The sequence below is a fragment of the Rhizobium sp. CFBP 8762 genome (assembly GCF_014841565.1).
GTDB lineage: Bacteria > Pseudomonadota > Alphaproteobacteria > Rhizobiales > Rhizobiaceae > CFBP-8762.
The window spans coordinates 400,655-630,862 of the sequence record NZ_JACYUD010000001.1 but is presented as its reverse complement, the minus strand read 5'-3'; the positions used below and the strand labels follow the sequence as shown (position 1 = coordinate 630,862).

216 protein-coding genes and 1 tRNA gene (2 of these 217 only partly in view) are annotated in these 230,208 nt (G+C 57.3%); 138 read left to right on the top strand and 79 right to left on the bottom strand.

The features are described from left to right. The 8 genes from IFT84_RS02995 to IFT84_RS02960 form a co-directional block, all read left to right on the top strand. Nucleotides 1-541: the final stretch of a chemotaxis protein CheA gene (locus IFT84_RS02995; RefSeq protein WP_192117142.1), read on the top strand. The gene continues 1,757 nt to the left of window position 1, outside the view; only the last 541 of its 2,298 coding nucleotides appear in the window; its start codon lies off the left edge, out of view; the stop codon is at nt 539-541. A gap of 4 nt (nt 542-545) precedes the next feature. After that, on the top strand, nt 546-1,454 hold the full coding sequence (locus tag IFT84_RS02990) for a protein-glutamate O-methyltransferase (protein WP_192117141.1): 909 nt from the start codon (nt 546-548) through the stop codon (nt 1,452-1,454). Then, on the top strand, nt 1,451-2,503 hold the full coding sequence (locus IFT84_RS02985; RefSeq protein WP_192117140.1) for a protein-glutamate methylesterase/protein-glutamine glutaminase: 1,053 nt from the start codon (nt 1,451-1,453) through the stop codon (nt 2,501-2,503). Before IFT84_RS02990 ends, IFT84_RS02985 begins: the two co-directional genes overlap by 4 nt. Beyond that, nucleotides 2,503-2,892, top strand: a complete 390-nt coding sequence (locus IFT84_RS02980) for a response regulator (RefSeq protein WP_192117139.1) — start codon at nt 2,503-2,505, stop codon at nt 2,890-2,892. Before IFT84_RS02985 ends, IFT84_RS02980 begins: the two co-directional genes overlap by 1 nt. Then, on the top strand, nt 2,889-3,443 hold the full coding sequence (gene cheD / locus IFT84_RS02975) for a chemoreceptor glutamine deamidase CheD (protein WP_192117138.1): 555 nt from the start codon (nt 2,889-2,891) through the stop codon (nt 3,441-3,443). The genes IFT84_RS02980 and cheD overlap by 4 nt, the downstream gene beginning before the upstream one ends. Nucleotides 3,444-3,454: 11 nt before the next feature. Next, nucleotides 3,455-3,844, top strand: coding sequence for a hypothetical protein (locus IFT84_RS02970; protein WP_192117137.1), 390 nt, complete (start codon nt 3,455-3,457; stop codon nt 3,842-3,844). 168 nt (nt 3,845-4,012) lie between these two features. Then, the gene (gene fliF / locus IFT84_RS02965) at nt 4,013-5,692 is read left to right on the top strand and encodes a flagellar basal-body MS-ring/collar protein FliF (protein WP_192117136.1); all 1,680 of its coding nucleotides are present in this window, start codon (nt 4,013-4,015) and stop codon (nt 5,690-5,692) included. Between the two features lie 215 nt (nt 5,693-5,907). Beyond that, on the top strand, nt 5,908-6,696 hold the full coding sequence (locus tag IFT84_RS02960) for a helix-turn-helix transcriptional regulator (RefSeq protein WP_192117135.1): 789 nt from the start codon (nt 5,908-5,910) through the stop codon (nt 6,694-6,696). Here the strand turns inward: IFT84_RS02960 and IFT84_RS02955 are convergent. Continuing rightward, nucleotides 6,638-7,240 carry an acyl-homoserine-lactone synthase gene (locus IFT84_RS02955; protein ID WP_192117134.1) on the bottom strand — a complete coding sequence of 201 codons (603 nt, stop codon included), beginning with the start codon at nt 7,238-7,240 and terminating at the stop codon, nt 6,638-6,640. The two genes, IFT84_RS02960 and IFT84_RS02955, sit on opposite strands and share 59 nt — an antisense overlap. A gap of 368 nt (nt 7,241-7,608) precedes the next feature. Here IFT84_RS02955 and visN point away from each other — a divergent pair, with 368 nt between their 5' ends. Then, nucleotides 7,609-8,337 (top strand): transcriptional regulator VisN, encoded by a 729-nt coding sequence (gene visN, locus IFT84_RS02950; RefSeq protein ID WP_192117133.1) that lies wholly within the window; start codon nt 7,609-7,611, stop codon nt 8,335-8,337. 13 nt (nt 8,338-8,350) lie between these two features. Beyond that, nucleotides 8,351-9,094: a transcriptional regulator VisR gene (visR, locus tag IFT84_RS02945; RefSeq protein WP_192117132.1), complete on the top strand. Its 744-nt coding sequence runs from the start codon at nt 8,351-8,353 to the stop codon at nt 9,092-9,094. On the opposite strand, the gene IFT84_RS02940 is transcribed toward visR, so the two are convergent. The 6 genes from IFT84_RS02940 to motA all read right to left on the bottom strand — a co-directional run bounded on the left by IFT84_RS02940 (nt 9,087) and on the right by motA (nt 14,242). Continuing rightward, a complete protein-coding gene (locus IFT84_RS02940) occupies nt 9,087-9,536 on the bottom strand; it encodes a hypothetical protein (RefSeq protein ID WP_192117131.1) in 450 nt (149 codons plus the stop codon). The two genes, visR and IFT84_RS02940, sit on opposite strands and share 8 nt — an antisense overlap. After that, nucleotides 9,533-10,618, bottom strand: coding sequence for a flagellar biosynthesis protein FlhB (flhB, locus tag IFT84_RS02935; RefSeq protein WP_192117130.1), 1,086 nt, complete (start codon nt 10,616-10,618; stop codon nt 9,533-9,535). The genes IFT84_RS02940 and flhB overlap by 4 nt, the downstream gene beginning before the upstream one ends. A 47-nt stretch (nt 10,619-10,665) precedes the next feature. Next, on the bottom strand, nt 10,666-11,703 hold the full coding sequence (gene fliG, locus IFT84_RS02930; RefSeq protein ID WP_192117129.1) for a flagellar motor switch protein FliG: 1,038 nt from the start codon (nt 11,701-11,703) through the stop codon (nt 10,666-10,668). Nucleotides 11,704-11,776: 73 nt separating this feature from the next. Continuing rightward, nucleotides 11,777-12,361, bottom strand: coding sequence for a flagellar motor switch protein FliN (gene fliN / locus IFT84_RS02925; protein ID WP_446737559.1), 585 nt, complete (start codon nt 12,359-12,361; stop codon nt 11,777-11,779). Between the two features lie 60 nt (nt 12,362-12,421). After that, complete coding sequence (locus IFT84_RS02920) at nt 12,422-13,366, bottom strand: FliM/FliN family flagellar motor switch protein (RefSeq protein ID WP_244651053.1); 945 nt, start codon at nt 13,364-13,366, stop codon at nt 12,422-12,424. 3 nt (nt 13,367-13,369) lie between these two features. Beyond that, complete coding sequence (gene motA, locus IFT84_RS02915) at nt 13,370-14,242, bottom strand: flagellar motor stator protein MotA (protein ID WP_192117127.1); 873 nt, start codon at nt 14,240-14,242, stop codon at nt 13,370-13,372. A gap of 183 nt (nt 14,243-14,425) precedes the next feature. Here motA and flgF point away from each other — a divergent pair, with 183 nt between their 5' ends. From flgF to fliP, 13 genes are all read left to right on the top strand, one after another. Continuing rightward, nucleotides 14,426-15,151 (top strand): flagellar basal-body rod protein FlgF, encoded by a 726-nt coding sequence (gene flgF, locus IFT84_RS02910; protein WP_192117126.1) that lies wholly within the window; start codon nt 14,426-14,428, stop codon nt 15,149-15,151. Between the two features lie 21 nt (nt 15,152-15,172). Beyond that, nucleotides 15,173-16,549 carry a flagellar protein export ATPase FliI gene (gene fliI / locus IFT84_RS02905; protein WP_192117574.1) on the top strand — a complete coding sequence of 459 codons (1,377 nt, stop codon included), beginning with the start codon at nt 15,173-15,175 and terminating at the stop codon, nt 16,547-16,549. Between the two features lie 5 nt (nt 16,550-16,554). Beyond that, nucleotides 16,555-17,115, top strand: coding sequence for a flagellar protein (locus IFT84_RS02900; RefSeq protein ID WP_192117125.1), 561 nt, complete (start codon nt 16,555-16,557; stop codon nt 17,113-17,115). A 139-nt stretch (nt 17,116-17,254) separates the two neighbouring features. Beyond that, a complete protein-coding gene (gene flgB / locus IFT84_RS02895; RefSeq protein WP_192117124.1) occupies nt 17,255-17,644 on the top strand; it encodes a flagellar basal body rod protein FlgB in 390 nt (129 codons plus the stop codon). A gap of 2 nt (nt 17,645-17,646) precedes the next feature. After that, nucleotides 17,647-18,066, top strand: a complete 420-nt coding sequence (gene flgC, locus IFT84_RS02890; RefSeq protein ID WP_192117123.1) for a flagellar basal body rod protein FlgC — start codon at nt 17,647-17,649, stop codon at nt 18,064-18,066. Continuing rightward, nucleotides 18,063-18,398, top strand: a complete 336-nt coding sequence (locus IFT84_RS02885) for a flagellar hook-basal body complex protein FliE (protein ID WP_192117122.1) — start codon at nt 18,063-18,065, stop codon at nt 18,396-18,398. Before flgC ends, IFT84_RS02885 begins: the two co-directional genes overlap by 4 nt. Before the next feature lie 11 nt (nt 18,399-18,409). Then, the gene (gene flgG, locus IFT84_RS02880; RefSeq protein WP_192117121.1) at nt 18,410-19,198 is read left to right on the top strand and encodes a flagellar basal-body rod protein FlgG; all 789 of its coding nucleotides are present in this window, start codon (nt 18,410-18,412) and stop codon (nt 19,196-19,198) included. 17 nt (nt 19,199-19,215) lie between these two features. Then, nucleotides 19,216-19,686, top strand: coding sequence for a flagellar basal body P-ring formation chaperone FlgA (flgA, locus tag IFT84_RS02875; protein ID WP_192117120.1), 471 nt, complete (start codon nt 19,216-19,218; stop codon nt 19,684-19,686). Further along, complete coding sequence (locus IFT84_RS02870; RefSeq protein WP_446737558.1) at nt 19,686-20,795, top strand: flagellar basal body P-ring protein FlgI; 1,110 nt, start codon at nt 19,686-19,688, stop codon at nt 20,793-20,795. The genes flgA and IFT84_RS02870 overlap by 1 nt, the downstream gene beginning before the upstream one ends. Continuing rightward, on the top strand, nt 20,792-21,289 hold the full coding sequence (locus tag IFT84_RS02865; protein ID WP_192117118.1) for a MotE family protein: 498 nt from the start codon (nt 20,792-20,794) through the stop codon (nt 21,287-21,289). Before IFT84_RS02870 ends, IFT84_RS02865 begins: the two co-directional genes overlap by 4 nt. Further along, nucleotides 21,286-21,996, top strand: a complete 711-nt coding sequence (gene flgH / locus IFT84_RS02860; RefSeq protein ID WP_192117117.1) for a flagellar basal body L-ring protein FlgH — start codon at nt 21,286-21,288, stop codon at nt 21,994-21,996. Before IFT84_RS02865 ends, flgH begins: the two co-directional genes overlap by 4 nt. A gap of 22 nt (nt 21,997-22,018) precedes the next feature. Then, nucleotides 22,019-22,555: a flagellar basal body-associated FliL family protein gene (locus IFT84_RS02855; protein WP_192117116.1), complete on the top strand. Its 537-nt coding sequence runs from the start codon at nt 22,019-22,021 to the stop codon at nt 22,553-22,555. After that, the gene (fliP, locus tag IFT84_RS02850) at nt 22,552-23,295 is read left to right on the top strand and encodes a flagellar type III secretion system pore protein FliP (protein ID WP_192117115.1); all 744 of its coding nucleotides are present in this window, start codon (nt 22,552-22,554) and stop codon (nt 23,293-23,295) included. Before IFT84_RS02855 ends, fliP begins: the two co-directional genes overlap by 4 nt. 29 nt (nt 23,296-23,324) lie before the next feature. On the opposite strand, the gene IFT84_RS02845 is transcribed toward fliP, so the two are convergent. Further along, nucleotides 23,325-25,238 carry an O-linked N-acetylglucosamine transferase family protein gene (locus IFT84_RS02845; RefSeq protein WP_192117114.1) on the bottom strand — a complete coding sequence of 638 codons (1,914 nt, stop codon included), beginning with the start codon at nt 25,236-25,238 and terminating at the stop codon, nt 23,325-23,327. A 267-nt stretch (nt 25,239-25,505) separates the two neighbouring features. On the opposite strand from IFT84_RS02845, the gene IFT84_RS02840 reads away from it, so the two are divergent. From IFT84_RS02840 to IFT84_RS02745, 20 genes are all read left to right on the top strand, one after another. Beyond that, entirely contained in the window at nt 25,506-26,468 is a 963-nt protein-coding gene (locus IFT84_RS02840) for a flagellin N-terminal helical domain-containing protein (protein WP_192117113.1), read from the top strand. Nucleotides 26,469-26,624: 156 nt separating this feature from the next. Beyond that, the gene (locus IFT84_RS02835; protein ID WP_192117112.1) at nt 26,625-27,269 is read left to right on the top strand and encodes a hypothetical protein; all 645 of its coding nucleotides are present in this window, start codon (nt 26,625-26,627) and stop codon (nt 27,267-27,269) included. After that, nucleotides 27,266-28,444, top strand: a complete 1,179-nt coding sequence (locus IFT84_RS02830) for a flagellar motor protein MotB (RefSeq protein ID WP_192117111.1) — start codon at nt 27,266-27,268, stop codon at nt 28,442-28,444. Before IFT84_RS02835 ends, IFT84_RS02830 begins: the two co-directional genes overlap by 4 nt. Before the next feature lies 1 nt (nt 28,445). Then, entirely contained in the window at nt 28,446-29,708 is a 1,263-nt protein-coding gene (locus IFT84_RS02825; protein WP_192117110.1) for a chemotaxis protein, read from the top strand. Beyond that, nucleotides 29,705-31,033: a flagellar hook-length control protein FliK gene (gene fliK / locus IFT84_RS02820; protein WP_192117109.1), complete on the top strand. Its 1,329-nt coding sequence runs from the start codon at nt 29,705-29,707 to the stop codon at nt 31,031-31,033. Before IFT84_RS02825 ends, fliK begins: the two co-directional genes overlap by 4 nt. Continuing rightward, the gene (locus IFT84_RS02815; RefSeq protein ID WP_192117108.1) at nt 30,993-31,535 is read left to right on the top strand and encodes a transglycosylase SLT domain-containing protein; all 543 of its coding nucleotides are present in this window, start codon (nt 30,993-30,995) and stop codon (nt 31,533-31,535) included. Before fliK ends, IFT84_RS02815 begins: the two co-directional genes overlap by 41 nt. A 241-nt stretch (nt 31,536-31,776) precedes the next feature. Further along, nucleotides 31,777-32,448, top strand: a complete 672-nt coding sequence (rem, locus tag IFT84_RS02810; protein ID WP_192117107.1) for a transcriptional activator Rem — start codon at nt 31,777-31,779, stop codon at nt 32,446-32,448. Between the two features lie 153 nt (nt 32,449-32,601). Continuing rightward, entirely contained in the window at nt 32,602-33,834 is a 1,233-nt protein-coding gene (locus tag IFT84_RS02805; protein ID WP_192117106.1) for a flagellar hook protein FlgE, read from the top strand. 24 nt (nt 33,835-33,858) lie between these two features. Further along, a complete protein-coding gene (flgK, locus tag IFT84_RS02800) occupies nt 33,859-35,307 on the top strand; it encodes a flagellar hook-associated protein FlgK (protein WP_192117105.1) in 1,449 nt (482 codons plus the stop codon). Then, the gene (locus IFT84_RS02795; RefSeq protein ID WP_192117104.1) at nt 35,307-36,350 is read left to right on the top strand and encodes a flagellar hook-associated family protein; all 1,044 of its coding nucleotides are present in this window, start codon (nt 35,307-35,309) and stop codon (nt 36,348-36,350) included. Before flgK ends, IFT84_RS02795 begins: the two co-directional genes overlap by 1 nt. A gap of 36 nt (nt 36,351-36,386) precedes the next feature. Further along, the gene (gene flaF, locus IFT84_RS02790; protein ID WP_192117103.1) at nt 36,387-36,734 is read left to right on the top strand and encodes a flagellar biosynthesis regulator FlaF; all 348 of its coding nucleotides are present in this window, start codon (nt 36,387-36,389) and stop codon (nt 36,732-36,734) included. Next, entirely contained in the window at nt 36,731-37,180 is a 450-nt protein-coding gene (flbT, locus tag IFT84_RS02785) for a flagellar biosynthesis repressor FlbT (RefSeq protein WP_192117102.1), read from the top strand. Before flaF ends, flbT begins: the two co-directional genes overlap by 4 nt. Beyond that, nucleotides 37,171-37,644: a flagellar hook assembly protein FlgD gene (locus IFT84_RS02780; protein ID WP_192117101.1), complete on the top strand. Its 474-nt coding sequence runs from the start codon at nt 37,171-37,173 to the stop codon at nt 37,642-37,644. The genes flbT and IFT84_RS02780 overlap by 10 nt, the downstream gene beginning before the upstream one ends. Nucleotides 37,645-37,656: 12 nt before the next feature. Continuing rightward, a complete protein-coding gene (gene fliQ, locus IFT84_RS02775) occupies nt 37,657-37,923 on the top strand; it encodes a flagellar biosynthesis protein FliQ (RefSeq protein WP_192117100.1) in 267 nt (88 codons plus the stop codon). Between the two features lie 106 nt (nt 37,924-38,029). Then, on the top strand, nt 38,030-40,117 hold the full coding sequence (gene flhA, locus IFT84_RS02770) for a flagellar biosynthesis protein FlhA (protein ID WP_192117099.1): 2,088 nt from the start codon (nt 38,030-38,032) through the stop codon (nt 40,115-40,117). After that, nucleotides 40,114-40,866 (top strand): flagellar biosynthetic protein FliR, encoded by a 753-nt coding sequence (fliR, locus tag IFT84_RS02765; RefSeq protein ID WP_192117098.1) that lies wholly within the window; start codon nt 40,114-40,116, stop codon nt 40,864-40,866. Before flhA ends, fliR begins: the two co-directional genes overlap by 4 nt. Beyond that, complete coding sequence (locus tag IFT84_RS02760) at nt 40,866-41,276, top strand: hypothetical protein (RefSeq protein ID WP_192117097.1); 411 nt, start codon at nt 40,866-40,868, stop codon at nt 41,274-41,276. Before fliR ends, IFT84_RS02760 begins: the two co-directional genes overlap by 1 nt. 43 nt (nt 41,277-41,319) lie before the next feature. Beyond that, nucleotides 41,320-41,871, top strand: coding sequence for a rod-binding protein (locus IFT84_RS02755; protein WP_192117096.1), 552 nt, complete (start codon nt 41,320-41,322; stop codon nt 41,869-41,871). A 31-nt stretch (nt 41,872-41,902) separates the two neighbouring features. After that, nucleotides 41,903-42,268, top strand: coding sequence for a hypothetical protein (locus tag IFT84_RS02750; protein WP_192117095.1), 366 nt, complete (start codon nt 41,903-41,905; stop codon nt 42,266-42,268). Continuing rightward, nucleotides 42,268-42,825: a hypothetical protein gene (locus tag IFT84_RS02745; RefSeq protein ID WP_192117094.1), complete on the top strand. Its 558-nt coding sequence runs from the start codon at nt 42,268-42,270 to the stop codon at nt 42,823-42,825. The genes IFT84_RS02750 and IFT84_RS02745 overlap by 1 nt, the downstream gene beginning before the upstream one ends. A 7-nt stretch (nt 42,826-42,832) precedes the next feature. On the opposite strand, the gene ftrA is transcribed toward IFT84_RS02745, so the two are convergent. Continuing rightward, nucleotides 42,833-43,810, bottom strand: a complete 978-nt coding sequence (gene ftrA, locus IFT84_RS02740; RefSeq protein WP_244651052.1) for a transcriptional regulator FtrA — start codon at nt 43,808-43,810, stop codon at nt 42,833-42,835. An 85-nt stretch (nt 43,811-43,895) separates the two neighbouring features. Between ftrA and IFT84_RS02735 the strand changes: the two genes are divergently transcribed. Beyond that, on the top strand, nt 43,896-44,291 hold the full coding sequence (locus IFT84_RS02735; protein WP_192117093.1) for a rhodanese-like domain-containing protein: 396 nt from the start codon (nt 43,896-43,898) through the stop codon (nt 44,289-44,291). A 1-nt stretch (nt 44,292) separates the two neighbouring features. On the opposite strand, the gene IFT84_RS02730 is transcribed toward IFT84_RS02735, so the two are convergent. Beyond that, complete coding sequence (locus IFT84_RS02730) at nt 44,293-45,279, bottom strand: glycosyltransferase family 2 protein (protein WP_192117092.1); 987 nt, start codon at nt 45,277-45,279, stop codon at nt 44,293-44,295. Nucleotides 45,280-45,363: 84 nt separating this feature from the next. Between IFT84_RS02730 and IFT84_RS21405 the strand changes: the two genes are divergently transcribed. After that, nucleotides 45,364-47,292 carry a WecB/TagA/CpsF family glycosyltransferase gene (locus tag IFT84_RS21405; RefSeq protein WP_244651051.1) on the top strand — a complete coding sequence of 643 codons (1,929 nt, stop codon included), beginning with the start codon at nt 45,364-45,366 and terminating at the stop codon, nt 47,290-47,292. Next, the gene (locus IFT84_RS02720) at nt 47,292-48,179 is read left to right on the top strand and encodes a DUF6492 family protein (RefSeq protein WP_192117091.1); all 888 of its coding nucleotides are present in this window, start codon (nt 47,292-47,294) and stop codon (nt 48,177-48,179) included. The genes IFT84_RS21405 and IFT84_RS02720 overlap by 1 nt, the downstream gene beginning before the upstream one ends. Here the strand turns inward: IFT84_RS02720 and IFT84_RS02715 are convergent. After that, complete coding sequence (locus tag IFT84_RS02715) at nt 48,172-49,395, bottom strand: lipopolysaccharide biosynthesis protein (RefSeq protein WP_446737557.1); 1,224 nt, start codon at nt 49,393-49,395, stop codon at nt 48,172-48,174. The two genes, IFT84_RS02720 and IFT84_RS02715, sit on opposite strands and share 8 nt — an antisense overlap. A 319-nt stretch (nt 49,396-49,714) precedes the next feature. Between IFT84_RS02715 and IFT84_RS02710 the strand changes: the two genes are divergently transcribed. Both IFT84_RS02710 and folD read left to right on the top strand, forming a co-directional pair. Continuing rightward, nucleotides 49,715-51,526: a GumC family protein gene (locus IFT84_RS02710; protein ID WP_192117090.1), complete on the top strand. Its 1,812-nt coding sequence runs from the start codon at nt 49,715-49,717 to the stop codon at nt 51,524-51,526. Nucleotides 51,527-51,620: 94 nt separating this feature from the next. Further along, nucleotides 51,621-52,520: a bifunctional methylenetetrahydrofolate dehydrogenase/methenyltetrahydrofolate cyclohydrolase FolD gene (gene folD, locus IFT84_RS02705; protein ID WP_192117089.1), complete on the top strand. Its 900-nt coding sequence runs from the start codon at nt 51,621-51,623 to the stop codon at nt 52,518-52,520. Between the two features lie 5 nt (nt 52,521-52,525). On the opposite strand, the gene IFT84_RS02700 is transcribed toward folD, so the two are convergent. After that, nucleotides 52,526-53,554: a LacI family DNA-binding transcriptional regulator gene (locus IFT84_RS02700; RefSeq protein ID WP_192117088.1), complete on the bottom strand. Its 1,029-nt coding sequence runs from the start codon at nt 53,552-53,554 to the stop codon at nt 52,526-52,528. 292 nt (nt 53,555-53,846) lie between these two features. Between IFT84_RS02700 and IFT84_RS02695 the strand changes: the two genes are divergently transcribed. The 6 genes from IFT84_RS02695 to IFT84_RS02670 all read left to right on the top strand — a co-directional run bounded on the left by IFT84_RS02695 (nt 53,847) and on the right by IFT84_RS02670 (nt 60,782). Continuing rightward, nucleotides 53,847-55,184 carry an ABC transporter substrate-binding protein gene (locus tag IFT84_RS02695; protein WP_197975446.1) on the top strand — a complete coding sequence of 446 codons (1,338 nt, stop codon included), beginning with the start codon at nt 53,847-53,849 and terminating at the stop codon, nt 55,182-55,184. A gap of 88 nt (nt 55,185-55,272) precedes the next feature. Beyond that, entirely contained in the window at nt 55,273-56,280 is a 1,008-nt protein-coding gene (locus IFT84_RS02690) for a carbohydrate ABC transporter permease (RefSeq protein WP_192117086.1), read from the top strand. 1 nt (nt 56,281) lies between these two features. Then, nucleotides 56,282-57,427: a carbohydrate ABC transporter permease gene (locus tag IFT84_RS02685; RefSeq protein WP_192117085.1), complete on the top strand. Its 1,146-nt coding sequence runs from the start codon at nt 56,282-56,284 to the stop codon at nt 57,425-57,427. A 33-nt stretch (nt 57,428-57,460) separates the two neighbouring features. Continuing rightward, a complete protein-coding gene (bglA, locus tag IFT84_RS02680; RefSeq protein ID WP_192117084.1) occupies nt 57,461-59,113 on the top strand; it encodes a beta-galactosidase BglA in 1,653 nt (550 codons plus the stop codon). A 74-nt stretch (nt 59,114-59,187) separates the two neighbouring features. Beyond that, nucleotides 59,188-60,279, top strand: a complete 1,092-nt coding sequence (locus tag IFT84_RS02675) for an ABC transporter ATP-binding protein (protein WP_192117083.1) — start codon at nt 59,188-59,190, stop codon at nt 60,277-60,279. Nucleotides 60,280-60,428: 149 nt separating this feature from the next. After that, nucleotides 60,429-60,782, top strand: a complete 354-nt coding sequence (locus IFT84_RS02670; RefSeq protein ID WP_192117082.1) for a hypothetical protein — start codon at nt 60,429-60,431, stop codon at nt 60,780-60,782. A 48-nt stretch (nt 60,783-60,830) separates the two neighbouring features. Here the strand turns inward: IFT84_RS02670 and edd are convergent, their stop codons facing one another. The 5 genes from edd to IFT84_RS02645 all read right to left on the bottom strand — a co-directional run bounded on the left by edd (nt 60,831) and on the right by IFT84_RS02645 (nt 67,833). After that, the gene (gene edd, locus IFT84_RS02665) at nt 60,831-62,651 is read right to left on the bottom strand and encodes a phosphogluconate dehydratase (protein ID WP_192117081.1); all 1,821 of its coding nucleotides are present in this window, start codon (nt 62,649-62,651) and stop codon (nt 60,831-60,833) included. A 64-nt stretch (nt 62,652-62,715) separates the two neighbouring features. Next, on the bottom strand, nt 62,716-63,414 hold the full coding sequence (pgl, locus tag IFT84_RS02660) for a 6-phosphogluconolactonase (RefSeq protein ID WP_192117080.1): 699 nt from the start codon (nt 63,412-63,414) through the stop codon (nt 62,716-62,718). Nucleotides 63,415-63,524: 110 nt separating this feature from the next. Further along, nucleotides 63,525-64,997 (bottom strand): glucose-6-phosphate dehydrogenase, encoded by a 1,473-nt coding sequence (zwf, locus tag IFT84_RS02655; protein WP_192117079.1) that lies wholly within the window; start codon nt 64,995-64,997, stop codon nt 63,525-63,527. Between the two features lie 91 nt (nt 64,998-65,088). Beyond that, entirely contained in the window at nt 65,089-66,387 is a 1,299-nt protein-coding gene (locus tag IFT84_RS02650; RefSeq protein ID WP_192117078.1) for an NAD(P)/FAD-dependent oxidoreductase, read from the bottom strand. A gap of 9 nt (nt 66,388-66,396) precedes the next feature. Beyond that, complete coding sequence (locus tag IFT84_RS02645; RefSeq protein ID WP_192117077.1) at nt 66,397-67,833, bottom strand: glutamine synthetase family protein; 1,437 nt, start codon at nt 67,831-67,833, stop codon at nt 66,397-66,399. Between the two features lie 154 nt (nt 67,834-67,987). On the opposite strand from IFT84_RS02645, the gene IFT84_RS02640 reads away from it, so the two are divergent. From IFT84_RS02640 to IFT84_RS02615, 6 genes are all read left to right on the top strand, one after another. Continuing rightward, a complete protein-coding gene (locus IFT84_RS02640; RefSeq protein ID WP_192117076.1) occupies nt 67,988-69,169 on the top strand; it encodes an NAD(P)/FAD-dependent oxidoreductase in 1,182 nt (393 codons plus the stop codon). Nucleotides 69,170-69,390: 221 nt separating this feature from the next. Further along, nucleotides 69,391-71,889, top strand: a complete 2,499-nt coding sequence (locus tag IFT84_RS02635; protein WP_192117075.1) for a methyl-accepting chemotaxis protein — start codon at nt 69,391-69,393, stop codon at nt 71,887-71,889. 145 nt (nt 71,890-72,034) lie between these two features. Continuing rightward, nucleotides 72,035-73,132: a polyamine ABC transporter substrate-binding protein gene (locus IFT84_RS02630; RefSeq protein ID WP_192117074.1), complete on the top strand. Its 1,098-nt coding sequence runs from the start codon at nt 72,035-72,037 to the stop codon at nt 73,130-73,132. Between the two features lie 81 nt (nt 73,133-73,213). Then, nucleotides 73,214-74,356, top strand: coding sequence for an ABC transporter ATP-binding protein (locus tag IFT84_RS02625; protein ID WP_192117073.1), 1,143 nt, complete (start codon nt 73,214-73,216; stop codon nt 74,354-74,356). A gap of 2 nt (nt 74,357-74,358) precedes the next feature. Further along, on the top strand, nt 74,359-75,270 hold the full coding sequence (locus IFT84_RS02620) for an ABC transporter permease subunit (RefSeq protein ID WP_192117072.1): 912 nt from the start codon (nt 74,359-74,361) through the stop codon (nt 75,268-75,270). 3 nt (nt 75,271-75,273) lie between these two features. Next, nucleotides 75,274-76,092, top strand: coding sequence for an ABC transporter permease (locus IFT84_RS02615; RefSeq protein WP_192117071.1), 819 nt, complete (start codon nt 75,274-75,276; stop codon nt 76,090-76,092). Nucleotides 76,093-76,147: 55 nt separating this feature from the next. On the opposite strand, the gene IFT84_RS02610 is transcribed toward IFT84_RS02615, so the two are convergent. The 3 genes from IFT84_RS02610 to IFT84_RS02600 form a co-directional block, all read right to left on the bottom strand. Further along, nucleotides 76,148-78,043, bottom strand: coding sequence for an AsmA family protein (locus tag IFT84_RS02610; protein WP_192117070.1), 1,896 nt, complete (start codon nt 78,041-78,043; stop codon nt 76,148-76,150). Between the two features lie 105 nt (nt 78,044-78,148). Then, nucleotides 78,149-79,798: an ABC transporter permease gene (locus IFT84_RS02605; RefSeq protein WP_446737571.1), complete on the bottom strand. Its 1,650-nt coding sequence runs from the start codon at nt 79,796-79,798 to the stop codon at nt 78,149-78,151. Nucleotides 79,799-79,909: 111 nt separating this feature from the next. Then, nucleotides 79,910-82,957 (bottom strand): ATP-binding protein, encoded by a 3,048-nt coding sequence (locus IFT84_RS02600; RefSeq protein WP_192117069.1) that lies wholly within the window; start codon nt 82,955-82,957, stop codon nt 79,910-79,912. Nucleotides 82,958-83,247: 290 nt separating this feature from the next. On the opposite strand from IFT84_RS02600, the gene IFT84_RS02595 reads away from it, so the two are divergent. From IFT84_RS02595 to IFT84_RS02580, 4 genes are all read left to right on the top strand, one after another. Next, nucleotides 83,248-83,324 (top strand) — tRNA-His (locus tag IFT84_RS02595). 246 nt (nt 83,325-83,570) lie between these two features. Beyond that, nucleotides 83,571-85,832: a UDP-forming cellulose synthase catalytic subunit gene (bcsA, locus tag IFT84_RS02590; protein ID WP_192117068.1), complete on the top strand. Its 2,262-nt coding sequence runs from the start codon at nt 83,571-83,573 to the stop codon at nt 85,830-85,832. Beyond that, nucleotides 85,825-88,173, top strand: coding sequence for a cellulose biosynthesis cyclic di-GMP-binding regulatory protein BcsB (locus IFT84_RS02585; RefSeq protein WP_206757387.1), 2,349 nt, complete (start codon nt 85,825-85,827; stop codon nt 88,171-88,173). The genes bcsA and IFT84_RS02585 overlap by 8 nt, the downstream gene beginning before the upstream one ends. Continuing rightward, on the top strand, nt 88,170-89,942 hold the full coding sequence (locus IFT84_RS02580; RefSeq protein ID WP_192117066.1) for a hypothetical protein: 1,773 nt from the start codon (nt 88,170-88,172) through the stop codon (nt 89,940-89,942). Before IFT84_RS02585 ends, IFT84_RS02580 begins: the two co-directional genes overlap by 4 nt. A 7-nt stretch (nt 89,943-89,949) precedes the next feature. On the opposite strand, the gene IFT84_RS02575 is transcribed toward IFT84_RS02580, so the two are convergent. Further along, a complete protein-coding gene (locus tag IFT84_RS02575; RefSeq protein ID WP_192117065.1) occupies nt 89,950-90,831 on the bottom strand; it encodes a LysR family transcriptional regulator in 882 nt (293 codons plus the stop codon). 108 nt (nt 90,832-90,939) lie between these two features. Between IFT84_RS02575 and IFT84_RS02570 the strand changes: the two genes are divergently transcribed. The 3 genes from IFT84_RS02570 (at nt 90,940) to IFT84_RS02560 (ending at nt 94,680) form a co-directional block, all read left to right on the top strand. After that, complete coding sequence (locus IFT84_RS02570) at nt 90,940-92,436, top strand: CoA-acylating methylmalonate-semialdehyde dehydrogenase (protein ID WP_192117064.1); 1,497 nt, start codon at nt 90,940-90,942, stop codon at nt 92,434-92,436. Nucleotides 92,437-92,579: 143 nt separating this feature from the next. After that, nucleotides 92,580-93,650 (top strand): YjgN family protein, encoded by a 1,071-nt coding sequence (locus IFT84_RS02565; RefSeq protein WP_192117063.1) that lies wholly within the window; start codon nt 92,580-92,582, stop codon nt 93,648-93,650. Continuing rightward, on the top strand, nt 93,640-94,680 hold the full coding sequence (locus tag IFT84_RS02560) for a M48 family metallopeptidase (protein ID WP_192117062.1): 1,041 nt from the start codon (nt 93,640-93,642) through the stop codon (nt 94,678-94,680). Before IFT84_RS02565 ends, IFT84_RS02560 begins: the two co-directional genes overlap by 11 nt. A gap of 138 nt (nt 94,681-94,818) precedes the next feature. Here IFT84_RS02560 and IFT84_RS02555 read toward each other — a convergent pair whose 3' ends face one another. Then, nucleotides 94,819-95,826 (bottom strand): Fe(3+) ABC transporter substrate-binding protein, encoded by a 1,008-nt coding sequence (locus IFT84_RS02555; protein WP_244651085.1) that lies wholly within the window; start codon nt 95,824-95,826, stop codon nt 94,819-94,821. Between the two features lie 216 nt (nt 95,827-96,042). Between IFT84_RS02555 and rirA the strand changes: the two genes are divergently transcribed. Further along, complete coding sequence (gene rirA / locus IFT84_RS02550; protein WP_192117060.1) at nt 96,043-96,522, top strand: iron-responsive transcriptional regulator RirA; 480 nt, start codon at nt 96,043-96,045, stop codon at nt 96,520-96,522. Between the two features lie 121 nt (nt 96,523-96,643). Here rirA and IFT84_RS21665 read toward each other — a convergent pair whose 3' ends face one another. Then, entirely contained in the window at nt 96,644-97,336 is a 693-nt protein-coding gene (locus IFT84_RS21665) for a LuxR C-terminal-related transcriptional regulator (protein ID WP_192117059.1), read from the bottom strand. A 225-nt stretch (nt 97,337-97,561) separates the two neighbouring features. On the opposite strand from IFT84_RS21665, the gene IFT84_RS02540 reads away from it, so the two are divergent. Both IFT84_RS02540 and IFT84_RS02535 read left to right on the top strand, forming a co-directional pair. Beyond that, nucleotides 97,562-97,909: a RidA family protein gene (locus IFT84_RS02540; RefSeq protein ID WP_192117058.1), complete on the top strand. Its 348-nt coding sequence runs from the start codon at nt 97,562-97,564 to the stop codon at nt 97,907-97,909. Nucleotides 97,910-98,365: 456 nt separating this feature from the next. Then, nucleotides 98,366-99,490 carry an AI-2E family transporter gene (locus tag IFT84_RS02535; RefSeq protein ID WP_192117057.1) on the top strand — a complete coding sequence of 375 codons (1,125 nt, stop codon included), beginning with the start codon at nt 98,366-98,368 and terminating at the stop codon, nt 99,488-99,490. Between the two features lie 57 nt (nt 99,491-99,547). Here the strand turns inward: IFT84_RS02535 and IFT84_RS02530 are convergent, their stop codons facing one another. Beyond that, nucleotides 99,548-100,339 (bottom strand): response regulator, encoded by a 792-nt coding sequence (locus tag IFT84_RS02530; RefSeq protein WP_192117056.1) that lies wholly within the window; start codon nt 100,337-100,339, stop codon nt 99,548-99,550. Between the two features lie 268 nt (nt 100,340-100,607). Here IFT84_RS02530 and IFT84_RS02525 point away from each other — a divergent pair, with 268 nt between their 5' ends. After that, nucleotides 100,608-100,712, top strand: coding sequence for a NepR family anti-sigma factor (locus IFT84_RS02525; protein ID WP_192117055.1), 105 nt, complete (start codon nt 100,608-100,610; stop codon nt 100,710-100,712). 55 nt (nt 100,713-100,767) lie between these two features. Here the strand turns inward: IFT84_RS02525 and IFT84_RS02520 are convergent, their stop codons facing one another. Both IFT84_RS02520 and IFT84_RS02515 read right to left on the bottom strand, forming a co-directional pair. After that, the gene (locus tag IFT84_RS02520) at nt 100,768-101,016 is read right to left on the bottom strand and encodes a glycine zipper domain-containing protein (RefSeq protein WP_192117054.1); all 249 of its coding nucleotides are present in this window, start codon (nt 101,014-101,016) and stop codon (nt 100,768-100,770) included. 30 nt (nt 101,017-101,046) lie between these two features. Continuing rightward, a complete protein-coding gene (locus tag IFT84_RS02515; RefSeq protein WP_192117053.1) occupies nt 101,047-101,199 on the bottom strand; it encodes a DUF3309 family protein in 153 nt (50 codons plus the stop codon). A gap of 228 nt (nt 101,200-101,427) precedes the next feature. Between IFT84_RS02515 and IFT84_RS02510 the strand changes: the two genes are divergently transcribed. Beyond that, nucleotides 101,428-101,751, top strand: coding sequence for a hypothetical protein (locus IFT84_RS02510; RefSeq protein ID WP_192117052.1), 324 nt, complete (start codon nt 101,428-101,430; stop codon nt 101,749-101,751). 14 nt (nt 101,752-101,765) lie between these two features. Here IFT84_RS02510 and IFT84_RS02505 read toward each other — a convergent pair whose 3' ends face one another. From IFT84_RS02505 to IFT84_RS02495, 3 genes are all read right to left on the bottom strand, one after another. Further along, complete coding sequence (locus IFT84_RS02505) at nt 101,766-102,425, bottom strand: tetratricopeptide repeat protein (RefSeq protein WP_342212823.1); 660 nt, start codon at nt 102,423-102,425, stop codon at nt 101,766-101,768. Further along, nucleotides 102,410-103,096: a Fe2+-dependent dioxygenase gene (locus IFT84_RS02500; RefSeq protein WP_192117051.1), complete on the bottom strand. Its 687-nt coding sequence runs from the start codon at nt 103,094-103,096 to the stop codon at nt 102,410-102,412. The genes IFT84_RS02505 and IFT84_RS02500 overlap by 16 nt, the downstream gene beginning before the upstream one ends. Nucleotides 103,097-103,262: 166 nt before the next feature. Beyond that, nucleotides 103,263-105,536 carry a TonB-dependent receptor gene (locus tag IFT84_RS02495; RefSeq protein ID WP_192117050.1) on the bottom strand — a complete coding sequence of 758 codons (2,274 nt, stop codon included), beginning with the start codon at nt 105,534-105,536 and terminating at the stop codon, nt 103,263-103,265. A gap of 237 nt (nt 105,537-105,773) precedes the next feature. On the opposite strand from IFT84_RS02495, the gene IFT84_RS02490 reads away from it, so the two are divergent. From IFT84_RS02490 to IFT84_RS02465, 6 genes are all read left to right on the top strand, one after another. Next, nucleotides 105,774-106,673, top strand: a complete 900-nt coding sequence (locus tag IFT84_RS02490) for a PRC-barrel domain-containing protein (RefSeq protein WP_192117049.1) — start codon at nt 105,774-105,776, stop codon at nt 106,671-106,673. A gap of 525 nt (nt 106,674-107,198) precedes the next feature. Next, nucleotides 107,199-107,696, top strand: a complete 498-nt coding sequence (locus tag IFT84_RS02485; RefSeq protein WP_192117048.1) for a TIGR00645 family protein — start codon at nt 107,199-107,201, stop codon at nt 107,694-107,696. 78 nt (nt 107,697-107,774) lie between these two features. Continuing rightward, nucleotides 107,775-109,028 (top strand): NAD(P)/FAD-dependent oxidoreductase, encoded by a 1,254-nt coding sequence (locus tag IFT84_RS02480; protein WP_192117047.1) that lies wholly within the window; start codon nt 107,775-107,777, stop codon nt 109,026-109,028. Between the two features lie 8 nt (nt 109,029-109,036). Next, a complete protein-coding gene (locus IFT84_RS02475; protein ID WP_192117046.1) occupies nt 109,037-109,597 on the top strand; it encodes a sugar transferase in 561 nt (186 codons plus the stop codon). Between the two features lie 457 nt (nt 109,598-110,054). Next, nucleotides 110,055-112,019, top strand: a complete 1,965-nt coding sequence (locus IFT84_RS02470; protein WP_192117045.1) for a polysaccharide biosynthesis protein — start codon at nt 110,055-110,057, stop codon at nt 112,017-112,019. Nucleotides 112,020-112,130: 111 nt separating this feature from the next. Continuing rightward, nucleotides 112,131-112,367: a hypothetical protein gene (locus IFT84_RS02465; RefSeq protein ID WP_192117044.1), complete on the top strand. Its 237-nt coding sequence runs from the start codon at nt 112,131-112,133 to the stop codon at nt 112,365-112,367. Here IFT84_RS02465 and IFT84_RS02460 read toward each other — a convergent pair. The 3 genes from IFT84_RS02460 to IFT84_RS02450 form a co-directional block, all read right to left on the bottom strand. Next, nucleotides 112,356-113,426 carry a DNA topoisomerase IB gene (locus IFT84_RS02460; RefSeq protein WP_192117043.1) on the bottom strand — a complete coding sequence of 357 codons (1,071 nt, stop codon included), beginning with the start codon at nt 113,424-113,426 and terminating at the stop codon, nt 112,356-112,358. The genes IFT84_RS02465 and IFT84_RS02460 overlap by 12 nt on opposite strands. Before the next feature lie 138 nt (nt 113,427-113,564). Further along, nucleotides 113,565-113,987 (bottom strand): hypothetical protein, encoded by a 423-nt coding sequence (locus tag IFT84_RS02455; RefSeq protein ID WP_192117042.1) that lies wholly within the window; start codon nt 113,985-113,987, stop codon nt 113,565-113,567. 102 nt (nt 113,988-114,089) lie between these two features. Then, a complete protein-coding gene (locus IFT84_RS02450; protein WP_192117041.1) occupies nt 114,090-116,018 on the bottom strand; it encodes a methyl-accepting chemotaxis protein in 1,929 nt (642 codons plus the stop codon). A 401-nt stretch (nt 116,019-116,419) separates the two neighbouring features. On the opposite strand from IFT84_RS02450, the gene IFT84_RS02445 reads away from it, so the two are divergent. Then, the gene (locus IFT84_RS02445; RefSeq protein ID WP_192117568.1) at nt 116,420-117,991 is read left to right on the top strand and encodes a Ppx/GppA phosphatase family protein; all 1,572 of its coding nucleotides are present in this window, start codon (nt 116,420-116,422) and stop codon (nt 117,989-117,991) included. Further along, a complete protein-coding gene (locus IFT84_RS02440; RefSeq protein WP_192117040.1) occupies nt 117,988-118,773 on the top strand; it encodes an RlmE family RNA methyltransferase in 786 nt (261 codons plus the stop codon). Before IFT84_RS02445 ends, IFT84_RS02440 begins: the two co-directional genes overlap by 4 nt. Before the next feature lie 65 nt (nt 118,774-118,838). Here IFT84_RS02440 and IFT84_RS02435 read toward each other — a convergent pair whose 3' ends face one another. Then, entirely contained in the window at nt 118,839-120,245 is a 1,407-nt protein-coding gene (locus tag IFT84_RS02435) for a DHA2 family efflux MFS transporter permease subunit (protein WP_192117039.1), read from the bottom strand. A 327-nt stretch (nt 120,246-120,572) separates the two neighbouring features. On the opposite strand from IFT84_RS02435, the gene IFT84_RS02430 reads away from it, so the two are divergent. After that, on the top strand, nt 120,573-121,559 hold the full coding sequence (locus IFT84_RS02430) for an MBL fold metallo-hydrolase (RefSeq protein ID WP_192117038.1): 987 nt from the start codon (nt 120,573-120,575) through the stop codon (nt 121,557-121,559). A 2-nt stretch (nt 121,560-121,561) separates the two neighbouring features. Here IFT84_RS02430 and IFT84_RS02425 read toward each other — a convergent pair whose 3' ends face one another. Beyond that, nucleotides 121,562-122,407, bottom strand: coding sequence for an EamA family transporter (locus tag IFT84_RS02425; protein WP_192117037.1), 846 nt, complete (start codon nt 122,405-122,407; stop codon nt 121,562-121,564). Nucleotides 122,408-122,414: 7 nt separating this feature from the next. Beyond that, the gene (locus tag IFT84_RS02420; protein ID WP_192117036.1) at nt 122,415-123,026 is read right to left on the bottom strand and encodes a nitroreductase family protein; all 612 of its coding nucleotides are present in this window, start codon (nt 123,024-123,026) and stop codon (nt 122,415-122,417) included. A gap of 107 nt (nt 123,027-123,133) precedes the next feature. On the opposite strand from IFT84_RS02420, the gene IFT84_RS02415 reads away from it, so the two are divergent. After that, nucleotides 123,134-124,024 carry a LysR family transcriptional regulator gene (locus IFT84_RS02415; protein WP_192117035.1) on the top strand — a complete coding sequence of 297 codons (891 nt, stop codon included), beginning with the start codon at nt 123,134-123,136 and terminating at the stop codon, nt 124,022-124,024. A 126-nt stretch (nt 124,025-124,150) separates the two neighbouring features. Here IFT84_RS02415 and katA read toward each other — a convergent pair whose 3' ends face one another. After that, nucleotides 124,151-125,635: a catalase KatA gene (katA, locus tag IFT84_RS02410; protein ID WP_192117034.1), complete on the bottom strand. Its 1,485-nt coding sequence runs from the start codon at nt 125,633-125,635 to the stop codon at nt 124,151-124,153. Between the two features lie 131 nt (nt 125,636-125,766). On the opposite strand from katA, the gene IFT84_RS02405 reads away from it, so the two are divergent. After that, nucleotides 125,767-126,675: a hydrogen peroxide-inducible genes activator gene (locus tag IFT84_RS02405; protein WP_192117033.1), complete on the top strand. Its 909-nt coding sequence runs from the start codon at nt 125,767-125,769 to the stop codon at nt 126,673-126,675. A 3-nt stretch (nt 126,676-126,678) separates the two neighbouring features. Here the strand turns inward: IFT84_RS02405 and IFT84_RS02400 are convergent, their stop codons facing one another. The 4 genes from IFT84_RS02400 to IFT84_RS02385 form a co-directional block, all read right to left on the bottom strand. Continuing rightward, entirely contained in the window at nt 126,679-127,005 is a 327-nt protein-coding gene (locus IFT84_RS02400) for a YnfA family protein (RefSeq protein ID WP_192117567.1), read from the bottom strand. After that, the gene (locus tag IFT84_RS02395; RefSeq protein ID WP_197975412.1) at nt 127,005-127,418 is read right to left on the bottom strand and encodes an MAPEG family protein; all 414 of its coding nucleotides are present in this window, start codon (nt 127,416-127,418) and stop codon (nt 127,005-127,007) included. Before IFT84_RS02395 ends, IFT84_RS02400 begins: the two co-directional genes overlap by 1 nt. 48 nt (nt 127,419-127,466) lie before the next feature. Further along, complete coding sequence (gene guaB, locus IFT84_RS02390; protein ID WP_192117032.1) at nt 127,467-128,963, bottom strand: IMP dehydrogenase; 1,497 nt, start codon at nt 128,961-128,963, stop codon at nt 127,467-127,469. A gap of 171 nt (nt 128,964-129,134) precedes the next feature. After that, nucleotides 129,135-130,085 carry a LysR substrate-binding domain-containing protein gene (locus IFT84_RS02385; RefSeq protein ID WP_192117031.1) on the bottom strand — a complete coding sequence of 317 codons (951 nt, stop codon included), beginning with the start codon at nt 130,083-130,085 and terminating at the stop codon, nt 129,135-129,137. Nucleotides 130,086-130,211: 126 nt separating this feature from the next. Between IFT84_RS02385 and IFT84_RS02380 the strand changes: the two genes are divergently transcribed. Further along, nucleotides 130,212-130,472 (top strand): hypothetical protein, encoded by a 261-nt coding sequence (locus IFT84_RS02380; RefSeq protein WP_192117030.1) that lies wholly within the window; start codon nt 130,212-130,214, stop codon nt 130,470-130,472. A gap of 122 nt (nt 130,473-130,594) precedes the next feature. Here the strand turns inward: IFT84_RS02380 and IFT84_RS02375 are convergent, their stop codons facing one another. The 5 genes from IFT84_RS02375 to IFT84_RS02355 form a co-directional block, all read right to left on the bottom strand. Next, nucleotides 130,595-131,968, bottom strand: a complete 1,374-nt coding sequence (locus IFT84_RS02375; protein WP_192117029.1) for a glutamate--cysteine ligase — start codon at nt 131,966-131,968, stop codon at nt 130,595-130,597. A 112-nt stretch (nt 131,969-132,080) separates the two neighbouring features. Continuing rightward, complete coding sequence (locus IFT84_RS02370) at nt 132,081-132,818, bottom strand: 16S rRNA (uracil(1498)-N(3))-methyltransferase (protein ID WP_192117028.1); 738 nt, start codon at nt 132,816-132,818, stop codon at nt 132,081-132,083. A 6-nt stretch (nt 132,819-132,824) separates the two neighbouring features. After that, nucleotides 132,825-134,318: an inorganic phosphate transporter gene (locus IFT84_RS02365; RefSeq protein WP_446737570.1), complete on the bottom strand. Its 1,494-nt coding sequence runs from the start codon at nt 134,316-134,318 to the stop codon at nt 132,825-132,827. A 169-nt stretch (nt 134,319-134,487) separates the two neighbouring features. Continuing rightward, complete coding sequence (locus IFT84_RS02360) at nt 134,488-134,988, bottom strand: NUDIX hydrolase (protein WP_192117026.1); 501 nt, start codon at nt 134,986-134,988, stop codon at nt 134,488-134,490. Nucleotides 134,989-135,088: 100 nt separating this feature from the next. After that, entirely contained in the window at nt 135,089-135,823 is a 735-nt protein-coding gene (locus tag IFT84_RS02355; RefSeq protein WP_244651083.1) for a L,D-transpeptidase, read from the bottom strand. 173 nt (nt 135,824-135,996) lie between these two features. On the opposite strand from IFT84_RS02355, the gene IFT84_RS02350 reads away from it, so the two are divergent. The 4 genes from IFT84_RS02350 to IFT84_RS02335 all read left to right on the top strand — a co-directional run bounded on the left by IFT84_RS02350 (nt 135,997) and on the right by IFT84_RS02335 (nt 138,176). Further along, on the top strand, nt 135,997-136,632 hold the full coding sequence (locus IFT84_RS02350) for a DNA-3-methyladenine glycosylase I (RefSeq protein WP_192117024.1): 636 nt from the start codon (nt 135,997-135,999) through the stop codon (nt 136,630-136,632). Nucleotides 136,633-136,634: 2 nt separating this feature from the next. Continuing rightward, nucleotides 136,635-136,910, top strand: a complete 276-nt coding sequence (locus tag IFT84_RS02345) for a DUF4160 domain-containing protein (RefSeq protein ID WP_192117023.1) — start codon at nt 136,635-136,637, stop codon at nt 136,908-136,910. A 179-nt stretch (nt 136,911-137,089) separates the two neighbouring features. Next, entirely contained in the window at nt 137,090-137,644 is a 555-nt protein-coding gene (locus IFT84_RS02340) for a hypothetical protein (protein ID WP_192117022.1), read from the top strand. Between the two features lie 283 nt (nt 137,645-137,927). Next, nucleotides 137,928-138,176 (top strand): DUF2442 domain-containing protein, encoded by a 249-nt coding sequence (locus tag IFT84_RS02335; protein ID WP_192117021.1) that lies wholly within the window; start codon nt 137,928-137,930, stop codon nt 138,174-138,176. Nucleotides 138,177-138,217: 41 nt separating this feature from the next. On the opposite strand, the gene copM is transcribed toward IFT84_RS02335, so the two are convergent. Continuing rightward, nucleotides 138,218-138,589: a CopM family metallochaperone gene (copM, locus tag IFT84_RS02330; RefSeq protein WP_192117020.1), complete on the bottom strand. Its 372-nt coding sequence runs from the start codon at nt 138,587-138,589 to the stop codon at nt 138,218-138,220. 44 nt (nt 138,590-138,633) lie between these two features. Then, entirely contained in the window at nt 138,634-138,957 is a 324-nt protein-coding gene (locus IFT84_RS02325) for a hypothetical protein (protein ID WP_192117019.1), read from the bottom strand. A 173-nt stretch (nt 138,958-139,130) separates the two neighbouring features. On the opposite strand from IFT84_RS02325, the gene hisS reads away from it, so the two are divergent. The 5 genes from hisS (at nt 139,131) to IFT84_RS02300 (ending at nt 144,630) form a co-directional block, all read left to right on the top strand. Beyond that, nucleotides 139,131-140,654 (top strand): histidine--tRNA ligase, encoded by a 1,524-nt coding sequence (gene hisS / locus IFT84_RS02320; protein WP_192117018.1) that lies wholly within the window; start codon nt 139,131-139,133, stop codon nt 140,652-140,654. A 4-nt stretch (nt 140,655-140,658) separates the two neighbouring features. Further along, entirely contained in the window at nt 140,659-141,795 is a 1,137-nt protein-coding gene (locus IFT84_RS02315; protein ID WP_192117017.1) for an ATP phosphoribosyltransferase regulatory subunit, read from the top strand. Next, nucleotides 141,792-142,487 (top strand): ATP phosphoribosyltransferase, encoded by a 696-nt coding sequence (gene hisG / locus IFT84_RS02310; protein ID WP_192117016.1) that lies wholly within the window; start codon nt 141,792-141,794, stop codon nt 142,485-142,487. Before IFT84_RS02315 ends, hisG begins: the two co-directional genes overlap by 4 nt. A gap of 47 nt (nt 142,488-142,534) precedes the next feature. Continuing rightward, nucleotides 142,535-143,242 (top strand): glutathione binding-like protein, encoded by a 708-nt coding sequence (locus IFT84_RS02305; protein WP_192117015.1) that lies wholly within the window; start codon nt 142,535-142,537, stop codon nt 143,240-143,242. Nucleotides 143,243-143,412: 170 nt separating this feature from the next. After that, nucleotides 143,413-144,630, top strand: a complete 1,218-nt coding sequence (locus IFT84_RS02300) for an NAD(P)/FAD-dependent oxidoreductase (RefSeq protein ID WP_192117014.1) — start codon at nt 143,413-143,415, stop codon at nt 144,628-144,630. A 173-nt stretch (nt 144,631-144,803) separates the two neighbouring features. Here the strand turns inward: IFT84_RS02300 and IFT84_RS02295 are convergent, their stop codons facing one another. From IFT84_RS02295 to groES, 3 genes are all read right to left on the bottom strand, one after another. Next, nucleotides 144,804-145,250, bottom strand: coding sequence for a hypothetical protein (locus tag IFT84_RS02295; RefSeq protein ID WP_192117013.1), 447 nt, complete (start codon nt 145,248-145,250; stop codon nt 144,804-144,806). 524 nt (nt 145,251-145,774) lie between these two features. Then, nucleotides 145,775-147,412, bottom strand: a complete 1,638-nt coding sequence (gene groL / locus IFT84_RS02290; protein ID WP_192117012.1) for a chaperonin GroEL — start codon at nt 147,410-147,412, stop codon at nt 145,775-145,777. Nucleotides 147,413-147,473: 61 nt separating this feature from the next. Then, nucleotides 147,474-147,770 (bottom strand): co-chaperone GroES, encoded by a 297-nt coding sequence (gene groES, locus IFT84_RS02285; protein ID WP_192117011.1) that lies wholly within the window; start codon nt 147,768-147,770, stop codon nt 147,474-147,476. A gap of 279 nt (nt 147,771-148,049) precedes the next feature. Here groES and IFT84_RS02280 point away from each other — a divergent pair, with 279 nt between their 5' ends. The 4 genes from IFT84_RS02280 (at nt 148,050) to IFT84_RS02265 (ending at nt 153,886) form a co-directional block, all read left to right on the top strand. Beyond that, nucleotides 148,050-148,898 (top strand): TIGR01459 family HAD-type hydrolase, encoded by an 849-nt coding sequence (locus tag IFT84_RS02280; protein ID WP_192117010.1) that lies wholly within the window; start codon nt 148,050-148,052, stop codon nt 148,896-148,898. Nucleotides 148,899-148,931: 33 nt separating this feature from the next. Then, on the top strand, nt 148,932-149,954 hold the full coding sequence (locus IFT84_RS02275) for a bifunctional riboflavin kinase/FAD synthetase (protein WP_192117009.1): 1,023 nt from the start codon (nt 148,932-148,934) through the stop codon (nt 149,952-149,954). A gap of 180 nt (nt 149,955-150,134) precedes the next feature. Next, a complete protein-coding gene (gene ileS / locus IFT84_RS02270) occupies nt 150,135-153,098 on the top strand; it encodes an isoleucine--tRNA ligase (RefSeq protein ID WP_192117008.1) in 2,964 nt (987 codons plus the stop codon). Between the two features lie 116 nt (nt 153,099-153,214). Then, nucleotides 153,215-153,886 carry a hypothetical protein gene (locus IFT84_RS02265; RefSeq protein ID WP_192117007.1) on the top strand — a complete coding sequence of 224 codons (672 nt, stop codon included), beginning with the start codon at nt 153,215-153,217 and terminating at the stop codon, nt 153,884-153,886. 30 nt (nt 153,887-153,916) lie between these two features. Here IFT84_RS02265 and IFT84_RS02260 read toward each other — a convergent pair whose 3' ends face one another. Next, nucleotides 153,917-154,354 carry a nucleoside deaminase gene (locus IFT84_RS02260; RefSeq protein ID WP_192117565.1) on the bottom strand — a complete coding sequence of 146 codons (438 nt, stop codon included), beginning with the start codon at nt 154,352-154,354 and terminating at the stop codon, nt 153,917-153,919. 88 nt (nt 154,355-154,442) lie between these two features. Between IFT84_RS02260 and IFT84_RS02255 the strand changes: the two genes are divergently transcribed. Together IFT84_RS02255 and rsmD are read left to right on the top strand one after the other, a co-directional pair. Further along, a complete protein-coding gene (locus IFT84_RS02255) occupies nt 154,443-156,371 on the top strand; it encodes a pseudouridine synthase (RefSeq protein WP_192117006.1) in 1,929 nt (642 codons plus the stop codon). Next, the gene (rsmD, locus tag IFT84_RS02250) at nt 156,352-156,912 is read left to right on the top strand and encodes a 16S rRNA (guanine(966)-N(2))-methyltransferase RsmD (protein ID WP_192117005.1); all 561 of its coding nucleotides are present in this window, start codon (nt 156,352-156,354) and stop codon (nt 156,910-156,912) included. The genes IFT84_RS02255 and rsmD overlap by 20 nt, the downstream gene beginning before the upstream one ends. Here rsmD and IFT84_RS02245 read toward each other — a convergent pair. Then, nucleotides 156,897-158,714: a monovalent cation:proton antiporter-2 (CPA2) family protein gene (locus IFT84_RS02245; protein ID WP_192117004.1), complete on the bottom strand. Its 1,818-nt coding sequence runs from the start codon at nt 158,712-158,714 to the stop codon at nt 156,897-156,899. The genes rsmD and IFT84_RS02245 overlap by 16 nt on opposite strands. Before the next feature lie 106 nt (nt 158,715-158,820). Here IFT84_RS02245 and IFT84_RS02240 point away from each other — a divergent pair, with 106 nt between their 5' ends. The 6 genes from IFT84_RS02240 to lpxK all read left to right on the top strand — a co-directional run bounded on the left by IFT84_RS02240 (nt 158,821) and on the right by lpxK (nt 164,598). Then, nucleotides 158,821-160,167, top strand: coding sequence for a TldD/PmbA family protein (locus IFT84_RS02240; protein ID WP_192117003.1), 1,347 nt, complete (start codon nt 158,821-158,823; stop codon nt 160,165-160,167). Between the two features lie 92 nt (nt 160,168-160,259). After that, complete coding sequence (locus IFT84_RS02235; RefSeq protein WP_192117002.1) at nt 160,260-161,078, top strand: 3'(2'),5'-bisphosphate nucleotidase CysQ; 819 nt, start codon at nt 160,260-160,262, stop codon at nt 161,076-161,078. 52 nt (nt 161,079-161,130) lie between these two features. Further along, nucleotides 161,131-161,364 carry a DUF4170 domain-containing protein gene (locus tag IFT84_RS02230; protein WP_192117001.1) on the top strand — a complete coding sequence of 78 codons (234 nt, stop codon included), beginning with the start codon at nt 161,131-161,133 and terminating at the stop codon, nt 161,362-161,364. A gap of 54 nt (nt 161,365-161,418) precedes the next feature. Further along, nucleotides 161,419-162,744 carry a lipid IV(A) 3-deoxy-D-manno-octulosonic acid transferase gene (gene waaA / locus IFT84_RS02225; RefSeq protein ID WP_192117000.1) on the top strand — a complete coding sequence of 442 codons (1,326 nt, stop codon included), beginning with the start codon at nt 161,419-161,421 and terminating at the stop codon, nt 162,742-162,744. A gap of 10 nt (nt 162,745-162,754) precedes the next feature. Then, complete coding sequence (locus IFT84_RS02220) at nt 162,755-163,495, top strand: HAD family hydrolase (protein ID WP_192116999.1); 741 nt, start codon at nt 162,755-162,757, stop codon at nt 163,493-163,495. A 71-nt stretch (nt 163,496-163,566) separates the two neighbouring features. After that, a complete protein-coding gene (lpxK, locus tag IFT84_RS02215) occupies nt 163,567-164,598 on the top strand; it encodes a tetraacyldisaccharide 4'-kinase (protein WP_192117564.1) in 1,032 nt (343 codons plus the stop codon). On the opposite strand, the gene IFT84_RS02210 is transcribed toward lpxK, so the two are convergent. Continuing rightward, the gene (locus IFT84_RS02210) at nt 164,593-165,168 is read right to left on the bottom strand and encodes an NAD(P)H-dependent oxidoreductase (protein ID WP_192116998.1); all 576 of its coding nucleotides are present in this window, start codon (nt 165,166-165,168) and stop codon (nt 164,593-164,595) included. The genes lpxK and IFT84_RS02210 overlap by 6 nt on opposite strands. A 79-nt stretch (nt 165,169-165,247) precedes the next feature. Here IFT84_RS02210 and IFT84_RS02205 point away from each other — a divergent pair, with 79 nt between their 5' ends. Beyond that, nucleotides 165,248-165,856 carry a TetR/AcrR family transcriptional regulator gene (locus IFT84_RS02205; RefSeq protein WP_192116997.1) on the top strand — a complete coding sequence of 203 codons (609 nt, stop codon included), beginning with the start codon at nt 165,248-165,250 and terminating at the stop codon, nt 165,854-165,856. A gap of 4 nt (nt 165,857-165,860) precedes the next feature. Here IFT84_RS02205 and IFT84_RS02200 read toward each other — a convergent pair whose 3' ends face one another. Together IFT84_RS02200 and mutL are read right to left on the bottom strand one after the other, a co-directional pair. After that, nucleotides 165,861-166,091, bottom strand: coding sequence for a DUF2093 domain-containing protein (locus IFT84_RS02200; protein WP_192117563.1), 231 nt, complete (start codon nt 166,089-166,091; stop codon nt 165,861-165,863). 17 nt (nt 166,092-166,108) lie between these two features. Then, nucleotides 166,109-167,938 carry a DNA mismatch repair endonuclease MutL gene (gene mutL / locus IFT84_RS02195; RefSeq protein WP_192116996.1) on the bottom strand — a complete coding sequence of 610 codons (1,830 nt, stop codon included), beginning with the start codon at nt 167,936-167,938 and terminating at the stop codon, nt 166,109-166,111. Nucleotides 167,939-168,300: 362 nt separating this feature from the next. Between mutL and IFT84_RS02190 the strand changes: the two genes are divergently transcribed. From IFT84_RS02190 to IFT84_RS02180, 3 genes are all read left to right on the top strand, one after another. After that, nucleotides 168,301-170,073: a response regulator gene (locus IFT84_RS02190; protein ID WP_192116995.1), complete on the top strand. Its 1,773-nt coding sequence runs from the start codon at nt 168,301-168,303 to the stop codon at nt 170,071-170,073. A gap of 98 nt (nt 170,074-170,171) precedes the next feature. Next, nucleotides 170,172-171,482 carry a putative bifunctional diguanylate cyclase/phosphodiesterase gene (locus IFT84_RS02185; RefSeq protein WP_192117562.1) on the top strand — a complete coding sequence of 437 codons (1,311 nt, stop codon included), beginning with the start codon at nt 170,172-170,174 and terminating at the stop codon, nt 171,480-171,482. A 98-nt stretch (nt 171,483-171,580) separates the two neighbouring features. Then, nucleotides 171,581-173,638, top strand: coding sequence for an NADH:flavin oxidoreductase (locus IFT84_RS02180; protein WP_192116994.1), 2,058 nt, complete (start codon nt 171,581-171,583; stop codon nt 173,636-173,638). A gap of 40 nt (nt 173,639-173,678) precedes the next feature. Here the strand turns inward: IFT84_RS02180 and IFT84_RS02175 are convergent, their stop codons facing one another. Then, nucleotides 173,679-174,227: a PRC-barrel domain-containing protein gene (locus IFT84_RS02175; protein ID WP_192116993.1), complete on the bottom strand. Its 549-nt coding sequence runs from the start codon at nt 174,225-174,227 to the stop codon at nt 173,679-173,681. Nucleotides 174,228-174,319: 92 nt separating this feature from the next. Then, complete coding sequence (locus tag IFT84_RS02170; RefSeq protein WP_192116992.1) at nt 174,320-175,201, bottom strand: SMP-30/gluconolactonase/LRE family protein; 882 nt, start codon at nt 175,199-175,201, stop codon at nt 174,320-174,322. Between the two features lie 298 nt (nt 175,202-175,499). On the opposite strand from IFT84_RS02170, the gene IFT84_RS02165 reads away from it, so the two are divergent. From IFT84_RS02165 to IFT84_RS02115, 11 genes are all read left to right on the top strand, one after another. Further along, nucleotides 175,500-176,243, top strand: coding sequence for a helix-turn-helix transcriptional regulator (locus IFT84_RS02165; RefSeq protein WP_192116991.1), 744 nt, complete (start codon nt 175,500-175,502; stop codon nt 176,241-176,243). 272 nt (nt 176,244-176,515) lie between these two features. After that, nucleotides 176,516-177,277, top strand: coding sequence for a helix-turn-helix transcriptional regulator (locus IFT84_RS02160; protein WP_192116990.1), 762 nt, complete (start codon nt 176,516-176,518; stop codon nt 177,275-177,277). Between the two features lie 339 nt (nt 177,278-177,616). Beyond that, on the top strand, nt 177,617-178,807 hold the full coding sequence (locus tag IFT84_RS02155) for an Mrp/NBP35 family ATP-binding protein (RefSeq protein ID WP_192116989.1): 1,191 nt from the start codon (nt 177,617-177,619) through the stop codon (nt 178,805-178,807). A gap of 243 nt (nt 178,808-179,050) precedes the next feature. Continuing rightward, entirely contained in the window at nt 179,051-180,028 is a 978-nt protein-coding gene (corA, locus tag IFT84_RS02150) for a magnesium/cobalt transporter CorA (protein WP_192116988.1), read from the top strand. Nucleotides 180,029-180,058: 30 nt separating this feature from the next. Beyond that, complete coding sequence (locus IFT84_RS02145; RefSeq protein ID WP_192116987.1) at nt 180,059-181,963, top strand: potassium transporter Kup; 1,905 nt, start codon at nt 180,059-180,061, stop codon at nt 181,961-181,963. Between the two features lie 334 nt (nt 181,964-182,297). Continuing rightward, nucleotides 182,298-183,392, top strand: a complete 1,095-nt coding sequence (locus IFT84_RS02140; protein WP_192117561.1) for a cell wall hydrolase — start codon at nt 182,298-182,300, stop codon at nt 183,390-183,392. Between the two features lie 278 nt (nt 183,393-183,670). Next, nucleotides 183,671-184,036 (top strand): AtpZ/AtpI family protein, encoded by a 366-nt coding sequence (locus IFT84_RS02135; protein ID WP_192116986.1) that lies wholly within the window; start codon nt 183,671-183,673, stop codon nt 184,034-184,036. An 86-nt stretch (nt 184,037-184,122) separates the two neighbouring features. Then, on the top strand, nt 184,123-184,872 hold the full coding sequence (locus IFT84_RS02130) for a F0F1 ATP synthase subunit A (RefSeq protein WP_192116985.1): 750 nt from the start codon (nt 184,123-184,125) through the stop codon (nt 184,870-184,872). A gap of 67 nt (nt 184,873-184,939) precedes the next feature. Continuing rightward, on the top strand, nt 184,940-185,197 hold the full coding sequence (locus tag IFT84_RS02125; RefSeq protein ID WP_192116984.1) for a F0F1 ATP synthase subunit C: 258 nt from the start codon (nt 184,940-184,942) through the stop codon (nt 185,195-185,197). Between the two features lie 128 nt (nt 185,198-185,325). Next, nucleotides 185,326-185,946: a F0F1 ATP synthase subunit B gene (locus IFT84_RS02120; RefSeq protein WP_192116983.1), complete on the top strand. Its 621-nt coding sequence runs from the start codon at nt 185,326-185,328 to the stop codon at nt 185,944-185,946. A gap of 11 nt (nt 185,947-185,957) precedes the next feature. Next, entirely contained in the window at nt 185,958-186,443 is a 486-nt protein-coding gene (locus IFT84_RS02115; protein ID WP_192116982.1) for a F0F1 ATP synthase subunit B, read from the top strand. 298 nt (nt 186,444-186,741) lie between these two features. Here the strand turns inward: IFT84_RS02115 and IFT84_RS02110 are convergent, their stop codons facing one another. Both IFT84_RS02110 and IFT84_RS02105 read right to left on the bottom strand, forming a co-directional pair. Continuing rightward, nucleotides 186,742-187,392 (bottom strand): ribonuclease HII, encoded by a 651-nt coding sequence (locus IFT84_RS02110; RefSeq protein WP_192117560.1) that lies wholly within the window; start codon nt 187,390-187,392, stop codon nt 186,742-186,744. 51 nt (nt 187,393-187,443) lie between these two features. Further along, on the bottom strand, nt 187,444-188,598 hold the full coding sequence (locus IFT84_RS02105; RefSeq protein WP_192116981.1) for a PA0069 family radical SAM protein: 1,155 nt from the start codon (nt 188,596-188,598) through the stop codon (nt 187,444-187,446). A gap of 115 nt (nt 188,599-188,713) precedes the next feature. Here IFT84_RS02105 and IFT84_RS02100 point away from each other — a divergent pair, with 115 nt between their 5' ends. After that, on the top strand, nt 188,714-189,226 hold the full coding sequence (locus tag IFT84_RS02100; protein WP_192117559.1) for a glycosyl transferase: 513 nt from the start codon (nt 188,714-188,716) through the stop codon (nt 189,224-189,226). A gap of 6 nt (nt 189,227-189,232) precedes the next feature. Here the strand turns inward: IFT84_RS02100 and moaB are convergent, their stop codons facing one another. The 4 genes from moaB to IFT84_RS02080 all read right to left on the bottom strand — a co-directional run bounded on the left by moaB (nt 189,233) and on the right by IFT84_RS02080 (nt 194,238). Then, the gene (gene moaB, locus IFT84_RS02095) at nt 189,233-189,784 is read right to left on the bottom strand and encodes a molybdenum cofactor biosynthesis protein B (RefSeq protein ID WP_197975410.1); all 552 of its coding nucleotides are present in this window, start codon (nt 189,782-189,784) and stop codon (nt 189,233-189,235) included. Further along, a complete protein-coding gene (locus IFT84_RS02090; RefSeq protein WP_192116980.1) occupies nt 189,762-190,682 on the bottom strand; it encodes a 4-(cytidine 5'-diphospho)-2-C-methyl-D-erythritol kinase in 921 nt (306 codons plus the stop codon). Before IFT84_RS02090 ends, moaB begins: the two co-directional genes overlap by 23 nt. Nucleotides 190,683-191,251: 569 nt before the next feature. Then, the gene (locus IFT84_RS02085; protein ID WP_192116979.1) at nt 191,252-193,111 is read right to left on the bottom strand and encodes a tetratricopeptide repeat protein; all 1,860 of its coding nucleotides are present in this window, start codon (nt 193,109-193,111) and stop codon (nt 191,252-191,254) included. Between the two features lie 110 nt (nt 193,112-193,221). Beyond that, complete coding sequence (locus IFT84_RS02080; RefSeq protein ID WP_192116978.1) at nt 193,222-194,238, bottom strand: polyprenyl synthetase family protein; 1,017 nt, start codon at nt 194,236-194,238, stop codon at nt 193,222-193,224. Between the two features lie 77 nt (nt 194,239-194,315). Between IFT84_RS02080 and IFT84_RS02075 the strand changes: the two genes are divergently transcribed. From IFT84_RS02075 to glyS, 7 genes are all read left to right on the top strand, one after another. Then, nucleotides 194,316-194,540 (top strand): putative signal transducing protein, encoded by a 225-nt coding sequence (locus tag IFT84_RS02075; protein WP_192116977.1) that lies wholly within the window; start codon nt 194,316-194,318, stop codon nt 194,538-194,540. After that, complete coding sequence (locus IFT84_RS02070; RefSeq protein ID WP_192116976.1) at nt 194,537-195,340, top strand: tRNA1(Val) (adenine(37)-N6)-methyltransferase; 804 nt, start codon at nt 194,537-194,539, stop codon at nt 195,338-195,340. Before IFT84_RS02075 ends, IFT84_RS02070 begins: the two co-directional genes overlap by 4 nt. Before the next feature lie 96 nt (nt 195,341-195,436). Further along, a complete protein-coding gene (gene mqo, locus IFT84_RS02065) occupies nt 195,437-197,140 on the top strand; it encodes a malate dehydrogenase (quinone) (RefSeq protein WP_192116975.1) in 1,704 nt (567 codons plus the stop codon). An 88-nt stretch (nt 197,141-197,228) separates the two neighbouring features. Beyond that, a complete protein-coding gene (locus tag IFT84_RS02060) occupies nt 197,229-198,092 on the top strand; it encodes a S49 family peptidase (RefSeq protein WP_197975409.1) in 864 nt (287 codons plus the stop codon). A 16-nt stretch (nt 198,093-198,108) separates the two neighbouring features. Further along, complete coding sequence (locus tag IFT84_RS02055) at nt 198,109-198,300, top strand: NfeD family protein (protein ID WP_192116974.1); 192 nt, start codon at nt 198,109-198,111, stop codon at nt 198,298-198,300. Nucleotides 198,301-198,372: 72 nt separating this feature from the next. Then, nucleotides 198,373-199,329 (top strand): glycine--tRNA ligase subunit alpha, encoded by a 957-nt coding sequence (locus tag IFT84_RS02050; protein WP_192116973.1) that lies wholly within the window; start codon nt 198,373-198,375, stop codon nt 199,327-199,329. Beyond that, nucleotides 199,329-201,479, top strand: coding sequence for a glycine--tRNA ligase subunit beta (gene glyS / locus IFT84_RS02045; RefSeq protein ID WP_192116972.1), 2,151 nt, complete (start codon nt 199,329-199,331; stop codon nt 201,477-201,479). Before IFT84_RS02050 ends, glyS begins: the two co-directional genes overlap by 1 nt. Before the next feature lie 152 nt (nt 201,480-201,631). Here glyS and IFT84_RS02040 read toward each other — a convergent pair whose 3' ends face one another. Together IFT84_RS02040 and purD are read right to left on the bottom strand one after the other, a co-directional pair. Continuing rightward, entirely contained in the window at nt 201,632-202,096 is a 465-nt protein-coding gene (locus IFT84_RS02040) for a plant virulence effector HPE1-like domain-containing protein (RefSeq protein WP_192116971.1), read from the bottom strand. A gap of 92 nt (nt 202,097-202,188) precedes the next feature. Beyond that, nucleotides 202,189-203,451 (bottom strand): phosphoribosylamine--glycine ligase, encoded by a 1,263-nt coding sequence (gene purD, locus IFT84_RS02035; RefSeq protein WP_192116970.1) that lies wholly within the window; start codon nt 203,449-203,451, stop codon nt 202,189-202,191. Between the two features lie 134 nt (nt 203,452-203,585). Here purD and ubiA point away from each other — a divergent pair, with 134 nt between their 5' ends. Further along, nucleotides 203,586-204,557 (top strand): 4-hydroxybenzoate octaprenyltransferase, encoded by a 972-nt coding sequence (gene ubiA, locus IFT84_RS02030; protein WP_192116969.1) that lies wholly within the window; start codon nt 203,586-203,588, stop codon nt 204,555-204,557. Here the strand turns inward: ubiA and IFT84_RS02025 are convergent. Beyond that, nucleotides 204,554-205,126, bottom strand: coding sequence for a DUF6101 family protein (locus IFT84_RS02025; RefSeq protein WP_192116968.1), 573 nt, complete (start codon nt 205,124-205,126; stop codon nt 204,554-204,556). The genes ubiA and IFT84_RS02025 overlap by 4 nt on opposite strands. A gap of 335 nt (nt 205,127-205,461) precedes the next feature. On the opposite strand from IFT84_RS02025, the gene IFT84_RS02020 reads away from it, so the two are divergent. Beyond that, nucleotides 205,462-207,657 carry a DUF1217 domain-containing protein gene (locus IFT84_RS02020; RefSeq protein WP_192116967.1) on the top strand — a complete coding sequence of 732 codons (2,196 nt, stop codon included), beginning with the start codon at nt 205,462-205,464 and terminating at the stop codon, nt 207,655-207,657. Here IFT84_RS02020 and IFT84_RS02015 read toward each other — a convergent pair. Next, on the bottom strand, nt 207,654-209,066 hold the full coding sequence (locus IFT84_RS02015) for an FAD-binding oxidoreductase (protein ID WP_446737556.1): 1,413 nt from the start codon (nt 209,064-209,066) through the stop codon (nt 207,654-207,656). The two genes, IFT84_RS02020 and IFT84_RS02015, sit on opposite strands and share 4 nt — an antisense overlap. 12 nt (nt 209,067-209,078) lie before the next feature. Next, complete coding sequence (locus IFT84_RS02010; RefSeq protein WP_192116965.1) at nt 209,079-210,071, bottom strand: L-threonylcarbamoyladenylate synthase; 993 nt, start codon at nt 210,069-210,071, stop codon at nt 209,079-209,081. Nucleotides 210,072-210,255: 184 nt separating this feature from the next. On the opposite strand from IFT84_RS02010, the gene IFT84_RS02005 reads away from it, so the two are divergent. The 6 genes from IFT84_RS02005 to IFT84_RS01980 all read left to right on the top strand — a co-directional run bounded on the left by IFT84_RS02005 (nt 210,256) and on the right by IFT84_RS01980 (nt 216,575). After that, nucleotides 210,256-211,500 carry an aromatic ring-hydroxylating oxygenase subunit alpha gene (locus tag IFT84_RS02005; RefSeq protein WP_192116964.1) on the top strand — a complete coding sequence of 415 codons (1,245 nt, stop codon included), beginning with the start codon at nt 210,256-210,258 and terminating at the stop codon, nt 211,498-211,500. A gap of 1 nt (nt 211,501) precedes the next feature. Continuing rightward, a complete protein-coding gene (locus IFT84_RS02000; protein ID WP_192116963.1) occupies nt 211,502-212,581 on the top strand; it encodes a hybrid-cluster NAD(P)-dependent oxidoreductase in 1,080 nt (359 codons plus the stop codon). A 101-nt stretch (nt 212,582-212,682) separates the two neighbouring features. Next, the gene (locus IFT84_RS01995; RefSeq protein WP_192117556.1) at nt 212,683-213,180 is read left to right on the top strand and encodes a BA14K family protein; all 498 of its coding nucleotides are present in this window, start codon (nt 212,683-212,685) and stop codon (nt 213,178-213,180) included. A 111-nt stretch (nt 213,181-213,291) separates the two neighbouring features. After that, nucleotides 213,292-214,947, top strand: coding sequence for an acyl-CoA dehydrogenase (locus tag IFT84_RS01990; protein ID WP_192116962.1), 1,656 nt, complete (start codon nt 213,292-213,294; stop codon nt 214,945-214,947). After that, complete coding sequence (locus IFT84_RS01985) at nt 214,944-215,699, top strand: crotonase/enoyl-CoA hydratase family protein (protein WP_192116961.1); 756 nt, start codon at nt 214,944-214,946, stop codon at nt 215,697-215,699. The genes IFT84_RS01990 and IFT84_RS01985 overlap by 4 nt, the downstream gene beginning before the upstream one ends. Nucleotides 215,700-215,753: 54 nt before the next feature. After that, nucleotides 215,754-216,575 carry an alpha/beta fold hydrolase gene (locus tag IFT84_RS01980; protein ID WP_192116960.1) on the top strand — a complete coding sequence of 274 codons (822 nt, stop codon included), beginning with the start codon at nt 215,754-215,756 and terminating at the stop codon, nt 216,573-216,575. Between the two features lie 17 nt (nt 216,576-216,592). Here IFT84_RS01980 and IFT84_RS01975 read toward each other — a convergent pair whose 3' ends face one another. Beyond that, a complete protein-coding gene (locus IFT84_RS01975) occupies nt 216,593-217,843 on the bottom strand; it encodes an RsmD family RNA methyltransferase (RefSeq protein ID WP_192116959.1) in 1,251 nt (416 codons plus the stop codon). Beyond that, on the bottom strand, nt 217,840-218,595 hold the full coding sequence (locus tag IFT84_RS01970; protein ID WP_192116958.1) for a TlyA family RNA methyltransferase: 756 nt from the start codon (nt 218,593-218,595) through the stop codon (nt 217,840-217,842). The genes IFT84_RS01975 and IFT84_RS01970 overlap by 4 nt, the downstream gene beginning before the upstream one ends. Before the next feature lie 131 nt (nt 218,596-218,726). Here IFT84_RS01970 and IFT84_RS01965 point away from each other — a divergent pair, with 131 nt between their 5' ends. After that, on the top strand, nt 218,727-219,098 hold the full coding sequence (locus IFT84_RS01965) for a COG4315 family predicted lipoprotein (protein ID WP_192116957.1): 372 nt from the start codon (nt 218,727-218,729) through the stop codon (nt 219,096-219,098). A gap of 44 nt (nt 219,099-219,142) precedes the next feature. Here the strand turns inward: IFT84_RS01965 and dxs are convergent, their stop codons facing one another. From dxs to IFT84_RS01935, 6 genes are all read right to left on the bottom strand, one after another. Next, on the bottom strand, nt 219,143-221,101 hold the full coding sequence (gene dxs / locus IFT84_RS01960; protein WP_446737555.1) for a 1-deoxy-D-xylulose-5-phosphate synthase: 1,959 nt from the start codon (nt 221,099-221,101) through the stop codon (nt 219,143-219,145). Nucleotides 221,102-221,222: 121 nt separating this feature from the next. Further along, on the bottom strand, nt 221,223-221,483 hold the full coding sequence (locus tag IFT84_RS01955) for an exodeoxyribonuclease VII small subunit (RefSeq protein WP_192116956.1): 261 nt from the start codon (nt 221,481-221,483) through the stop codon (nt 221,223-221,225). A 6-nt stretch (nt 221,484-221,489) separates the two neighbouring features. Then, nucleotides 221,490-222,416: a histone deacetylase family protein gene (locus IFT84_RS01950; protein ID WP_192116955.1), complete on the bottom strand. Its 927-nt coding sequence runs from the start codon at nt 222,414-222,416 to the stop codon at nt 221,490-221,492. Between the two features lie 60 nt (nt 222,417-222,476). Continuing rightward, entirely contained in the window at nt 222,477-223,040 is a 564-nt protein-coding gene (locus tag IFT84_RS01945; protein ID WP_192116954.1) for a biotin transporter BioY, read from the bottom strand. A 37-nt stretch (nt 223,041-223,077) separates the two neighbouring features. Next, a complete protein-coding gene (locus IFT84_RS01940) occupies nt 223,078-223,683 on the bottom strand; it encodes an energy-coupling factor transporter transmembrane component T family protein (protein WP_192116953.1) in 606 nt (201 codons plus the stop codon). Then, nucleotides 223,677-224,357 (bottom strand): energy-coupling factor ABC transporter ATP-binding protein, encoded by a 681-nt coding sequence (locus tag IFT84_RS01935; protein WP_192116952.1) that lies wholly within the window; start codon nt 224,355-224,357, stop codon nt 223,677-223,679. The genes IFT84_RS01940 and IFT84_RS01935 overlap by 7 nt, the downstream gene beginning before the upstream one ends. A gap of 198 nt (nt 224,358-224,555) precedes the next feature. Here IFT84_RS01935 and IFT84_RS01930 point away from each other — a divergent pair, with 198 nt between their 5' ends. Continuing rightward, nucleotides 224,556-225,743 (top strand): winged helix-turn-helix domain-containing protein, encoded by a 1,188-nt coding sequence (locus IFT84_RS01930; protein ID WP_192116951.1) that lies wholly within the window; start codon nt 224,556-224,558, stop codon nt 225,741-225,743. Between the two features lie 120 nt (nt 225,744-225,863). Here the strand turns inward: IFT84_RS01930 and ribB are convergent, their stop codons facing one another. The 3 genes from ribB to IFT84_RS01915 all read right to left on the bottom strand — a co-directional run. Further along, the gene (gene ribB, locus IFT84_RS01925; protein WP_192116950.1) at nt 225,864-226,964 is read right to left on the bottom strand and encodes a 3,4-dihydroxy-2-butanone-4-phosphate synthase; all 1,101 of its coding nucleotides are present in this window, start codon (nt 226,962-226,964) and stop codon (nt 225,864-225,866) included. A 9-nt stretch (nt 226,965-226,973) separates the two neighbouring features. Continuing rightward, a complete protein-coding gene (gene aroC, locus IFT84_RS01920) occupies nt 226,974-228,071 on the bottom strand; it encodes a chorismate synthase (protein ID WP_192116949.1) in 1,098 nt (365 codons plus the stop codon). A gap of 78 nt (nt 228,072-228,149) precedes the next feature. Next, nucleotides 228,150-230,208, bottom strand: the 3' portion of a protein-coding gene (locus IFT84_RS01915) for a bifunctional diguanylate cyclase/phosphodiesterase (RefSeq protein ID WP_192116948.1). 629 nt of this gene lie beyond the right edge of the window; only the last 2,059 of its 2,688 coding nucleotides appear in the window; its start codon lies beyond the right edge, outside the window — the gene reads right to left on this strand; the stop codon is at nt 228,150-228,152.

The following is a 230,208-nucleotide window of genomic DNA, read 5'->3' as shown; positions in this document are numbered from 1 at the left end:
CATTCAAGCATTGGGTGGGCGCATCAGCATCCAGTCCAGACCGGGGCAGGGGTCGGTATTCACCATGAGCCTGCCGCTGACCCTTGCAGTGCTGGATGGTATGGTCGTGACCGTCGCCAACCAGACGCTGGTCGTGCCGCTGACTGCCATTGTGGAAACGCTCCAGCCGGAAGCCAGTGCCGTGCACTCCTTCGGCGCGCAACAGCGTCTTATTTCGATCCGCAACAGTTTCTGCCCGCTGGTGGATGTCGGGCAGATCCTTGATTTCCGCCAGACGCAGGCCGATCCCATGGCCGGTGTGGCGCTTCTGGTGGAATCGGAAGGCGGCGGGCAGCGCGCTTTGATGGTGGACGCCATTCAGGGGCAGCGTCAGGTCGTCATCAAAAGCCTTGAGGCCAATTACAATCATGTTCCCGGTATCGCGGCGGCAACAATTCTTGGCGATGGCCGCGTGGCACTGATTCTGGATGTGGACGCGGTCGTGGCCGCATCACGGGGGCAGTCGCTGCGCGCCGATATGCCCATGGCTGTGGCGGGTTGATCGTATGACGCTGGACACGACCCAAGGGATAAAGAAGGCTGCCGATGACAGTCTGGTCAGTGGTGAGTTTCCGCTGACCCGACGTGATCTGAACGAGATTGCGGCGATGATCTATGCCGATGCGGGCATCTATCTGAACGAGACGAAAGCATCGCTGGTCTATTCGCGCTTGTCCAAGCATATCCGAACCATGGGGCTGAAGTCCTTCCGGGAGTATTGCGTTCTGGTGTCATCACCGGAAGGGGCGCAGGCACGGCGTGAGATGTTGTCCTACCTCACGACGAACTTCACGCGCTTCTTTCGCGAGAACCACCATTTCGAGCATCTGGCGAAAGACGTTCTGCCGGGACTGATGGCAAAAGCGCGCGCCGGTGGGCGGGTGCGCTTGTGGTCGGCGGCCTGCTCGGATGGGCAGGAACCCTATTCCATGGCGCTGACTCTGCTGTCGGCGGTGCCCAATATTGCAGACTACGATATCCGCATTCTGGCAACCGATATCGATCCGAAAATTCTGGCACAGGCCCGCACCGGTGCCTATGACGCGGCAGCGCTGGAAATGGTGTCACCGGCCTTGCGCAAGCAATGGTTCACCGAGACGAGCATCAACGGTCGGCGCAAATGGCAGATCAGCGATCAGGTCAAGCAACTCATCACCTTCAACGAGCTGAATCTGCTAGGGCAATGGCCTTTCAAGGGGCCGTTCGATGTTATCTTTTGCCGGAATGTCGTCATCTACTTCGATGAAGCAACCCAGCATAAAATCTGGGCGCGCTTTGCCAGCGTCATGGGGGACAATGGTCACTTGTATATCGGGCATTCTGAACGGGTTGCGGGCGAGGCCCGGCACCATTTCGACAATATCGGCATCACCGCATACCGCTTTCAAACCATGGCACAGGGGAGGCGCGCATGATGACGCCGGTTCGCGTTCTCGTCGTTGATGATTCCGCCACCATGCGGGGGCTGATCAGTGCCGTGCTGGATTCCGATCCGGGTATCACCGTTGTCGGGCAGGCTGCGGATGCGCTTGAGGCGCGTCAGGCGATCAAACAACTTGATCCTGATGTGCTGACGCTCGATATCGAAATGCCGAATATGAACGGCCTCGATTTCCTTGAAAAAATTATGCGGCTGCGGCCCATGCCCGTCATCATGGTATCGACGCTGACCCATAAGGGTGCAGAAGCGACCATTGCGGCGCTGGAAATCGGCGCATTCGATTGCGTGGGCAAGCCGCATATGAGTGACCCGCATCCGTTTGCCGATCTGGCCGACAAGGTGAAAGCGGCAGCCCTGTCGCAGCGCAAGTTCATGATTACCAGCAACCGGGTGGCGGCTGCCCACGCGGCACCCGCTTCGCCGGAATATCGGCCCAGCCGCAAGATCATCGCAATTGGCGCCTCCACTGGCGGCGTGGAAGCGCTGATCACGGTGCTGAAGAACTTTCCGGCCAACTGCGCACCCACAGTGATCACGCAGCACATGCCGCAGACCTTCACCAGGAGCTTCGCCGAGCGGCTGAATCGCTCCTGCGCTGCGACCGTAGAGGAGGCGACCGATGGCGCACCGCTGGAACCGGGCCGAATCTATCTGGCGCCGGGCGGTGACTATCATTTGCAGGTTTCAGGCACCACCGCGCCGCGCTGCCGTCTGGTGGATCGTGAGCCGGTAAACGGGCATCGTCCTTCTGTCGATGTTCTGTTTCAATCGGTGGCGGACGTGGCGGGGCGCCGGGCGGTGGGGGCCATTTTAACGGGAATGGGCCGGGATGGGGCGGCGGGCCTTCTGGCCATGCGCCGGGCCGGTGCCAATACCGTGGGTCAAAATGAAAAGACCTGCGTCGTTTACGGAATGCCCCGCGTGGCCTTTGAAATCGGCGCAGTGGAAAAGCAATTGGCGCTGACGTCTATCGGTGAAGAACTGATGAATTTGACGGCTGCCAGAAGAGAAGGAAACGAATAATGTCCATAGCAGAGCGCATCAAGGTTCTGATTGTCGACGATCAGGTAACGAGCCGCCTGTTGCTGGGCGATGCTCTTCAACAGTTGGGATTCAAGCAGATCACCGTTGCCGGTGATGGCGAGCAGGCGCTGAAAATCATGGTGCAGCAGCCTCATCATCTGGTTATTTCCGATTTCAACATGCCGAAAATGGATGGTCTCGGCCTTTTACAGGGTGTGCGCAGCAATCCGGCGACCAAGAAGGCAGCCTTCATCATGTTGACGGCACAGGGCGACCGTGCGCTGGTGACCAAGGCGGCGGCACTGGGAGCCAACAACGTGCTGGCCAAGCCATTCACCATAGAAAAGATGAAAGCTGCCATCGAAGCGGTGTTCGGGGCCTTGAAATGATGAATTCGGCCGGGCTTCGCCGCGTACATGTCATACAGGGGGAGTTTAAGGTCGTCAGTGATCCAAATGTCGTGCTGTCCACCATTCTTGGATCATGTGTTGCTGCATGTCTGCGAGATCCGGTTACCGGAATTGGCGGCATGAACCACTTTCTTCTGCCAGGATCTGCTGATGCCTCGATGAACAGCGGCGACGCAACCCGTTACGGCGTACATCTCATGGAGTTGTTGATCAATGGACTGTTGAAACAGGGCGCACGACGGGACCGGCTGGAGGCCAAGCTGTTCGGCGGCGCGAAAACGATTGCGCGTTTTTCCAATGTGGGCGAACAGAACACGCTGTTTGCCAAACGTTTTTTGCTGGACGAAGGCATCACCCTGCTGGGGGAAAGCACGGGCGGCGAGCATGGGCGCAAAGTGGAATACTGGCCGGCGACGGGTAAGGCCCGTCAACAGGCACTGACGGGCGTGGAAACGCAGAAAACGGTCGCGTTGGAGCAGCGCCCGGTTCCTGTGGTCAAACCTCCAGAGACGACAATCGAATTTTTCTGATCGGGGACCCAATGCCAAACGAAACGACAACCGAACGCCCTCACGACGACGCTCTGCCGGATGTGTTGATGCGTGTGGTTTCCGAACTGTACGATGTTGCGCATCTGATCGAGCGGATCGAGCCGCAACTGACCAGCGCCAACGGACAGGCGCTTCTGGAAGCAACAACCAGCATGAAGGTGTTGCAGGGTATCGATCTGGCCGTTCAGAAGACGCGCGGTCTGGCGGAGTTTATCGACACGTTTACCGCCACCATTCCGGAGGACTGTTCAGTGGATATTTCCACTGCCCTCAGTCTGGTCAAGCTCGCCGATATGCAGAAGGCGCTCGGAGCCATTCATCCGCGCCTTGGTCACTCGCAACCGCTTTCGCGCGCCTCGGGTGATTTCGAGGCATTCTGACGTGATGCGCCATGTTCGCGCAAGTTTCAGCCGTTAGGTTAACGCAAGGTTAATAGCCTTCGTTACGCCGATGGGCACATTTTCATGTGCTGGGCAGAGTGGAATCAATGCGCGCGACTGTGGCTCCGGGTTCGACGGATACCCTCCGCGCCAGTGGGTGCGAACAGAATGAGTCTGTTAGATCAATTTGCGTCAGTCGGAAAAAATCTGGCTGGTCTTGGGCAGGCAAAGCTGGCGGCACTGGCCGGGGTCGGCATTGTGGCTGTCGGACTGGTTCTCGGGGCCGCGTTTTTTGTCAACAAGCCCGCCTATGAAACCCTCTATGTCGGGCTGGAATCTGCCGATCTGAACCAGATCAGTGTGGCGCTCGCCGAAGGCAACATGAATTTCGAAGTGGGGACCGATGGCACGAGCCTTCTGGTCCCCGTTGGTATGACGGGTAAGGCGCGTGTCTATCTTGCGGAGCGCGGTTTGCCCAACAGCGCCAACGCCGGCTATGAGTTGTTTGACAATGTCGGCTCTCTCGGCCTGACATCCTTCATGCAGGAAGTGACCCGTGTTCGCGCTCTGGAAGGCGAAATCGCACGCACCATTCAGCAAATTGCCGGAATTGCAGCGGCCCGCGTTCATATCGTCATGCCCGACCGGGGCAGCTTCCGCGCGACGTCGCAAACGCCGACGGCTTCTGTCATGATCCGCGCAAGCGCGACCGCAGGCCGAAAGGCTGCCGCGTCCATCCGCCATCTGGTGGCATCCTCCGTTCCGGGTCTTAATCTCGATGATGTGACGATACTGGACTCCACCGGGCAGTTGCTTGCCTCTGGTGACGATCCGTCCAACAGCGCCTTGAGCCGTTCGCTCGGCGTCGTGCAGTCCGTTCAAACCGAAATTGAAAGCAATATCGACAAGGCACTGGCGCCATTCCTCGGCATGGACAACTTCCGGGCCAGTGTCACAGCACGCCTGAACACCGACAGCCAGCAGATTCAAGAAACCGTTTTTGACCCGGAATCGCGGGTGGAACGCTCCGTGCGCGTGACCAAAGAGGCACAGCGCTCCAGCCAGCAAAGCCAGGATCAGGCCGCGACCGTCGAGCAGAATGTGCCACAGGGCGGACCGACGGGTGGGGCAGGGCCAAGCTCGAACGACGAAACCGACAAGAAAGAAGAGCAGACCAACTTCGAAATCAACAGCAAGGTTGTGGCGACAGTCCGCAATGGCTACACGATCGACAAGTTGTCTGTTGCGGTGGTGGTCAATCGCGGTCGTCTCGCGGCAATGGTGGGTGAGCCTGCGGACCAGGCCAAGATGGACGCCTATATCCAGCAGATGCAGTCGCTTGTGGCGTCTGCCATCGGACTGGACGCTGCGCGCGGCGATGTTGTCACGGTCACCGCCATGGATTTTGTTGATGCCCAGCTTCTGGATGAAGCCGTCAGCGGTCCCGGTATCATCGAAGTGCTGACGCGCAATCTGTCCGGTATCATCAACGCATTGGCCTTTATCGCAGTCGCTCTTTTGATTGTCTGGTTCGGTTTCCGACCCCTTGCCCGCTCCATTCGTGGCGAGACGGTGTCGCAAGGTGCGATTGGTACCGATGCGCCGGGTCTGGAACTGGCTGATTTCGGCCCGACCGTGGACGGACCCGGAAGCACCCTGATGGAAGGCTTTGGCTCGGACTTCGGTTTCACCACGGATGATCTTCTGTCCGCAGCCGACGAGTCGTCGCCAGCCTTCAACCGCCGTGTCAAGGAGGGTCCAGAGCGCCGTCTCGCGCGGATGGTGGAGATCAGTGAAGAACGTGCTGCAAAAATTCTGCGAAAATGGGCCGTCGACAAGGCCGCTTAAAGCATAATCCGACCGGAGCGAAGCGACGATGGATAAGAGTATGCTTTTAGAATCAGGAAATCCTGCACCAAGCCATCGGTTCTCAAATTTTTCACAACGACGCCGTACAAAATAGTTAACATTTTGTTCTGCTCTTGTCGAAAAGGTGTTATTGCGCCTATGTAAGGTACATTAACCAATGTGAGCACGATGAAAGAGGCGGTTGGAGGCCCAAGATGGATCTTGTCCTAGCCGGAATTGGACCGTATTCCCTGTTTGCCGGGCGGCAAAAGAGTACGGTTTGCTCACTGCTGAAGGCATGCCGCAAGCAGATCGGCTGCCGTCATGTGGCGCATGTCTATCTCGATCAGCGGCAACGCAATCCTGAAACCTATATATCGGTGACGTATCCCGGGCGCTGGTTGTTGAACTACGCGCTGCGCAATTATTTCACGATTGACCCGATGGTGGTCAGAACATCCGATTTTTATAGTATCCGCGTGCTGAACCATGTTGGTGAGACCGACAAGGCAATCAGAGGCATGATTGCGGATGCACAGCTTTTCGGGCTGGGCAGAACGTTCGTTCAGGTCCCGGTCATGACGAACTCCGAATATAGCGGCGCTGTCATGTTCGCCTTCGATATCGAGCCAAGCGACATCCACACCTATCTGGAAGCCCATAACGACCAGTTGGTTCGGGCAGCGCGGGTTTTGCATCTGGAAACGCTGAAAGCACGCGGCCTTTTGGACCGCGAGATCATGGAGTTTTCATTCAGCCCGGTCGAGCAGCATTGCGTGACGCTTCTCGGGCAGGGTTGCAATACCGCAGAAATTGCCCGGGAAACCGGACTGGCTGAAGAAAAAGTGTCTGTGCTGGTGCTCCGTCTCTGCGATCTGCTGGAATGCAGCAACCCCATGCATCTGGTCATTCGCAGTCAGAAACTCGGTCTCCTGAGCGAACCTGTTACGCGGCGGCGAAGTGGCTCTTCGCCCACGCCAGCTTTTCCAAAGAGGCCTCACTAACCTCCCAGGACACACACAGAATATCTTCGCTGCCGGGCATACTGCGACGACCGAGCGTTTCGCATTTGACACCGAAGGTCTTTGTCAGACGCACGATCTTTTCCTCGCAGATGGCCACATGGCGGGTTATGCCACGCTGGAGGCCAAGCTCAAGGGAGGCATTGCTGAGTTCCACAGCTGCCCGGTTCACGCCACTCATAAAGCGCACGTCGCGCTCCAGCGGGCGAATGGCAAACCGCGTTGTTTCCGTGATGCTGGCCGATAAGAGATCGGCCGGATCCGAAATCATGTCGGAGAATTTTTCCCATGTCAGCGTCGGGCCAGACATTGGCATCTGGCGTAACCCGCCAATCACGTCGCCGTTCTGGTCGAGCGAAAGCACATAGGTACAGGGCATGTAATCGTAACGGTCGATCTCCATATCGCCATCCACGGTTACGTCCCACCCCAAGGTGTCGTAAAATACAATTTTGCGAATCCTACAATACTGGTCGATTTTGTCGCGATACAACTGTTTATTTTCAGGGCTGACGATCAGGATCATGTTAACCTCTTGTGAAATCAGCATAAAAATAAGACAAACAAGGATAATGAACCGTTAACTCAAGCCTGGACCAAAACTTTTCTTTGCACCCAGGACGTGCGCCGGGGCGAATGTGGACCTGAACAGTCTTGGCGACGTGTCGAGGTTTGACAGACTGGAATTATTCTTATTAAAGCTGTTGGTGATGTCGACGCAGCGTGCTGGTAACAAGGACCAGTTCTGTTCAGACCGGTGAACCCATTCCAGCAATAAAACTGGACATTAGTGATTTCTTACAGGTACGTTTTCAGTGTATGGCGCTATACATTCCAAACAAGTTTGATTCGTCATAAAACTGAATAGGCTATGCCGGAGAGTTGGACATATTCATGCGGGCAGACATAACGAACGTGTCTACACCATCAACTCAAGCAACTGACTATAGTAAACTCATGCCCAAGGAGCAGTTGCTGGAGAAGTTACATGCATCCTGTGAAGAGGGTATGCATGCAAGCTTCCGGCTGCTGACGCAATATGTCGGTGCATCGCACTATCTGCTTGTGCGTTACGATTTATCACAGGAAAGCCTGCTGGACCTCGTCATCACAGCCGACTGGCCTTTTGATCTGGTGCGTCAACTGTCCAAGGTGACATCGGCTCTCTATGCCAAGAGCAATGAGATGGACAAATGCCTTGTGGCCTTGCAGCCTGCTTTCGTAGCGCTTCCACCGGATGCGCATGTGCCGATTGGCGCATCAAAGGAATTTTGCTCCGTCATGTTTAGTGTCGGGCGAACGCGGTTCAGGCTGATGCTGCTGTTTCCGCAGGATGTGATCCTGTCGCAGGACCGGGTGCGGGACGTGGCGCTGCTGGCCGGTTACGTCGTCAGTCTGGATCGGGAAGTGGCAACCGCCTCCGTTCGGGAATTCGAGTTGACAGACCGGGAACTGGAGTGCCTGTCGTGGATTGCGGAAGGCAAGACCAGCGACGAGATCGCGGTCATCATCGGCATTTCACGCAATACGATCAACAATTACATTACGAGCGTCATGCGCAAGACGGCAACGCGCACCCGTTCCGAAGCCATTGCATTCGCTGTTCGGCATAATCTGGTGTGAGTGGGAGTTAGCGATGGCACAGAGCGATCCGAAATCGATCAAAATGCAGACCCGGACTCTCACGCGTGGGCGTGGAACCGGAAAAGTGTTGAACCTCTCTATTCGCTTGCAGGGCATTCAGCGGCAGGTCAACGGTCAGCAATATTGCGTTTTACGGCAGACCGGCACTGGCTTGCCGTCAAACCGGCGGCTTGTGTGTGTGCTGGACGGGGCGGGCAGTTCCACATCCAGCCATGCGGAGATCGTTACCGCCCTGTTTTCAGAGTTCTTTCAAACCCATTTGGACCAGTCGCTTCTGCCGATTGTTTGGAATGGCAATGGCGATCTTCAAAACGCTGAAGTTCCCCTGTTTGAAAAGTTTGTGCATCGGGTCAAAGGGCGTCAAACGCCGTTTTCAGGCGTAGCCCTTCCTGTCCGGCTGGGCGCGGAAGGCAATGGCTATCTAATCTTTACCGGTCATTATCTGGATATCAGCGCTGAACTTCTGGTGGAAATTCATGGGAAATGCTACCAGATCATGAAGGACATGCTGGCAGCCGATGAGCGCCGAACCAACCATAACGATAATCTGAGCGAACGGGAGATGGTGTGCCTGCAAATGGCCAGCGACGGCCACATCAGCGAGGAAATCGCCGACCGGATGGGCCTGTCAGTTCATACGGTCAACGCTTATCTGGGCACGGCCACGACCAAGCTGAATTCGGTCAATCGCATTCAGGCCATCGCGAAGGCTTTGCGGCTCGGCTATATCAACTAGCAATTTGCATGCAGGCGTCGGTCGCGGCGCAGGTGAAACGGGACGCATTCAGGCGTTGCACCAGATAGGCGGTATTTTCCTCCTGATCGTCCGATGGATGTTGGAAAGCGATGTGATTGATTTCCAGTCCGGCCTCTTCGCCGCGCAGTGCCAGTTGCGCGTACACCGTCACGCCGCCGGGCTTTAATTCCAGGTCCAGAATGACTTCGGGCGCGCTTTCCCAGTCCAGCTTGTAGTCGCCGCCGGAGCCGAGATTTACGGTGCCGGGAAGAAAGTACAACTCTGCCGCCGAGGAAACGAGGTCGGAAAGATTTCCATGGCACTCGAACCGAAGCATGGAAATCAGATCGGCGGCATCGATAAGCCGCAGTTCGGTGGCCACAGGTCGAATGGCGTCCGCCACAATTTTTTCTCTCAGTTCAGAATAAGCGCATTTTTTCATCGAGTCTGACCGTTATTGGATGATGAGGCCGCATAAATTCGATGAATCAATTCGGCAACTGCCTTGTAAAACACCGGTGGAATGACACTATCGACCGAGACTTGCGCAAACATTGAGCGGGCAAGCGGCGGATCTTCAAAAACGGGAATATTGTTTTTCTCTGCAATCTCGCGAATCTTGAGCGCGACCAGATCCTGACCTTTGGCAACCACGACAGGTGCGTCGCCTTCTTCGCGCACATAGCGCAGCGCCACGGCAAAATGCGTGGGGTTGGCAATGACCATGGTGGCCCGGGGCACGTTGCTCATCATGCGTTTGCGGGCGCGGTCGCGGGCAATGGAGCGCAGCCGCGCCTTGATGATCGGGTCGCCTTGGGACTGTTTGTTTTCCTCTTTCACTTCCTGCTTTGTCATCATCAGTTCGGTGTACCAGTGGTGCCGCGTCCAGAAGAAATCGACAATCGCAACCACGGCAGTCGAAAACAGGATCACCAGCACGATCTGCCTGAGAAAATTCGCCATCTTTCCAAGCATGGTGACCGGGTCGGAAAACATCGAATCGAGTGACGCGAAGTAGTCATTCCAAAGCACGACGACGACGACGGTGGAAACGACCAGAACCTTGAAAAGGGATTTGCCGAATTCGACCATGCCCTGTTTTCCGAAAATGCGCTTGAACCCCGCGATGGGAGACAGGCGGTTCAGCTTCGGAGCGATGCGATCCAGAACCGGGGCGGGCATGTTTTGCAGAATAGATGCAGCCAGACCGAAAACCATCATCAGAATGAAGGCGGGCATGACAACGCTGCTGGCGCTCCACAAGACGTTGCGGATCAGGGCCACAACATCGTGCGACGTGTTCAGACGCCACGCATGGGGCTGCTCGAAAATATCCTTCAGGGATTCTGCGAACCGGCCGATACTGCCGGGAAGAAAGAAAACGATATAGATGTAAATCGCAAGGGTAGAGGCAAAAACCGGCACCTCTCGGGAAAAGGGAACATTGCCTTTCTCGGCGGCGTCAGAAATCTTTTTCTCGGACGGTGCCTCGGTTTTACTGTCCTTATCCTGATCGTCGGCCACGGTCGCACTCCGTCAGGCTTATTAGGGTTCAATCAAACCGAAATGCTTCAGGCCGCGTCGGACGCTGGCTGCTTTTCGCGAAGCTCGATCTGTCCGCTCGCGGCCAGACGAATGGCCTCCTGCGTGATGGAGCGGCGGGCAATCGAGATATCGCGGGGATTGATACCCGCATCGCCGGCCACCAGATCGGATTCGATCATGCGACGCTGGCGCGCGCCGATGGAGGACAGAATAGCCTCGCGGACTTCCGGCCCGGTGGTGCGCAGGGCCATGGTGAGGATATCGCCCGACACATCGTTGAACAGCGCGACCCGCGACCGTTGCGGCATGTGAAGAATATCGTCGAACAGGAAAATCTTCGGGCGTACGCGCTTGGCCGATTCGACGCTGATCGTTTCCAGCGAGGCCAGCAGCGATTCGACCTGTGTCTTGTCCAGTTCGTTCATCATCTCGGCGACCTTGACCGAGCCGCCGGAATTGCGTTCCGCATCCAGCTCTTTCAGCATTTCAACGATACGTGTCTCGATAATGTCGGCTGCTTTCGGGCTGACATTCTTCATGTTGACGGTACGGTTGATAATGTCGGCGTGCTGCGTTTCCGGCAGTTGCAGCAGAACCTTGGCGCTGAAACTGGACGGCATCATCGACAGAACATAGGCGATGGTTTGCGGGTGTTCTTTCAACAGGAACTGGCTGACGGCCACCGGATCACTGTCCTGGAGACGATCCCAAATGTTGGCTTCATAGGCCTGGAAGGTGGTACGACGGCCCAGAAGACCATCCACCTCATCAGGCGTCAGACCTTCCTCAAGGATGCTCTCCATGGCCTTGGCATTGTCCATAAGGCCCGCGCCTTCGGTAAACAGGTCCTCGAACTCGGCAACCAGATCTTCCAGCTCGTGCGGCGGAATGGAGCGCAGCGACTGGGCGGAGGCGATGATGGACTGCAACTCTTCCTGCGTGAAGAATTTCAACAATTTGCCCGCGACATTCTTGCCCATGGCAAGAAGCACCGCCGCCGCCTTGTCCGTCTGGCTCAGCGGGCGGGTGAGCGGGGAAGCTTCAAATGTGTCGAAATCCATCATGGATCAAACCTTTGTCGTCGAACCGTTAGAACGCCCTGCGTCCCTCCGTTGGGCATCATGCTCAAACCGGACTTCAAACCTTACGCGTACCGTTGATTTCGATTAGCTTGACGCCGAACCGCGCTTCGTCTTCCTCAAGCACAGTAATTTCGCCCCGGCCAATAACGCGGCCATTGACCACGATTTCAACCGCTTCGCCGATGCGGCGGTCCAGCGGAATGGTCGAGCCTTCTGACAGGTTCATGAGGCCCGATACCGGCATGCGGCTGCTGCCCAGAACGATTTGCACATCCACGGGAATATCCATGATCAGTCCGAGATTGCCGGACATGTGAGAGGTTGGCGGGGCTTGCGGGGCGGTTGAGAACTCTTCCAGGCCATCACCGAATGCGGATGCGGCATCGGCCGAAACGTCTGTCGACGCAAATGCATCAGCAAAATCTGGTTGGCTGGCGAAATCCGTTTGAAAATCGCCGCCGAAGTCAGCCAGATCCGTAACATTGCCCTTTGGCATGTCCAGAGGGGCCATGTCCAAAGGATCTGCATCGGAGGCTTTCGCACTGCGCAGATCATCGATTGCCTGATCGAGTTCATCGTCGCCAAGGCCGGGTGAAATCGGGTCCATCTGATCTTCTTTGGGTGCGTTATTCATTACCATACCAGCTATATTTCATTTGAAGCTTGCCCCAAACGTTCTGTGGTGACTATCAGCTTATCATCAAGACGTAATATGCGAAAGCAAGTCTTCTTCCGAGCCATAAGTATCTTTGACCCGGACCGTATAGCGGGAGCCCGCTCGGCCGAACTCGCAGATGTAAAGCTCCCGGCCATTGGCGCTGACATCCACACGCACATCCTGCGTATCCTGAAACATCAGCACATCCCCGACTTGCAGGCGGCTGATAGCATCAAGTGTCATCCGCTCGAGGCGGATATGGGCGTTGAGCGTAACACTGGAGCGCTGGACCTGCTCGCGCAACTGGTCGGTCCAGTGAGCAGCCTCCGGCTTGGGTGGTTGTCCGGCGGGGGCGTGGAGGAATTTGGTCTTGAGCAAAACCGCCTGCGGCACGATAACCGAAAATGTCGAAAGCACCGGCCCCAGCCCCATGGTCATGGTGATTGCGGCTGCAAACACAGGTGCGGCCGTTGCGTCCGGCTTTGGCCGCTCGGTGTCGTTGCACGGGCGCACGATGACCGGCTCGGTCTTGAGCCCTACTGCCATGCGCACAACTTCGCCGATGTTTTCAAAGAGCATGGCCGCAATGTCGATCTCGATGGCCGACAGCGCGCGTGGCTCCGGCTCCGTGACCGCATCGGGCAGGGCGCCCAGCAGGGATTCCATCATGGCAATGATGATCGGGCTGTCACAGCCCAGAACGAAATGCGGGCACCAGTTGCGCAACGAGGCGTCCGAGATGGCAACGCTCGTGCCAAGGCGGTGCACCAGCTCGTCCATCGTGCCGGTATCGCTGCCAGCAAAGGCTATCGTCACGTCATGGCCGGACTCGGTTTTCAGCAGGGGCGGCAGAGCCTGGGCCAGAATGGCACCGAACTCGCCACAGAGCTTGGCCACTGTCTTCGCATCGCCCAGCGTCCCCACCATTCGGGCCAGCAGTTCTGGCGGCATAGGTTTTGTGGATGCGGGGGAAACAGGTTTTGCCATGCGTCAGGCCGCCTTCTTGTCGCCGCCGGGGTTCATCATTTCCTGCTCTACGGCGTCAATTGATGGACGCTCATAGGCAGAAATGGTCTTGCGGCCGTATTCCAGCGCCACCTGCGGGACGGAACCGTTCATGTAGGCAATCAAGGTCTGTTTGACGATGATGTACAGACGGTTCTGCTTGTCGCGCACGGCTTTGATATTGGCAATCAGCGGGTTGACGATGGAGTAGGACAGGAACACACCCAGAAGCGTACCAACAAGGGCCGCAGCGATCAGCCCGCCCAGTACCTCTGGCGATTCGGAAATGGCCGCCATGGCCTTGATAACCCCCAGAACCGCCGCAACGATGCCGATGGCTGGAAATGCGTCCCCCATGGCCATCAGGGCGTGGTAGGATTTCATTTTGTCATGAGTGATCGTGTTGATTTCCTCATCCATCAGCGCCTCGATCTCATGCGAGCGGGCATTGCCGATGATGATCAGCCGTACGTAATCACAGATGAACGAGGTCAGCTCCTGATTGCTGAGAACCGTCGGCGCTGCCTGAAAGATGGCGGATTCCGATGGGTTGTCGATGTGGCTTTCGATCTCGTTGCGCGATTTCGTGCGCAGGTCGCGCATCAGCGCATACAGCACCCCCAGCGTATCGAGGTAATGGCGCTCCTTCGGCACGGTGTGCTTGAAGGCTTCCATGATGGCTTTACCGGCATCCTTCACGACCTTCATCGTGTTGGCCATGATAAAGCCGCCAATGCCGGCTCCGCCGATGATCAATAGCTCGAACGGCTGGAAAAGCACCTGCAAATGGCCACCCATGGCCATGTATCCGCCAAGAATGCAGCCAAACGTTACGAGAAGTCCGATCAGAATATTCATTGGTGTCCACGGCCCGAGTCTTTATTTTGGATACTCTGATTAGGAGATCAGCCTTGCGCGGGGCTGTTTGAGGCCGGATGTTTTGAGCCACATCCAAAGACAGGTTCGCGCAAGGCATTGGGGTCAGATTGGCAGCAGTGGGGTGCGCTGTGGTGCGCCCATCGTTTTGAGGGACTGCGCGTTATGCAAACCGGGATTTATGTCGGAATTTCAGCCCATATGGCCCTTGAGCGGCGCATGAACACGCTGGCCGACAACATTGCCAATGCCACGACCACCGGTTTTCGCGCCACTGAAGTCAAGTTCAATCAAGTGGTGGCAGACACACAGACCGCAGATGTATCGTTTGTCTCGCAGGGAAAAGAGTATATCTCCACCCGCAATGGCGGCATGAAGCACACCGGCAACATGCTGGATTTTGCCGTTAAGGGCGATGCGTGGTTTTCCATCGAAACACCATCGGGCCAGGCCTTGACGCGCGACGGGCGCTTTACCCTGACGGAAGCCGGTGATCTGGTTACCATCAATGGCTATCCGGTTCTGGACGCCGGCGGCGCGCCGATCCAGCTGAACGGGGCCGCGGGAGCACCAACCGCCAGCAGCGATGGCGTTCTCTACCAGAACGGCCAGCAGGTGGGAGCCATCGGCCTGTTCGAAGCCGATATGTCCAAAGGGTTTACCCGTGTGTCGAACAGCGGTGTTATTCCCGCGTTGCCCGCACAGCCAGTGGTAGACCGTATCGATGCCGGGCTGGTGCAGGGTTATACGGAAGAATCGAACGTCAACCCCATTGCCGAGATGACCCAGCTTATTACTGTTACCCGCGCATTTGAAAGCATGAACTCGCTGATGCGCGATGGAGAAAGTTCCTTCAACGAAGCCATCAAAACCCTTGGCGGGGCGAAGTAAGCCGCTATGATCGATGCCAGAATGGACCGCCTGAAGCCACTTGATCCACCGGCGGCGTCACCATCGCTGGCAGCCCTGGCTGGGCTTGTTGAGCATTATTCAAAAGCAGACAACACGCTTGCCCCCGGTGGCAAGGTACAGATGATTGCTGCTGGCAACTACACGGTCAAGGGCCTGTCGCGCCATGTCCGGCTGGGTGATTTCGTCGCGCACAAAAGCGGCGGAAGCCTGCATCTAGGCGAGGTTGTGCGGGTGGAGCAGGAGACAATCGTCGTTTGCCCCATCGAGCCGGGTGACCCCATTGGCATCGGCGATACGGTCATTCGCGTGGGGGCGTTCCGTGTTGCGCCGACCGACGACTGGTGCGGTCGCACGATCAACGCGCTTGGCCATCCCATCGATAATCTGGGGCCCGTTTTGCAAGGCGCGCACCCGCGCTCCATCGCCAACACTGCGCCGCCATCCATGACGCGTCAGCGGGTGGAAACCGGTTTTAAAACCGGCGTGCGCGCCATCGATCTGTTTTCGCCGCTGTGCCTTGGCCAGCGACTGGGTATCTTCGCCGGTTCCGGCGTTGGGAAATCCACGCTGCTGTCGATGATTGCCCGTGCCAATGCGTTCGACAAGGTGGTGATTGCACTGGTGGGGGAGCGCGGGCGTGAAGTTCGCGAGTTTATCGAGGATACGCTGGGCGACAATCTGGCGAAATCCGTGGCAGTTGTCGCAACCAGCGATGAAAGCCCGATGCTTCGCAAAATGGCCCCGTTGACGGCCATCACCATTGCCGAGCATTACCGCGATCAGGGCGATAACGTGCTGCTGATCGTTGATAGCGTCACGCGCTTTGCCCATGCTATTCGCGAGGTTGCAACCGCATCGGGCGAGCCGCCCATCGCGCGCGGCTATCCGGCTTCCGTGTTTACAGAACTGCCGCGCCTGCTGGAGCGTGCCGGACCGGGCGCGGACGATGCGGGCACGATCACGGCAATCATCTCCATTCTGGTCGATGGCGACAATCATAACGATCCTATTGCCGATTCCACCCGCGGTATTCTGGACGGGCATATTGTCATGGATCGCAGTCTGGCGGAGGAGGGGCGCTATCCGCCTGTCAATCCGCTGGCCTCCATCTCGCGTCTTGCCCGCAAGGCGTGGACGCCGGAGCAGGAAAAGCTGGTCGCGCGGTTGAAAGCACTGATCCATCGCTATGAGGAAACCCGCGATCTGCGGCTGATTGGCGGATATCGCGCGGGGAGCGATCCGGATTTGGATATGGCAATTAAACAGGTACCCGTTATATATGATGTTCTGCGGCAGACGCCTGCCGAAGAACCCGCCTTTGATGCGTTTACGGACTTGGCAACAGCGCTGAAAACTGCGGCGGGCATGGGGAGATAGGCACGATGAGTGTTTCTGATTTCGAGGCGGATGAAATTGTCTCGCCATCCGATGCGGGTCTGAATGCCAACGTTCTGGTCGTTGACCAGCTTCTGGCGCTTATCGGCGTGCTGCTTGCCGTGCTTGCAACGTTTTTCCCGTGGTATGTGTTTTTCAATCAGGACCAGTTTTCCCTGCCCACCCTCTGGCGGGGCGAAACCCGTGATCTGTCGTCCCTGTCCTCCCAGCCGGTGGTCAGCATTTCGCCGCTTGCCATGACCAATAGCGGGCAGCCCGCCAGAGACCCGTTGACACCCGATCCCCTGACCACATCGGCTGTGCCGGGGCTGACCAAGCAAGCGTTGCGCCCCGCCGCTGCGATGCCGGAACCGACACCCGCGCAAAACCGGCCCTTCCGGCTTATGCATGCAGCCAATGGCAGAGCGTTGGTGGAGGATGGCTATGGCATGTATCTGGTGCAGGTTGGCTCCGTCTTGCCCGACAACAGCCGCTTGGCAACGCTGGAACAGCGGGCGGGCAACTGGGTGCTGATCACCTCCAACGGCGACGTTATCGAACGCCGATAAAGCTTAATCTGGCTATCATATCAGCCTACGGAGCCATGCCCGCAGGCTTTTTGCATTTGGCGCTACCCCCGTGAAATCCAGACCAGTCCCACGCAAGATTGGAGGATTACTTAACGATTTATTAAGTGTGGAGTCGTGGATGCAGCCGATACAACTTTTCGAACTGGCCTCAAGACAGGCCGAATGGCTTTCTGTCCGCCAGTCGGTGGTGGCGGGCAACATTGCCAATGCCAACACGGTGGGTTACCGCGCCAAGGATGTAACGCCGTTTTCGGCGGTGCTGGAGCAGACCGGCGTAAAGATGGCCGCAACCCATGCAGCCCATTTTACCGATACCGGATCGTCTGCAGACAATATCGGCACACGTGAAGCCGCCTTGACCAAATCGATCGGCGTGCAGGAATCCGGCAACAGCGTCGGCCTTGCCGAGGAGTTGATGAAATCCGGGCAGATCAAGCGCGAGGCGGAGCTTGCCAACGGGCTGATCAAATCCTTCCACCGCATGATGTTGATGACAGTGAGAAAGTAAAGATGGACCCGCTTTTAGCTGCACTCAAAATTTCTGCCTCCGGACTTGAGGCGCAATCGACTCGGCTTCGGATTGTTTCGGAAAACCTCGCCAACTCCCGCTCCACCGGTGATACCGCCGGTGCAGACCCGTATCGCCGCAAGACCGTGAGCTTCGCGTCCGAGCTGGACCGCGCACTTGGTGTCAACACGGTTCAGGTCAAGAAGCTTGGAACCGATGATTCCGGTTTTGCGACCGAGTACGATCCCGGCAACCCCGCTGCCGATGACAAGGGCATGGTGAAAATGCCCAATGTCAACGTGCTGGTGGAAATGGCCGATATGCGCGAAGCCAACCGCTCCTACGACGCCAACCTCCAAACCATTCGTCAATCCCGCGAACTGATTTCCGGGACCATCGACCTTCTGAGAGCTTCCCAATGATCGACGCAATCAAGGGCCTTGGTGGCCTGAATCTGACCAGCCCGCTCGAAGGCCCGAACGCCATCGGCGGTGGCATGGGCATTGGCGCCTCGGTGCAGTCCAGCGCAACACAGGGCCCAAGCTTTGCGGACGTCATGGCCAATATGGCAACTGACGCGACCGATGCGCTGAAAGCTGCCGAAACAAAGTCATTCGAAGGCATTCGCGGCACCGCCAACACCCGGGAGGTGGTGGATGCCATGATGAGCGCCGAGCAGTCGCTCCACACAGTAACGGCCATCCGCGACAAGGTGGTTTCGGCCTACCTCGAAATCGTGCGCATGCAAATTTAAGGACCGACCCCGTGAAAGCTCTCTCCATTGCTGCGACCGGCATGAATGCCCAGCAGACAAATCTTGAAGTCATTGCCAACAACATCGCCAACATCAACACCACCGGCTATAAGCGGGCGCGTGCGCAGTTTACCGATCTGCTCTATCAGACAGATCGGGCGCAGGGCGTTCCCAACCGGGCCAATCAGGCCATTGTGCCGGAAGGCGTGACCATTGGTCTTGGTGTGCAGACATCCGCCGTACGCAATCTGCACATTCAGGGCCAGCCGGTGCAAACCGGTAACACGCTGGATATGATGCTGCAGGGCCGGGGCTGGTTTCAGATCGAAGCAGCCGATGGCACGACGCTTTATAGCCGCTCGGGTGCGTTTAACAAGAACGATCAGGGCCAGCTTGTGACCATTGATGGTTACAACGTTGTGCCGGCAATCATCATTCCGCAGAACGCGAGCAACATTACGGTTACGCGGTCTGGTCAGGTGTTTGCCAACATTGATGGCGCTGCGGAGCAGACAGAACTTGGTCAGTTGACCATTGCCAACTTTGTCAACGAGGCGGGTCTTGAGCCGCTCGGCGACAACCTGTTCCGCGAAACGGCGGCATCGGGCGCGCCTGTTGTCGGTCCGCCGGACGAAGTCGGTTATGCCTACATCATGCAGCGTTATCTTGAGGCATCCAACGTCGATCCCGTCAAGGAAATCACCGATATGATTTCCGCCCAGCGCGCCTATGAAATGAACTCCAAGGTCATTCAGGCCGCCGATGAAATGGCGTCCACGGTGAGCAAGAACCTAAGATAAGGGGAAGGACGGCAAACATGATGTTTCGCCTGAAATCACATATGGGACGCCTTGCGGTTGCGGTGTGCCTGTCCGTTGCCGCGCCTGTGTTAGCGCAGCAACCGCGCATGGCCGTTGTTCCGACGCAAACGATCTACCCAGGCGAGGAAATCAGCCGCGCCCGGCTGGAAATGGTTGAGGTGACCAATCCCAATCTCGTCAAAGGCTATGTCAGTTCCATTGATGAAATCGATGGGCTGGTGACCAAGCGAACCCTGCTGGCCGGTCGCGTCATCATGGCCTCCGCCCTGCGAGAAAAGTTTGCCGTGACACGCGGCTCCTCGGTTCGGCTGGTGTTTTCCAAGGGCCCCATGACCATCACCGCCGCCGGTTCGCCGTTGCAGGATGCCGCCATCGGCGACCTTATTCGCGTTCGCAATACCGATACCGGCGTTATCGTCTCCGGCACGGTTATGGCGGATGGCACAATTCACGTGGTGGCCAAATGATGCGGCGTCTTGCACTGATCGTGCTTTCTGGCCTGATTGCGTGGACCAGCGCGGTCACGCCCGTATCTGCCGCGCGCATCAAGGATGTCGCATCGCTACAGGCCGGGCGGGATAATCAGTTGATCGGCTACGGTCTCGTGGTTGGCCTGCAAGGCACCGGCGATGGTCTTCGCTCGTCTCCCTTTACCGAGCAATCCCTGCGCGCCATGCTGCAAAACCTCGGCATCTCCACGCAGGGCGGCGAATCCCGGTCCAAGAACATTGCTGCGGTGCTGGTAACGGCAACGCTGCCGCCCTTTGCCAGCCCCGGAAGCCGGGTGGATGTCACCGTTGGTTCGCTTGGTGATTCCACCTCCCTGCGCGGTGGCACACTGGTCATGACCTCGCTGACAGGCGCTGATGGGCAAATTTACGCGGTGGCTCAGGGGTCTGTTGTCGTTACCGGTTTCAATGCCGAAGGCGATGCGGCAGCGCTCCAGCAGGGTATCACCACAGCAGGCCGGGTGCCGAATGGTGCGATCATCGAGCGTGAATTGCCCTCCAGATTCAAGGACGCAATCGACCTCGTGCTGCAATTGCGCAACCCGGATTTTTCCACCGCCATTGGCATGGCCGATGCCATCAACACCTTTGCGCGCCAGAAGTTCGGCGGACCGATTGCCGAGGCCCGTGATTCGCAGACGGTCGAAATCTCCAAGCCCAAAATGGCGGACCTCACCCGCCTGATGGCGGACATTGAAAACCTGACCATCAAAACCGACGTGCCCGCCCGTGTCGTCATCAATGAGCGCACCGGCACCATCGTCATCGGGCAGGATGTTCAGATTTCCGAAGTGGCCGTCAGCTATGGCACGTTGACCGTGCAGGTCAGTGAAACTCCCACCATTGTGCAGCCAGCACCCTTTTCCGATGGTGTGACCGCCGCCGAGCCGAACACGCAGATACAGGCACAAGTGGAAGGCGGACAGGTGGCTATTCTCAATGGCTCCAATCTGCGTTCGCTCGTTGCCGGTCTCAACAGCATTGGCGTGAAGCCGGACGGTATTATCTCCATCCTGCAGGGAATCAAATCTGCGGGCGCGCTTCAGGCAGAACTGGTGCTGCAATGAAAAAAACCAATCATTTATATCCAGCCCTCATCGTCGCGCTGCTGGGTGTTCCCGGCGCGTTTGCGCAAACGCCTGCCACCACGGCAAGCGACGACGAAATCCGCACCTTCTGCACCAATATTGCCGATGCTGCGCGCGACCAGCGCTATCTTCTCCAGAAGAAAGAACTGGATGATCTGCGCGTCAGCATTGATGAGCGCATCGCAACGCTTGAAAAGCGCCGTGCCGAATACGAGGAGTGGCTGAAACGCCGCGATGAGTTTCTCAAGCGCGCCGAAGCGGGACTGGTGGATATCTACAAGAACATGCCGCCCGATGCCGCAGCCGGCCAATTGGCGCTGGTGAAAGAAGAAGTCGCAGCAGCTATCGTCATGCAGCTTTCGCCCCGGCTTTCCAGCGTTATCCTCAGCGAAATGAAGCCGGATCGCGCAGCGGCTCTCGCCAGTATTATTTCCAGCGCGGGTGACCCCAATACATCGAAGGACCCATCATGAAACATTTTCTGTCCATCATGATGGCCGGTGCGCTGCTGTCGGGCTGCGCCAATCAGGCTATCCGCGAACTTGGCCGCGCACCGGCCATGAGCCCCATCGGCAGCGGTCTGCAATACGCGCAAACGCCGCAAATGGCGATGTATCCCAAGCAGCCGCATCAGATTGCCAGCGGTTACTCGCTGTGGAACGACCAGCGCGCAGCCTTGTTCAAGGACGCGCGCGCCTTGAATGTTGGTGATATTCTGACGGTGGATATCCGCATCAACGATCAGGCCTCCTTTGATAACAAGACCGACCGCAAGCGCAAAAATAGCAGCGGGTACAATATCGGTGCCAATGGTACGTCAACAGGCGGAAGTTTTGGCTGGGACGGTGGCCTGAAATACGGCTCTAACACCGAGACCAAGGGCGAAGGCACAACCGAGCGCGCTGAAAAGCTGCGCCTGCTGGTGGCGGGCGTGGTAACAGGCGTGTTGGAAAACGGCAATCTGCTGATCAGCGGGTCACAGGAAGTCCGTGTCAATCATGAAATCCGCATTCTCAACGTCGCTGGCATTGTGCGCCCGCAGGACGTGGATGCCCGCAACATGATCTCCTATGACAAGATTGCCGAAGCCCGCATTTCCTATGGCGGTCGTGGCCGCTTGACCGAGGTGCAGCAGCCACCGATCGGTCAGCAGGCCATGGATCTGTTCTCGCCAATCTGATCACGGACACCAAGGGGATACCATGGAAGAACTTGGCGCAGACACCGCCGCATCTAAAAAACCATCGCTGATCGTAACGCTGGCCATCATCGTGTTGCTGTCAGCGGTGGCTGGTGGCGGCGGCTGGGTTGTCGGCAGCTTGATGCGCCCGCAGGAGGTTCCTGTCGCCAAGAAAGAGACCCCAGCCACGGAGGGCGCGCAAAACGCTGAAGGCACGGCACCCACGGAGACGGCCGAGGTTTCAGAAGACGGATTAACCCGCTTATCCACCGAGCTGAACGGCGTGGTCGCGCTTCCCTCCATCACCACCAATCTGGCCTATCCGGCAGAAAACTGGGTGCGGATGGATGTATCGCTGCTGTTCAACGGCAAGCCTGATCTGGCTGTTACCGAAAGCATCCATCAGGATATCGTCGCCTATATGCGCACGGTATCCCTGCAACAGCTACAGGGCCCACGCGGGTTTCAGTATCTGAAAGAAGACATTAAAGAGCGGGTAGACCTTCGCTCAGAAGGCCGCGTAACGGACATCATGTTCAGGACATTTGTGATCGAATGATTCGATTTTTTCTTTTTGTGGTGGCCACGATGGCCATGACCGGCATAGCCAGCGCGCAAGCATTGCAACTGCCCGGCAATCTGCTCAATACCCCTATTGAAGGCTCCGCCGCCGCGTGGATCATTCGCACCTTCGGTCTGCTCACGGTGCTGTCCATTGCGCCGGGCATTCTCATTATGGTCACGAGCTTCCCGCGCTTTGTGATTGCCTTTGCCATCCTGCGCTCCGGCATGGGTCTGGCGACCACGCCGTCCAATATGATCATGGTCAGCCTGGCGCTGTTCATGACCTTCTACGTCATGGCACCCACATTCGATAAGGCATGGAAAGAGGGCGTCGATCCCCTCCTGCAAAACCAGATCACCGAAGCCGAAGCCGTCACCCGCATCACCGAGCCGTTCCGCACCTTCATGGTTGCCAACACCCGGCCCAAGGACGTGCAGTTGTTCGTGGATATCGCCGAGGAACGCGGCCAGACAGTGGTCACCGATGGCCGCCCCGACCTGCGCGTGGTGGTGCCCGCCTTCATGATTTCCGAAATCCGCCGCGGCTTCGAAATCGGCTTCCTGATTCTGCTGCCCTTTCTGGTCATCGATCTCGTGGTCGCCACCATCACCATGGCCATGGGCATGATGATGCTGCCGCCAACGGCCATCTCGCTGCCGTTCAAAATCCTGTTTTTCGTATTGATTGATGGGTGGAACCTGCTGGTTGGCAGTCTGGTGCGCTCGTTTATGTAGGAGAAAAGCCCGGTTTGACCGGGTTTTTTCTATCGCGTCATAAACGGTTCAGTTCGGGGCGGAAGTGCTGGCACATCAATAAGGGCAGGCTCAAGACCCCTTCGTGCTCTGTCAGCCATCATTTCATAGGCGGTTTCCAGATGTCTGGTAAATCGCTCAGCATCAAAAAGCGGTTTGATGAAACGGTTTTGAACCAACTGTTCCTTGTAGGCTTTAATTTGATCAGGATTTTCGTAGAGTTCGACAGCCCGATCCTCATACGCTTGAAAATCTTCTGCAACTAGCCCTTCTAAACCAATCGCGTTTAACAGGCTCTCGCTAACCCGCGAAGCAAAATGGCTTCCCTTTACACATAAAACAGGCAGGCCTGCCCATAGTTTTTCCGATGTTGTCGTATGTCCATTATATGGATAAGTGTCCAGTGCAAGATCAGCGGCCTGCAGACGCGCCATATGATACGCGTACTTAGCAGCGACAGTAAATTTAATGCGATCAAGTGCTATCCCAGAACGCTTTATTCGTTTGGCAATATTTTTTTGTTGATTTTCTGATGCAACCATTAACCACAACACGCTGTCAGGCGTACGTTTGAGAATGTTGATCCAACTGTCCAGTACAGTCCCGCTAATTTTGCGCCCTGCGTTAAAAGACACAAACACAAATTTGTCATCCGGTAACCCCACTTTTGAACGGGTTTCCGGTGGCGGCAATGGCCTTCGCCGTGGGGAGTTAGGCTGGTAGCTTTCCGGTAGTCGGCAAAAACGCTCCCAGTAGTGGGGTTGGGCACCGTCTGGCAAAACATACTTGTCCCCTATAATGTAATCCAAATCAATATTGACCGTAGTTCCTGGAAATCCGAGCCAAGAGACGTGGATAGGTGCGCAAGGTAAATTAAGAATCGAAGAACGAGAACCGCTGGTGTGCCCTTTTAAGTCGACTAATATATCGATCTGCGCTGCTTGAATTGCATCAGCTACTTCATTGTCTGACATATCTTTCACACGAATAACATTTCCACAATTATTCAATGAAAAACTGGAGACAGCAAGTTCTTTGCTGTCGGTATGGCAAAAGTAAGTAATATCGAAACGAGTGTTGTCGTGCGTTTCAAATATATCACTAACAAGTTTCATTGTTGCATGAGAACTATAAAAATCACTCGACAAATAGCCAATGCGTAACTTGTCCGACCATACATGCTTCTGGTTTCTCCGATTGTAACGGTGCCATTCTTGTGTAAGAAAGGAAAGTTGACCGGAGTATTTCACGAGTTCTTCATCAGGACACCAATTTATGCTATGGAACGGGTTGTCGTAGGCAATTATATCTTGTTTAGCTTTGGACGAATTTTTGTTGAATGCCTGTACAAGCATGATTGATTTATCAAAGTCACAGTCCGCATGTAAGAAATGCAGATACATCATCCGAAAGATCGGATTGTCCGGAAACTTCCTGAACATGTTCGCAACGGATTGTTTTTCAAACGAATTGGTAACGTGCCAACCGAGCGTTACATAGGCGAGGTTGAAGTGCTGAGGCTGGGTGCTGCCGGAAAGAGCGGGCGCAAAGACACGTGCCAGCTCATATTCACCGCGTTTTGTGTAGATAAAACATAGCGTAAATGCAGCATCCAGATGTGTCGGGTTTGCATTGTAAATACGCAACGCTGTCAGTAACGCATCATCATCCCGTTCCAGTTCCTTGTAAAGGGTCAGGGCGCGCTGCAAATAAATCGCGTTTGCGGGTTCGGTCTGTTCTGCTGCAAGCCTATAAGACTCGGCGGCCTCAGACACCATTCCCATAGCTTTCAGAACATCCCCCAGCAGGGCGTATGTCTTGGCATTCGGTGCATGGGTGATAAGGTCGTTGAGAATGATCAACGCTTCATTATATTTCTTTTTTTTGTACTGCAGTTCTGCGCTGAGGAAGCTGGGATTTTTCACGGATTGCTCTTTGATTGTTGCGGCAACGTCGTCAGAAGCACTATGGTCATTAAGTGCGATCCTTCTAGCTCTTGTGGTTAAACGACGAAGCTTGCACTGAGCATGCGATAAAAATATCCAATTTGTTAATGACTTGTTAATAATTATATGCTTTAAGTCCACTACCTGATAGACTGCTTCAGAATGTGAAGCGTGGCATGATGCCGACTATACTGGCCGGTTTTAGTCCGGCATGTCCCACCTACGAACATTCAAAGGGACGCCCTTATGACAAGCATTCTCACTAACTCATCCGCAATGGCTGCACTCTCGACATTGAAGTCGATCAACTCTGATATGGAAACCACGCAATCGCGCATTTCCTCAGGCAAGAAAGTTGGCACTGCGTCTGATAACGCTGCGTATTGGTCGATTGCAACTAGCATGCGCTCCGATAACAAAGCGCTTTCTACTGTTGAGGACGCATTGGGCCTGTCTGCTGCAAAGCTTGAAACTGCTGTGACCGGTATGGAAGCTGCCGTCGACGTCGTAAAAACAATTAAAGCAAAGCTGCAGGCCGCTACTGAAGGTGGCGTTGATAAAGACAAGGTGATGAAGGAAATCAAGACGCTTCAGGACCAACTGAAGAGTATTGTTTCTTCAACATCTTTCAATGGTGTAAATCTTTTACAAGATGCTAATCTTGGTAGCACGTCTACCGCTGCTGGTTCTGCCCCTAAAGGCACACAGAATTTGGTTGGTGGCTTTACACGTGATGCAAGCAATAACATCACCGTACAGACCATTGACTATGCGCTTGATAAAGACAGTCTGTTGGCTGGTAACACCGCTAGCACAACTCAGGCTGACAAAGGTATTCTGTACGAAGGTAAAGATGCAGGTACTTCTCCCGTAACTCCTGCTGTTAAGGGTATCATTGATCTAGTCATTACGTCAGCTACGACTTTTGCTGAGATGACAGCAATGACACAACACGTTAACACACAAGAAGAAAAGCTGATCAAGGCTGCTGCCAACCTCGGTGCTATTAGTGCACGTGTCACGATGCAGAGCGAATTCGTCAGCAAGCTTGGTGATTCGATCGACAAGGGCATTGGTCGTCTGGTTGACGCCGATATGAATGAAGAGTCGACACGCTTGAAGGCTCTGCAAACACAGCAGCAGCTTGGTATTCAGGCCCTGACAATTGCGAATTCGTCCTCGGAAAGCATTCTGCAGCTCTTCCGCTAAGCCTATTTGGTTTCACACTTTTAAGCCGCGCATTTTGCGCGGCTTTTTTATGCCGTCTGTGGCGCGGGCATCTTCACCCTCGCGCAAGATTAAAACCGTAGGTCTCATTATCCAGTTAGCAATGCCGCCATGTCTCAAATGGCGCGGAGAGCCATGATGACCGCTCCTATTTCCCGATATCTCAAGGATTTCAGCGCCCCCCGCGCATCCTTCTCGTCGCCATCGCCAAAGTTTTTTGCCGATTTCGACACCGACATATCCACGCGGGACGCCCCCCCCGTGCAGCCGCGAATCGATATCGATCTGGAACGCGCCACGGCTTTTTCGCGCGGGCGTGAGGCGGCAATCGCGGAGTTGGATGCGCAGCACGCTCAGCACATCGCTGATCTCAAAGCCGCCCACGCGCTGGAGATGGAAGCCCTGCGCGCAACCTGCGAGCAGGACATCGCTGCAATGATTTTCGAGCGGTTCAACGAAGCATCCAAAATGATCGTGACTGCCGTTAGCGACCAGACCGCACGGGCGCTGTTGCCGGTGCTGGATGGAGTTCTGGTGGAAAAAACCTTGGCTGACTTGGCCGCCACCGTGCAGCAAGGGCTGGAAGCGGGTGAGATCGTGACCATCACCATTAGCGGACCCAAAAGCCTGTTTGACGCGCTCAAAACCAAACTTGCCACCGGCAATCTTGCGTTTCGTCATGTTGAAACAGATGATGCTGATGTATCCGTGGAATTTGGTGATACGATCATGGTAACGCGGCTGGCCGCGTGGGCTGAAACGCTGGAGAAGGCTCTCGCATGAGCGACAACGAAGGCCACCACCACGGCAAGAACGAAATCATCATCATCAAACGGCACAATGGCAACCATGACGGCCATCACGGCGGCGCGTGGAAGATTGCCTATGCCGATTTCATGACGGCGATGATGGCGTTTTTTCTTGTCATGTGGCTGGTCAACGCTGCCAATGAGGAAACAAAAGCCTCGGTCGCATCCTACTTTAACCCCATGAAGTTGACCGATGCCAAGCCCTCCGAACGGGGCCTGAAAAAGCCGGTTGAAGAAGCCAAGGGCGAACAACTTAACGACAAATCCAAGACGGATGGCAAGCAGTTCAAGTCCGGCGGCGAAGCCAAAAAGGGTGATGATCTCGCCGCAACTTCGGGCGAGGAAACGACCTATTCCGAGGCCGACTTCTTCGACAATCCCTATGCCGTGCTGGCGGAAATTGCTCAGGACACCGGCCTGCAAGCCAACATCAGCAAGAAAGGCGAGGGAGGTGCCGCGCTCTCCGGCCCGTCAACCGGCGCGTCTGGCGGGGAGGCGTATCGCGACCCCTTTGATCCCGATTTCTGGACCAAACAGGTAAGCGTCGCGCAGGCCCGCCCGGATGCAACGACGTCGGAAGACTTGCCCGATACGGTCCTTCCTTCCGAGGATAAGGCCTTGAAGGATGATCTTAAGGACGCGGCGCAAGCCAAACCGCCGGTGGAGGTCGAAGCGGAGCAGGCCGAAAAAAATGCTGCCGATCTACAGGCAGAGATTGCCAAAGCGCTAGGCGCAGAGGCCGGACGCATGCCGGAAGGCGTGGTGGTCAAACCTTCCGAAGGCGGACTGCTGGTGAGTGTCAGCGAGCAGGTGGATACGCCGATGTTTGACATCGGCTCCGCATTGCCCAAGCGCGATCTGGTGATTGCCATGGAAAAAATCGCCAAGGTGTTGGCTGAGCGAAACGGGTCGGTGCTGATCCGAGGCCATACCGATGCGCGCCCCTTCAAAGCGGGCGAGGCGGACAATTGGAGGCTTTCGACTGACCGGGCGCAGAGCGCTTACTATATGCTGGTGCGGGGCGGCCTGAATGAAAATCGCATTACGCAGGTCAGCGGGTTTGCAGACCGCCGGCTGCAAGTGCCAACCGACCCGCTGGCACCGGCCAACAGACGCATAGAAATCCTGCTGCAAGCGGAGCAAAAGTGACATGCTGCAACTGGCCCGAAAGCTCCTGCTCTCCACAGCGCTGCTGGCTTTGTGGCCGTCTGCGGGTGTTTGGGCCGAGCAGAAGGTGCCCCAGGAGCTTGAGCCTTGGCAGATGCTTCGCTCCTTGCAATATGTGCAGGATTCAGTGATTTTAGGTGACCATTCGGCCGCTGAAATGCAGACCTTCCTTTTGAATGCCCTCGACCAGCGGTTGAAATCCGTCAGCCGGGAGGTATTCAGGGATCAGCGCAATGTCGATGCGGCAATGATCTACGCAATGAGCGGTGGTAACCCGGCTACGTTGGATAAACTAGCGGAAAACGATATTGACGGCAATTTTGACAGCCGCATAACCGATGCGCTGCGCCGCTATTTGAATGGCCGCGGTGTAACGGCGGGAAAAACCCTCACAGACCTGTTTCCAGAATATCGCCAGTCCGTCCTGGCGCCGTATCTTGCGCTCGTTGCCGGCAACGCAACGGCGCAGAAAAGCGCGATTGCAGCCTTGGAGTTCTATGATTGGGCACGGCTGACCGCGCCCGGAACCCTGATTGAAGAATCTGCCCTCAGGCGCTCCATCATCGTTGCATCGCAAACCGAGGACATGCACGCGCGCGGCTTGAACTACGCTTCGGCCTATGCGCGCCGCTTCCTCACCTCACCCTATGCGGGGCAGTTTGCTGATGCTTTCGTGGCAATTGCAGTCAAGGATCTGGATAGCACCGCACGCGCGAAAGTCATGGAAATTTTGTCTTTCGTCGATGTACCGCGACGGCGCGAAATTTATCTGCGCATTGCGCGCCGCGCTGCGATCATGGGGCGGCACGATCTGGCGAAAACAGCGTCTGAACAGGCAATGGCGCTGTCTGACGATACTTCCGCGCGCGCGCGGACCCTGGCAGAGCTCTATTCCGGGCTTGTGGGCGTCCCCTTTGGTGACATTGTTTCATCCATACAGCGCATTGACTCAATTGCACCGACGATGCTGTCCCAGCGTGATCAGGCATTGCGGGAGGCGGCACGAGCCGTGGCACAGGAAGTGTTGCGCAAGCCCATGGCCGACAGCTTGACACAAGGCGCAGATCTTAAAGCGGTTCTGCAACCAAAAATTGATGTAGCAGTAGATAATGAAATGCCTCAAGCCACGCCCGCGGTAAGCAAGGGTGAGACGATGGTGACTGATCCTGAGTTTGATCGTTTCGTTGGCCAAGGCAAAAGTCGGCTGGACGACATTGATGCGCTGTTGAAGAAAGAACAAAAATGACGTTTGTCGATTCAAACCCTGTGCTTGCTCCCAGTCTGCGCTCTCCAGACAAAGGCGTGATCGGCCAGTCTCAAGACGATACTGGTGGCAATGGCGGCGACTTCGACAGCGTGTTCAAAAGCCTGGAAAAACCGGAGTTGCCCAAGCCGGGGAACGAAAATTCGGATAATAAATTCTTGAGGTTTGCGGATGTGATGCCATCCACCGATGCGAAACACCGGATTGATGCTGCAGACAAAAATACTGTGCCGGAAACAACGTTGTCCAAGACGGACAACACTGTGGAGCCCAGCTTCAATCAAGACGTTCGTGTGAATGAAGTCCCTGCCAAGCCGGAGACAAAACGAAGCCAATTATCTGACGCCACAGACAGCAAGCGTTCTGTTGATGATATGCTGGAGTTGCTGCAGACAGCACCGACACCTCCACCCGTTCAAGCATCTACCCCGGATACCGTTGCGGTCAGCAGTGTGTCGCCGCAACCGCAACTCATGCCTCTGGTGGTCGAAACTCTACCAAAGTCGTTGGCAACAGGCCGTTCAGATATAGCTGATCGCAAATCAGCGGCTTCTACGGTGTCACCGCCAGCAACCCAAATTACCGAAGGCTCCGACACCGATGCGCCGATGCCGACCGAGCCGGACAAAACCTTTCGCTTCGCCCGGGCTGATGGCAAGGGAGCATCGGTAAACGTGGCAATCTCTGCGCTTGCTGAGGGTGCGCGCAAGGACACAACGGCTGTCACGGGCGAGAAGGTAGAGACAGTGACCGTGCTGGACTCCCGCCGATATCTTGGCCTGCCGGCCACCAACAATGTGGCGCTGATTTCTTCCGCATTGGCAAAGGAAACGGCTCTTGTCCAAACCGGGCAATCATCGCTGGTTGTGCTGGACGATGCGACCAGCAAAGTCGTCAACACGTTGAAGCTGCAGCTGACGCCTGTTGAACTGGGCTCTGTTGTTGCAACGCTGCGATTGTCGGGCGAGGCGTTGAGCGTGGACCTACGCGTCGAAACAGGTGCAGCCTTCCGCCAACTGAGTGATGATCAGTCGGCTATCATCAAGACACTTCAAGCACAGGGCTTCGAAATTGATCAAATCAACGTGCGGCTGGTGTCTTCGGATATTGCAACGGTTCAAACGGATAATCAGTCTGGACAACAGTCGCGGCAGGGACAGCAGGGAAGCTTTGCGCAGAGCCAGCAGCAACAAGGCAATCCTCAGTCTTCCAGCCGAGACGATCGTCATACGCGGGAAGATTCCAGGCTCGATCCGGCTGTTGATTATGGCGTCGACAATAGTGTCCGCGGCGGCGTCTACCTCTAGCGCATTTGCCAATTCCGGCGCCTGTGAGCGTGAAATACAGGCTGCAGCTTCCAAGTATAGTATTCCAGAAGGAATTTTATACTCCGTTGGACTTACGGAAACCGGTCGGAAGGGGTCTTTGAGTCCATTTGCACTGAATATCGAGGGAAAACCGGTATTCGCTGCAACTCAGCAGGAGGCCGTTCAACACTTCTACGGCGCTGTTGCACAGGGAGCCAAACTGATCGACCTTGGCTGTATGCAGATCAACTACTACTTTCACAGCCAGCAGTTTGCATCACCTGAAGCCATGTTGAACCCGCGTCAGAATGTTGAGTATGCGGCCAAATTTCTCGCCGATCTCCGCAGGCGGCATGAAAGCTGGACGATGGCCGTGGCGCGGTATCATGCCGGTCCGAACAACGATCCGGCGCAGAAAAAATACGTTTGCCGTGTCATCGCAAATCTTGTCGCAACCGGTTACGGGCAGTGGACGACAAATGCTCTCCAGTTCTGCCGTTAGAAGCTTCGAGAAAGCTCCTGAATGAATTTTTGATTCACAAGAGGCGTTATTAAAGCATTAACTTTTTCCACCACAATTTAGATGGTTATGGTTAACGACCTACTAGATATTGATCAAATCAGCACCTCCAACCGCATCAACTGTGAGTTCCTGCCATTTAATTCCTAGAGTTGTTCATAAATTAGCGGCTGCGTATTTCTTGCCTAACAAATATTGCAGATATTGATTCGGAGCCGGTCACATGATCGTAGTGGTTGACGAGCGCGAGCTCGTAAAAAATGGTTACACCTCTCTGTTCGGACGCGAAGGTGTGCCCTCCACTGGGTTCGATCCGAAAGAATTTGGAGAGTGGGTCAGCACCGCCGCCGATACGGATATTGATGCTGTTGAAGCATTTCTAATCGGGCAGGGTGATATGGCGCTGAACCTTCCGCGTGCCATTCGTGATCGCTCCATGGCGCCGGTCATTGCTGTCAGCGACTCGCATTCTCTGGAAACAACGCTCGCCTTCTTTGATTGCGGGGTGGATGATGTCGTGCGTAAGCCGGTTCACCCGCGTGAAATTCTCGCGCGCGCCGCAGCTATTCGCCGTCGGTTGAGAGCCCTCACGAATTATACTGACATCGGCCAGATCCGCGTGTTCTCCGATGGTCGCGACCCCGAAATCAATGGCGAAATTTTTGCGCTTCCGCGTCGCGAACGCCGCATTCTGGAGTATCTCGTCGCCAATCGCGGTCGCCGGGTCTCAAAATCACAAATTTTCAATGCGATTTATGGTATTTTCGACGAGGACGTCGAAGAAAACGTGGTCGAAAGCCATATCAGCAAGCTGAGGAAGAAGCTCCGTAAAAGACTCAGTTTTGACCCGATTGATTCCAAGCGTTTCCTTGGATATTGCATCGACTGGAACTAAAGATTCTATACTCCCAAGTATAATATAACGCCTCCGATCACTATCCAAGTGTTCGGAGGTTTTTTTATGGTTACGTTTTCAATGATCTCGCCCAACAGGTTCACGCAAGGCCCAAACCGTAAAGGACGAAGGAACGGACAACGAGGAATCGACATGAGTCTCTACGGCACGATGAGAACCGGCGTATCGGGCATGAACGCACAGGCCAACCGTCTGGGCACGGTTGCCGATAACATCGCGAATGCGAGTACCACGGGGTACAAGCGGGCTTCGACCGAGTTCTCGTCGATGATCTTGCCATCGGGCGGTGGCACCTACAATTCCGGTGGCGTGACGACCAGCGTGCGTTACGCGGTGTCGGAATCGGGGGTGCCGGTCAATACCTCGTCAAACTCCGACCTTGCTATTGATGGAAACGGCTTTTTTATTGTGTCCGATGTCAACGGCGGCAATTTTTTGACACGCGCGGGAGCATTTACGAAAAACGGTGCTGGAGAGTTAATCAATTCCGGCGGCTTCGCCTTGATGGGCTATAAATATGTAGCCGGTGCTGAGCCAACCATGGTTGTTAACAGCTTCGATGGAATGGAAAAAATCAACGTCGGTGGTCTCGCAGCTAGAATTATCCCGACCACCACCGGTGTAATGGATCCCAATCTGCCAGCCAATGGTGTTCCGGGCAGCGTACAGAAAAGCTCTCTTTCTGTTTATGATAGTCAGGGCAATACGCGAATTCTCGACTTTACTTACACAAAAGATAACTCTGCAACTCCAGCTGCAAACACGTGGACTTTGTCGATTGTTGATCGCAAAACTGGAACCAAGTTAGAGGGTGAAACGCCACTAACACTAACATTCGATACTAATGGTAAGCTGGAAAAGAAAGGCAATTTTACTGGTGTAATCAAGACAAAAGAAGTTGTCGCAGGCGGCGTGGTATTGGGCGCGATGGAGCTCAATATTTCGAATACAACCCAAGACAGCCGCGACTTTACCGCCAGCAAGGGTGATCAGAATGGTCAGCCTCCGAGTAAAGCTGTGGACTTTTCAATTGATAAAGACGGTATCGTTTTCATTACTTATGAGCGTGGATCGCCAGTGCCAACGTATCGCCTTGCGTTGGCAGATGTGCCCAGCCCGGACCAACTGACACCGTTAGCAGCGAATGTGTACCAACAGGGTCCAGAATCTGGAGTTATTACGACAAGCTTTGCCAACTCCGGCAGCTACGGTAAAATTCTGTCGAAAACGCTTGAAGGCTCCAATGTCGATATGGCGTCTGAACTGACCATCATGATCGAGTCACAGCGTAGCTACACCGCAAATTCCAAGGTCTTTCAGACCGGAGCGGATTTGATGGATGTTCTCGTCAATCTGAAGCGCTAAACACTCCCCGTCAAAGGTTAAGCCATGTCGCTCGCGTCCGCTATCAATACTGCGCAATCCATATTCAATAATACGGGTACGCAGACTTCCGTGATTTCTAACAATATTCGCAATTCCGCCAACACGGATTATTCACGCCGTATTGCCGTTACCGGAACGAGCAGTGCCGGAGCCAATATTGTTAAAATCCAGCGGGCGCAGGACGATGCAATTTTCCGCCAGAATATTGAGAGCATTTCCCGTTCCAGTGCGCAGACGGCCTTGACGACCGGGCTGACCCAGCTACAGTCGCTGCTGGGTAGCACGACGAAGCACGAAACGGCGCCGTCAACATATCTCGGTAAATTTCAGGACGCATTGCAAACGTTTGCCGTGAAGCCCGGCGATAGCACCGTTGCTGCTGCCGCGGTTGCCAGCTCAGTAGATGTGGCCAATTCGCTGAATGTGACAGCAAACGGTATACAGGAAATTCGGCAGAACGCCGATCAGGAGATCGCGAGCACAGTCGAAGACCTGAATACCCTTTTGCACGAATTTGAGGCTGCAAACAACACTATTGTTAGGGAAACGGCAACGGGTGGCGATCCTCTTGATGCGCTCGACGAACGAGATCGGGTGTTGAAGCAGATTGCGGAAATCGTCGGTGTTTCGACAGCCACTCGCGCCGGAAACGATATGGTGTTGTTTACCAATGACGGTTCGGTCCTGTTTGAGGCTGCGCCACGTGCAATTACGTTCACACCAAGCTCAAGCCTTCCGGCTGGTATTGTCGGCCAATCAGTGCTGGTCGATGGCGTTCCATTAACAGCCGGTATTGGTCCCAACACCACGGGACAAGGCAAATTGGCTGGCTTGCTGCAGTTGCGCGATGAAATTGCTCCGGTGTTTCAGAAGCAGTTGGATGAGATTGCGCGGAGTCTTGTGGCGTCTTTCGCGGAAACCACAACCACGGCGGGGTTGCCGCCTAGGGCGGGTTTATTTTCGTGGTCGCAGGACGCAATCCGACCAAATGGTGAGGTGGTTAACGGCGCCGCAGCCTCCATCAAGGTCAACAGGGCAGTCATCGCAACGCCAATGTTGCTCCGCGACGGCGGTGTGAATGGTTCAGATTATATTAAGAATAAAGAAGGGTTTGCTGGCTACAGCGACCAGTTAAAAGCGTGGGGCCAGGCGCTAAACGCAAAAGTGCCATTTGCTGCTGAGGCTGAAGGGCCCACGAGCGAAAGTATCCTGGCTTACTCCACAGCGTCCGTCGGTTGGCTGGAGCAGAATCGCAAAGCTGCCTCTGCCGCAGATACCACGAAATCCGCGATGGTCGCACGCACTTCACAGGCGCTGAGCAACCAGACCGGCGTCAATATGGAAGAAGAGCTAAGTCTTCTGATGGAAATGGAGCAGTCCTACAAGGCGTCAGCAAAGCTGGTGCAGGCTGTAGACGAGATGTTGAACGCGCTCTTGGGTATGGTGAGATAATGAGAACGTCGCTGGTTTCGAACGTATCGATTCAAAACTCCATGCGCTTGACGGTGCGTGATGCACAGGCCGGGCTGCTGAAAGCCAGCGCCGAGGCTGCAACGGGCCGTCATGCAGATGTAGGGCTTGCGCTTGGTGCATTGACCTCGCAGTCGCTGAACCTCAACCGCGATGTGGACCGGTTGACGGCAATCAAAACCGCGAATGCGCTGTCCGAGTCTCAAATGAAAACGACGCAGGATGCGTTGACGAATCTGCAAACGAACGCAACAGGTGCCAGCAAAGATCTGATCGTGTTTGCAACCAGCGAGTCATCTACAGACCTTACGAATTTGAAAAAGAGCATGGCATCGGCCCTGTCGTCATTCGTAGGTAGCGTCAATTCCTATTCGCAGAACGAATTTATTTTCGGCGGGATCAATACGGGTACACCGCCGATCAAGGAAAACGCGATTGAGGATGCCAAAAAGGCAATCCAAGACCTTTACAAGGTCGAATTCACGGACAAAGGCAAAACCGATCAGAGCATAACCTCTGGAGAAATGGCGACCTTTATCACCAAAGTCGAGAAGCTGTTTATCGGCGAGGGCAACAAGTGGGCTGATATTGTTTCAAACGCGTCCGACACAAACATGTCGAGTCGAATAAGCACCACAGAGGTGGTTCAGACATCCACCAATGCAAATTCCGACGGTATGCGCAGATATGTTCTGGGTGCGCTGTTGGCGCATGAAATGGCTGACAAGGATATTTCAGGCGCTGTTCGCGGGACGGTGAACAAGGCGGCTCAAGGCTACATGAGCACCTCCATTACCGATTTGATCTCCGATGGCAGCACTATCGGCACCTCACAGGAGCGGCTGACAACCGCCAACAAATCCATCGACAACCAGGTTAAAATCTACAAAACGCACCTTCTAACGTTGGAGGGCGTAGACCCCTACGAGGCGTCAACACTCGTCAAGACGCTAAAAGCGCAGGTTGATACCTCCTACACTTTAACGGCAATGCTGCAAAAGCTGAGCTTGCTGAATTACCTCTGATGACAGAGGGCACCGGACAACATGAGGGATGTCTGAATGTACCAGTTTTCCTACGCTGAAATTATGGAGGACGACGTTGCGGATGCGCGGCAACGCGAGCGTCAGGTTCTGGACCGCTCCATAGATCTGCTGCGCGCGGCCAGCCAGAAACAGGGCTATTCGCGCGAGGCAATCGAGGCGATTTATTTTACGCGCCGTCTCTGGGTGCGTTTTATAGAGGATCTGCAGGAGCCCGATAATCAACTTGATACCGAGTTGCGGGCAAATCTGATTTCCATCGCAATCTGGATTTTGAAAGAGGCGGAAAAGATTCGCAGGCGCGAATCCACCAACTTTCAGGGCATTATCGATATTACCACCATCATCAGGGACGGACTGAAATGAAAAGCACCTTGCGTATATCGCTGAAGTCCGGTGAGCGAATTTTTGTGAACGGAGCGGTTTTGCGGGTGGACCGGAAAGTGGCCCTTGAGTTCATGAACGACGTAACATTTCTGTTGGAAAACCACGTTCTCCAGCCGGAGGATGCAACCACGCCGTTGCGTCAGTTGTATTTCATTGCGCAGATGATCCTCATCAATCCCGAGGGTGCGCAGCACTCTCAAACCATGTTCCGCAAATCCGTGATCATGCTGCTGAATTGCTTCCGCAATGAGGAAGTGCTGGCGGAGCTCAAGCGAATTGATGGAATGGTCAGCGAAGGCCGCGCCTTCGATGCGCTGAAGGCCATTCGTGGACTGTATCCGATTGAGGAGTCGATCCTCAACAATCAGGAAATGACGCCTGCAATCATCGAAGAAATTCGCAAGGAGATGGCACCATGGCGGTAGACGCGGCAGCGGCCACCACGGCCGTTACACAGACCGCCGGAACTGTCGCTCCGACAGCCTCGACAACGGCGGCAAAATCTGCGACGCTCAACTATGAAAGCTTTCTGCAGTTGCTGGTCGCGCAGATGAAAAACCAGGACCCGACAGCGCCCATGGATGCGGCGCAACAGTTGGCGCAGCTGGCCTCCTTTTCGCAGGTTGAGCAAACGATCAAGACCAACAAAAATCTGGAGTTGCAGGTTGAGCAAACGATTAAGACAAATACCAATCTGGAATTGCTTCTCAGCCGCAATGCAATTTCTGAAGCAAGTGCGATGATTGGCAAGCAGGTTTCGTCAGCAGACGGTGCCGTTACTGGTATCGTAAAAGAGGTCAAGCTATATTCAGATGGAATCATTGCCGTTCTGGATACCGGTAACGAATTGCTGGTCGGGCCAGGCACGAAGGTACGTTCTCCATCTTAAGGTCATTCAACCATGAACGAGGCTGACGCGCTGGATATTGTCCAGACTGCAATCTGGACTGTCATCGTGGCCTCTGGCCCAACCGTGTTGGCTGCAATGATCGTGGGTGTTGTCATCGCCTTTATTCAGGCGCTGACTCAGGTTCAGGAAATGACCCTGACTTTCGTGCCGAAGATATTGGCTGTTATGGTCACGGTTGCGATTTCCGCCCCCTTCGTGGGGTCACAGATTTCCATCTTCACAGATATTGTCTTTTCCAGAATCCAATCCGGGTTCTGAGCCTCATTTTATCGCCATGCAGCATTTTCGCGCAAGCTTGGCGCTGTATCAGTCCAGCCGAATTGGCAGTTACGACTGCCGCCTCTCATGACGAGACGGGGACGACATGGCACAACAGAGCATTCTGGGTATTCCCAAGGTTAGCCCGAAGGGCCGCGATATCGGCTTTGCCCTTGGTATCGTTGGCATCCTTTCCATCCTCTTTTTGCCAATCCCGCCCTTCCTCATCGATATCGGCCTGGCATTCTCGATAGCCTTTTCGGTGCTGATCTTGATGGTGTCGCTGTGGATTCAACGACCTCTGGATTTCTCGTCCTTTCCCACCATCCTGCTGATTGCCACGATGATCCGGCTGGCACTCAATATCGCCACCACGCGGGTTATTCTGTCCCACGGTCATCAGGGGCATGATGCTGCCGGTAGCGTAATTGCGGGCTTTGCAGATCTCGTCATGTCTGGTGACTTTGTCATAGGTCTGATCGTCTTTCTGATTCTGATCACCGTGAACTTCATCGTCATCACCAAGGGTGCCACGCGTATTGCGGAAGTTGGCGCGCGCTTTACGCTGGATGCTATTCCCGGCAAACAAATGTCGATCGATGCGGATTTGTCCGCCGGTATGATCGACGATCAGGAGGCCCAACGCCGCCGTCGCGAACTGGAAGAGGAAAGCTCGTTCTTCGGCTCCATGGATGGCGCGTCGAAATTCGTGCGTGGTGATGCGGTTGCCGGTCTTTTGATCACGGCGATCAACGTGTTCGGCGGTATCATCATTGGCTATTTCCGCCACGGCATGGAAATCGGCGAAGCCGCCGACGTGTTCGTCAAGCTTTCAGTGGGCGATGGCCTTGTTTCGCAGATTCCGGCACTGATCGTATCGCTGGCGGCTGGCCTTCTGGTGTCGCGCGGCAGTACGCCGGGGTCCACCGACAAGGCCGTTATCGAGCAATTGAGCGGCTATCCCCGTGCGCTGCTGGTGGCTGCGGGTCTGATGATGCTGCTGTCGATTGTGCCCGGATTACCCTTCTTCCCCTTTATGCTGCTGGGCGCTGGCATGGGCTTCTTTAGCTGGATCATTCCCCGCCAGCTTGAAGCGCAGAAGCAGGCGAAACTTGCGGCAGAGCAGGAACTGGTGCAGCAGAATCAGGACATTGAAAAGGACTCGGTCAAGTCCGTTCTCAAAACCTCCGAAATCGAACTTCATCTCGGCAAACAGGTGTCCGCCCGCTTGCTTGGCACGCATCAGGAACTGGCTTTTCGCGTTGGCAAGATGCGCCGCAAGTTTGCGGCGCAGTACGGTATGGTCGTGCCGGAAATCAAGGTTACCGACGATATCAGCGTGCCCGACAAAAGCTACCATATCCGCATTCACGGAACAACAGTCGCCTCCCATGCCGTGCGGGTTGGGGAAGTCATGGTCGTCACCGGCGGTGGCCGTCGCCCGAGTGTGCCGGGAGATGATATCCGCGAGCCCGCATTCGGCATGCCCGCCGTCTCTGTGCTTGAAACCTTTACAGACGAGCTAAAGCGGGAAGGGTTCCACCCCATCGACAACGTATCGGTGGTGCTCACACATTTGAGCGAAGTGATCCGTAACAACCTGCCGCATCTTCTGTCCTACAAGGACGTGAAGGTTCTGATTGAGCGTCTGGACCCCGAATACCGCAAGCTTGCTGATGAAATCTGCACGACGCATATGTCCTATTCGGGCTTGCAGGCGGTGTTGAAGCTGCTTCTGGCAGAGCGCGTGTCCATCCGCAACCTGCATCTGATCTTGGAGGCGGTGGCGGAACTCGCACCCCATGTCCGCCGCACGGAGCAGATAGTGGAGCATGTGCGGGTGCGCATGTCCCAGCAACTCTGTGGGGACCTGACCGACAACGGCGTGCTGCGTGTGCTGCGTCTGGGCAGTCGGTGGGATATGGTCTTCCATCAGGCCCTCAAGCGGGATGCGAAGGGCGATGTGGTGGAGTTTGACATCGACCCTCGCCATCTGGAAGAGTTCAGCGAACAGGCGACAACCGTTATCCGCGAGCATCTGGATCGCGGGCAGTCGTTCGTGCTGGTCACCTCTCCCGAGGCCCGGTCCTATGTGCGCATGATTGTCGAGCGGCTGTTTGCGACCCTGCCGGTTCTGTCTCATGTGGAACTGGCGAAGGGCCTCGAAATCAAGATACTTGGCTCGATTTCATGATTTCAGACCCCGACGGTACGGTTCTGGCGCTATTTGCCGCGTTTTGCCGGATCGGTGGTTGTATCATGGTGCTGCCAGGATTTTCGTCGGCGCGTATTTCGCTGCAAATTCGCATTCTTCTGGCGGTGGCCGTGTCCATGGCGATGCTGCCAGTTTTATGGGACCAGATTTACCCGCAGGTCACGGGGAAGGGACACTCCTATCTTCTGCTGGTCACATTCGAAACCGTGATCGGCGTCGTTTTTGGACTGATTACACGCTACTATGTGCTGGGTTTGCAGTTCGCCGGCACGGTACTGACCATGATGATCGGCTTCAACGCACCGCCGACAGCCGATGTGCTGGAAGACACTGCTGAAAATCAGTTGACCAACATGATCAGTTTCGCAGGTCTTCTGATCCTGTTTCTGATGGATTTTCATCACGTGGTCTTCTCAGCTTTGGTCGATTCCTACACGTCCATGCCGATTGGTGCGAAGTTCGATCCTCAGAACGTGCTGATTACGCTGACCAACACACTCAGCCAAACCTTCTTCATTATGCTGCGGCTGGCGAGCCCCTATATCCTCTACGGGTTGCTGTTCAACATCGCTGTCGGTTTCGTCAACAAGCTGGCGCCTGCCATTCCCATTTACTTCATTTCCACACCGTATCTGATCGCCGGTGGCATGTTCCTTGTCTATTTCGGCATCGCCGCCATGCTGAAACTGTTTGCCGATGGGTTTGGTCCCATCCTCAGGGGATTGTGATGAAAACTCGCTCGCAAAAGCTCGCAAGGCTGGTGGCCGTACAGCGCTATCTGGAGCAGATCGCCGAAAGCGAACTCGCCGATACGACCCGCCAGCGGCAAGTCGTCAGCGAAACGATGGACGTGGTGGCGGCTGCCATGAGCTCGCCGGACCCGATGCACCAGATGTTTTCGAGTGTTTACTCCACGCAGATGGGACGGTTGACGCATAAGGACCGTATCCTGTCCGGTGTGCAGGAGGTGCAGGAGGCCCGTGTGTTGAAAGAACGGGTGAAGGCCGACCGGCTGGAGGAAAATCGCAAGTCGGCACGGGAAATGGAGGACCGGGAAGAGGCGGATACTGCCATTTACGATCTGGTCGATCAGCAACTGGCAGGCGCGCCAGCCTCCGGTAAGCTTGGTAGGGTATAATTCCTCTGTAACCGTAGGCCGTTCAATCAAATATAGGTGCATCGTGGCCATTTCTCCTCCCAGCGATCTTGTGCTGGATGTCGTGCGTGCGGCAGATCCGGCAGCCGTGCAGGAAGCGCAAGCGCGGCTGAAAGCCAACCGTGCTGCATTCACGGCCAATAGCCTTGCCGATAGCGGCGCGAGCTTTTCCGCCACCGTTGGTGCCGTATCGGCGCAGAGCGAGAGTGGTTTAGGCAACATCAACAACCGCGCAGCCAGCCCGGACATTCCGGCAACCTACAAAAAGTTCGAGGCGATGGTGCTGCAAAGCTTTGTGAAGAGCATGCTGCCCGAGGAAAGCGAAGAAGTGTACGGAAAAGGCACGGCAGGCGATGTCTGGAAGTCGATGATGGCGGAACAGATCGGCTCCGTTCTTGCTGAAGGTGGCGGAATCGGTATCGCAGAGAGGCTGGGTAGCAGCGGTGTTACCGGCGCAGATGGCGCAGCACGTGTTGAAGCATCGCTGAACGGCAACGCACACAATCTCGCATCCGGCACAGTGCATGAATATCAGCGCAAAATCCTCGACACGATGTTGTCGGATACGAGCGCTTAACGACTGAAACATTTTTGACTGGAGATATCCTATGCAAACATCCCCCGGTGATCTCAGGATCAAGAATGTTCTTGGTCGATTGGAAATGATTATCGACAATGAGAATGCGCGCATCGGAACCGATACGCTGTTCGACATTAAAACATCCAATGCGCACAAAAGCCGTTGCCTGTACGAACTCACCCTGCTGTCGCGCGATCTGAAGCCCGAGGACATGAACGGTTCGTTCGTATCCCAGACCAGCGTCTTGAAAGACAAGCTGGCGGAAAATGCCGAAAAGGTTCAGGCGCATATGGAGGCAATCCGCAGGGTTGTCGACCTGCTAAAGACGGCAACACAGGAAGCCGAGGCAGACGGCATCTACTCGCAAGAGCAGTTCCGTTATAGCGAGCAGTGATGCTGAAACTCCTTTTTACCGGCGTATGGGTCTGCGCGATTTCGCTTGGCGCGGTGTATTTTTCATCCCGAATTCCCGCCAAACCGCTGGTTCTGGAGGGCGCCGCGGCCAAACGCGCCGGTGAGCAGTATGTTTTCGGGGAACTCACAACGCTTCCCGTCATTCAGAACGGAGCCGTGCAGGGGTATTTCCTCACCAAGATTACGCTGATCGTTAAACGCGATGCCATTGAGGGCCTCGATATTCCCATCAAGGAAACCCTGACGGATGAGCTTTACAGCCTGCTGGTCGGCAACAAGGTCATCGATATCACCAATACAAAAGCGTTTGATCTCAATGATTTCAAGAAAATGATCCTTGAAACCATGAACACCAAGTTGGCCGGAGATATTGTGCAGACCGTTCTGGTGGAGCAACTGGAATATCTGACCAAGCAGGATGTGACGCTGCTGAACAACCCGCAGCGCATGCAGCGCCAACCGGTGCCCATTGTTGATGGCAAGGGGCAAAAGGGTAATGATATCATCCCGTCCATCGATAAGGCGGCCGGTGAGTAGGGACGGTTCAGCTGAATTTCTTTCGGTAGGCGGACGGTGTGGTTAGAAACCGATGTTGGAAATGGTGGCGTAAGGTGGCCGCCGCTCCGAAACCGGACTGCTGGGCAATCTGGTCCAGTGTCAGCGCTGTCTCTTCCAGCAGTCGGCAGGCTTGGTTCAGGCGTTCGGTGAGAATCCATCGGCTTGGCGTCGTGCCGGTCGCATCCTGAAATCGCCGCAGAAATGTCCGTTCGCCCATGCCGCTGCGGCGTGCCATGGAGGCGACCGTATGGGGTTCGGTCAGGTTTTGTCGCAGCGTGTCAAGAAGGGGTCCAAGACGCCCGCTTTCGTGATCGACAGGCATGGCACGCGGCACAAATTGCGCCTGTCCGCCATCGCGGTGCGGAGGCACGACCAGCCGCCTCGCGACGCTGTTGGCTGCCACCGTACCAAAATCCCGGCGTACCAGATGCAGGCAGAGGTCGATGCCCGCAGCGCTACCCGCAGACGTCAAAAGCGCTCCGTTATCGATGTACAAAACATCGGGCTCCAACTGAATTTTGGGGTAGAGGCGCGCCAGAACGTCAACGTAACGCCAGTGGGTCGTCGCGCGTTGCCCATTGAGCAACCCTGTCGCCGCCAGGACGAAAACTCCTGAACAGATTGATAAAAGCCGCGCACCATTCTGGTGAGCCTTTTGCAGATGCGTGACCAAAGCAGGGGGCACCGGTGCTTGCGGGTCGCGCCAGCCCGGAATGATGATCGTTCCTGCAGTGTCCAGCAATTCAAGTCCACCATCGACCATCAGTCGAACGCCGCCCGCTGCACGCAGCGGTCCGTCGTCGGCGCTGGCAACAGCGAAGCGATACCAGCTATCGCCCATCTCCGGACGAGCAAGGCCGAACACTTCCACCGCAACGCCGAATTCGAATGTACAAAGGCCATCATAGGCCAGCGCCACGACGTTTGCGTTTTGCAGAGCGCGCTTGTCAGCCGGTTTTGTCATGATCTTGATGATACATGGCATATCTGCCAGCGGCAAGCACGGGCAGGACGAGGTAATGTCGGGTTTATATTCACAGGAGACAGCCATGAGTTTCGTCAGCGATTATCCAGCCGCCAGCCCTGCCGCCGCCACCGCCCACTTCCACGACCGACTGTCGTTCGAGACTGATTGCGCCGATGTTGCTGCCAGTTTTGAAAGCGGAACAGTCGATTTCGTGCTGCTTCACGTGATCGGATCGCCGGAGGCGTTTGCAAAATCTCACCTGCCGGGCGCGGTGCATCTGCCACACCGTCACATTACCGCAGAAGCCATGCGTGCGTGGCCGGATGAAACACTGTTCGTGGTGTACTGCGCCGGGCCGCATTGCAACGGTGCAGACCGCGCTGCTCTCAAGCTTAGCGCGCTTGGGCGTCCGGTGAAGGTGATGATTGGTGGAATGACGGGCTGGGTGGACGAAGGGTTTGCGTTTGAAACAACGTAACTCAATTGCTTTCCGGGTTGCGGTATTGCTCGCCGATCTTTCCAAACTCCGCCAGTAGACGACCGATAGCGACGTGAAAATGGTGTGGCAGGGTGTTCACAAGTCCGGTCTGCCGCCACAGTTGAACACCGCGAAAGGGCGAGGCCCCGAGCAGCGCAAGGGATTTCAGCAGTGTGCGGGCGCGCCCCCCGATGCCGGGGTTCTGCCGATGTTCAATCAGCGTGGATATGGCGCCGTTGCGCTGGCTGCGAGCGTTGATCCAGCTTTGTTGTGTGCGTCTGGTTGGAATGATTTCGCTCACGGTGGCCTCGGCGCACCACGCAAACCGAAACCCCTTGGCCCGGCAACGGCGGTAAAAATCACTGTCCCCACCGCCGATGAAATTGAAAGCCGTGTCCAGATAGGGCTGCGGCATGGCATCCAGAATGCGGCGCGAAATCAGGACGTTGCCTGACGAATAAAGAATGGGCACCGGCCCCGTCTGGCGATAATGAGGCATGAAAACCGGATGCCGGTGCAGGGGTACGCTCGGCGGGGCTTCAAACACCGGCACCTGCGGTCCACCAACGCAATCGGCTCCGGTCGCCGCCTGCGTCGCCAGAAGATTGGCGAGCCAGCCGGTTGCAGCCTGCTCGTCATCGTCGATCACGGCAATGGCTTCCAGACGCATGAAGCGTTGCATCGCCGTGTGCCAACCGGCATTGTACGCGCTACAATTACCCCGTTCATGCGCGAGGATCACCAGCCCGCAGACGTTGTTCTGAATGAAAAATGCTTTGGCCGCCTCCGCGCCCGCCATTCCCGCTGTATCATTTTCCATGACGATGACCGCGAATTGTCGCGCGGGCACTTGCTTTGTCAGTGATTTCAACGTCTCTGTTAGGCAGTCGGGGCGGCGAAAGGTGGGAAGCGTCACAACGAGCTTGATGGCGTCGAACTCAAGGTCCGGTGGTTCGTAAAAAACCGTTATGTCTTGAGGCTGCGGCAATCGTGTTCAACCATGTTGAGGGCTTGGGTGCTCTTATCATGGTTTCTCGTTCTATAGTGCTAGAAATATGGTCCGTGTCGCGTAATGCATTTGGTTTTCGTTTCCTCTCTGGTTCCCGTCGCCGAGCCTGCGTCCGGGTTTGATATCGCCAATCGTGTTTTGCTCGATGGTTTGAGGGCCGTTGGAGCGAAGGTGACGGTTATCGGCTTTCTGGAACCGGAACAGAGTCCCGCTTTGCCGAAGCAAACACGGCTTTTGGGCACACTGAACGTAACCAATGCGCGCGCAAGCCGAATAACGAAATTGCGTTGGCTGACGACAGCGATGTGGCGGAGAACAAGCGTGTCCTGCGCAAAGATGCATGCGATTTCAGTCCGCGATCTCAAAAAGCAGCTGGACGCTTGCGAGCCCTTTGATGCGCTGGTGTTGAACTCGATCCAACTGGCAGGCGCCTTTCCGTGGGTTTTCGCCGCCTATCCCTCTCTCTATGTGGCTCATAACAATGAGGCACAAACGGCCCGCGACAATGCGCAGCGTGCTCATAATCCGCTGGTCCGCTGGCTTTATGAGCGCGAGAGCAGATGTCTGGCGCGCCTTGAGCAGCAGCTTGGCGCACACGCATCACATATCTGGACATTCTCAGCCGACGACAAAGACACGTTTGGCCCGCAGGCGCAGCACCGTATCTCAACGCTGCCATTGATAACGCCGACTGAAGTCGTCTGGAATCCGGCAAACGAACCAAGGCCGATCTATGATCTGGGTTTGATCGGCTCCTGGAGCTGGGAAGCAAATCGCTTGGGACTTGAGTGGTTTTTGAACGATGTGGTTCCACATGTCCCACCCGATTTCAGCATAGCAATCGCCGGAAATCTGGCCGTTCCACCTGCTGTTGATCATCCGGGCGTAACTTTCTTGGGGCGTGTTGCCGATGCGGGAGCGTTTGTGCGGTCCTGTCGCGTTATCCCGCTTGTCAGCCGCACAGGGACAGGCGTTCAGTTGAAGACCATCGAAACCTTTACCGCGGGCATGCCTGCCGTTTCCACCACGCTCTCGGTGCGTGGCATCGGTACGGTGCCGGAAAACTGCATCATCGCCGATGATGGTCACGCCTTCGCGCAAGCCTTGATCGCGCAAGTGGAGGGTGTAAAATCCGGCATCGTCGCCAAATCGGATGGGCGGCTGTTTCGCCAGAGCCGGGAAGAGGCTTTGCTCGAACAGATCAGAATCGGGCTAAAGACATTGGAGCAGCCTCTTGTCACGACCAGAACGGTTCTGGATTTGCCGGTGCTGGATCTCGGCTGGCATCAGGCACTGTGCTACGCGCAGGATCTCGCCGACCGGCCAGAGGGCTGTTCCGTGCTGTCGTTCCTCAATGCCAACAATGCCAATATCATGATGAAAGACACAGGCTACCGGGCGGCCCTGTCCCGGCAAATCGTGCTGCCGGATGGGCACGGTGTCGATATTGCGTCCTACGTCACCACTGGAACGAGCTTTCCGGCCAATCTCAACGGAACCGATTTTGTCCCCGCCTTGCTGACATTCCTGACGCAGCCAAAGCGCATTGCCATGATTGGGGCGCGCGCAACAAGTTTGCATAAAGCGGCGGAAAACCTGTCGCGGCATACCCCGTGGCATACATTTCTGCCCATTTCCGATGGTTTTTTTGACCGGTCGCAGTCTCAGGATATCCTGAACGAGGTTGAGCGGCAGGAAGTCGATATTCTGCTGGTGGCCATGGGAAGCCCCGATCAGGAAAAATGGGTAGATACCCATGTGCGGGCCAACCATGCGCGGCTTGTCATCAATGTTGGGGCCCTGTTCGATTTCATGGCAGGCGAGGTTCCGCGTGCTCCGGAAGGGCTGCGAAAGTTGCGGCTGGAATGGGTGTATCGGCTGGCCCAAGAGCCATCCCGCCTTTGGCGACGCTATGTGCTGGGCAATCCGCTGTTTATATATCATGTGCTCCGGCATAAACTCGGCTTGCAACGGAAGGCAGGCCACCAGTGATGGCCCATCCACGTCGCACGGCGGTCATCACGGCATCCTATTCAAAGGATTACGAGCGTTGTGCCATCCTTTGCGAAAGCGTTGATCAGCACCTGAAAGGGGACTGGACGCATTACCTGCTAGTCGCGGGTACCGATGTCCGCTTGTTCCAAACTCTGGAGGGGCCGCGCCGCCGGGTGATCAATGAGCGCGACCTGTTGCCATGGTGGCTGAAAGCAGCACCATCCTGGATGACGTACAAGGGCAGAGCCCTTTGGCTGACACCGTTTTCTCCCCCGTTGCGGGGCTGGCATGTCCAGCAATTACGGCGACTGGCGATCTCTCGTCATCTGTCCGAGCAGGCGATGTTTTCCATCGACTCCGATGTGATCATGGTGCGGGATTTCGATCCGGCAATGCTCTGGCATGGCAACGATCTGATGCTGTATCGCAGAGATGGCAACATCACCGGGAACCATACCGATCACCTGAAATGGCTGGCGCATTCCGATACCTTGCTGACGTTGCCGAGTCCCGCTTTGCCAGCCCATGATTACATCAACACGATGATTGCCTGGCGCACCGATACCTGTCGCGCGCTTCTGGACAGCATCGAAACCCACCATCGCCGGCACTGGGTCCGTGCGGTTCTTGCGTCCCGGTCGTTTTCGGAATGCCAGATCTACGGGCGGTACGCGGATGAGACCTTGCACGGCAAAGGGCACTTTGTAACGGATCAGGCGCTCTGTCATGTTCTATGGGACGATGACACCGTGCCGCTGGATGAGCGTGGCCTACGCCAGTTTTTGCGTGATCTCGCGCCGCATCAAATCGGTATCGGCATCCAGTCGTTTCTGGGTTTCAACGCGCGCGACATCCAGCGTCTGGCAGCGCAGGAGATCAGATAACGCGGTGGCGTCTGTGCCGTAACGCGGTATAGGCCAAAGCTGCGGAGAGGGCATAGAGAACCAGATACAGGCCGTTCAGCAGCGGAGCCCACACCTGCGCAGCGCCCGTGTAAGCCATAAGCGCTGCCAGGAACGCCGCTTTCGCAGCGCCGACAATGACAAGAATGATCATGCGCCGAACGGTCAAGCCGGTCGCGTAGAGCAGCTCCGAATGATACTCAACGAGATTGCGAAAGGCCGGCACCAGTAAGACCAGTGGAACAAGCGGCGCAATATCCGCGACATTGCGGCCAAGCCCTGCGGGAAAGATGTGCAGGTACACGGCCATGGCGGCGATGCCGAGCGTAGAAACGAGGAACACGACCAGCTCGATCGCGCCCCGCAAGCGCACGGAGTCCATGGACCGGGGCGTGCGCATGATTTTCTGAACGAGAAGGGTGTTGAACGAGCGAACCGGAAGTGCCGTCAGATCCGCAAGGCGCATGATGATGGCATAGACGCCGGATACGGCAGGCCCGCCAATGGCCAAAACAACGATCTTGTCGAACTCCGACTGCACATAAAACAGCACCTCCGCCCCTGCAACCGAAACGGAATCGGTCCATCGACGCAGGTAGAGCTGTGGGCGCCAGCGCAGCCGCATGGCTGGGAAAAACCAGATCAGCGAAAATGATAAACCAATCGCATTGGCGGCGAGATAGATCACAGACCAGTCAGCCAGCGACGACAGCGGCGACAGCGAGAACAAAACTGCCGCCACGGTTCGAATACCCGTTGATACGATCACCAGCAGAGCACCGCGCCCGAACCGGCCAAGACCGTTCAATACGATGACGATAACCTCCATGCTCCGCCAACAGATGATTTCGGCCACCATGAAGGCGAGAAAAACCGGCAGGCGCATATCGCGGTCAAACACGCTGTAAAATACGATCAGCGTCAGCCCGGCAATCAGGGGGAGAGAGACGACTGCGCCCGCCAGGAATCCGGCAACATATGTGCCAACAAGATGCGGCTTGACGGTCGCGACGCGGTAAAGGGGGGAGACAAAACCAAAGGCCAGCACACGGGAAATCATAATACCCGCCGCCGATGCGGTGGCGAACAGACCAAAATCGGCAATGTTGAGTGTGTTGGCGATGGAAATGAAGTAGAGGAGCGACAGAACAAGGCGGCCCGCTGATCCGCTGATCATCGAGAGGTAGGCGCTAATCATTGCTCTGTTATTGGCAAGAAGTTGCTGAAGCATCTGCGGCAAGAAAGTTGACCCCCGACTCTGCCTTTTGACGTCCGCTGCAACAGCCGCTTGCGTCCGGTTATTAGAGCGCCTGTTTGATGTGATTGGATTCGATTGGCGCTCTAATACATTTACTCGTGAGCATAATCTTGTCGATCCTCGCTTCGCTCTGGTCGGATTATGCTCCAAGCATGGCGTTAATGCTTTATTCTCTATAAAACCATAGGGTATTCGATAAAAGATGCACGGCGACGAACCGTCGAATGCTTTTCATCGAAATGCCTTGGCGAGCAAATGTATGTTTGAACCGGAAGAAAAACGGCGTTCGCTGCTCCAGCGGTCTCTCCTGGACTTTGTTGCCAGTGAGGAGCCGCGCGCTGCTGCCTATTCTTCAAAAGAGAGGCCTTATCACGCCCCGCCGCGCCCGGAGCGTCCGGTTCTTGGCGAGTGGGCGGCGGTGGGGGCATCTGATTCCCAGGTTCCGTTGGATGACGCCCTGAACGAGCAGAAACGCCCGGCAAATTACGGATGGCGCAACTGGTGGCCATGGCGCAAACGCTCAGGTGACGTGGACACGGCAAGCAAAGACCCATCCGACGAGCGTGTTGAACGACGCGAAAGCGGGGATCGGCCTCTGCTTGATCTCGGCATTCTGTTGCAGACAATCTGGCGGTGGCGATACATTATTGCAGCCACAACACTGCTCGGTGCTCTGGCCGCAGCCTATCTCGCTATGGTTACTCCCAATCGTTACGTTGCCGAGACCCGCCTTTATGTCGATCCGCGTGAATTTCGTCTGACGGATACCGACCTTTCGCAGCAAACCTTATCTACCGAAGCGCTACTTGCGGTCATTGACAGCCAGTTGCAGGTTCTTTCCTCCCGCACAGTGCTGGAAAAGGTGGCGCAGTCGCTGCAACTGCAAAACGATCCTGAGTTTATTGCCAATGGAACTCCGATTGCCAACACGGTGATAGAAGCGCAGACGCTGGAGAATCTGGAAAAGGCCGTAACCGTTTCGCGTGATGCCCGCACCTTCGTCGTTGCGGTGCAGGTGATGACCCGTGACCCGCAGAAATCCGCCAGAATTGCCAACGCCATCGTTGAGACCTTTTTGAATGAGGAAAGTGCCGTACAGTCCGGTTTCTTCGAGCGGACGACCAATGCGCTCGATAGCCGGATAACGGAACTGCGAAAAAATCTCGCTGCAGCGGAAAACGAAGTGGAGAAATACAAGGCCGATAACGATCTGGTCGGGGCCGGTGGCACGTTGATCACCGATCGCCAGTTGGTCACGCTGAACGATCAGGCTGCTGCTGCCCGTAACCGGCTAACGGAGGCCAGTGCCAAAGTGGACACGGTTTCCAAAATCGGGGTTAATGATGTGCTTACCGGAGCTTTTCCGGAAGAGGCCAGTTCCTTGGCTCTGGTGGAGTTGCGCAAGCAGTACACGGCGCTGCGCAGCCAGCTTGGTGGCTTGAGTGCCACGCTTGGCGCGCGTCATCCGCAGCGGCAATCCGTTCAGCAGTCCGTTTCAGCGTTGGAGAACGAAATCCGCAATGAGTTGCGCCGTATCGTGACAATTTCCCAAACGGAATTGACCCGCGCACGCGCCGCCTATGAGGACCTTACGGGCCAACTGGCAGCACAGAAAACCCGGCAGATCGCCTCATCCTCCAGCCTTGTGAAGCTGCGGGAGCTGGAGCGCAATGCGAATGCGACACGCACAATCTACGAATCCTTCCTCAAGCTTGCCCGCGAGACCGGCGAAGAGGAAAAGCTGACATCCAAAAATATCCGCGTCATCTCCACCGCAGAGCCACCGCTGAAGCCCAGCTTTCCGCCGCGCAAGCTCTTTGTGGCGGGCGGCACGCTGGGCGGGCTTCTGCTTGGGCTTGGGCTGGCCGTGTTGTTCGGCATCTACCGCAGTCTCACGCAACCGCCGCCGGTGTATGAGCCGATGGCTGGCGGGTATAACCCCTATGGGGAGGCGTCGTCTGGCGGCGTCATTGTTGATGACGACGCGCTGGCGCGCGCGCAGGATGAACTGGAGATCCTGCGCCTGCGCGTGGCGCTCTACAAGGCCAAGCAGGAACGGCAATCCCTGTAAGACGACACAAATTGTCTCTGGTCTGTCTTTTTCCGCGCACACATTTGTGCCATCAGGCGTCATCTCATGGAAATGACAGTGCTGGAGACGTACCGTGACGACTGTAATAGATGGAAAACAGGTTGCTGCCTCAGTAATCGAGGCCGTCAAAACTGCCTCGCAGACGCTTGAAGCGCAAGCGGGCGTGAAAACCGGTCTTGCGGTCGTCATCGTTGGGAACGATCCGGCAAGCCACACCTACGTGTCCAACAAAAGCCGCATGGCTAAGGAGTGCGGGTTTACATCCATCCAGCACACCCTGCCGGAAGACACCCGTCAGGAGGAACTGGCCGCACTCGTTGAAGCGTTGAACGCCGATGAAACGATTCACGGGATATTGGTGCAGTTGCCTCTGCCCAAGCACCTTGATTCCGACGCGATCATTCAGACCATTCTGCCTGAAAAGGACGTCGATGGCCTTCATGTCGTCAATGCCGGAAAGCTGGCAACCGGTGATTTGTCCGGCGGCCTCATTTCCTGCACGCCTGCTGGTGCCATGGTGTTTGTGCGCCGCACCCACGGCGCGGACCTATCCGGTTTGAATGCCGTGGTGATCGGTCGCTCCAACCTGTTTGGCAAGCCAATGTCGGCGCTGCTGCTGGCTGCCAATGCCACCGTGACCACGGCCCATTCGCGCACGAAGGATCTGCCTGCCATCGCCCGCACGGCGGATATTCTCGTTGCAGCCGTTGGACGTCCGCAGATGGTGAAGGCGGATTGGGTCAAGCCTGGTGCGACTGTGATCGACGTCGGCATCAACCGCATCGCTGCGCCTGAGCGCGGCGAGGGCCGCACCCGCCTTGTCGGCGATGTGGCGTTTGATGAGTGCGCTGAGGTGGCCGAGGTCATTACGCCGGTGCCCGGCGGTGTCGGTCCCATGACCATTGCCATGCTGATGGCCAATACGGTGATTGCGGCCTACCGCCGGGCAGGCAGAACGCCACCAACGTTTTAACAAGACTACAAAGGTGCGGGACCGGTCGAGTCCCGCACGATCAGTTCGGTCTCCCACAATTCCTGCCGGGGATAATCGCAGAGCCCCAGCAAGGGTCCGATGAGCCGTTCGGCAATCCGCGCTCCCGCTGCGCGCAAGGACGAGCGCGTGGTGGTGAGCGGCACGGAGAAATGCTCCGGCTTCAGCATCGGCAACACATCATCATGGGCAATCAGCGAAACGTCCCGCCCGATCTTGAGCTTCGCCTCGTTCAGCGCTCGCACGGCCCCCAGCGCCAGTACGGTGCTGGAACACAAAACGGCTGTGGGCGGCTCGTCGAGCGTCAGAAAGCGCTGCATACCCTGAAACCCGTAATCATCGGTCATCACAGAGTGCTGAACAGCCTCATCCGGCAGGATTAGCCCCACATCGGCCAGAGCGCGGACGACGCCGCGTTTGCGGCGGATGGCGTAGGTCAGGTGCTCCGGCCCATTGATAAGCGCGATGCGTGTATGGCCGAGTTGTATCAACAGGCGGGTTGCCGTGTAGAACGCCTTGGTGTTGTCAATGTCGAGATAGGGGTAATCCATGGGTACCCCAATGGAGCGGCCATGGACAATGAAGGGCACCGACAGGCTTTGCAGCATGGCCAGACGGCCATCATCCGCCCGGACGCTGGCCAGAAACAACGCATCCACGGTGCCGCTGGCTGCAAGCCGGCGGAAGGTCGTTTCTTCCTCACCGGGCAAGCTGGGGTTCATGACAAAGTGAAAATCATATGCGACCGCCTTGGAACTCAAACCCTCCAGAAACTCGCCGAAATGCACATCGGACTCGGTCACAAGGCCCACAGGCATCACCAGCCCGATGGATTTTGCCTTGCCGGTCGCCAGCCTTTGAGCTGCGCGATTGGGGCGATAGCCGGTTTCGCGTACGGCATCCAGCACGCGCCTGCGCGTTTGCGCGCTCACCTCCGGGTAGCCGTTCAAGGCGCGGCTGATGGTGGTCTGCGACAGACCGAGCAGCACGGATAGCGACTTCAGGTTCATTGCCATTGTCTACGACGCCAACTCTGTCCGTAAAACGCTCAAAGCGCTTTGGGGATATGATCGGAGCGAATTTCTATCAGCAGATGCAAATACTGCAAGCGGCACCTGTTCTTATTCAAGGTGCTGAAAGTGAAATTCACATAAACTAATGCAGTCCTCCTTGAAATAACTTGACTTATTGGGTGTCCCGGTGATTTTCTAACGCCCAAAGCGCTTTGAATAATTTGGATTTGGTCCTAGGTTCTCAGCGTGGAAACAGACCTTCGAGGGAGGGGTATACGTGAAAAAGACATTCCTGATGGGTGTGGCGGCCCTTGGCCTGCTGATATCGACGGCGCATGCGGCAGACCTCAAGTTCAAGCCGGGTGAGGACTCCAAGTTCAACTGGGCAAGCTACGAGTCGTTTAGCAAGGCGCATGATCTGAAAGGCCAGACGCTGACGATTTTCGGCCCCTGGCGCGGTGAAGACCAGACGCTGGCCGAAAGCGTCATCGCCTATTTTTCGGCGGCCACCGGCGCGAATGTGAAATATTCATCCTCCGAAAACTATGAGCAGCAAATCGTCATCGATACGCAGGCTGGCAGCGCCCCGGACGTCGCCATCCTGCCGCAGCCGGGCCTGATCGCCGATCTCGCAGCCAAGGGCTACTTGAAGCCGCTGGGTGCCGATACGCAGAAGTGGCTGCTGGACAACTATGCGGCTGGCCAGTCCTGGGTTGATCTTGGCACCTACAAGGGCGGTGACGGCACCTCGGCGCTGTACGGCTTTCCCTTCAAGGCGGACGTGAAGTCGCTCATCTGGTATGTGCCTGAAAATTTTGAGGATGCGGGTTACGATGTGCCCAAAACCATGGAAGACCTCAAGGCGCTGACGGAAAAGATCGTCGCCGATGGCGGCACACCATGGTGCATTGGTCTGGGCTCGGGCGGCGCGACCGGCTGGCCTGCAACGGACTGGGTTGAAGACCTGATGCTGCATCTGCATCGTGCCGACGTCTATGATAAATGGGTCAAGAACGAAATTCCGTTCAACGATCCAGCCGTTCTGGAAGCCATCGATGAGTTCGGCTGGTTCGCCAAGAACGACAAGTTTGTCGATGGCGGCGCGGCTGCGGTTGCGGCCACCGATTTCCGTGATAGCCCCAAGGGCCTGTTTACATCGCCGCCCAAGTGCTACCTGCACCACCAGGCTTCGTTCGTGCCATCCTTCTTCCCGGCCGGCACGGTCGTCGGTCAGGATGTGGATTTCTTCTCCACGCCGTCCTACGCATCGCGTGATGTAGGCACGCCTGTGCTGGGCGCCGGAACGCTGGTCATGCTCGGCAAGGATACGCCTGCCTCGCGTGCCTTCATCGAATTTTTGAAAACCCCGATTGCGCATGAAGTCTGGATGGCTCAGTCCAGCTTCCTCACGCCATTCAAGGGTGTCAATCTGGATGCCTATGCCAATGCGCCCATGCGCAAGCAGGGTGAAATCCTTCTGAACGCAACCACGTTCCGCTTCGATGCATCTGATATGATGCCGGGCAAGATCGGTGCCGGTGCGTTCTGGACCGGCATGGTGGATTTCGTCAGTGGCCGTTCTGCTGCCGATGTTGGTGCCAATATCCAGAAGGCCTGGGACTCGATCAAGTAAGTTGGGGCGCGGCTTTCGTTGGTGAAGCACCCGCCCCAAATCAGGGCGGGTGTTTTTGTAGACAATTCATTTAAGGGGAGGGGATGCCATGCAGCAATTGTTTGCCGCGATCGTAACGATGGCGTTGGGAGTTCTGGCGTGTGCCGCTTATTTCTATCTCAGCAATCTCCTGCTGGACAGGATTTTCCCTTCCAAAAACAGGTCGGGGCCGGAAGCGTCGCGCAATCTGCGCATCGCCGGGGCTATCCGCCCATGGCTGTTTCTTGGGCCAGCGTTGATTGCCCTGGGGCTTTTTCTGGTCTACCCGGTTTTCGGCACGCTCTGGTACAGCTTGCATGATCGCAACGGCACCACATTTGTGGGGCTGGAAAACTTCCGCTGGCTGTTTCAGGATGGCGAGTTTCGCCAGTCGATCTTCAACAACTTTCTGTGGTTGCTGGTTGTCCCGGCGCTGTCCACCTTCTTTGGCCTGATCATTGCGGCCATGACGGACCGCATTGCATGGGGCGGCTTTGCCAAGACCCTGATCTTCATGCCCATGGCGATTTCCTTCGTCGGCGCATCGGTCATCTGGAAGTTCATTTACGATTATCGCGGCGAGGGTAGCGAGCAGATCGGGCTGTTGAACGCGCTGGTGGTCTATTTCGGCGGTGAGCCTCAAGCGTGGATTTCGCTGCCGTTCTGGAACAACTTCTTCCTGATGGCGATCCTGATCTGGATTCAAACCGGGTTTGCCATGGTTATTCTGTCCGCGGCACTTCGAGGTATCCCGGAGGAAACGGTAGAGGCTGCCGTGATCGATGGCGCCAACGGTTTCCAGATATTCTTCAAGATCATGATCCCGCAAATCTGGGGAACGATTGCCGTCGTCTGGACCACGATCACCATTCTCGTGCTAAAAGTATTCGATATCGTTCTGGCCATGACCAACGGCCAGTGGCAAAGTCAGGTTCTGGCCAATCTCATGTTCAGCTGGATGTTCCGGGGCAGTGACAACGGGCGCGGCGCGGCCATTGCACTGGTTATCATGGTGCTGGTCATCCCCATCATTTACTGGAACATCCGCAACGCCCGCCGCGAAATGGGAGGCCGCTGATATGATTGCTTCGACACGCTCGCCTCTCATGTGGCTTGTGCACCTCACCGTCGCGGCTCTGGTCATTCTCTGGACCATTCCCACCGCCGGTCTGTTGATTTCCTCGCTTCGCGACAAGGACCAACTGGCCTCCTCTGGCTGGTGGACCGCATTGTCCAGTTCCACGCAGAGCACGGTGTTCCGCGCACCGGGTGCAGAAGCACAGGTGGAAAAGGATGGCCGCTTCGTCATCTCCGGCAATATTTTGCAAGGGCAGGGCGGCAAAATCTCCGCCTTCGGCTTCAACAGCCGTGATCCCGGTGCCTTCGAGGCGGGCACCAGCACCACATTGCCCGGAAATGAAACATTGACGGTTGCCGAAGACGGCGCGTTCGAGATTTCCTCGCCAACCGCCATGGAAGGCAATCGTGGCCAGCGTATCTTTTATACGGTCGCGGTTCCACCCCGTTTCACGCTCGATAATTACCGCGAAGTGCTGCGGGCGGAAGGGCTTGCGGCGTCCTTTATCAACTCGCTGACGGTCGCCATTCCCGCAACAATCATCCCGATCCTGATTGCAGCCTTTGCAGCCTATGCTTTGGCATGGATGCCGTTTCCCGGTCGTGCCCTTCTGGCGGCTGTTATTGTCGGCCTTCTGGTCGTGCCGTTGCAGATGTCGCTGATACCGCTGTTGAAAATGTACAATACGGTCGGTGGTCTTCTCGGTGTGCCGGGCAAGGGCTATGTCGGCGTCTGGTTGGCGCATACGGGTTTCGGCCTGCCTTTGGCAATCTATCTCCTGCGCAACTACATGGCAGGTCTGCCGCGTGAAATTATTGAATCCGCCCGTGTGGATGGTGCGAGCGACTTTGAAATCTTCGTCAAGATCATCCTGCCCCTGTCTTTCCCGGCACTAGCGTCTTTCGCCATTTTCCAGTTCCTGTGGACGTGGAACGATCTGCTGGTGGCCATGGTGTTTCTGGGAACCGGCAATGATGAGCTGGTGCTGACCGGGCGTCTGGTCAATCTTCTGGGGTCGCGCGGGGGCAACTGGGAAATTCTCACCGCTTCGGCGTTCATCACCATCATCGTGCCGTTGTTCGTGTTCTTCGCATTGCAGCGTTTTCTGGTGCGCGGCCTTCTAGCAGGCTCCGTCAAAGGCGGCTGAACTCTCTATCCGATTATTTCGTAAGGTCATATTATGATACAAGACACTCCATCGATTGTAACAGCGGACAAAGACTGGTGGCGGGGCGCAGTGATCTACCAGATCTACCCGCGCTCGTTTCAAGACAGCAATGGCGACGGGATTGGGGACCTCAAGGGCATCGCCCAGCGCCTGCCCTATGTAGCGTCGCTCGGAGCGGACGCGGTCTGGATATCGCCGTTCTTCACATCGCCGATGAAGGATTTTGGCTACGATGTTTCCAACTACAACGATGTCGACCCCATTTTTGGCACGCTTTCCGATTTCGATAATCTGATTGCAGAAGCCCATAGCCTTGGCCTGCGGGTCATGATCGACCTCGTCCTGTCACACACTTCTGACCAGCATCCATGGTTCAAGGAAAGCAAGACCAGCCGCGATAACGACAAGGCGGACTGGTACGTCTGGTCCGATCCGAAGCCCGATGGCTCCCCGCCAAACAACTGGCTGTCGATCTTTGGCGGCTCCGCCTGGCAGTGGGATGCGACGCGCCTGCAATATTATCTTCACAACTTCCTGACCTCGCAGCCGGACCTGAACCTGCATAACCCGGATGTTCAGGACGCGCTGATTGCTACCGAGCGTTTCTGGCTGGATCGCGGTGTCGATGGCTTCCGTCTGGATACCATCAATTTCTACTTCCATGACAAGCAGCTGCGCGACAATCCGGCACTGGCGCCGGAGCTGCGCAACGCCAAGACCGCGCCTGCAGTTAACCCCTACAACTATCAGGACCATCTCTACGACAAGACCCAGCCGGAAAACATCGCTTTCCTCCAGCGCTTTCGCTCTGTCATGAATGAGTATCCGGCCATTGCGGCGGTGGGCGAAGTGGGTGACAGCCAGCGGGGCCTGAACATCGTTGGCGAATACACCTCCGGCGGCGACAAGATGCATATGTGCTATGCGTTCGAGTTTCTGGCGCCGGATGTTCCGACAGCCGCGTCCATCGAGGAAACCATGCAGGCCTTTGCCGACGCGGCACCGGAAGGCTGGGCTTGCTGGGCATTTTCGAACCATGATGTGGTGCGCCATATTAGCCGCTGGGGCGATGCCATTGCCGACAAGGACGCCTATGCCAAGATGCTGGCCAGCCTGCTGATGTCGCTGCGCGGTTCTGTGTGCATCTATCAGGGCGAAGAACTGGCGTTGACAGAGGCCAATATCGGCTACGACGATATTCAGGACCCCTATGGCAAGCAGTTCTGGCCGGACTTTAAAGGTCGCGACGGCTGCCGAACCCCGATGGTGTGGGATTCCGAAGCACCGTTTGGCGGATTTTCCACCACGCGGCCTTGGTTGCCGGTGCCAAACGCGCATCTCGATCACGCCGTTTCCAAACAGGAAGGTGTCGTCACGTCCGTGCTGGAACATTACCGTCGGTTTCTGGCGTTTCGCCGGGACAATGAGGGTTTGGCGAAGGGCGAGATCGAGTTTCTGCCCGCGCAGGGCGATGTGGTGGTGTTCGTTCGCCGCTATCGGAACCAGAGCATCCTGTGCATGTTCAATCTGAGTGACATCACCGTCACCGCAGATTTGCCGCAGGGGACTGTGGACGTGCTGGAAGGCCATGGCTTCGGCTCGTCGCAAACCGGACAGACGGTCACGCTGCCCGCATGGAATGGTTTTTTTGGTATTTTGTCGTAAAGCATTTCCAGGTAAAGCGGCACCGCTTTACCGCCCGGACAATGCGACACAACAAGGACGGGAGGGAGTTCAGTATGGCCGGCCTGACATTAACAAATATCCGTAAGACCTATGGTGCCGTGAATGTCATTCACGGTATCGATCTGGAGGTGCAGCAGGGCGAGTTCGTCGTGTTCGTCGGGCCTTCCGGCTGCGGAAAATCCACACTGCTGCGCATGATCGCCGGTCTTGAGGATATCACCGGCGGCGACATGTTCATCGACGGGGAAAAGGTCAACGACGTGCCGCCCTCCAAGCGCGGCATTGCCATGGTGTTCCAGTCCTATGCGCTCTATCCACATATGACGGTGTATGACAACATGGCGTTTGGTATGCGCATTTCCGGAGAAAAGAAGGAGGAGATCGACCGCCGCGTGCGCTCAGCCGCCGATATTCTTCAACTGACCGCCTATCTGGAGCGTCTGCCGAAAGCGCTTTCGGGCGGGCAGCGCCAGCGCGTGGCCATTGGCCGTGCGATTTGCCGTGATCCCAAAGTCTTCCTGTTCGATGAGCCGCTGTCCAACCTCGATGCGGCACTGCGCGTTGCCACACGCATCGAGATTGCCAAGCTCAAGGAATCCATGCCCGACACCACCATGGTCTACGTGACCCATGACCAGGTGGAGGCGATGACGCTGGCAGACCGGATTGTCGTGCTATCAGCAGGCCGGATCGAGCAGGTCGGCGCGCCGCTGGAACTGTATGAGCGGCCCGCCAATCTGTTCGTCGCCAAGTTCATCGGCTCTCCGGCCATGAACGTCATTCCGGCAACGATCACTGCCGGGGGTGCACAAACAACGGTCACACTGGCGGGTGGCAAGTCCGTTACGCTGGATATTGCAACCGGGACGGGGGTGGCTGGAAAGGCTGCAAGCTTTGGTGTTCGCCCCGAGGACTTGCAGGTGTCCGGCACGGATGAATTTCTGTTTGAAGGCACGGTCTCCATTGTCGAGGCGTTGGGTGAAGTGACCCTGCTCTACATTGAAGGGCTGGTTAAAGACGAGCCGATCATCGTCAAGCTTCCGGGAACGCTGCCCATCAAACGCGGCGAAACACTGCGGTTCACGGCGGACCGCGCAAAGCTGCATTTGTTCGATGCAGCTGGCTTAAGCTACCGGTCCAGATGACGATTTCGCCCGGTTCGCCGGGCGGGTTCGCTTCTATAAGGCTTCCTTAAACGTCTCGCGCTACAGGTGCAAAGCAGACATAAGGAGTGGATGTGCCGGGGCCTGACAGCGGTAGAAGACAGCATTACCTTAATCGCGAAGAGTCCTTCATGTACGACCGTGAGGTGCGCTTTCGGCTGGAGGAAACACGCAACAATGCGCTGATCGAATTCGGCGAAAAAGGCGTCATGCACTTTTCGTCACGCCGCTGCACCTTGCTGGCTATCTCCCGCAGCGCCGCCGTTCTGGGCATTCTCACCCAGTTCCGGCTGCCGAAAAGCTTCTATCTGGATATTCCCGATGCGCGCATCACGAAGATCGGCTGTGTGTTGATGCGGGTGAACGGCAACAACACCGTCAATGTGCGCTTTTTGCGTTTGGTTACGCCCAAAGAAATGAACCGGGTGTTTGCTTACAGCACCCACCCGCGCCATAAAGATGTTGGGCTCAGTATTCGGGATTAAAGCATTTCCAGTAAAAGTGCGTTGCGGTTTTACGCCCGGAAAAATTTTCTAACCAAAGAACACGCTGGCGCCATGTTCGGCAGCGCCTGTCATCTGGCGGAAGGGGGCGAACAGTTCGCGGCCCATGCCGAATTCATTGTCGCGCAGATCGGCCTCCGCCACCGGTCGACAGTCGAATTCAGCTTCATCACCCAGAAACTCCAGCGTACCGTTGGCGGCATCCAGCCGCAGCATATCGCCATCGCGAATGCGTGCAATCGGTCCGCCGTCCTTGGCCTCCGGGGTGAGGTGGATTGCTGCTGGAATCTTGCCAGACGCACCGGACATGCGCCCATCTGTCAGCAGCGCCACGCGCTGGCCCCGGTCCTGTAGAATACCCAGAACGGTTGTCAGCTTGTGCAACTCTGGCATACCATTGGCTTTTGGTCCCTGAAAGCGAACAACGGCGATGAAGTCACCTTCGAGCGCCCCATCGCGGAATGCCAGTTGCAGTTCCTGCTGGTCGTGAAACACCTTGGCTGGTGCCTCGATCACATGACGGTCCGGCTTAACGGCGGAAATCTTGATGACGGCGCGACCAATATTGCCGGTCAGCATTTTCAGGCCGCCGGTCGGCTGGAAGGGACAGTGGACCTTGGCCAAAACCTTGGGATCACCGCTTTCCTGTGGCGCGGGCAGGCGGGTCACGCTGCCATCCTCGCCCAAGCGCGGATCAATGGCATAGCTGTCGAGACCCTGACCATAAACAGTGCGCACATCATCATGCAGGTAGCCGCCTGCCAGCAGTTCGCGGATGAGGAAGCCCATGCCGCCAGCGGCGTGGAAATGGTTCACGTCGGCCAGTCCATTCGGATAGACCCGGGCGAGCAAAGGGACAGTATCCGAAAGGTCGGAAATATCCTGCCATGTCAGCAGAATACCCGCCGCACGCGCCATGGCCACCAGATGCAGCGTGTGATTGGTGGAGCCGCCTGTGGCATGCAGGCCCACGACGCCGTTGACGATGGACCGCTCATCGATCATTTCGCCCGCTGGCGTAAAATCATTGCCAAGCGCTGTGATCTCAAGTGCGCGTTTGGTTGCTTCCTTCGTCAGTGCATCGCGCAGCGGCGTGTTGGGGTTGATGAAGGATGCGCCCGGCATATGCAGGCCCATGATCTCCATCAGCATCTGGTTGGAGTTGGCGGTGCCGTAAAACGTACAGGTGCCCGGCCCGTGATAGGATTTCGACTCCGCGTCCAGCAACTCCTCGCGCCCGACCTTGCCCTCAGCAAACAGCTGGCGAACACGGGTTTTCTCGTCATTGGGCAGACCGGTTGTCATTGGTCCCGCGGGAATGAACACCGCGGGCAGATGCCCGAAGGTCATAGCGGCAATCATCAGGCCGGGGACGATCTTGTCACACACGCCGAGATAAACCGTGGTGTCGAACATGTTGTGCGACAGGCCGATACCGGCTGACATGGCAATCAGATCACGTGAGAACAGCGACAGTTCCATGCCCGGCTGGCCCTGCGTCACGCCATCGCACATGGCGGGCACACCGCCCGCCACCTGGGCAACGCCACCCGCTTCCGCCGCTGCCTGCCGGATCATGGCCGGGAAGTGCTCGAATGGCTGATGGGCAGACAGCATATCGTTATAGGATGTAATGATGCCGAGGTTGGGGACGCGGTCGCCCGACAAGGCAACCTTCTCAGCGGGGGAACAGACAGCAAATCCATGTGCCAGATTTCCGCAACCCAGCACCGCGCGGTTGACCGTTTTGCTGGCGGCAGCGCGGACGCGCTCCAGATAGGGTTCGCGAAACGGCTTGGAGCGCTCGACGATGCGGTTGGTAATGGCAGCAATGCGGCTATCGGCGGACATGGACTATCCTTTCTGAAGCAGACCCTGCTTCATCGTCGTGATGTCGGTGTTGGACCCTTGGCGGTTAAGGTGCCCAGACGATCTGAACCGGTGTTGCAGCGCGTCGCAACACAGCCCGGATCGGCATTTCGGTCTCATCTCCCGGCGCTTGCGCCTTTTCGAGAACCTGTTTTTTGCTCTCACCTTCGATGTGCAGCACCAGAAGCCGTGCATCGGAGAGGCTGGAAAACGTGAACGTCAGGCGCGGCTCGCCTGCGCCTTCGGCTTTCATGGAGATAATGCCACGGGAACCGCTGGCATCAAGGGCCTGCGCCAAATGGTCGCCGCCGGGGAAGAAGGACGCCGTGTGACCATCGCCGCCCATGCCCAGAATTGCCACATCGAACGGGGTCGGGATCTTCGCCGTTTCGCGTGTGGCGATTGCCGCGCCTTCGTCCACGCTGGCAGCCGGGTAGTAGAGCGGCACGAACTCAGCCACCGCAGCCTTGTTTTGCAGAAGGTTTTGCGCCACCAGCAAATGGTTGGACCGCTCATTATCGGCTGGCACGTAACGCTCATCCACGAGCGTCACGGTCACCTTGCCCCAATCGAGATCGTGGTTGGATAGCGCTTTGAAGAAAGCCTTCGGGGTAGAACCGCCCGACACGGCAAGACTTGCCTGCCCACGGGCCGCAATAGCGGACGAGAGCGCGCTCGCGACCTCATCGGCCAAAGCGTTTGCCAGTTTGTTGCTATTACCAAAGGTTTTCAAAGTGCTGACCATGCCGTCTGATCCCTAGAGCATATTTCGACCGGAGCAAGGCGATGATCGAAATATGCTTTAAAATTAATAGGTTAGAGCACCGATCTGATCCCGTCAGATCGGAAAACGCTCTAATCGTTTTCGTGCCATGTGCGACCGTCCCGTTCAATCAGGGCGATCGACTGGCTTGGTCCCCATGTTCCAGCCGTGTAACCCTGCACGGCCTGTCCGGTCTCTTCCCAAGCCTTGAGGATCGGGTCAACCCATTGCCATGCGGCTTCCACCTCGTCACGGCGCATGAACAGCGTCTGGTTGTTGCGGATCACATCCAGCAGCAGACGCTCGTAAGCATCGGCGTTGCGAGCGGCAAAAGCCTCGGCAAAGCTCATGTCCAGCGACACATTGCGCAGGCGCATGCCGCCCGGACCAGGGTCCTTGATCATCAGCGACTGCTTCACGCCTTCGTCCGGTTGCAGGCGGATCACAAGCTGGTTCTGGGCAATGCGACCGGCACCTTCATCGAAGATCGAATGGGGAATAGGCTTGAACGTGATGACGATTTCCGACATCCGCTCGGCCATGCGCTTGCCGGTGCGGATGTAGAACGGCACGCCCGCCCAACGCCAGTTGTTGATTTCAGCCTTGATGGCCACGAAGGTTTCCGTGTTGGAAACGCCGCCTTCCAGTTCGTCCAGATAACCACGCACGGCACCGCCGGAGGATGCGCCTGCACGGTACTGGCCGCGCACCGTCATCTTTTCCACATTCGCAGGCGTGATTGGCTTCAGCGCGCGCAGTACTTTCAGCTTTTCGTCGCGCACGGCTTCCGCATTCATGGATGGGGGAACTTCCATGGCGACAAGGCAAAGAAGCTGCAGAATATGGTTCTGCACCATGTCGCGCAGCGCACCGGCCTTGTCATAATAGCCTGCGCGGCTTTCCAGTCCGACCGATTCGGCAACGGTAAGCTGCACATGGTCGATATGGGCGGAGTTCCACAGCGGCTCATAGAGCGCATTGGCAAAGCGCAGCGCCATCAGGTTCTGCACGGTTTCCTTGCCGAGATAATGGTCAATGCGGAAAATCTGCTCTTCGCGGAACACCCGCCCAATGGTGTTGTTCAGCATGGTGGCCGATTCGAGATCCCGGCCAATCGGCTTTTCCACCACGATGCGGGTCGTGTCGGTAATCAGGTCATGGGCCTGAATTTTGTCGGCGATATCGCCGAAAATTGCCGGGGCAACTGCCAGATAAAAGGCGCGAACACGCTCTTTTGCCTCATCCAGCATGGTTTTCAGATCGTCCCAACCCTGCTCGGATTTGGCATCGACAGCGACGTAAAACAGTTTTTCCGTGAATTTCTGAACTTCCGCATCGTCATAATCGCCTTTGACATGCTCTTTCAGCGCGTCCACGGCAAATTGGCGATATTCCGCATCGGTCATGACGGTGCGCGATGCGCCGATGATCCGGGTCGGGTCGGTCAACTGACCGGCGAGTTGGCGATGATAGAGGGCTGGCAGGAGCTTGCGTTCGGCAAGGTCGCCTGTTCCACCGAAAACCACATAGTCGAAGGGTTCAACGGGAATAATCTGGCTGCTCATCGGAAATCTCAATCTCGTTCTGTCTGAGGCGGATATAATCTAATCGATTTAAAAATGCCAGTCCCAAGCGATAGGAATTGACAGGCTCCTGTTAGAATTTGTCTCTGAGCGCATACCAACTGAGCGCCAAAAACAGGAGCGGCGCGCGCAGACGCGTTCCGCCTGGAAACTGTGGCACGTTGAGGTCGCGCAACAGATCGAGTTCCGTTGCGCGTCCCGTCACCATGTCTGCATATAATTTGCCGCAATAGTTTGACAGCATTACGCCATGGCCGGAATAGCCGCCGATGGAGGTGACGCCGGGCATGACCTCACGCACAAAAGGCTGGCGGGGCATGGTGATGCCGACCGAGCCGCCCCACGCATGGTCGATCCGCACGTCTTCCAGTTGCGGATAAATCTCGGCAATCTGGCGGCGGATATGGGTGGAAATGTCACGGGGATTGTCAGCGGTATAGGCTTCCCGCCCGCCGAAGAGCAACCGCCCGTCGTGGCTTTTGCGGAAGTAGCGAACGACGAAGCGGGAATCGGCAACCGACTCGCCACCGGGCAAAACCTCAGGGAAATTCGAAAGAACCTCTGTCGCACCGATGAAGGAGCGAATCGGCATGACATGCGCCGCCGTCATAGGTTCCAGATGGCCGATATGACCGTTGCAGGCAATCAGGATGCGCGATGCGGAGATGGTCCCGCTGGAGGTCTCGCCAGCGGTCGAGATGGTCAGGCCGGAAGCCGTCCGGTTCAATTTCAAAGCTTTTGTCTGCTCATGCAGCCGTGCGCCTGCTGTAGCTGCGGCCCTTGCCAAGCCCACCAGCAGTTTCATCGGCTGGATATGCCCTGTGCCCGCGTCGCGCACGCCGAACAGATATTTCGACGAACCCATGCGTTGGCGGGTCTCAGCCGTCTCCATAAAGCTCAAATGGGGATAATCGTAGCGGCTGGCCGCAATCTCCGCATTGGCCCGGTAGTCCTTTTCGAGTGATGCCTTATGGGTAACGGACATATGCCCAACCACATAGTTCATGTCGATGCTGTGTTGCCGAGCAAAGGACAGAAGATGGGATTTGGCATTTTCTGCCATCTGAAACAGGGCTTTCGAGCGCTCCAGCCCAAGTTCTTTTTCCATGTCCTCCGGCCACCAGCGCTGGCCGGTGCCAAGCTGGCCGCCATTGCGGCCCGAAGCGCCATCACCAAAGCGATTGGCATCGATGAGGACGACATCGACACCCGCCTTTGCCAGATGATAGGCCGCTTGAAGCCCGGTAAACCCGCCGCCGATTATGGCAATGTCGGCGGATGTACCGCCGGTGAGCGCGTCGTAACGCGGGCGGTCTTCCAGCCTGGCTTCATACCAGGATATACCGGGGGATATCGGGCTTTGATAGGTCATCGATTGGCCTCACACATTGAGGAGCAGGAATTCGCGCTCCCACGGGCTGATAACCTGCATGAAGGTTTCAAACTCGCCCCGTTTCACACCCGCATAGATGCCGATGAATTCACGCCCGAAAACCTCGTGGAAATGCGGCTCGGATTCCAGAGCCGATATGGCTTCCAGCAGCCCGCGTGGCAGATCCACCGTCTTTCCCTCATTCATGGTATCTTCGGTCGGTGATGTCGGCTCCAGACCCTGCACCATGCCGAGATAGCCACAGGCGAGCGATGCCGCTAGCGCCAGATAAGGGTTTGCGTCCGAGCTTGGCAAACGGTTTTCCACCCGCCGGGCAATCGGTTCGGAAATCGGCACACGGAACGCCGTCGTGCGGTTGTCGTAACCCCAGGCATTGTTGACCGGGCAGGCCATGCCCGGTGTCAGGCGGCGATAGGAGTTCACATAGGGCGCCATCATCGAAAGCGCCTTGGGCACATAGGTCTGCATGCCGCCGATGAAGGAGAAAAACTCTTTCGAGGCCGATCCGTCCGGGTTGGAAAACAGGTTGCGCCCCGTATTTACCTCGATCACCGACTGGTGAATGTGCATGGCGGAACCGGCCTGCGCCTGCATGGGCTTGGCCATAAAGGTGGCGTAGATGCCATGCTTCAGCGCAGCCTCGCGAATGGTGCGCTTGAACATGAAAACCTGATCGGCCAGTTCGATGGGATCACCATGGCGCAGGTTGATTTCCAGCTGCGCCGGGCCTTCCTCATGGATGAGGGTGTCGATTTCCAGACCCTGCTTTTCGGAAAAATGGTAGATATCGTCGATCAGCTCATCGAACTCGTTGACGCCCGCAATGGAATAGGCCTGCCCACCGACAATCGACCGGCCCGACCGGCCTTTCGGTGGAAACAGCGGATAATCGGGATCGTCATTCTTGGCGACGAGATAGAACTCGATTTCCGGTGCGACGACCGGCATCCAGCCTTTCTGGCGGTACAATTCCATGACATTGCGCAGCACATTGCGCGGGGTGTAGCTGACATTCTCGCCGGTGGTTCCGGCGATATCGCAGATCACCTGCGCTGTCGGGTCGGTTTCCCACGGCACCACGCACAGCGTTGAGAGGTCTGGCACCAGCTTGATATCGCTATCGCGGGAATCATAGCGGAAATCCGCCGTTTCATCCGGGTATTCGCCGGAAATCGTGTGGCGGTAGATGGCGGATGGCAGCGCCAGCGACGTGTTGGAGGTGAATTTGGAGGAGGGCATCATCTTGCCCCGCGGCACGCCCGCAATATCCGGTGTTATGCACTCTATATCTTCAATGCCACGCACCTTCAGCCAATCGGTTGCTTCTTTCCAGGTCGTCACGCCACGCGGCGAATCCAGAACAGAAGCTTTGGTTTGATTGGCAAGTTTGGCAGGTTTGGATGCAATGGACTTTTTAGACGACATAAATCACCGGTGTTGTCTTCGAATGGCGGCATCATACGCGGACTTCGCCGATTGGCGAGGGCCGCACGCCACTTTTCGTGCGGAAAGACTGATATTCCATTGACTTTACACCATGTCGGCGAAAGGAAGATGTCAACGGATCGAAAGAGCAGCCATGGCCCAGACAGCGGATGTTATCATAATCGGCGCCGGTGCCGCAGGCATGATGTGCGCCATCGAAGCCGGCAAACGCGGACGCAGCGTCATCGTGCTCGATCATGCCAAAACGCCGGGCGAGAAAATTCGCATTTCCGGTGGCGGACGCTGCAACTTTACCAATCTGCACACCAGCCCGCGCAATTTCCTCTGTCGCAACCCGCATTTCGCCAAGTCCGCTTTGGCGCGCTACACACCACAGGATTTTGTGGCACTGGTCGACCGCTACGGCATTGCATGGCATGAGAAGACGCTGGGCCAACTGTTCTGTGATGTGTCCGCCAAGCTGATCGTCGACATGCTGCTGACCGAGATGCGGGTGGCCAATGTCAGCCTTAGGATGCAGACCGAGATTGTTGATGTTTCGCATGGCGCTAACGGTTTCACCGTTACAACGCCGGATGGTCCGCTGACTGCCGCGTCGCTGGTGATGGCCAGTGGCGGCAAATCCATTCCCAAAATGGGCGCAACGGGTTTTGCCTATAAAGTTGCTGAACAGTTCGGCCTTGGCCTTGTGGAGACCCGTCCGGGTCTGGTCCCGCTCACGCTCGATCCCGCACAGCTGGAAAGGCTGTCGCCGCTTTCGGGCGTTGCCAGCGACGCCGTCGCAGCCCATGGCAAGACCACGTTTCGCGAGGCCGTCCTCATCACCCATCGCGGTTTGAGTGGCCCTGCCGTTCTGCAGATTTCCTCCTATTGGCGGGAGGGCGATGAGATTGCCCTGAAATTGCTGCCGGATACCGATATTTTGGCCGCTTTGAAGGCCGGACGGCGCGACAATGGACGCCAAAGCGTACAAACGGTGCTGTCCACACTGATGCCGAAGCGGCTCGCCCAGTTTTTCAGTGAAGATGCGGCGTTGACGAAAACCTTGGCTGATCTCTCCGACAAAGCGCTGGTGGGCCTCGTCGAGCGTATCCAGAACTGGAAAATCCGTCCCGCCGGATCGGAAGGATACCGCACCGCAGAGGTGACGCTTGGCGGCGTGGATACGAACGCGCTCGATTCGCGCACCATGGAGGCCCGCAGCATTCCGGGCCTGTATTTCATTGGCGAGTGTGTGGATGTCACCGGTTGGTTAGGTGGCTACAATTTTCAGTGGGCCTGGGCTTCGGGCTTTGCCGCCGGGCAATGCGCCTGATATCGGAAAGCTGTTAACCGATTATAATCTATGACATTTCCATATATATAACGTTATTCAAATATTAAGCCTTACCCCTCACTTTCCTGATCAAAGAGATCAATCCGCCGCGGTGGCGGAGCATGACTGCGTGGTGATCTTGTGGTGCGACTCCACATGCCCTGAGCACGCTCGGCACGGGCCGGTTTGACACCGACGCTGCCTTTGTAAGGTCTTCCCTTATGCTTCTGGATAAAGCGCTCGCGCGGTTTAAAATTCAAACCAAGGTTCTGCTGCTGCTTGTCCCCTTCGTCATCGTCATCAGCGTGATCGGCTTTACCGGCATGTACGCTGCGGATCGATTGGAAAACCGGATGGCGCTATCGACGCGCATTATGCAGTCGCTCAGCAACTTCAAGGTTGTTTACGCCAGCATGACCTCGTTTCTGGAAAACAGCGATACGCGGAGCCGGGACGAGGTAAACTACCTGTTGCGCGAACAGCGGGATTATCTGTCCGGTACGCTCATTGCGCTTGAGGGCCCGTCGCCACTGCTGGAAGCAGCGCGGGATACCGTTCGCGATGTCGAGAACAGTATTGGCGGCCTTTGGAAACTGAACGCAGTCGAAAAGACCGTTCGGGATAATCTTAGGGACAATACGAGTAAGCTCTCGCAGGAACGCCAGCGCATCATCAGCAATGCTATCAGCTATCAACGCAGCATGCACCTTGCGGACGCCGATGGAAAACGCCTTTTGCGCATTGGAGACCAGCTTGCCAGCGCGTCACGGTTCTTGAAGCGCTTTCACACCGATATGGTCGGAAATACTTCCAGCGCAAACAAGATCAAAGTTGCGCGGGCGCGCTTGCGGGAACTGACGCGGTTGCCGGGAAAGGTGCTTTCCGTGCAGCCCGATCTGAATGATGCAATGGCTCGTGTGGAAAGCGTCGCTGCACGGGTGCGAATGGTCGTGGCCTCCGATCAGTTGGACGAAGACATGGTCGCGCAGTTGCAGGACCATACTGATACTCTTCTGCCTGCTGCGGATGAGCTACAACAGCAGTCCATCAGCCGGATGCGCGATGTGTCCCTGATTTTCGAAGGTTTGGACAAGCCGATGGAGCGCGCAGAAACTGTGCTGATGGACGCGAGGGAACTGGTCAATTCCGTGTTTCAACTTCAGGCGCAACTGGCCGAGTTCAGCAATCATCCTACCGAAGCCCGGCGCGGCCCCGTTTTGACTGCATATGCCACTGTTTCAGCCAATGACGCCCGGTTACAGAGCAGCGGCAAGGGCCTTGCTTTTATCGAGAGCCTTCCTGAAACATTCTCCCCGCTTTACCGTCAAATTGCGCTGGACACAGCGAAACTTGTGGTCATTGCCGAGCATCGGGCGCTGGAGGTGGCCAAGGCCAAAACCTTTATCGATATCATCCGCCTGAAGCTGGAACAGTTTTCCGAGAGCGAGCAGGTCAAGGCGCAGCAGGAAAGTACATTCGTCAGTCGGGCGTCCATTGGCGCAACGCTGGTCGGGTTTCTGGTTGCCGTCCTCTCCGGCTATGCGCTCGTTGCGGCCTTGAAAGGCCCATTAGGTCGTATTACCCACGCCATGCGCAGGCTGGCAGACGGCGCTCTGGACACGCCGATATCGGGTGAAAGCAGGCCGGATGAAGTTGGCGATATGGCGCGTGCTCTGATCGTGTTTCGTGAGAACGCCAATGCCCGCGTTCGCGCGGAAGGGGAAACGGAGCGGCACCGTCAGCAGGCAGAGGCGGATCGGGCGCAGCGGGATGCCGAAAAGGCACAGACCGACGCGGAGATCGATTTTGCCGTATCCGAACTTGCCGCCGCCTTGCAGCGCCTCGCCAGAGGTGACCTTTCAATGGATATTGAAACACCGTTTGCCGGGCGTCTCGATAGTCTGCGTGCCGATTTCAATGCGTCTGTGCAAAATTTGGAGGAGACGCTGGTATCCATCCGGACCAACGCCCAGGCCATTCAAAGCAATGGCAGTGCCATGCGCGACGCTGCTGACCAGCTCTCCCGGCGCACGGAAGCCCAGGCTGCGTCGCTAGAACAGACCGCAGCCGCCGTCGAGGAAATCACCATTACGGTCAAAGGTTCAGCCGAACGGGCGCTCGAGGTGAATGAAACCGTGACGGAGACGAAGAAAAGCGCCGACAGCTCCGGCATCGTTGTTTCCAATGCTGTTTCCGCCATGACGCGGATTCAGAACGCATCCCACAAGATCGAGCAGATCATCGAGGTCATCGACGATATCGCCTTCCAGACCAATCTTTTGGCCTTGAATGCCGGAATTGAAGCCGCACGCGCGGGCAACGCTGGCAAGGGGTTCGCGGTCGTGGCGCATGAGGTTCGCGCGCTTGCCCAGCGCTCGGCAGGGGCTGCTCGCGAAATCAAGGATTTGATCAACGCGTCCAGTGACGAAGTGCGCTCCGGTTCCGCGCTGGTCGAGGAGGCGGGGGCGGTGCTGGCCTCCATCAGCAGCCAGATCGTCGCGATCAGCGCGCATGTGCAGATGATTGCCATCGCCAGCCGCGATCAGGCCACCGCTCTGCATGAAATCAATTCATCGGTGAATCAGATGGACCAGATGACCCAACAGAACGCCTCCATGGCGGATGAGGCCAACCGGGCGAGCCGCGCGCTGGCGTCGGAAGCGGATATGCTGACCGGCATGGTGGCGCAATTCACGTTGAATGCCGATACTGCTGCCTGACGCTGTGTTGAAATCACGTGTCAAAAAACATTCAAGAGCTAGCGATAAAAACGGCTTGTAGCCTTGCCAAAAGGTTTCTAGTTTCAACATTGCTCGCATAGGGTCGAGACGTCGGCTTGCGCCGTCTTCAATGCTGGAGAAAGACATGAAACAAACGTTTTTTCGCTATGCCGCCGTTGCGGTTGCTTCGCTGGGTTTTGTATCCGCTGCATCCGCACAGGAGCGCGTGGTCAACGTTTACAACTGGTCTGATTATATCGACGCCAGCGTGCTGACGGATTTTACCAAGGAAACCGGCATCAAGGTCGTGTACGACGTGTTTGACGCCAACGAAATTGTTGAAACCAAGATGCTGGCGGGCGGCTCTGGCTATGACGTCGTGGTGCCGACAGCGGACTTCCTGCAACGTCAGATTTCCGCAGGCGTGTTTCAGAAGCTGGATAAATCGAAGCTTCCGAACCTCGCGAACATGTGGGACATCATCACGGAGCGGACGCAAAAGTACGACCCCGGCAATGAATACGCCATCGACTATATGTGGGGCACTGATGGTATCGGCTACAACGTTGCCAAGGTGAAGGAAATCTTGGGCCCGGATGTTCGTCCCGGTCTTGAAGTAATTTTCGATCCGGCGATCGCCGCCAAGTTCAAGGATTGCGGCATCTATGTCTTCGACAGTCCACGTGACGTGATCGGAGCGGCGCTGCACTATCTCGGCCTGTCGCCGGATAGCACTGATCCGAAGGATTTTGCCAAGGCTGAGGAACTGCTGATGTCGGTTCGCCCGAACATTCGCAAATTCCATTCGTCCGAATATATCAACGCTCTTGCCAATGGCGATATTTGTCTGGCGATGGGCTATTCCGGCGACATGTTGCAGGCGCGGGATCGCGCCGCCGAAGCCAAGGCCGGTGTCGAGGTGGATTACTCCATTCCATCGCAGGGCGCGCAGATGTGGTTCGATATGATGGCCATTCCAGCGGATGCCAAACACCCGGCCGAGGCGCATGAGTTCATCAACTACATGATGCGCCCGGACGTGATCGCCAAAGCATCGAACGTCGTATTCTACGCCAATGGCAACAAGGCGTCTCAGGAGTTTGTCTCCAAGGAAATTCTGGATGACCCGGCCATTTACCCCGATGAGGATACGATGAAACGGCTCTACACCATTTCGCCATGGGATGCCAAAACCCAGCGTTTGGCGACCCGGATGTGGACCAAAGTGGTCAGCGGCCAGTAACCAGACTGCAGATTGCCCGGATTGAAAAATCCGGGCAATCTTTTTGACAAGACAAAAACAAAGACGACGACGGGGACGTTCATGAAATCTTTCGGCAGCACACGCCGCTCTTTCGCACCGTGGAATGACCCCACATCCAAGCCGTTCATTTCCTTTCGGAATGTCACCAAGCGTTTTGGCGATTTTACCGCCGTGGATGATTTGTCGCTGGATATTTATCACCGGGAGTTCTTCGCGCTTCTGGGCGCATCGGGCTGTGGCAAGTCCACGCTGCTGCGGATGCTGGCGGGCTTTGAGCAGCCCACCTCCGGCGAAATCATTCTGGATGGTCAAAGCCTTGCAGGTACGCCGCCGTATCGCCGCCCCGTCAATATGATGTTCCAGTCCTACGCACTGTTTCCGCATATGACGGTGGAAAAAAACATTGCGTTCGGTCTGCGTCAGGACGGAATGCCAAAGCCTGATATTGCCGCGCGCGTGGCGCAGATGCTGAAACTGGTGAAGATGGAAAAGTTCGCCGGTCGCAAGCCGCATCAGCTGTCCGGCGGCCAGCGCCAGCGCGTGGCGCTGGCTCGTTCCTTGGCCAAACAGCCCAAGGTTCTGCTGCTGGACGAGCCATTGGGCGCACTCGACAAAAAGCTGCGGGAGGAAACACAGTTCGAACTGATGGATCTGCAGCAGGATCTGGGCCTGACTTTCGTGGTCGTGACGCACGACCAGGAGGAGGCCATGACCATGGCAGACCGGATCGCGGTCATGAGTCAGGGTCGCGTGGCGCAGGTTGCGACACCCGCGGAAATCTATGAAGCCCCGAACTCCCGCTTCGTCGCCGACTTTATCGGCGACGTCAATATTTTCGACGGGAAGGTGTCTTCCGTGGAGAACCATGTGGTGCAGATCGAAACCGATATCGGGTTTACGGTCCGCATGCACTCCAATGAAACACCGGCAGTCGGCGCACAAGCGGGTTGCATCGTGCGACCGGAAAAGCTGCGGGTATCCCGCGCGGCTCCTGCCGATGCCTCCGCCAATGCCGTGCAGGGCGAGTTGTGGGACATTGCCTATCTTGGGGACATGACCGTGTACCACGCCAAGCTGAAAAACGGTGCCATGGTCAAGGCGTCCTCGCTCAACGCCGTTCGTGCGGTGGAAAACCCCTTGGGCTACGATGAGCCAATCTGGGTCTCCTTCGATGAGGATGCCGGCATGGTTCTGAAGGATTGATGATGTCCAACATCGCTTCCGCCATCGTCCGCCGGCTGGTCATCATCATTCCCTATAGCTGGCTGCTGATTTTCTTTCTCATCCCGTTTTTCATCGTCTTCCGCATTTCCGTTTCGGAAACGGCGGTGGCGATGCCACCCTATGTGCCGGTGTTTGCGCTCTCGGAAGGCTTTGCGGCGTTCTGGGAGAAGGTTAGCCAGTTCTCGCTGGATAATTACGTCTGGCTGACGCAGGACGCGCTCTATCTGAACGCCTATCTGTCCAGCGTGGTGATCGCCGGTATTTCAACATTCTTTACCCTGCTGATTGCCTATCCTATCGCCTACGGCATGGCGCAGGCACCGCGCTCCATCCGCTCCACGCTGTTGATGCTGGTCATCCTGCCGTTCTGGACGAGCTTTCTGATCCGGGTTTATGCGTGGATTTCCATTTTGAAGCCCGAAGGTTTACTGAACCAGCTTCTGCTGTCAGTCGGGATCATCGATCATCCGTTGATCATTCTGAACACCAATACCGCGATCTATATCGGCATCGTGTATTCCTACCTGCCCTTCATGGTGCTGCCGCTTTACTCGGCACTGGAGAAGATGGATGGAACGCTGACGGAGGCCGCTCAGGATCTCGGCTGCACACCCATCCGCGCCTTCTGGCGGGTTACATTCCCCCTCTCCATTCCCGGCGTGGTTGCCGGCTGCATGCTGGTGTTCATTCCGGCTGTGGGCGAATTCGTCATCCCCGATCTGCTCGGTGGCTCGGAAACGCTGATGATCGGCAAGACGCTGTGGAACGAATTCAACGCCAACCGCGACTGGCCGGTCTCCTCCGCCGTGGCGGCAATTCTGCTTCTCATTCTGGTCGTGCCCATCGTGCTGTTCCAGAATGCGCAGGCAAAAGCGGAAAGCAGGGATAGATAATCAATGGTCAAATGGTCCCGCTTCAATATCGCCTCCATCGTTCTGGGCTTCGGCTTTCTCTATCTGCCGATTGTCCTTCTGGTGATCTTTTCGTTCAATGAGTCCAAGCTCGTCACCGTCTGGACCGGCTTTTCCACCAAATGGTACGGCCAGCTCTGGCAAAATCAGGGCCTGATGGATGCGGCCTGGGTGACCATCCGCGTGGCCTTGCTATCGGCGACATGTGCCACGGTTCTTGGCACGCTGGCGGCGCTGGCACTGGTACGCTATACCCAATTTCGTGGAAGGCTGCTGTTTTCCGGCATGGTCTACGCACCGCTGGTGATGCCGGAGGTGATTACCGGCCTGTCCCTGCTGCTACTGTTCGTGGCAATCGGCTTTGACCGTGGGTTCTGGACCATTACGCTGGCGCATATCACCTTCACCATGTGCTTTGTCGCCGTTGTGGTGCAGTCGCGGTTGCTGAGTTTCGATCAATCCATCGAGGAAGCCGCTCAGGATCTGGGCGCAACGCCGGTGCGCACCTTTATGGAGGTGACCCTGCCAGTGATCTCGCCTGCGGTGTTTTCCGGCTGGGTTCTGGCCTTCACGCTGTCACTGGATGATCTGGTCATCGCCAGCTTTACGTCCGGTCCGGGCGCGACAACCCTGCCCATGAAAATCTACAGTCAGGTGCGGTTGGGTGTGACGCCGGAAATCAACGCAATTTGTACCATTCTGATTGGCATCGTTGCCTTCGGCGTGGTGATTGCATCGTTTGTCACAAGACGACGCGAAGCCCAGCGTGTGCGCGATGAGCAGGCGGCGTTTGCGCCTGCGTAATACTTGCTTGTCGCATGTCGTTCACGCAAAACTGCTGCACACTTACGCGCAAGGGTTAATCTTCTGTCGTTATAGCTTTACCGAGCGTGGACGCCGGCGAGATAATCGCATCTGGCCAGGTGCCGCCCACGAAAAAATAGGATGCGGCGGTGATCGCCGTTCCCTCCAGCGTTTCGAGCGTGCCGGACAGAGCAAGGCTTTTTGTTTCATAAGGCACCACGCCCCAGAGCCGCAACGCCTTGCCCGGAGCAAGGATGTTGGCCCGTTCGATTTTCGCCAGTCCATCGCTGACCTGCACATCGATATCGGCGGTATCGAATGAGAACGTGCTTTGCGAGGCGTCCGTCAGGGGAAAGAAGTTACCAACTGAAATCATTGTTTCCAGCGCGTTCACATCCACACCGGTGAGCGCGCCTGCATTGGCGGCAACCGACATATGCCCGGATATGTCGCTGTTTTGCGTCGCCCAGAGCGGCTTTCGGGTGCCAAGCGAAATGTTGATGTCGCCTCTGCCTGTCAGTACCGGGCCGGAGCGCTTCAGCGTATCGGCAATGCTCCCCAGTTCGGCATTTTTGATCGACAATTGCAAACTGCCGCCGCCCTTGAAGCCTTGATCCGACACGGCGAGTCGCCCGGTCAATGAGCCATCGGCAAAGGTGCTGTCGCCAATATCGAACGAAGCACGCCCGTCCTCCACCATCATGCCCGCCGCAAGGTCTGTCATCAGGAAATCCCCGAACCGCGCCCGCGTGGCAGACAGGCGCAGGTCCAGCGCCAGCTGCCGAATGAAATTCATATCCACCGTGGTGGCAAGGTCATCGGCGGTGGAGGGCAGGGGTGAAAACGCCGATAAAAAGGATTTGAGATCAATCTCATCAAACGCCAGCGTGCCCGAAACCTGGGGTCGTTTGGCTGCTTGTGGTAACCGAATGTCGAGAACACCGGTCGCGCGTGCATTCTGCACGGCTAGATTGAGGTTATCCAGTTTAACCGTGTTGCCAACGGTGGAAATATTGGCCTGCGCATTGATCTGGCCCAAGTTGCTCAATGCGCTGATATCCGAGCCGTACCATGTCAACAAAGCGGGCAGCGACGGCGCGCCGAGCCGTAGTGCGCCACTGGCAAAAGCGTTGCTGGCAATATTGGCGTTGCCGTCGAACGTCACCGTCAGGGGGGCGGACACGAGCGAGGTGGACACAGCGGCGTTCTGGCCCTTGAGCAGCGCCAGCGGCGTGTTGCTGGCAAAGGCCCAACTGACCTTTTCGCCGTTCATGACGGCGGTCAGGTTGATGTCCAGTTGCCGGGCAAGATCCGGCCAGTTCAATGTACCGGTTATATCCGAAACGTGGTAGCGTTGCTGCGTGACGCGGTCGATAACGGAAACGGAGCCGTCGGTGAACGTTACATCGCCAAGCCGCCGTGTGCCCGCAATGTCAGACAGGGATGACAACCAACCGGCCGGTGGCCAGTTCCATGTGCCATCGGCCGCCCGCTCAACGTTGACCAAAGGCCGCTGCATCTGGAAATCATCGAAATTCGGCTTGCCCCAGAACGAGGATAGCACGCTGAAATCGGCGGTAATCGCGTCAATATCAGCAAGCGTGGTGTTGCGCGCGGCGTTTTGAATGCGGATACCACGAAGCGTGACCTCAGCCGTCGGCCAAAAGCGGATATCGGGGTCCCCGAATATGGTTGCGGTGCCGCCGGACCAGGTGGACAGCGCTTCTTCCATCTGGCTTTTGAAATTGCCCGTGGGCAGCAGCAGAGGCAGAGCAAGCTGACAGCCAAAAACCGCCAGCACACCCGCGACCACACCTATACCCAAACGCCGGGAGCGCAAGGCTTTGGAATCGCGGATGCGATGCAGAAGAGGTAATTTTCTGTTTTTACGCAGTGTCAGACGGAAAACCGCTTCGCACTTTTCCTTGAACTGCTTGAATGTCGAGATCACGAAAGTCTTCTGCTCAAAAGCGTTTGATGCATATCTGCATTCTGCGGCGTTATTCCAGGGATAAGCGTTCGCGCTGAAAAAATCAAATCACCGAACGGGACTTGATTATGCCCGATCCAGTGTTCGGGAAACCAGGGCAACTGGGATCAGACCGGCTGCAATAATGATCAGTGCCGCCACCGAGGTATTTTCAATCATCCCACGCGAGGCATCCTCGTAGACGAGCGTTGCCAGCGTGTTGAAATTGAATGGGCGCAGCATGATGGTTGCGGACAGTTCCTTCATGGATTCGATGAACACCAGAAGCGCTGCCGTCAGGCTTGCAGGCCGCATCATTGGCAACAACACGGCATATAAGGTTTGCAGGCGCGTGCGCCCAAGCGTGCGCGAGGCCATGTCCAGATGCGGAGACAGCTTTTGAAAACCCGCTTCCACCGTTCCCTCGGCCATTGTCAGAAAACGGACGCTGCACGCATAGACAATGGCGAAGGCCGACCCCGAGAGCAGCAGACCGCTGGAGAACCCGAACGTGCCGCGCAAAAAACCATCGAGCCCATTATCAAAAGCGGCCAAAGGAAACAGAACGCCAATGGCCAGAACCGTACCCGGAACGCCATAGCCGAAGGAGGCGAGGCGACCCGATAGAAGGCTGAGCCGCGAATGCCCGTGGCGAGCGCTATAGGCAATCAGAAAACCGAGGAACACGGTGATCGCTGCGCAGGCGCTGGCAACCTTGATGCTGTTGAAAAGCGCGACCGCCAGACGCGGATCGGCGAACTGATCCAGCCGCCGCAATGCAAAATCTCCCAGCACGAAGACCGGGACCAGGAACCCGAGAAGAACCGGAATCAGGCAGAACACCATCGCGCCCAATCCTTTCCAGCGGTCAAGCGGGATACGCGCACCGTCGCGGATGGCGCTGGTGGTTTTCTGGTTGGAGAAGCGTTGTTTGCGCCGCGCTGCCCGCTCGATGGACATGAGTGCAATGACAAACAGCAGCATGATACAGGCAATCTGCGCCGCGCCCGCAAGGCTGCCGCGATTGAGCCATGTGTCGAAAATCGAGAAAGTGAGCGTCTTGACGCCCAGATATTCCACGGCACCGATATCGTTCATCGTTTCCATGGCAACCAGCGTCAGCCCCACCATGATGGCGGGGCGGGCCATGGGGAGCTGAACCGTCAGGAAAACCCGGAGCGGCCCGGCACCAAGGGTGCGGGCAACATCGGCACTGGCACGTCCCTGCATCAAAAACATCGAGCGGCAGGCGAGGTAGACATAGGGGTAGAGCACTACGCTCAGCACCAGAACCGCGCCGGGCAGCGAGCGGATATCAGGAAACCAGTAATCCCGGCTGCTTTGAAAACCGAAAAGGCTGCGCACCACAGTCTGTAATGGACCGGTAAAGCTGAACAATTCGCCAAACGCATAGGCAGCCATGTATCCCGGTATCGCAAGGGGCAGAACAAGGGCTGTCGCTAGTGTGCGCCGCAACGGAAACTGAAAACTGGCGACCAGCCAAGCGGTCAAAATCCCGAAAACACCGGTGGCGAGTGCGGTATAGGCAATCAGCAGCAACGTTTCCCAACTGGCGCGGGGCACAACATTGCGCATCAAGTGCCCCCAGTCACCGCTATCGGCACCATCGCTGACCGCAAGCCAGACAATGGCCGCAATCGGCAGCAGGACAATCAGAGATGCAAACAGGGACGCAGACGAAAACCCGGACGACCACAATACCCTGCGCGGGCGCACGGGCGTTGTGATCGGAAAATCAGGGTTGGTCTGAAGCAAGGAAGTCTCTCATTGAATGTCGGATACTATTCCGATCTACTCAACATTCCTACAGCATAGACCCCTGCAAAATCAATCGGCCAGAACACGCTGCGGCGGAAAGCAGATTTCCACCAAAGTTCCCTCATTGGGGGCGGATTGAATGGAGAAAGTCGCACGATTGGCTTCGGCCATGGCCTTCGTCAGCGGAAGTCCGAGACCTGTGCCATCGCCGCGTTTGTGCGCGCCGGTTGTCACCTGCCGGAAGGGCTTCATGGCCTGCTCCAGTTCCATTCTGGACATGCCGATTCCGGTGTCGCGAATGCGTAGCGCGACGCTGCCATTGGCTTCGTAGGCCGTGGACACCACGATCTGGCCACCGGGCGGGGTAAACCGTATGGAGTTGGACAGAATGTTGAGCGCCATCTGCTTGATGGAGCGCAGATCAGCCACAACATCCGGCACCGCCGTGGACAGCGAAGTGCGGATGATCACTCGCTGGCCGTTGGCCTGAGGTTGAACGAGAGATACCGCTTCCGAGACGGTCTCATTCAGACCGACCGCTGCAAACTCCAGATCCATCTCGCCCGCTTCGATCTTGGAAATATCCAGAAGATCATTGACGATATCGAGCACATGACGCCCGGACCGGCCAATATCATTGGCATATTCAATATAGCGGGGATGACCGATTGGCCCAAAATGCTCATTGGCCATCATGTCGGAAAAGCCGATAATGGCGTTCAACGGTGTGCGGATTTCGTGGCTGACGCGTGCCAGAAAATCAGTCTTGTGGGCATTGGCGGTTTCGGCGGCGCGTTTGGCGTTGCGCAACTCGTCTTCCGTGCGCTTCCACTGGGTAATGTCGCGAATAACAGCGCAATAGCCGTTGGAGGATGACAGGCGGCCCATGGTCATGAACAGCGGAATGAAGCCGCCAGATGCCTCGCGCCCGATGACTTCGCGGCCATCGTTCAGCACGCTGGCCACGCCATGGCCGGATAGCCCCGCCAGATAATCCAGCACAGCCCGCTGGCTTTCATGGGCAAACAGCATGGCAAAGGGTTTGCCGCGTGTTTCGGTCTGGTCGTAGTTGAAAAGCGCGCTGGCAGACCGGTTCAAAGACCGGATTTCACCCTCAGCGCTGACGATCACGACGCCATCGGTGGCCGTTTCCAGAATAGACCTCAACTCATCGGCTTCGATCCGAAAGCTCTTTTCGCTGGCGGCAGTCGTTGGCTCGGAGGGTGTCGTTTTCGCTGGTGGCGTATTGTCCTGATCCGCACCGGTATCGGCGTCTGTCGGTGTGATCGACAGCATCAGCGCAGTCGTGTCTTCCCAGCGCACCGATTGCAGGCGGGCCGTGACGGGCAACAACCGGCCATTGGCGCGGATCAACATGACCTCACCGGGCGGGAGTTCAAACAGGCCGTCATCCTGGTCGGCAAATAGCGCGTCAATGCCGCCTTCGTCCGCCAAGTCATCCAGAGAATCGTAGCCGGTCAAGGTCAGAAACGCTGCATTGGCATAGAACAGACGGTCGCCGCCGTGCACCAATGCCGCCACGGGCAGGGCGTTGACCTCGTCGGCGGAAAAGCCGGTGGCCATTTTCGTGCGGGGTGGCACGAGATCATGCAGCGTTTCCGGGGTCAGGATTGCCCCATCGTCGTCTTCCGGCTCTGGCGCGGAAATAATTTCAGGCTCTGCCGCCGCGCTGGCCGTATCGTCCACACGCTCGCTCTGGTCTGTGGTGGTGGCACCCTTGCCGAACGTCTCCGTCAGCTTGCGGGCAATCTCACGAAAAGCCGCTTTTTCCGTATTGCTGAGGGTTTCCGCCCGTGGCGCTTGGGGAAGGTTGAGAGAGACGATGTTATTATCGGGCGTTCCTGTTCGCTGCTCCGCCTCGGACGCGCTTTCAGGCTCGGGCACCACCTCTGGCTCCGGGATAGGCAGAAACAGGCCGCGGGCGTCTTTATCCTCAACCGCATCAGCCACTCTGACGATGCCGAAGCCCCGGAAGCCATCAAATTCCCGGTCGCGGGAATAGGTGGGCAGTGCCGCCAGATCGACCGGCACGACCAGATCGGTATCCTGCACCGGCCAAAAAATCGTTTTGCCGGACCAGGTATCACGCTTTTGCAACAGAGCGGTGATTTCGCCTTGCGGATCAAGGCCGAAGTCGCGGGCAACATCCACAAACAACTTGCCGGAAATATTGGCCGATCGCGGCCCGACCGCCGTGGCAAACTCATCGGATACATCGCTGAAACGACCATCCGCCGCCACCTTCCAGACAAAGCGAACGGCGGGGCGGTTGGACAGAAAGGTGAAGGCTGGCTTTGAATGCTGCACGGGTGGTGCAACAGGTTCTGGTACCGCCGGTGTTTCAGCCACGACCGGCGTTGCGACAGGTGCCTCCGCAGCCATGTCCGCCGCTGGCGCTACGGCCTCCGGCGCCTCGGTGTCCAGCGTCCCAAGCACGGTCTCAACCGCAAACAGCAGATGCAAGGCAGGATTGTCGGACAGCTTGCCGATGGCCGCTGGCAACGTGCCGCGCCCTGTCGATACGGGCCGCTTGACCAGCCAGTCCCGGTCCCGGCCAACGGCATCCACAAGCTGCTGACGCGTGGTGTCGCTCATCTCCAGCGACCGGAAGCCGGGGGAGGCGGCAACGATGCGGCCATTGCCATCCAGCACCGCCATATGTGTATCGGGATCGTCCAGCCCGGACAACATGCGTTGCGCGCAGGCCTCTTCGTTCAGGGCGTTGCGATCCGCCGCAACGGTGAACAGAATGGCGGTTTCGCCCGTGCGCAGATTGATTTTTTCCACATGAGCATTGACGGCCACGCGGCTGAACCCGGCAGTAACCCGCATGACAAAGGCGGTGACATCACCGTTCCCGCGCAATTGGCCAACCGCTGTTTCCATCTGGCGAAACAGAATATCAGCGCGGTTGATACCGCTTTCCAGAAAGTCATAAATGGAGGCATGGCCGAACAACACCGCACCCTGACCATTGGCCCACAGCACCGCCGACAGATCAGTTGACAACAGGACAGCCGCTTCGCCTCTGGCAAAGTGCTCTCGTACCCGTGCATGCACGGCGATATCGATAAACGGATACTGTCTGGCGGGCATACGTGGATGACCCCTACACTTTCTTAATACAGTCTTAATACCTGTGGACAGGAAAAGGGTCCAGTGTCCGGCGTGTATGCCGACGGGATTTCGCGTGAGAGGGTTAATGCTCACCGTTCCGCTTGCATCAGTAAACACGAGCCTAGGTGGGCAGGTTTAAAACTTCGTTGCTCTGTTCATTCGGATTGGACCGACCGCAGCTTTTTTTGACGGTAAGTCCCGGAGGGCTCTTGCAAAAAAAACGGGACCGCCGTATGTGACCGCCCAAGCGTTTGTTGACGCGGATAGATGCGGTTGTAGCTCAGTTGGTTAGAGCGCAGGATTGTGGATCCTGAGGTCGGTGGTTCGAGACCACCCAACCGTACCACTCTTATTCATCGTGTTTGAAAACTCTCGCATTCGTGAAGCAGAATCACTGAAACCTATTCGAATGGCGTACGTTTAAATTTCTAGCCCCTAAAAAGGCGTAGTTATTTATTTACCACGTATGCGGGCATTGGGTGGCCGAACTGCCCTGATTCATAAACTGTTGACGTTGCTTGTTTTAGAGCTTCTGGAATTCGCGCGGAAGAGGTCTACATGAGGTAGACGCCGAGCGGTAAGGACGATGGCCATGTTCCTAGCAAAATTGATTGCCATTCCCGCAGGTTTGCTTGGTCTGGGCTTGATCTTCCTTCCCATGAGCTTGCAGGCGCAGCTTATGCTGAGCTTTGCTGTTCTCGGCATCATGTTCCTTGGCATGACGCGGCCTGAAAAAGCCAGCTTCCGGTTGGTAACCCTGATTTTTGCCGGGATTATGGCGCTGCGTTATGCGTTTTGGCGGACGACTGAAACGCTTCCCAGTATTTCCGAGCCGATCAACTTCATTCCAGCCATTATTCTGTATCTGGCCGAGATGTACTGTCTCGCGATGCTGGCCATCAGCTATTTTATGGTGGTGGACCCGGTCAAGCGCATCACGCCCGACATGGGCGCTCCCAACGATCTGCCGACGGTGGATATCTTCATTCCCAGCTATAATGAGGACCCGGAGCTGCTGGCTGGCACGCTGGCAGCCTGCAAGCTCATTGCCTATCCGCAGGACCGGTTGAACATCTATTTGCTGGACGATGGTGGCACCGAAGCCAAGCGCAACCAGAGCGACCCCCGTCAGGCGCTGGCGGCAAACTATCGTCATGGCCAGTTGAAGGCGCTCTGCGAGGCCATGGGCGTGAACTATCACGCGCGTAAAAAGAACGATCATGCCAAGGCAGGCAATCTGAATGAAGGGCTGAAAATTTCAAACGGTGAACTCGTGGTCGTGTTCGATGCCGACCACGCGCCCGTTCGTGACTTTCTGAAAGAGACCGTGGGTTTCTTCCGTGAAGACCCGAAGCTGTTTCTGGTGCAGACCCCGCATTACTTTCTCAATCCCGATCCGCTGGAAAAGAACCTCAAGACCTTCAAACGCATGCCGTCTGAAAACGAGATGTTCTATTCCATTCTCCAGCGCGGGCTGGACAAGTGGAACTCCTCGTTCTTCTGTGGGTCCGCAGCCGTCCTGCGCCGCGAGGCGCTGAACACCGCCGATGGCTTTTCCGGTCAGACGATTACCGAAGACTGCGAAACCGCGCTGGCGCTTCATTCCAGCGGCTGGCACAGCATCTATGTTGATAAGCCGTTGATTGCGGGCTTGCAGCCGGAAACCTTTGTTTCCTTCATTGGTCAGCGCGCGCGCTGGTGTCAGGGCATGTTGCAGATTCTGATTTTGCGGCGTCCGTTTCTGGCCCGTGGTCTCACCATGGCGCAGCGCATCTGCTACGCCGGCATCAACCTGTTCTGGCTGTTTCCGCTGTCGCGGCTGATCTTCATGTTCTCGCCGCTGCTTTACATTTTCTTCTCGCTGGAAATCTACGAGGCGAACATTCTGGAATTTGCCTCCTATGCGGTAACCTATCTGATCAGTTCGTTCGCCATGCAGAGCTATCTGTATGGTAAAGTGCGCTGGCCGTGGATTTCCGAACTCTATGAATATGTGCAGTCCGTGCTGCTGCTGGGCAGCATTATCAGTGTGGTGCGCAATCCACGAAAACCGACCTTCAACGTTACCGCCAAAGGGCAGACGCTGGACCGCAGCAAGCTGTCGCCTCTGGCTCTGCCGTATTTTGCCATCTTCTTTCTTCTGCTCGCCGCCGCGCTTTACTCCGGGTATCGCCTGATGACGGAACCGGTCGCCAGCGAGTTGCTGATGATCGTTGCGGGCTGGAACATCGTCAATCTCAGCCTTGCCGGTGCAGCGCTGGGCGCCATCGCCGAGCGACGTGAACTGCGTCGCAACCAGCGTTTGCCGGTCAAGCGCCATGCGATAATGCGGGTGGCAGACAAGCGTTATTCGGTGATTATTCTTGATGCATCGAATGGCGGCGTGTCGATAGAATTCATTGATAATGCGCCTGCGGTTGATATGGCCGATCCGCTTCACGCGACCATCGAACTGCGTCGCGGCGGTCAGTTGATCCTGTTCAGTGTTGTCTGCCGTTCCGTTCACAAGGGCGAGGGTGCCACGACATACGGCTTTGCCTATGCGGAGCGCACGCCTGACACCTTCGTTGCGATTGCCGAAATGATGTATTCCGATCAGGCAGTGCTGCAGGAACGTCTGCTGCGCCGTCAGGTACGCAAAAACTTCCTTTGGGGCACGGGGCGCTACGTCCTGTGGAGTTTCACCGAGAGCCTGCGGGCTTTGCGCTACTCCATCGGATTTATCCGTGAGTCCGTCGTTCAGTCGTTTGGGGATGCGCCGGTTCTGTTGAAAACCGATAGCGATCCAGAGAACGAGGTCATTCATCTGGACCCTGAAGCAGCAGCAAAGGCGCGTGGCACGTATTATGGTTAGACTTGGCCGGTATCTGCTCACTTCGTCATTGACTCTCGGACTTCTCACCGGTGCTGCATTTGCACAGACGCTGGTCGATCCCGCACCGTCACAAACGCAAACGGGTCGGTCGACGGCTCCGGCAGGCGGCAGCCTGCTCGGCAATGACACGCCTGCACCCGGCGCCCCGGCGGCCGTAGCGACACAGGCGCTTATTCCGTTTGAGCAGGCGCTGGACCAGTTCAATCTCGATGGTGAAGACGGGTCAACGCATTTAACGTTCAGCCTGGCCGCCAGCCAGTTGGCCGATGGCGGTGCGCTGGTTCTGGCCTACCAGAACGCCGTATCGGTCATCCCGGATGCGTCACAACTGGACATCGAGGTCAATGGTCGGGCCGTAGGTTCGGTGCAGATCGCATCGCCGAACGGCCTGAAAACGGAATCCATCCGCCTGAATGCGGACTTCCTGCGCGAGGGGCGCAATGATGTCACCCTTCGTGCGCGCCAGTATCACCGCGTGGATTGCTCGCTGGAAGCGACCTACGAACTCTGGACGCGGATCGATCCGCTGACAAGCGGCTTTGCCCCGGTCAAGCGGCAGGGGTTTACCACCCCGAGCGATCTGCTCGCCGTTGGCAGAAACAGCGCGGGTCTGACCGATCTGACGCTGGTGATCGATGGCGCAGTCTCACCGCAGATGGTCAATGACGCCGCCCCATTGATGGAAACGTTGACCCTGTTTTTGAACCGGCAGGATATATCCGTGTCGGTTTCCAACACGCCGGGCTCAGGGCCGGGCATTGATGTGTTTGTCGGCACGACACAGACCCGTGCACAGAATGCCGCCTTGAATGCTACATTCGATGCCGCCGCTCCGGGCTTGTCGGTGCGCGATGGCACCACCGAAGGGCGTGCCTCCGTGTTTCTCAAGGGCAACACGTCGGCGGAATTGAGCCGCTCGCTGGCCAGTGCGGTGCAGGGGCCGATGAGCAAGGGCTTCCAGAGTGGGATTTTCGCTCCGCGCTCCGGCAGCTTGCAGGTGGAACCCTCCACCACCTACACGCTGGCCGATACCGGCTTCACCAGCCGCAGCTTTGCCGGTCGGCTGTCGCGCACCTCGTTCGATCTGGTCATGCCATCGGATTTCTACCCGGCAGACTACGGCGCAATCGATCTGCAATTGCGCGCTGCGACCTCTCCGGGACTGAAACGAACCTCGCAATTGCTGGTTCGGGTCAATGATCTCGTGATCCGCAGTTTCCCATTCCGCAATACGGATGGACAGGAATTTAAAGGCAAGCTGATCGAACTGCCACTGCGGTCCTTCCGCCCCGGCGTCAATCGCGTGGAACTGGTGGCAGAAGTGCCCATGGATTCCGACGATGTCTGTGCGCCCGGTCGCAACGATTCCGGTCGTCCCCGGCTGGCGATGCTGGATACGACCTCGCTCTATGTGCCGCCGCTGGCGCGTATCGGCCGCCTTCCGGATCTGTCGGCCTTCGCAGGGCTTGGCTATCCCTATAGCGGCGGAAAAGCATTCGATGTGTTTGTCGACCGGCCAGAGCCTCGGTCGCTGAGTGCGACCATGACATTGATGGCACGGCTGGCGCTTTCGGCGCGCCAGCCACTCAACGCCACCGTCGCATTTGCGCAACCCAATCCATCCAGTGCGCGCAACGCACTGGTGATGAAATCAACCAATTCCGCCAGTGTCGCGGGCCTTCCGCTGACCAGTGTCGGTCGCGGTCCGTCGGTTGAAGCAGGCGTTTCCGATGAAGGCGCAACCGGAGCCATTGCGCAGGACCTGCCATCCCCAGCGCCGCGTGACACTGGTGCGCTTCTGGATGCTTTCCGCAAATCGACGGCACAACTGGATGAGGAACGGTCCTTCAAAGCGGAGCTTCGCGACTGGTTCAACAATGCGACACGGCGGTTTGCCCGCTGGCTGAACTACGAAAACCTGGACCAGCCATTGGCCATCGATCCTCAGGACTCCGTGGTCAGTGTATCGCAGACGCAGTCACCCGATGGGGAAGCCACATGGACCGTTGTGGAAGCCCGCTCGCCGCAGGATCTGCTCACCGGAACCAACCGTTTGTTGCAGCCCTTTATCTGGGACCGCCTGCAGGGTGGGTCGGCTGCGATTGAAACGGCCAATCTCTCGCTCGTCAGCCTGCCGGCAACATCGCGTTACATTGCCGAGATAACGGACCAGACCCCGGGTAATATCCGCCGCCTGGCAGCCGCCTGGTTCTCGGATAACTTCCAGTTTTATGTGGTGATGGTTGTCGTGCTGATGGGCGTGTTTGCCCTCTGGCTTGGGTGGCTGGTGCCAAGGAAGGGTGTGAGAACAGACAAATGACCTATTCTTCCAGTTCAGTCCGGTATCTCGCCGTCGTCGCAACGGTTATGCTGTCGACGTCCGCTCTTGCCCAAAACAACACGGCCGCACCGGCTACACCCGCCGCGCCGAGCTTTCGCCTTGTGGATCCGCCTGTCGACCCCGGTCAGCCGACCGCTGCGCAGCCGCAACAGCAGCCCCCGTCACAGCCAACACCCCCTGCTTCAGCGCCTGCCGCGCCGACTTCGGTTGCCCCTTTGCAGGCCCCGGCCACGGCAACGTCACCTCAGCCTGTGCAGACCCCCGCGCCATCGTCGCCGGTTACTCCCGCGGTAACGAACCCAACTGCGCCTTCAACTGCTCCAGCGGCTGCGCCCACGCCAACGGGTGGTTTGCTGGAGGAGCCAGCGGCGCCGGTTGAAACGCCCGAGGCCACAGCACCGGCTCTGCCCACCGGTCCAACGGAGGTGGACTTGGCTGCGCTCTATTACTATGCCGAGCAGAAGCAGGAGGATCGGGTTGCTGCCGAAGCGGCGCGATTGCGGTTGAAATACCCGGATTTCGTCATGCCGTCCGATCTCTACCTGCCGCGTGAGGCCCGTGCATTCAACGATACGATTCTTTGGAAAATGTACGAAACCAACGATTTTGCCGGGATCGACGCGGAGATCGCACGCCGAAGGGCAATTGCGCCGCAATGGAACCCCAGTGCCGACTTTAGTATGAAGTATATCCAGAAGAAGCAGCGTGTGCTGATGACGGAAGCCACCCGGGTTCAAAACTGGCCCGCTGTCATTGACGCGGCAAAGGACATTGATCCCAAGACCGAAACCCAGGCTGATCTCTTGTGGATGATGATTGATGCCTATGCCAATATGGGCGACAAGACCGGGCTTTCTGCTGTCTATCGCGGCATTCTGTTTCGGGATGGGGACAAGCGTCTTCCCGATGCCATTCTGGTGACGACATTGCAGAAGGCCACGCGGGACTTTCCGCCAGCCGATGTGCGCGCGGCGATTGCCAAGATCGCGACGACGCCGGCCATGACCTTCGCCCTGCAATCGGTTACCACCGACATGGCGCGGGGCGATATCAGCAATTTCAACGCCAGCACGGATACAACACCTCAAACGCCCTTGCCCGATGACGACATTCAACGGCTGAAAGCGGCTGCGACTGCGCAGGGCAAGCCTGCCGATCTGGCGTTGCTGGGTTGGTATTACTATAAGCTCAACCAGCCTGCTGTTAGTGCCGAGTGGTTCCGCAAGGCCTTGGCCGTCAACGACAGCGTTGACAATGCCAAGGGTCTTTATCTCAGTCTTGCCGGTCAAAATCTGAATGACGAAGCCTATCAGGTGGCAGCCAGCCATCTGAAGGCCTTGTCTGATGATCCTATATTCCTGCTGAACGCCCTGTCCCCGCAGTTCTCGAAGCCGCAGATCGAAGCGATCGATCCAGCCATCATTGCCGCCTACAGCAAGTCCATCATGGATGCGAAAAGTGCGGATCATGCGGAAATTTTGGGGTGGTACGCCTATAATTCCAAACAGTTTCAGGCGTCTCAGGCCTGGTTCGACAAGGCGTTTGCGTGGAAACAGTCAGCAGACCGTCTCAAGGGCCTTGCGCTCAGCTTTATGCGCCAGAACAACAAGTCAGGCCTTGCGGATTTGCGTGATCAGTACGGTTCGCTCTATCCGGACATGTGGACGGAGATCAAAGCCGGACCGCCGCCGTCGCGTCGCAGACCCGCAGCCCAGCCTGCCATCACCACCGTTCCGCTGCCGGGTTAAACTTGGCTTACAGAAAGATTGCCTGATCGCGTTGCACCAGTTCTGCCAGAAACTTGGCCACCGTGCGCACCCGCATCAAATCCCGCGCGCTTTCGTGAAAGGTCGTCCAATAGGCGCGGCGCAGGGTTATCTCGGGTAACAGGCGTGTGAGTTCCGGGTATTGCCCGGCAATATAGTTGTGGAGGATTCCAACCCCTGCACCGGAGCGCACGGCTTCCGTCTGTCCCGTGGCGCTTGAGACCTCAAACGACGCGTCCCAGTGGCGCATGATTTCCCCGGTGAAATCCAGCGATGCGGTGAAGATCAGATCTTCCACGTAGCCGACACGCCGATGGTGCTTCAAATCCTCCACCGTTTCCGGAACGCCAGTCTCCCGCAGATAGTCCCGAAACGCGTACAGTCCCAGCGTGTAGTCTGTCAGCCGCGCTGATATTAGCCGCCCCTGTTCCGGCCGTTCCAGCGTAATGGCAATATCGGCTTCTCGCTGCGACAGCGAAAACGAGCGCGGCACAGGCACGAGCTGGATTTTCAGTTGCGGGTGGCGGGCGGTAAGTTGCCCCAGTCGCGGTGCCAGAAACGACACGCCGAAGCCATCGGGCGCGCCGATCCGCACCGTTCCGGCAATGGCCGTATCGATGCGGCCGATATGCGCCTGCATGGCCAGCATTTCGCTTTCCATGCGTTCGGCTGACACTAGAAACCTCTCGCCCTCCGCCGTCAACTCGCACCCGTTGGTGCGCCGCACCAAAAGCCGTGTCTGCAAATCCGCTTCCAGCGCCGATAATCTACGGCTGAGCGTGGCGTGATTGACCCCCAGCCGCCGAGACGCTGCCAGTATCTGACCGGAGCGGGCAACTGCCAGAAACAGCCGGACATCATCCCAGTTCATGGTCGGACTTCAATTTCTGCACATCAGTTCCTTGAATGGAGCAATTGCTTTGTTAAAACCGTAGTGCAACTCTGCGGTTACAATCAAGTATTTATGGAGGAGTGCGTGATGCGCGATATTGGACATTTCATTGGCGGCGAGCATGTGGCCGGCACCAGCGGTCGAACCAGCGATGTGTTCAACCCGGCAACAGGCGAAGTCCAGGCTCGTGTGTCCTTGGCGAGCGACACGGAACTGGCTCAGGCTGTGGCGAATGCAGTTGCCGCCCAACCCAAATGGGCTGCCACCAATCCGCAGCGTCGCGCCCGTGTTTTCATGAAATTCGTCCAGCTTCTCAACGAGAACATGGATGATCTGGCGGAACTGCTCTCACGCGAGCATGGCAAAACCATAGAGGATGCCAAGGGTGACCTGCAGCGTGGGCTGGAGGTCTGCGAGTTCGTGATCGGTATTCCGCACCTCCAGAAAAGTGAGTTTACCGAAGGGGCGGGGCCAAATATCGATATGTATTCCATCCGTCAGGCGGTGGGCGTCGGCGCGGGGATCACACCGTTCAACTTCCCGGCCATGATTCCCATGTGGATGTTTGCACCGGCTATTGCCTGCGGCAATGCATTCATCCTCAAACCGTCCGAGCGTGATCCATCCGTACCCTTGCGTCTGGCCGAACTCATGATCGAGGCGGGTCTTCCGGCTGGCATCCTGAATGTCGTCAATGGCGACAAGCAGGCGGTCGATGCCATTCTGGCGCACCCGGATATTTCCGCCATTTCCTTCGTGGGCTCCACTCCTATTGCCCGCGCTGTCTATGCCAGTGCTGCGGCCAACGGCAAGCGCGCCCAGTGCTTCGGCGGTGCCAAAAACCATATGATCATCATGCCGGATGCCGATCTCGATCAAGCGGCGAACGCACTGATGGGAGCGGGTTACGGCTCTGCCGGTGAGCGCTGCATGGCGATTGCGGTTGCCGTGCCTGTGGGCAAGGAAACAGCCGACCGCCTCGTGCAGAAGCTTATTCCCATGGTGGAAGCGCTCCATGTCGGCCCCTACACGGATGAGAAAGCCGATATGGGTCCGCTCGTCAGCCGCCAGGCGCAAGAGCGTGTGCTGGGCCTGATTGACAAGGGCGTGGAGGAAGGCGCCGACCTGATCGTAGACGGTCGCGATTTCAAGCTTCAGGGCTATGAAAACGGCTACTTCGTCGGCGGCTGCCTGTTTGATAATGTGACCGAGGACATGGATATCTACAAGACCGAAATCTTCGGCCCTGTGCTGTCCGTCGTGCGTGCCAACACCTACGAAGAGGCACTGGCCCTGCCGATGAAGCATGAATATGGCAACGGCGTCGCCATCTATACACGCGACGGCGATGCCGCCCGTGATTTTGCCTCGCGCATCAACATCGGTATGGTCGGTATTAATGTCCCGATCCCCGTGCCGTTGGCCTACCACTCGTTCGGCGGCTGGAAATCATCAAGCTTCGGTGACCTCAACCAGCATGGCACGGACTCCATCCGGTTCTGGACACGCACCAAGACAATCACGTCTCGCTGGCCTTCGGGCATCAAGTCAGGCGCTGAATTCGTCATGCCGACAATGCGCTAAAACATACCTCCATGAACATACTCAGAATGGCCCTGCGGGGCCATTTTGTTTTTGTGATGGATTGTATATAATATAAGAAATATAATATATAAAGGTATGGGACTCGGGGGCGGGTCACGGTTCAAATTTATGCGGGGGGACAAATGTCGATTTCCAGCACAGACGCGTTTGGGCGTTCCACAGGGCAACGTTTTGTTTTCAGGGGCACCGGCAGGGAATATTTCGGCATCTGGATCGTCAATATCCTTTTGACCATCGTCACGCTGGGCATCTATTCCGCTTGGGCCAAGGTGCGGCGCTTGCGGTATTTTCTTGGCAACACCTGCGTGCTGGGGACACATTTCCAGTATCACGCGACAGGAAAGCAGATCCTGATCGGTCGGCTGATCGTGGTTGGTATTTTGATTGTTACGCAGATTCTCTCCTATCTGCATTGGACACTCTCGCTCGGTATCTCCCTGCTGTTCCTGCTGGTCTTTCCGTGGCTCATTGTGAAGGGGCTCCGGTTCAGCGCCCGTGTCATCAGCTATCGCAATATCCGTTTCGATTTTACCGGTCGTGTCGGCGGTGCCTTTCTTGCATTTATGGTGGGCGGGCTGATCGCGATTTTGTCGCTCGGAATTTTGGTGCCGATCACAAGCCGCTGGACATCGCGTTATCTCATCAACCATCTGCGCTATGGCGACCGTCCCTTTAGAGCCGACTTGAATGTTCAACCACTCTATGCCGCTTTGTTGGTGCCGGCTATTGTTATGGTGTTTGGGGGTGTTCTTGGCGGCATAGGCTTATACACTGTGGTAGAAGCCAGCTTACACAGTACCGATGGTCCTCATATGGACGTTCCGACGGCCTTCGGCTCCGTTCTTCCCATTTTATTGATCTTTCTTTACGCCGTCGCAACAACGTATTACGGCGCTGCTGTCCGCAATGTCGTGCTCAACGCAACCCTCATTGATGATAAGCATGCTTTGAAAAGCGATATTTCCCCATGGCGGTATCTCTGGGTTGTCTTTTCCAACCTTTTCCTCACCATTCTAACGTTGGGATTGTTGCGTCCTTGGGCAGCTGTGCGGGAGCATCGCTATGTTATGCAGTCCACCGGCATAATCGTTGACGGTGATATCAGCGAGGTGACATCCGCCATCACGCAATCGGCAGGCAACGCTTTCTCAGCCGAATATCTCGATGTTGAAGGTTTTGAGTTTGGCATCTGATTCTGTTGTTGTTGCCACAGGTATCTGGTTTTCTGCCGGAAGCAGCCGGTCCGTTCCTGCGCATATGCTCTGGCTACGCGGTGACGTAAAGATTGTTGACTACGATCACACGCCTTTGGCCGGCGCGATCTCTTCTGACCTGACCATTTCGGCGCGCATTGGCTCTATCCCGCGCCTGATCACGTTCCCGGATGGATCGGTCTTTGAGACCAGCGACAATGCAGCGATTGACCGCTGGAGTACGCAGGAACTCGGTCAGCGCCGTGGGCTGGTGCATCGCCTGGAGCACTTTGGGCCTAAGCTTGCAGTCGTCGTCGCCGCAGTTGCGCTTCTGATGATCGTGGTCTGGCGGCTGGCGGTTCCGGCGGTCGTTGACGTTGCCGTTTGGGCAACCCCGGATTTCGTACCCGTTGCCATGTCGCGTGCGCTGCTGGAAACCCTGGACGGGACGGTGCTTGACACCAGTGCACAACTGGATGCGGATAAAGCCTTGATCCTCAGCGAATTCCAAGAATTGAAGCGGCACGCATTGCGGGGGGAGGCAGGCTACAGACTGCATTTTCGTCATGGCGGCTTGATGGATGTAAACGCCTTTGCCCTCCCGGACGGGCAAATCGTGATCACGGATGAACTGCTTGAACTGTCGAAAGATGACCGGCAGGCCATATTGGCCGTGCTGGCGCACGAGATCGGCCATGTCGATCGTCAGCACGGGCTGCGCCAGCTTTACCGAACTGCAGGAATGCTGGGAATATTCATGATGCTGACAGGAGACATAGGCTCATTGGCGGAACAAGTTGTTAGCCAAGGCGGTGTTATCGTAGCGCTGTCTTACTCTCGTGAAGCCGAAGATGAAGCGGACCGCTACGCCATTGATCTCATGAAACGCGCCGGTTACGATGGTCTCGCGCTCAGCCGCTTTCTCCGGATGTTTGCCGATGACCGAAGCGGACCGGAGTGGCTTTCAACACATCCTGACACGAAAAAGCGTCTGGACGCGGCTCAAATCTACGCTGTCCAGCAGCGTTAATTTCAAAGGCCATTCAGCATTCCGCACAAACTGTACGTCGACCAATGACTTTTTCAGGAGTTAGCGGTGACCTGATAATCCCGAACCATTTTCCTGAAAGGTCGCGAAAGCAGGCTTTCGCGACCTTTCTCTCGGGTCTTAGTTCGATGGGCCGTCGTTGATGCCGACCTGATCGATAAGTTCGGAAGCCTTTTTGCGGTTGGCAGCAATATCGGCCAGTGACAGGCTGTCCGGCTTGATGGCGCCGAACGATTTGACGATATCGGAGGGTTCAGCGCCCGGCATGACAGGATATTCAAACACCTGCTCGCCATAAATCTGTTGCGCTTTGCCGGAGGCCAAAAATTCCATGAATTTCAGCGCATTTTCCTTATCCGGCGCATTTTTGGCCATAGCCATGCCGGAAATGTTGACGTGCGTGCCCCGGTCATTCGTGTTGGGGAACAGAACCTTGATGGCCTTGGCCCACTCCTGCTGTTCCGGTTCCTTCGTGTTGGTCATCATCAGGCCAACATAATAGGTGTTGCCGAGGCCAAGATCGCACTCGCCGGATGCGATGGCCTTGGCCTGCTCACGATCATTGCCATCCGGCTTGCGTGCCAGATTGTTTTTCAAACCTGTCAGCCACTTTTCCGTTTCCTCTGCACCCTTATGGGCCAGAATAGACGCCGTCAGGCCGACATTGTACGAATGCTGAAAATCGCGTGTGCAGATTTTGCCCTTCCACTTGGGGTCAGCCAGTTCTTCGTAGGTAATGCTGTCTTGCGATACGCGCTCACGCGATGCGTAGACAACCCGCCCGCGGGTGGTCAGCCCGAACCAGTTGCCATCGGGGTCGCGGAAGTGTTCCGGAATGTCCTTGTTGATGATGTCGCTGGTCACGGGCTGCGTCACGCCCGCTTCCTTGGCCTGCGTCAAACGGCTGATATCGACGGTCAGGATCACATCGGCCGGCGAATTTGCGCCCTCTGCCTGAATGCGTTCAACCAGTCCCTTGTCCAGAAACAGGACATTTGCCTTGATGCCCGTTTCCTTCGTGAACTCTTCGATCAGAGGTTTGATCAATTCCGGTTGGCGATAGGAGTAGATGTTGACCTCACCATCCGCAAAGGCAGATGTTGCCACGCTCATCATCGCCGTGGACATGCAAAGGCTGGCAAACACTGTTTTCATCGTCATAAACCACACCCAATTTTACCGACTAATTTAGCTAGATTGACCAGCACATAGACATGAGTCAAGCTAACCCAAGCGATTATATGACCGATACCGTCAGGATTTGTCGAGATTTTTCGATTTTGGAATTGTTCCAAACTGGAAAATGCCCTATATGTCGGTGGACACGTTCTTTTGGAGTGACTTATGCGGCTGACGAAGCAGACCAATTACGCAGTGCGTATCCTGATGTACTGCGCAGCGAACGGCGAAAAACTGAGCCGTATCCCTGAGATTGCCCGCGCATACTCCGTATCCGAGCTTTTTCTGTTCAAAATTCTACAGCCCCTGACGAAGGCCGGTCTGGTTGAAACCGTCCGTGGCCGCAATGGGGGCGTACGGCTGGGGCGCGCATCTGCCGATATCAGCCTGTTCGATGTGGTGAAAGTGACGGAAGACAGTTTCTCCATGGCCGAATGTTTTGACGCTGGCGAGATTGATTGTCCACTCGTTGATAGTTGCGGTCTGAACGCTGCGCTTCGCAAGGCGCTGAACGCGTTCTTTGAAGTGCTGCAACAGTACTCCATCGATGATCTGGTCAAGGCCCGTCCGCAGATCAACTTCCTTCTTGGTCTGGAAGAGCTGCCACACGTTCACCAGCTACCTCAGGCCCAACCGGCCGCCTAACGGTTTATCACTGTTTGGTTAGAACACGTCCGGTGTACACGTGTTCACCTGACGTATTCTAACCATTTATTTTCTTGCATTGTTCAGACGTGAAAACGACTTCGTTTTCATGGGAAATGCTTTAGCTGATGAGTTGCTGGCGCATTGCTTTGGCAACCATCTGTGCGCGGTTTACGGCGTCCAGTTTGCGCAACAGGGTTGCCGTGTGAGAGTTGATCGTGTGCTCCGATACGCTCACGATGATCGCAATTTCCTTGGCGGTTTTGCCCTGAGATATCCAGCGCAAGACTTCACGCTCCTTCGGCGTCAATTTGGCCTTGCTTTTGGCTGTGAGAAAACGCGCGGCAAAGGCATCAAACGCGCAGGTGACCCGGTAGCAAAGCTCCATGTGTCGCGAGGCTTCCATAGATGAGCCATGTCCGACCAACAAGGCCGCATAGCGCAGGCCATTTTTCGTATACACCGGTACGCAAATGCCTAAGGAAAAGCCAAGCGTTGCTGGAAAATCATCGCTGCTGGGATGCTGGTTGTGCCAGAGTGACGACAAGGTGGACGCCCGCGCTGTTTTCAACAGTGCCGAAGAGCTAAACGTATGCCTCTGATCATAGTCTCGAATGAGGCTAGCCGGAAGATCGTGCAGCACCAGACGCTCTGAGAAATTAGCAGTGTGCGACACATCGCCCAGGGAAAAGACAGCATAGCAGGAAAGGCCGAATGCTGAGCAGATCGATTGGAATATCGCGTGAAAATCAGGAATGGATTCGGTCGTTGGAAGTTTCGCTTCCAGATTGTATGAACGAAGATACTGTCCCACGTCGTCGCCTTCCGTAAGCCCTACTTTAGGGTGTAGTTGAACTCTAATACAACCTAGTTAAAGTGCGTTCTGCGTGGATGTCAATATTCTTTTGCACGATGCGAATGCTGCTGCCCATCCAGCACGGCCTCGTGTAGAAAAGCATCTCTGCTTTGAAGGAGTAGCCCGTTGGCAGAGCGGGCACATCGGCGGGCCTCGGGCGCGTCGGCAACCACAGGATAGGTCATGGACATTACACGTTATGAAACAGGCGCACGGATGAGTGCAGCGGTCGTGCACAACGGCACGATTTATCTTGCAGGCCAGGTCGGACAGGCCGGTAGCGATGTATCGGAGCAGACACGACAAGCTCTGGCCGAGGTTGATCGTTTGCTGGCGCTGGCTGGCTCTGACAAAACCCGGATTCTCTCTGCGACCGTGTGGCTGGCGGATATGGCCGACTTTGGCAAGATGAATGCTGTCTGGGACGCCTGGGTTGCTCCCGGCAATGCGCCTGCTCGGGCGACAGGGGAATCAAAGCTGGCAACGCCTGACTATCTGGTCGAGGTTATTGTCGTCGCCGCACAGGCTTGATTGTTCGTGAATATGGTGAGCGCTTTGCTAACAAGGCGCTCATTTCCTTGTTGTTGGCCCAATAGTGGTTACCATAAAGGGAACCAAAGCGCTCCTGCCGCGTTTCTGTCACAATTGCTCCCCTGCGGATTTGTGTAAAGGAACGCTCCATGTTGTATTGGTTGCCTCGTCTTGCGGTTTTTCTTCTGATTGGTGTTGTTCTCGGTCTCGGTTTGCTTCCAGCGACCGCGGATGGTCTCGCCAATACTATGGTTGCAGTCCTCATTGGGCTTGGCTTGTTCTCACTGACTGTTCATATCTTTCCACCTGAACATTTCTAAAGCATCTCCAGTGAAACGAAGCCGTTTTCACGCCTAGATGATGCGACACAACGTAGAATTAGAGCATGTCGAGTGAGAGTATACCGCGGCCTCGCGGTCAGCCTGCATTCATCGGACATGCTTTAAGGTCACAACAATGACAAGCACGAAAGGCGCGGCGGAAGCTGCCCACCGGGCTGGCCTGGTGAAGGAACAGGAAGACGAGGAAGAGGTGCCTGTCGTGCGCACGCGCGATGGAGTCGATGTTGCCATGGCAATTGCGACCATCGGCATCTTCGTGATCCTGGCGTGCGCTGCCGTCCAGACCATGCAGTCGATTTTGATGCCAATCACCCTAGCCATAGTCGTCGGCATGATACTGGCTTTGGCTGCGGACAATCTCGCGGAACTTGGACTTCCTCCGGCATTGGGTGGGCTGCTGATGGCAGCGATCTTCGCGGTCGGCATGTTCTTCGTCGTCAATGCCCTGATCGAGCCCATTTCAACTCTGGTTGTTGAAACGCCGGGTATGATAGAGCGAAGCTTTGAACGGCTGACACCGTTTCTGTCCCGGTATGAATGGCTCAACATTGGCGTTGGAAAGTCCGGTCAGGGTCAGGCGATTGCGGATGCGGCGATGGCTCATGCTGGCACAGTGCTTGGGGTTGTGGCGGGAGGGCTAACACCAGCGCTGTTTCAGATTTTGATTTTTCTGGCTGCCCTTGGCCTGTTTCTGGCCGGACGGGTGCGGATTCGCAAAGCCTTGATCATGATGTTTGAAAGCCGTGAGGGACGCCTTTCCGTCATTCGAACAATGAATGCGATTGAGCATTCACTCGGTTTCTATTTTGCTACCGCCAGCCTCATCTACGGCGTGCTCGGCATTGTGACGATGTTGATCGCATTTGCCGGTGGTCTTGCTGTCGCGCCACTCTGGGGCGTGTTTGCGTTTGTATCGAGCTTTATACCCTATCTTGGGGTTACGCTCATGACGATTGCGTTGTTGATCGCCGGGTTTTTAACCCATGATAACTGGTTGCTCGCTCTGGCACCGGTCACCGGCTATTTCCTGCTACACCTGATTATGGAAAACGTTATTACGCCTTCCATTCTCGGCCGACGCCTCGAAATGAACCCGTTTCTGATCTTCGTCATGATCATTTTCTGGACATGGATGTGGGGTGCCGTTGGCGCTATGCTGGCACTGCCGCTGTCCTTGATAGCTATGACTATCTATCATGAGATGACAGAGAAGCCGCCAGCGCGTCAGCTTCCGTCTTGAGCGCCGCGACAAAAGGCCGGTCTATGCCGCCCTCTTTCCATTCACTGTCTGATAGCCTCAGCGCCCGCGCAGATTATCATCGAAGAACAGCGCCTGACTGATCAAAGCTTTGACCATGTCAGGATTAAACGGCTTGGTCACCAGAAACGCAGGCTCCGGCTTTTCACCCGTCAGCAGGCGTTCTGGAAACGCGGTGATGAAGATGACAGGAATGGTTGTTGTCGCCAGAATTTCGTTGACCGCATCAATACCGGAACTGCCATCAGCCAGTTGAATATCGGCCAGAACCATTTTGGGGTTGGTTGAGTGGAACAGGTCCACTGCCTCCCCGTGTGTGCGTGCAATGCCAGTAACGCGGTGCCCGAGACTCTGGACCATCTCTTCAATATCCATGGCAATCAAAGGCTCATCTTCGATGATCATGATATCGGTGGCAACCTGTCGCGAGATATCCTCGGAGGCCTGCGTCAGCAGCCTGGACAGTTCAATATCGCTGGCGCTCAAAATTTCCGCAGCTTCGGACGTTGAAAATCCTTCGACTGCAACCAGCAGAAACGCTTTGCGTGGCAAAGGTGCAATGGAGGCGAGATTGCTCGCGGCCCGCTTTTCCCAGCCGAACGGTGAAGCAGTTTCGGGAATGGTCACGTCCAGCTTGTCGAACACATCGCAAAAAAGTTTATAGAGGCCCGTTCTATCACTGACTTGTTTAGGAAATAATGATATATCAGCAATCAGTGCTTCCAAGGTGGCGGCAACATAAGCATCACCGGAAGCTTGCGAGCCAGTAACGGCGCGCGAAAAACGTCGGAGGTAGGGAAGATGGGGCGCGATCCGCATGGAAAGTGACATAGAGAGACGTCCTCCGAGACAATATTTCAATAGGCGAGCATTGGCATAAGCTTCACGCTATCCGTCGCCGTTATGATTGTATTGATTAGTGGAATTTCGATGCGTAGGGAAGGGTGGTTGTGGCAATCTCTTTAGTGATACCAAATGACAACGACACCCAGCGCTGGGACAGTGAGCGAACGTGACTAACGAGACACCATATTTGAATGAGCAACACCGAGGTCCGATTGCGGAATCGACATCATCCGCAGTTGACGGATACATCGCCATGAAGCTCAAAGCGCTCTACACAACCGTCGAGCGGGAGCCTATTCCAGATTTTTTTCTGGATCTTCTGGACCAACTGGATGCCGCCGAACAGCGGCAGGGATAGCAACAAAAAAGCCCTGCTTTTGGCAGGGCTTTTTGCATTCATAAATTGCTAAGGATTAGCAAGCGGCAGTGTAACGGCGACCGGAACGGTCACGGTATACGCACTGACCAGGCTCGTTTGCGTTACCAATCAATGCGCCAGCTACGCCGCCAACGGCCGCACCAACTGCTGCGCCACGGACATTACCCGTTGCAATACCGCCAATAGCAGCACCCGAAACAGCGCCGATACCCGCACCACGTTCAGTCTGCGAGCATGCTGCCAGAGGGAGGATCAGAGCGGCTACAAGGATAATTTTCTTCATGATGTTTTCCTATCGATAGTGACGTTGGAGTTAAATACGGCCCATAAGGACGAGCACGAGAATGATAACCAGAACCAGTCCAAGACCACCGGACGGACCGTATCCCCAACTGCGGCTGTAACCCCAGTTTGGCAGCGCGCCGATCAGAAGCAGCACGAGTATGATCAACAGAATGGTGCTCATTGAAATGTCCTTTGGTGTGTAAGCGTTTGGTAGAGGTCTTGAAAAGTGTGTATTTGTCACCAAAACGCGCTGGTCGACCAAAGGTTCCCCTTGCCAGCACGTTTTTTGTGCATTCTGTCTCGTAAAATGATGTCAAGCAGAAAATACTCCGACCCACAAAAAGAGTGGAACCTAAAGTCTTAGTGTACCGTTGTTCTGTCACGTTAACCATATCGTAAGGTGATAACCATGGAACACGTTGCTGCCATCATGCTCTTGGTTGGATGTTCTTATGGCAATGTTGATTGTCAGGAACTGCCAGCGCCAACAGTTGCGTATCAGTCAGTTGAAGACTGTCAATCTATGCTGCGGTCAGCCGTTAACGAAAGCGGTGCGAGCTACAAAATCACCTACGGAAAGTGCACAGCAATCGATCCGGCCATCTTTGAGCAGGATGCAAGCATTGTATGGGATATTACCAGCAATGACGAGTTAAAAGTGACTGTTGAAACGGATGATGAGCCTGCTTTGCGCGTTGCATCCAACGAGAAAACCGTGGTGCGTGTCAACTGATCGCACCGGCAAATTCAAACCCGTGCCAGAGCCTGTTTTCCGAGCATTATGAGTTCAGGATCTGATTGACGTGATAGCAAACGGCCCATGGCTTGATGGAAGTCGGAAAATCCAGTCGACAAGGCCTTACAGAACCACGTTTTTGCCGCAGCGTTCTTGCCTTCGCTCCGCAACAGTCTTCCGTAATTGAATTGAGCCCAGCAATCTCCACCTTCGGCACCGGCACGGAAATACTGAGCCGCTTGTTCCAAGTCCCGTGGCACGCAGCGTCCGTCTTCATAAAATAATCCGAGCATATTTAGAGATTTGATGTGTCCTCGGCTGGCAGCTTTCTCATACAATCGGAATGCCTCGGTTTCGTTTTTTTCCACACCAAAGCCGCGTTTAAAGAGATCCGCGAGATTGAAGAGTGCCCATGTATCACCGGCCGTGCTGGCGGCGTGGTAGTATTCCGCCGCCGCCGATGGATCCGCATCAACACCCCATCCCATCCCGTAGCATCGACCAATCATATTGAGCGCAGCAGGGCTCCCACCGCGCGCTGCTGCGCGGAACCACTCAAGTGCGGCAGGGTGATCACCCCGGTCCAGACGAAGTTGGCCAAGCAGAAGTTGTGCCTCGGCGACATCGGGCGGACTGAAATTCGGAGTTTGCCGTGTCAGAGTTCTGCCCACCGGCGCAGCAGATTATGGTAGTGATTGACCAGCCCAAGAACTGCCGCGTTTTTATCTCCCAGTTGCTGGCGCGTTTCGATGATGGCAACATCGAGGTCATAGAGCATCGCACGTTTCCCATCGTCCTTCACCATGGACTGGCTCCAGAAAAAGGATGACCAGCGGCTACCACGCGTTATGGGTTCAACGCGGTGAAGACTGGTAGCAGGATATACAATCATATCGCCTGCGGGCAGTTTGACACTGTGGCTGCCATAGGTGTCCTCTATCATCAGTTCGCCACCGTCATATTCTGACGGGTCCGTGAGGAAGACAGTGGTCGACACGTCGGCGCGCATACGCATGCCGCCCGAATGCGGTACGGCCCGAACGGCACCATCCACGTGATTGCCGAATGACATACCGGTATCGTACCGATTGAAAAGCGGCGGTAAAACCCGAAGGGGCAAGGCGGCTGAATTGAATGTGGGATTGCGCGCCAGCGCCCTCAAAATAATGTCCCCAAGTTCTTTCGCTTCCTGTGATTCCTCTGGAATCTGCAGGTTGAACTTGGCCTTGGCTGCCTGGTCCCCTGCCGTTACCTTGCCATCCACCCAAGGAGACGTTTCAAGGCGGTTGCGCAAGTGGGAGACTTCCTCAACGGAAAGTGCTCCGGGGATATGGATAAGCATAAAGACACCTGCACGCGGATTGAATGGCGATTGGCAAAGTTAGGCGCACAGACACCACCGTCATCGTAGTGGAGTCTGTGTTTAGAGCATTTCCGGACAATGCGACAAACTAAGGAGTTAAAGCACATCCGGTGAACACGTGTTCACCGGATGTGCTTTAGGTACATCAGAATTTCGCACCAACAGTCAGCATGAACGTGCGGCCGGACGTCGGAACGGCGCGCGCCCCATTGAAGGCTGCACTATAATTAACGTGGTCTGTCAGATTATAGGCGTTCAGATTGACCTTGAACTTGTCTTGCTCGTAGCCAACCATGGCATCCAAAGACACGCTGTGCGGAACTTTGGCGGTATTGGCCGGATCGGACCAGTAGGCTGACGCGTATTGAACGCCGCCACCAACGGTGAATTTGCCCGGCAGTGCTGCGACGAGGTCTTCGCCGATCGTGTAGCTTGTCCAGAGGTTGAACGCATGGTTCGGCATGTTCGTGACCTCTTTGCCGACCGCTTCACTGCGAACGTTTGACCGCGTGAACTTGCCGGATAGATACGCGTAGTTCGCAGAAACATTCCAAGCGTCTGTGACATTACCGGTTGCTCCTAGCTCAATGCCACGGATGCGGCGACCAAGGTCCGCTTCCAGAAACCCTCCAAGCAGTTCGCCAGAAGCGGGGTCGACCGCATACGAGTTTGACTTCTTGATCTGGAACGCTGCAGCGGTCAGTCCAACCCGACCATCCAGGATATCGGATTTCACGCCAATTTCGTAAAGGTCAGTCTGCTCCGGTTCAAAATGCAGCCCGTTGGCCGGTACTTCGTAGAGGCCGGCCCCAATATTGACGACCGCCGCCACGTCGGTGCCAATCGGCTTATGCGAGCGGGACCATGTACCGTAAACAGATGTCTGCGGAGTGAACTCGTAAATCAGGCTAAGAGACGGGCTGAAGTCCGTATCTTTCTGCGAGCCTCCAGGGGTGGCAGGGTTGTTGAAACTATATTTGCTTTTAAAGTAATCATATCGCACTGCGCCCAGAACGGAAAATTCATCCGTCAACCACACGCGATCGTTGATGAACATGCCGACATTGGTAGCCGACCCCTCGCGTTTGCCGAGATCAGGATAGCTCACCACAGCCAGTGGATAATCGAACTGCCGATTATACAGTCGCTGATTGCCGGGACGTGTTGCGCCCCAGTTGCCCATGACACGTTTATCTTTTTGATGGCTGACGTCGATGCCGATATTGGCCTCATTGCGCACGCCACCGAGTTCTCCGGCAAAGCGCGCGCCGAGAATGTTTTGAACGCCATAGCCGTCCTGGAGGTAGGTGACGCCGCCACCGGCTCCGTAACCAATGGCCTCATCAACGCCCGGAACAAACACACCGCAGATGGCGGGATTGGTTGAGGAAAAATCGCGATCGTAGTTGGTATAACGCGTATCATTATAGATCTTGATGCCATTATCGAGATCATGTGTGAACGTGGAAGACAACACATTGAGGCGTGTATCATCCCGGTCGGTACTGCGAACAAATGAATTGGAACGATCATAGCCGTATTCGGTGATAGGCTGCGACAGTCCGCCGGCCGTCAAGGGAGCAAACGGGATGCCGAAATCCGGAACTCCGTCACCGCGCAGGAACTTGTAGTTCAAATGCCATTCGGTGCCGGTATCAATGCCCAAACCCAGATCAAGCGCAACGCCTTGACGGTTGGTTTTAACATGATCACGATCAGCAACATTTTCCCAATGGCCAACGCCGTTCACGCGAACAGCGGTCGTATCATCGATTTGCTGGTTGACATCGACAGTCGTGCGAAAGACCGGGCCAACACCGACGGACTGCTCAACATCCACAAATTTTTCCAGTCTCGCGGGTTTGGAGGTCTGGTTGATTGCCCCTGAAATGTTGCCTATCCCGAAATTGTCGGTGGTAGGGCCTTTGAACACTTGAACAGATTCGGTATTGAATGAGTCACGCGTATAAACGCCAAAGTCACGCAAACCATCGATATATGTGTCGCCACGTGACTGGAAGCCGCGAATTCGGAACTGATCCCCACTCTGGCCGCCATTGCCTTCGCCAGATGACAAGGTGATTCCCGGTACGTTGCGCAGGGCTTGTTCCAGCGTGGTTACACGCTGCTGCTCAATGATATCGCTCGTAACAACGTTGACGACACGTGGCGTTTCCTTGATGGTCGCTGGCAAGCGTGAAATTTGTGGTGACGCGTTCAACGTGTTGGAGGGACTGCTTGCTCCAGTCACCTTGATGGCTTCCAAAGCTGCAGCGTCGGGCGTGCTTGTGGTTGGTTTCGCAGCCGATGATGTTTGGGCCTGTGCTGCATGTGGGAGAGCGGACGCTGTCATCGCGACACCAGCAGTTACCGCTGCCCCCGAAATCAACGGTCGAAGAGAAAGGTTTCGATGCTGCATGGTGTTCTCCTGGGAATCAGCGAGTCAATTATTTAGGTCATACAAAATTAGAAACATCAAATATGTAAAATATGAGAGGATTTGTCGTCAATGTTTTTGACGGGTTTTATGCAGGATGGTTTTGCGTGAGACATGCGTGCTGTCATAAATACAACACCGTTGCCAGACGCGGAACGAACCGGTTTCCACAGCGTTTTCAGGATGAAAGCGCATTCGCGCTCCTAAAAGGAGACGGTCATGTTCCAAAGATTTTTCGCGACGACTGCAATCATCGGTGTGTTGTCAGGTGTGGCAGTCGCGCAGGAGGCTGAAACGGTTGATCCGTCAGCAAATGCACCGGCAGCAGGCACGGTCGGTTATTTCGTTCCCTCCCCAGATCAGGTTCTTGCAACTACTGTTATTGGTAAAACGGTGTTTACGGGCGTGGATGAAGATGCCGAAGCGGTTGGAGAAGTCAGCGATGTTGTCATCGGTCCAAGTGGTGGCACAGATGCTGTCGTGATCGGCGTCGGCGGCTTTCTAGGGCTGGGTGAAAAGGACGTTGCTGTCAATTTCGACAGGATTTCCTGGTCAGATAAGGATGGCCAGCGCATCATCGTTATTTCTGCAACCAAGGACGATTTGAAAAACGCGCCGCGATTTGACCGCAAGACCATAACGGAAGGTGCAGTCCCCGAGAAAGCAGAAGCAACGACACCTGTTGTACCGATTACACCGGTAGCACCCGACGTGGCAGCCAATGAGGAGGTTACGGTTCCCTCCGATAGTACGACGGACCCGATGGTAACACGGGAGGGGTTGCAGACCGTTGATCCGGCGTTACTCAGCGCGGGAAAGATTATAGGCAGCACCGTGTATGCCAGTGACGATTCGTCTATCGGCAAGATCAAGGACGTGATTTTGACGCAGGATGGCAAGGTTGACGCCTACATCGTGGATGTCGGTGGCTTTTTGAGCGTCGGTGCAAAGCCGGTTGCGCTGGGCGCGGACAACCTTGAAGTGCTGGCAGATGCCAAAGGCGAGATGAGCATCTACTCCCCCTTTAGCAAAGCTCAGTTGCAGTCCCAACCGGCCTATAGCACATCCGCCTACAAGACCGACCGCGACGGAATGCTGCTGCGCGCGCCGTCACCCTGATATAAAGAAACCGGGGCTTGCCCCGGTTTGTCCGTCCTGTTGATGTCAGTTGAAACCGTTCCAATCAATTCGGAACGGTTTTTTTCGTTGGCTGTTCTGTAGTGCTCAATCGGTCCAGAAGATTGGAAAAGCGCGTTTCGTCTGATTCCAGATGACAGTCGTAAAGGGTTCGCAGCGTCGCGCCGATAGGGGACAGGCCTTCGCGCGCCACAACCGAAGGCCGTGATGCAGCGGATGCTGAACTCCATATAACAGATGTTCGAATGGACATGACACCTAAACTCCGACGCTTATTCATCCCGACAACGTCTTCACTCTCAGTGATGTTCCGCTTTATTCGGCCTTATCTTTGCTAAACTTTGTTTCAAATGATATTCACGCACCTATGGTTAAAGAGTGCTTTCCGTCACAAGGTTGGCCCGCTGCAAATGTTCATCCAATGTGCTCAAGCTTGTTCCGCCTTGCTCTTGCCGATTTTTGTGCCCTTGGCTATTCCAGGCGAAGTGCTGTGAACTGGAATACAACATGAAATCTCTTGAACTGCTCGTCGAACGCATCATCCTGTCCAGTCGTTGGTTGCTGGTCGTCTTTTACCTCGGGCTTGCGGCGTCGCTTGCGCTTTACGCGGTCTCATTCCTCTACAAATTCCTCAAGGTCGCCAAGATGGTCTTTGTCTATGACGATGCGCAGATGATTCTGGCGATGCTGGCTCTGATCGATGCGGCGCTCGTCGCCAGCCTTATCGTTATGGTCATGATCTCGAGCTATGAGAATTTCGTCAGCAAGTTCGATGAAGAGAAGGGCGATGTGTCCTTCATCGGAAAGCTGGATGCGGGCAGCCTCAAGATCAAGGTTGCGTCGTCCATCGTTGCAATTTCCTCCATCCATCTGCTGCAGATTTTCCTGAACGTGCAGCAATATGATGATGGCAAGCTGATGTGGCTGACGCTGATGCATCTGGCCTTCGTTGTCTCGGCGCTGATGCTTGGTTATCTCGAAAAAATGTCCAAGCAGAAATTGTAAAACATACTTCCATCCACCTTGCCCATTGCCGGGGAGGGTGCAATGGTCTGCTAAAACATAAGCGAAGCAGGGATCAGTATGGAAGCGGATGTCATTGTACTGGGTGCGGGTATCGTTGGGTTGTCAACTGCCATTCATTTGGCACGACGCGGCAAATCTGTAGCACTGGTGGACCGGCGCGGGGCGGGGGAGGAAACTTCCTATGGCAATGCTGGTCTCATCCAGCGCGAAGGGGTTTACCCCTATGGCTTTCCCCATGATTTCGGCGCGCTGTTCCGTTACGCACTCAACAATACAATCGACGCGCATTACCACTTTAGCGCCCTGCCATCGCTGGTGCCGTTTCTGGCGCGGTACTGGTGGAACTCGGGCTTCACACGCCATCAGCATATCGCCCGCCTGTATGCGCCGCTGATCGAAAACAGCATTTCCGAGCACAGCGACCTCATCACTGCGTCCGGTGCCGACCATCTTATTCGCAAAGACGGGTGGATGAAAGTATTCCGCAGCGAGGCAGAGCGGGATGCGGCCTACGCGGACGCTGATAAATTATCGGCGGATTTCGGTGTGAACCATCAGAAACTCTCGACCGCAGAGTTACAGACTGCCGAACCGGCCATTCGGGCAAGCCTTACCGGAGGGCTGCGCTGGACCGATCCCTGGTCGATTCTGGATCCCGAAAGCCTCAACAAGGCCTATCTTGCCTATTTCCAGTCACTTGGCGGCAGGCTGGTGGGTGGCGATGCGGCGACAATCGAACAGGTTATGTCCGGCCCCGGCTGGCGCATTGCTACGCCCGATGGCCCGCTCACCGGCCGTGAGGTTGTGGTCGCGCTGGGGCCATGGGCGGATTCGGTTACGCGCAAGCTTGGCTATCGCTTCCCTCTCGCGGTCAAGCGCGGCTACCACATGCATTACGGTACGCGTGACAATGCAACCTTGAACAATTGGGTGCTGGATGCCGAGCGCGGCTATTTTCTGGCTCCTATGCAGCGCGGCATTCGTCTCACCACAGGCGCGGAGTTCGCCAAGCGGGATGCGCCCAAGACCCCTGTGCAGCTGGAGCGCGCGGAAAAGGTGGCGCGAGACTTCTTCCCGCTGGGTGATCGGCGAGACGAGGAACCGTGGATGGGCGCGCGCCCCTGCACGCCGGATATGATGCCGCTGATTGGCAAGGCGCCGCGCCATGACGGGCTGTGGTTCGCGTTCGGCCACGCCCATCACGGTATGACGTTGGGCCCGGTTACAGGCCGCGCCCTGGCCGAGGCCATGCTGGGGGAAAAGACGGTGGTGGATCTTGCACCCTACCGTCCCAGCCGGTTTGTCGCATAGGTGCCGTCGTGAAACGCATTTTTGACGTTTGTGCCGTGCTGGCCGCAGGCGTGTTTCTGCTTATTCCTACGCTTCTGGTTGCTTTGGCTGTCAAACTGTCGTCACCCGGTCCGGCCTTGTACTGGTCGGATCGTGTCGGGCGGCACAATCGTCTGTTTCGCATGCCGAAGTTTCGCAGCATGAAAACCGGAACGCCAGCGGTCGCCACGCATCTGCTGGCCGATCCCGGGCAGTATCTGACATCCATCGGCCCTTTTTTGCGCAAAAGCAGTCTGGATGAACTGCCGCAACTATGGAGCATTCTGGTAGGGGATATGAGCCTTGTCGGCCCACGACCGGCTCTGTTCAACCAGCAGGATCTGATTGCCCTGCGTACTGAGGCTGGTGTGGATGCGCTGGTTCCGGGGCTGACGGGATGGGCGCAGGTCAATGGTCGCGATGAACTGCCCATACCCCAGAAGGTGGCGCTGGATGCGGAGTATCTTCGCCGCCGATCGCTGACATTCGATATCCGGATATTGTGGATGACACTGGTGAAGGTTATCCACCGGTCGGATGTCTCTCACTAGAGCATTTCCAGTGAACACGGGTTCACCGGAAATGCTCTAGATCTTTTATTTGTCGCATTGTCCAGACGTGAAAACGACTCCGTTTTCACTGGAAATGCTCTAGAGCATATTCCGACCGGAGTGAAACGAGGATCGAAAAGAATATGCTTCAACATGAGGATGTTAGAGCGCCGATCTGATACAATCAGATGGACGCTCTAATATGTTGTTGAGAATTGAAACGTGACCCAACAAAGCGTATCCACCATGCGTTGGGCGTAAAGCGAACAAAATTACAGCATTTACGGAAACGTGCGCCGCTCGAGGCCGTACTAGAGCGTTTTCGATCTGATTGAATCATAACGGCGCTCTAACTTTTTCGTCTTGAAGCATAATCTTATCGATCCTCGCTTCGCTCCGGTCGAATTATGCTCTAAACCGCTGCACACTTTCGTGCGACACGCTTTAAGGGTCTTTGATGGCATCTGGAAAACTTGCAGCACCGTTTCTGGCGCTTCCACGGGTCACGAAGCGGTTGCTTGCGCTCACTGTCGATGCCAGCCTGTGCGTCCTGACTGTATGGTTCGCCTATTATCTGCGCTTGGATACATGGATAGCGCTGACCGGCATTCACCTGTTGCCTGTGTTTGTATCACTGGCGCTGGCGCTGCCGATCTTTATCTCCATGGGCCTTTACCGGGCAATTTTTCGCTATGCCGGCATGTCGGCTTTCCTGACGGTCATGAAAGCCATTGGCATTTACGGCATTGCGTTCGCCACGATCTTCACCGCCGTCAGCGTTCCCGGTGTTCCAAGAACCGTGGGCATATTGCAGCCCTTGTTGCTTCTGATTGCCATCGGTCTGTCGCGCATCGGCACCCGTGCATGGCTTGGCGGCGCGTATCTGCGCGTGCTGGGCGGCGAAGCAACGTCCCGGGTGCTGATCTACGGTGCCGGGACCGCTGGCCGGCAGTTGGCTGGCGCATTGTCCGGCAGTACGCAGTTGCGTGTGATGGGTTTTCTGGACGACGATACGCGGCTGCAAGGCAGCATTATGAATGGCGTGTCGATTTACGATCCCGCCAGCCTGGTGAATCTGGTGGACAGCCTTGATGTCACCGATGTGCTTCTCGCCATTCCCTCCGCAAATCGCAAGCGCCGCAATGAAATTATCGATCTGGTGCGCGCCGCCAAGGTCACGGTTCGCACGCTTCCCGATTTGAACGATCTGGCACAGGGGCTCGTGCAGGTTGGTGATCTCCGGGAACTCGACATCGATGACCTCTTGGGACGTGATGCCGTTGCGCCGAACCAAACGCTGCTGGCGCGCAATGTGCGCGACAAGGTGGTGATGGTGACCGGCGCCGGTGGCTCGATCGGCTCTGAACTCTGCCGCCAGATCGTGCGCCTGCAACCGACCTTGCTGCTTCTGGTCGATCAAAGCGAATTCGCTTTGTATAGAATGCAGGCCGAACTGCAGAAACTGCTTGGCACTGATGTGTCCGCACAGGAAAAAGTCATTCCGCTGTTGGCTTCGGTGCGTGACGAAAAGCGCATGACGGAGATCATGTCGGCGTTTGCGCCGGATACCGTCTATCACGCCGCCGCCTACAAGCATGTTCCCATGGTGGAATTCAACGTGGCCGAAGGCGTCCGCAACAATGTGCTGGGAACGCTCACCACGGCACGTGTGGCCAGCGCCTGCGGCGTTTCCGCCTTCGTGCTGATCAGCACCGACAAGGCCGTTCGGCCCACCAATGTCATGGGGGCCACCAAACGCCTTGCTGAAATGGTGCTTCAGGCCATGGCATCGGCGTGCCGTCAGTCTGGTGCGACGATCAATTTTGCCATGGTGCGGTTTGGCAATGTGCTGGGCTCATCCGGCTCGGTGGTTCCGCTGTTTCGTCAGCAAATTCTGGAGGGTGGCCCGGTAACGCTCACACATGCGGACATCACCCGCTATTTCATGACCATTCCGGAGGCAGCCCAACTCGTCATTCAGGCGGGTGCCATGTCCGATGGCGGCGATGTCTTCGTGCTGGATATGGGCGAGCCGGTGCGCATCTACGATCTGGCGCGCCGAATGATCGAACTGTCCGGGTTGACGGTTCGCGATGAGAAGAACCCGGAGGGTGACATTGAAATTTCCATCGTCGGTCTTCGTCCGGGTGAAAAGCTCTACGAGGAATTACTGATTGGCGACAACCCGCGCGAGACCCAGCATCCCCGCATCATGAAAGCCAGCGAAGAGTTTCTGGCTCTCAGTGCTTTGATGGAGCGTTTGCTCTCGCTGGAAACGGCATTGGACAGCAATGATATTGCCGAGGCTCGTTTGATCCTGCAGTCTCTGGTGTCTGGTTACGTGCCGGAGGGCGATCTGGTCGATCATGTCTTTTTGCGGGCAAAAAAGGTCCAAATCGAAACAAATTCAGTGTCTTATTAAAATTCAAAAAAGTGTGGAACCATTTGTCAGTCGTTGCGTTTGCGGGTCGTCCAACCAGATCAAGGTGCGAGAGGCCACTTGAAACGGTTTGGGAACCCAGGAGTGACCACAATGACAAGACACACCATCAAGTTTGCAGGCCAGCCCGTTGGGATCGTTGTCGCTGAGGAAAATTCCTTCAAATTCATTGCCGTGAAATATCCGGTGTGGGAACTGGACAAACACCAGTTCACCTCTGTTGAGGCGGCGCAGGAAGCGGTCAAGCAATTGTTGTCCGGGCGTACATCCGGTATTCCCCGCTCGGCGGTGGCCGCAACGGCAGAACTGCCCCAGCGCCTATCGGCCTGAAGCAGTGCTTTCCAGCCAGGCGTAGACCCTAGCTTCATCATCGGAGAACCAGTCTGTCGCCGCCGAATCGTTCGGCGGCTTTTTCATTGCATCCGCCAGCAATCCGGCTTCGAAGTCGGTAAAAACCTGTGGATGGATATAGGACTTGCGACAGACGCTGCGTGTATTCACCAGCCGTGCGGCGACCTGATCGATCACGGAGTTGACCGCCAATAGTTTTTCCCGCTTGGTTTCCGGCAGCGTCAGGGATGCAAACGCCGTTGCGGCATGTTTGGTCGCACCCCACGTGCGGAATTGCCGGGACGTGAATGCATCGCCCGATGCTTCGCGGATGTAAGCGTTGACATCGTTCGACGTCACGGCATGACGCTTGCCATCGTCATCCAGGTATTGGAACAGTTGCTGCCCTGGCAACTCCTGAATCGAGCTGATGGCGCGGGTGATGCGCCGGTCATTGTGGCGCAGTTTCCACTCCTTGCCGGATTTTCCCTTGAAGTGGAAATGCAGCGTGCCGCCTTCAATGGTCAAATGCTTGTTGCGGAGCGTCGTCAGGCCATAGCTGCCATTGTCGCGCGCGTAGGTCGCGTTTCCGACACGGATCAACAGATTATCAAGCAGCCAGACGACAGACGCCGTCACCTTATCCAGTCCCGGCTTGCGCAAACGTAAATCACGATCAATGCTTTCACGGATTTTGGGTAGAGCCGATGCGAAGCTGAACAAGGTGTCAAACTTCGCTTCGTCCCGACTGGCTGACCACGCCGGGTGATAGCGGTATTGCTTGCGCCCGCGTGCATCCCGCCCCGTTGCCTGCAGATGACTGTTGGGGTCGGTAGAAATCCAGACTTGGCTATAGGCAGGCGGTATGACCAGCTTTCGAATCCGCTCAATCTCTGCGCTGTCAGAGACCTTCGTGCCGTCTGGATAGAGATAGGTGAAACCCCGTCCGCTACGCCTGCGAGAAATACCGGGTTCCGTGTCGCTCACATAGGAAATCTCGGGCGAGGGGACCATGTCGTCTTCGTCGTCCAGCATCGTATCCCCACGCACTTCGCTCATGAACTAGCACTCCGGCTCCATCATCGTCACCTGTTATTGACAATGCTTCTGCAGCCAAAACGTTGGGGTTGATCACTTGTTCCTCAACAAAAAACGGGCCCACCGGGCCCGTTCGTCGTCATCGTTCTAGCCGTATTGTTACGGTGCCGTTGAAGGCGCAGCAGGGGTTGTTGTCGTTGCTGGCGGCGTGGCCAACGGAGCTGGCTCAGTTGATGTTGCTGGCGCCGGGGTGGATGGTGTGGTGTTGCTGGTGGCCGCTGGGCCGGACTGCTGCGTAGCCGAAGGCGCTGTGGCTGGCGCGGGAGCAGTGCTGCTGGCGGGTGTCGCATTCGGATCAATGCTTTTGCCAAACCATTCCGTCGGTCCCCAGGCCAGAAAAATCAGTGCCAGTGCCGCTACAAGAACCATAAGGACAGGCCAGCCGCGACGACCCTGCCGTGCTTCCTTGGCGGTGAACTCCTGCGCCGGTGGTTGGCCGGTGGCGGTCACCTGGTCGCGTGCAGCTTGCGTATCCGCTCTTGCCTGTGTGCCTGGCGGTGTATTGGAATCATCGTATGACATGTCGTATCCTTCCTCTATCCCCGGACACTTTCCGGCCATGAGAAAAAGCAACGCACTCACGCATAGATTGTTCCCCCGTCAGTCCCGATGTCAGCCGGAACGCTAGAATGCCTCCCATCCATCCGAAACCGCTGCCCCAGATCCGGTAAAGGCGGTCGCGACTTGTCGTCCCAAAGCTCTGGCGGGAGACGGGGATCGACGTGAGGAAGACGACGTGGCCCGAGGCATGGAATTGTTGCGCATCTGGCCAAGTTTGAATTGCGACAAAAGCGCATTCAGTTCCGCTGCCTGTTGGGCCAGACCATGGCTGGATGCGCTGGTTTGCTCCACCATGGCCGCATTCTGCTGCGTGCCCTGATCCATGGTGTTGACTGCCGTGTTGATCTCCTGAAGCCCGGTGGACTGCTCACGCGCCGCGTCAACAATCGCATTGACGTGGACGTTGATTTCCTTGACCTCGTCGACGATCATGGTCAGGGCCTTGCCGGTCTCGTCGACAAGCGTGACACCGGAACGCACCTGCTCGCTGGAGGCATTGATCAGTGCCTTGATTTCCTTGGCAGCGCTGGCGGAGCGCTGGGCGAGCTCACGAACCTCCTGTGCAACCACAGCGAAACCTTTGCCGGCATCGCCCGCGCGGGCCGCTTCCACGCCCGCATTGAGCGCCAGAAGGTTGGTTTGAAACGCAATGTCATCAATCACACCAATAATATTACCGATTTCCGACGAGGACTTTTCGATGTCGCGCATGGCAGAGACGGCGTTGCGCACAACAGCACCGGATTTCTCCGCCGCTTCGCGGGTTTTGGAAACCAGCAGACCGGCTTCTTCCGCGCGGCGCGTGGAGTCCTTCACGGTCGTGGTAATCTCTTCCAGCGCTGCCGCGGTTTCCTCGACGGATGCGGCCTGCTGCTCCGTGCGCTTCGACAGATCGTCGGACGCAGACCGGATTTCAGATGCCCCTGCATCAATGGCTGCCGCATTTTCACCCACAGCGGCCAAGGCTGTCTGCAACTTGCTCAGGGACGAGTTGAAGTTGTCACGCAGGACATCAAGGTGCGGAACGAACGGCGTTTCAATACGGTGCTCAAGGTTGCCATCGGCCAGTTGCGTCAGGCCGCCGGCAAGCGCGTCAACGGTATGCTGTATCTCCGCCTTTTCCCTTAAGCGCTGTTGCTCAGTCGCTTCGCGGTCTTTCTCCCGAGCCGCCCGCGCTTCGGCTGCTTCCCTGCCGAGCCGCTCCCGCTCGATGGCATTGGCGCGGAAGGTCGATGCCGTTGCGGCCATCTGGCCGACCTCATCCTTGCGGTTGATGCCGTAGATTTCCAGAGCCGTGTCCCCATCGGCCAGTTTCGCCATATATTCTCTGAGATTGGCAATGGGGCGCGTGATACCATAAGTCACGATCACGACGCTCAGTGTCATACTGGCAATCAGTGCCACCAGCATGAGGACCGCTGTCACCATGATGGCATTATCCGTCTTCTTAGACAAACTATCGGATTCATCCACCATTTCTGCCATCAAACTATCGTTCGCTTTGAACAGTTTGGGCAGAATAGCATTGATGTCCGCGGCCACGCTCTTAACGGCCGCCGAAGCTTCACCCTGTCTGCCCTGATTGGACAGCGAGATGACACGTGCAGCTCTGGGCTCCAGCTTATCCATCAACGCCTGCACTTCCGCAATAATGGGTTTGTACGCTGGGATCAGACTCTCCACTTTCGCAATGCGCTCTCGAACGAGTTTTCTGCTCATCTCGTAGTATTCGAGTGCATTCTTGTGATTGGTGGATCCCGGCTCGCTGATGACCATGGTGCTCAGCTGAAAACCGATCTGCACCAGATTTCCATTGGTGCGGGCATTGAGCACTGAGCCGAGGCTTTTGGTATTGATAAACTGTGTGTACTCGTTGTCCGCTTGCTTGAAGCGTGATCCGAGATAGAGCATGCATCCCGCTGAGATCAGGGACAGAATAAGAATAACGGAAATTGTTTTTGTTCTGATCTGGGTGTTCGCCAAGAACGACATGACCTGTTCCTAATGGTTTGCGCCCGCAAAAATGGGCTGACAGCGCCGACATGCAGGCAGTCGAACCTGAAACGGACGCGCTGAAACATCATAAATTGGAAATATGCCGTCATGGCACGATACGGCCTGATCGGCCCTGATATCGGATCATTGTTTTCGGCAGTTTAAATAGTGTTAAAACCTGATCGCATTTAAAAGAAAAGTCTAAAATGAAACACTATGCTTTCCGTTCCCTTAACGCGGTGCGAAGGCTCCTGCCAAATGCGTCATAAAAACAGTTGGTGAATCCCGGTCCCGCTGATAAAGTTGTTTCAACGAAAATCGAGAAGCGCCAGCAGCGGCTAGGTATAGATTCGCGCGGCGCATTGGATACGAATGTGAGAGACCCCGACAACGGCGAGATGCCGTCAGATCACGGGGCGTCGGCAACGAGTCATGGCGGTAGGCAGCAAAGCCACCGTCAGGGCCGGGGCGTGAAGAGCTTGGGCGAAACCTCGTCTTCACCTCCGCAAAGTGCCAGCCAATCCGGTGTGCCCGGTGCGGCAGGGCGTCCTTTATCCCCGCCATCCCATGTGGATGGCGACAAGGCTTCGCGCAAGCGCAAGCGGCGGCGACGTTCCAAAAAGGCTGCAGCAGGCGGTACAAGCACCGCTGCATCCGCGCAGGCGCAAGCCTCAGTTCCAGCCAGTCCTTCAGGTGACGGGCAGTCTGCCTCTGTTCGCAAGGCCAGAAAGAACCGCAACCGTAGAAGTCTGCAAGGCCGTCCGTTGGCAAAGACGGAAGCCCCCACACGCCAGCAACCCGCTGGCAAGAGTGAGACGCCCACTCCAGCCCCGGCACCGGCGAAGCATACGGACCATCGCCGCATATCGGACACGGACGCGCCAGCACCCCTCTATGCAGCGTTGGATCTTGGCACCAACAATTGCCGTTTGTTGATTGCGCAGCCGACCCGTCCCGGCCAGTTCCGGGTCGTGGATGCCTTTTCGCGCATCGTGCGGCTGGGCGAAGGGCTGGCGGCCAGTGGGCGCTTGTCACAGGATGCGATGGATCGATCCATAGAGGCGCTGAAAATCTGCGCGTCTAAACTGAAAGCTCGCAATATTCGACGACACCGGTTGATTGCAACCGAGGCCTGCCGCGCTGCCGAAAATGGCGAGGCGTTTCTGGAACGTGTGACGCTCGAAACCGGTCTGGAACTGGAAATCATCAACCGCGAAACCGAAGCGCGGCTGGCAGTGTCCGGCTGTGCATCACTGGTTGGCTATGATGCAAAATCGGTCGTGCTGTTCGATATCGGCGGTGGTTCGTCGGAAATCGCGGTCATTCGCATCGGTGCCAATCGCTCCGGGCGGCTGGCAAACCACATTACGCACTGGACCTCGCTGCCGGTGGGCGTTGTCACGTTGTCCGAGCGTCATGGCGGCAAGGACGTCACACCTGAAAGCTTTGCCGCTATGGTGGCCGAAGTAGAGGGGATGCTGGCAAGCTTCCAGTCACCCGCCATCGACGTTTTGACCGAAGGCAATGCGGCGCAAGGGTTTCACCTGATCGGCACATCGGGCACGGTCACGACCCTTGCGGGCGTTCATCTCGATCTGCCACGCTATGATCGCCGCCGTGTGGACGGTGTCTGGTTGAGCGATGACGAGGTGACGGCCATGCAATCGCGCCTGCTCTCGTGGAACTTCACCGAGCGCGCCGCCAATCCCTGCATTGGGCCTGATAGAGCCGATCTGGTGCTGGCGGGCTGCGCGATCCTTGAAGCCATCCGCAAGCGCTGGCCCTCGACACGTATGCGCGTGGCTGACCGTGGCTTGCGTGAAGGCCTGCTAACGGACATGATGGCCGACGATGGAGCGTGGCGGCAACGCCGCCAGCGCAGACACAACAACAGTCAACACAGCACCCATGGCGGACATAGTTCCACGATACAGAATGCGTCTGGTAAAGGCGAAGGAAGACACGAATGACGAAACCGCCTATCGGCGCCAGCCGAACCGGCCGCAAGCTCGGCCAGAAGGTCAAGAAGGGCAAGCTCAAGGCGTCCTCGCGCCGCTGGATCGAGCGTCACATCAACGACCCCTATGTGCAGCGCGCGAAGCTGGAAGGCTATCGCTCACGCGCGGTATTCAAGCTTCTGGAAATTGACGAGAAGCACAAGATTCTATCGGGTGCCAGGCGCATTATCGATCTTGGTGCAGCGCCGGGCGGCTGGTCGCAGATTGCAGCGAAGGTTACCGATTCCACCGATGCCGACCCCAAGGTTGCCGCCATCGACTTTCTGGAAATGGACCCGATCCCCGGCGTGCATTTTCTACAAATGGACTTTTTGAATGACGATGCGCCGCGCCTGTTGATGGAGGCTGTGGGCGGGGTGCCGGATGTGGTGATGTCTGACATGGCGGCACCGACGACCGGCCACCGGCAGACCGACCATTTGCGCACCATGCACCTGTGTGAAGTTGCAGCCCATTTTGCCGTGGATGTGCTGGCAGAGGGCGGCCATTTTCTGGCGAAGACCTTTCAGGGTGGCACCGAGCGTGAACTGCTGAACATGCTGAAGCAGCATTTCAAACAGGTTATTCACGTCAAACCGGATTCGTCGCGCGCAGAATCAGTCGAGATGTTCTTGCTGGCCAAGGGCTTCAAGGGCCGCTCCAAGACGCCGTTTTGGCATGAGAATGCCAGCCCTGATGCAGAACTGACCATGGAAGAAATCTATGCTCGGGCGCAGGCAGACCACGACGACTAAAGCATAATCCGACCGGAGCGAAGCGAAGATCGATAAGGTTATGCTTTAGCATAATTGCTCTAAGGTTATACTGACGTGGTGTGCACTTGGCTGACCGGAACCTTGTAGCCGGACACGGCCGATCCGGCATTCTTCGCCATGGCGATGAACGGGATTACCGCGCCCAGCGTCAAAACCGATACGATGATGAACGCCATCTGGAAATCAGCGAGGCCCAGTGTGGTGCCGGTCAGACTCGTGCTCAGTTCCAGAATGGCGGCAGCGACCGAAACCCCCAGCGCCAGACTGATCTGCTGAATGACTGCACTCATCGAGGTTGCGCTGCTGGCCTGACCGTCCGGGATATCGGCGAAGGACAAGGCATTGACACCGGTGAAAAAGAACGACCGCGCAAATCCGGCGATCAACAGCACCATGATCATCACCAGATAGGGTGTTTGCGGCGTGAAAAAGCCGTTGATGCCTGTCATGATCGCACCCACGACACAGGCGACAATCAAGGTGCTGCGAAAGCCGACCTTGGCAAACACACGCCGGGCGAAGAACTTGGTGATGATGGCACCCACGGCACCGGAAAAGGTGATCATGCCCGATTGGAACGGGTTGAGGCCAAACCCCACTTGCAACATCAGCGGTGTCAGAAACGGTACCGCACCCACAGAGATACGAAATAGCGTCCCACCAATGGATGCGGCGCGAAACGCGGAATCCTTGAACAGGTTCAGATCGAGAAGCGGCGCTGCGTGATGGCGTGCATGGCGTACATAAAGCACGGTGCTGATAACGCCTATCATCATGGCACTGAGGCCGATGACCGGCGGCAAAGCGGGCAAGCTCATGACTGACAAGCCGAAGACGATGCCAGCGGCGGCGAACGCCGTTAGCAGAAATCCACGCACATCCAGCGGCGGTGGCGCGATGGCTTCCATTTCAGGCAAATACAGTCCCGAAAGAATATAGCCGACAATGCCCACCGGCACGTTGATCAGAAAAATCCAGTGCCAGGAAAAGTAGGTGGTGATAAAGCCGCCAAGTGGAGGCCCTGCAAGCGGCCCAACCAGCGCCGGGATTGTCAGGAGCGCCATGGCCGAGACGAGATCGCTGCGTTTGGTTGAGCGAACCAGAACCAGTCGGGCCACCGGCGTCATCATTGCGCCGCCCATGCCCTGCAGGAAACGCGACAGGATAAAGCTCACCAGTCCGCTGGAGACAGCGCACGCAACCGAACCCGCGATGAACACCAGAATTGCCAGACGGAAAATCTTCTTGGCACCGAACCGATCCGCCATCCAACCGCTCAACGGTATGAAGATGGCCAGCGACACCATGTAGGCAGTCAAAGCCAGCTTCAGCGTGATTGGCCCTACGCCCAGATCATGGGCGATAGCGGGAAGGGATGTGGCGATAACGGTGGAGTCCATCTGCTCCATGAAAAGAGCGACGGCAAGGATCAGCGGTACAATGCGGTTCATCAATCAGTGCCTTTAGAGCATAATCCGACCGGAGCGGAGAGAGGATCGACAAGATTATGCTTTCAGTTAGAGCATAATCCGACCGGAGCGAAGCGAGGATCGACAAGATTATGCTTTCAGTTGAAGAGTTTAGAGCGCCGATCTGATCAGATCAAATCGGCGCTCCAACACAAACACCAACCGGGATGCTGTGCCTTGAAATGCGTCGATAAGCCCTACTTAGTGCAGTATTGCCACGTGGCCATCACACTTTGGTGAATGTTATGTTCCGGGCGGTGTTTCTGCACTAGTGTTAAAGCCCAATCAACGCGGACCAAAGGGTGCCCCATGACAACGTTGTCCCGACGAACCTTGTTTGCCACTGCCGGAGCCACCGCCATGGCCGTGCCGTTTCTCATGAATCCCGCCGGCGCCGCGACGTCTGATCCGGCGCATCCCGCACCGTCTCCAAAGGATGTTCATATTTACCCGTTCAAACTCGGTGATTTCAAAATCACTGTCATCAGCGATGGCATTCGCGCCTCTGACAAGCCCGAGGAAACCTTCGGCACTAACCAGAAGCCCGAGGCGGTCGCCGATCTGTTGAAGGCAAACTTCTTGCCGACCAACCGCTACGTCAACGGCTTTTCTCCCGTGTTGATCGATACCGGTACGGACGTTGTTCTGTTTGACACCGGAATGGGTGAAGGTGGCCGCGCCAATGGCATGGGCAAATTGCTCGATGGACTGGCGCTTGCGGGTTACACACCGGACCGGGTAACGCTCGTCGTGCTGACCCATTTGCACGGAGACCACATTGGCGGCCTGATGGAAGCGGGCAAGCCCACATTCCCCACCGCGCGCTATCTGACCGGTCAGATCGAATACGACTTCTGGACCGACCCGGCCCGCGTCGGCACGCCTGCCGAAGGCAACCACAAACAGGTTTTGACCAAGGTGGTGCCGCTCAAGAACAAGTTTGCGTTTATTGGCAATGGCGCGGAAGTGGTGCCAGGCATTGTTGCCATGCTGGCCGCTGGTCATACACCCGGCCACATGGTGTTTCATGTCGCCAGCGGCGGCAAAAAGGTGGTGCTAACCGCCGATACCGCTAACCATTATGTTCTGTCGTTACAGCGTCCGGATTGGGAAGTGCGTTTCGACATGGACAAGGCCATGGCCGCTGAAACGCGCCGCAAAATCTTCGATGCCATCGCGCTGGAACGTGTGCCGTTCATCGGCTACCACATGCCGTTTCCATCAATCGGCTATGCGGAGAAAAGCGGCGAAGGCTACCGCTTTGTGCCGGTGACCTATCAGTTCGAGGCGGAATAAGGTTATGAATTCAGTTGTGCAAGTGCAATGCTAAGAAAGATAATGGCCATTCCTCCGAGTTGGACAGCCGTGAGGGATTGGCCGAGAAAAATCCAACCTAGCATTGTTGCCGACACAGGACTTAGAAATCCCAACGAAGAGACCGCTATCGGCGTAAGCCGTATGACACCCCGAAACCAGAGAACGTAGGTTAGTCCGCCTCCTACAAGCCCAAGATACGCTAACGCTGCAATTTGTGGCAAAGTCGGTATCGGAAACGGTGGTTCCAGAGCAAGAGCAACCGGAAGCAGCAGCATTCCTCCCGCTGTCATTTGCCATGCCGTCAGTGTCAAAGGTGGAACCGGTGCCTTCCAGTAGCGCGCCAGCACTGTGCCTCCGGCCATGGACAAAGTTCCGCCAAAAGCGGCTGCGATCCCCACCGGGTCCAGCACCATGCGTGGCGCGGCCAGGATCAGTCCGACGCCTGCAATTCCTGCAAATGCCGACAGGAAGGCCATGGGCTGCAAACGTGCCGTTCCTGCTAGGCGCCCCAGAAGAAGAACGATCAAAGGTTGGACGGAACCAAGTGTCGCCGCGACACCTCCGGGTAGCCTGTATGCAGCAACAAACAGGAGAATCCAGAATATAGAAAAATTCAGTGCACCAAGCGCAAGTGAACGAAGCCACCACACGCCCTGGGGAAGGCGCCGCACCATAATGAGGAGCAACAGTCCGGCTGGAAGAGCTCGGATCATCGCTACGGTGATCGGATAGCCTGTGGGTAAAAACTGCGTTGTGATAATGTATGTGCTTCCCCAAATTATCGGGGCGATTGCTGCAAGAGCGGTGTCCATTTTGCGATTGGTCATCTCAACTCTACAAAATCGTCAAAATTGTCTCTGCAGGCAGTCTCGTCTTCTGCCGATCTGGGCCCGCAGGGTAACCCACTGCGACCAGAAGAACGGGTATATTGTCCGATGTCAGCCCAAACTCCTGCGCCACCCTCTCGGCCTCAAATCCAACAATCGGGCAAGAGCCCAGCCCTTTGGCTTGTGCGGCCAACATAAGCGCGAAAGCGGCAAAACTTGCCGATCGCACCGCCTCATCACGTTGTAATGTCGCTTCACCGGCATAAAAACGTTCCGCTGCAACCACCCAGTTTTGGGCTGCGGCTTCCGTTATCTGTCCAGCCTCAACGGATGGTAACAAGCGGTCGTACAGCAGCCTATGATCAGGCAAGGTTCCACATAGGATGAAAACAACTGCTGCCTGCCCGATTTTCTCCTGCCCAAAGGAGACCGCCTGAAGCCGCTCCTTGGCTCCCGCAGAGAGCACCGCGATAAACTGCCAGTTTTGCATATTGAACGCGGTTGGCGCGGTACATGCCAATCGCACTAATTCCCTGATATCCGCCTCGCAGATGGTGCTTGGATCAAATGCATTGGCCGAGAATCGGGTTTCCAGCGCCTTGAGTATATTTGCAACCAAGAAAAAGTCCTCTTCTGAAGAGTTGAAGCTCGGAAGAGATTACACTGATCGCTAATATTCTTTAATCATTATATTTAAGATCATACTTTCAACTCACGGTTATCAATATGGATCATTTGGCATCGTTGCGCGTTTTCCGCCATGCGGTTGAGCTTGGTGGCTTTAGCGCAGCGGCACGCAAGCTTGGATTATCTCCCGCGGCAATCAGTAAATCCATCGGGGAACTGGAGCGGCATCTGTCCGTCCGCTTGCTGCACCGCACGACGCGACGTATGCACCTGACAGAGGCGGGACAACGCTATTATGACAGCATCCGCAACGTGCTTGATGGGTTAGAGGAAGCCGAACGAGCGCTGGATCCCTGCCATGATGGCCCTCGCGGTTTGCTGAGGATCGCGGCCCCATCAACGCTGATGGGATTTCTGCCGGAGATCATCCCCGCCTTCTTGAAGCGTTACCCTGACGTCTCCATTGACCTCGAATTAAGCGATCACAGGGTTGATGTTATCGGCGATGGCTTCGATTTGGCGATCCGGGGCAGGGACAACCTTGGAGATTCCAGTCTTATTGCTCGAAAGCTGATGACTTTAAAGCACGTTGTCTGCGCATCACCGGCATACTACGAAACTTACGGACGTCCTCTGTTGCCTGAGGATTTACGCGGGCATGATTGCATTCGTTTCACGGCATCGGGGCACATCAATGAATGGCGCTTTACCAAGGGTGCCAATGATGTAATCATTGAAGTCTCTGGCAGATACCGCGTTTCCTCAAGCGTTGCGGTGCGTCATGCGTTGAGGGCAGGGTTTGGCATCAGCCTTATTCCAGAACTCTTTGTGCGCGACGATCTCGCCAGCGGAGCGTTGAAACCGGTTTTGAGCGACTGGTCACCGGTTCGCACTGAAGTCTACGTGGTTTACCCCTCGCGCCAATATCTACCTGCCAAGGTGCGGGCTTTTATCGATTTCCTGTTCAGCAGCCTGGAGCATTTCCAGTGAAAACGGAGTCGTTGTAACGACTGGACAATCCGACAAATAAAGGATGTAGAGCATTTCCGGTGAACCCGTGTTCACCGGAAATGCTCTAGAGACAAGAAAGGGCCGGTAAACCGGCCCTTTCTATCCTCACTCAGCCGCGAAGCTGATTGTGTCGGCCTCATAGCCGTGTGTGTTTTTCAGCGCGGCGCGAACACCGGCTTCGTATGCGGGGTGTACCAGCTTGAAATGAGCGAGCTGCCGCTCGATGATTTCGCCGGGAACACCGGGCATGGCGGCCGCGATGTTGGAGAAGAGACGGGCCTTCTGATCGGCATCGAAGAGTTCGAACAGAGCGCGGGGCTGGCTGTAATCGTCATTGCCTTCGCGGTGGTTAAAGCGGTCCATATTGCCGTCGATCCGCAGTGGCGGTTCCTTGGCAGACGGTTGCTCAACCGGACCGTTAAACGAGTTTGGCTCGTAATAGGCATCCGGGTGACCGGTGCGAATGCCGCCAAATGTGTTCATCTGCCCATCGCGGTGGTAGTGGTGCACCGGGCATTTCGGCTGGTTGACCGGGATATGCTCATAATGCGTGCCGAGACGGTGGCGGTGTGCATCCGCATAGGAGAACACGCGCGCCTGCAACATCTTGTCGGGTGAGAAGCCGATGCCAGGGACAATGTTGGACGGCGAGAACGCAGCGTTCTCGATTTCCGCAAAGTAGTTTTCCGGGTTGCGGTTCAGTTCCAGCACGCCGATTTCGATCGGCGGATAGTCTGCATGCGGCCAGACCTTGGTCAGGTCGAACGGATTGTAGGATGTTTTTTCCGCATCCATTTCCGGCATGATCTGCACCTGAACGGTCCAGCGCGGATAGTTACCATCCTCAATCGAGCCGTACAGGGCTTCCTGGTAGCTTTCGCGCGTCTTGCCGATCACGCCTTCGGCTTCCTCGTTCGTGTAGAACTTGTGGCCGTGCTGGGTTTTGAAGTGGAACTTCACCCAATAGCGCTCGCCCGCATCGTTCCAGAACGAGAAAGTGTGTGAGCCATAGCCGTTCATGTGCAACGGCGAGGTTGGACAGCCGCGGTCCGACATCAAAATGGTGATCTGGTGCAGGCTCTCAGGCGACAGAGACCAGAAATCCCACATGGCAGTGGCAGAGCGCAGGTTCGTCTTCGGATGGCGCTTCTGGGTATGGATAAAGTCCGGGAACTTGTAGGGGTCACGCACGAAGAACACGGGCGTGTTGTTGCCAACCAGATCCCAGTTGCCTTCCGATGTGTAGAACTTCAGCGCAAAACCGCGCACGTCGCGCTCGGCATCCGCCGCGCCCTGCTCACCGGCAACGGTGGAAAAGCGGGCCAGCATCGGTGTTTCCGCGCCCGGCTGCAAAGCCTTGGCCTTGGTAAAGCGGGAGATATCGCCGGTAATTTTCAGCGTACCATAAGCACCCCAGCCTTTGGCGTGAACGGCGCGCTCGGGAATACGCTCGCGGTTCTGGTGCGCCAGCTTCTCAATCAGCTGGTAATCCTGCAGCATCACGCCACCGCGTGGGCCAGCCGTCAGCGTGTTCTGGTTGTCCGGCACGGGCGCGCCAGCGGTGGTGGTCATAATGGGACGATCTGACATATGTCCTCCTTTTTTCAAGTCCAACTGTTAGGAGCACTCCAAGTCTGGAATGTTTCTAAAGGGCTTTCTCTCATTCCGCTTTCATAATTTCCAATTGTATTTTTTGAATTAATTGATAGGTTTATCCTATCATGTTGACGCTGAAACAAATGCGATATTTCGATGCTCTGGCGATTGCGGGCCATTTTGGCCGGGCTGCTGAACTGGTCAATGTCAGTCAGCCAGCGTTATCGGCGCAAATTGCCGAGATGGAACGCGAATTGAATCTGACACTGGCTGAACGCAGCCGGGGACAGCCGATTCTGACGCGGGAAGGGGAGGCCTTGCTGCCCAAAATCCGCGCGATATTGGCGAGTGTCGATCAGCTGTATCAGGATGCGCAATCGGCAACCGGCGTGCTGGAGGGACGTCTGCGGCTGGGCATTATCCCCACCGTTGCACCGTATCTGGTGCCGGTGTTGATACCCGTGCTGCGTGACCGGTTCCCCAAGCTGAATGTGGAACTGAAAGAATTGATGACGCAGGCCTGTCTGGATGAGGTGCGCGCCGGACGTCTGGATTGCGCCATCATCGCTCTGCCACGCGAGCGCCATGGGCTGAGCAGCCGCCATCTGTTCGAGGACCGCTTCATGATTGCCAGCGCCGACGATGACAGCACCGTGCTTCTCTCGCCGGTTACGGAAGCGGATGTGGACATGGAACGGCTTCTGCTTTTGGAAGAGGGGCACTGCCTGCGCGATCAGGCGCTTGCGGTGTGTGGGGCCAATGCCGGACGGAGGGTAGCAAATTATGGCGCGACGTCCATGGCAACCTTGTTGCAGATGGTCAGCCACGGCATGGGCATCACCCTTATTCCGGAAATTGCCGTGCGTGATGAACGTAGCCGCAATCGGATGCGGATCGTTCCCTTTGCCGATCCTCAGCCATCCCGCCAGATCGGCATGGTCTGGCGCGATACCAACACGACCGCCAACCGCGATATGACGGCGTTTGCCGATGTGATCGTAGAAAGCGCGCAACCTCTGCTGAACGCTGCGTAACCCTCATACCGTTCGGGGCGCCAGCAGGATGATACCGGCACCGATCAGGCAGAGGATGGCGCCGCCAATATCGAAGCGGTCCGGTTGCTGCTTTTCGACCAGCCAGAGCCACACCAGCGACGCGCAGATATAGACACCGCCGTAAGCGGCAAAGGCACGGCCTGCGTTGTCGCTGTCCACCAGCGTCAACAGGGTGGCAAAGGCTATGAGGCTTGCCACGCCCGGCACCAGCCATAAGGGCGATTTGTCCAGCCGCAGCCACGCCCAGAAGGCAAAGCATCCCCCGATTTCAGCCAGCGCGGCCCCGATATAAGCGACCAGCGTCAGCATCAGGCTGATAGGAGATGGATGATCAGCCAGATCCACAGAGCAGCATTCAGGAAAAAACCGACCATGAACAGACGCTGGCGCCGCATCAGCCGGTTGGATGTAACGTGCACAAAGGCATGAACGCCACGACTGATGACAAACGCCCATGCCAGCAACAGCACGACATAATTGACGCCATTGGTCAGGTGCAGGCACAGCGCCACGACGTAGAACAATACCGGCAGTTCAAACTGATTGATGAGACTGCGGGCCGCAGTCGCACTGGCGGCGGGGTCTTGATGGGGAATGGTGTAGTCGCTCGGCTTTGCTGCCCCTTCACGCACGGCACCAAAGCGCCGCTTGCCCAGGATGTAATAGATGACATACGTCAGCGTAGCCTGTGCAATGATGGGCCAGAATATTGCCGTGGACATATTGATCCCCTCAAAGAAACGCCGCCCGTGCGGGCGGCGATGAAAAGTTTAAGCGCCACCCGGATAGTTCGGGCTTTCACGCGTAATGGTCACATCATGCGCGTGGCTTTCGCGCAGGCCCGCGCCGGAAATGCGCACGAAAGTCGCCTTTTCCTGAAAATCCTTGATTGTTGCGCCACCGACATAGCCCATGGACGCCCGCAGGCCACCGGCCAACTGGTGCAGCACGCCGGAGACCGGGCCCTTGTACGGCACCTGACCTTCAATGCCTTCCGGCACCAGCTTCAACGTATCGCGCACCTCTGCCTGAAAGTACCGGTCCGCCGAACCGCGCGCCATGGCACCAACGGAGCCCATGCCGCGATAGGCCTTGAAGGACCGGCCCTGATACAGGAACACTTCGCCGGGGCTTTCATCCGTTCCGGCCAGCAATGAGCCGACCATGCTGGCAGAGGCGCCGGCGGCAATGGCCTTGGCCAGATCGCCGGAGAACTTGATGCCACCATCGGCAATCACGGGAATGTCCTGTTCTTGCGCGGCTTCCACAGCCGACATGATGGCCGCCAACTGCGGCACGCCCACACCGGCGACAATGCGCGTGGTGCAGATAGAGCCCGGGCCAATTCCCACCTTGACGGAATCCGCACCGGCATCGATCAGCGCTTTGGTGCCGCTGGCAGTTGCCACATTGCCAGCCATGATGCGCACCGAGTTCGACAGTTTCTTCACGCGGGTCACGGCATCCAGCACGCGCTGCGAATGGCCATGGGCCGTATCCACCACAATGAGGTCGACACCGGCTTCAATCAGTCGCTCGGCGCGCTCATAGCCATCGTCGCCCACGCTGATGGCGGCAGCGGCGCGCAGACGGCCCTGCGAATCCTTGGACGCATTCGGGTTCAACTGTGACTTTTCAATATCCTTGACGGTAATCAGCCCAACGCAGCGACCATTGGAATCCACCACCAGCAATTTCTCGATGCGATGATGATGCAGCAGACGCTTGGCCTCCTGCTGATCGACGCTTTCCTTGACCGTAATCAGGTTTTCACGCGTCATCAGTTCGTAGATTTTCTGGTTCGGATCGGAGGCAAACCGCACGTCGCGGTTGGTCAGAATGCCAACCAGGCGGCCCGGCTGATTGGTCGCGGCATTTTCAACCACCGGAATGCCGGAGATGCCATAGGCTTTCATCAGCGCCTTGGCGTCGGCCAGCGTCGCATCGGGGCCGATGGTCACGGGGTTGACGACCATGCCACTTTCGAACTTCTTGACCTGACGAACCTGCTCGGCCTGTTCGATGGGGGTCAGGTTGCGGTGGATAACGCCAATGCCGCCGGCCTGCGCCATGGCGATGGCCAGACGGCTTTCCGTGACCGTGTCCATGGCAGACGACAGAATCGGCAGGTTCAGCTCAATGTCCTGCGCAATGCGCGTGGAGATATTGGTCTGGCCGGGCATGACATCGGAGTGGCCGGGCTGCAGCAGCACGTCATCGAAGGTCAAGGCCTCCAGTCCGGTGGGAGTTTCGATAATACGCGCCATGGCCAATTCCCTTCAGAATATAAAGTGGTCGCCGGGACAAGAGGTGCGCTCAGAGGCCCGGTGAAACTACAGAAAGGCTCTGTAGAAAAATAAGGAGTTGACGAGGGCTGCTACCACGGAAAACCGGACTTGGGAAGTGGTGCGCTGCGGAAAGGTAAATCTTATATCACCTTACCAGCCGCTTAACGCCCCCACCTGCAACAGGCGCGGGTAGCGGCCAAGCGTCTTGGTGTCCTTATCCAGATCCTCGTTCAAAACGACCGGGGTTATGTTGTCGAGGCAGGCGGTGATGTGGTTGGTGATGGCCGATGTCAGCGACGGTGACAGGCCCGGACGTTTCATGATGCCGATCTGAACAGGGGCCAGCGGCGGAAACCCATCCGCATGGGTCAGCACTTTCATACCCGGTCGCAACGCTGATTCCGGCATGACGCCAACGGCCATGCCTGCCAGAACCGCCGAAGCGATGACGGTTGCAGACCAGCTGGTAAACAGCACCTGATAATCACGGCCCACCGCATCCAGACCCGACGTCGCCACCTGGCGCCACTGGCAGTCCCGGCGTCCGACAGCCAACGGCACCGGCACATTCTCGCGCAAGGGATAGTTGACCGAGCAGACCCAGCACAGCGGCTCGGTGCGCACCACTTCCGAAGCACGGGAACCGGGATTGTGCGTGACCAGTGCAATGTCAAGATCTCCGCGCGCCATGCGCTGGGCGAGGTCCGATGACGGTTCGCATTCGATGAACAGCTCCACATTGGGATGGCTTTTGGCAAACCGAACAATGATTTCGGGCATGTAGCGGTCAGCATAGTCATCTGGCGTGCCAATGCGCAGCGTGCCTTCCAGCCGGTTATCGTCAAAGGCTGCAATGGCCTCACTGTTAAGGCGAATCATCCGGCGGGCGTAGTTCAGAAGCTTTTCGCCCTCTGGGGTCAGCCGGTTTCCGCGCCCGTCCTTGACGAACAGCGGCTTTCCGATGCGCTCCTCCAACCGGCGCATCTGCATGGAAACCGCCGATTGCGTCTTGAACACACGGTCTGCCGCGCGGGTAAAACTACCGGTATCGGCAATGGCGACGAAGGTGTGCAACTGATCAATATCAAGATGGGCGGTCATTGGTCTCATCCATGAAAGAGCTTGATGAATATCATTAGAAACATTCGTTGGACTGATCAATGCGAAATTGCGAGAAAGATCGCGAAGCCAGCCTGAGTGGAAGTCGGCCAAAGAGGGAGAGATGCCATGCATGCCGTCAGCAAAACAACGCACTGGTCCGTCTCCGGAACAATCCGGGGTGCAATCGGGTATCTCGCGTTTCTGCGTCGCACCCTGCGTGATCGCAAAGACCTGCAGACACTGCTTGACGCATCGGATGCCCACTTGCTGGATATCGGAATTTCTCGTGCGGACGTACGAAACGCACTGAATCTGCCCTTGTCGCATCCCGCCGGACGTGATCTGTCTTATGCTGCCTTGCAGCGGTCTCGTAAAAATACAGGATGATCGCGAGAGGACAGAGTTCAGGAATCCCCGCAGGGTAAATGCCAATAGCCCTGCCACTTGCCCGATGTGCAGCCGTTCAATGGAGCGGACGCACATCGGGCTTTTTTAATGGAGGAAATGCTCTAGTACTGGTATTCGGAGAAAATCGGCTCAACCGACTCGTTCCACCGGCCATGGTAGAGCGACAACAACTCTTCCGCCAAAGATGCTTTTTTCGCCAGCACCTCATCGAGCGGCGCCAGAAAATGGCTTTCATCCACGCCTTCGCCATTCAGGCGGTTGCGCGCTTTCAGGCCGGCGCGGGAGATATCAACGACGCTTCGCGCAACGCTCATTAGCGACTGACCGCGCCAGTCCGCGCTCAGGCCCTGCGCAGGTACGGCATTGCGAAGGCTCACGACCTCGTCAAAAGTCCAGTCACGGGTCAGGTCTTCCGCCGCATCCAGCGCCGTATCGTCATAGAGCAATCCCACCCAAAAAGCGGGAAGGGCACAGATGCGCCGCCATGGTCCGCCATCGGCACCGCGCATTTCCAGAAAACGCTTCAGCCGCACATCGGGAAACAGGGTGGACAGATGGTTGGTCCAGTCGCCCATATTGGGCTGCCAGTCCGCCAGTTCACCCTTGAGCGCGCCATTCATGAATTGGCGAAACGTCACATGGGTGCAATCGTGGTATCGGTCCTCGCGCACCACGAAATACATGGGAACGTCCAAAGCCCATTCCACATAATCGGCAAAGCCGAAATCGGGCTTGAAGATAAAGGGCAGAACACCGGAACGCTGATTATCAGTATCGCGCCAGATATCGCCGCGCCAGCTTTGCAGCCCGTTCGGCTTGCCATCGCTGAAGGGGGAAGAGGCAAACAGGGCAGTCGCCAGCGGTTGCAGCTTCAAGGATACCTGCATTTTGCGGCGCATATCGATTTCAGACGAAAAATCGAGGTTCACCTGAATGGTACAGGTGCGGTACATCATGTCCAGCCCCTGCGTGCCAACCTTCGGCATGTAGCGCGTCATGATATCGTAACGGGATTTCGGCATGCGCGGCGTCTCGTCGAAGTGCCATTTCGGGCTGCCGCCGATGCCAAGGAAACGAATGCCCAGAGGCTCTGCCACCTCCCGCAGGGTTGCCAGATGCTGGTTGGATTCCCGGCAGGTTTCATGCAGCGTTTCGAGCGGCGCGCCGGAAAGCTCGAACTGGCCGCCGGGCTCCAGCGAAATCGCGCCTTGGCCGTGGGGTTCCGCCAAGCCGATGATGTTGCCCGCGTCAATGATCGGCTCCCAGCCGGTTTTCTCCTGCATGCCGTTCAACAGCGCGGAAATGCTGGCTTCACCTTCATAAGGAACAGGGCTGTTATCCGCCGCAAAAAACACGAATTTTTCATGCTCTGTGCCGATACGAAACTTGTCGCGCGGTTTGTTGCCGCCTGCGAGATAATCCTCAAGATCCGCGACGGAGGTAATCGGGGTCTGGTCTGTCGTATCTCTGGCCATGGCTTCTCTTCCGCGACACGCTTTAGGGGTCTGCTGATTGAACCGGATTTCCACCCGGCGCAAGTGGTTTAGATTGAAACAGCATCAAAAATATTGAACCGGCGTTCGGCTCTCACGCCCAGTCTCCCAGTGTGGCTTGCACCACAGCCATCGCCGCCACCGCTGCCGTATCGGCCCGCAGAATGCGGGGCCCGAGTGGAATGGGGGTGACGAAAGGCAGGCTGCGCAGATGCTCCCGCTCGGCTTGCGAAAATCCCCCTTCCGGGCCAATCAGCAGCGCCAGCTTGCGCTCGGATATGTCTTTAAGAACGGGAAGTGGATTTTGTCCGGCTTCGCTCTCGTCACAAAACACGATGCGGCGCTCGGCTGGCCACCTCTCCAGAAGGTCCATCAGCTTTTGCGGCTCGTGAACCCTGGGGATGGAGAGAATGCCGCACTGTTCGGCTGCCTCGATCACATTGGCTTCCAGCCGTTCCAGACTGGTAATGCGTCCCTGCACATGCTGCGTCATGACCGGCTGCAAGACGCCAGCGCCCATTTCCACGGCCTTCTGCACCAGATAATCCAGCCGTCCGACCTTCAAGGGGGCGAACAGGTAGTGCAGATCGGGCACCGGGGTTTGTGCGCGGGTCTGCTCTACCAATATCAGTTGAATGCGTTTGCGTGTCGCAAATGTCAGGTTTGCCTGCCACTCGCCATCACGCCCGTTAAACACCAGAACGGGGTCGCCCTCGCCAAATCGCAGGACATTGGCAAGGTAGTTGACCTGTTCCTTTGTGGCCTCGATTGCGGCGCCTGCGTGCAACGGCTGATCGATAAAAAGACGTTGCAGTCTGAAATTGGCACGCATGAAACCTCACATGAAAAACAGCGACAGAAGCAGAAATACCCCGGCAGACAGCAGAGCGGAGACCGGTACGGTAACGACCCAGGCCGCAACAATGGTCATGAAGTGCGACCGCCGGACCAGATAGCGGCGTCGGGACTCATCACGATTACGGTCGACCTCACCATTCTGCATGTTGCCGGACACCTGGTTGAGACGCCGCGCCCGGGCCATATACCATTCCCGGAAAAAGCCGATGCCAAACACCGCGCCGACCGCAATATGGGTGGAACTCACCGGAAGCCCGAGCCAGGACGCGACGATAACCGTTGTGGAGGCCGACAATACCACGCAAAAAGCCCGCACCGGATTGAGGCGGGTGATGTCCTCACCCACCAGACGGATAAGCTTTGGCCCGAACAGCATCAACCCCAGCGAAATGCCGAACGCGCCAATCAGCGTGACCCAGAACGGCGTCGAAGCCAGATCGGTTATCTCCATATCCTGTGCCGCGCGGACGATGCCGGACAGTGGACCGATGGCATTGGACACATCATTGGCCCCATGCGCAAAGGACATCAGCGCCGCCGCAAAAATCAGCGGGATGCGAAACAGGGTGCGCAGGGACTGGTTTCTGTTGTCAAGGCCAATGGCCTGTCGGCGCACCATCGGACGGCATACGAGGTAGAGGATGAATGCGCTGACGAAGCCCGCACCCAGTGCAGACGGCGGGTCGAGCCTGATTTTGGCCCATGGACCGTGTCCTACTCCCAGCGTAGTAAGGTAGGCAACAAATGCTCCGCCCATCGCCGCCAGCAGCACCGGTACCCATTGCCGGGCAGCGGCCACCTTGTCCTCGCGGTTCTGAATGACCACCTTGATAAAATACAGAAAGGCTGCCGCCAGCGCGCCACCAATCAGCGGTGTAAACACCCAGCCAAGAGCGATCACGGCAATGGACGCCCAGTTGACCGTATCGGCACCGGACGCCGCAATGCCTGCACCGATAACCCCGCCAACAATCGAGTGTGTGGTCGATACCGGCACATTGGCCCAGGTCGCCAGATTGATCCAGAGAGCGGACGACAACAGCGCCGCCAGCATTGCCCAGGCGAACACATTGGCGCTTGGCATCGTGGCATCGATAAGAATGCCGGACTCGATGGTGGTGACGACCTCGCCGCCGCCGATGACTGCGCCCAGAATTTCGAAGATCGCCGCAATGACCAGAGCAGTGGTCATGGTCATGGCCTTGGCACCGACAGCGGCACCCACATTGTTGTTCACATCGTTGGCGCCGATGTTCATCGCCATATAGCCGGCCAGCGCCGCACCGGCGATAACCAGCGCCGCGCCCGGCGTTCCCAACGCAAAACTGGCCGCGATCATGGCGGCCAGTACCATGAAGACGAAGCCGAAGCCCAAGCCCACCCAGCCGCGCAGCAGGGACAGGATGGCCTGTTCGCGCAGCGATAACTTGTCGAGATCCTTATCCAGGGTCGTTTTTTCTCGGGGAGCGCGCAGTGCTGGGGTTCCTGGTCTTGAGCGAAGCGTTTCAGGCAATCTACAGCGTGACGATTGAATCTGAAAGATCGCGATCCGCTTTAGCGGGTGCGAAAATGGCATGACGACAAGCTTGATGAATGTCAGCAATCGTCCTTGAGCCGGATGTTTGCGACCTGGTGGGAAAAGGTTAGCCTTTACCCGCAGACTGCACGGTCGGCACCGGCGTCGTTCGGTTCGAATAGTCGAGGATCAGCTTTCGAAGGCCCGGTTCATTGACCAGCCCGGCGGCGTCCTCGGGAGAAAACCACTCGAGCCGACGCACGCCTTTTTCCTTGAATGAATGAAGGTGCGATTTGACCAGAAGACTGTAGACCTGCACCTTGCAATCAATGGCAAACCCTTCCAGCGCCTTGCGATAGTAAAATTCGCCAATAGATTTGGGGTCGACCGAGCCTTTGACACCGGCTTCTTCCTGTGCCTCCTGCGCTGCTGCCTCATGCGCGGTCAGGTTCTTCATGGGCCAACCCTTGGGTATGACCCAGCGCCCGGTATCCCGGCTGGTAATCAGAAGGATTTCCAGTGCGCCATCGCGCTTGGAAAAGCGGTAGCAGAGCGCCGCATACTGCGTCCATGCAGGGCGGCGGAACATCAAATGGACGTTGGAGGCAAGGCGGTTGATCAGTTTCAAGGTGGAGTGGGAGCCTTTCTGGCAAATCAGTGAAGATGCATCATAAGAGCATGTCCACTGTCTGCATAGGCTCCGAATCCGGTAATATGATGGTGTGAGCTCAGATCACAATCACTTTGGCTCCCACAGGAACACGCTCGTATAGATCCACTACATCTTCATTGCGCATACGAATGCATCCGGAGGAGACGGCTGAACCAATGGTCCAGGGCGCGTTGGTGCCGTGAATGCGGTAGAGGGTTGAGCCGAGATACAAAGCGCGTGCGCCCAAGGGGTTGGCCGGGCCGCCATCCATCCGCACCGGCAGAAACTTGCCCTTCTTTGCTTCGCGCGCCCGCATTTCCGCCGGTGGCGTCCATGTTGGCCACTCCGCCTTGCGGGTGACCCTATGGGCACCGGCCCACTCGAAGCCGGGCTTGCCGACGCCCACGCCATAGCGCTTTGCCTGCCCATTGCCGGTGACAAGGTACAGAAAGCGCGTGTTGGTATCGATGATCACGGTGCCGGGCTGATGACCACTATCATAGTCAACCATTTGCGGCAGAAACTGCGGCTCAATGGCGGTGGGCCGCACCTGGCGCGGCTGCGCAAATGCCTGCTGCACGACCACCTGACGACGAACGACAGGCTGCCCGGCTCTTTGTTGCACAACCTGTCTGCGAACGACGACCCGTGGCTGGGCGTCCCGGTAGACGACCCGCGCTTTTGGCTGGCCGCCTAGCTGCATCAGCCAGGGCGCAGTCAGATCCGGGCTGACAACGATTGGCGGACGGTTGGCGTAGCGGTCGTTGGCGTGCGCGGGCAGTGTGCCCCCAAGGGCGATAGCAAGCACCATTACCGTTTTGGTCAGGGAAAAACGTTTGATCATATCTCAAGCCCTCGCAGTCGGATGTGGTGCACATCCTTGCAGCAATCGGCAAGGGAAAGGTAAATTTCGGTGGCGCTTCGCAAGCGGCGTTCTATAAACCCGGTGACAGGGTTAGCTATATGTTAAGGTGGGGAAGCAGGATGGACATCGCGGGCATATCGACCGGGCCGGATGGTCGCGACCGGTGCTTCTGGCAAGGCGGCCTTGCCGATTACATTCGCTATCACGACGAGGAGTGGGGACGCCCCGTTACGTACGATACACGTCTGTTTGAAAAGATTTGCCTGGAAGGGTTCCAGTCCGGCCTGTCGTGGCTGACGATCCTGCGCAAGCGCGAAAACTTCCGTGCGGCCTTTGCCGGTTTCGACATTGACGCGGTCGCTGCCTTTACCGATGAGGATATCAGCCGCTGCCTGGCCGATGCAGGCATTGTGCGCCATCGCGGCAAGATCGTTTCCACCGTCAACAATGCTCGTTGCGCGCAGGCCTTGCGCGCCGAGTTCGGCTCACTGGCGCGCTATTTCTGGAGCCACGAGCCGAGTGAGGCTGAGCGCCCGAAGGTGGTGGATTACCCGACGCTGATTGCCAACCCCACCACGCCGACCTCAACCGCCCTGTCCAAAGACCTCAAAAAGCGCGGCTGGACCTTCGTCGGCCCCACCACGGTCTATGCGTTCATGCAGGCCATGGGCCTCGTTAACGATCATATCGAAGGCTGCTGCTGCCGGGCGGGGGTGGAGACGTTACGGCGAGAGTTCATCCGACCGGGGCAGTAGAAATGCCTGTCATCCTTCGCGTCAACGAATATGTGTTTTTCTTTTACTCCAACGAAGGCGACCCGCGCGAACCCATCCATGTCCATGCGCGCGGTGGGGGCGGAGAAGCAAAAATCTGGCTTGAACCCACGGTGTCGCTGGATCAAAGCAAGGGCTTCAATACGCGGCAGCTTGCTGATATGGTGCGAAAACGCGCGAAGCAAAATTCAGGCGCGAAATTCCAACTTTTGTTGGGATTTTTGCGACCACTAGGGAAAAGCGGGAGAGTGATGGCGTGAGAATGTCGGTGGGAAGGCTTACGAAGTTAGCCGGTCTCGGCGCATTATTCGTCATAGCCTCTGCTTCGCTTCTCTTTGCGTATTCATACCCCGTCGCCGCCGCTGTTGTTTGTCCCAGTTGCTACGGGATGGAGCGGGTTCATTCCCATCTTATCGTTGACAAGGGGATGCCCGATGCGATGCGAAGGCAGCTCCAGACCGACGCTGAGCAGGCCGCATCGGTGGTGAGTTCCTATTACGGGACGTTTGAGCGCCAGCCCATTCTGGTCGGCTGCTCGACCGAAGAATGCGATTGGAACATCGGTGGGCGTGGTGCCTACGCAATCACCATATCGACCCCTGTTGCAACGATCCTTCGGCTTTCGCCGCGCGGCCTGTCTCCTACGATCCTCGCTCATGAGTTCTCGCACGTCGAACTGCAACGCAGGATCGGCACGAGAGCGCAGCTCACCGGCGCGTTCCCGACATGGTTTGATGAAGGTATCGCCGTTTTGGTCTCCGATGACGACCGTTATCTCAAACCGGGACGCACGGCGTCGGAACGATGCATCCGGAACACCGAAGGTCCATTACCAATCACCCCTTTTGAGTGGAGTGCAATCGCGGGAGGCGATCATATGATTTATGCGGACACGGTGTGCCGGGTGCTGCACTGGATGGATGGGAACGGCGGGCGTGACGGAGTGCTGCAAGCCATCGCGGCTGTAGCCGAGGGCGCAGTTTTCCAACCTTGAGCCGTCTTGTCGCGGAAATCCTGACTTTTCACTGGAAGGATTATGAGTCGGCATCGTGCGCAAATTCGTGTCGCAAATGTCAGTTGCAAAAGGCCGGCTGGAGGGGGTGACTTTCGCGACAGTGTTTTGCCTATCATTACTTTTGGGTATGCCCTATAGAGACGTTTCATTTACAAATTTAGTCGACATTCGATAGGTGTTAGCGGATTGATTCCAACATTTGGTGCCCACGTCTGCATGATCATCGCTACATCAAACCGGATGAAGCTCATAGAAGCGTGGCATGAGCATTTCGGCAACTGAACTGCGTTTTGATGATCATACGATGTGGGTCGCGTTGGATGATGGCCGAACCATAGGAATTCCTCTGGTGTGGTTTCCCCGGTTGCACGCTGCCACGTCTTTGCAACGTATGGACTACGAGATCAGCCCTTACGGCCTCCACTGGGAGATGCTGGACGAGGATATTTCGATACAAGGCTTGCTGGATGGTCGTTCCGACCAAACAGAAAGACGGTCCTCAGCCGCCTGACCCGCCGCACCATTTGGCGCGGCGAGCCGGATCGCTAATCGTTACTTCTCGTTTTTACCAAGCCAATCCTTCATCATGGCGATCTCGGCTTCCTGGGCGGTGATGACTTCTTCGGCGACTTTGCGCATCTCTTCATTCTTGCCGTATTGCAACTCAACCTTGGCCATATCGATTGCACCCTGATGGTGTGCGATCATGCCTTTGGCGAAATCGACATCGGCATTGCCGCTGAACGCGATGTCCATGCCCTTGTGCATTGCCGCATTGGCCTCGGCAAATGCTGTGCTCGATGGTCCGCTATCGCCTTTGGGGGCAGCCATAGTCATCTTTGAATGGTCCATCTCCTGCGCAAAGGACACTGTCGACAGGCTAAAAACTGCCGCATATGCGGCCACGATGAGTGTACGAGACATCTCTCTTCTCCTTTTGGGTTTTTCAGTGATCGAACGGGCGTCGATCAGCTCTTGGGAGGTGGAGACGGCGGGGCGTTGATGTGGCTGACGAACGCTGGCTCTGTTGCCGCTGTCAAAGTTTCCGGCTCGTGTGCGGGGCGCGATGACAAAATCGTCTCGGCCAGAACGGCAAAGCAGGCGGAACAGAGCATTGGATGCATGGTGTGCGCCGGTTTGGCATCACAGTTCGAGGCGCAATGCGGCATCCCCTCCCCATGCTGTTCATGCATGGAGATCATCCGGCTCGTATGCTCGGTTGCAGCCATGACCGGCAAAAACCCGAGAAACAGGCTGGAAACCAGCATTGTGATGATCGAAAAGATCCGCATGAATCTGATCATAAAGCATTTCGAGTGAAAGCGGAATCGCTTTAACGCCCGGACAATGCGATAAAATAAGGGATTTAGCGCCAAATGGGGGCACGGTTAAGTGTTGCCGCCTGTGACGACAGCGTTTATGAGAAAATTCCTTGAAGTCTCTCCTTGAAGTGCGGTCCCGATCCATGTCTGATAAAAAGAAGAAACCACAAAAGCTGAGAGCGCGCCTGCCACGGGGTTTTGTGGATCGCAGCGCCGACGATATTCGCGCCGTGCAGGAAATGACCGCGAAGATCCGTGAGGTTTACGAGCGCTACGGCTTTGATCCGGTGGAAACCCCGCTGTTTGAATACACCGATGCGCTTGGCAAGTTTTTGCCAGACAGCGACCGCCCGAATGAAGGCGTGTTCTCGCTGCAGGACGATGACGAGCAGTGGATGAGCCTGCGCTACGATCTCACTGCGCCGCTGGCCCGCCACGTGGCTGAAAATTTCAATGATATCCAGCTTCCCTACCGCACCTATCGCGCTGGCTATGTGTTTCGCAATGAGAAGCCCGGCCCGGGCCGGTTCCGCCAGTTCATGCAGTTCGATGCCGATACGGTGGGTGCGAGCGGCGTGCAGGCCGATGCCGAAATGTGCATGATGATGGCCGATACGATGGAAGCGCTGGGCATCGCCCGTGGCGATTACGTGATCCGCGTCAACAACCGCAAGGTGCTGGACGGCGTGCTGGAAGCCATCGGCCTTGGCGGCGAGGACAATGCGGGCCAGCGCCTGAATGTGCTGCGCGCCATCGACAAGCTGGACAAATTCGGCCCGAACGGTGTTCGTCTTCTGCTTGGCCCCGGTCGCAAGGACGACAGCGGTGATTTCACCAAGGGCGCTGGCCTGAATGACGAGCAGATCGACAAGGTTCTGTTTTTCGTCGGTATCGAGCACTACGCGACCAGCGCGGACGCGCTCATGGACCTCGTCGCGGGAACGGCAACCGGCCCGGAAGGGGTGGAGGAACTGAACCGCATCTGTCATCTCGTGACCTCGGCGGGCTACGACGAGACCCGCATCAAGATCGATCCATCGGTCGTTCGTGGGCTCGAATATTACACCGGCCCTGTGTTTGAGGCCGAACTGTTGTTCGACGTGACCAATGAAAAGGGCGAAAAGGTCGTGTTCGGCTCGGTCGGTGGCGGTGGCCGTTACGATGGGCTGGTGTCGCGCTTTATGGGGCAGCCGGTTCCGGCCACAGGCTTCTCCATCGGCGTATCCCGCCTGATGACGGCGCTGAAAAACCTCGGCAAACTGGGTCAGGACCCTGTTGTTGCCCCCGTTGTCGTCTGCGTTATGGATCGCGATACGGAGAGCCTCGGGCGCTACCAGCAATTTGTGCAGGCGCTGCGCCACGGCGGCATTCGTGCCGAAATGTATCAGGGCAACAAGAAGAATTTTGGTGATCAACTCAAATATGCCGATCGTCGCGGCTCTCCTCTGGCCATCATTCAGGGTGGTGACGAGCGCGCGCTCGGCATTGTGCAGATCAAGGACCTGATCGAGGGCAAGCGTCTATCCGCCGAGTTTGACGACAATGCCGCATGGCGTGAAGCCCGCCCGGCCCAGGTGGAAGTGCTGGAGACCGATCTGGTGGAGCGCGTGCGCGCGCTTCTGGCCGAGCAGGCGCAAGACCGCGCCACTCTGCAGGCCGGGGCTTAACGATATGTCCGCCATCGATCTGCCGGGGTGCGCCGCGGATATGCTCTCGGCGTTTCAATCGCTGGGTGTCACGCGTGTGGACACGCCTGTTATCCAGCCCGCCGAACCATTTCTGGATATGGCGGGCGAAGACCTGCGCCGCCGCATTTTTATGACGCAGAGCGAAACCGGCAAGGCGCTGTGCCTGCGGCCAGAGTTTACCATTCCCGTCTGCCTGCGCCATATTGAAACCGCAACCGGTACGCCAAAGCGTTACGCCTATCTCGGTCAGGTGTTTCGCCAGCGCCGGGGTGGGGCCAACGAGTTTTATCAGGCGGGTATAGAAGACCTCGGCGAAAGCGATGTGGCGCGTGCGGACGCCCGCGCTGTCAGCGATGCCATGGTCATTCTGCAAAGCGTTCTGCCCACAACACAGTTGCAGGTGACAGTGGGTGATCAGGCAATGTTCGAGGCCGTTGTCGCTGCCTGTGGCTTGGCACCCGGCTGGCAGAAGCGCTTGATCCACGCTTTTGGCAATGTCGCGCAGCTTGAGCAGCTTTTGGAAAAACTCGCGCATCCTCAAGCCGTGACCGGCCTTGAGGAAGAGGTCGAGGCGTACCTATCAAGCAACGATGATGCGGGGCTGATTGCGCATATCGATGAGCGGATGGAGGCTACCGGCTATTCCACCAATGCCAGCCGGTCGCCTGTTGAAATTGCCGCGCGCCTCAAGGAAAAACGGGAACTGGCCCGTGTGGCGCTCGATGCGCCGACGCTAACATTGTTGCGCACCTTTCTGTCGCTGGATGTGCCGTTGTCGGGCGCGGTCGATGCCCTAACGCGCTTTGCTGATGAAGCCGGTCTTAACATTGGTGCAGCGTTGACACCGTTTGCTGCCCGTGTGGATGCCTTGGCGCAAACCGTGGATGTCACGGCCATTCGCTACCGCGCCGCCTTCGGGCGTCCGCTGGATTATTACACCGGACTGGTGTTCGAAATCACTGCCCTTGGCCAAACGGCGGTGCTGGCGGGCGGCGGGCGGTTTGACCGGCTGATGACGTTGCTCGGCGCGACCCACACCATACCGGCTGTCGGTTTCGCCCTGTGGCTGGACCGTATCGAGCAGGCCCGGCAGAGAAACGAACAGGCGAGGGGCCAATGACCATTACGCTGGCACTGCCCTCCAAGGGCCGGATGAAAGACGATGCACAGACCATTTTCGCCCGCGCCGGTCTTAACATCGTTGCTGTCGGCAATGAGCGCTCTTATCGTGGTCGCATCGAGGGGCTGGAGGATGTGGAGGTGGCTTTCCTGTCAGCCTCCGAAATCGCCCGTGAACTTGGAACTGGCTCCGTCGATTTTGGCGTGACCGGCGAAGACCTGATCCGCGAAGATCTGTCCGATGTTGAAACGCGGGTCGCGTTCTGCGCGCGTCTCGGCTTCGGCCACGCAGACGTGGTGGTCGCGGTGCCGCAAATCTGGCTGGATGTGGACAGCATGGCGGATCTGGGTGACGTGGCGGCGGATTTTCGCGCGCGCCACGGGCGGCGGCTTGCCATAGCCACCAAATACTGGCGGCTGACACAGCAGTATTTTTCCGGCAGCCACGGTATTCAATTGTATCGGATTGTCGAAAGCCTCGGCGCGACCGAAGGCGCGCCCGCATCGGGCTCGGCTGATATTATCGTCGATATCACCTCCACCGGTTCCACGTTGAAGGCCAACCACCTGAAAATCCTGTCGGATGGCGTTATTCTGCGGTCCGAAGCATGCCTCGTGCGGGCTAGAAAGAGCGAGCATGACAGCCACCCTGCCGTACAGACCATCCTGTCCAAAATTTCTGCTGTGGTCTGACGCACAAAAGCGCCTACATAGATAGAAACGATCCCAAGGAGTGTCTTATGGCTGATTTGTCTGCTTTCCCGATTACACAGCGCTGGCCTGCCCAGAATCCCGATGTCATTCAGTTGTATTCGCTGGCGACGCCGAACGGTGTGAAAGTGTCGATTGCGCTCGAAGAACTGGGCCTGCCCTATGAGGCGCATCTCATCGATATCGGCACGGATGTGCAGAAGGCACCGGAGTTTCTGTCGCTCAATCCCAATGGACGCATTCCGGCGATCATCGATCCCGATGGTCCGAACGGCCAGCCGATTGGCCTGTTCGAATCCGGCGCTATTCTCGTTTATCTTGCTGAAAAGACCGGCAAGCTGCTGCCGCAGGACCCCGCCAAGCGCTATGATGCGCTGTGCTGGCTGTTCTTCCAGATGGGTGGCGTAGGCCCCATGTTCGGCCAGTTCGGCCATTTCTACAAATATGCAGCGGCCAAGGTCGCCAACAATTCCTATCCGGTTGACCGCTACCGCGAGGAATCCAAGCGTCTGCTCGGCGTGCTGGAAGAGCGGCTGAAAACCCAAGAATGGCTGGCGGGCGATGACTATAGCATCGCCGATATCGCTACCTTCCCATGGGTCAACGGCGCGCGCATCCATTATGGTGCAGCCGATGTGCTGACGTTCGATGCCTTCCCACATGTTATGGCCTGGGTGGATAAGGCGCTTGCCCGACCGGCTGTCGAAAAGGGCATGACGGTTTGCAAGATAGGCTAAAGCATAATCCGACCGGAGCGAAGCGAGGATCGATGAGATTATGCTTGAACATGAGAGTTAGAGCGCCGTTCTGACTCAATCAGAACGAAAAGCGCTCTAAGCATTCGCAGTGAAAGCGTGAAGCGGTTTTACGTCCGGACATGCGGCGAACAACAAATGCAAGGATAGTGATGACGAACAATCTGGTTGTGGTCGGCGGTGGGCAGGCGGCATTTGCCTTGGCGGCGAAGCTGCGCGCTCTGAAGGACCAGCGCCCCATAACCGTGATTGCGTCGGAAAACAGCCTGCCTTACCAACGCCCGCCTCTTTCCAAAAAATACTTGATGGGGGAGGCGGGGCTGGATCGGCTCCACTACAGGCCGCAAAGCTGGTACGTAGACAATGACATTGACATTCGCACCGGCACCCGCGCAGTGCGAATTGAGCGGGCTGACAAGTCGCTGTCTTTAAGCGGCGGGGTTTCACTTCCCTATGAAACTCTGGTTCTTGCCACCGGCTCGCGTCCCCGCCGTCTGCTGGCAAGCGTTGGCGGCGAGTTGGAAGGCGTCTACGTCATCCGGGATTTTCAGGATGCTGATAAGTTGGCGCGTGATTTGAAGCCGGGCAAGCGCGCACTGGTTATTGGCGGCGGCTACATTGGCCTTGAAGCCACAGCGGTCGCCAAAAGTGCCGGGCTGGATGTGGTTTTGATCGAGATGGCGGACCGTATTCTCAACCGCGTCGCTTCGTCCACGACCGCTGACATTGTGCGCGACATCCACCGTGTGCGCGGCGTGGATATCCGTGAGGCCACCGGTCTTGTTCGCCTCGTCGGCGAAAGTGGCCGCGTCACCCATGCGGAGCTCACCGATGGCACGACGCTTTCCGTTGATCTCGTCATCGTTGGGATTGGCGTTCATGCCAATGACGAACTGGCAGTCGATGCCAATCTGACGGTTGAAAACGGTGTCGTGGTCGACGAATTCAGCCGCACCTCCGATCCTTCGATTTACGCCATAGGCGATTGCGCCGTGATGCCGTGGGAGGGCCGCCGCATTCGGCTGGAGTCCGTTCAAAACGCCGTTGATCAGAGTGAAACATTGGCGCAGACGCTGGCTGGTACGGCGCAGCCTTATGCTCCCAAACCCTGGTTCTGGTCTGATCAGTATGACGTCAAGCTACAGATTGCCGGGTTCGGGATCGGCTACGACACCACGATCACCCGTCCGGGGCAGCGTGAAGGGTCCGTCTCCGTCTGGTATATGCGGGCGGGAAAGCTGATTGCAGTCGATGCGATCAATGATGCGCGTGCTTATGTTGCAGGCAAAAAAATGATTGAGATGGGGATTACCCCTGACCGCGCCGAGATTGAAAATCCAGCGACGGATTTGAAGCTGCTTTTGGGGTGATGCCAGCAGCTTATCAAGCGGACGTTGCTGTTTAAAACGCTCCGCTCAGCGCTTGCTTTTGATCTACATCACCCCGTGCATGATCTACAGTTTCCGCTCAGTCAATATCCCTACGGGGGCGGATTCCTGTGACGAGTACAGGAATGCAGAGGGGAAACTTACAAGCAGACCCTCTACTGACGGCTCATTGGCGGAAACGGCGAGGGCAACTGAAAGTTCGGAAACAGAAACACGCCCGTAATCTTGCCGCTGTACTTTTGCTCAACCCCCGTCGACTCACCAATGCAGAACACGGGCTGCTTGGGTCCACCGATGGTCATAATCGTCGTGGAGAAACAGAAGGAGGAACAGGACGTTGCCGCCTGTTCGAAAATTTCCAGAACATTGGTACGGTCGGTCGCTTCGTAGCATTTCACCAGATTGAGCAGCCCGCATTCGGAGCGCGCAAGCCCATGGAGATAGGCCGTGCGCTCACCCAGGCGAAACAGGCCATTGCCCATATCACCCGTCCAAGGCTCCGATACACAATATTGCGCCAGAGAATCCGGCTCAATGGCGTCAAAGGGAAGGGACCCCGGCAGATAGTTCAGAGGCGCGGTGGTTTTGAGAATTTTGAACACGTGTCAGCCCAATGCCCGTTTGAAATGTACTTGTTGGAATTTCCATGCCATTGGTACGCCCCTCCATTCGTCTGCCTGCGCCATGTGAGCAAGTTGCGTCATAACAACGGCTTGAGTCTTGAGTTCGGTCAGCGCTTGGTAGCGCGCCAAACCTGCGCGTGGCCTACGTTTTACAAAATATTGATCAATATCAGCGAACTAGCTTAAAATGCGACAAGTGAACCGTAAGGTAAACCCAGGCTGATTATAACGCATTGTTTACCTTTCGACAGTCCACTTGTAGCAAATTTCAAAAAAAAGAAAAAAGTACGTCATTATGACACACGTGGCTGTGGGTAAACCGGAGCGTTCGTTGTGAAATATCAATTCTACCAACGACATACGTGTCTGTCGCGCCGCGTTGGTTGCTATGGCCATCCCAATGGCCAGCAAAATCGTGAGATACAGTCCACGGTGTTTTGCAAACAAAAAGGGCGGCCCGAAGACCGCCCTTTCCGTCTAACCCTGTAGAAAGGGTCGGCTGATTACATCATGCCGCCCATGCCGCCCATGTCAGGCATGCCGCCACCCATTGGAGCATCCTTCTTCGGAAGCTCGGCAATCATGGCTTCGGTGGTCACCAGCAGGCCAGCAACGGATGCTGCGTCCTGAAGCGCCGTGCGCACAACCTTGACCGGATCGACGATACCCATGGCAATCATGTCACCATATTCGCCAGTCTGGGCGTTGTAGCCGAAGTTGTCTTCGTTCTTGTCGAGGATCTTGCCGACAACGATGGAGGCTTCGTCACCAGCGTTTTCAGCGATCTGGCGGCAAGGAGCCTGCAGAGCGCGACGAACGATGTTGATACCAGCGTTCTGGTCGTCGTTTTCACCCTTGATGTCGAGAACAACGGACGCACGCAGAAGGGCAGTACCACCGCCAGCGACGATACCTTCCTGAACGGCAGCGCGTGTTGCGTTCAGCGCGTCGTCGATGCGGTCCTTCTTTTCCTTCACTTCAACTTCAGTCGCACCGCCAACGCGGATGACGGCAACGCCACCAGCGAGCTTGGCAAGACGCTCCTGCAGCTTTTCGCGGTCGTAGTCCGAAGATGTTTCTTCGATCTGACCCTTGATCTGGGCAACGCGGCCTTCGATTTCGTTCTTCTGGCCAGCACCGTCAACGATGGTGGTGTTTTCCTTGGAGATCGAAACCTTCTTCGCACGGCCGAGCATTTCGAGCGTGACGTTTTCGAGCTTGATGCCGATGTCTTCGGAAATAACCTGACCACCGGTCAGGATCGCGATGTCTTCCAGCATGGCCTTGCGGCGGTCGCCGAAGCCAGGAGCCTTGACAGCAGCAATCTTGAGGCCGCCGCGCAGCTTGTTGACAACCAGCGTTGCCAAAGCTTCGCCTTCAACGTCTTCTGCGATGATCAGAAGCGGCTTGCCGGTCTGAACGACAGCTTCCAGAACAGGCAGCATGGCCTGCAGGTTGGAGAGCTTCTTCTCGTGCAGCAGGATGTAGACGTCTTCGAGATCGGCAACCATCTTTTCAGGGTTGGTTACGAAGTAGGGGCTGAGGTAGCCGCGGTCGAACTGCATGCCTTCGACGACTTCCAGTTCGGTTTCAGCGGTCTTGGCTTCTTCAACCGTGATCACGCCTTCATTGCCGACCTTCTGCATGGCTTCAGCAATATCAAGACCGATCTGCTTTTCGCCGTTTGCGGAGATCGTACCGACCTGTGCAACTTCTTCCGATGTGCTGATCGTCTTTGCCTTAGCCTGAATGTCCTTGACGACAGCAGCAACAGCCAGATCAATACCGCGCTTCAGGTCCATCGGGTTCATGCCGGCAGCAACAGCCTTGTTGCCTTCGCGAACGATAGCCTGTGCCAGCACGGTTGCCGTTGTCGTACCGTCACCAGCAATGTCGTTGGTCTTGGACGCGACTTCGCGCAGCATCTGTGCGCCCATGTTCTCGAACTTGTCTTCCAGTTCGATTTCCTTGGCGACGGAAACGCCGTCCTTGGTGATGCGCGGTGCGCCAAAGGACTTGTCGATGATGACGTTACGACCCTTCGGGCCGAGCGTAACCTTCACTGCGTCTGCAAGGATATCGACGCCACGGAGCATTTTTTCGCGCGCTGTGCGGCCGAATTTTACTTCTTTAGCTGCCATTTTTAAGTCTCCTGAACCTTAGGGTTCATCAGTATCTGAAAACGTGGGTGGAGCGGCTCAATCAGCCGATAATGCCCATGATGTCGGCTTCCTTCATGATGAGAAGGTCTTCGCCGTCGATCTTGACTTCCGTGCCCGACCATTTGCCGAACAGAACGCGGTCGCCAGCCTTGACGTCAAGTGCGACAATCTTGCCGCTCTCGTCACGGGCGCCCGAGCCAACAGCGACGATCTCGCCTTCCTGTGGCTTTTCTTTTGCGGTGTCCGGAATGATGATGCCGCCCTTGGTCTTTGCTTCAGACTCGACGCGACGTACGACAACGCGGTCGTGGAGCGGGCGGAAATTCGTGCTTGCCATTGTCTAATCCCTCGATCATGACATGACGGACCTTAAAAACAGGCCCGATGATTGATGTTAGCACTCGCCTTTGGTGAGTGCCAGCGTCTTGGAGATAAGGGCAATGAAGACGCGAGTCAAGGTTTGGTGTATTTTTTTCCTCAGACTCGCTTTGGGCGTAGTGCCCGATAAATCGCCCGCAACCACGGCAAAAATGCGTTTTGATCTTGTATTAAAACCAAACGCCTGCGATGTGACCTGCTAAGCGCACACACACCGATGTCCTTACAGGAACTGCCTATGCCCACTCGCATCAATGCCCTGTCCGAAATTTTCAGCCAGTACGACGTTATACTCTGCGATGTCTGGGGTGTGCTGCACAACGGCGTGGATGCGTTCCATGAGGCGAGCCGCGCACTGGCCGCAGCACGGGAGGCGGGCGTTACGGTCGTTCTCATCACCAACTCCCCCCGGCCCAATGCCGGCGTGCGCGTGCAAATTCGCGGTCTCGGTGTTCTGGACGAGTCCTATGACGCCATCGTGACATCCGGCGATGTGACGCGCTCGTTGATCACCGCGGGGCCCAAGCCCATCTATTTCATCGGTGCGGAGCGTGACCTGGCGCTGCTGGAGGGTCTGGATGTCGAGATGGTCTCGGCGGCGAATGCTGAAGCGGTGGTCTGCGCGGGCTTCTTCGATGACGAGACAGAAACGCCGGAAACCTATCGCGCAACGCTTGAGCAGCTGGCAGCGCGGGGTGTACCCTTCGTGTGCGCCAATCCGGATCTGGTTGTCGAGCGCGGTCACAGGCTCATTCCATGCGCTGGCGCTATCGCCAAGCTTTACGAGGAACTGGGCGGGGAAACGCAGGTATCGGGCAAGCCGCACAAGTCGATCTATATGGCATCATTGACCGAGGCCAAGGCCGCACGCGGGCCTTTCGATATAAGCCGCGTGATTGCCATCGGCGATGGGATGCCGACTGATGTTCTCGGTGCGCAAACCTTTGGGCTGGACCTTCTCTATATTGCCGATGGTATTCACAGCCGCGACTATACGGTCAAAGACAAGATCGACACCGGCAAGCTCACAGCCTTTTTGAAAGAGCAAGGCGCAACACCTAAGTATTGGATGCCAAAACTCACCTGATCAGGACAAGACCTAGGACAAGACGACGCCATCATGACTGTTTTTCATCGCAATGAAACGAAGGAACCGCTGCCCGACGCCTTGCGCGGCGGGGTGATTGCCATCGGCAATTTCGATGGGGTGCATCGCGGCCATCAGTCCGTGCTGGATCGTGCGCTCGAACTGGGCCAGATCCTTCGCAAACCCGTGCTGGTGCTGACATTTGAGCCGCACCCGCGCACGGTCTTCCGGCCCGATACGCCCGTGTTCCGGCTGACGCCGCCTGTCATGAAGGCCCGCCTGCTGGAAGGCATGGGTTTTTCGGCTGTGGTGGAATATCCGTTTGACCGCGACTTTGCCCAATGGACGGCGACGGAATTCGTGTCCTCCATTCTCATGGACTGGCTGCATGCTTCTCATGTGGTGACGGGTTTTGATTTTCACTTTGGCAAGGGGCGGGAAGGTGGACCGGCCTTCCTGATGGCCGCAGGCGGAACCCATGGTTTTGGCGTTACCCTTGTTGATGCGTTTCGCGATGAAAGCACGCAGGTCATATCCTCCAGCCGCATCCGCCAGCTTTTGGGCGAGGGTGAGGTGGTGGAGGCCGCCGGTCAGCTTGGCTACCGCTATACGGTCATGTCCAATGTCATTGCGGGCAAGCAACTGGGCCGCACACTTGGCTATCCCACGGCCAATATGAAACTGCCACCCGAGGTGGAGTTGAAGCCCGGCATTTACGCCGTCCGGTTCCGCCGGTCCGATGGCAGCCTGCACAATGGCGTTGCCAGTTTTGGCTACCGGCCCACAGTGGCCGACGATGGCACGGCGCTGCTCGAAACCTTCCTGTTCGATTTCTCCGACAGTCTGTATGGCGAGACCTGCTCGGTCTCCTTCTTCGCCTATCTGCGCGGCGAGGTGAAGTTCGACGGGCTGGAGCCGCTGGTGGCACAGATGAAGCAGGACGAGGCTGAAGCCCGCGCAGTTCTGGCCGGTGTCACCCCATTGGGCCCGCTGGACCGGATGATCGCATTCGACGATGCAAAGCAGGACCTTTCCAAAGGCATAGAAACCGCTTAAAGAACGGCTAATGAGTAAGATCCGAACCACGTTTGCGTTGCGAATTATCGGCCCGGCCTTCCGCGCTTGCTGACAAGCCGGAGGGTCCGGGTTTCCAGCGCTTGTAAAGCGCTTTCCATATTTTTTTGCGCATCGCATAAAGCTGCCTTGCAAGAGGCGCTTTCAGAACTGGCCGAGATCATGACCGAACAGACCAATAAGATCGACTATTCCAAAACCCTGAACCTGCCCGAAACCGATTTTCCCATGCGCGGCGGACTGCCGCAAAAAGAGCCGGAAATGGTGGCCCGCTGGCAGGAGATGGGCCTTTACGACAAGCTGCGCGAGGACGGCCGGGGCCGCGAAAAGTTCGTGCTGCACGATGGTCCTCCCTATGCCAACGGCAATATTCACATTGGCCATGCGCTGAACAAGATCTTGAAAGATGTCATCACGCGTTCGTTCCAGATGCGCGGCTACGATGCCAACTATGTGCCGGGCTGGGATTGCCACGGCCTGCCGATCGAATGGAAGATCGAGGAAAAGTACCGCGAAAAGGGTAAGAACAAGGACGAGGTTCCGGTCAACGAATTCCGTCAGGAATGCCGCGAATTTGCTGCGCACTGGATCGCCGTTCAATCCGAAGAGTTCAAGCGTCTGGGGATCGAGGGCGACTTCAAGCACCCCTACACAACCATGGCCTTCCATTCCGAAGCCCGTATCGCCGGCGAACTGCTGAAAATCGCCAAAAGTGGCCAGCTCTATCGTGGGTCCAAGCCGGTGATGTGGTCGGTGGTAGAGCGCACGGCGCTGGCGGAAGCCGAAGTCGAATATCACGATGTTGAAAGCGATATGATCTGGGTGAAATTCCCGATTGTATCTAGCGGCATTGTGCACGACCAACTCGATGGTGAAGGAAACGGAACCGAAAATCGCGCAAACGCTAGCCTGCAAGGCCGCATCTTAGAGGGTGCCTCAGTCGTTATCTGGACCACAACACCTTGGACGATACCCGGTAACCGGGCTATCGCTTTTTCCCCACGGGTTGCCTACGGAATCTACCGGGTTACAAGCACGGAAAACGATTTCGGTCCGAAGGTTGATGATAAGCTAATCTTTGCAAAGCGTCTTGCAGACGATTGTGCAGCGAAAGCCAAGCTACAACTTGAACCGATCAGAGATGTTCGTGCTGACGAATTGGCGGGTATGATCTGCGCCCATCCGCTTGCTGCACTTGGTTACGATTTCAAGGTTCCGCTGCTGGATGGTGATCACGTCACCGATGACGCGGGCACAGGCTTTGTCCACACCGCGCCAAGCCACGGCCGGGAAGACTTTGACGCGTGGACCGCATCGGTGCGCACACTGGAAGCCAAGGGTATCGATAGCCGCATTCCGTTCCCCGTGGACGATGCAGGCTTCTACACCGCCGATGCGCCGGGTTTTGGACCGGACGCCGAAGGCGGACCGGCCCGCGTGCTCGATGACAAGGGCAAAAAAGGCGATGCCAACGAGCGCGTCATCAAGGCTCTGATCGCCGCAAACGCCCTGTTTGCCCGTGGTCGCCTCAAGCATTCCTACCCGCATTCCTGGCGCTCAAAAAAGCCGGTCATCTTCCGCAACACGCCCCAGTGGTTTGTCTATATGGACAAGGAACTGGGGGATGGCACCACATTGCGCTCTCGCGCGCTTCAAGGTGTGGATGATACCCGTTTCGTGCCCGCTGCCGGTCAAAACCGCCTGCGCGCCATGATTGAAGGTCGTCCCGATTGGGTGCTGTCGCGTCAGCGCGCATGGGGCGTGCCGATCTGCGTGTTTGCCGATGAGAATGGCGAGGTTCTGGTGGATAACGCCGTCAATGCACGCATTCTGGAAGCGTTCGAGTCCGAAGGCGCGGATGCCTGGTTCGCGGAGGGTGCGCGTGAGCGGTTCCTTGGCGAACGCGCCGGTGAGGCATGGGTTCAGGTCAAGGATATTCTGGACGTGTGGTTTGACTCCGGTTCCACCCACACCTTTACGCTGGAAGACCGTCCGGACCTGAAATGGCCTGCCGACGTCTATCTGGAAGGGTCCGACCAGCATCGCGGCTGGTTCCATTCCTCGCTGCTGGAAAGCTGCGCCACGCGTGGCCGCGCGCCCTATAATTCGGTCATCACCCACGGGTTCACCATGGATGAGCAGGGGCGCAAACAGTCGAAATCACTCGGCAACGTGGTAGCGCCGCAGGAGGTGATGAGCCAGTCGGGTGCCGATATCCTGCGTCTGTGGGTCATGACCACCGATTACTGGGAGGACCAGCGCCTCGGTAAGGCGATCATCCAGACCAATATCGATGCCTATCGCAAGCTGCGCAACACCATTCGCTGGATGCTCGGCACGCTGGCCCATGATAATGGCGAGGAGATTGCGCTCGCTGATCTGCCGGAACTGGAGCAGTTGATGCTGCACCGGTTGTCGGAACTGGATGCGCTGGTGCGCGAGGGCTACGATGCGTTCGATTTCAAGCGCATCACCCGTGCCCTGATCGACTTTTCCAACATCGAGCTTTCGGCTTTCTACTTCGATGTGCGCAAGGACGCGCTGTATTGCGATGGCCCGTCCAGCCTGCGCCGCCGCGCCAGCCTCTGCGTCATCCGCAAGCTGTTCGATTGCCTCGTGACCTGGCTTGCGCCGATGCTGCCGTTTACCACGGAAGAAGCATGGCTGTCGCTGAAGCCCGACGCTGTGTCGGTCCATCTGGAACAGTTCCCGGCGGTGCCTGCAGAGTGGCGCAATGACGCGCTGGCCGCCAAGTGGAAGTTGATCCGCAATGTGCGCAAGGTTGTGACCGGCGCGCTGGAAATTGAACGCCGTGAAAAGCGGATTGGTTCGTCGCTGGAAGCCGCACCTGTCGTGCATGTGGCAGATCCGGACCTTCTGGCCGCCTTGCAGGGCCATGATTTTGCGGAAACCTGCATCACATCCGACATTACGGTTGTGGGCGATGAAGGCCCCACAGAGGCCTTCCGTCTGGACGAGGTTGCGCATGTGAGCGTCGAGCCGAAGCTGGCCGAAGGCACCAAATGCGCCCGCTCATGGCGGGTGACGACCGATGTGGGCTCCGATCCGCAGTACCCGGATGTTTCGGCGCGCGATGCCGCGGCATTGCGCGAACTCGGCATGTGATTGTTAACGGATGATTGCACTTTGTGCCTTCATCCGTTAAACCTGCCTGAAATTGGACCAAATTCCCCGGCAGGGGAGGCTGCACGAAGATGGTGCGGGGCGCGGGAAGGGTTTTTATGCGAATGACACGAGTTTTTCGGGCAAAGGCGTTTCGAATCTGCGCCAGTCTGACCTGCCTGCTTTCGAGCGCGGTTGTCTTAAGCGGTTGCGTGGGCCCTACCTACGGAACCGACAAGACGGCAGGCGCGCAATTGGTTGATGACCTTGGCTCCGTCGCATCGCTTGGTCAGGGCGACAACAAGGCCCCGGTCAAGTACCAGCCGCGCCCCGGCCTCGTGCAGCCCCCCAAGGGTGGGGAACTGGTGCAGCCGCAACAGTCCGTTGCGGGCAAGGACAATCCACAGTGGATCGAGTCGCCGGAAGATACCCGCCGCCGCCTGATCGATGAAGCCGATGCCAATCAAGGCAACCGCCTGTATCGCTCGCCATTGCTAACCGGTGGCAACTCCGTGCAGCCGGATGCGGTTGCCATGGACCCGAGCCGCGCCGCTCGTGCACGCACGCCCATCAACCAGCAGATGCAGACGTTCCGGCAGGCGCGCAGCCAGCAGGAAAGCTACCGCACGGATGAGCGCCGCTTGTTGAGTGATCCGCCGGTACAATACCGCAAGCTGCCAGACGGTGCCGAAGCCGATCTCGGTACGCCGGAGAAAGACAAGGAAAAGCGGCGCAAGAAAGAAGCCGAAATGGCGAAAAGCGGCAATAAGGGCGGTTGGTGGCCCTTCTAGGTTATGCACTATGACATTTAAAGGGACCGGTTACAGCCGGTCCCTTTTTTCTTTGAAGAAGTCCGTGAGAATCGTGGCGGCTTCCTGCTCGGCAAAGCCGGAATACACCTCCGGCGCATGGTGGCAGGTGGGTTGTGTGTAAAAGCGAACGCCACTGTCAACCGCGCCGCCTTTCGGGTCCGCCGCGCCATAGTACAGCCGCCGGATACGGGCGAAGGAAATAGCCGCCGCACACATGGTGCAGGGCTCCAGTGTGACATAGAGATCGGCACCCGTGAGGCGCTCCTGTTGAAGGATGCGACACGCTTCACGCATCACGACAATTTCCGCATGCGCCGTCATGTCGTTGTGTTCACGGGTGCGATTTCCGGCGCGCGCAATGATCTTTCCGTCCAGCACCAGCACAGCGCCGATGGGCACTTCGCCGCGTTTTTTGGCAGCGTGGGCCTCTTCAAGCGCTGCATCCATGAACTTTATTGTGCCCGTCACGCGAGAATTCCTCTTAACCCGGACCGCTTGACCTGATAGGAAACGGTAAAACACAGGCAAATATCAAATGACATTCAATGACAAGCCCCCCGCTAGGCCCCAGGGTAGACCCAAGCGTCTGGGAACGAAGTTTTCAGGGTCCGATAAAAAGCCCTATTCCGGTGGTGGCAAGCCGAAAGGTGATCGTCCGTTCAAGGACGCGGAGCGCCCCAAATCGGTAACGCCACGGGTGAGCGCTTATGCTGAGACCACCGATACGGGCAAGCCCGAGCGTATTTCCAAGATCATGGCCCGCGCTGGTGTGGCCTCGCGCCGCGACATTGAGCGGATGATCATGGAAGGCCGCGTCAAGCTGAACGGCAAGATTCTGGATACGCCCGTGGTCAACGCCACCATGGCCGACAAGATCGAGGTGGATGGCGAGCCGATCCGTGGCATCGAGCGCACGCGCCTGTGGCTCTACCACAAGCCTGCAGGTCTGGTGACTACCAATGCCGACCCCGAAGGGCGCACGACGGTATTTGAGCGTCTGCCCAAGGATTTGCCGCGCGTTCTGTCCATCGGTCGTCTGGATATCAACACCGAAGGACTTCTGCTGCTGACCAATGATGGCGGCTTGTCGCGCGTTCTGGAGCTGCCTGCCACAGGCTGGCTGCGCCGCTACCGCGTGCGCGCCCATGGCGAAATCACGCAGGAAAAACTGGATACGCTGAAGGACGGTATTGCTGTCGATGGCGTTTTGTACGGCGGTATCGAGGCAACGCTGGACCGCACGCAGGGCGCAAACGTCTGGATGACGATGGCGCTACGCGAAGGCAAGAACCGCGAAATCAAGAACGTACTGGGCGCGCTGGGTCTGGACGTCAACCGTCTGATCCGCATTTCCTACGGGCCGTTCCAGCTTGGCGAACTGCCGGAGGGCGCCGTTCAGGAAATCAAGGGCCGCACCCTGCGTGACCAGCTTGGACCGCGCCTGATTGAAGAGGCGAAGGCCAATTTCGACGCGCCTCTCTATGACAATACCCCGGACGAAGACGCAAAGCCCGCGAAGTCCGAATGGTCGCCCAAGGCAGACAAGACAGACCGGGCAGAGCCGCGCAGCTTCCGCGACAAGCCGGAGGACCGCCGTGAACGGGCGCTGGGTCGTCTTGATACCAAACGCGATGCCCATGCCGGTAATCGTCGCCCCGACCGCAACAGCGGGGAGCGCGGTGGTGCGGGCGGTAAAGCGTTCGATGCACCGAAGTTTGAGAATGGTCCAAAACGCGAGCCCGGTTTTCGTGCCCGCAAGGCCAATGTCTGGATGGCTCCCGGTGCGCGCCCGATTGCGGAGAAAAAACCGAAGGTCGAGGGTGAAGAGGCCGCGACCCCTGTGCGCCGCGAGCGCAATGATACGGTTCCACGCGCCAAGCGGTTTGGTCGTACCAAGGATGGCGCGCCAATCGTGCGCAAATTCGACCCGGATCGCAAGAAATCCGGCGCGCCGGAGCGGCCCGATCGCGGCCCGCGCGTGATCGTCAACCGTGCGGATGATGGCCGGGAATGGATTCGCTCCACTGAAATCAACCGCGAGGAAGAAGCGGCAGCGGAACGCAGACGCGGCGGCTTTGGCCGCAGTGAAGGCCCGCGTGGCTTTGGTGATCGCCCACCCCGCAGTGATCGCCCCCGTAGCGAGGGCAGCCGTCCGCCGCGCGACGACAGCCGACCGCCACGCGATGGCGACCGTCCGCCACGGCGTGAGGGTGATAAACCATTCGGCGCGAAATCGTTTGGCGATAAGCCGCGTGGCAAGCCATCCTTCGGCGACAAGCCTTCCGGTGACAGGCCTTTTGGCGGTAAGTCGTCGGGGGCCAAGTCCTTCGGTGGTAAACCGTCTGGCGGCAAGTCGTTTGGTGAGAAACCAAGCGGTGGCCGCTCTGGCGGTGATAAGCCCTATGGCGGAAAACCATCCGGCGGCAAACCAAGCGGGGCACGCGGTGCGGATCGTCGGCGGTGAATTTCGCGGGCGGTCACTGGTGTCTCCCAAGTCGGACGCCATCCGCCCGACAACGGACAGAACCCGCGAAAGCCTGTTCAACATCATAAGCCACGCCTATCCAGAGGCACTTAACGGCGCACGCGTTCTCGATATTTTTGCGGGAACGGGCGCGGTTGGGCTGGAGGCCATTTCGCGTGGCTGTCGCTTCGGCCTGTTTGTTGAAAACAGCGTCGAAGGACGCGGCCTGCTGCGCGAAAATATCGAGGCGTTTGGCTTGCAGGGCCGCGCCAAGGTGTTTCGCCGCGATGCGACGGACCTTGGGCCCGCTGGCACCATGGAGCCGTTTGATATGGTCTTCGCCGATCCGCCCTATGCCAAGGGCCTGGGGGAGGCGGCTCTGATATCGGCCAGCACGGGCGGCTGGCTGGTGAATGGCGCGCTCGCCATTCTGGAGGAGCGGACGGATATGCAGCCGGTCCTGCCACCCGCGTTCAGGCCATTGGATATGCGGGCTTTCGGGGAAACCCGCATTCATTTTTATCGTTACGAGCCCGTATAAGGCGTCGCAATCACACCCGTCGGCTCGGCGATATGCTCTGCGGTATCTCGTTTCGGCTTGATCAGCGGCTCCGGCTTTACCGGCTTGCTGTGCAGCATATCGCGCCCGGCGGTAATGCCTTCCACGGCTTGCAATTCCAGCCGTGCCTCATCGCGCCGCCGGATATCGTCCATGATGGCGAGAGCGCGGTCCTCCCGCAGGCCCAGTTCTTCCAGCGTGCGACGGCCAAACACAAGACCGGATTCGAAGGTTTCGCGGGTTTCAAAATCCACGCCCTTGGCGCGCAGCGCAATCGTGTGGATGCGATCATAGGAGCGGACGAACAGGCGCACATTGGGGTATTCGGCCTTTACAAGCTCTACGATCTTGTCGGTCAATTCGGGCTTATGGGTACAGACGGCAACAATCTTCGCGCGTTCAATCCCCGCCGCGCGCAAAACATCTTTGCGGGTGCCATCGCCGAAATAGATGCGAAAGCCGAAGCTTGCCGCCTGTCGCACACGGGAGGCAGAGTAATCGATGACCGTGACATTGGAGCCGCCCGCAAGCAGGATTTGGGCTGCAATCTGGCCGAAACGGGAAAAGCCCACCATCAACACATCGGAGCCGGCCCCATCGAAATCTTCCTCCATCTCTTCTCGCACAGCTTCCGTTTGCAGCACCCCGGCCAGCGCGGAAGCCGCAGGGGTCAGCGCCATGGAGAGGGTCACAATCGCAATCAACAGCGAACTGGTACTAAGCGAAAACACGCCCGCCGCCGCCGCCGCCGAAAACAGCACGAAGCCGAATTCTCCACCTTGCGGCAGTAACAGCGCAATGCGCACCGCATCATTATGGCTGGAACGGGTCAGGCGACAAATGACGTAGAGAATGAGCGATTTCACAACCATCAGGCAGGGTACGGCGATAGCGATGAGCAAGAGGTTTTGCGCAATCACGTCCAGATCCAGCGACAGGCCGACTGCCATGAAAAACAGCGCCAGCAGAATGCCGCGAAACGGCTCGATATCGGCTTCCAGCTCGTGCCGGTAGGAGGATTCGGACAGCAGAAGGCCCGCTAGAAACGCGCCCATACCCATCGATAGTCCGGCAAGCTGCATGAGCGTCGCCGAGCCCAGTACGACCAGAAGGGCGGCTGCAATCATCACCTCGCGCGCACCGGTGCGGGCCAGCACGGTGAACAGCGGATTGAGGAGATAGCGGCCTGCGAGAACCATGGCGATAATGGCAGCCACCGCTATCGAGAAATCCTCCCACGGCGGCGTCGGATCGTTGGGTGCCTGAAACGCCAGAAGCGGAATCAGCGCCAGCAACGGCACGATGGCCATGTCCTGAAACAGGAGCAGCGAGAACGACCGGCGACCGTGGGCGGTGTTGGTTTCACCCGCTTCCTCCATGATTTGCAGCGCAAATGCCGTTGACGATAAGGCCAGACCAAACCCGGCGATAACGCTACCGGCCCAGTCTAGAAGCCCCAAACCATAGACAAGTGCGGACAGGGCCGCTCCCGTCAGCACCACCTGCGCCATGCCAAGGCCAAAAATATCGCGCCGCATCTGCCACAGACGTGAGGGTTTCAGCTCCAGCCCGATGACAAACAACAGAAACACCACGCCGAGTTCAGCAAAACCGAGGATTTCGATGCCGTCGGTGATCTTGTGCAAAAGCGGGCCGATGATGATACCGGCAGCGAGATAGCCGAGCACGGTTCCAAGCCCCAGCTTTTTGAACAGCGGAGCAGCCACCACTGCGCCACCCAGCAGCATGAGGGACTCGGAGTAAAACGCTGGCTCTGTGCTCATCGGGTCATTTCCGCGAAAACCTTGTCTCGTTATGGGGAATCAAGGTGTTTCCCCTTGATGCGGTGGCCAGTGCACAATAAATGGGGCTGGAATGAAAGGCAAAATCATGTCCGATACCCTCGATTCGGCGCTACTTTTAAATCGCGCCGAAGAACTGATCGATTTGGCCCGCACTGCTGGTGCCGATCAGGCCGATGCCGTGGTTGTCCGTGGCCGCTCGCGCTCGGTTTCTGTGCGGCTCGGCAAGGTCGAAAACACCGAAAGCTCAGAGGGTGACGATTTCTCGCTGCGCGTGTTTGTCGGCAAGCGCGTCGCCAGTGTTTCGGCCAATCCCGGTTTTGATCTGAAAGTGCTGGCAGAGCGCGCCGTCGCCATGGCGAAGGCCTCGCCGGAAGACCCCTATGCTTGCCTCGCCGATGAAGACCGGCTGGCCAAATCTTATCCGGACCTTGATCTGTTCGACGCCACCGAAGTGTCGACCGAGCAACTGACCGATGCCGCCCTTGCCATGGAAGAGGCGGCTTTAGCGGTCAGCGGCGTCAGCAATTCCAGCGGTGCCAGCACGTCTGCGGGCATGGGCGGCATGGTGCTGGTCACATCCCACGGGTTTTCCGGGTCCTATATGGGCACGCGTTTCGGTCGTTCCGTCAGTGTGATCGCAGGCGAAGGCACAGGCATGGAGCGCGATTACGATTACGACAGCCGATTGTTCTTCGCCGATCTCGATGCGCCGGACAAGCTCGGCCGCGTGGCCGGTGAGCGCGCCGTGGCGCGCCTGAACCCGCGTCAGGTGCCAACCGCGCAGAATGTGACCGTTGTGTTTGATCCACGCGTGGCGCGCGGTTTTGTTGGCCACATTGCCGGTGCCATCAATGGCGCATCGGTTGCCCGCAAGACCAGCTTTCTGCGCGACCGTATGGGCCAACAGGTGCTGAAATCCGGCCTGACGCTGACTGACGACCCGCTGGTGGTGCGCGGCTCCGCGTCCCGGCCCTTCGATGGTGAAGGCGTTACCGGGCAGAAGCTGGCAATGATCGAGGATGGCATTCTGAACCATTGGTTCCTGTCTACCTCCACGGGCCGGGAGCTTGGGCTTCCCACCAATGGACGCGGCTCGCGCAGCGGCACATCGGTCTCGCCGACTTCGACCAATCTGGCGCTGGAGCCGGGCACGCTTTCGCGCGAAGATTTGATCGGCGGCATCGCCAACGGTTTCTATGTCACCGAATTGATCGGCCAGGGCGTCAATATGGTGACAGGCGAATATAGCCGCGGAGCATCTGGCTACTGGATCGAGAATGGTCAACTGACCTTTGCCGTATCGGAGGTCACGCTGGCGTCCAATTTGAAGCAGATGTTTATGGCGCTGACACCCGCCAGCGATATCGACCGCAAATATGGGCACGCAAGCCCCACACTGGCTATCGAAGGTATGACACTCGCTGGACTGTGAAAGCACCGCTTTGGGAGAGGCGTGGTTCAAATGGGGGGAAGACGGCCAAGGCGCGGCAATCCTGCGTGCGCCTTTGGAAGGACGATGACCCGATGACTTTGACTGCACCCCAAACTTCCTATTCCTTGTCTGAGGATCTGACGCTGATCACCGCTGCCGCGCGGGCCGCGGGCGATAAGGCCATGGAGTTCTTTGGCAAAAAACCGGAAGTCTGGTGGAAAAACGGCGACAAGTCCCCTGTCAGCGCGGCGGATTTTGCCTCCAACGATATTTTGAAAGAGATGCTTCTGGCCGCACGGCCCGATTACGGTTGGCTGTCGGAAGAAACCGACGACGACAAGGTGCGCCTGACGCATGAGACCGTGTTCGTGGTTGACCCCATTGATGGCACGCGCGCGTTTATTGAGGGGCTGGATGTCTGGTGCGTGTGCGTGGCCGTGGTGCATCGTGGCCGTCCAATTTCTGCGGCGCTGTATGCGCCCGTTCTGGGCCAGCTATATCAGGCAACCAGTGACAGCGTGGCGTTGCTGAACGGCAAGCCCATCCACGTTCACCCACCGCGCGAGACGGGCTTGCTGCAATTTGCTTCGGCTGCCGATATGATTACCGGACTGGAGGACGGCTATCGCGCCGGCGTGCACCGCATCGGCCATGTGCCCTCGCTGGCCTACCGGCTGGTGATGATTGCCGATGGGCGGATCGATGGCACTATCGTCAAGACCAATTCGCATGACTGGGATCTGGCCGCTGCCGATCTCATCCTGCAACAGGCCGGTGGCAGCCTGACGGCGCTGGATGGCAAGCCGCTGACCTATAACCGCTCAACCGTGCGCCACAGCGTTTTGTGCGCAGCGCCCGAGCGTGGTATCGCGGCACTGGTGGCGGCGGCACAGGCGCTGGAGAACCATTGACCTTTTCAGGTGAATGCAGCAAACACTTGTCTAACACGTTAGGATCGATGACATGACGGATGCGAACAAGAAACAAAGCCTTCACATGGTGTTCGGCGGCGAGTTGAAGACGCTTGGCGAAGTGCAGTTCCGGGATCTGGACGGCCTTGATATCGTCGGCGTGTTTCCCGACTACGACAGCGCGCTCGCGGCCTGGAAATCCAAGGCGCAACAGACCGTTGACAACGCGCATATGCGGTATTTCATCGTTCATCTTCACAAACTGCTGGACCCGCAGAACGCTTGATAACGGCAATCGTATGACTGTCAGGTTGTGCATGGGGGGTGGGAGCATGGCTGAATGAGCAGCGCATTGGCGAAAGCCACCCTGACCGGCTATCGCTGGCTGGGTGTGGCGCTGTATCCGCTCATTCGCGGCTATCTGGCGCTGCGCACCATGCGCGGCAAGGAAGATCGGTCGCGCCGTCGCGAGCGCTACGGGTATGCAGGGGCGGAGCGACCTGCGGGGCCGCTGGTCTGGTTTCACGCTGCCAGCGTGGGCGAAACCATTGCGGTTATTCCGCTGGTGCGCGAAGTGCGCCGTCGCGGTATCCATGTGGTGCTGACGACCGGCACCACCACATCCGCCCGTGTGGTTGCCGAGCGATTGGGTGACACCGTTATCCACCAGTACGTGCCGCTCGATTTGCAATTTGCTGTCAGCCGTTTTCTGGATACATGGCATCCCGACCTCGCAATCATCGCGGAATCGGAAATCTGGCCGCTGACCATGATGGAGCTTGGCAGCCGCCATATTCCACAGGTGCTGGTCAATGGTCGCCTGTCGGACCGCACCTTCGCTCGCTGGAAAAAGCGGCCGTTTCTGGCCGATGCCCTGTTCGAAAACCTCGCTCTGGTGATTGCACAGTCCGAGGTGGATGCGGAGCGGTTCCGCACACTGGGTGCCTTGCCGGTTATGGTCTCGGGTAATCTCAAGGTTGATACCGACGCGCCGCCCTATGATGGCGCAGTTCTGGATACCTATTTGGCGCAGATCGGCAAGCGACCCACCTGGGCCGCGATTTCCACCTTCGAGGGCGAGGAAAAAGCCGCAGGTACCGTGCAACTGGCGCTGAAACCGCGCGATGGGCTGTTGACCATCATCGTACCGCGCCACCCGGAGCGGTCCGACGCTATTGAAGCGACCCTTACCGAGATGGGCCTGAAGGTCGCGCGCCGCACGCGTGGCGATGTGCTGACACCGGATGTGGATGTGTTTCTCGGCGATACCATCGGGGAAATGGGGCTGTATCTGCGCATGACCGAGGTGTGTTTCGTCGGTCGCTCGCTGTTTGCGCAGGGCGGGCAGAACCCGCTGGAACCGGCCATGCTGGGCTGCGCGATTCTCTCGGGCGGCAATGTGCAGAACTTCCGCGACAGCTACCAACGGCTGGCCAAGAATGGCAGTGCCCGCATGGTGCGCGACACGGAAATGCTGGCCAAGGGCGTTCATTATCTTCTCAACAATGAGGATATGCGCCGCACCATGATCGAGGCGGGCCAGGAAACGGTGCATGAAATGCGCGGTGCACTGGCGGCCACCATCAAGGGGCTGGAACCCTACATCAACCCATTGACGGTGAAGGCGCGGCTATTGCCCCGTCAGCAATCAAGGCTCCAGCAGTGAAGGGGTAAGTATGATCAAGGGCATTCTGTTCGATAAGGACGGCACCTTGCTGGACTATGCCAAAAGCTGGGTACCGGTCAATTACGAACTGGCCAAACTTGCCGCCCGTGGCGATCCGGCGCTTGCCGATACGCTGCTGCTTGCCTGTGGCATGGACCCCAAAACCAGCCATGTCATGCCCGATAGCCTGCTGGCCGCAGGCAATACGGTGGAAATTGCAACGGGCATGGTCGCAGCCGGTGCACCGTGGGATGTGGAGACGTTGCGCGCCACGCTGGACCATCTCTTTGCCAATTCCGCCAGCCTTGCCGTGCCTGTCACCGAGCTTCAGCCCTATTTTGCGAGCCTCCACGCGCAGGGCTACAAGCTAGGCGTCGCCTCCAGCGACAATGAGGCTTCCATTCGCCAGACGGCGGCACGTTTTGGTTTTTCCGATTTTCTGCATTTTGTTGCGGGCTATGACAGCGGCTATGGCACCAAGCCGGAGCCCGGAATGGTGCTGGCATTCTGCGCGGCCACGGGTCTCGCCCCGCAGGAGGTCGCGGTGGTGGGCGATAACAACCATGATCTGCATATGGGGCGCAATGCGGGCGCGGGCCTGACCGTAGCCGTGCTGACGGGAACCGGTTCCCCCGCATCGCTGAGTGCCGCCAGCGATCACTGCCTGAACGATATTACCGAGCTTGGCGACATTCTCAAACAGAACGCGGCCTACAGCATCGGCCCGAAAATCGGAATCGATTTTCGGTGAGCCTGATGCGCAGAGTCAAAGAGTTAGAGCGACCTTTGCGCGCCCGAATGGGCGCACGGCGCTCTAATAGCATGGCAAACGCACCGGATTTCTGGTGGCAAAGCCCAGGCTGGAAAGCGCGTGGTCTCTGGCCGCTCTCGCGGATCTATGGGGCACTTGCGCAAAAGCGCCTGAAAACCGGAGAGCGTCACGCGGTTCCGGTTCCCGTTCTCTGCGTCGGCAACTTTACCGTCGGCGGGCAGGGCAAAACCCCAACGGCAATAGCGCTGGCACAGGCTGCCAAGGCGAAAGGTTTGATCCCCGGTTTTCTCAGCCGGGGTTACGGTGGCAGGGTCAAAAAGCCGACGGTCGTTGATCCCGTCAAACACCGTGCCGGCGATGTCGGCGATGAGCCCTTGCTGCTTGCCGCGCACGCTCTGACAGTCGTTTCGCGCAAGCGCGCGCAAGGGGCGGCAGAACTGGTTGCCCGGGGGGCTAACTTCATCATCATGGATGATGGATTTCAGAGCGCACAGGTGCATTTCGATTTCGCGCTGATCGTTGCCGACAGCCGTCGCGGACTTGGCAACGGCAAGGTTCTGCCCGCCGGGCCGCTGCGCGCGCCGCTAGTGGGTCAGCTTCCGTATGCATCCGCTCTTCTCGTGGTGGGTGGGGAAAGAGGTGCCGAGCCGCTGGTGCGCCGCATGGCGCGGGCGGGAAAGCCGATTTATCGCGCCAGCATTTCCAGCCGCCCCAATGCGGGCTTGTTGCAACAACCGCTTCTGGCCTGGGCCGGCATTGCCGATCCAACAAAGTTTTTCCGGTCACTGGACGAGATGGGCGCGACCATCAAGAGCACCCGCAGCTTTCCCGATCACCATATGCTGACAGACGCAGAAATGGCCGACCTGCTCAACGATGCCGCCCGCGACTCCCTGCAACTGGCCACCACCGCCAAGGACCGTGCGCGGCTGCACGGGGCAGGTGGACGCGCGCCCGATCTGCTGAATTCGAGTTTGGTTTTGGATATCGACCTCGTTTTCGATTCCCCCAATGCACCAGATCAGATCATTCGTGCGACGATGGAAGCCGCAAACCACAGGCGTTTCAAAGCTCGGTTATAGAGCGTGTCTCGCCAGTTTGTTTGTCTGCGCCAACCAACCTTTTCGTGTCTCTTGCGAACTGTTTCGCACTGGACCAAAAACGGTGAATTGAACCGGATCAAACCCGCAAAATCCCAGGATTTGCCGTTTCAGCTGGCGCACCAAGGGCCAGCCCAAAACCCACCGAAAGTAGAGGGGCGGCGTATCCGCTGTCACAATCACGCGGGCAGATCGCCCTTTCAAAAGCCTGTCCCACCACACGCTGTCCTTGCGATAGCGAAAGGCAAAGCCCGGCAGCAGCACGCGGTCGAACAGGTGCTTAAGCTGGGCTGGAACGCCTCCCCACCAGAGTGGCGTCACGATGACCACATGCTCGCTCCACACAAGCGCCGCCTGTACCTCCTTCACCCAGCCCTCCGTTAGCGTGGTGGCACGATAGTTTGGTGGGTCAAAATCCATCTGCAAATCGGCAATATGAATAGACTGAACCTCGTGCCCGGCCTCTAGCGCTGTGCTTGCGTACGCCTGTGCAATGGCTTTGCACAGGCTTTCTGCTTTTGGATTGCCATTCAAGATCAGAATTTTTGACATTGTTGCGTCCAATGTTACAGTGGGTAACATTAGTTAGACCCGGAAAGTTACCAGTGTCAACATTGGAATTCACAACACAATGAAATCAGCCTTCCACCATGGGGATCTGGCTGATGGCTTGTTGCAGGCCGCATCCAGCCTGATTGCCGAGCGTGCCTCATCGGAGTTCTCCTTACGCGAACTCGCCTTGAGCCTCGGCGTCAGCCATGCTGCTGCCTATCGGCATTTTCGCGATAAACGCGCGCTGTTGGGTGAGCTGGCTACGCGCGGCTTCATTGCGCTGGATGAGGCTCTGGCGACAGCAGCCAACGGAGCCGGACCAACCGCGCCGGAACGGCTGACAGCCATGACCCTTGCCTATATCGATTTTGCGTGTGCGAATGCCGGTGCATACCGTATTCTGTTTCACCCGGACCTGTGTGAGCGCGGAGACTTTCCTGCATTGACGCAGGCGGCAATGGCAGCCTTTGCCCGGCTTGAGCAAGAGGTTGCTGCGGGACAGGCAACCGGGAGCTTAAAAGCGGAGCTTCCAGCAGCCATCATCGCATCCGCGCTCTGGTCAGCCGTTCACGGCTATGCCACTCTGTTTTTGGATAGGCAGATTGATCACGACGGTGCAGCAGGCGATAGGCCGCCCGCCGACAAGACGGTTCTTATCAAGCTTTTGATCGATAGTGTCCGACGCTAACTGGTTAGCGCGACTGGTTCGGCAATCGACCGGCGCGTTTTTCCGCCTCCAGCGAATCCTCGCAGCTGGCATAGGCTTCCTGCCGGGCGACGCTCCAGTAGCGCAACTCGTCCAGCGGAATGTTCTTGCCCGTCATGGCGCAGGTCACATGCGAGCCGTGCAGCAGAATCTCGAAATCGCCATCGAGATAATGGATTTTTGCCGGACGGCTGGCGCCGCCTTCATGCCGGTTCATCATCGTTACAGTCCCAATCAGCTTCGCCCGAACAGGCGCTCTATATCAGCCAGCTTTAACTCAATATAGGTCGGTCTACCATGGTTGCATTGGCCAGAACCGGGTGTTTGTTCCATTTGGCGCAAAAGCGCGTTCATTTCTTCCGGTCGCAACCGCCGACCGGAGCGCACTGACCCATGGCAGGCCATGGTGGCTGCCAGATAATCCAGCTTTTTGGCCAGCCCTCCCGCCGTATCCCATTCCGCCAGTTCATCCGCCAGTTGGCGTACCAGCGCCACAGCGTCCATCTCTCCCAGCATGGATGGCGTCTCGCGAATGGCAATCGCGCCCGGCCCGAATCGCTCAATACCCAGGCCTAAACGCGAAAATTCGTCCGCATGGGCCACCAGCCGGTCGCAGTCATCCTCCGGCAGATCGACAATCTCGGGAATCAAAAGCGCCTGCGCCGCAATGGGCCGGGAATTCATCGCGGTGCGCATCGCTTCAAACACCAGCCGCTCATGGGCCGCATGTTGATCAACAATCACAAGCCCGTCCGCTGTTTGAGCCACGATGTAATTTTCGTGCAATTGTGCTCGGGCTGCACCCAGAGGGTTCTGCACAATCGGCACATCCTCCTGTGCCACCTCGACGGCGCGCGCCGATGGAGCAGCAAACTCCGCAAACCCGTGCTGTGGCGTTTCACCGAACGCCGGGGAAGACACACTCATCTCCAGCGGTCGCGAGGGCGAGGCAGCCGCCTGCCATGGCGGGGTGCGCACAGTCTGATAGGTGTTCGGCCCGCTCCAGGATGGCCCACCTGACATCGGTTGCGCGCGAAACGCCCGCAGCAAGCCATCGGCACCGGTCGTAGCGGCGCGGTCCCCTTCGCGCGCCAAGGCCTCGCGAATTGCGCCGATCAGCAAGCCCCGTATCAGGCCGGGATCGCGAAACCGCACATCGGATTTGGCTGGGTGCACGTTGACGTCCACCAGATCTGGGTCAAGCGTAATTGACAGCACGGCCACCGGATAACGCCCCTGCGGAATGGTTTCAGCATAGGCGGCGCGCAACGCACCCCACAACAGCTTGTCCTGCACCGGGCGGCCATTGACGAACGCATATTGTTGCAACGAATTGCCACGGTTGAAGGTGGGTATGCCCGCAAAGCCGGTCAGACAGATTCCCTCACGCTCCGCGTCGATTTCGATGGCGTTCTCGCGAAAATCCTTGCCAAGAATTTGCGCGATGCGGGCCAGACGGTCATCGCAGGTGGCGGGCAGTTCGAGCAGGGTGCGGTCCGACCCTGACAGCACGAAACGCACCGACGGAAAGGCAATCGCCATGCGGCGCACAACCTCGGTGATCGCGCCCGCCTCGGCGCGCTCGCTTTTCATAAATTTCAACCGTGCGGGTGTGGCAAAAAACAGGTCGCGCACCTCCACCACGGTGCCGATATTGGCGGCGGCGGGCTTCACCGCATCCATCTTGCCGCCGGTCACACGAATTTCCGCGCCATGCGGCGCATCAGCCGGGCGGCTGGACAGGGTGAGCCGCGCAACGGAGCCGATGGATGGCAGTGCCTCGCCGCGAAAGCCCAGCGTGCGGATATCGGACAGGCCTGTGTCGAGCTTGGAGGTGCAGTGGCGGCGCACAGCCAGCGCCAGTTCGTCCGCCGTCATGCCGCAGCCGTTATCGCTCACCCGCAGCAGGGTTTTGCCGCCACCGGCGGTGGCGATCTCGATTCGGGTTGCCCCGGCGTCGATTGCGTTTTCAATCAGTTCCTTTGCGGCACTTGCGGGCCGTTCAATAACCTCGCCAGCCGCGATCTGGTTGATAAGCGTTTCGGAGAGTTGTCTGATGGTCATGGTGTTTTCTATAGCATGTCCATTAACAGCTGAAATCGCATTCCTTTTGAGCGATGCGTATATCTACCCCACAAGTCTGTGGATAAACGCCGCCACTTAATTCGTCTTTAATGTTCATTTGCGAATATGCGCTGTCTGAAATGAAACAGGCGAGGGCTTTTCGATGGTCGCGGCAATGCTGGTTGCCGGTATCACGCACGAGACGCTCACCAAATCCAGCATGTTTAGCAAGCATTTCCGGCAAAAGCGCGATTGCGTTGGCGTTCGAACAATGCGGTAAGCAAACTTAGAGAATTGACGGTGACCATCTGTCCATCGGAAATGCTCTCGCAACGGGCCAGCGGTGGACCGGGGACAATGCAATGATTGATGTTGCGTCATTGGACGCCGGCATCCAGAGGGCGCTTTTCGAAGCCGGTTGCGAAGCAACGGGAACGGCGATGGTGCTTTACAACGGTGAGGATCATCTGATGTTCGCCAGCCGTCAGGTGTTGAATATTTACAATATTTCCACCGAGTTTCTGCTGCCGGGCACGCGCCTGCGGGACTTTCTTGGCGCAGTGCACGATTCGGGCTTGCGGGCAGGCACATCTGTGGAGCGAAGACCGGGTCAGCTTGGGCGTGAGGACTGGATTTCCCGGCAGGTGGCGTACCACTGGCGCGAACGGTACGAAACGGTGGAGCGGTTCCAGAACAACCGCTGGGTTCATATCCACAAGCGCCGTCTGTCCAGCGGCTACGGCCTTTTGTACCTCACCGATATAACCGAGCGCCGCCAGCGTGAGCAGGAGCAGGAACTGGATGCCGAGCGCATCGCGCTGACCGAGGACATTCTCGACAGCCTTCCCAATCCGCTTGTGATCAAGGATCAGAATCTCATCATCAGCGCCGTCAATCGCGCGTTTTGTGCGATCCACCGGCTGGAGCGTGGGGATATGCTCGGCCGCACAGCCTGGGATCTGCTGGAAGCCGAATTTGCCAGACAAGATGAAGCGCTGGACACCGATGTGTTGCAGACCGGGCAGCCGTCCGCATCTCCCCAGCATCTGGTGCGCGCCGATGGGCAGGATTTCTGGGCCATTGTGCGCAAGTACCGGCTGGGCAAGCCCGGCCGGTACTTCATCATCACCAGCATGGAAGATGTGACCGACATCGCCATCTGGGAGGGGGAGGAGGGTGCACGATCCTCCGGACATGTCGGGGCCAATGCGCGTTTTGGGGAGCGTTTTGGAAAGCTGCGTCTCAAGGATTACTCGATCTTCAAGCCCGCAGCCAGTTTCTACGATCCCTTCCGCAACATGAAACTGGCGGATTTGTTTAAAAGCGGACCTCCGGTTCCCGAAGCGTTAAAGGGCCAGCGCGTGCTGGTGGTAACGGCCAACAGGCTGTTTGAGGCGCAGCTTTTGCCGCAATTGCGTGTCTGGGGATTTGATGCCTGCGCCGTATGCTCAGCGGATGAATACCAGATGTTCATGGAGCAGGCAGCGCATCTGGATTTGCCAATCGATCTTGCTCTGGTCGATCAGGATTTTGTCGGTCTTCCCGCATTCGACCGAACGGGCCCCATGGCCTATGTGCCGATCCAATCGGACCAGCCGATCTCTACCATTCTGCAGCACATGATCACCCGTGGCACCGACAGTCCCGTTTCCCTTCCTCAGCCGCTTGGCAGCAATGTGGTTGATTTTGCAGAATGGAGCCTCGCCTCTGCGGCCACCGCCAGCCATGACCGGATCGACGTGCTAGTGGCTGAGGACAATCGCATCAACCAGTTCGTCTTTTCCCAAATTCTGGATACGCTTGGTCTCACCTACCGGATCGCGGCCGATGGCAGTGAAGCCCTACGCCTTGCAGCCAAACACAGGCCGCGCATGCTGTTTCTGGACCTGACCCTGCCTCAGGTCAGCGGTCTGGATGTGGCAAGACGGATTCGCGCGACGGAAACCGCCACCCGTATGCCGATCGTGGCGGTGGTGTCCGTGGAGAAAGATTTCCCGGCCGGTGAAGCGAGTGTTGCGGGAATGGATGACCATATCACCAAACCGGTCAGCCCCGACATGATCGAGCGGATGTTCGAGCGATATGGTCTGGAGGATGGGAATGGGTCCCGCCCTACATGTCAACTCCCTAAATGAAGGGGAGCGAAGGCATGTATGCGCCACTGTCCAAAGACGATAAGACAGCATTGCCCTCTGATCTGATCGGGGTTTCAAATCGCATTCTGGAGCGTGGTATGGCGAGTGACCGTCTGACCGCTATAAACCCCTTAACCGGCGACCCTTTGACTGGATTGGGAAACGCCATGCGGCTGCGAGACGAGGTCTGCGCCGTGGTGCGCGAGCGCGCCAGCGATCCGGCCCCCTTTGCCATCGGCCTTGCCAATCTAGATGGCTTCAAGCCGATCAATGATCTGTTCGGCCCTGCCGCTGGGGATGAAATTCTGCGGCAGGTTGCCCAGCGCCTGAGTGCCTGCATTCCCGAAGGGGCAAGCGTCATGCGCATGGGCAAGGATGAGTTCGGCTTCGTGCTGCCACTGGTGTTTGAGCGTACCGGCGCGGAAAAAATCGGCACCATGCTGCGCGATGTGCTGTCGGCACCCTTCGCACTGGGAAGCCGCAACGTGCGCTTGTCCGCATCGTTTGGCTTTGCCATTCATCCCTTTGCCGGGAATGATGTGGAAGACCTGATCAAGAGCGCCGCAACGGCCTTGTACCGCTCCAAACGGCGCGGGCGTGCACAGATCACCGTTTACTCGCAGGAAATTGCGCAGGAGATGAGCGAGGCAACCGAGCTGGAACAGGCCTTGCGCAACGCCATCATCGCCGATGAGGTGGATGTGCATTTCCAGCCCATTGTCGATATGCGCACCGAGCGCGTGTTGGGTTTTGAGGCGCTGGCCCGCTGGCACGATGCGCATTTGGGTTTCGTGTCGCCGGAGCGGTTCGTGAAACTGGCCGAGGAGCGCGGCTTTATCGACTCCCTGTCTGAAACTCTGTTGCGCAAGGCGGCAAAGGCCGCATTGAGCTGGCCACCGGACCTGTTTCTGTCCTTCAACCTGTCATCGGCCCAGATGACCAATCCGGCAACCGCCCATACGCTGCTGAAAATCATTGAGCGTGCCGGTTTGTCACCCCATCGGCTGGAACTGGAAATTACGGAAACGGCTGTGATGGCCGATGCCGATATTGCCCAACGGATTATCGCGCAGTTGCGTGCATCGGGAATTGGCCTGTCGCTGGACGATTTCGGCACCGGACAGTCGAGCCTGGGCCGCCTCAGGGATTTCACCTTTGACAAGGTCAAGATTGACCGGGCCTTCGTGTCGGGGCTCGGCAGGGATCACGCCTCCGAACATATCATCCGCGCTGTCGTTGCCATGTGCGAGGGTCTGAAGCTCGGCGTCGTGGCCGAAGGCATCGAGGAAGTGACGGAAGCACAGACGCTCAAGGCCATCGGGTGCCGCATGGGGCAGGGCTATCTCTACGCCCGCCCGGTCGATAGTGCAGCCACACAGGCCTATCTCCAGCGCACCTACCATCCGTAAATTACGCTTTCACAGCGTCTTGATACCATGTCGTATTCAGGCATTGCGGATTGGTGTTTCCGGCGTACCATCCCTGTAAAACAACAGGGAACCGCCGCATGTCGCAAAGCACACAACTCTCCAACGACCCGCTGATGCAGCCCTTCCAGCTGAAGCATCTGACGCTGAAAAACCGGCTGATGAGCACGGCCCATGAACCCGCTTATTCCGAAGACGGCATGCCCAAGGATCGTTACCGGCTGTATCATGTGGAAAAAGCCAAGGGCGGCATGGCGCTGACGATGACGGCGGGGTCGGCCATCGTTTCGCGCGACTCGCCGCCTGCGTTCGGCAATCTCCACGCCTATAGCGATGAAATCGTTCCATGGATGAGGCGTCTGACCGACGACTGTCACGAGCACGGTGCGGCGGTGATGATCCAGCTGACCCATCTCGGGCGTCGCACCGGCTGGAACAAGGGAGACTGGCTGCCGGTGCTGTCGGCGTCCCCGGTGCGCGAGGCGGCCCACCGCTCCTTTCCCAAGGAGATCGAGGATTGGGATATCGAGCGGATCGTGCGTGATTATGCCGACGCGGCAGCGCGGATGCAGGAGGCCGGGCTCGATGGCATCGAATTCGAGGCCTATGGACATCTGATGGATGCGTTCTGGTCGCCTGCGACCAACCAGCGAGACGACGACTACGGCGGCTGTCTCGAAAACCGGTTGCGCTTCACCAGGAGGGTGCTGGACGCGGTGCGGGCCTCGGTGGGCCGCGATTTCATTATCGGTATGCGCATGGTGGCAGACGAGGATTGGTCGAAGGGCCTGTCGCGGCAGGAGGGTGTGGAGATTGCCCATCGTCTGGTGCAATCGGGCCAGATCGACTTTCTCAACATCATTCGCGGCCATATCGATAGCGATGCGAGCCTGACCAATGTCATTCCCATTCAGGGCATGGCCGCGTCACCGCATCTGGATTTTGCGGGCGAGGTGCGGGCCGCAACGCAGTTTCCGGTTTTTCATGCCGCCCGCATTGCCGATGTGGCCACAGCCCGCCATGCCATTGCGGAAGGGAAACTCGATATGGTTGGCATGACCCGCGCCCATATCGCCGATCCGCACATTGTCAGCAAAATTCTGGACGGGCGGGAGAGCCAAATCCGCCCCTGTGTGGGTGCCACCTATTGTCTCGACAGAATTTACGAGGGCGGCGGTGCGCTCTGTATTCACAATGCGGCAACGGGCCGCGAGGCAACCATTCCTCATATCATTGCCCGCACAACGGGGCCAAAGCGCCGGGCTGTGGTGGTGGGCGCAGGCCCGGCCGGACTGGAAGCCGCCCGCGTTCTGGCGGAGCGCGGCCATGACGTGACCGTGCTGGAAGCAAGTGGGCAAGCGGGCGGGCAAATTCTTCTGGCTGTCCGCAATCCGCGCCGACGCGAGCTGATCGGCATTGTCGACTGGCGGCTGGCGGAACTGGAGCGTCTCAGCGTACCCATTCATTACAACGTCTTTGCCGAGACGACGGACGTCCTGGCTTTTAACCCGGATCTCATTGTGATTGCGACCGGCGGCATCGCGCAGAACCCTCCGCTAGAGGCAGGCGACGATCTGGTCACATCCAGCTGGGACATTATAGCCGGTGCAATCAAGCCGGAAGGCCCTGTGCTTCTGTATGACGATAACGGCGCCCATACGGGCATGACTGCTGCCGAGCTGATTGCAGCCACCGGCGCAGAACTGGAGATTGTGACGCCGGAGCGGATGTTTGCGCCCGAAATCGGCGGCATGAACCACGTTCCCTATGCTCGCGCTTTTGCAAAGCCTGACGTGCGGGTCACCATCAATACGCGGCTTGTTTCCGTGCGGCGCGACGGCAACGGGCTGGTTGCAACACTCGGATCGGATTACGCGGATACGCGAATGGAGCGGCGGGTGGCGCAGGTGGTGGTGGAACACGGCACACTGCCCATGGCGGACCTTTATCTCGATCTCAAACCCAACTCACGCAATCTTGGCGCAGTCCATTATGACGCGTTGCTCAGCCAGCAGAGCCCTTTGCCGGTCCGCAATCCCGATGGTGTCTATGATGTGATTCGCATTGGCGACGCCATCGCGAGCCGCAATATTCACGCAGGCATTTACGATGCTGTGCGGTATGGTCTCTTGTTATAGCTTTCAGGCGGGTCTGTGCCCGCCCGATGGTCCTATGAGATCAAGGTTTCGTACCTGCTTCGGCTCGTGTGGTGTCGGAAGGCGGTGCCTCCGCTGTCGGCGCATTGGTAATGGCTCCACCGCTGCTGTTGTCGCCCTTGGCCTGATCGCGCAAAGTCTTGAACTCCGGCGCGGCTCTCAGAGAATTTGCCGTTTCGGTCGTCGTCAGTCGAAAATCGTTGGTTTCCGGCTGCTGGGATACAGTGATGTTTTCAAACGGCACTGCGACGTTCTTTTGTCCGAGGCCCAGAAAACCGCCGACCCCAATGATGGCTGCATCCACACCGCCATCGCGGGTGATGATCAGATCGTCGATGGTGCCTATACTTTCATTGGCCGAATTGTAGACGGTTTGTCCAAGATAGGTGCTGGCCGAAATCTGGTTTTGGCCCTGCACGGTGAGATACGGCATCGGAGCCTCTGCCGTCGATGCCGGAGGCACGGGGGCGGTGGTATCGATCGGGGCTTCCTGCGCCATGGCGAAAGGTGCTGTTGCTACGCCAGCAACAAAAACGCCTGCGGTGAAAAGTCGGATGAAACTGTAGATCATGGGAATACCTCGATTGCTGTTTCCAGAGAAGGCGCAGCCTGCACTGCGCCTGTTAGCTAGCCCAACGCGAGATATCCGGCGATGTTCCCAAGTTACAATTTGAAGGCGGGTTCGAATTTACCTCTGACGGTAATGCCGAGATCGAAGGTCTGACCGGCGGCCGGATCGTGTCGCCGGTCTTCATCCGTCATACCTTCCCACGCCGACGTCACAAATATGCGGTCCGCCGATTCGCCGAAAAAGGCGGGGCAGGAGCCCTGGCTGGCGGGAAGAGTGTAGCGGGCCACATGGGTGCCATCGGGGCTGTAACGGTCGATTGCGCCTTCCCCCCAGCGTGCACTCCACAGGTTTCCATCAAGATCGGATATGGCACCGTCAACGCCACCCTCCGCTTCGCTCTGGTCGCTGAACACGGTTGCTTCGCCCACCGGCAAGCCGGTGGCGGAATCGAGCGGCACACGCATGATCTTGTTCACGCCCGTATCAACATAAAAGCCAGCGGAACCATCGGGCGAAAAACAGATGGCATTGGGCGTCGTCAGGTCCCCGACAAGCTTGGTGACGGTTGTGCCCGCAACATGATAGATCGCGCCAACGCCTTTCTCCCCGTTTCGGCCCATGGTGCTGGTCCAAAGGGCACCGCTTGGATGCACGCGTCCGTCGTTGCTGCGGTTGGAAGGGTTATCTTCCACAGCCACCAGCATCGTAAGTTCGCCGCTCGCCACATCCCGCACGAACAGACCGGTGTCCGCGACAAGCAACTGCCGCGCAACGTCGATCCGTGCCAGCACACTGCCCATGACCGGCAAGGTGTGCACTGTTTTTCGGCTACTCGACACGTGGAGTTCGTGCAGTTCCCGGTTTAAAATATCAAACCAGTATGCTGTGCCTGTATGAGGGTCGTATGTTGGCCCCTCACCAAGATGGAGATGGGACTGACACAGTATTTTTCCCGAAAACTCAACGATTTCCAATGATTGCCCGCCTTTTATGCGTTTAATAACAGGAGATTAGGTAACCCGGTTCCAGATAACGTCAAGCAGGCAGATGGAGAAGCCCAAAAAAAACCTCTAAATAAGTTTAGGCGCATGAAACTTGATGCTGTTGTACGGCGTTTATCGATCATTGCAAAAAGAGAAAGCCATAAAATAAAGTTTGCTTTACCATGGATTTTTGTGGTTTTTCTGCGAATATCAAATTTCGTCGGAATGAACGGGCAGGGTCTTGCCCCCGACTGTCAACGGTAAAGCTGGGTACGGCTGGAAGGTGACGATGTTGAGTTTTATTAAATTGATGACGCAGGGTTCGCTACCGGATCCGTCGCTGTTTTCGTCTGCGCTGTCGAGCGAAGATGATGTCGCAACGGCTCTGGACACGATACGGCAGGACTTCAATTTTCGCCATTACATGGTGTTGTCGATGCCGGCGCAAGGTTTTCGCGATCTGGGCTCCAACATTATGCTGACCAGCTGGCCGGACGAGGCCGTAAAGGCCTATGATGATGGCGGTCTGGTTCGCTCCAGTGCCATTCTGGATCGTCTGCGCCGCAGCGCCCTTCCATTTCGTTACACAACCCAGATGGAAAACCGCAAGCGACGCGATGGCACCTATCCCGTGGCCATGGGTCTCTTCCGGGACATGGCTGTGCAACGGGGCGCGTTTTTTCCCGTTCACGCCAGCAATGGGGAGCGCGGTGCCATCTCGTTTGGCGGCGACCGGGACGATGTGACCAACGAAGAGCTGATGCAGTTGAACAGCATTGCGCATTTTCTGTTCAATGAGTTGTGCGAGATTCGCAAAACACATCGGATGGAGGCAGGAAGCCTGTCACGCCGCGAAACGGAATGTCTTCACTGGGCGGCAGCGGGCAAAACCAGCACCGAAATGGCGTCGATTCTCAACCTGTCCGAGTATACCGTCAACCATTACCTCAACCGGGCCACGCGAAAACTCGACGCGGTCAACCGGGTACACGCTGTGGCAAAGGCCTTGCGGGCAGGTTTTATCAGTACATGAGGCTGTTTCAGCCGCAGTCTTGCTGAAACATCGCTTCTATATTCATATCTGAATAAGGACAGACAAATAAAGTTTCTATGCAACTTGAATTTGTCATCAGAGGGCGTAAAGTGGCCTCAATGTGTTCATTGTGACGATTGAGTTTTCTGTCTGTAATTGCTTTCTTTATTTTTGATACAAAAATGCTCATTTTGGTAGTGGCTGTATTGTGCCCGCCTTGATCGAATCCGACCGGAGGGGTGCTGTCACCGGTCTGTTATGCCAGAGGCTTTATGAATTTATTCAACGAAATTCCAAATGTGGATCCCGCTGATCATTCTGCTATGTGTGCTGATCTTGTCGCAGAGATCCCCGGTCTCCAAACCCAATTCGATATTGTACGCTATATGCGGCGGGTGTCGGCTTTTTTCGGCTTTCAGCTGTTTATGGTCTACGCGCTTCCTATCAACGAGGCCGAGAAGCTGTCGGACGGTTCTGTCGTATCCAACTGGCCGACCGAACTTTTGACGCGCTACGATGAACTGGGCTTGATATCGAGTAGCGCCAGTATTCGCCGCCTGAAGGAAACGACCGTGCCGTTTCGGCACACGATCAGCGATTGGGAAGCCGAGGCCGGACACCCGGAAGGGATGCACGAGCTTGCCAAGGCCATTCGTGCCGCAGGTGTCAGCGAGTATTATTTTATTCCCGTTCACAACGCGGCCGGTGGGCGCGGTGCCGTGATCTGGTCCGGGCCACGCGCCGATATTCCCATGGCTGAAATCGCCGAGCTTCAGATGATTTCCATCCATGTCTTCAACCGGCTCGCCGACATCGAGTCCTTGGGCAAGAAAAATCGCAACAATCTGACGGAGCGGGAAATTGAATGCCTGAGCTGGACGGCAGCGGGCAAGACCAGTTCTGATATATCCGGAATTATTGGTCTGTCGGAGCATACGGTCAATCACTACCTCAATCAGGCCACGCGCAAGCTCGATGCGGTGAACCGGACACAGGCCGTCGTGATTGCCATGAAGAAGGGTTATATTGCCTAGTAAATGTCAGAGGTGAAAACTGGCACGCTTCCTGCATGGAATACAGCGGTCCAGAGGGGACCTTGAGCGAAAAATAATCAGCGCCCTAGAAGGTTGCGACCCAAGCCACCGTATCCAAAAGATCCTGTAACAACAGGACGACCGGATGCGGTGGCTTTTTCGTGCCGCGTCCACTATTGAAAGGATTAGATGAAGCAGCAAGCCAACGCGTTATGCCCTACAGCGCCGCGCGTCATACATGACGCGCAAAGGTTGCTGTAGCACTTTAAAATGCTGCATGATTTTATCCTTAAATCGATTCCGGTCTAAGGAATTATGCAGTAGCAGACAGGCGGAACCATGCCGGACGTAACAAAAGACCAGATTCTGGACGCGCTCAAGACCGTGCAGGGGCCAGACGGAAGCAGCAATATCGTTGCGCTCGGCCTTGTGTCGGATGTGTTCATCTCGGACGGCAAGGCCTATTTTTCGATCACCGTGCCTGCAGAACGCGCACGCGAGCTGGATGGTATGCGCAGCGCCGCCGAGCGGGCTGCAACCTCGGTGCCCGGTATGCGCGGGGCCATGGTCGCCCTTACGGCCGATAAAAAGGGCAGCGCTTCCGGCGCGCCCGCCAGAACGCCCCCCAGAACGCCCGCAAGCCCCCCCGCTTCCCGACAAGGCCCGCAAGCGACAGGCAGCGGCGCGGCGAACGTGCGCGCAACACCCGCGCAAGGCAAACCCGGCGTGCCCGGTATCAAGCATATTGTGGCCGTCGCATCCGGCAAGGGCGGGGTCGGTAAATCCACGACGTCGGTCAACCTTGCACTCGCGCTTCACGCCAATGGACTATCCGTTGGTATTCTGGATGCCGATATCTACGGCCCCTCCATGCCGCGCCTCCTTAAATTGTCGGGGCGACCAGAGCAACTGGAAGGCCGAATCATCAAGCCCATGGAGAACTATGGACTGAAAGTCATGTCCATGGGCTTTCTGGTGGACGAGGAGGCCGCCATGATCTGGCGCGGCCCCATGGTGCAATCGGCACTGATGCAGATGCTGCGGGAGGTTGCCTGGGGCCGGCTTGACGTGCTGGTGGTGGACATGCCGCCCGGCACGGGTGACGCGCAACTGACCATGGCCCAGCAAGTGCCGCTGTCTGGCGCGGTCATTGTTTCTACCCCGCAGGATCTGGCCCTGATCGACGCGCGCAAGGGGCTGACGATGTTCCGCAAGGTTGAGGTTCCTGTTCTAGGGATCGTCGAGAACATGAGCTACTTCATCGCGCCTGATACCGGCAATCGCTACGATATTTTCGGGCATGGCGGCGCGCGCCGCGAGGCAGAGCGAATCGGAGTGCCATTTCTGGGTGAAGTGCCGCTGACCATGGACATTCGTGCCCTGTCGGACGCCGGTACGCCGATTGTGATCGCAGACCCGAACAGCCCGCAAACCCTCGTTTACCGCGATATCGCTCACAAGGTCTGGAGCCAGATCGAAGGTGAGGGAGCGCCCACAAACCGTGCTCCGCCGCAAATCGTGTTCGAATAGGACACGCTGTTTGACGTGTTGCGAAGCTGCCCCAGAATATGGCCCCTTGATTTCACGGACGCAATAAGCCATATGCCGCATCGCACATGAGACAGCGTCTTGGCTGGCCCGTGCCCAACTGTTCGCCCTCTGGTCGGAGATTCGGCTCTCCTGCCCATGACGGAGTTAGGATTTTGTCGTTGCCGACGGAAACCTTGTTATGCACCGGCGTCTATCCCCCTTTGACATCTGGTCCACCGCGCCATGATCACGCTCACAACGCGGAGCGGTGAGGTACAATCCTTGTCCGTTGTCGATGCCGCGCCGACTTTGGGCGACGAGATCGTCTGGCTGGACTTGCTTAGCCCCACGCGGGAAGAGGAATTGCTGGTCGAGCGGTATCTCGGCTTTGAGGTTCCCACCCGTGACGATCTGAAGGATATCGAGCCGTCGAGCCGCCTCTACAGCGAAGACGGTGCCGTTTTCATGACCGCATCGCTGGTGCTGCGTGCCAACAGCGATTCGCCTGAACTGACCGATGTCGCCTTCATTCTGGCGGCAAACCGGCTTGTCACCATTCGCTACACCACGCCAAAATCCTTTGACCTGTTTCGTGCGGCCATGCACCGCGCGCCCGATAGCTGCCAGAGCGGCCCCAAGTTGCTCGGTCGCTTGTTCGAGACGATTGTGGACAGGACCGCAGAAATTCTCGAGCAGGGCGTTCTGGAAATCGATGCACTATCGCAGCAGGTGTTCGGGGATAAGTCCCGCGTCCGCCGTCGCCCGCCCCGTTACCTTGAAGAACGGTTGATGGACGTGGCCAGCCACCACCGGCTCGTCAACAAGACCCGCGATAGCCTCATGTCGCTCTCGCGGGTGCTCACCTATCTCTATACCGTTCCGTCGGTACAGGAAGACAAGGACCTGCGCGAACTGTGCCGCACGATCTCGCGCGATATCCAGTCGCTGTCGGAGCATGCCTCGTTCATTTCCGGCAATATTACCTTTCTGCTGGATGCGTCGCTCGGCCTGATCAATGTCGAGCAGAACGCCATCATCAAGATTTTCTCGATTGCGTCGGTCGTCTTTCTGCCGCCGACGCTGGTCGCTTCCATTTATGGCATGAACTTTCAAAACATGCCGGAGCTGAACTGGACCTATGGCTATCCCGCCTCGCTGGCGTTGATGGTCATTTCGGGCATCATTCCCTTTTTCTTTTTTCGCTGGAAAGGCTGGCTCTGAGGCACTGTGCCTTATCGCTTGTTCACACCCATGTCTCACTCCGTTGAGCACGATCCCTCTGCTGCCAACACTGGCCTGCGGAACTTTCTGATCCTAGTGGTTGGTTCCATCGGTGTCGTCTACGGCGATATCGGCACCAGCCCGCTTTACGCCTTTCGCGAGGCGCTGCGTCCCATCGCCCATGATGGCGTAACCCGCTATGAAGTCATCGGCCTGATCTCGCTGATGATCTGGGCGCTAACCATCATCGTGACGCTGAAATACGTTCTGTTTCTGCTGCGCGCCGACAACGGCGGCGAAGGCGGCACGCTGTCGCTGCTCGCGCTGTTGATGAAGCATGGCAAAGGCCACACAGTCATTCTGTTCTTCATGGGCGTGGCCGGGGCCGCCCTGTTTCTGGGCGACGCCATGATCACGCCTGCTCTGTCGGTTCTGTCAGCCGTTGAGGGCCTTGTGCTGGTGCAGCCCGCCATGGAAAACTATGTGGTTCCCATTGCCGTGGTCATTCTGGTCGCCATGTTTGCGGTGCAATCCAAGGGCACCGCCGCCGTATCCAACTTTTTCGGGCCCATCACGGCGCTGTGGTTTCTCGTCATGGGTGGCATTGGCCTGTACCATATCAGTGATGATTTCGGCATCCTGCTGGCCTTCAACCCCTATTACGCTATTATCTTCATGATCAATGAAGGCTTCATCGGCATCATCGTTCTGGGCGCGGTGTTCCTGACGGTGACCGGGGCAGAAGCTCTCTATGCCGATCTTGGCCATTTCGGCCGCCGTCCCATTCAGTGGGCGTGGTTCTGTCTCGTGTTTCCGGCGCTAACGTTCAATTATCTGGGGCAGGGGGCGTTTATTCTGCGCCATCCGGAATCGATGTCCAATCCGTTCTTCCTGATGTTTCCGCAATGGGCCTTGCTGCCCGTGGTCATTCTGGCGACGGCTGCAACCATCATTGCCAGCCAGGCGGTGATTACCGGCGCGTTCTCGTTGACGCGACAGGCCATCCATTTGGGCTTCCTGCCGCGCATGGAAATTTTCCATACATCCGAAATTCACACCGGCCAGATTTATCTGCCTGCGGTTAACACCATTCTCATGTTTGGCGTCATCACGCTCGTCTTCATCTTCAACTCGTCGGAATCGCTCGCAACCGCCTACGGCATCTCGGTAACCGGGGCCATGGTGGTGACGACCGTGCTGGCCTTTGCCTTCGTGCGCAGCCGCTGGCGCTGGCCTCTGCCACTGGCTATCGCCGTGTTGCTGCCACTGTTTGTGCTGGAACTGATTTTCCTTGGCGCAAACCTGTTGAAAATTCATGATGGCGGATACGTGCCGGTGCTGATTGCGGCCACATTCATCATCATTATGTGGACCTGGAAACGGGGCACGGCCATTCTTCATGCCAAAACCCGCCATACCGATATTCCGCTCGCCTCCTTCATCAAATCCATCGAGAAGAAGAGCGAGCACGGCCCTGTGCAGGTGCCCGGCACGGCGATTTTCTTGACCAGCGATCCGGAATCCACCCCGGCGGCGCTGTTGCACAACCTCAAGCACAACCATGTTCTTCATGCTCAGAATTTCATTCTGACCATCCGCACGGCCAACACGCCGAAGGTTGCGCCAGCCGAGCGCTGCAAGGTTGAGAAGGTCTCGGATCGGTTCAGCAAGCTCGAGTTGAAATTCGGCTTCATGGAAACGCAAAACGTCTCCCATGCCCTTGGGCTATTCCGCAAAACCGGCTTGAAGTTCGATATCATGTCGACCTCGTTCTATCTCGGACGGCGAAAGCTGGTGCCGGATGCCCGCTCCGGCATGCCGCAGTGGCAGGATCGCCTGTTCATCGGCCTCGCCAACGCCGCGACAGACCCATCCGACTACTTCCGTCTGCCAGCCAATCGTGTGGTAGAACTGGGGTCTCACGTCATCATCTAAGATTTCGACGATAGCGGTCCCGTCAGATCACTTTCCAAAATGGTTCCAAACAAAGCCGGGTTTTTTACAGCCCGGCTTTTAGCGTTAACCAAGCATCAAGGTTAATGCATCATTATCACACCCGTTGGAGCGGTTCGCAAACACGCCAGTCGTGGACACCGCATTCCTGAAAAATGTGAAGGAACGACCGTATTCCTGTGAATGACTCACGCGGAAGCCAGTCTTTCTGCGTCCGATTGTGGAGTCCGTGGTGCGTAAAACGGTTCAGGTGCGTCGCAAGGCTGTTGCCTCTCCATTCAGCCGTAAAAGCGCGTTGTTGGCGCTGGCGCTGTTGATGGGGCTTCCCTCCGCCGTCGGTCATTCCGACCTTGCCACCTTTCTGGCTGGCATCAATCGGGGTGGGGAGCGCTGGCGTACCTATATGACGCAAACGCCGACCGGCACTGTCGAACAAGCGCAAATCGTGTTTTCCGATCCGGTCACCACCGGCTCCGTCGATGCCGGCCCCAGCATCGTGCTGCCGGATGGCACCCGCGTGGCCGTATCCCCGAAGTTCCGGCAGGCCGAAAAGCTGCCAGACGAAGACCGTGTGACCCGCTCCCTGAAAAAGGGCCGAATCATGTCGGTTGCCCCGGTGCAGCCCCCTAAGGATTTTAGCGCCGGCTCCGTTCTGCAGCGGCAAAGCTCTTTGCTGAAGCCAAGCTTTGCAGAGAGCCAGCGTACCGCATTTGCCAAGCCCAAGCTCGCGGGCAAGGAACTGACAATCGCGACGGCATTTTACAAAAAGAAAGAACCGAAGGTTGATGCCGCCGTATCGCCTATGCTGGCAAGCCTCGTGACCAATCGCACGCCCGATATTCTGGCCACGGCCTATGCACCGCCTGAGCCGGACTATGCGCGCGATTCGCCGTTTGATTCTATCCTGGTGCCGCAGGCCAAGAACGATGGCCGCTTCGTGCCGGAAATCAGTGCCGAAGATCACGCCTGGGCCGCCACGCCGCTGCCTGCTGGCGTCTTTTCGCCCGAAGAGCAGAAGTGTCTGACCTCGGGCATCTATTTTGAAGCACGCGGCGAATCGGTGAAAGGGCAGGCCGCCGTGGCGCAGGTCATCCTCAATCGCGTTCGCAATCCGACCTATCCCAAGTCGATCTGCGGCGTCGTGTATCAGAACAAGGATTGGTACAATCGCTGCCAGTTCTCGTTCACCTGCGATCGCATTCCCGATATCGTCTGGTCACGCCCCAACTGGAAGATTGCGCAGGATGTGGCCATGGCGGTCACCGCTGGAAAAATCTGGCTCCCGGAAGTGGGCTCCGCCACGCACTATCATGCCACCTACGTCAAACCCAACTGGGCGCCGACGATGAAGAAGATGGCCCAGATCGGCCTGCACGTCTTCTACCGCACCTATGGCGGCGGCTGGAGCTGAGGCCGCTTGAAAACAGGCATTAAGCGCCGGTTGATCCCGGTGCTTTTGCCGTTTTGCGGCGCGGTTGCCGAACAATCTCGACAAAAATGTTACAAGTCGTTGAATCTATTCAAAATAATGTCTGGAGACAATCTCCTGCAACGCCTTGACTATATGAACACCTAAAACTATGGTGCGCCGACTTCAAAACGGGCCATAGCGTGGCGTCGAAACTGGCCGTTTGTGTGTCCGTCTTGCGCAATTTGTGCACGCGGGAGGCATGATCGGGGGAGAGCGTCATGGCGGATGACCGGAAAGAAAGTCTGGAACAGCGGATGAAGCGGCTGGATGCGGAACTCGCATCGCGCCGCAAAAACGGTGTTGAGGATGACAAGCTGGAGGCGCAGGCCGCAGAAAACCGCAAGGGCTATGCGGTTGCCATGCGACTTTCCAGTGAATTTGTCGCCGCAATCATCGTTGGTGCATTTCTAGGCTATCTTTTGGACTATTTTGCTGGCACTGGGCCTTGGGGCATGATTGTTCTGTTGCTCATCGGTTTTTGTGCTGGCGTATTGAATGTCATGCGCTCTGCGGGAATGGTGGCTGGTCCGCCGTCTGCCGAGGGTGTGGACAAGGTCAGGACGAAGAGCGGCGACGACGTTTAAATGCGTCTCGGCGTTGTGAAATACCGCCCTGTGGCGGGGTTGGTTAAGCTTCCGCCGGGTGGCGGGCAAAATGAGAGAGAGTAGCGGTGGCAAACGATCCGACCCATCAGTTCCTGGTCAACAAGATTGTGCCGATTGAAATCGGCGGCATTGATTTCTCCTTCACCAATTCCTCGCTGTTCATGGTGGCAACCGTCGCTGTCGCAACGGCTTTCCTGTATCTGACGACGACGCGTCGCGGCGTTGTGCCTGGCCGTATGCAGTCCGTCTCGGAAATGTCCTACGAATTTATTGCCTCGATGCTGCGCGAAGGCGCCGGCAGTCACGGCATGAAGTTCTTCCCGTTCGTTTTCTCGCTGTTCATGTTCATTCTGACGGCGAACCTCTTGGGCATGGTGCCGTATTTCTTCACCATCACCAGCCAGATTATCGTGACCTTCGCGTTGGCCATGCTGGTCATCGGTACGGTCGTTGTCTACGGTTTCTACAAGCACGGTCTTGGCTTCTTCAAGCTGTTCGTCCCGTCGGGCGTGCCGGTTCCGGTGCTGTTCATTGTGGTGCCGATTGAAATCGTTTCATTCCTTTCCCGCCCCATCAGCCTGTCGATCCGTTTGTTCGCCAACCTTCTGGCCGGACACATCACGCTGAAAGTGTTTGCGGGTTTCGTCGGTTCAATGAGTGCTCTGGGCACCGTTGGAACAATCGGTTCCGTTCTGCCCCTTCTGATGACGGTGGCCATGACCGGTCTCGAGTTTCTGGTGGCGTTTCTTCAGGCTTACGTGTTTGCCGTTTTGACATGCATGTATCTGAACGACGCCGTACATCCGGGGCACTGATATCTACCCCTTAATGGCGGCTCCGGCCGCTGTTTTCAGCCGCATAACCATTTAAAGGAGATAACCCATGGAAGCGGACGTAGCAGTAGCAGCAGTATACTACGCGCAGGCAGCCAAGTTCATCGGCGCAGGTCTGGCTTGCCTCGGCATGGCTGGCGTTGCTCTGGCACTCGGCAACATCTTCGGCAGCTACCTCTCGGGCGCGCTGCGCAACCCGTCTGCCGCTGACAGCCAGTTCGGCCGTCTGGTATTCGGCTTCGCCGTCACTGAAGCTTTGGGCATCTTCTCGCTGCTCATCGCTCTTCTTCTCTTGTTCGCCGTTTAATCTGGCGAGAGCGGAGGGTCGCCCCGGCGGCAATCTGTTCTGGAGACTCGGGTCATGGCTTGTTCGAAGCCGTGACCCTTACCGTTTGAGTGCGCCCCTTTGCTTGAGTGCGCCCTATGGAGGTGAGCATGTTTGTGACCCCGGCATTTGCCCAGGCCACCACGACTGAAAACGCTGAAGTTCCGGCCCACGACGCTGCCGTTAATGGCGACGCGGTCAATACGGAAACGGGCGTGGCGCATGGCACTGAACGTGGCGTGTTTCCGCCGTTCGATCAGTCGACATTTGCATCCCAGCTGTTGTGGCTGGTTATTACATTCGCGGTTTTCTACCTGTTGATGTCCAAGGTTATCGTGCCACGGATCGGCGCTATCCTTGAGACCCGTCACGGTCGTATCGCAAAAGATCTGGACGAAGCTGCACGCCTGAAGGGTGATGCGGACGCCGCCATTGCATCCTACGAGCAGGAACTGGCCGCCGCCAAGTCCAAGGGTCATGCCATCGCCGCCACGGCGCGCGACAGCGCCAAGGCCAAGGCTGACGCGGACCGCGCGGCTCTGGATGCGGGGATCAATGAGAAAATTGCTGCCGCCGAGGTTCGGATTGGCGAAATCAAGACCCGCGCGCTGGCCGAGGTTGGTACCATTGCCGAAGATACAGCCGCGGCTGTTATCGAACGCCTGACCGGCACATCCGCTTCGCCTGCTGAAGTGGCCGATGCAATCCGCGCAAGCGGCAACGGAAAGTAAGGAGCACGTTCATGCATTTTGATGCGACTTTCTTTGCCTTTGTCGGCCTCATTCTCTTCTTCGTTTTGATCGCGTACCTCAAGGTGCCGGGCATGATGGCGAAAGGTCTTGATGAACGCGCCAACAAAATCAGCAATGAGCTTGCCGAAGCCAAGCGCCTGCGCGAGGAAGCCCAGCAGCTTCTGACCGAGTACCAGCGCAAGCGCAAGGATGCCGAAAGCGAAGCCGCGTCCATCGTCGCTGCTGCCGAGCGCGAGGCAGCCATGCTGACCGCCGAAGCCAAGCAGAAGACCGAGGAATATGTGGCGCGCCGGACGCTGATCACCGAGCAGAAGATTGCACAGGCCGAAGCCGAAGCCGTTCAGGCCGTTCGCGCGGCCGCCGTAGATCTGGCGATTTCCGCCGCCGAAAAAGTCATTGCGACCCGCAACGACACTGCCACGCAATCAGCTTTGTTCGCTCAGGCCATTGGCGATGTGAAGACACGACTGAACTAGAGCATTTCCAGTAAAAGCGGAATCGCTTTTATGTCCGGTTAATGCGTCAGAACAAGAAGCTTTGATCGTTGCTTGTTTGGAATGACTTGAAAGGCCGGAGCAATCCGGCCTTTTTCTATGTCGGTATTAGAGCATGTCTTCCACAAGTGGGCGCAGGTTTTGTTAAAAAGACATGCGTAAACATAGATGTTCACAGTGCGGCGCATGAGTTCCATTAAACGCGACGCGCGTTAGGCGTCACAACTCTTTGTCTGCGCAGCGTCCAAACAAACCGCTACGCACTCTGACTGGAAATGCTCTAATCCTGACGCAATGGCCGAAAGCTCATGCGGTGGAGCGTGCAGGGGCCGTGTGCTCCAATCGCAGTGCGGTGACGCGGTGTTGCGTAACCCGCATGGGATGCAAAACCGTAATTGGGGTAGACGAGGTCTGCCCTTGTCATCATTCGGTCGCGCACGACTTTGGCGATGATGGAGGCAGCCGCGATGGACAGGGAACGCGAGTCGCCTTTGATGACGGCCTTGCCGTAGCAAGACAGACCCCGCGGTACATCCCGACCGTCAATCAACACGCAGTCCGGTCGTGTCGGCAGTCCATCGACCGCGCGGCGCATGGCGTCCAGACTGGCTTGCAAAATATTGATGGAGTCGATCCGTTTCGGGCCCGATGAGGCGATGGAGACGGTCGACGTCGCCATGATCATAGCAAACAGTTCTTCCCGCCGCTCCGCCGTCAACAGTTTGCTGTCGTTCAGTCCGTCCGGAATACGCTCAAGATCCAGGACAACGGCAGCGGCTACGACAGGCCCCGCCAGGGGACCACGCCCGGCCTCGTCCGTACCCGCGACAATCGTATGGCCGTTGCGCCGTGCTTCCCCTTCCAGCCGCAAATCGGGACCTTCCGGTAAATCGGGAAACAACAGGGAATCAGGCGCAACACGGTTCAACATGCGGTCAGAGTCGCACATCGCAAGCTTCGCCCGCAAGTCTTAAAGCAAATATCAAAGCAGGGAGAGCTGAACGCCGGTGCCCAGCGGTGGCACGAACAGGTCCGAACGCAATTGCCGGCGGGTCAGATTAAGCTCCAGCCGCTTGGCGGCCATTTCGAACCGGCGACCAATCTGCCACGCATAGGGTCCGGCCCCTTTCATGCGCTTGCCGAATTCCGCATCGTAATCCTTGCCACCCCGCATAGAGCGGATCAGCGACATCACATGGCGATACCGGTCGGGATAATTGCGCAGCAGCCAGTCACGAAACAGCGGGCTGACCTCCAGCGGAAGACGCAGCAACACATAGCCCGCTTCACTCGCGCCGGCTGCTTTGGAGGAATCCAGGATCCGCTCAATTTCGTGGTCGTTCAGCGCGGGTATCACTGGCGCGACCATGACACCAACGGTGATGCCAGCATCCGACAAGGCGCGAATCGCTTCCAGCCGTTTGGAGGGCGTTGACGCACGTGGCTCCATGGATCGTGCCAGCTTGCGGTCCAGCGTCGTGATTGACATGGCCACCTTCGCCAGTCCCTTTTCAGCCATGGGCGCGAGCAAATCGATATCGCGCATGACCATAGCCGATTTTGTCACGATCACCACCGGATGGTCGGCCGCTTTCAGCACTTCGAGGATTTGACGCATCACGCGCCATTCTTTCTCGATCGGCTGATAGGGGTCGGTATTGGTGCCAATCGCGATGGTGCGTGGTTTGTAACCGGATTTTGCCAGTTCGCGTTCCAGCAGTTTCGGCGCATCGGGCTTGGCAAAAAGCTTTGCTTCGAAATCCAGCCCCGCCGACAAGCCCATGAATGCATGGGTCGGACGAGCAAAACAATAGATGCAGCCGTGTTCGCAGCCCCGATACGGATTGATCGAGCGGTCAAAGGAAATATCGGGCGAGTCGTTGCGGGTAATGGCCGTGCGCGGCTTTTCCACCTGCACCGTCGTCTTGAACGGCGGCAGGTCTTCCAGCGTTTCCCAACCGTCGTCAAAGCCCTCGCGGCTTTGCGGCTCAAACCGACCGGAGGGGTTAAGTCCAGCTCCACGACCACGCCGCCGGTCAATCTCGATCCGCAGGCCCTTGGCTGAAATGACCGCATTGGCCAGTTCTGCCGAGTTCGACGGCGCAAATGCATTGGAGGTATGGGACAGATCGTTCATGGCTTTTCCCGCATCTATTCTTGTTATGTTCCTATAACAAAACATGGAACAGGTCAAGAACGAAATCCGTTCCGCGTTTACTGGCAATTTTTGGGGGGATGGGGTAAGCATGGCTATGCTCACCGTTTTAATGGAAACCCACAATCATGAGAGTGAACTGGCGCAGACTTTGTCCGTGCTGGTTTCCGGAGCGGTTCAGGGGCTGGTAAGCGACGTTATTCTTCTGGATCATGGTTCGCAGGACGGCACGGCGCAGGTGGCCGATGCCGCCGGATGCAGCCTGCATTCCGCCTGGGTCTTGGCCGACGTAATACGGCGTGCGCGTGGGGAGTGGTTGATGCTGCTGGAGCCGGGTGCGCGCCCGGCGAACGGCTGGATCGGCGAGGTGGGTGAGTATGTTGCCCTTCACCAGAAGCCGGCGGTTTTTTCCCCTGCCAGACAGTACCGGCAGTCCCTGTTGAAACGCCTCGGCCGCCGTCGTTCACCGCTGGAAAAGGGTGTTCTCATTCCGAAGTCTCTGGCTTTGAAACTGGCAGACGGAATGACCGGTCTTGAGCCCATGTCTCGAAAGGTCTCTGCCAGCAGGCTTCGTGCCGAACTGATACCGGCGTGGGTAGCCCGCCGATAACCGTTTTCAGCGCTTCAAATGCTCATCCAGACGCGGCATAATTTCCACGAAATTGCAGGGCTGGTGGCGGTAGTCGAGCTGTTGGCCCAAAATACCGTCCCACGCATCTTTGCAGGCGCCGGGGGAGCCGGGCAGCACGAAGATGAAGGTGGAGTTGCTGAGCCCCGCGGTGGCGCGAGACTGAATGGTGGATGTGCCAATCTTATCGTAGGAAATACGGTGAAAAACGGCGGAAAAGCCGTCCATACGCTTGTCGAACAGCGGCTCGATGGCCTCCGGGGTCACGTCGCGCCCGGTAAAACCCGTGCCGCCGGTGGTGATGATAACGTCCACCGTTTCATCCAAGGACCAGACTTGCACCTGACGCGCAATGTCCGTTGCGTCATCGCCGATAATGGCGCGGGCCGCAAGCGTGTGTCCTGCCTCGGTCAACCGGCTAACGAGCACGTCGCCGGACCGGTCATCGGCAAGCGTCCTCGTGTCGGAAACCGTCAATACGGCAATGCCGAGGGGGATGAAGGGTCTTTCTGTCGGTTCAGGCTTGGTGGATATGGTCAAAGCTCGCTCCCGTTGTTGTGGCGGTAACGTACCACTGCGGATATCGATCCACCAGTTGGCTTTCTGCCTTCCGGGCGGCGTGGATGGACGGGAAAATACCAAAACAGGTGGCCCCGGAACCGGACATGCGGGCAAGCTGCGCGCCAAAGTCCATAAGCGCCGCGCAGGCAGTTGCGATTTCGGGCACACATATCTCTGCCGGGGGTTGCAGATCATTGCGCTGGCTGTGCAGTGCCTTAAGCCAGTCCGACAGGTCGCTGCCGATGGGTGGATTGGTCTTGTTGGTCAGCGCTGTGAAGATCGCAGGCGTGGAGACGGATTTCATCGGATTGACGAGAACCAGCGACACGGCGGGAAATTCTTTGATCAGCTGCACATCCTCACCGATGCCGCGTGCCAGCAATGGCTGACTGATGAGGCACATGGGCACATCGGCCCCAAGCGACAGCGCAAGCTGGGGATCAGGTAAACCAGAGTTCCACAAGCTTGTCAGCACCTTCAGCGTTGCTGCCGCATCCGCCGAGCCGCCGCCAATGCCGGATGCAATTGGCAGGTTTTTCTCCAGATGGATGTGAACAGGCGGGCAGGGGAGGTCTCGCGCGTTGAGCGCTGACCGAAGCGTGTCTCTTGCTTTGAGTACGAGGTTCCCGGCGTCCACCTCCAGACCCTCAGCGAACGGTCCCGACAGCGTGAATTGATCCGTGTTTTCAAGAGAGGCGGAAATACGGTCGCCCGCGTTGTCGGCAAACACCACGATACTGTCCAGCAGGTGATAACCATCGGCACGTTGGCCGGTGACGTGCAGTGACAGGTTAATTTTTGCAGGCGCGAACAGGGTGAGGGTGTGACGGGCAGCGTCACGACTGAAAGACGGGCCGGTACGCGCAGTATTCTTCATAAGGCATGACTCAGGCAGGGGCTTTGACCACACACATTGCCGATAGATATGGATTCCTGTGACAAGCACAGGAATGAGGGCGGGGAGGTTAGAGCGCTTTTCGTTCTGATTGAATCAGAACGGTGCTCTAACTTTTTATATTGAAAGCATAATCTTATTGATCCTTGCTTCGCTCCGGTCGGATTATGCTCCAGGTATGTGGGCGTTGAATACGGAAGAAGAAGGCAATGCCGGGTCTTGTGCACGTTCGCACTTTCCAAGTGAACCAAAACCCGTGCCACGCATAAGCGCGTAGCCTTGCCAGATAGTGTGTCGCTACCGCCTTTGACTCCCACACTCTCTATCCTCATCCCTGTGCTTGTCACCGGGATCCACCGACACAGGGAAAGCCGCCGCTGGATATAAATTTCGGTGACGAGCACAGAAATGAGGGAGGATGAGGAAGCAGGCGACAGAATTGCGATACGTCAAGCCGGATATTCCGTGACCCGTAGGAACACCCCACGCCACGTCGTGGCGCAGAGCCCGTTTCACACATCAATCGAGTCGTGCCGCCCCGCATCCGTCCCTCAGGACTTTTTGTCCGGACTACCTTCGGCAGGCTTTACCGGTGCAGGTGTTTTGGCATCAGCAGCGGTTGGCGCTTTGTCTTCCAGAGGTGGCAGGCCGTTGGCGATCTTGTCCTTTATCTTCGGAATCTCCGCCTCTTCGGGCTTCAGGCCCAGCGTGCGGTTCCACTGGAAGTTGGCTTCCAGCTTGCGTCCAACGCGCCAATAGGCATCGCCCAGATGGTCGTTGATGGTTGGGTCGCCAGCCTTCAACTCCGAGGCGCGTTCCAGTTCCGTTACGGCCTTGTCGAACTCGTGGATGCGGTAATAGGCCCAGCCGAGCGAATCGACGATATAGCCATCGTCCGGGCGCAGCTCCACAGCCTTGCGGATCATGTTCATGCCCTCATCGAGGTTCATGTTCATATCCACCCAGGAATAGCCGAGATAATTGAGAACGGCGGGTTGATCCGGGTTCAGTTCCAGCGCCTTGCGGAAGTTCGGCTCTGCCTGTTCCCATTTCTTCTGGCGCTCATAGGCTATGCCGCGCTGGAAGAACACCGTCCAGTCATTGCGCGAAGGCATGGGGCCGATCTGCTCGACAGCGCGATCAAAGACCTCGCCCATTTCCTTGTAGTCCTTGGCGTCGGACAACACGCTGCCATAGGCGAGATAGGTGCGGATATCCTTGGGGTCGGAGTCAATCAGCGCTTTCAGGTGCTGCTTGGCCTCTTCCACCTTGCCGGTGGAGGCCAGCACCAGACCCAGCTGCAGCTCGGAAATACGCCGCATCGGCGAGTTTTCCGGTACGCTTCGGTAGAGCTCTATGGCTTTTTCCGGGTTCTTCGAGTTTTCGGCAATGCCGCCCAGCATCACCAGTGCGTCGGCACTGTCAGGGTCAAGCGAGCGGGCCGATTGCAGATACAGCGACACAATGTCTTCCGCGCCGTCGCGGTTCAACGCGCCGCCGATGGAAAACAGCACGGCGGCGGCACCCTGCGATGCATTGCGGACCTGCTGTTCCTGCTTCTCACCCTTTTCGATGCTCTGGCGCAGCGCTTTCAGCGGCGCATAATTGTTGACGAGCGTATCACCAACGGAAATGGCATCCAGCGCCTTCTGTTTGTTGCCTGCTGTCGCTTCCAGACGGGCCAGCGCCACCACGGCACGCATGAAGGTATCGGGTGCCGCACCGGCCCCTTCACGGTCCAGCACGGCATCGTTCAACCGCGCACGGGCTGTCGTCACATCGCCGGACGCCGCAGCAATCGCACCGGCATGGTAATTCTTGAAGATCGCGAACCAGTCCGGCCCCTTCATCTTGCGCAGCATGGCCAGCGCATCCTTGGGGCTTCCTTGCCCATAGCGCGCCCACGCCTGCAACAGGCCGTTCATCAGCCGGTCCAGATCGTTCGGACCCTTGTAATTCAGAATCTTCTGCGCCTGCGAATACTTTTCATCGCGAATGGCGTTGACGGCCCGAACGACGGTCGTGATACGTTCAACCGACTGGTCAGACTTCAATTCCTCGGCCAGCTTGGCACCTTCGCCAAAATGCCCGTTCATCAACTGCGTGATCATCAGCCGTTGCTTGACGTCGATATTGTCTGCATCAAACTGAAGCGCGATCTTGTAGAGGGCCGTCGCGGTGTCAAAATCCCGGTCCACATCCGCCGTGCGGGCCGCCAGAAACGCACCCGAAAAACTGTTGACCTTCAACGGGTCAAACGGCGTCGTATTCGCGCTGGTGGCGGGCGGCGCATCCGGGGTTTCAATGGTCAGTGGGCTTTCCTGTGCCATAACAGGTGCCGCCAGCGTGAACGAAACCAGAGCGAGGCAGGCCACGCTGCCAAGAAGCCGCATTTTACTCAAGTGCCGCATAACGAGCCTTTCATCATGGGCACACACAGTGCTGCCCGCCCCAACGGGCAATTCCAAATCACATTGCAGTAACACATGGGCAACAGAATGGCTTTTTTACGCCATCAATCTCAATTGACCCGGTCGATACAAAAATCGATGACTTCCAGCAGCGCTGCTTTCCACGGGCTTTCCGGCAGGGGCGCCAGAGCGTCGCGGGCAATGGTGCCGTAATGGCGCGCCCGCGCAATGGTATCCGTCAGCCCACCATAGCGGTTGATGAGGTGCAGTGCCTTGTGCAAATTGTCTTCCGTGCTGTCGCCGCCCTCAATCGCTGCGCGCCAGAACGCCCTGTCGTCCTCATTGCCACGGCGGTAAGAGAGGATGACCGGCAGTGTTATCTTGCCCTCGCGAAAATCATCGCCGACATTCTTGCCAAGGTCATCGGCCTGCCCGCCATAATCCAGCACATCGTCCACAAGCTGGAAAGCTAACCCCAAGTTCATCCCATAGGATTTCAGCGCGTTGCGGTGCGCCTTCGGCGTGCCCGCAACAATCGGGCCGACCTCGGACGCGGCTGCAAACAGCGCCGCCGTCTTGGCGCGGATGACGGACAGATAATCGTCCTCCGTCGTCTCCATGTTCTTTGCGACGGAAAGCTGCAACACCTCGCCTTCGGCAATCACCGAGGCTGCCGTGGACAGCACATCTAGCGCATCGAGCGAGCCGACATCCACCATCATGCGGAAGGCCTGGCCAAGCAGAAAATCGCCCACCAGCACACTTGCCTGATTGCCCCAGATCATTCGGGCGGTGGATTTGCCGCGGCGCAGATCGCTTTCGTCCACCACATCGTCATGCAGCAGGGTGGCGGTGTGCATAAACTCCACGCTGGTGGCAAGCTTGATGTGCGAATCACCCTGATAGCCAAACATGGCGGCAGATGCCAAAGTCAGCATGGGGCGCAGGCGTTTGCCGCCCGAAGAAATCAGATGGTTCGCCACTTCGGGAATCATCTGCACATCCGAGCCTGCCTTGGACAGGATAAGCTGGTTGACCCGCTCCATATCGGCTTTCGTCAGATCGACCAGAGGCTTCACCGATGCCTGTTTGTTTTTGCTTTCTTCCAGCGGTATCACTACGCCCAAGGCTTCAGGACTCCTGTTGCATTTCAGGTGTGAACAATAGAAAGGCTGGCTATGCGCGGCAAGAGGAAAAATACCCCATGAAAGAATTGATCCGTGCGAACGATCCCGTCCTTCTCTCCTTCGCCGAAAGCCTGATGAAAGAAGCGGGGATTTATTATCTCATTGCCGATCAGGGTATGAGTATTCTCGAAGGGTCGCTCGGCCTGCTGCCGCGCCGTTTTCTGGTGGAGGATGATCGCGCCGATGAAGCCCGTCGCCTGTTGATCGACGCCGGGCTGGAACATGAGCTGCGGGACGCATGACCGACCCTCTCGTGAACGATACGGCTGTTGCGTTCACCGAGACCGTGGACGCCTTCCACTATGGTGCCTTTCATGTGGTGCAGCCGCTGGGGGCCGGGCATCGCTCCGGCATGGATGCCATGCTGCTGGCAAGCCTTGTGGCCGCTCCCGCGCGCGTCCGCGTGGCTGATCTTGGGGCCGGTGCCGGTGCTGCGGGCCTTGCGGTCGCCTCGCGTCTTGGTGAAGCCGAGGTCACCCTTGTCGAGCGCTCCCCCCTGATGGCAGCGCTGGCCAAAAAAACCCTCGATTTGCCGCAGAATGCCCGTTTTAAAGGCCGTGTGCAGGTGCTGGAGGCCGATGTAGGGCTGACCGGCCAGCGCCGCGTGTCCGCCGGTCTGGCCGATGAGGTGTTCGACCACGTCATCATGAACCCGCCGTTCAACGATCACGCGGACCGGCGCACGCCGGACCCTTTGAAAGCCGAAGCGCACGCCATGACGGAGGGGTTGTTCGATATCTGGATCCGCACCGCCGGTGCCATCATGCGGCCCGGCGGGCAGTTGTCTTTGATTGCCCGGCCGCAATCGATTGCCGATATTATCGCCGCTTGCGGCAGGCGCTTCGGCGGTATTGAAATCACCGCCATCCAGCCCCGGCGCAATGAAAGCGCCGTGCGCATTCTCGTCACCGCCATCAAGCAGAACCGTGCGCGCCTGACGCTCCGCGCTCCGCTCGTCATCCATGAGGAAGACAGCCACCGCTTTGCCGGAACGGTCAACGATCTCAACAATGGTCGCACCGCCTATGCGCGTCTGAAGTAGCGCGCATTTGCCGCAAAAACCTATTGTTTCAGTAGTCTTTGTTCGTTAGTAAGTTCACAAGATATTAGGCATGTAGCGAACATAGGTGAAGCGACCATGAGTAGCCCGACCGTCAGTGATGTTTTCCCCGGCACAATACAATCGGCTTTGCCGCTGAAACGCAGGCAGGTCATTGGCGGCGCACTGGCGGGTCTGGCTGTTACCGTTCTTCCCGGCTGCGGCAAGCCTGCCGTCGGCGAAAGCAGAAATGTCGACGTTCTGCTCATCGGCGGCGGTATCATGAGTTCCACGCTTGGCATGTGGCTGCGCAATCTGGAGCCCAACTGGTCGGTGGAAATGATCGAGCGCCTCGATGGTGTCGCGCTGGAGAGCTCAAACGGCTGGAACAACGCTGGCACCGGCCATGCGGCCCTGGCCGAGTTGAATTACACGCCGGAGGATTCCGAGGGCAATATCAAGATCGCCCAGGCCATCAAGATCAATGAGGCGTTCCAGATTTCGCGGCAGTTCTGGGCCTATCATGTCGAGCAGGGTGTTTTGAAAAACCCGCGTTCTTTCATCAACCATACGCCGCATATGAGCTTCGTCTGGGGCGAAGAGAATGCCGCTTACCTGCGCAAGCGTTACGATGCAATGCAGGCAAGCCCGCTGTTTTCCGGCATGGAATACTCCGAGGACCCGGCAAAGATTGCCGAATGGGTTCCTCTGATGATGGAGGGCCGTGATCCCACCCAGAAGATTGCGGCCACCTGGTCGCCGCTCGGCACCGACATGGAGTTTGGCGAAATCACCCGCCAGTTCGTATCGCATATGCAGAGCCAGCCAAACTTCCGCTTGAACCTGTCGAGCGAAGTGGACGAGATGGAGCGCAACGCCGATGGCACATGGCGCGTTACCTATCGTAACCTGAAGGACGACACGCGCCAGACGGTCAATGCCAAATTCGTGTTTGTCGGCGCGGGCGGTGCCGCGTTGCACCTGCTGCAAATGTCGGGCATTTCGGAAATCGACCAGTATGGCGGCTTCCCAGTCGGCGGCTCGTTCCTTGTCAACGACAACCCTGATGTGGCCATGCGCCATCTGGCGAAAGCCTATGGCAAGGCTTCGGTCGGTTCTCCGCCCATGTCCGTGCCGCATCTCGATACGCGCGTGATTGATGGCAAGCGCGTTCTGCTATTCGGCCCGTTTGCAACATTCTCCACGCGGTTCCTGAAAGACGGTTCCTACCTTGATCTGCTGTCGGCAACCAACACCAGCAACCTGTGGCCGATGATGAAGGTTGGCGTTGACCAGTATTCTCTGATCGAATACCTCGCGGGTCAGTTGATGCTGTCGGATGATGATCGCTTTGCCGCGTTGCAGGAGTATTTCCCCGGTGCGAAGCAGTCGGAATGGCGGCTGTGGCAGGCTGGCCAGCGTGTGCAGATCATCAAGAAGGACGCGGAAAAGGGCGGTGTTCTGAAGCTCGGCACAGAAGTCGTCAGCGCGCAGGATGGCAGCATTGCCGGCCTGCTTGGCGCGTCACCGGGGGCGTCCACGGCTGTTCCCATCATGTTGTCGGTTCTGGAAAAAGTCTTTGCCGACAAGGTTGCCTCTCCGGAATGGCAGAGCAAGATCCAGACGATTGTTCCGGGCTATGGCGCGAAACTCGGCGATGATCCGGAGCGGATCGCCCGCGAATGGGTCTACACCAGTGAGAAGCTGGACCTGCCGACACCACCGAAGGTTACTGTCGCAACGTCTGCTTCAAATGGTTTGGGCAATGGCGTTGTAAAGCGCGTGCCGGATATGGCACTCTAATATAGGCTCAAATTATTGGTCATTCTCCATTGTGATTTGCATTGGCGAACTTACATGCTTTGCTGAATGTAAGCATAATGGAGTGATCATGCAGCGCCTTAAAAAATTCCTGCCAAAGCGTTTTCGAAAAGAAGGCGTAGTCATTCCTGTGGTGCGGCTGCATGGCACCATCATGGCGGGTGGAAGCGCATTTCGCCCGGCGCTGAATATTGCAACGGCGGCTCCCGTGCTGGAGCGGGCGTTTGGGGTGAAGGACGCGCCTGCGGTCGCCATCTCCATCAATTCGCCCGGTGGCTCGCCGGTGCAATCGCGGCTGATTTTTCAGCGTATTCGCGATCTCGCGGTCGAGAAAAACAAGAAAGTTCTGATCTTCGTCGAGGATGTCGCGGCCTCCGGCGGTTACATGATTGCGCTGGCGGGCGACGAAATTATTGCAGACGCCACCTCCATCGTCGGCTCCATCGGTGTGGTGTCCGGTGGCTTTGGCTTCCCGGAGCTTTTGCGCAAGATCGGTGTGGAGCGCCGTGTCTATACGGCGGGTGAAAACAAGGTTCTGCTCGACCCCTTCCAGCCGGAAAAGGAGAAGGATGTCGAATTTCTCAAAGCCCTTCAGGCCGACATTCACGCCATTTTCATCGATATGGTCAAGTCCCGTCGGGGGCCAAAGCTGAGCGACGAGGACACGATCTTTTCCGGCCTGTTCTGGACCGGCACGCGCGGTCTGGACCTCGGCTTGATCGATGGTCTGGGGGATTTGCGCGGTGAGCTGAAAAAGCGTTATGGTACGGATGTGCGCTTGCAACTGGTTTCCGCCTCTCGCGGTCTGTTCGGGCGCAAGCAGCCGGGCGTATCGGTTTCTTCCGACGCGGCAGGCCAGTTTGCCAGCGCTGCCGTTTCAGCGGTCGCCGATCTGGCTGAGGAAAAGGCTCTCTGGGGCCGGTTTGGATTGTAACAATACGGATACTAGCATGGCGCAGCTGATACTTATTCTTTTGGTGGCGGGTCTGGCATGGCTGGGATATCGCAAATTTATTGCAGATGCCGAGAAGCTGTCCCGCAAAACCGAAGAATTGCGTCGCAACCGTGAAACCGGGGCCACCGGCACTTTGGTCAAGGACCCCGAGACCGGCGAATACCGGGTGAAGAAGCCCGAAGACTGATCCGCACTTGACGGTCGCGGGGCATCGTGGCACCAGTCCGCATCCAGAAAATAAGAGTGTGCTGACGTATCCATGACCGATATTGACCTGCCGGACCACATGAATCCCGCCCGTTCCTTTCAGGCGCTGATCCTTACCCTTCACGCCTATTGGGCCGACAAGGGCTGCGCCGTGTTGCAGCCCTATGATATGGAAGTGGGCGCAGGCACGTTTCACCCGGCAACCACACTGCGGGCATTGGGCCCCAAGCCCTGGCGCGCCGCCTATGTGCAGCCGTCGCGCCGCCCCTCGGATGGCCGCTATGGTGAAAACCCCAACCGGATGCAGCACTATTACCAGTATCAGGTTATCCTCAAGCCAAACCCCTCCAACCTTCAGGAGCTGTATCTGGGTTCCCTGAAAGCCATCGGGCTGGATCCGCTGCTGCATGATATCCGCTTTGTGGAAGACGACTGGGAAAGCCCCACTCTCGGCGCATGGGGCCTTGGCTGGGAGTGCTGGTGCGACGGCATGGAAGTGTCGCAGTTCACCTATTTCCAGCAGGTGTGCGGCATTGAATGCGCCCCCGTTTCCGGTGAATTGACCTATGGTCTGGAGCGCCTCGCCATGTATGTGCAGGGCGTGGACAATGTCTATGACCTCAACTTCAACGGTCGCGAAGGGCCTGAGAAAATCACCTATGGCGATGTGTTCCTGCAGGCCGAGCAGGAATATTCCCGCTACAATTTTGAATATGCCAACACAACCATGCTGCACCAGCACTTCATCGATGCGGAAATCGAGTGTCAGGCCCTTCTGAATGCGGGTGCACCGCATGAGGCCGGTGCCTTGCACACGTGTGTGCTGCCTGCCTATGACCAGTGCATCAAGGCGTCGCACGTCTTCAATCTTCTGGATGCGCGTGGTGTGATTTCAGTCACCGAACGCCAAAGCTATATCCTGCGCGTGCGCACGCTGGCGAAAGCCTGCGGCGAGGCCTTCCTGCTGACGGATGCGGGTGGCGCAAACCTGACTGCGGAGTCCCTGTAATGCCTGATTTGCTGCTTGAACTCCGTTCCGAGGAAATTCCCGCCCGTATGCAGCGCAAGGCTGCGGGTGATCTCAAAAAGCTTGTGACCGATGCGCTGGTGGAAGCCGGCCTGACCTATGAGGGTGCGCGTGAATACTGGACGCCGCGCCGCCTGACGCTGGACATTCGCGGCCTCAATGCCCGCTCTGCCGATGTGCGCGAGGACCGCAAAGGCCCCCGCACGGACGCCAATGAAAAGGCGATTGAAGGCTTTTTGCGCGGGGCAGGGCTGACCTCGATTTCCGAGGCGCATGTGCACAGCGACCCGAAAAAGGGTGACTTCTACGTTGCCCACATCGTCAAGCCGGGGCGGCCTGCCGATGAGATCATTGCCGAGGTCATGCCCGGCATTATCCGCAATTTCCCATGGGCCAAGCCCATGCGCTCCGGCGTTGCCTCGGCCAAGCCCGGATCGTTGCGCTGGGTGCGTCCGCTGCAAAGCATTGTCTGCACCTTCGGCTCGGAAACCGATGAAACCATTGTTATTCCCTTCGAGGTCGATGGGATCGTCGCTGGCAACGTGACCTACGGGCACCGTTTTCACGCGCCCGATGCCATCACCGTGCGCCGCTTTGGTGATTATGTCGAAAAGCTGGAGCGCGCCAAGGTCGTGCTGGATGCCGACCGCCGCAAGCAGATCATCGCGACGGACGCCGCCAACCTGACCTTTGCCACCGGCCTGGAACTCGTGGAAGACGAGGGCCTGCTGGAAGAGGTCAGCGGTCTCGTGGAATGGCCGCAGGTGCTGATGGGCTATTTCGAGGAAGACTATCTGGCCATTCCGTCGGAAATCATCCGCCTGACGATCAAGACAAATCAGAAGTGCTTCGTCACGCGGGCACCGGGGGCTGATACGCTCTCCAATGCCTTCATTCTGGTGGCCAATATCGAAGCCAAGGACGGTGGCAAGGAGATCATTCACGGCAATGGCAAGGTCGTGCGCGCCCGCTTGTCGGATGCCGCCCATTTCTGGAAGCGCGATCAAGCCGATCTGCCGGATCTGGCAACACTTGCCGCGAGCGCGGACCGTTTCGGTCTGGATCTGGCAAAGCCGCTGGATCAGCGCATGGCCAAGCTCGATGCGCTGAACGTAACCTTTCAGGCCAAGCTCGGTACGCAAGGGGCGCGGGTGGCCCGTATCCGCGCTTTAGGCAAAACGCTGTCAGCCCTGACCGGGGCAGACGCTTCCCTGGTGGATCGCGCGAGCCTACTGGCCAAGGCTGACTTGCGCACGGAAGCGGTCAACGAGTTCCCCGAGCTTCAGGGCTTGATGGGCCGTCGCTATGCCAGCCTGCAAGGCGAGCATGAGTCCGTCGCAACCGCCATCGAGGATCATTACAAGCCGCAGGGGCCGTCAGACCGCGTGCCGACCGATAAAGTTGCCATCACCATTGCGCTGGCTGACAAGCTGGATACGCTGACGGGTTTCTGGGCAATTGACGAAAAGCCGACCGGCTCCAAGGACCCCTATGCGCTCCGCCGGGCGGCCCTTGGCGTGATCCGTATTCTGCTGGAGCGGGGCTTGCGTATTCACCTGCTGCCGGTCTTTGCAGAGGCGTTGCGCGGGCACGGTGCCGATTCCACAGAAAGTGCTGACCTTTTGTCCTTCTTCCATGACCGGTTGAAGGTCTATTTGCGCGAGCTCGGTGCCCGCCATGATCTGATCGACGCCGTCATCACGCCGCAGGCCGATGATTTGTTGATGATTGCCCGCCGCGTCGAGGCGCTGACGGCCTTTCTCAATTCACAGGATGGCCAGAACCTTTTGGCAGGCACCAAGCGCGCCACGCAGTTGCTGGCTGCAGAAGAAAAGAAGGGCACCACCATTGCGCCCGCTGTCAAGGCAGCACTCCTGACTGTCGATGCCGAAAAAGCCCTGTTTGCCGCCGTGGATGTCGCTGCTCTCAACGCCCGTGAGGCGGTGGAGCGCGACGATTTTCATGCGGCGATGGAAGCCCTGTCCCGTCTGCGGGCGCCGGTCGACCAGTTCTTTGTTGATGTTCTGGTCAACGACGAGAATGTGGACGTGCGCGCAAACCGCCTGGCGCTTCTTGCCAGCATCCGCGCCGCGACAGGGACGGTTGCCGACTTCTCCAAGATTTCCGGTTAAAGCATATTCCGACCGGAGCGAAGCGAGGGTCGATAGAGAACATGCTTCAAAATGAGTAAAAAAAAGCCTGACACTCCAAACAGGGGTGTCAGGCTTTCTGCAATGTCTGCCAGGACTGGAGAAACTGGCAGTCTGATAATCATGATATAAGATCAGCTTTCCGGCAATTTTAGGATGCTGCTATCACCTTGTTGTGATGATGGCGTGTCCTCCGGTTTATTCTCGGCTTGAGCTTCGGCTTCGGCCTCGCGGACCTTGGCTTCGCGTTCCGCTTTCAGTGCTTCGGGATCGCGCGGCGGTTCTCCGGCGGCAATCCGTTGGGCTTCCGTCGGTTCACTCACATAGACTACGGGCGAGCCGCCCATCCATGCCTCTGTGCGCAAAACCTTGAGTTCACCGTTGATCCTGCGAACTTCAATTTTCTGTTGTCCCCGCGGAAGATCCGGCACCTTTTCGGCAGATGGCTCATCTGCCACCCTTACGGGTGGGCAGTGTTTACAGGTGATGGTTTCCACGCTGTTTCCGACCCGTTCGCCGGAAACAATGATCTCGATAGACGAAGCGCTGGCCATTTGAGCACTGCTGAGGCAGAGCAAGGCGATCCAAATTTTGCCCATCCAAAATCTTCTCAAGCCAATCTCCCGAAACCATCAGACACCGGAAAATTAGCATATGAGAATGTCGTTGTCGTGCTTTGTTGCGAACGCGGTTAACGATTGATTGCGCGCCAGCCAATATCCCGCCGCGCAAAACCGTTCTCCCATTTTACCTGATCCAGCAGGGCATAAGCCTTGTCCTTGGCTTCGCTCACTGTCGCCCCGCGCGCGGTGACATTCAGAACCCGGCCACCGGTCGCGACCAGTGTGCCATCCTTCAGCGCGGTCCCGGCATGGAAGATTTTTGCGTCCGTGCCGGTGTCCGGCAGATGGGCAATGGCTGTGTTTCTATCAAAGGTTGCGGGATAGCCCTTGGATGCCATCACGACAGTTAACGCAACATCATCGCTCCAGTTCGCTTTCACGCTATCGAGCGTGCCGGTCGCGGCAGCGTAAAGCAACGGCAGCAGATCGCCATTCAGGCGCATCATCAGCACCTGCGTTTCCGGGTCGCCAAAGCGTGTGTTGTATTCAATCAGCTCGGGGCCTCGTGCCGTGATCATCAGGCCCGCAAACAGCACACCGACGAAGGGATGCCCGCGCTGCGCCATGCCGGAAATGGTGGGTAGAATGATTTCGTCCATGGTGCGCTGTGTCATGGCATCGGTCATGACAGGGGCAGGGGAGTAGGCACCCATGCCACCGGTATTGGGGCCCGTGTCGCCATCGCCAACACGCTTATGGTCCTGCGCGGATGCGAGCGCCAAGGCATTGACACCATCGCACAGGCAGAAGAAGCTGGCTTCTTCGCCATCCAGAAACGCCTCGACGACCACTTCCGCGCCTGCGGCGCCAAAGGCGCCGTCAAAGCAATCGTCCACCGCCACCAGCGCTTCATCCAGTGTCATGGCAACGGTCACGCCCTTGCCAGCGGCCAGCCCATCGGCCTTGATAACGATGGGCGCGCCTTGTTCCTGCACATAGGCACGGGCCGCTGCGGCATCGGTAAACCGCTGGTACGCGCCGGTCGGAATGTTGAACTCCGCGCAGAGATCCTTGGTGAACCCCTTGGACCCTTCGAGCTGCGCCGCTGCCGCCGAAGGCCCGAACACCGCAATATCAGCCGCGCGCAGCGCATCGGCAATGCCAGCGACCAGAGGGGCTTCCGGCCCCACGACCACGAAGGTGACGCCGTTGTCCCGGCAGAAAGATACCACGGCAGCATGGTCGTCCGTATCGAGCGCAACCAGCGTGGTGCATTCGCCAATGCCGGGATTGCCCGGTGCGGCGTAGAGCGTGGTCAACAGGGGTGATTGCGCAAGTTTCCAGGCCAAGGCGTGCTCACGTCCGCCGGAACCGATCAACAGAACTTTCATCAGGCAACCCCTTCTTCACGATCGCTTGCACACGATCGTTGGGGCGTTAAGGCGAAGATGTCTAAACGTCAAGTGAAACGGGCAATTTGGCGCGATCCGCTTGACCGGATGCAGGCGCGGCGGCAAACAGAGGCATGAGCAACAGTCAGTCCGATCCGTCCGATTCTGGCCGCGTGTATGACGCGCCTTCCGATACTTTCGTTTACCGGGCGCTGCCCCGCAGCCTGTGGCCCCATGCGCAACTGGCCCGCTGGGACAGACCCATCGGCTGGCAGTTGTTGATGTGGCCCTGCTTCTGGTCGGCAGCGATGGCTGCCAATGTTGCCGCGCAGATGGGCGTCTTCTCAGGCGCAACCTTCCTCTGGCATCTGGCGCTGTTTTTCATCGGCTCGGTGGCGATGCGCGGTGCAGGCTGCACCTATAATGATCTGATCGATCATGATATCGACAATCAGGTTGCGCGCACGCGCTCGCGCCCGCTGCCAGCGGGCCGCATCACACGCTGGCATGCCAAGCTGTTCATTCTGGCACAGGCGCTGGTGGGGCTGCTGGTGCTGCTCCAGTTCAATTGGTTTACCGTTGGTCTTGGTGTTTTCTCGCTGGTGTTTGTCGCCGTCTACCCCTTCGCCAAACGCTTTACCGATTGGCCGCAATTCTTCCTCGGGCTGGCGTTTTCATGGGGCGCGCTGATGGGGTGGGCCGCCACGTTTGGCACCGTATCTCAGGCCTCCGTACTGCTGTATCTTGGCGCGATTGCATGGACCGTGGGCTACGACACCATCTACGCCTATCAAGATGTAGAGGATGACGAACTGATCGGTGTGCGCTCCACGGCCCGCCGTTTTGGCGACAGGCCGAAGCCATGGCTGATCGGCCTGTACGGGCTGACCATGCTGCTGTTCCTATTAGCCTTTGTCGCGGCAGGATTGGGCATGGTTGCCTATCTCGGCCTTGGTATTGCCGCTGGTCTGCTGGCCTACCAGATTGTGGTGCTGGATATTCGCAATCCTGCCCAGTGCCTGCAATTGTTCAAGTTCAACCGCGTCGTTGGGCTGATGATGTTCATCAGCCTTTTGATCGCGTTAATTATCCGGTTGGCAGCTTAGTTACGGGCGATGATTTCGCGCCCGTCGATTTTCATTTGCACGCCCAGTTTGCCGGTGGTGCGACGCACCAGAAAGCGCGGGCGACGCTCTGCAAAATAGGAGTGGCGGCGGCGTGGCTTGACGCGCGCCGTGCGCACATCACCCAGATGCTCTTCCAACGGACGGGCAACGCCGTCGGCTTCCACCATCAGCATGGGAATCTTGTAGGCATCCGACCAGGAGCGCCAGTCGGCGGCAATGTCGGACAAATCATGCGCAACCAGCAGCGGCACACAGAGGTCCGGATCCTCATGGTGCAGTTCCAGCGTCACTGTCACAGCGCCGTTGCCGTGGTCGATGGCGCGGGCGGCGACACCGAGAAAAGCGCGCGGCGGCAGCGCAATTGACAGCGGCAGACCGCTTGTTGGCAGAACCTTGCGCAACACTGCGCCGCGTGTGTCCAGGCAGATCGAGACATGTCCGGTAGCGGTATCATAGCTGATCTCATGGGGAAAACGCTTTGGATCAAGGCGGAGCGTGTTATCGGCCCATGTTGGTTTGACGGCCGGTTTGGTGACGGTGTTCAACATATCATATGCCCTTGTTTTACCCTGTTGCCACGCATTGTCCGGGCGAAAAAGCTATGCAGCTTTTTCTGGAAATGCTTGAGACTGGCTGAACCAGTCTTCATGTCGGGACTTTTCGTCCTCTGATAGCCTCACAATAGGCACCGCCCCTTCCAGAGCGCTTAAAATTTGCGGTTAAGAAAATCCTGCATTTGCTGATGGTTAGCGAAGTCCAACCCGTCAGGGTTTCCAAGTGGTGAAGCGCGCATCAAGACTTTATTAAGGGGTTGCTTAGATAGGTTGGGGCAAGGCGGGCGCAGTATGCTCGTCTCGACTTGTTGACACGGAGACGCCACGGCATGGTTTCGACCTACGTATCTTATATGAATATCACCGCGAACATGCCGACGAGCTTGGAGCGCGTGGGGAAAGACCCAATTGTAGCGCGCGACATAGCTTATTACAGAGAAAACATAAGTTCGGTCACAACAATCGATGAATTTATAAACAACGACCGCCTCTACAGCTATGCGATGAAAGCGCACGGCCTCGAGGAAATGACTTATGCAAAGGGGTTGATGCGCAAGGTGTTGGAGAGCGACCTGAACGATCCGACCAGCTATGCAAACAAATTAACTGACGAGCGTTACCGAAACTTCGCAGCAGCATTCAACTTCACTGCTTCTACTAAGTCCGTTCAAAACGATGTTCAAATAGAGAAACTAATCGGTCTTTACAGCGAGAATTTCGAGCGAATACCTGAGCGCAACGCGATTGAAACCTATTACTTCAAAGAAAAAGTCGATGAGATAAAATCAGTTGATGGGCTTTGGGGCAACCAGCGTCTACGCGAATACGCGCTCATTGCATCTGGAATGACACCCGGCGCTGTAAAATACGTGTCCTACGACTACTTCAGGGCAGCTTTAACGAGTGATCTGAACGATCCGGACAGCTTCGCTAACAAAGAAGGATATTCTGCGTTGAAGCTGGCGAAATTGTTCAATTTTGATGCTGACGGCGGCATTAAGACGGGTGAAAAACCTCAAACTGATGAACAGAAGAAGGAGGCAAGCGAGCAATATGTTATTAATTCCAGTGATCGCATCACACGCGATGAGGCAGCGCTGAACAATATCTATTTTCAGCAACAAGTTGACGGGGTAACCACTGTAGACGAAATCGTTAGTGACAGACGTTTGGTCGACTATATCAACGTTGCGGCCGGTCTCAGCAACCCTATAAATAAAGAAACAATTAAGCAGATACTGACCGCCGATCCCAATGAAGTTGGCGGAATTATAGACTTGGCTAAGCCGGACGTTAAAGAAACATATAGGTGGATTAACGCACAGTTTAATTTCGACCGAGAAGGCAACGTCAAACCTGGCGGTGTTCAGTCAGCAGCACAGCGCCTCAATGTCGATAACCGATACAATTCAAAATATGACGATGCCGACGTGAAGCGGGACGAGCTGGCAATCAAACTCTATAAAAGCGCGATGACAGGGGTTGAGACACTCAAACAATTGTTGGGTAATCCGCTGATCTTGAAAGTGGCGCTGAGTGCTCACAATTTAGATTACGAAACGGCATCGAATTATAAACTTCAAAAAGTACTGACAAGCGATTTATCTGACCCAAAAAGCTATGTTTATACACTGAAAGACGCACGTTATGTTGAACTGGCTAAATCGTTCAACTTTGAAAGCGACGGGAAAATGGGTAGGCCGTTGTCGGCGCAATCTGCGATCGAAGTCACAGCGATCACAAACAAGTATATGTCTGAAAAGGTTCGTCATCTAACGGGTTCAGAAAGAAGAGAAGCGAAAGACAAAGCGGAAAAAGAGATCGAGTTTTATAAGAAAAAAATTGATACGATAACATCGCGTACCGATCTGCTGTCCGATAAGCGCCTTGTCTCGTTCATGCTGACTGCCAATGGATTTGACCCGGAGGCTGTGACAACTGATTTCCTGGGAAAAATATTCACATCCAATCTTGACGATCCATCAAGTTTTGCCAACCAGCAAACCGATCCGCGCTATCGGACGATGGTCACGTCTTTCAACTTCAACACCAAGGGTGAAGTTGTTCGTCCTCAAGATAAGGGAGTACAGTCGTCTCGTGGCTATTACGAGACGATGGACCTGTATCTTCGGCAAACCCTGGAGGAGCAAAGCGGGGAAGATAGCGAAGGTGTTCGTCTCGCACTTTATTTTGAACGCAAAGCTTCCAGCATTAGTTCTGCGTATGATATCATTGCAGACACTCCGCTAATGGAGGTTATTCGTACCGTTTACAATATTCCGGAAGAAATCAAGGCTGCCGAGGTCGAGGCACAAAAGGCCACCTTGGATCATCTTATCGATATTAAGGATTTTCAGGATCCAGAAAAGCTAGAGGGTTTTTTGAAACGTTTCGCGGCGCTTTATGACGTTGTCAACGAAGCTAGCACTGCACCATCGTTGAGCATCATGTTGGGCGCGGGCGCCGCTGGTGGCATCAGCGCTGATACGCTGATGACCATGTCGCGGTTGAGATACCGTCTCTAAACTTTCAGCACCTTGCCGGGGTTCATGATTCCGGCTGGGTCGAACGCGTGTTTGATACGGTGCATCAGGTCGATTTCGATGGCGGAGCGGACCTCGGCGAGTTCGTCCCGCTTCAACTGGCCAATGCCGTGTTCGGCGGAAATCGAGCCGTTGTAGGATAGCACAATGCCGTGCACGATGGTGTTGATTTCGTGCCAACGCGCCAAAAATGCCTGTTTGTCCGCTCCCACCGGCTGGGAAATGTTGTAGTGAATATTACCGTCACCCATATGGCCGAAGGCGCAGATTCGCGCACCGGGAATGGCCGCCACCACAGCCGCATCGGCCTCGTGCATGAAGGCGGGAACGTTTGCCACCGGCACGGAAACATCGTGCTTGATCGAGCCACCCTCCGGCTTTTGCGCGGGCGACATGCTCTCGCGCATATGCCACAGAGCCTTTGCCTGGGTATCGTTGGCCGCGATAACAGCGTTTTCCACCAGACCTGCGGCCATGGCCTGTTCCAGAAGCGACAGCATCATGCGCTCCGCAGTTTCAGCGGAATTGGAGGTCGAAATATCGATCAGCGTGTACCACGGATGCACGGTGTCCATGGGATCACGAACGCCGGGAATATGCCGCGTGGTAAACTCCACGCCCAGACGCGGCATCAGTTCAAATCCGGTCAGCGCGCCACCACACAGGCTCTGCGCCATGTCAAAAACGGCAAGCGCCGCCTCTACGCTGGCAACGCCCGCAAAGGCAACCTGATGGCCCAGGGGTTTGGGAAACAGCTTGAGCACCGCGCCGGTAATCACACCGAGCGTACCCTCGGCACCTATGAAGAGATCGCGCAAATCATAGCCCGTATTGTCCTTTTTCAACTTGCGCAAGCCGTTCCAGATGTCTCCGGTGGGCAGAACCACTTCCAGTCCCAGACACAACTGGCGTGTATTGCCATAGGCCAGCACCGCCGTTCCGCCCGCATTGCTGGATAGATTGCCGCCAATGCGGCAGGAGCCTTCCGAGCCAAGCGACAGCGGAAAAAGCCGGTTGACACTGTCCGCCGCTGCCTGAATATCCGCCAGAATGCAGCCCGCATCCGCTACGATGACATTGCCGACCGGATCGATCTCACGGATACGGTTGAGCCGCGTCAGCGATAGAACAAGATCGCCCTTGCCCTCGCGCGGAATTTGCCCGGCCACATGGCCGGTATTCCCGCCTTGCGGTACAATGGCCGTGCCAGTTTCACTGGCGAGTTTCAAAATGGCAGAGACCTCCTCCACCGTTCCTGGCCGCAGAACCAGCGGGGTTGTGCCGTGGTACAGGCCACGGTTTTCCACCAGATAAGGCGCAATGTCAGCCGCGTCCGTCAGCGCGTGTTCGGCTCCGACGATCGCTGTGAAACGGGCAATGACGTCGTTCATTGACATATCCTTTCAGGAACGAGGCGCACTTGATGGGCGAGGTGCGCTGGCGCGCTCCAGCCGGTCGCGAATGGCTTCGCCCAGTCCATGGGCAGGAATGGGGCCAAATGCGATTGCACGCGCGCCGCTAGCATCGGCCCTCTTCATATAGCCAAACAGGTTGGCGGCAGCCTCGCGCAGATTGCCGGTCGGGCTCAGGTCCAGCACCAGCCGAGCGGCGCTCTCGCCGGGCAGGGGAGTGCCGCCAAACCGGATCAGGGCCTCATCTGCTCGCACATCTGCTGCGTTGAGCCGCACCCGTGCCACGGGCGCATAGTGGGAGGCAAGCATTCCCGGCGCTTCGATGATGGCACCGGCGCTTGCCGGGCGCTGCGCCGTCAGGCCCGTGGCGGCTTCGATCTCCGCCACATCCAGCCCGCCGGGGCGCAGCAGGTGGATCACACCGTCTTCCACTTTCAGAATGGTCGATTCCAGACCCACGGCACAGGCCCCGCCATCCAGAATCAGGGTCAGCTTATCGCCAAGATCGGCCTCCACATGGGCGGCGGTGGTGGGGCTGATGGCGCCGGATGTGTTGGCACTCGGTGCCGCCAACGGTTTTTTGAAATGCGCAATCAGCGATCCGGCAAAGCCCTGCGGTACGCGCACACCCAGCGTATCAAGCCCTGCGGTACAGAGCGCATGAACGTCGCTATCGGTCTTCAGAGGCAAGATCAGCGTCAGCGGTCCGGGCCAGAAGTGTTCAGCAAGCGTGCGGGAGACAGGATCGAAAACAACATGGCGCTCGGCCATGGCAAGGTCGGCCATATGGGCAATCAGAGGATTGAAGCGCGGCCGCCCTTTGCATTCGTAGATGCGTGAAACCGCCTGCGCACTGGTCGCGTCGGCGGCGAGGCCATAGACGGTTTCAGTCGGAATTGCGACTGGAAAACCCGCGCCAAGCACGTCCGATGCCGCTTCCAGCGCTTGAGCCGCGTCGCGCGCGCTATTGATGATGGTGGCCATAGCGTTTCCTTGATCGAAACGGGTTTGATGTCAAGTCGCATGGGTGTCGTCAATCACGAATCCGATGTCGTTAACCGGCGTCTGGAAAGACAGGCGCGGTGGTTAGATGGTGGCAACAACGGCAATAAACAGCCGAGCGGGAACGGGCGAAGTGATCAACTGTCGCCAGATGCGAGGACATGATATGGATATTCGCACAGACGTATTGCGCAAGCTGAAAAGCCGCCGCACAAGCCACAGCCTGGAGCAGGCCTTTTACACCGATCCCGATGTCTACAAGGTCGATATGGACCTCATCTGGTATCGCGACTGGCTGTTTATCGGGCATGATTGTGAGGTGGCCCGCACCGGCAATTATTTCACCGTGCAGGTGGGGGATTACCCCATTGTCGTGACACGCGATCGTCAGGGCACCATTCGCGCCTTTCACAATTCGTGCCGTCATCGCGGCTCACGCGTCTGCACGCAGAACAAAGGTTCGGCGGCAAAACTTGTCTGTCCCTACCACCAGTGGACCTACGAATTGGATGGCCGGCTGTTGTTTGCACGCCAGATGCAGGCTGATTTCGATCCGTCGCAGCACGGGTTGAAGCCGGTGCATTGCGAAAGTGTCGGCGGCTATATCTTTATCTGCCTGGCAGACGAACCGGCGGATTTTGCGCCCTTCCGCCAGATGATGGAACCATACTTCCTGCCCCACAAACTGAGTGAGGCCAAGGTCGCCTTTGAAAGCACGATTGTCGAGAAAGGCAACTGGAAGCTTGTCTGGGAAAACAACCGCGAGTGCTATCACTGCGCCGCCAACCACCCGGAACTGTGCCGCACCTACCCGGAAGCACCGTCTGCCACCGGCGTGCAGGGGGCAAAGGACGATCCTGAGATTTCCGGCCACTGGTCGCGCTGTGAGGCTGCGGGCTTGCCCAGCGAGTTTCGCATGTCGCCATCCGGCCAGTTCCGCGCGGCGCGTATGCCACTGATCAACGGTGCGGAAAGCTACACCATGTCCGGTCGCCCGGCGGTCAACAAGCTGTTGGCCCCCGATGTCACCGAGCGCGAAATCGGCACGTTGCTGCTGTTCCATTACCCGTCAACCTGGAACCACGTGCTGACGGACCATGCCATCACATTCCGCGTGCTGCCGCTGGGGCCGGAACTGACGCAGGTCACCACCAAATGGCTGGTCAACAAGGATGCTGTTGAAGGCGTGGATTACACGCTGGAAGAACTGACCCATGTGTGGACTGAAACCAACGATCAGGACCGCCGCATCGTGGAGGAAAACGCATTCGGCATCCGCTCACCCGCTTACGAGCCGGGGCCGTATTCGGAAGATCACGAGGGCGGCGTCATGCAGTTCGTCGAGTGGTACACCAATTTCATGGAGGATCGTTTGCAGGGCGAACGCAGCCCGCTGTTCCGGGTTGCCTGATATGACTGCAAGCACGGTTTTCCGCCATTTTGATGAGTTGCAGCCGTGGAGTGACCGGCAACATCGGCTGGAATGCATATCCATCACGGCGGAAACGCCCGACGTGATGACATTTACCTTCAAGTCAGACCGGATGAACTGGTTTCGTTATCTGCCCGGCCAGTTCATCACGCTGGAAATTCCTACCCGGCCAGAGCCGGTCATGCGCACCTACACGCTGTCGTCCACGCCGTCGCGGCCATTTTCGGTGGCGGTCACGGTCAAGGCACAGGCTGGCAGCATCGGCACGCGCTGGCTCTTCGATAATTTAAGGGTCGGCATGACGCTGAAAGCGTTCGGCCCGCTCGGAGACTTCACGCTCGCCAAACATCCGGGCGAAAAATATCTGTTCATTTCCGCAGGCAGCGGCATTACCCCCATGGTCTCGATGACCCGGTGGCTGGCTGATTGCGCGCCGCAAACGGATGTGGCGTTCGTAACCTGCGCGCGCGGTCCAAACGATCTGCTGTTTCGATCTGAACTGGAAGGCCTCACCGGGCATATGCCCAATCTGTCACTGGGCTTCATCGTGGAAAGCCACACGCCGCGCGCGCTCTGGCACGGCCTTCGCGGGCGTATCGACGGCGCGAAACTGTTGATGTTGGCGCCAGACTTTGCGGGGCGCACGGTGTTTTGTTGCGGTCCGGCCCCGTTCATGAATGGCGTGCGTGACATGCTGGCCGCTGCCAATTTTGATATGAGCCGGTATCACGAGGAAAGCTTCCAGCCGGTCGTGCCAAATTCGGACGAGGTCAATATTGCGCCCGGCGATACCGAGGCCGCAACCACGCTGACCTTTACGCTGGCTGGGAAAGACGTCAAATGTCCCCCCGGCCAAACCATTCTTCAGGCTGCACGCGGTGCCGGTGTGCGCATCGGGGCGGCGTGTGAGGGCGGCTTGTGCGGCACCTGCCGCATTCTGAAACTTTCAGGCGATGTGGAAATGAACCACAATGGTGGCATTCTCGATGATGAAATCGATGAAGGTTATATCCTCGCCTGCTGCTCACGCCCGCTGACGGATGTGCAGGTGGAAGTGTAAGCCGTTACAGGCTTTGCTGTCGTTTTCGGCAAAAGCGGAACTTTTAGGCGTCAAATGCATTTCCAACCCGAAGATACAAAGGTTGGGAGATACCCATGACAATGAAATCAAAGATTTTTGCTGCTGGCATGTCGCTGGTTTTTATCGCTGGTTCGATCATGCCTGCACAGGCATTCACACCCGTTGTGAAATCTGAATCCGCACAGTCCGGTTCGCCGATGGTGGTGCAGGTACAGGGCGAAGACAACAGCTACCGCTGGCGTCATGACCGCCGCTTCGACCGTCGCGAGCGTTTTGATCGTCGGGATCGCTTTGACCGCCGTGATCGTTGGGACCGCCGCGACCGTTATGGATATTACAACGGCCACCGAGGCTACCGTGATCGTCGCCCCGGCTACCGTCATCACAATGGCTACTGGTTCCCATTGGCAGCGTTTGGCGCCGGAGCATTGATTGGTGGCGCTGTGAACTCCGCACCGCGTGATCGTGTTGATCAGCATTCGACATGGTGCCTGAATCGTTACCGGTCTTACGATGTGCGCAGCAACACGTACCAGCCAACGAATGGCCCACGCCGCGCTTGTGTATCCCCTTACTAAGCCGCACAATTTCTCAAAAAAGGCCGGAGCGAAACCTCCGGCCTTTTTCGTTGTCCGTATTGACGTTTACGTAAAAATACGTAGGTTTTAAGAGGACGGGAGGGAGGCTCGATGTACAAGGCACCGGTTGACGATATTCTTTTCACGCTCACCGCTATCGCTGGTTTCCCTAGCCTGCTGGACCAGCGTTTCCCGGATCTGGATGCAGATACCGCAGCCGCCATTCTGACAGAGGCGGGCCGCTTCGCGTCCGACGAGATTGCGCCGCTTGCCGCCATTGGCGATGCGCAGGGCGCGCGGTTGGCGGAGGGCGAGGTGCGTGTGCCGGATGGCTGGGCCGATCTTTACCACCGCTGGATCGCGGGCGGCTGGAATGGCTTGACCGCGCCGGAGTCTTTCGGCGGGCAGGATTTGCCGCATATGTTGAATGTGGCAGCGCTGGAAATGTGGAACAGCGGTGCCATGGCGTTTGCGCTCTGCCCCACGCTGACCATGGGTGCCGTGGAAGCGCTGGACAAGCATGGGTCAGAGCAACTCAAGGCGCTCTATCTCGCCAAAATGGTGTCCGGCGAATGGACCGGCACCATGAACCTGACGGAGCCGCAGGCCGGGTCCGACCTGTCGCAGATCAAGACCCGCGCCGAGCGCCACGCCGATGGCAGTTACCGCATTTTCGGACAGAAAATCTACATCACTTGGGGGGATCACGAGGTCACCGATAACATCGTGCATCTGGTGCTGGCGCGCCTTGCCGATGCACCGGAGGGAACGCGCGGCATCTCGCTGTTTCTCGTGCCCAAATATCTGCTGAATGCAGATGGGTCGCCGGGCATCCGCAACGATCTCCTTTGCCATGCGCTGGAGCATAAGCTTGGCATTCACGCGTCGCCCACCTGCACGATGATTTTTGGGGATGAGCAAGGCGCTGTCGGCTATCTCATCGGTGAGGAAAATCGGGGCCTTGCCTGCATGTTCACCATGATGAACAATGCGCGGCTGGCGGTCGCCATGCAAGGCGTCGCCATTGCCGAAGCGGCTACGCAAAAAGCGCTGGCCTTTGCGCAGGAGCGCCGCCAGAGCGGGCAGGCCATCGTCCATCACCCGGATGTGGCGCGTATGCTGCTGACGATGAAGGTGCTGACTTTTGGTGCCCGCGCCATCTCCTACGCCTGCGCCCACGCCATCGACAGCGGCCATGGGGACCGCGCCGGCTTGCTGACCCCCATTGCCAAGGCCTTCGCCACCGATATCGGCGTGGAGGTTGCGTCTCTCGGCATTCAGGTCCATGGCGGCATGGGGTATGTGGAGGAAACCGGTGCTGCCCGCCTGCTTCGCGATGCGCGCATTGCCCCGATTTATGAAGGCACCAACGGCATTCAGGCCATTGATCTTGTCACCCGCAAGTTGCCGCTTTCCGGCGGCGAGGCCGCGCGCGGCTTTATCGCGGAGTTGCGCGCCGTCTCGCAACGCACAGAGCTGACCGCCGCACTGGATCACCTCACCGAGGCGACCGAATGGCTGTTATCCGCCTTGGAAAGTGGGCAGCGGGACGCTGCGCTCTTTGGCGCGACGCCGTATCTGCGTCTGTTTGGGCTGACATTGACAGGGATCTATCTCGCAAAGGCAGCGGATGTCGATGCGAACCGAAACGGGCTCTACACCTTCTTTGCCGCCAATCTGCTGCGTGAAACCTCAAGCCTGAGCCACAGTGTCATCCACGGCGCAGACGATCTTGCCGCCGCTTTGTCAAGTCTGGAACCCGCATGACTGACTTCATCAAAATTGAACACCCGGACGAGCATCCCGGCGTTGTCATTATCCGTCTGAACCGCCCGGATAAGAAGAACGCCATTTCCACCGATATGTACCGCGCGATGACGCACGCGCTTGAGCACGCCAATGAAGACGACGCCACCCATGTGGTGGTGTTTCTGGGGTCGGAAACCTGCTTTTCCGCCGGTAACGATATTGCCGATTTCGTTGGCTTTGCGCAAAGCGGCACGATGGATGATGCCGCCATCACCTTTCTGAAAGCGCTGGTGCAGGCGCAAAAGCCGCTTCTCTCCGGTGTGGCGGGCATCGCCGTTGGCATTGGTCTCACCATCCATCTTCATTGTGATCTGACGATTGCCGCCTATGAAACCGTCTTTCACGCGCCGTTTGTGGATCTGGGACTGGTGCCGGAAGCCGCCTCCAGTCTGCTGGTGCCGCGTCTCATGGGCCATCAGCGCGCCTTTGCCCTGCTGGTTGCCGGAGAGCCATTTGATGCGGATGCGGCTTTGCAGGCCGGGCTTGTCTTTCGGCTGGAGCACGCCGAAAGTGTGGAAGCGGAAACGCTGAAACTGGCCAGCCAACTGGCTGCCAAGCCGCCACAAGCGCTGCGTGCCGCGCGCGCTTTGTTGCGGGGCGACATCGCCCCCGTATTGGCTCGCATGGATGCGGAAATCGCAAGCTTTACCGAGCGTTTACAAAGTGATGAAGCGAAAGCGGCATTTCAGACATTCTTAAAAAAGGTCTAGGAACCAACATTACTGTGCCGGGTTTCTTCTGTCTCAACGACGAAAGGATGACTCATGGGTAAGATCAAAACGCGTGATGGGCATGAACTCTACGTCAAGGACTGGGGCTCTGGCCGTCCCGTTATTCTCATTCACGGATGGCCGCTGTCTGCCGATAGCTGGGACGATCAGGCCTTCGCGCTGGCCAATTTCGGCTTTCGCGTGATCGCCTATGATCGGCGCGGCTTTGGCCGTTCGGACCAGCCATGGACCGGCTATGATTACGATACGCTCTCCGATGATCTGGCGGATGTGATTGAAGCCACCGGTGTGACCGATACCGCCATTATCGGCTTTTCCATGGGCGGCGGCGAGGTGGCGCGCTACATGTCCCGCCATGGTGGTAAGAATATCAGCAAGGCCGGGCTGATTGCTTCTGTCGTACCTTATATGTTGCAGACCTCGGACAATCCCGATGGTGTACCGCAATCGGTTTTCGATGATATTCTGAATGGCCTTAAAGAAGACCGCGCAAAGTTTTTTGCGGGCTTCTTCAAGGATTTCTACGGCGTTGGCCTGTTGTCCAGCCCGGTCAGTAACGAGTTGCTGCAGGCATCCTTCAACACGGCCATTATGTCCGGACTCAAGCCCGCGATTGCTTGCGTTCAGGCTTTCTCCTCGACGGATTTCCGGCCGGATTTGGCGTCCTTCAACGTACCGACCTTGATCATTCACGGCTCTGATGACAAGACCGTACCGGTCGATGCGTCCGGTCGCAAGGCCGCCGTCGGAATTGCCGGGGCGCAGTATCTGGAATATGAGGGCGCGCCGCACGGGCTGTTTGCCACGCACAAGGAGCAATTTACCCGCGATCTGCTGGCGTTCCTGAACCAGTAAACCGTGAAATCGTGGCGCTACTTTTGCAGCAGCGCCACGGCTTCCACATGTGGTGACCACAGGAACTGGTCAATCGGCGTAACCGACGCAATCGTGTAGCCTGCATCGAACAGAATGCGCAGATCCCGCACCATCGTCATCGGATTGCACGAAACGGCGGCCACCCGCTTTATGCCGGATTTCGCAATCTCTTTGGCCTGCATTTCCGCACCGGCACGCGGCGGGTCAAACACCACCCCGTCAAAGACCTTAAGCTCACTTGCCATCAGCGGACGGCGAAACAGGTCGCGCTTTTCGGTGGTTATCGGTTTCAGGCCGGGCACACCGCGCGTTGCGGCGTCCAGTGCTTTCAGGGCACGCTCTTCCCCTTCAACCGCATGAACCCGTGACTGGCGGGCCAGCCGCAGCGCAAAGGTTCCAGATCCGGAAAACAGATCGGCGACCCGTTTGCATTTTTTGAGGTGCGTCAGCACCAGCCCGGTCATGGCATCTTCGGCCTGCCTCGTGGCCTGGGTAAAGCCACCGGCGGGGGGACAGAGCAGTGTGCCGCCAAAATCCAGCATCGGCTTTTGCGGCTCAACGAAAATTTCGCCGTTCAATGACAGGCGTGCAATGCCGGGAAGTGTCAGAACCGTTTCAATCGCCATGCGGCGCTGGCGGTCGGACAGGCCCTTGATGCCTTCAAAGGCAAGATCCAGTCCGCTCAAGGTTTCCAGCACGACCACGCGAAACGGATCGGCATTCACCGCCATGCTGGACGCTACCGTGCGTATGGTTGCCAGCCGCCGGACGATGCCGGGGCTGGCGATGGGACATTCCTCGATGTTGACGATGTGATGGCTGCCCGCCTGGCTGTAGCCCAGCAGTAGTTCCTTCTCCAGCCGCCGCACGGTCAACACCGCCCGCCGCCGCTCGCCGGGCCGGGCAATCACCAGCGGCTCTACATGCAAGGGAAGGGCCTTGGATTTCAGCGCATCGACAACAATGCTGCGTTTGAACGCGTGGTATGTTTCGTCATTGGCGTGTTGCAGGTTGCAGCCGCCGCAGGTGCCATTCTTGCCCTCGGGGCCAAAATGGCGGCACGGCGGGGTCTGTCTCGCGGGCGAAAAGTCACGCTGCGACATGACCGTGCCTTCGGTCTTATTAACGGCAATGGAAACGGTCTCGCCCGGCAGCGTAAACGGCACATGCACCGGACCGTACGGCCCCGGCGCGACGCCATCGCCATGCAGCCCCAGCCGCTCTATGGTGACCGTTTCCACGCTCACGGCTTACGGCCCGCCAGCAGAAATTCCGCATTCCCATCACCTCCGGTAATGGGCGAGGGGATGAGACCGAGGCTCTGCCAGCCCATATCTTCCGTCAGCCAGCGCTCCAGTTCGGCGGCGACCGCAGGCGCGGTCTCCGGGTCTTTCAAAAGTCCTGCCTTGCTGATCGCATCCCGCCCCGCCTCAAACTGCGGCTTGACCAGCAGCACGCAAGTAGCACCCGGCTGTGCCAGTTCCAGCGACGGCGGCAGTGCCAGTTTCAGGGAGATAAACGACACATCGGAGACGATAAAGCTGATCTCGCGCCCGTCGAGATTGTCCTCGTCCAGCACGCGGGCGTTCAGCCCTTCCAGACTTGTTACCCGCGCGTCGCTCTGCAAGCGTGGATGAAACTGTCCGTGCCCCACATCCACCGAGATGACGTGGGCCGCGCCACGCTTCAGCAGCACTTCGGTAAAGCCGCCGGTGGACGCGCCAATATCAAGGCATTCGCAATCGGTCGGGTCCAATGCAAAGTGATCGAGCGCCGCCACCAGCTTCAACGCTGCGCGCGACACATAGTCCTGCGCGGGATCGTTAATCGTCACCGTCACGCCCTCGGCAAAGGTTGCGCTGGGCTTGGTGATCACCCGCCCGTCAACCGTCACCGTGCCCCGGGCAATGGCATCGCGCGCCCGCGAGCGGCTGGCCACAAGGCCCCGGTTCAAAATCAACTGATCGAGGCGGGTATCTGTTTTAGGTTCGTTTGACATGAGCCTCTCATGACTCGCCAGCCGTTGGGTGGCAAGTGTTTTTCCCGCGATGCTGCCTCAATTCGGATGAGAAGCAGGCGCAATTCTGGAAACGAGCGGGCAATCCTACCTGCTTCAATGGGAGAGAGACAATGAAACTGATTTTTATAACCGGAGCACTTGTTACTCTGATGACCATGGGTGCCTTTGCGGCAGAGCCCGCAAAAATGATGGACACCCAGGCTGGTCGCGTCTTTGCTGATAGCAAGGGCATGACGCTCTATACGTTCGATAAGGATATGAAGGGAAAATCGGCTTGTGCCGCCGACTGCATGAAAAAATGGCCACCGTTCATGGCGGGCAGCATGGCAAAGCCAAGCGGGGACTGGTCTGTTGTTAAAAGTACCGCTGGAACCGACATGTGGGCCTATAAAGGCAAACCAGTTTACACCTTTGCGATGGACAAAAAGCCGGGCGATGCCAAAGGCGAAGGCATGGGCGGCGTCTGGCACATGGTCAAATAAACGATAGGTCGGGAGCCTCTTCGCGGAGCGCTCCCGATCAAATTCTAGCGAAACGAGTCCAGTCCGGCAGCGCGCACATCGCCCTGACCAAGCGCACCAAACACGGTTTTCAAAATGCCAGCCCGGTCCAGTCCCGCCTTGGCATACATCACATCGGGCTTGGCCTGATCCATCCAGATATCGGGCAGCACCAGCGGGCGCACCTTCAGCCCGTTGTCCAGAAGGCCATCGGTCGCCAGAAACTGCAGCACATGGCTGGCAAATCCACCCACCGCACCCTCTTCAATCGTCACCAGAACCTCATGGTGGCGGGCAAGTTGGCGGATCAAGTCGTGGTCCAGAGGCTTGGCAAACCGGGCATCGGCCACCGTGGTGGACAAGCCGGCGGCTTCCAGATCTTCCGCTGCTGCCAGACATTCGGCCAGCCGTGTGCCGAAGGACAGCAGCGCAATTTTGCTGCCCTGGCGCAAAACGCGGCCCTTGCCAATGGCGAGGATGTCGCCACGCTCAGGCAGGTCGACGCCCACGCCTTCGCCGCGTGGATAGCGGAAGGAAATCGGCCCGTCATCATAGGCCGCAGCCGTGCGCACCATGTGTTTCAGTTCCGCTTCATCGGCTGCCGCCATCACCACGAAACCGGGCAGGGTCGCTAGATACGTCGTGTCGAACGAGCCCGCATGGGTCGGCCCATCGGCCCCCACCAGACCGGCACGGTCAATCGGGAAGCGCACCGGCAATCCCTGAATGGCGACATCATGCACCACCTGATCGTAAGCGCGTTGCAGGAAGGTGGAGTAGATCGCCGCAAACGGCTTATAGCCTTCCGCTGCCAGACCTGCGGCGAACGTTACGGCATGTTGCTCGGCAATGCCCACATCAAAACAGCGCGAGGGGTGCGCAAGCGAAAACTTGTCCAGCCCGGTGCCGTTCGGCATGGCGGCGGTGACCGCAACAATCTTGTCGTCAAAGCCCGCTTCCTGCACCAGCGCATCGCCAAATACGGCGGTGTAGGCCGGTGCGTTGGGCTTCACCTTCGCCTGCGCGCCGGTGATGACGTCGAACGTATTCACGCCATGGTACTTGTCGGCAGCCGCTTCCGCCGGCGCGTAACCCTTGCCCTTCTGTGTGACCACATGGATCAGCACGGGGCCCTTGGAGTTGTCACGCACATTGCGCAATACGGGCAAAAGATGCTCCAGCGAATGACCGTCAATCGGGCCGATATGGTAAAAACCAAGCTCCTCGAACAGCGTGCCGCCGGTCACATAGCCGCGCGCATGTTCCACGGCGCGGGTGATGGCCCGGTCCACCTTCTTGCCGAGGTAAGAGGTCAGCTTCTTGCCGATATCACGCATACCCATATAGGTGCGCCCGGAGGCGAGCCGGGCGAGATACGCGCTCATGGCACCGGTCGGCGGCGCAATCGACATGTCGTTATCATTGAGAATGACGATCAGCCGCGCATCGAGCGCGCCCGCATTGTTCATGGCTTCAAACGCCATGCCCGCCGACATGGCACCGTCACCAATCACGGCGATGACATTGCGCGGCGTGCCGGACAGATCGGCCGCCACGGCCATGCCGAGACCGGCGGAAATTGATGTTGAGGAGTGTGCGGCCCCGAAGGGATCGTATTCGCTTTCCGCACGGCGGGTAAAGCCGGAAAGGCCATTTTCCTGCCGCAGTGTGCGGATGCGGTCGCGTCGCCCAGTCAGAATCTTGTGCGGATAACACTGGTGACCGACGTCAAAAATCAGGCGGTCGTGTGGGGTATCGAATACCTTGTGAATGGCAATGGTCAATTCCACGACACCAAGACCCGCGCCCAGATGCCCGCCGGTGCGCGATACCGCGTCGATCATTTCCGCCCGCAGTTCGCTTGCGAGTTGCGGCAAATCCTTGTCGTCAATCTTTTTCAGGTCTGCTGGAAAATGCACCTGATCGAGAAGCGGCGTCTCTGGCCCAATATGGACGGCGGAGGAATTTTTGGGCAGTTGTGTCACGCTTGGCCTCAATCTTCGCACACTGGCGAAGCATACGGATGATCATGTTACGCATATGTGCGTGAATTTAGCCTATTACAGTCAAATATGGCTGAATTCAAAAGAAACCAGAGGGAAACACTTATTCGCCATCCAGCGGTTCCACGCCAGCCGGTTTTCCAGCCCGGTCCAGACGGATTTTCTCAATACGGTTTTCCGCAGCGTTCAGCAGCGTTTCGCAATGCTTTTTCAAGGCTTCGCCCCGCTCATAAATCTCGATGGACTGATCCAGCGCCACATCGCCCCGCTCCAGACGCGCCACGATTTTTTCCAGCTCATCCACAGCCGCCTCGAATGACAGGCCTGAGACGTCCGGTGCAGCAGCGTTGGGTGTTGAAGTCATGAACAATCAGCCTCTCATCAGTCGAAAGATATGAAGACCCGCCGATTCGGCGAGGCCTTCCAGATCATAACCGCCTTCCAGCACGCTGACTAACCTGTTTTGTGCGGTTTTCCCGGCAATCTCCATCAGCCGAGCCGTTGCCCAGTCAAAATCCTCCCCCACCAGATTGAGCGTTGCCAACGGATCGCGATGATGGGCATCAAAGCCCGCCGAAATCAGCAGGACGTCCGGCTCAAATCGTTCCAGCGCGGGCAGAACTTTGTCGATGAACGCCGCGCGAAACACCTCGCTGCCCGAATACGCGGGCAGAGGCACATTGACGATGTTTCCACAGCCGGTCTCTTCAGCGTGGCCGGTGCCGGGATAGAGCGGCATTTCATGGGTCGAGCAAAACAGAACCGATGGATCGTCGGCAAAAATATCCTGTGTACCATTGCCGTGGTGCACGTCCCAGTCCACAATGGCTACACGCTTGGCGCCATGTACAGTCTGTGCGTGGCGGGCGGCAATCGCCACGGTGTTGAACAGACAAAAGCCCATGGCCTTGTCTTTTTCAGCATGGTGCCCCGGTGGGCGACACGCGACAAATGCATTGGTGGCCCGGCCCAAAAACACATCATCTACCGCCGCACAGGCCCCGCCAATGGCGCTCAGCGCTGCCTGAAGGCTGGCAGGGCTGACATGCGTATCGGCCTCGATCTGCACAATGCCGTCATGGGGAATGGCAGCCTTGATGGCGAGCAAGTGGTGTTCCGGATGGGCCAGAAGCACTGCGCGCTCGTCGGCCAGCGGAGCCGGAGCGCGTCGAAGACCGGTAAACCGCTCGTGCTCCAGCGCGATGTGAAGTGCGCGCAACCGGTCCGCCCGTTCCGGGTGGCCGGTTGGCACAGTGTGCTGCAGAAATACGGGGCTTTCGTAGAGAACAGTTGCCATCCAAACCACTATAGTTGCCGCCATCGCCCTGTCGAGATGGTGCCTAGAGGTTTTTTCGCCTCAAGCTGTGCGATGCAGCAGTGGATAGCCGACGAGAACAGCGCGCGCCACCAGAGATGCAATTACCGCCTTGATGATATCGCCGGGGATGAAGGGCAGGTTGCCGATCAGCGCAGTCGTGAACGAGACATTGGCATAATAGGCGTACCAGAGAATGCCGATGGGGTAGACTACGGCGATACCGCCAACCAGCGATGCAATAAAGAAGCCTGTATACTGGCTGGGTGTGCTCTGCTCTTCCCGCACCAGATGCTCCGCCAGATAGCCAGTGACAAAGGCACCCACCACCCAGCCGACGATGTAACCCGCCGTTGGGCCAGCCAAAACGGCCAGACCGCCGCGTCCGCCAGACAGAATAGGCAGGCCCACGGCCACCATCAGCAGGATCAGCAGAAGGGTGAGAGCGCCGCGTTTGGCGCCGATAATGCAACCCGCGAGCATGATGCCCATATTCTGCGCTGAAATTGGCACAGCAATGCCCGGCACAGGAATTGGCACGATCAAGCCCAGCACAACAAAGATGGCGGCAAACAGCGCGATCAGCACAATATCGAAGGTCTTCATGAGGTAACGCCCGATTATCTATTAAATCCAGACTGATCTATGATCTGCGAAATCCGCGCGCGTCAATAGCCAGCGCAATTGTTTCAGCATCTTTTAATGTAAGAATGATGAGGGGGCCAAGCACCGTCAGCGGTTGCATTTTCAGTCCCCGTGCCGTGTGGGCATCGCGAATTGCTTGATAGCGTGCAGCCACTTCCGGCACGAACCGCAGCACTAGCCCAAAGGCCAGACTGATATCGGCAGCGTTGACGAGGCCAATCCGTTCCAGCGGCATCAGCAACCGGGTGATTTCCTCGATGAATGCGTTGATGGTGGTCGTGGCGGTTACACTGGCCGCCAGCAGCACCAGCGCCAAAAGCCGCAAAAACACGGCAACGGCCATCATCGCGCTCTCTGTTAGCCACACCAGAACAGCAACCAACAGGATCAAAATAACCATGGACGACAGCCGGGACAAAGCCTCTTTCACGGGCAAACCGACACTGGCATAAAGCCCCAGCGCGACAGCGAAAGCGAGACCGAGAAGCATAATACTTTTTAGCGGAACCAGCACGATACCCGCGATGAACAGCGCAATCAGCTTGATCCGCACCGGTGTGCGATGCAGAAAGGATTGCCCCTCGACATAGAAGCTTTTCAGCATCCGGCGACCTCATGGTAGGCGGCAATCACCGCGTCCGGTGCGCCATCGGCCAGCAAGCGCCCCTCGTGAAACAGCAGCACCCGCTCGAATGTTTCCAGCAAGGGCAGATCATGGCTGACGACGATGGCGTGTTCGCGCAACGCGTCCAACGTCTTGGCCACACGCTGGCGGTTTCTCAGGTCCAACTGGTTTGTCGGCTCATCCAGAATCAGCACCGAGGGGCCGGTCACGGTGACGCTGGCAATGGCCACCAGTTGCGTTTCCCCGCCGGACAGTTCGTGCGCGCGCCGCCCTGCCAGATGATCAATGCCAAAACGCGCCAGCACCGCATCGGTTTGCGCTGTCATTTCGGTGCCGCTCAGCCCCCGGTTTTTCAGCCCAAAAGCAATGTCATCGCGGACAATCGGCATGATGATCTGGTTTTGCGGGTTCTGAAAGATATAGCCAACCGTGGACAGAACCGCTTTCGCGTCCGTCACCGTATCCAGACCATTGACGGAGACCGTGCCCGTCCCCGGTTTTACCAACCCGTTAATCAACCGGGCAAAGGTCGTTTTGCCAGAGCCGTTCAGGCCGATAATGCCGATGCGGCTCTCCCGCAGCGTCAGTGTCAGCGGGTGCAGCGCCACGCGGTTGCCGTAGGTCACACTCACATTGGTAAAGCAGATGTCCAAGCGTCATTACCCCAGTCCATTTCCGTCCTTATAGGCACCTCTTTAGCCCAAGAAAATGCCATTTGCGATTGGTCGGAGCATGGCCATAAAGCATTTCCAGTGAAAGCGGAATCGCTTTCACGTCCTTACAATGCGGCAAAACAAGAGGTTAGAGTATTTTTGGCGGACATGTGTTCGCCAAAAATGCTCTAGTGAGCCATGGCGATTCGTATCGAGAACACGCAGGCACGGCGCATCTTTCTGGACCGGCAAGGTCTTGGCCTCAGCCCCACCGCAAAGCTTGGCAAAGTGGGCCTGTTGAGCCTTATAGAGCAGATCGGCTTCGTGCAGGTGGATAGCATCCGAACGGTTGAGCGGGCGCATCACATGATTCTGTTTGCCCGCAACCAGACCTACCGGCGCGAGGACCTGACCGCGCTTCTGGAAACAGACGGGGCGTTGTTCGAGCATTGGACCCATGATGCGTCGATCATTCCGGCAAACTTCTTTCCCTACTGGAAGCACAAATTTGCCCGCGAGCAGCCGGTCCTGATGGAGCGCTGGCGCAAATGGCGGCGCGAGGGGTTCGAGGACGCGTTCGAAACCGTGTTGTCGCGCATTCGCGATCAAGGCCCGGTCATGGCGCGGCATCTGACCCCGGATGATCACGTCTCCGGCGGCTGGTGGGAGTGGCATCCGGCCAAAACCGCGCTGGAATATCTTTGGCGCACCGGCCAGTTGTCGATTGCGGGCCGCGTCAACTTCCAGAAAGTGTATGATCTAGCGGAGCGGGTCATTCCGGCCCACCATTACGACCAGTCTGTCAGCCATGAGGCATTTATCGACTGGGCCGCGAGCGCCGCGCTGGACCGTCTGGGCTTCGCCACACCGGGTGAAATTGCCGCCTTTTTCGATATCATCACGCCGGTGGAAGCGCGGCAGTGGGTGCTTGCCAACGGACACCGGCTGGTGAACGTGGACATTATGCCCGCCGATGGACAGAAGCCTCGTCCTGCCTTCGCCTGGGCCGATGTCGAGACACGCTTTGCCGATCTACCGCCGCCGCCCGCTCGCTTGCGGGTGCTCAGCCCCTTCGATCCGCTGCTGCGCGACCGCGCCCGGGCCGAGCGCCTGTTCGGCTTTTCCTACCGTATCGAAGTGTTCGTGCCGGAAGCGCAGCGCGTTTACGGCTACTATGTTTTCCCCCTGCTGGAGGGCGACCGGATGATCGGCCGCGTCGATATGAAGGCGGATCGCAAGGCCGGAACCATCATGGTGCGGCGGCTATGGCTGGAACCGGGCGTGCGCGCCTCCGCCGGTAGGCTTGCCCGTCTGGATGCCGAACTCGCCCGTATCGCTCGTTTTATTGGTGTGGAGAATGTGAGCTATGGTGAGCGCTGGCTCTAATTGCTCATTTTAAGCATATTCTTTTCGATCCTCGCTTCGCTCCGTTCGGAATATGCTCTAACTCCCTGTTTCGTCGCATTGTCCGGAGGTGAAAACAACTCCGTTTTCACTGGAAATGCTCTAAACAATCTCCGTCTCGCTGATACGGATACCAAACCCTTCCAGCCCCACATAATGGCGTTCGCGCGAGGCCATCAAGCGGATGGAGGACACGCCGAGATCTTTCAATATCTGTGCGCCCAGCCCGATTTCCAGCCATTCGCTTTCGCGTGCCCGCGCCTCGTCATGATGCTCGCGGTCCTGCGAGACCGTCCGCGCCTCATGCGAAGCCCCGACCCCCACTGACCCCTCGCGCAGATACACGACAATGCCGCGCCCATGGGCGGCGATACGGCGCATGAAATCTTCGACAGGCCGGTTGGCGCCGAACACATCGGTGCCAACGTTTTCCAGATGCAACCGCACCGGAATATCGACGCCATCGCGAATATCGCCAAACACTACGGCCAAATGCTGCATCGGGTCCCACGGCAGGGCGTAGGTATGCCCTTTCGCCTTGCCGAACGGGGTCTGAATATCAAACACGTCGCCAAGCTCGATCAGCGTTTCCTTGCGCTGCCGGTAGGCGATGAGATCGGCCACCGACACCTGTTTCAAGCCATTGGCCTCGGCAAAGCCCGCCACCTGCGGGCCGCGCATCACGCTGCCATCATCGTTGACCAGTTCGGAAATCACGCCGATGGGTGGAAGGCTCGCCAAACGGCAGAGGTCTACGGCGGCTTCCGTATGGCCGGAGCGCATCAGCACGCCGCCTTCGCGCGCAATCAGCGGAAAAATATGGCCGGGACGAACAAAATCATGCGGGCCAACATTGTTGTTGGCAAGGTTGCGCACTGTCAGCGTGCGGTCGTCAGCGGAAATTCCGGTGGTCGTGCCATGCTTGAAATCGACCGAAACCGTGAAGGCCGTGGTGTGCGCCGAATCGTTTTCGGCCACCATAGCGTTCAGATTCAGGCGTTTGGCCTCCTCACGCGGCATGGGAGTGCAGACAATGCCGGATGTGTGGCGCACGATAAACGCCATCTTTTCCGGTGTGCAGTGCACGGCCGCTACGATCAGGTCACCCTCGTTCTCACGCCCGTCATCGTCCATCACAACGACGATTTCACCCGCCTCAAAGGCGCGGATGGCGTCGACAACACGTTTCTGATCGTAAGCCATGGGCAGGTCCTATCGCTGGCGGCCGGTCTGGCCCCGGTCTCTGATGTAATGGTCGGCAATGGCGCAGGCCACCATCGCCTCGCCAATCGGCACGGCACGAATGCCCACGCAGGGGTCATGACGGCCCTTGGTGCGTACATCCACGTCGCGGCCTTGCGAATCCACCGAGCGGCGCTCGGTCAAAATAGAAGAGGTGGGCTTGATTGCAAAGCGCGCCACGACGGGCTGCCCCGTGGCAATGCCACCCAGAATGCCCCCGGCATGGTTGGACAGAAACACCGGTTTGCCATCTGCGCCCATGCGCATTTCATCGGCATTGTCTTCGCCGGTTATGCCTGCTGCGGCAAAGCCATTGCCGATTTCCACGCCCTTGACGGCGTTGATCGACATGAGGTTGGACGCAATGTCCTGATCCAGCTTGGCATAGACAGGTGCGCCAATGCCCGCAGGCACGCCGTCCGCCACCACTTCAATAACAGCACCCACGGACGAGCCAGCCTTGCGGATGCCGTCGAGATACTCTTCCCACACCGGCACGATAGCCGCATCGGGGGCGAAAAACGGGTTCTGGTCCACCTGAGCCCAGTCCCAGTTGTCGCGGTTGATGGTGTGCTTACCGATCTGCACCAGTGCGGCCCGCACTGTCATACCGGGTACGACAAGACGCGCCAAGCCGCCAGCGGCCACGCGCGCTGCGGTTTCACGCGCGGACGAACGCCCGCCACCACGATAATCGCGAATGCCGTATTTGACATCATAGGTATAATCGGCATGGCCGGGGCGGTAGCGGCTGGCGATGTCGGAATAGTCCTTGGAGCGCTGGTCGGTGTTCTCGATCATCAGCGAAATGGGCGTTCCCGTGGAGATCATGGTTTCACCGTCTGCGTCCAGCATCACGCCGGACAGCACGCGCACCAGATCGTCCTCGCGCCGCTGCGTGACAAAGCGGTTCTGCCCGGGTTTGCGCTTGTCCAGCCATGTCTGTAACTGCGCAAGCGTGAAACGCAAGCCGGGCGGGCAACCATCCACCACGCAGCCAAGCGCAGGCCCGTGGCTTTCCCCCCATGTGGTAACGCGGAACATATGACCGAAGGTGTTATGCGACATGAAATCAACCGGTATGGAGCGTTATACGTCGCCTACTCCTAACCATATCGCCTGAAAAAGGGAAACGGTTTATGCGCATCAGGAGGCCATGCGCCAGCCTTCGCGCGTGGCCAGAGCGGCAAAATCCGCAGCGGTAATCGGTCGGGAAAACGCATAGCCTTGCAACACATGACAGCCCATCACGGTCAGCATTTCCGCGTGCTCGATTGTTTCGATCCCTTCGGCCACCGTATCGATTCCCAGAGAATTGCCGATTTCGATAATGGCACGCACCAGCGCGCGCTCATTGGTGGAGTGCAAAACAGGCAGAATCAGTTGCCGGTCGATCTTCAACCGGCGTGGCTTGATTTTCAAAAGACTGATGATGGACGAGTGACCCGACCCGAAATCGTCCAGCTCCACATCGATGCCCATGGCCTTGATATCGGCAATATTACGGGTAACGACCTCGTCATGATCATCAAGGAAAATCGATTCCAGCAGCTCAAAGGCAATCTCTCCCGGCTGGAACGACAGACCATCAAGCGACGCCATCAGGCCACTGTCGCTCAAGCGCTTGGCTGATACATTGACGGAAATTTTCGGCACCTGCAGCCCCATCTTCAGCCATCGCGCCCGGTCCGCCAGTGCCTTTTCCAGCATGATACGGTCCAGCGCGGCCATGACGTTCAGGTCCTCGGCAATTTTCAGGAACCGGGCTGGCGGTAGCACCCCCTCGCGCGGGTGGTTCCAGCGTATCAGTACTTCAAGCCCGACAAGATTGAGCGTGCCTGCCTCAATCTGCGGCTGGTAATAGGGCACGAATTGATCACCCTCGATGCCTCCCAGTATTTCATCGGCGATGCGCTTGGTGGTAACGATTTCCGCTTGCAGCATTTCGGTGAAGAATTGCCACTGGTTGCGCCCGTTTTCCTTGGCACGGTAGAGCGCAATATCGGCATTGACCAGCAGTTGGCGTGCGTCGATACCTTCGCCCTTGTCCTGCTCCATCGCAATGCCGATGCTCACACCGAACCGGCAGGAATAGCCGTTGTAATCCACTGGCTGGCGCATTTGCACCAGGATACGCTCGGACAGTTCACTCAGATATTGCGGTGACGTCACATTGGTGATCACCACCACGAACTCATCCCCGCCAATGCGCGCAATCAGATCAGTGGCGCGGACGTTTTTGCTCAAAATTCTGGAGGCATGTACCAGCATGGCATCGCCCGCCGCATGGCCCAGCGTATCGTTGATCTGCTTGAACCGGTCCAGATCGATATGAAGAATGGCAATGCCACCGCTGTGCAGACTGGCTTGTTCGGCCATGTCCTGCAGGGCATCGTCCAGCTTGCGGCGATTGCCGAGACCGGTCAGCGGGTCGTGCAGCGCATTGTGCTCAATCCGATTTTTGGCCTCTTCCAACTCTATATTCTTGGCGTCGGAACTGGCCTTGGCCCCCAGCAACTGGGCATTCAGTTCCTTGTCCTGCGTTATATCCCAGGTCAGGCCCGTCAGTTTTTTGCGACCTCGGGAATCAAAATGGCTGGTGCCAACGCTGCGAAGATATCGCACGCCATCATCCGGAGTTATGACACGATACTCGAAAAGAGTTTCACCCACCTCCCGCTCGGCTGCGACGCGAAAGCCCATATCCAGACGTTCGGCGTCTTCGGGGTGCATGACCGGACGAAGACTTCTGTAATCGAACATGCCACCTTCGGGCTGGTTGTGAAACGCTGCCATTCGATCGTCAAACATCATGGACCAATCGGTCGTATCGATTTCCCAAATGCCGATGTTGGACGCTTCCAGCGCAAGGCCCAGCCGTTGTGACAGCGCCGCCACACGGTCTTCCTGCATTTTCAACGCACTCCGGCTGCGGCGTCTTTCGCTTAGAAGACCGCCAATCAGACAGATGACAAAGAACATCAGGCCAGCCGAGATCGCAAAGCTCAGGCGCATCGTGCTCAATTCCGGCGGGGGCTGGTTCCAGCCATCGGTCGGCACGCCGGCAATGTCCCATGTGCCGCCCATGAAAGCAATGGAGCGCATTTGGGGTGCACGGTCGAATATGTCAGCCGGACCAAAAAAGACCTGTTGCGGCAATCCCGCGGCGGGCGCGGTTCGCATGGCGATATCGAGTTTCACCCGA

Coding starts and splice junctions, on each gene's coding strand:
- IFT84_RS02990 (WP_192117141.1), top strand. CDS start 546: ATGACGCTGGACACGACCCAAGGGATAAAGAAGGCTGCCGATGACAGT.
- IFT84_RS02985 (WP_192117140.1), top strand. CDS start 1,451: ATGATGACGCCGGTTCGCGTTCTCGTCGTTGATGATTCCGCCACCATG.
- IFT84_RS02980 (WP_192117139.1), top strand. CDS start 2,503: ATGTCCATAGCAGAGCGCATCAAGGTTCTGATTGTCGACGATCAGGTA.
- cheD (WP_192117138.1), top strand. CDS start 2,889: ATGATGAATTCGGCCGGGCTTCGCCGCGTACATGTCATACAGGGGGAG.
- IFT84_RS02970 (WP_192117137.1), top strand. CDS start 3,455: ATGCCAAACGAAACGACAACCGAACGCCCTCACGACGACGCTCTGCCG.
- fliF (WP_192117136.1), top strand. CDS start 4,013: ATGAGTCTGTTAGATCAATTTGCGTCAGTCGGAAAAAATCTGGCTGGT.
- IFT84_RS02960 (WP_192117135.1), top strand. CDS start 5,908: ATGGATCTTGTCCTAGCCGGAATTGGACCGTATTCCCTGTTTGCCGGG.
- IFT84_RS02955 (WP_192117134.1), bottom strand. CDS start 7,240: ATGATCCTGATCGTCAGCCCTGAAAATAAACAGTTGTATCGCGACAAA.
- visN (WP_192117133.1), top strand. CDS start 7,609: ATGCGGGCAGACATAACGAACGTGTCTACACCATCAACTCAAGCAACT.
- visR (WP_192117132.1), top strand. CDS start 8,351: ATGGCACAGAGCGATCCGAAATCGATCAAAATGCAGACCCGGACTCTC.
- IFT84_RS02940 (WP_192117131.1), bottom strand. CDS start 9,536: ATGAAAAAATGCGCTTATTCTGAACTGAGAGAAAAAATTGTGGCGGAC.
- fliG (WP_192117129.1), bottom strand. CDS start 11,703: ATGATGGATTTCGACACATTTGAAGCTTCCCCGCTCACCCGCCCGCTG.
- fliN (WP_446737559.1), bottom strand. CDS start 12,361: ATGGTAATGAATAACGCACCCAAAGAAGATCAGATGGACCCGATTTCA.
- IFT84_RS02920 (WP_244651053.1), bottom strand. CDS start 13,366: ATGGCAAAACCTGTTTCCCCCGCATCCACAAAACCTATGCCGCCAGAA.
- motA (WP_192117127.1), bottom strand. CDS start 14,242: ATGAATATTCTGATCGGACTTCTCGTAACGTTTGGCTGCATTCTTGGC.
- flgF (WP_192117126.1), top strand. CDS start 14,426: ATGCAAACCGGGATTTATGTCGGAATTTCAGCCCATATGGCCCTTGAG.
- fliI (WP_192117574.1), top strand. CDS start 15,173: ATGGACCGCCTGAAGCCACTTGATCCACCGGCGGCGTCACCATCGCTG.
- IFT84_RS02900 (WP_192117125.1), top strand. CDS start 16,555: ATGAGTGTTTCTGATTTCGAGGCGGATGAAATTGTCTCGCCATCCGAT.
- flgB (WP_192117124.1), top strand. CDS start 17,255: ATGCAGCCGATACAACTTTTCGAACTGGCCTCAAGACAGGCCGAATGG.
- flgC (WP_192117123.1), top strand. CDS start 17,647: ATGGACCCGCTTTTAGCTGCACTCAAAATTTCTGCCTCCGGACTTGAG.
- IFT84_RS02885 (WP_192117122.1), top strand. CDS start 18,063: ATGATCGACGCAATCAAGGGCCTTGGTGGCCTGAATCTGACCAGCCCG.
- flgA (WP_192117120.1), top strand. CDS start 19,216: ATGATGTTTCGCCTGAAATCACATATGGGACGCCTTGCGGTTGCGGTG.
- IFT84_RS02870 (WP_446737558.1), top strand. CDS start 19,686: ATGCGGCGTCTTGCACTGATCGTGCTTTCTGGCCTGATTGCGTGGACC.
- IFT84_RS02865 (WP_192117118.1), top strand. CDS start 20,792: ATGAAAAAAACCAATCATTTATATCCAGCCCTCATCGTCGCGCTGCTG.
- flgH (WP_192117117.1), top strand. CDS start 21,286: ATGAAACATTTTCTGTCCATCATGATGGCCGGTGCGCTGCTGTCGGGC.
- IFT84_RS02855 (WP_192117116.1), top strand. CDS start 22,019: ATGGAAGAACTTGGCGCAGACACCGCCGCATCTAAAAAACCATCGCTG.
- fliP (WP_192117115.1), top strand. CDS start 22,552: ATGATTCGATTTTTTCTTTTTGTGGTGGCCACGATGGCCATGACCGGC.
- IFT84_RS02840 (WP_192117113.1), top strand. CDS start 25,506: ATGACAAGCATTCTCACTAACTCATCCGCAATGGCTGCACTCTCGACA.
- IFT84_RS02835 (WP_192117112.1), top strand. CDS start 26,625: ATGACCGCTCCTATTTCCCGATATCTCAAGGATTTCAGCGCCCCCCGC.
- IFT84_RS02830 (WP_192117111.1), top strand. CDS start 27,266: ATGAGCGACAACGAAGGCCACCACCACGGCAAGAACGAAATCATCATC.
- IFT84_RS02825 (WP_192117110.1), top strand. CDS start 28,446: ATGCTGCAACTGGCCCGAAAGCTCCTGCTCTCCACAGCGCTGCTGGCT.
- fliK (WP_192117109.1), top strand. CDS start 29,705: ATGACGTTTGTCGATTCAAACCCTGTGCTTGCTCCCAGTCTGCGCTCT.
- IFT84_RS02815 (WP_192117108.1), top strand. CDS start 30,993: ATGGCGTCGACAATAGTGTCCGCGGCGGCGTCTACCTCTAGCGCATTT.
- rem (WP_192117107.1), top strand. CDS start 31,777: ATGATCGTAGTGGTTGACGAGCGCGAGCTCGTAAAAAATGGTTACACC.
- IFT84_RS02805 (WP_192117106.1), top strand. CDS start 32,602: ATGAGTCTCTACGGCACGATGAGAACCGGCGTATCGGGCATGAACGCA.
- flgK (WP_192117105.1), top strand. CDS start 33,859: ATGTCGCTCGCGTCCGCTATCAATACTGCGCAATCCATATTCAATAAT.
- IFT84_RS02795 (WP_192117104.1), top strand. CDS start 35,307: ATGAGAACGTCGCTGGTTTCGAACGTATCGATTCAAAACTCCATGCGC.
- flaF (WP_192117103.1), top strand. CDS start 36,387: ATGTACCAGTTTTCCTACGCTGAAATTATGGAGGACGACGTTGCGGAT.
- flbT (WP_192117102.1), top strand. CDS start 36,731: ATGAAAAGCACCTTGCGTATATCGCTGAAGTCCGGTGAGCGAATTTTT.
- IFT84_RS02780 (WP_192117101.1), top strand. CDS start 37,171: ATGGCGGTAGACGCGGCAGCGGCCACCACGGCCGTTACACAGACCGCC.
- fliQ (WP_192117100.1), top strand. CDS start 37,657: ATGAACGAGGCTGACGCGCTGGATATTGTCCAGACTGCAATCTGGACT.
- flhA (WP_192117099.1), top strand. CDS start 38,030: ATGGCACAACAGAGCATTCTGGGTATTCCCAAGGTTAGCCCGAAGGGC.
- fliR (WP_192117098.1), top strand. CDS start 40,114: ATGATTTCAGACCCCGACGGTACGGTTCTGGCGCTATTTGCCGCGTTT.
- IFT84_RS02760 (WP_192117097.1), top strand. CDS start 40,866: ATGAAAACTCGCTCGCAAAAGCTCGCAAGGCTGGTGGCCGTACAGCGC.
- IFT84_RS02750 (WP_192117095.1), top strand. CDS start 41,903: ATGCAAACATCCCCCGGTGATCTCAGGATCAAGAATGTTCTTGGTCGA.
- IFT84_RS02745 (WP_192117094.1), top strand. CDS start 42,268: ATGCTGAAACTCCTTTTTACCGGCGTATGGGTCTGCGCGATTTCGCTT.
- ftrA (WP_244651052.1), bottom strand. CDS start 43,810: ATGACAAAACCGGCTGACAAGCGCGCTCTGCAAAACGCAAACGTCGTG.
- IFT84_RS02735 (WP_192117093.1), top strand. CDS start 43,896: ATGAGTTTCGTCAGCGATTATCCAGCCGCCAGCCCTGCCGCCGCCACC.
- IFT84_RS21405 (WP_244651051.1), top strand. CDS start 45,364: ATGCATTTGGTTTTCGTTTCCTCTCTGGTTCCCGTCGCCGAGCCTGCG.
- IFT84_RS02720 (WP_192117091.1), top strand. CDS start 47,292: ATGGCCCATCCACGTCGCACGGCGGTCATCACGGCATCCTATTCAAAG.
- IFT84_RS02715 (WP_446737557.1), bottom strand. CDS start 49,395: ATGATTAGCGCCTACCTCTCGATGATCAGCGGATCAGCGGGCCGCCTT.
- IFT84_RS02710 (WP_192117090.1), top strand. CDS start 49,715: ATGTTTGAACCGGAAGAAAAACGGCGTTCGCTGCTCCAGCGGTCTCTC.
- IFT84_RS02700 (WP_192117088.1), bottom strand. CDS start 53,554: ATGGCAATGAACCTGAAGTCGCTATCCGTGCTGCTCGGTCTGTCGCAG.
- IFT84_RS02695 (WP_197975446.1), top strand. CDS start 53,847: ATGGGTGTGGCGGCCCTTGGCCTGCTGATATCGACGGCGCATGCGGCA.
- IFT84_RS02690 (WP_192117086.1), top strand. CDS start 55,273: ATGCAGCAATTGTTTGCCGCGATCGTAACGATGGCGTTGGGAGTTCTG.
- IFT84_RS02685 (WP_192117085.1), top strand. CDS start 56,282: ATGATTGCTTCGACACGCTCGCCTCTCATGTGGCTTGTGCACCTCACC.
- bglA (WP_192117084.1), top strand. CDS start 57,461: ATGATACAAGACACTCCATCGATTGTAACAGCGGACAAAGACTGGTGG.
- IFT84_RS02675 (WP_192117083.1), top strand. CDS start 59,188: ATGGCCGGCCTGACATTAACAAATATCCGTAAGACCTATGGTGCCGTG.
- IFT84_RS02670 (WP_192117082.1), top strand. CDS start 60,429: ATGTACGACCGTGAGGTGCGCTTTCGGCTGGAGGAAACACGCAACAAT.
- edd (WP_192117081.1), bottom strand. CDS start 62,651: ATGTCCGCCGATAGCCGCATTGCTGCCATTACCAACCGCATCGTCGAG.
- pgl (WP_192117080.1), bottom strand. CDS start 63,414: ATGGTCAGCACTTTGAAAACCTTTGGTAATAGCAACAAACTGGCAAAC.
- zwf (WP_192117079.1), bottom strand. CDS start 64,997: ATGAGCAGCCAGATTATTCCCGTTGAACCCTTCGACTATGTGGTTTTC.
- IFT84_RS02650 (WP_192117078.1), bottom strand. CDS start 66,387: ATGACCTATCAAAGCCCGATATCCCCCGGTATATCCTGGTATGAAGCC.
- IFT84_RS02645 (WP_192117077.1), bottom strand. CDS start 67,833: ATGTCGTCTAAAAAGTCCATTGCATCCAAACCTGCCAAACTTGCCAAT.
- IFT84_RS02640 (WP_192117076.1), top strand. CDS start 67,988: ATGGCCCAGACAGCGGATGTTATCATAATCGGCGCCGGTGCCGCAGGC.
- IFT84_RS02635 (WP_192117075.1), top strand. CDS start 69,391: ATGCTTCTGGATAAAGCGCTCGCGCGGTTTAAAATTCAAACCAAGGTT.
- IFT84_RS02630 (WP_192117074.1), top strand. CDS start 72,035: ATGAAACAAACGTTTTTTCGCTATGCCGCCGTTGCGGTTGCTTCGCTG.
- IFT84_RS02625 (WP_192117073.1), top strand. CDS start 73,214: ATGAAATCTTTCGGCAGCACACGCCGCTCTTTCGCACCGTGGAATGAC.
- IFT84_RS02620 (WP_192117072.1), top strand. CDS start 74,359: ATGTCCAACATCGCTTCCGCCATCGTCCGCCGGCTGGTCATCATCATT.
- IFT84_RS02615 (WP_192117071.1), top strand. CDS start 75,274: ATGGTCAAATGGTCCCGCTTCAATATCGCCTCCATCGTTCTGGGCTTC.
- IFT84_RS02600 (WP_192117069.1), bottom strand. CDS start 82,957: ATGCCCGCCAGACAGTATCCGTTTATCGATATCGCCGTGCATGCACGG.
- bcsA (WP_192117068.1), top strand. CDS start 83,571: ATGTTCCTAGCAAAATTGATTGCCATTCCCGCAGGTTTGCTTGGTCTG.
- IFT84_RS02585 (WP_206757387.1), top strand. CDS start 85,825: ATGGTTAGACTTGGCCGGTATCTGCTCACTTCGTCATTGACTCTCGGA.
- IFT84_RS02580 (WP_192117066.1), top strand. CDS start 88,170: ATGACCTATTCTTCCAGTTCAGTCCGGTATCTCGCCGTCGTCGCAACG.
- IFT84_RS02575 (WP_192117065.1), bottom strand. CDS start 90,831: ATGAACTGGGATGATGTCCGGCTGTTTCTGGCAGTTGCCCGCTCCGGT.
- IFT84_RS02570 (WP_192117064.1), top strand. CDS start 90,940: ATGCGCGATATTGGACATTTCATTGGCGGCGAGCATGTGGCCGGCACC.
- IFT84_RS02565 (WP_192117063.1), top strand. CDS start 92,580: ATGTCGATTTCCAGCACAGACGCGTTTGGGCGTTCCACAGGGCAACGT.
- IFT84_RS02555 (WP_244651085.1), bottom strand. CDS start 95,826: ATGTCCACGGCGATGATGAGCGTGGCAACATCTGCCTTTGCGGATGGT.
- rirA (WP_192117060.1), top strand. CDS start 96,043: ATGCGGCTGACGAAGCAGACCAATTACGCAGTGCGTATCCTGATGTAC.
- IFT84_RS02540 (WP_192117058.1), top strand. CDS start 97,562: ATGGACATTACACGTTATGAAACAGGCGCACGGATGAGTGCAGCGGTC.
- IFT84_RS02535 (WP_192117057.1), top strand. CDS start 98,366: ATGACAAGCACGAAAGGCGCGGCGGAAGCTGCCCACCGGGCTGGCCTG.
- IFT84_RS02530 (WP_192117056.1), bottom strand. CDS start 100,339: ATGTCACTTTCCATGCGGATCGCGCCCCATCTTCCCTACCTCCGACGT.
- IFT84_RS02525 (WP_192117055.1), top strand. CDS start 100,608: ATGAAGCTCAAAGCGCTCTACACAACCGTCGAGCGGGAGCCTATTCCA.
- IFT84_RS02520 (WP_192117054.1), bottom strand. CDS start 101,016: ATGAAGAAAATTATCCTTGTAGCCGCTCTGATCCTCCCTCTGGCAGCA.
- IFT84_RS02515 (WP_192117053.1), bottom strand. CDS start 101,199: ATGAGCACCATTCTGTTGATCATACTCGTGCTGCTTCTGATCGGCGCG.
- IFT84_RS02510 (WP_192117052.1), top strand. CDS start 101,428: ATGGAACACGTTGCTGCCATCATGCTCTTGGTTGGATGTTCTTATGGC.
- IFT84_RS02500 (WP_192117051.1), bottom strand. CDS start 103,096: ATGCTTATCCATATCCCCGGAGCACTTTCCGTTGAGGAAGTCTCCCAC.
- IFT84_RS02495 (WP_192117050.1), bottom strand. CDS start 105,536: ATGCAGCATCGAAACCTTTCTCTTCGACCGTTGATTTCGGGGGCAGCG.
- IFT84_RS02490 (WP_192117049.1), top strand. CDS start 105,774: ATGTTCCAAAGATTTTTCGCGACGACTGCAATCATCGGTGTGTTGTCA.
- IFT84_RS02485 (WP_192117048.1), top strand. CDS start 107,199: ATGAAATCTCTTGAACTGCTCGTCGAACGCATCATCCTGTCCAGTCGT.
- IFT84_RS02480 (WP_192117047.1), top strand. CDS start 107,775: ATGGAAGCGGATGTCATTGTACTGGGTGCGGGTATCGTTGGGTTGTCA.
- IFT84_RS02470 (WP_192117045.1), top strand. CDS start 110,055: ATGGCATCTGGAAAACTTGCAGCACCGTTTCTGGCGCTTCCACGGGTC.
- IFT84_RS02465 (WP_192117044.1), top strand. CDS start 112,131: ATGACAAGACACACCATCAAGTTTGCAGGCCAGCCCGTTGGGATCGTT.
- IFT84_RS02460 (WP_192117043.1), bottom strand. CDS start 113,426: ATGAGCGAAGTGCGTGGGGATACGATGCTGGACGACGAAGACGACATG.
- IFT84_RS02455 (WP_192117042.1), bottom strand. CDS start 113,987: ATGTCATACGATGATTCCAATACACCGCCAGGCACACAGGCAAGAGCG.
- IFT84_RS02450 (WP_192117041.1), bottom strand. CDS start 116,018: ATGTCGTTCTTGGCGAACACCCAGATCAGAACAAAAACAATTTCCGTT.
- IFT84_RS02445 (WP_192117568.1), top strand. CDS start 116,420: ATGCCGTCAGATCACGGGGCGTCGGCAACGAGTCATGGCGGTAGGCAG.
- IFT84_RS02440 (WP_192117040.1), top strand. CDS start 117,988: ATGACGAAACCGCCTATCGGCGCCAGCCGAACCGGCCGCAAGCTCGGC.
- IFT84_RS02435 (WP_192117039.1), bottom strand. CDS start 120,245: ATGAACCGCATTGTACCGCTGATCCTTGCCGTCGCTCTTTTCATGGAG.
- IFT84_RS02430 (WP_192117038.1), top strand. CDS start 120,573: ATGACAACGTTGTCCCGACGAACCTTGTTTGCCACTGCCGGAGCCACC.
- IFT84_RS02425 (WP_192117037.1), bottom strand. CDS start 122,407: ATGACCAATCGCAAAATGGACACCGCTCTTGCAGCAATCGCCCCGATA.
- IFT84_RS02415 (WP_192117035.1), top strand. CDS start 123,134: ATGGATCATTTGGCATCGTTGCGCGTTTTCCGCCATGCGGTTGAGCTT.
- katA (WP_192117034.1), bottom strand. CDS start 125,635: ATGTCAGATCGTCCCATTATGACCACCACCGCTGGCGCGCCCGTGCCG.
- IFT84_RS02405 (WP_192117033.1), top strand. CDS start 125,767: ATGTTGACGCTGAAACAAATGCGATATTTCGATGCTCTGGCGATTGCG.
- IFT84_RS02400 (WP_192117567.1), bottom strand. CDS start 127,005: ATGCTGACGCTGGTCGCTTATATCGGGGCCGCGCTGGCTGAAATCGGG.
- IFT84_RS02395 (WP_197975412.1), bottom strand. CDS start 127,418: ATGTCCACGGCAATATTCTGGCCCATCATTGCACAGGCTACGCTGACG.
- guaB (WP_192117032.1), bottom strand. CDS start 128,963: ATGGCGCGTATTATCGAAACTCCCACCGGACTGGAGGCCTTGACCTTC.
- IFT84_RS02385 (WP_192117031.1), bottom strand. CDS start 130,085: ATGACCGCCCATCTTGATATTGATCAGTTGCACACCTTCGTCGCCATT.
- IFT84_RS02380 (WP_192117030.1), top strand. CDS start 130,212: ATGCATGCCGTCAGCAAAACAACGCACTGGTCCGTCTCCGGAACAATC.
- IFT84_RS02375 (WP_192117029.1), bottom strand. CDS start 131,968: ATGGCCAGAGATACGACAGACCAGACCCCGATTACCTCCGTCGCGGAT.
- IFT84_RS02370 (WP_192117028.1), bottom strand. CDS start 132,818: ATGCGTGCCAATTTCAGACTGCAACGTCTTTTTATCGATCAGCCGTTG.
- IFT84_RS02355 (WP_244651083.1), bottom strand. CDS start 135,823: ATGGTGCTTGCTATCGCCCTTGGGGGCACACTGCCCGCGCACGCCAAC.
- IFT84_RS02350 (WP_192117024.1), top strand. CDS start 135,997: ATGGACATCGCGGGCATATCGACCGGGCCGGATGGTCGCGACCGGTGC.
- IFT84_RS02345 (WP_192117023.1), top strand. CDS start 136,635: ATGCCTGTCATCCTTCGCGTCAACGAATATGTGTTTTTCTTTTACTCC.
- IFT84_RS02340 (WP_192117022.1), top strand. CDS start 137,090: ATGCGAAGGCAGCTCCAGACCGACGCTGAGCAGGCCGCATCGGTGGTG.
- IFT84_RS02335 (WP_192117021.1), top strand. CDS start 137,928: ATGAGCATTTCGGCAACTGAACTGCGTTTTGATGATCATACGATGTGG.
- copM (WP_192117020.1), bottom strand. CDS start 138,589: ATGTCTCGTACACTCATCGTGGCCGCATATGCGGCAGTTTTTAGCCTG.
- IFT84_RS02325 (WP_192117019.1), bottom strand. CDS start 138,957: ATGCGGATCTTTTCGATCATCACAATGCTGGTTTCCAGCCTGTTTCTC.
- hisS (WP_192117018.1), top strand. CDS start 139,131: ATGTCTGATAAAAAGAAGAAACCACAAAAGCTGAGAGCGCGCCTGCCA.
- IFT84_RS02315 (WP_192117017.1), top strand. CDS start 140,659: ATGTCCGCCATCGATCTGCCGGGGTGCGCCGCGGATATGCTCTCGGCG.
- hisG (WP_192117016.1), top strand. CDS start 141,792: ATGACCATTACGCTGGCACTGCCCTCCAAGGGCCGGATGAAAGACGAT.
- IFT84_RS02305 (WP_192117015.1), top strand. CDS start 142,535: ATGGCTGATTTGTCTGCTTTCCCGATTACACAGCGCTGGCCTGCCCAG.
- IFT84_RS02300 (WP_192117014.1), top strand. CDS start 143,413: ATGACGAACAATCTGGTTGTGGTCGGCGGTGGGCAGGCGGCATTTGCC.
- groL (WP_192117012.1), bottom strand. CDS start 147,412: ATGGCAGCTAAAGAAGTAAAATTCGGCCGCACAGCGCGCGAAAAAATG.
- groES (WP_192117011.1), bottom strand. CDS start 147,770: ATGGCAAGCACGAATTTCCGCCCGCTCCACGACCGCGTTGTCGTACGT.
- IFT84_RS02280 (WP_192117010.1), top strand. CDS start 148,050: ATGCCCACTCGCATCAATGCCCTGTCCGAAATTTTCAGCCAGTACGAC.
- IFT84_RS02275 (WP_192117009.1), top strand. CDS start 148,932: ATGACTGTTTTTCATCGCAATGAAACGAAGGAACCGCTGCCCGACGCC.
- ileS (WP_192117008.1), top strand. CDS start 150,135: ATGACCGAACAGACCAATAAGATCGACTATTCCAAAACCCTGAACCTG.
- IFT84_RS02265 (WP_192117007.1), top strand. CDS start 153,215: ATGCGAATGACACGAGTTTTTCGGGCAAAGGCGTTTCGAATCTGCGCC.
- IFT84_RS02260 (WP_192117565.1), bottom strand. CDS start 154,354: ATGGATGCAGCGCTTGAAGAGGCCCACGCTGCCAAAAAACGCGGCGAA.
- IFT84_RS02255 (WP_192117006.1), top strand. CDS start 154,443: ATGACATTCAATGACAAGCCCCCCGCTAGGCCCCAGGGTAGACCCAAG.
- IFT84_RS02245 (WP_192117004.1), bottom strand. CDS start 158,714: ATGAGCACAGAGCCAGCGTTTTACTCCGAGTCCCTCATGCTGCTGGGT.
- IFT84_RS02240 (WP_192117003.1), top strand. CDS start 158,821: ATGTCCGATACCCTCGATTCGGCGCTACTTTTAAATCGCGCCGAAGAA.
- IFT84_RS02235 (WP_192117002.1), top strand. CDS start 160,260: ATGACTTTGACTGCACCCCAAACTTCCTATTCCTTGTCTGAGGATCTG.
- IFT84_RS02230 (WP_192117001.1), top strand. CDS start 161,131: ATGACGGATGCGAACAAGAAACAAAGCCTTCACATGGTGTTCGGCGGC.
- waaA (WP_192117000.1), top strand. CDS start 161,419: ATGAGCAGCGCATTGGCGAAAGCCACCCTGACCGGCTATCGCTGGCTG.
- IFT84_RS02220 (WP_192116999.1), top strand. CDS start 162,755: ATGATCAAGGGCATTCTGTTCGATAAGGACGGCACCTTGCTGGACTAT.
- lpxK (WP_192117564.1), top strand. CDS start 163,567: ATGGCAAACGCACCGGATTTCTGGTGGCAAAGCCCAGGCTGGAAAGCG.
- IFT84_RS02210 (WP_192116998.1), bottom strand. CDS start 165,168: ATGTCAAAAATTCTGATCTTGAATGGCAATCCAAAAGCAGAAAGCCTG.
- IFT84_RS02205 (WP_192116997.1), top strand. CDS start 165,248: ATGAAATCAGCCTTCCACCATGGGGATCTGGCTGATGGCTTGTTGCAG.
- IFT84_RS02200 (WP_192117563.1), bottom strand. CDS start 166,091: ATGAACCGGCATGAAGGCGGCGCCAGCCGTCCGGCAAAAATCCATTAT.
- mutL (WP_192116996.1), bottom strand. CDS start 167,938: ATGACCATCAGACAACTCTCCGAAACGCTTATCAACCAGATCGCGGCT.
- IFT84_RS02190 (WP_192116995.1), top strand. CDS start 168,301: ATGATTGATGTTGCGTCATTGGACGCCGGCATCCAGAGGGCGCTTTTC.
- IFT84_RS02185 (WP_192117562.1), top strand. CDS start 170,172: ATGGCGAGTGACCGTCTGACCGCTATAAACCCCTTAACCGGCGACCCT.
- IFT84_RS02180 (WP_192116994.1), top strand. CDS start 171,581: ATGTCGCAAAGCACACAACTCTCCAACGACCCGCTGATGCAGCCCTTC.
- IFT84_RS02175 (WP_192116993.1), bottom strand. CDS start 174,227: ATGATCTACAGTTTCATCCGACTTTTCACCGCAGGCGTTTTTGTTGCT.
- IFT84_RS02165 (WP_192116991.1), top strand. CDS start 175,500: ATGTTGAGTTTTATTAAATTGATGACGCAGGGTTCGCTACCGGATCCG.
- IFT84_RS02160 (WP_192116990.1), top strand. CDS start 176,516: ATGAATTTATTCAACGAAATTCCAAATGTGGATCCCGCTGATCATTCT.
- IFT84_RS02155 (WP_192116989.1), top strand. CDS start 177,617: ATGCCGGACGTAACAAAAGACCAGATTCTGGACGCGCTCAAGACCGTG.
- corA (WP_192116988.1), top strand. CDS start 179,051: ATGATCACGCTCACAACGCGGAGCGGTGAGGTACAATCCTTGTCCGTT.
- IFT84_RS02145 (WP_192116987.1), top strand. CDS start 180,059: ATGTCTCACTCCGTTGAGCACGATCCCTCTGCTGCCAACACTGGCCTG.
- IFT84_RS02140 (WP_192117561.1), top strand. CDS start 182,298: ATGGGGCTTCCCTCCGCCGTCGGTCATTCCGACCTTGCCACCTTTCTG.
- IFT84_RS02135 (WP_192116986.1), top strand. CDS start 183,671: ATGGCGGATGACCGGAAAGAAAGTCTGGAACAGCGGATGAAGCGGCTG.
- IFT84_RS02125 (WP_192116984.1), top strand. CDS start 184,940: ATGGAAGCGGACGTAGCAGTAGCAGCAGTATACTACGCGCAGGCAGCC.
- IFT84_RS02120 (WP_192116983.1), top strand. CDS start 185,326: ATGTTTGTGACCCCGGCATTTGCCCAGGCCACCACGACTGAAAACGCT.
- IFT84_RS02115 (WP_192116982.1), top strand. CDS start 185,958: ATGCATTTTGATGCGACTTTCTTTGCCTTTGTCGGCCTCATTCTCTTC.
- IFT84_RS02110 (WP_192117560.1), bottom strand. CDS start 187,392: ATGTTGAACCGTGTTGCGCCTGATTCCCTGTTGTTTCCCGATTTACCG.
- IFT84_RS02105 (WP_192116981.1), bottom strand. CDS start 188,598: ATGAACGATCTGTCCCATACCTCCAATGCATTTGCGCCGTCGAACTCG.
- IFT84_RS02100 (WP_192117559.1), top strand. CDS start 188,714: ATGCTCACCGTTTTAATGGAAACCCACAATCATGAGAGTGAACTGGCG.
- IFT84_RS02090 (WP_192116980.1), bottom strand. CDS start 190,682: ATGAAGAATACTGCGCGTACCGGCCCGTCTTTCAGTCGTGACGCTGCC.
- IFT84_RS02085 (WP_192116979.1), bottom strand. CDS start 193,111: ATGCGGCACTTGAGTAAAATGCGGCTTCTTGGCAGCGTGGCCTGCCTC.
- IFT84_RS02075 (WP_192116977.1), top strand. CDS start 194,316: ATGAAAGAATTGATCCGTGCGAACGATCCCGTCCTTCTCTCCTTCGCC.
- IFT84_RS02070 (WP_192116976.1), top strand. CDS start 194,537: ATGACCGACCCTCTCGTGAACGATACGGCTGTTGCGTTCACCGAGACC.
- mqo (WP_192116975.1), top strand. CDS start 195,437: ATGAGTAGCCCGACCGTCAGTGATGTTTTCCCCGGCACAATACAATCG.
- IFT84_RS02060 (WP_197975409.1), top strand. CDS start 197,229: ATGCAGCGCCTTAAAAAATTCCTGCCAAAGCGTTTTCGAAAAGAAGGC.
- IFT84_RS02055 (WP_192116974.1), top strand. CDS start 198,109: ATGGCGCAGCTGATACTTATTCTTTTGGTGGCGGGTCTGGCATGGCTG.
- IFT84_RS02050 (WP_192116973.1), top strand. CDS start 198,373: ATGACCGATATTGACCTGCCGGACCACATGAATCCCGCCCGTTCCTTT.
- glyS (WP_192116972.1), top strand. CDS start 199,329: ATGCCTGATTTGCTGCTTGAACTCCGTTCCGAGGAAATTCCCGCCCGT.
- IFT84_RS02040 (WP_192116971.1), bottom strand. CDS start 202,096: ATGGGCAAAATTTGGATCGCCTTGCTCTGCCTCAGCAGTGCTCAAATG.
- purD (WP_192116970.1), bottom strand. CDS start 203,451: ATGAAAGTTCTGTTGATCGGTTCCGGCGGACGTGAGCACGCCTTGGCC.
- ubiA (WP_192116969.1), top strand. CDS start 203,586: ATGAGCAACAGTCAGTCCGATCCGTCCGATTCTGGCCGCGTGTATGAC.
- IFT84_RS02025 (WP_192116968.1), bottom strand. CDS start 205,126: ATGTTGAACACCGTCACCAAACCGGCCGTCAAACCAACATGGGCCGAT.
- IFT84_RS02020 (WP_192116967.1), top strand. CDS start 205,462: ATGGTTTCGACCTACGTATCTTATATGAATATCACCGCGAACATGCCG.
- IFT84_RS02015 (WP_446737556.1), bottom strand. CDS start 209,066: ATGAACGACGTCATTGCCCGTTTCACAGCGATCGTCGGAGCCGAACAC.
- IFT84_RS02010 (WP_192116965.1), bottom strand. CDS start 210,071: ATGGCCACCATCATCAATAGCGCGCGCGACGCGGCTCAAGCGCTGGAA.
- IFT84_RS02005 (WP_192116964.1), top strand. CDS start 210,256: ATGGATATTCGCACAGACGTATTGCGCAAGCTGAAAAGCCGCCGCACA.
- IFT84_RS02000 (WP_192116963.1), top strand. CDS start 211,502: ATGACTGCAAGCACGGTTTTCCGCCATTTTGATGAGTTGCAGCCGTGG.
- IFT84_RS01995 (WP_192117556.1), top strand. CDS start 212,683: ATGAAATCAAAGATTTTTGCTGCTGGCATGTCGCTGGTTTTTATCGCT.
- IFT84_RS01990 (WP_192116962.1), top strand. CDS start 213,292: ATGTACAAGGCACCGGTTGACGATATTCTTTTCACGCTCACCGCTATC.
- IFT84_RS01985 (WP_192116961.1), top strand. CDS start 214,944: ATGACTGACTTCATCAAAATTGAACACCCGGACGAGCATCCCGGCGTT.
- IFT84_RS01980 (WP_192116960.1), top strand. CDS start 215,754: ATGGGTAAGATCAAAACGCGTGATGGGCATGAACTCTACGTCAAGGAC.
- IFT84_RS01970 (WP_192116958.1), bottom strand. CDS start 218,595: ATGTCAAACGAACCTAAAACAGATACCCGCCTCGATCAGTTGATTTTG.
- IFT84_RS01965 (WP_192116957.1), top strand. CDS start 218,727: ATGAAACTGATTTTTATAACCGGAGCACTTGTTACTCTGATGACCATG.
- IFT84_RS01955 (WP_192116956.1), bottom strand. CDS start 221,483: ATGACTTCAACACCCAACGCTGCTGCACCGGACGTCTCAGGCCTGTCA.
- IFT84_RS01950 (WP_192116955.1), bottom strand. CDS start 222,416: ATGGCAACTGTTCTCTACGAAAGCCCCGTATTTCTGCAGCACACTGTG.
- IFT84_RS01945 (WP_192116954.1), bottom strand. CDS start 223,040: ATGAAGACCTTCGATATTGTGCTGATCGCGCTGTTTGCCGCCATCTTT.
- IFT84_RS01940 (WP_192116953.1), bottom strand. CDS start 223,683: ATGCTGAAAAGCTTCTATGTCGAGGGGCAATCCTTTCTGCATCGCACA.
- IFT84_RS01930 (WP_192116951.1), top strand. CDS start 224,556: ATGGCGATTCGTATCGAGAACACGCAGGCACGGCGCATCTTTCTGGAC.
- ribB (WP_192116950.1), bottom strand. CDS start 226,964: ATGGCTTACGATCAGAAACGTGTTGTCGACGCCATCCGCGCCTTTGAG.
- aroC (WP_192116949.1), bottom strand. CDS start 228,071: ATGTCGCATAACACCTTCGGTCATATGTTCCGCGTTACCACATGGGGG.